The sequence below is a fragment of the Novosphingobium sp. fls2-241-R2A-195 genome (assembly GCF_030209485.1).
Classification (GTDB): domain Bacteria; phylum Pseudomonadota; class Alphaproteobacteria; order Sphingomonadales; family Sphingomonadaceae; genus Novosphingobium; species Novosphingobium resinovorum.
This window is the reverse complement of the sequence record NZ_JARVRY010000006.1, coordinates 225718-452680: the sequence shown is the minus strand read 5'-3', so window position 1 is coordinate 452680 and position 226963 is coordinate 225718. Positions and strand designations below refer to the sequence as shown.

At 66.3% G+C, this 226963-nt stretch carries 209 protein-coding genes, 3 tRNA genes and 1 pseudogene (2 of these 213 running past the window's edge); 135 read left to right on the top strand and 78 right to left on the bottom strand.

Annotated elements, in window-relative coordinates; all coding sequences use genetic code 11:
* Positions 1-622: the 5' portion of an aldehyde dehydrogenase (NADP(+)) gene (locus tag QRN25_RS07400; protein ID WP_285018297.1), read on the bottom strand. It extends 950 nt beyond the left edge of the window; 622 of the gene's 1572 nt are visible here — the first part of the coding sequence; the start codon lies at positions 620-622; the stop codon falls past the left edge of the window.
* Positions 623-887: 265 nt separating this feature from the next.
* Between QRN25_RS07400 and QRN25_RS07395 the strand changes: the two genes are divergently transcribed.
* The 3 genes from QRN25_RS07395 to QRN25_RS07385 are packed head-to-tail and all read left to right on the top strand — an operon-like array spanning position 888 to position 4767.
* A complete protein-coding gene (locus QRN25_RS07395; protein ID WP_285018295.1) occupies positions 888-1952 on the top strand; it encodes a glycoside hydrolase family 95 protein in 1065 nt (354 codons plus the stop codon).
* The gene (locus QRN25_RS07390; protein WP_285018293.1) at positions 1913-3784 is read left to right on the top strand and encodes a hypothetical protein; all 1872 of its coding nucleotides are present in this window, start codon (positions 1913-1915) and stop codon (positions 3782-3784) included. Before QRN25_RS07395 ends, QRN25_RS07390 begins: the two co-directional genes overlap by 40 nt.
* Positions 3781-4767: a pectinesterase family protein gene (locus QRN25_RS07385; protein WP_285018291.1), complete on the top strand. Its 987-nt coding sequence runs from the start codon at positions 3781-3783 to the stop codon at positions 4765-4767. The genes QRN25_RS07390 and QRN25_RS07385 overlap by 4 nt, the downstream gene beginning before the upstream one ends.
* On the opposite strand, the gene QRN25_RS07380 is transcribed toward QRN25_RS07385, so the two are convergent.
* Positions 4764-7271 carry a putative bifunctional diguanylate cyclase/phosphodiesterase gene (locus QRN25_RS07380; RefSeq protein WP_285018289.1) on the bottom strand — a complete coding sequence of 836 codons (2508 nt, stop codon included), beginning with the start codon at positions 7269-7271 and terminating at the stop codon, positions 4764-4766. The genes QRN25_RS07385 and QRN25_RS07380 overlap by 4 nt on opposite strands.
* Before the next feature lie 167 nt (positions 7272-7438).
* Here QRN25_RS07380 and QRN25_RS07375 point away from each other — a divergent pair, with 167 nt between their 5' ends.
* Positions 7439-8803, top strand: a complete 1365-nt coding sequence (locus QRN25_RS07375; protein ID WP_285018288.1) for an FAD/NAD(P)-binding protein — start codon at positions 7439-7441, stop codon at positions 8801-8803.
* Positions 8804-8810: 7 nt separating this feature from the next.
* Here QRN25_RS07375 and QRN25_RS07370 read toward each other — a convergent pair whose 3' ends face one another.
* The gene (locus QRN25_RS07370) at positions 8811-9476 is read right to left on the bottom strand and encodes a peroxiredoxin-like family protein (protein WP_285018287.1); all 666 of its coding nucleotides are present in this window, start codon (positions 9474-9476) and stop codon (positions 8811-8813) included.
* 104 nt (positions 9477-9580) lie between these two features.
* Positions 9581-10420, bottom strand: a complete 840-nt coding sequence (locus tag QRN25_RS07365) for a LysR substrate-binding domain-containing protein (protein ID WP_036523180.1) — start codon at positions 10418-10420, stop codon at positions 9581-9583.
* A gap of 291 nt (positions 10421-10711) precedes the next feature.
* Between QRN25_RS07365 and QRN25_RS07360 the strand changes: the two genes are divergently transcribed.
* From QRN25_RS07360 to QRN25_RS07320, 9 genes are all read left to right on the top strand, one after another.
* The gene (locus QRN25_RS07360) at positions 10712-11494 is read left to right on the top strand and encodes an ABC transporter permease (RefSeq protein WP_285018286.1); all 783 of its coding nucleotides are present in this window, start codon (positions 10712-10714) and stop codon (positions 11492-11494) included.
* Positions 11495-11532: 38 nt separating this feature from the next.
* A complete protein-coding gene (locus QRN25_RS07355) occupies positions 11533-12327 on the top strand; it encodes an ABC transporter ATP-binding protein (RefSeq protein ID WP_271181862.1) in 795 nt (264 codons plus the stop codon).
* Positions 12324-12944 carry a cysteine dioxygenase family protein gene (locus QRN25_RS07350; RefSeq protein WP_271181861.1) on the top strand — a complete coding sequence of 207 codons (621 nt, stop codon included), beginning with the start codon at positions 12324-12326 and terminating at the stop codon, positions 12942-12944. The genes QRN25_RS07355 and QRN25_RS07350 overlap by 4 nt, the downstream gene beginning before the upstream one ends.
* Positions 12941-14179 carry a rhodanese-like domain-containing protein gene (locus tag QRN25_RS07345; protein WP_285018285.1) on the top strand — a complete coding sequence of 413 codons (1239 nt, stop codon included), beginning with the start codon at positions 12941-12943 and terminating at the stop codon, positions 14177-14179. Before QRN25_RS07350 ends, QRN25_RS07345 begins: the two co-directional genes overlap by 4 nt.
* A 23-nt stretch (positions 14180-14202) precedes the next feature.
* Positions 14203-15291 carry an LLM class flavin-dependent oxidoreductase gene (locus tag QRN25_RS07340; RefSeq protein ID WP_285018284.1) on the top strand — a complete coding sequence of 363 codons (1089 nt, stop codon included), beginning with the start codon at positions 14203-14205 and terminating at the stop codon, positions 15289-15291.
* A gap of 255 nt (positions 15292-15546) precedes the next feature.
* Positions 15547-16881: an LLM class flavin-dependent oxidoreductase gene (locus tag QRN25_RS07335; RefSeq protein ID WP_285018283.1), complete on the top strand. Its 1335-nt coding sequence runs from the start codon at positions 15547-15549 to the stop codon at positions 16879-16881.
* 24 nt (positions 16882-16905) lie between these two features.
* Positions 16906-17766, top strand: coding sequence for a TauD/TfdA dioxygenase family protein (locus tag QRN25_RS07330; RefSeq protein ID WP_285018282.1), 861 nt, complete (start codon positions 16906-16908; stop codon positions 17764-17766).
* Between the two features lie 3 nt (positions 17767-17769).
* Entirely contained in the window at positions 17770-18708 is a 939-nt protein-coding gene (locus tag QRN25_RS07325; RefSeq protein WP_285018281.1) for an ABC transporter substrate-binding protein, read from the top strand.
* A 229-nt stretch (positions 18709-18937) separates the two neighbouring features.
* On the top strand, positions 18938-21487 hold the full coding sequence (locus tag QRN25_RS07320; protein WP_285018280.1) for a TonB-dependent receptor plug domain-containing protein: 2550 nt from the start codon (positions 18938-18940) through the stop codon (positions 21485-21487).
* A gap of 3 nt (positions 21488-21490) precedes the next feature.
* Here the strand turns inward: QRN25_RS07320 and QRN25_RS07315 are convergent, their stop codons facing one another.
* A complete protein-coding gene (locus QRN25_RS07315; protein WP_285018279.1) occupies positions 21491-22378 on the bottom strand; it encodes a nucleotidyltransferase family protein in 888 nt (295 codons plus the stop codon).
* A 174-nt stretch (positions 22379-22552) separates the two neighbouring features.
* Between QRN25_RS07315 and QRN25_RS07310 the strand changes: the two genes are divergently transcribed.
* The 3 genes from QRN25_RS07310 (at position 22553) to QRN25_RS07300 (ending at position 26905) form a co-directional block, all read left to right on the top strand.
* A complete protein-coding gene (locus QRN25_RS07310; RefSeq protein WP_285018328.1) occupies positions 22553-24511 on the top strand; it encodes an OPT family oligopeptide transporter in 1959 nt (652 codons plus the stop codon).
* A 178-nt stretch (positions 24512-24689) separates the two neighbouring features.
* Complete coding sequence (locus tag QRN25_RS07305; RefSeq protein ID WP_285018278.1) at positions 24690-26735, top strand: carbon starvation CstA family protein; 2046 nt, start codon at positions 24690-24692, stop codon at positions 26733-26735.
* A 2-nt stretch (positions 26736-26737) separates the two neighbouring features.
* Positions 26738-26905 carry a YbdD/YjiX family protein gene (locus QRN25_RS07300; protein ID WP_271181851.1) on the top strand — a complete coding sequence of 56 codons (168 nt, stop codon included), beginning with the start codon at positions 26738-26740 and terminating at the stop codon, positions 26903-26905.
* A 44-nt stretch (positions 26906-26949) separates the two neighbouring features.
* On the opposite strand, the gene QRN25_RS07295 is transcribed toward QRN25_RS07300, so the two are convergent.
* Genes QRN25_RS07295 through QRN25_RS07275 form a run of 5 tightly spaced genes read right to left on the bottom strand, consistent with a single transcriptional unit; the run spans position 26950 to position 31541 of the window.
* A complete protein-coding gene (locus QRN25_RS07295) occupies positions 26950-27735 on the bottom strand; it encodes an SDR family oxidoreductase (RefSeq protein ID WP_271181850.1) in 786 nt (261 codons plus the stop codon).
* A 12-nt stretch (positions 27736-27747) separates the two neighbouring features.
* Entirely contained in the window at positions 27748-28506 is a 759-nt protein-coding gene (locus QRN25_RS07290; protein WP_285018276.1) for an SDR family NAD(P)-dependent oxidoreductase, read from the bottom strand.
* Positions 28503-29303, bottom strand: a complete 801-nt coding sequence (locus tag QRN25_RS07285) for an NAD(P)-dependent oxidoreductase (protein WP_285018275.1) — start codon at positions 29301-29303, stop codon at positions 28503-28505. The genes QRN25_RS07290 and QRN25_RS07285 overlap by 4 nt, the downstream gene beginning before the upstream one ends.
* On the bottom strand, positions 29296-30078 hold the full coding sequence (locus QRN25_RS07280) for a carboxymuconolactone decarboxylase family protein (RefSeq protein WP_285018274.1): 783 nt from the start codon (positions 30076-30078) through the stop codon (positions 29296-29298). The genes QRN25_RS07285 and QRN25_RS07280 overlap by 8 nt, the downstream gene beginning before the upstream one ends.
* Positions 30075-31541 (bottom strand): aldehyde dehydrogenase family protein, encoded by a 1467-nt coding sequence (locus QRN25_RS07275; RefSeq protein WP_285018273.1) that lies wholly within the window; start codon positions 31539-31541, stop codon positions 30075-30077. Before QRN25_RS07275 ends, QRN25_RS07280 begins: the two co-directional genes overlap by 4 nt.
* Before the next feature lie 154 nt (positions 31542-31695).
* Between QRN25_RS07275 and QRN25_RS07270 the strand changes: the two genes are divergently transcribed.
* A complete protein-coding gene (locus tag QRN25_RS07270; RefSeq protein WP_285018270.1) occupies positions 31696-32382 on the top strand; it encodes a transcriptional regulator in 687 nt (228 codons plus the stop codon).
* A 1-nt stretch (position 32383) separates the two neighbouring features.
* Here QRN25_RS07270 and QRN25_RS07265 read toward each other — a convergent pair whose 3' ends face one another.
* Complete coding sequence (locus tag QRN25_RS07265; RefSeq protein ID WP_285018268.1) at positions 32384-33847, bottom strand: alginate export family protein; 1464 nt, start codon at positions 33845-33847, stop codon at positions 32384-32386.
* A gap of 38 nt (positions 33848-33885) precedes the next feature.
* Positions 33886-35205: a dicarboxylate/amino acid:cation symporter gene (locus tag QRN25_RS07260; RefSeq protein ID WP_285018267.1), complete on the bottom strand. Its 1320-nt coding sequence runs from the start codon at positions 35203-35205 to the stop codon at positions 33886-33888.
* A 241-nt stretch (positions 35206-35446) separates the two neighbouring features.
* Here QRN25_RS07260 and QRN25_RS07255 point away from each other — a divergent pair, with 241 nt between their 5' ends.
* From QRN25_RS07255 to QRN25_RS07235, 5 genes are all read left to right on the top strand, one after another.
* Positions 35447-37159: a sensor histidine kinase gene (locus QRN25_RS07255; protein WP_285018266.1), complete on the top strand. Its 1713-nt coding sequence runs from the start codon at positions 35447-35449 to the stop codon at positions 37157-37159.
* Positions 37160-37172: 13 nt separating this feature from the next.
* Positions 37173-38492, top strand: a complete 1320-nt coding sequence (locus QRN25_RS07250; RefSeq protein WP_285018264.1) for a sigma-54-dependent transcriptional regulator — start codon at positions 37173-37175, stop codon at positions 38490-38492.
* Positions 38493-38687: 195 nt separating this feature from the next.
* A complete protein-coding gene (locus QRN25_RS07245; RefSeq protein ID WP_285018262.1) occupies positions 38688-39923 on the top strand; it encodes a CDP-glycerol glycerophosphotransferase family protein in 1236 nt (411 codons plus the stop codon).
* The gene (locus QRN25_RS07240; protein WP_285018261.1) at positions 39916-41070 is read left to right on the top strand and encodes a glycosyltransferase family 4 protein; all 1155 of its coding nucleotides are present in this window, start codon (positions 39916-39918) and stop codon (positions 41068-41070) included. Before QRN25_RS07245 ends, QRN25_RS07240 begins: the two co-directional genes overlap by 8 nt.
* A gap of 119 nt (positions 41071-41189) precedes the next feature.
* Positions 41190-43634 carry a hypothetical protein gene (locus tag QRN25_RS07235; protein WP_285018259.1) on the top strand — a complete coding sequence of 815 codons (2445 nt, stop codon included), beginning with the start codon at positions 41190-41192 and terminating at the stop codon, positions 43632-43634.
* A 3-nt stretch (positions 43635-43637) separates the two neighbouring features.
* Here the strand turns inward: QRN25_RS07235 and QRN25_RS07230 are convergent, their stop codons facing one another.
* Genes QRN25_RS07230 through QRN25_RS07205 form a run of 6 tightly spaced genes read right to left on the bottom strand, consistent with a single transcriptional unit; the run spans position 43638 to position 48680 of the window.
* A complete protein-coding gene (locus QRN25_RS07230) occupies positions 43638-44753 on the bottom strand; it encodes an alpha-hydroxy acid oxidase (RefSeq protein ID WP_271181837.1) in 1116 nt (371 codons plus the stop codon).
* Complete coding sequence (locus QRN25_RS07225; RefSeq protein WP_285018257.1) at positions 44750-45430, bottom strand: Fe2+-dependent dioxygenase; 681 nt, start codon at positions 45428-45430, stop codon at positions 44750-44752. The genes QRN25_RS07230 and QRN25_RS07225 overlap by 4 nt, the downstream gene beginning before the upstream one ends.
* Positions 45431-45475: 45 nt before the next feature.
* Positions 45476-46462 carry an FAD:protein FMN transferase gene (locus QRN25_RS07220; RefSeq protein WP_211149909.1) on the bottom strand — a complete coding sequence of 329 codons (987 nt, stop codon included), beginning with the start codon at positions 46460-46462 and terminating at the stop codon, positions 45476-45478.
* 22 nt (positions 46463-46484) lie between these two features.
* Positions 46485-47399 (bottom strand): DUF4198 domain-containing protein, encoded by a 915-nt coding sequence (locus QRN25_RS07215; protein WP_285018251.1) that lies wholly within the window; start codon positions 47397-47399, stop codon positions 46485-46487.
* A gap of 37 nt (positions 47400-47436) precedes the next feature.
* Positions 47437-47937, bottom strand: coding sequence for a DUF2271 domain-containing protein (locus QRN25_RS07210; RefSeq protein ID WP_051586661.1), 501 nt, complete (start codon positions 47935-47937; stop codon positions 47437-47439).
* 14 nt (positions 47938-47951) lie between these two features.
* Complete coding sequence (locus tag QRN25_RS07205; RefSeq protein WP_502910428.1) at positions 47952-48680, bottom strand: PepSY-associated TM helix domain-containing protein; 729 nt, start codon at positions 48678-48680, stop codon at positions 47952-47954.
* 170 nt (positions 48681-48850) lie between these two features.
* Here QRN25_RS07205 and QRN25_RS07200 point away from each other — a divergent pair, with 170 nt between their 5' ends.
* Positions 48851-49636 (top strand): energy transducer TonB, encoded by a 786-nt coding sequence (locus QRN25_RS07200; protein WP_285018247.1) that lies wholly within the window; start codon positions 48851-48853, stop codon positions 49634-49636.
* 44 nt (positions 49637-49680) lie between these two features.
* Here QRN25_RS07200 and QRN25_RS07195 read toward each other — a convergent pair whose 3' ends face one another.
* The 3 genes from QRN25_RS07195 to QRN25_RS07185 all read right to left on the bottom strand — a co-directional run bounded on the left by QRN25_RS07195 (position 49681) and on the right by QRN25_RS07185 (position 55060).
* On the bottom strand, positions 49681-50064 hold the full coding sequence (locus QRN25_RS07195; protein ID WP_271181832.1) for a response regulator: 384 nt from the start codon (positions 50062-50064) through the stop codon (positions 49681-49683).
* An 84-nt stretch (positions 50065-50148) separates the two neighbouring features.
* On the bottom strand, positions 50149-53793 hold the full coding sequence (locus QRN25_RS07190; RefSeq protein ID WP_285018244.1) for a PAS domain S-box protein: 3645 nt from the start codon (positions 53791-53793) through the stop codon (positions 50149-50151).
* Positions 53794-53905: 112 nt separating this feature from the next.
* Positions 53906-55060 carry a GGDEF domain-containing protein gene (locus tag QRN25_RS07185; protein ID WP_285018242.1) on the bottom strand — a complete coding sequence of 385 codons (1155 nt, stop codon included), beginning with the start codon at positions 55058-55060 and terminating at the stop codon, positions 53906-53908.
* Between the two features lie 402 nt (positions 55061-55462).
* On the opposite strand from QRN25_RS07185, the gene QRN25_RS07180 reads away from it, so the two are divergent.
* Both QRN25_RS07180 and QRN25_RS07175 read left to right on the top strand, forming a co-directional pair.
* Positions 55463-56836, top strand: a complete 1374-nt coding sequence (locus QRN25_RS07180; protein WP_285018239.1) for an ATP-grasp domain-containing protein — start codon at positions 55463-55465, stop codon at positions 56834-56836.
* Positions 56833-57621: a sulfite exporter TauE/SafE family protein gene (locus QRN25_RS07175; RefSeq protein WP_036522392.1), complete on the top strand. Its 789-nt coding sequence runs from the start codon at positions 56833-56835 to the stop codon at positions 57619-57621. Before QRN25_RS07180 ends, QRN25_RS07175 begins: the two co-directional genes overlap by 4 nt.
* Positions 57622-57624: 3 nt before the next feature.
* Here the strand turns inward: QRN25_RS07175 and QRN25_RS07170 are convergent, their stop codons facing one another.
* Together QRN25_RS07170 and QRN25_RS07165 are read right to left on the bottom strand one after the other, a co-directional pair.
* The gene (locus QRN25_RS07170) at positions 57625-58686 is read right to left on the bottom strand and encodes an acyltransferase family protein (protein ID WP_285018323.1); all 1062 of its coding nucleotides are present in this window, start codon (positions 58684-58686) and stop codon (positions 57625-57627) included.
* A gap of 175 nt (positions 58687-58861) precedes the next feature.
* Positions 58862-60616 (bottom strand): acyl-CoA dehydrogenase, encoded by a 1755-nt coding sequence (locus QRN25_RS07165; protein ID WP_285018236.1) that lies wholly within the window; start codon positions 60614-60616, stop codon positions 58862-58864.
* Between the two features lie 137 nt (positions 60617-60753).
* On the opposite strand from QRN25_RS07165, the gene QRN25_RS07160 reads away from it, so the two are divergent.
* Positions 60754-61329: a TetR/AcrR family transcriptional regulator gene (locus QRN25_RS07160; RefSeq protein ID WP_285018234.1), complete on the top strand. Its 576-nt coding sequence runs from the start codon at positions 60754-60756 to the stop codon at positions 61327-61329.
* On the opposite strand, the gene QRN25_RS07155 is transcribed toward QRN25_RS07160, so the two are convergent.
* From QRN25_RS07155 to QRN25_RS07135, 5 genes are read right to left on the bottom strand one after another with little or no spacing between them, the layout of a single operon-like run.
* Positions 61311-62183 (bottom strand): acyl-CoA thioesterase, encoded by an 873-nt coding sequence (locus QRN25_RS07155; RefSeq protein ID WP_285018233.1) that lies wholly within the window; start codon positions 62181-62183, stop codon positions 61311-61313. The genes QRN25_RS07160 and QRN25_RS07155 overlap by 19 nt on opposite strands.
* Positions 62176-62595, bottom strand: a complete 420-nt coding sequence (locus QRN25_RS07150; protein WP_008832270.1) for a MerR family transcriptional regulator — start codon at positions 62593-62595, stop codon at positions 62176-62178. Before QRN25_RS07150 ends, QRN25_RS07155 begins: the two co-directional genes overlap by 8 nt.
* Positions 62592-64310 (bottom strand): long-chain-fatty-acid--CoA ligase, encoded by a 1719-nt coding sequence (locus QRN25_RS07145; RefSeq protein WP_285018231.1) that lies wholly within the window; start codon positions 64308-64310, stop codon positions 62592-62594. Before QRN25_RS07145 ends, QRN25_RS07150 begins: the two co-directional genes overlap by 4 nt.
* Positions 64310-65608 carry an OmpP1/FadL family transporter gene (locus QRN25_RS07140; RefSeq protein WP_008832268.1) on the bottom strand — a complete coding sequence of 433 codons (1299 nt, stop codon included), beginning with the start codon at positions 65606-65608 and terminating at the stop codon, positions 64310-64312. Before QRN25_RS07140 ends, QRN25_RS07145 begins: the two co-directional genes overlap by 1 nt.
* Before the next feature lie 54 nt (positions 65609-65662).
* On the bottom strand, positions 65663-66103 hold the full coding sequence (locus tag QRN25_RS07135) for a DUF2147 domain-containing protein (protein ID WP_271181824.1): 441 nt from the start codon (positions 66101-66103) through the stop codon (positions 65663-65665).
* Positions 66104-66322: 219 nt separating this feature from the next.
* On the opposite strand from QRN25_RS07135, the gene QRN25_RS07130 reads away from it, so the two are divergent.
* The 3 genes from QRN25_RS07130 (at position 66323) to QRN25_RS07120 (ending at position 71761) form a co-directional block, all read left to right on the top strand.
* Positions 66323-67459 carry a thiolase family protein gene (locus tag QRN25_RS07130; protein ID WP_285018230.1) on the top strand — a complete coding sequence of 379 codons (1137 nt, stop codon included), beginning with the start codon at positions 66323-66325 and terminating at the stop codon, positions 67457-67459.
* Positions 67456-69780: a 3-hydroxyacyl-CoA dehydrogenase/enoyl-CoA hydratase family protein gene (locus tag QRN25_RS07125; RefSeq protein WP_285018229.1), complete on the top strand. Its 2325-nt coding sequence runs from the start codon at positions 67456-67458 to the stop codon at positions 69778-69780. Before QRN25_RS07130 ends, QRN25_RS07125 begins: the two co-directional genes overlap by 4 nt.
* Positions 69781-69970: 190 nt before the next feature.
* A complete protein-coding gene (locus tag QRN25_RS07120) occupies positions 69971-71761 on the top strand; it encodes an acyl-CoA dehydrogenase C-terminal domain-containing protein (RefSeq protein WP_285018228.1) in 1791 nt (596 codons plus the stop codon).
* A gap of 195 nt (positions 71762-71956) precedes the next feature.
* Here the strand turns inward: QRN25_RS07120 and QRN25_RS07115 are convergent, their stop codons facing one another.
* On the bottom strand, positions 71957-73006 hold the full coding sequence (locus QRN25_RS07115; protein WP_285018227.1) for a Leu/Phe/Val dehydrogenase: 1050 nt from the start codon (positions 73004-73006) through the stop codon (positions 71957-71959).
* Positions 73007-73141: 135 nt separating this feature from the next.
* On the opposite strand from QRN25_RS07115, the gene QRN25_RS07110 reads away from it, so the two are divergent.
* From QRN25_RS07110 to QRN25_RS07085, 6 genes are all read left to right on the top strand, one after another.
* Positions 73142-73603, top strand: coding sequence for an Lrp/AsnC family transcriptional regulator (locus QRN25_RS07110; RefSeq protein WP_008832262.1), 462 nt, complete (start codon positions 73142-73144; stop codon positions 73601-73603).
* Between the two features lie 125 nt (positions 73604-73728).
* The gene (locus QRN25_RS07105) at positions 73729-75051 is read left to right on the top strand and encodes an MFS transporter (RefSeq protein ID WP_285018226.1); all 1323 of its coding nucleotides are present in this window, start codon (positions 73729-73731) and stop codon (positions 75049-75051) included.
* A 321-nt stretch (positions 75052-75372) separates the two neighbouring features.
* Complete coding sequence (paoA, locus tag QRN25_RS07100) at positions 75373-76011, top strand: aldehyde dehydrogenase iron-sulfur subunit PaoA (RefSeq protein WP_285018225.1); 639 nt, start codon at positions 75373-75375, stop codon at positions 76009-76011.
* Positions 76008-76958 (top strand): FAD binding domain-containing protein, encoded by a 951-nt coding sequence (locus QRN25_RS07095; RefSeq protein WP_285018224.1) that lies wholly within the window; start codon positions 76008-76010, stop codon positions 76956-76958. Before paoA ends, QRN25_RS07095 begins: the two co-directional genes overlap by 4 nt.
* The gene (gene paoC, locus QRN25_RS07090; RefSeq protein ID WP_285018223.1) at positions 76955-79162 is read left to right on the top strand and encodes an aldehyde oxidoreductase molybdenum-binding subunit PaoC; all 2208 of its coding nucleotides are present in this window, start codon (positions 76955-76957) and stop codon (positions 79160-79162) included. The genes QRN25_RS07095 and paoC overlap by 4 nt, the downstream gene beginning before the upstream one ends.
* A 172-nt stretch (positions 79163-79334) precedes the next feature.
* Positions 79335-80240, top strand: coding sequence for a LysR family transcriptional regulator (locus tag QRN25_RS07085; RefSeq protein ID WP_285018222.1), 906 nt, complete (start codon positions 79335-79337; stop codon positions 80238-80240).
* A 4-nt stretch (positions 80241-80244) separates the two neighbouring features.
* Here QRN25_RS07085 and QRN25_RS07080 read toward each other — a convergent pair whose 3' ends face one another.
* Positions 80245-81231 carry an aldo/keto reductase gene (locus QRN25_RS07080; RefSeq protein WP_285018221.1) on the bottom strand — a complete coding sequence of 329 codons (987 nt, stop codon included), beginning with the start codon at positions 81229-81231 and terminating at the stop codon, positions 80245-80247.
* A 193-nt stretch (positions 81232-81424) separates the two neighbouring features.
* Between QRN25_RS07080 and fumC the strand changes: the two genes are divergently transcribed.
* From fumC to QRN25_RS06985, 19 genes and pseudogenes are all read left to right on the top strand, one after another.
* Complete coding sequence (gene fumC, locus QRN25_RS07075) at positions 81425-82807, top strand: class II fumarate hydratase (protein ID WP_502910432.1); 1383 nt, start codon at positions 81425-81427, stop codon at positions 82805-82807.
* A 271-nt stretch (positions 82808-83078) separates the two neighbouring features.
* Complete coding sequence (locus tag QRN25_RS07070; RefSeq protein ID WP_155986136.1) at positions 83079-83255, top strand: hypothetical protein; 177 nt, start codon at positions 83079-83081, stop codon at positions 83253-83255.
* A complete protein-coding gene (locus tag QRN25_RS07065) occupies positions 83252-84607 on the top strand; it encodes an AtzE family amidohydrolase (protein WP_285018219.1) in 1356 nt (451 codons plus the stop codon). Before QRN25_RS07070 ends, QRN25_RS07065 begins: the two co-directional genes overlap by 4 nt.
* A gap of 5 nt (positions 84608-84612) precedes the next feature.
* A complete protein-coding gene (locus QRN25_RS07060) occupies positions 84613-85980 on the top strand; it encodes an NCS2 family permease (RefSeq protein WP_285018218.1) in 1368 nt (455 codons plus the stop codon).
* Entirely contained in the window at positions 85980-86921 is a 942-nt protein-coding gene (locus QRN25_RS07055; RefSeq protein WP_285018215.1) for a 5'-methylthioadenosine/S-adenosylhomocysteine nucleosidase, read from the top strand. Before QRN25_RS07060 ends, QRN25_RS07055 begins: the two co-directional genes overlap by 1 nt.
* Before the next feature lie 8 nt (positions 86922-86929).
* Positions 86930-88507 (top strand): gamma-glutamyltransferase family protein, encoded by a 1578-nt coding sequence (locus tag QRN25_RS07050; RefSeq protein WP_285018214.1) that lies wholly within the window; start codon positions 86930-86932, stop codon positions 88505-88507.
* A gap of 199 nt (positions 88508-88706) precedes the next feature.
* Positions 88707-89951, top strand: a complete 1245-nt coding sequence (locus tag QRN25_RS07045) for an allantoate amidohydrolase (RefSeq protein WP_285018213.1) — start codon at positions 88707-88709, stop codon at positions 89949-89951.
* A gap of 43 nt (positions 89952-89994) precedes the next feature.
* Positions 89995-91176 carry a pyridoxal-phosphate-dependent aminotransferase family protein gene (locus tag QRN25_RS07040; RefSeq protein ID WP_285018320.1) on the top strand — a complete coding sequence of 394 codons (1182 nt, stop codon included), beginning with the start codon at positions 89995-89997 and terminating at the stop codon, positions 91174-91176.
* A gap of 151 nt (positions 91177-91327) precedes the next feature.
* Entirely contained in the window at positions 91328-92221 is an 894-nt protein-coding gene (gene puuE, locus QRN25_RS07035) for an allantoinase PuuE (protein WP_285018212.1), read from the top strand.
* Entirely contained in the window at positions 92208-92603 is a 396-nt protein-coding gene (gene hpxZ, locus QRN25_RS07030; RefSeq protein ID WP_285018209.1) for an oxalurate catabolism protein HpxZ, read from the top strand. The genes puuE and hpxZ overlap by 14 nt, the downstream gene beginning before the upstream one ends.
* Positions 92600-93040, top strand: coding sequence for a 2-oxo-4-hydroxy-4-carboxy-5-ureidoimidazoline decarboxylase (gene uraD / locus QRN25_RS07025; RefSeq protein ID WP_069707412.1), 441 nt, complete (start codon positions 92600-92602; stop codon positions 93038-93040). Before hpxZ ends, uraD begins: the two co-directional genes overlap by 4 nt.
* Entirely contained in the window at positions 93037-94467 is a 1431-nt protein-coding gene (locus QRN25_RS07020) for an FAD/NAD(P)-binding protein (protein WP_285018208.1), read from the top strand. Before uraD ends, QRN25_RS07020 begins: the two co-directional genes overlap by 4 nt.
* Positions 94464-94796 (top strand): hydroxyisourate hydrolase, encoded by a 333-nt coding sequence (uraH, locus tag QRN25_RS07015; protein WP_008832244.1) that lies wholly within the window; start codon positions 94464-94466, stop codon positions 94794-94796. The genes QRN25_RS07020 and uraH overlap by 4 nt, the downstream gene beginning before the upstream one ends.
* 7 nt (positions 94797-94803) lie before the next feature.
* Positions 94804-96216, top strand: coding sequence for a xanthine dehydrogenase small subunit (xdhA, locus tag QRN25_RS07010; RefSeq protein ID WP_285018206.1), 1413 nt, complete (start codon positions 94804-94806; stop codon positions 96214-96216).
* Complete coding sequence (gene xdhB / locus QRN25_RS07005) at positions 96209-98515, top strand: xanthine dehydrogenase molybdopterin binding subunit (protein ID WP_285018205.1); 2307 nt, start codon at positions 96209-96211, stop codon at positions 98513-98515. The genes xdhA and xdhB overlap by 8 nt, the downstream gene beginning before the upstream one ends.
* Entirely contained in the window at positions 98512-99435 is a 924-nt protein-coding gene (gene xdhC, locus QRN25_RS07000) for a xanthine dehydrogenase accessory protein XdhC (protein ID WP_285018204.1), read from the top strand. The genes xdhB and xdhC overlap by 4 nt, the downstream gene beginning before the upstream one ends.
* A gap of 136 nt (positions 99436-99571) precedes the next feature.
* Positions 99572-100840: a guanine deaminase gene (gene guaD, locus QRN25_RS06995; protein ID WP_285018203.1), complete on the top strand. Its 1269-nt coding sequence runs from the start codon at positions 99572-99574 to the stop codon at positions 100838-100840.
* On the top strand, positions 100837-101847 hold the full coding sequence (locus QRN25_RS06990; RefSeq protein ID WP_285018202.1) for an adenosine deaminase: 1011 nt from the start codon (positions 100837-100839) through the stop codon (positions 101845-101847). Before guaD ends, QRN25_RS06990 begins: the two co-directional genes overlap by 4 nt.
* A gap of 179 nt (positions 101848-102026) precedes the next feature.
* Positions 102027-102314, top strand: a pseudogene (locus tag QRN25_RS06985) (GIY-YIG nuclease family protein).
* An 8-nt stretch (positions 102315-102322) separates the two neighbouring features.
* Here QRN25_RS06985 and QRN25_RS06980 read toward each other — a convergent pair.
* From QRN25_RS06980 to QRN25_RS06970, 3 genes are all read right to left on the bottom strand, one after another.
* Positions 102323-102901 carry an LOG family protein gene (locus QRN25_RS06980; RefSeq protein ID WP_008832237.1) on the bottom strand — a complete coding sequence of 193 codons (579 nt, stop codon included), beginning with the start codon at positions 102899-102901 and terminating at the stop codon, positions 102323-102325.
* 2 nt (positions 102902-102903) lie between these two features.
* On the bottom strand, positions 102904-103437 hold the full coding sequence (locus tag QRN25_RS06975) for a phosphoribosyltransferase (RefSeq protein WP_036522491.1): 534 nt from the start codon (positions 103435-103437) through the stop codon (positions 102904-102906).
* Between the two features lie 82 nt (positions 103438-103519).
* Complete coding sequence (locus QRN25_RS06970) at positions 103520-104461, bottom strand: LysR family transcriptional regulator (RefSeq protein ID WP_008832235.1); 942 nt, start codon at positions 104459-104461, stop codon at positions 103520-103522.
* Positions 104462-104753: 292 nt separating this feature from the next.
* Here QRN25_RS06970 and QRN25_RS06965 point away from each other — a divergent pair, with 292 nt between their 5' ends.
* The 4 genes from QRN25_RS06965 (at position 104754) to QRN25_RS06950 (ending at position 111193) form a co-directional block, all read left to right on the top strand.
* Positions 104754-105863: a purine nucleoside permease gene (locus QRN25_RS06965; RefSeq protein ID WP_285018200.1), complete on the top strand. Its 1110-nt coding sequence runs from the start codon at positions 104754-104756 to the stop codon at positions 105861-105863.
* Positions 105860-107395, top strand: a complete 1536-nt coding sequence (locus QRN25_RS06960; RefSeq protein WP_285018199.1) for an adenosine deaminase family protein — start codon at positions 105860-105862, stop codon at positions 107393-107395. Before QRN25_RS06965 ends, QRN25_RS06960 begins: the two co-directional genes overlap by 4 nt.
* A gap of 146 nt (positions 107396-107541) precedes the next feature.
* Positions 107542-110007, top strand: coding sequence for a TonB-dependent siderophore receptor (locus QRN25_RS06955; protein ID WP_285018198.1), 2466 nt, complete (start codon positions 107542-107544; stop codon positions 110005-110007).
* Positions 110008-110074: 67 nt separating this feature from the next.
* Positions 110075-111193: a purine nucleoside permease gene (locus QRN25_RS06950; RefSeq protein WP_285018197.1), complete on the top strand. Its 1119-nt coding sequence runs from the start codon at positions 110075-110077 to the stop codon at positions 111191-111193.
* A gap of 94 nt (positions 111194-111287) precedes the next feature.
* Here the strand turns inward: QRN25_RS06950 and QRN25_RS06945 are convergent, their stop codons facing one another.
* The 9 genes from QRN25_RS06945 to accD form a co-directional block, all read right to left on the bottom strand.
* The gene (locus QRN25_RS06945; protein WP_271181793.1) at positions 111288-111974 is read right to left on the bottom strand and encodes a cytochrome b/b6 domain-containing protein; all 687 of its coding nucleotides are present in this window, start codon (positions 111972-111974) and stop codon (positions 111288-111290) included.
* An 8-nt stretch (positions 111975-111982) separates the two neighbouring features.
* Positions 111983-112459 carry a c-type cytochrome gene (locus tag QRN25_RS06940; RefSeq protein ID WP_285018196.1) on the bottom strand — a complete coding sequence of 159 codons (477 nt, stop codon included), beginning with the start codon at positions 112457-112459 and terminating at the stop codon, positions 111983-111985.
* A 31-nt stretch (positions 112460-112490) separates the two neighbouring features.
* Positions 112491-113795, bottom strand: a complete 1305-nt coding sequence (locus tag QRN25_RS06935) for an ankyrin repeat domain-containing protein (RefSeq protein WP_285018195.1) — start codon at positions 113793-113795, stop codon at positions 112491-112493.
* Positions 113796-113925: 130 nt separating this feature from the next.
* Positions 113926-115263 carry a DUF1552 domain-containing protein gene (locus QRN25_RS06930; protein WP_285018194.1) on the bottom strand — a complete coding sequence of 446 codons (1338 nt, stop codon included), beginning with the start codon at positions 115261-115263 and terminating at the stop codon, positions 113926-113928.
* Positions 115260-117875, bottom strand: a complete 2616-nt coding sequence (locus tag QRN25_RS06925; protein ID WP_285018193.1) for a DUF1592 domain-containing protein — start codon at positions 117873-117875, stop codon at positions 115260-115262. The genes QRN25_RS06930 and QRN25_RS06925 overlap by 4 nt, the downstream gene beginning before the upstream one ends.
* A 459-nt stretch (positions 117876-118334) precedes the next feature.
* Positions 118335-119282 (bottom strand): acetyl-CoA carboxylase carboxyltransferase subunit alpha, encoded by a 948-nt coding sequence (locus QRN25_RS06920; protein ID WP_285018192.1) that lies wholly within the window; start codon positions 119280-119282, stop codon positions 118335-118337.
* A gap of 148 nt (positions 119283-119430) precedes the next feature.
* Positions 119431-120783, bottom strand: a complete 1353-nt coding sequence (gene accC / locus QRN25_RS06915; RefSeq protein WP_285018191.1) for an acetyl-CoA carboxylase biotin carboxylase subunit — start codon at positions 120781-120783, stop codon at positions 119431-119433.
* A gap of 13 nt (positions 120784-120796) precedes the next feature.
* Complete coding sequence (accB, locus tag QRN25_RS06910) at positions 120797-121258, bottom strand: acetyl-CoA carboxylase biotin carboxyl carrier protein (protein WP_008832223.1); 462 nt, start codon at positions 121256-121258, stop codon at positions 120797-120799.
* Positions 121255-122103, bottom strand: a complete 849-nt coding sequence (gene accD / locus QRN25_RS06905) for an acetyl-CoA carboxylase, carboxyltransferase subunit beta (RefSeq protein ID WP_008832222.1) — start codon at positions 122101-122103, stop codon at positions 121255-121257. Before accD ends, accB begins: the two co-directional genes overlap by 4 nt.
* A gap of 449 nt (positions 122104-122552) precedes the next feature.
* On the opposite strand from accD, the gene fdhD reads away from it, so the two are divergent.
* From fdhD to QRN25_RS06885, 4 genes are all read left to right on the top strand, one after another.
* A complete protein-coding gene (fdhD, locus tag QRN25_RS06900) occupies positions 122553-123425 on the top strand; it encodes a formate dehydrogenase accessory sulfurtransferase FdhD (protein ID WP_285018190.1) in 873 nt (290 codons plus the stop codon).
* A gap of 37 nt (positions 123426-123462) precedes the next feature.
* Complete coding sequence (locus QRN25_RS06895) at positions 123463-124671, top strand: toxic anion resistance protein (protein ID WP_285018188.1); 1209 nt, start codon at positions 123463-123465, stop codon at positions 124669-124671.
* Positions 124672-124677: 6 nt separating this feature from the next.
* Complete coding sequence (locus QRN25_RS06890) at positions 124678-125388, top strand: hypothetical protein (RefSeq protein WP_271181784.1); 711 nt, start codon at positions 124678-124680, stop codon at positions 125386-125388.
* A 94-nt stretch (positions 125389-125482) separates the two neighbouring features.
* Positions 125483-125815 carry an EthD domain-containing protein gene (locus tag QRN25_RS06885; protein WP_285018187.1) on the top strand — a complete coding sequence of 111 codons (333 nt, stop codon included), beginning with the start codon at positions 125483-125485 and terminating at the stop codon, positions 125813-125815.
* 36 nt (positions 125816-125851) lie between these two features.
* Here QRN25_RS06885 and QRN25_RS06880 read toward each other — a convergent pair whose 3' ends face one another.
* From QRN25_RS06880 to QRN25_RS06870, 3 genes are all read right to left on the bottom strand, one after another.
* The gene (locus QRN25_RS06880; protein WP_285018186.1) at positions 125852-126406 is read right to left on the bottom strand and encodes a nuclear transport factor 2 family protein; all 555 of its coding nucleotides are present in this window, start codon (positions 126404-126406) and stop codon (positions 125852-125854) included.
* A complete protein-coding gene (locus QRN25_RS06875) occupies positions 126403-127212 on the bottom strand; it encodes an SDR family NAD(P)-dependent oxidoreductase (RefSeq protein ID WP_285018184.1) in 810 nt (269 codons plus the stop codon). The genes QRN25_RS06880 and QRN25_RS06875 overlap by 4 nt, the downstream gene beginning before the upstream one ends.
* Before the next feature lie 175 nt (positions 127213-127387).
* Complete coding sequence (locus QRN25_RS06870) at positions 127388-128287, bottom strand: SMP-30/gluconolactonase/LRE family protein (RefSeq protein ID WP_285018183.1); 900 nt, start codon at positions 128285-128287, stop codon at positions 127388-127390.
* 232 nt (positions 128288-128519) lie between these two features.
* On the opposite strand from QRN25_RS06870, the gene QRN25_RS06865 reads away from it, so the two are divergent.
* Genes QRN25_RS06865 through QRN25_RS06850 form a run of 4 tightly spaced genes read left to right on the top strand, consistent with a single transcriptional unit; the run spans position 128520 to position 133265 of the window.
* Complete coding sequence (locus tag QRN25_RS06865) at positions 128520-129218, top strand: SRPBCC family protein (RefSeq protein WP_285018182.1); 699 nt, start codon at positions 128520-128522, stop codon at positions 129216-129218.
* The gene (locus QRN25_RS06860) at positions 129215-130084 is read left to right on the top strand and encodes an FAD binding domain-containing protein (RefSeq protein WP_285018181.1); all 870 of its coding nucleotides are present in this window, start codon (positions 129215-129217) and stop codon (positions 130082-130084) included. The genes QRN25_RS06865 and QRN25_RS06860 overlap by 4 nt, the downstream gene beginning before the upstream one ends.
* Positions 130081-130557, top strand: coding sequence for a (2Fe-2S)-binding protein (locus tag QRN25_RS06855; protein WP_271181777.1), 477 nt, complete (start codon positions 130081-130083; stop codon positions 130555-130557). Before QRN25_RS06860 ends, QRN25_RS06855 begins: the two co-directional genes overlap by 4 nt.
* The gene (locus QRN25_RS06850; protein ID WP_285018179.1) at positions 130554-133265 is read left to right on the top strand and encodes a xanthine dehydrogenase family protein molybdopterin-binding subunit; all 2712 of its coding nucleotides are present in this window, start codon (positions 130554-130556) and stop codon (positions 133263-133265) included. The genes QRN25_RS06855 and QRN25_RS06850 overlap by 4 nt, the downstream gene beginning before the upstream one ends.
* Before the next feature lie 123 nt (positions 133266-133388).
* On the opposite strand, the gene QRN25_RS06845 is transcribed toward QRN25_RS06850, so the two are convergent.
* Together QRN25_RS06845 and QRN25_RS06840 are read right to left on the bottom strand one after the other, a co-directional pair.
* Complete coding sequence (locus tag QRN25_RS06845) at positions 133389-134282, bottom strand: SDR family NAD(P)-dependent oxidoreductase (RefSeq protein WP_285018178.1); 894 nt, start codon at positions 134280-134282, stop codon at positions 133389-133391.
* 171 nt (positions 134283-134453) lie between these two features.
* Positions 134454-134924, bottom strand: a complete 471-nt coding sequence (locus QRN25_RS06840; protein ID WP_285018177.1) for an Lrp/AsnC family transcriptional regulator — start codon at positions 134922-134924, stop codon at positions 134454-134456.
* Positions 134925-135023: 99 nt separating this feature from the next.
* On the opposite strand from QRN25_RS06840, the gene putA reads away from it, so the two are divergent.
* Together putA and QRN25_RS06830 are read left to right on the top strand one after the other, a co-directional pair.
* On the top strand, positions 135024-138635 hold the full coding sequence (gene putA / locus QRN25_RS06835) for a trifunctional transcriptional regulator/proline dehydrogenase/L-glutamate gamma-semialdehyde dehydrogenase (RefSeq protein ID WP_502910425.1): 3612 nt from the start codon (positions 135024-135026) through the stop codon (positions 138633-138635).
* Between the two features lie 178 nt (positions 138636-138813).
* Complete coding sequence (locus QRN25_RS06830) at positions 138814-139350, top strand: dihydrofolate reductase family protein (RefSeq protein ID WP_271181773.1); 537 nt, start codon at positions 138814-138816, stop codon at positions 139348-139350.
* Positions 139351-139353: 3 nt separating this feature from the next.
* Here the strand turns inward: QRN25_RS06830 and QRN25_RS06825 are convergent, their stop codons facing one another.
* Positions 139354-140556 (bottom strand): MFS transporter, encoded by a 1203-nt coding sequence (locus tag QRN25_RS06825; RefSeq protein ID WP_271181772.1) that lies wholly within the window; start codon positions 140554-140556, stop codon positions 139354-139356.
* Between the two features lie 176 nt (positions 140557-140732).
* Here QRN25_RS06825 and QRN25_RS06820 point away from each other — a divergent pair, with 176 nt between their 5' ends.
* Positions 140733-141077 carry a hypothetical protein gene (locus QRN25_RS06820; protein ID WP_285018175.1) on the top strand — a complete coding sequence of 115 codons (345 nt, stop codon included), beginning with the start codon at positions 140733-140735 and terminating at the stop codon, positions 141075-141077.
* 185 nt (positions 141078-141262) lie between these two features.
* Here the strand turns inward: QRN25_RS06820 and QRN25_RS06815 are convergent, their stop codons facing one another.
* From QRN25_RS06815 to cobA, 5 genes are read right to left on the bottom strand one after another with little or no spacing between them, the layout of a single operon-like run.
* Positions 141263-142081: a phosphoadenylyl-sulfate reductase gene (locus QRN25_RS06815; RefSeq protein WP_285018174.1), complete on the bottom strand. Its 819-nt coding sequence runs from the start codon at positions 142079-142081 to the stop codon at positions 141263-141265.
* 28 nt (positions 142082-142109) lie between these two features.
* A complete protein-coding gene (locus tag QRN25_RS06810; RefSeq protein WP_008829551.1) occupies positions 142110-142544 on the bottom strand; it encodes a DUF934 domain-containing protein in 435 nt (144 codons plus the stop codon).
* Positions 142537-144171, bottom strand: a complete 1635-nt coding sequence (locus QRN25_RS06805) for a nitrite/sulfite reductase (protein WP_285018173.1) — start codon at positions 144169-144171, stop codon at positions 142537-142539. Before QRN25_RS06805 ends, QRN25_RS06810 begins: the two co-directional genes overlap by 8 nt.
* Positions 144171-144467, bottom strand: a complete 297-nt coding sequence (locus tag QRN25_RS06800) for a DUF2849 domain-containing protein (protein ID WP_069707433.1) — start codon at positions 144465-144467, stop codon at positions 144171-144173. The genes QRN25_RS06805 and QRN25_RS06800 overlap by 1 nt, the downstream gene beginning before the upstream one ends.
* Entirely contained in the window at positions 144464-145267 is an 804-nt protein-coding gene (gene cobA, locus QRN25_RS06795; RefSeq protein ID WP_285018171.1) for a uroporphyrinogen-III C-methyltransferase, read from the bottom strand. Before cobA ends, QRN25_RS06800 begins: the two co-directional genes overlap by 4 nt.
* Positions 145268-145475: 208 nt before the next feature.
* Between cobA and QRN25_RS06790 the strand changes: the two genes are divergently transcribed.
* Together QRN25_RS06790 and QRN25_RS06785 are read left to right on the top strand one after the other, a co-directional pair.
* Positions 145476-146153, top strand: coding sequence for a helix-turn-helix domain-containing protein (locus QRN25_RS06790; RefSeq protein ID WP_271181767.1), 678 nt, complete (start codon positions 145476-145478; stop codon positions 146151-146153).
* Between the two features lie 319 nt (positions 146154-146472).
* On the top strand, positions 146473-147381 hold the full coding sequence (locus QRN25_RS06785) for a GGDEF domain-containing protein (RefSeq protein ID WP_271181766.1): 909 nt from the start codon (positions 146473-146475) through the stop codon (positions 147379-147381).
* Positions 147382-147449: 68 nt separating this feature from the next.
* On the opposite strand, the gene QRN25_RS06780 is transcribed toward QRN25_RS06785, so the two are convergent.
* Complete coding sequence (locus tag QRN25_RS06780; RefSeq protein WP_271181765.1) at positions 147450-148571, bottom strand: acyl-CoA dehydrogenase family protein; 1122 nt, start codon at positions 148569-148571, stop codon at positions 147450-147452.
* Positions 148572-148738: 167 nt separating this feature from the next.
* On the opposite strand from QRN25_RS06780, the gene QRN25_RS06775 reads away from it, so the two are divergent.
* The gene (locus QRN25_RS06775; protein ID WP_008829544.1) at positions 148739-149512 is read left to right on the top strand and encodes a helix-turn-helix transcriptional regulator; all 774 of its coding nucleotides are present in this window, start codon (positions 148739-148741) and stop codon (positions 149510-149512) included.
* Positions 149513-149820: 308 nt separating this feature from the next.
* On the opposite strand, the gene QRN25_RS06770 is transcribed toward QRN25_RS06775, so the two are convergent.
* Entirely contained in the window at positions 149821-151455 is a 1635-nt protein-coding gene (locus tag QRN25_RS06770) for a GMC family oxidoreductase (RefSeq protein ID WP_285018170.1), read from the bottom strand.
* Between the two features lie 164 nt (positions 151456-151619).
* On the opposite strand from QRN25_RS06770, the gene QRN25_RS06765 reads away from it, so the two are divergent.
* The 12 genes from QRN25_RS06765 (at position 151620) to QRN25_RS06710 (ending at position 163592) form a co-directional block, all read left to right on the top strand.
* Positions 151620-152030 carry a Zn-ribbon domain-containing OB-fold protein gene (locus QRN25_RS06765; RefSeq protein ID WP_285018317.1) on the top strand — a complete coding sequence of 137 codons (411 nt, stop codon included), beginning with the start codon at positions 151620-151622 and terminating at the stop codon, positions 152028-152030.
* Complete coding sequence (locus QRN25_RS06760; RefSeq protein WP_285018168.1) at positions 152027-153190, top strand: thiolase family protein; 1164 nt, start codon at positions 152027-152029, stop codon at positions 153188-153190. Before QRN25_RS06765 ends, QRN25_RS06760 begins: the two co-directional genes overlap by 4 nt.
* Complete coding sequence (locus QRN25_RS06755; RefSeq protein ID WP_285018166.1) at positions 153190-154398, top strand: acyl-CoA dehydrogenase family protein; 1209 nt, start codon at positions 153190-153192, stop codon at positions 154396-154398. Before QRN25_RS06760 ends, QRN25_RS06755 begins: the two co-directional genes overlap by 1 nt.
* A gap of 151 nt (positions 154399-154549) precedes the next feature.
* A complete protein-coding gene (locus tag QRN25_RS06750; protein WP_285018164.1) occupies positions 154550-155539 on the top strand; it encodes a thiamine pyrophosphate-dependent dehydrogenase E1 component subunit alpha in 990 nt (329 codons plus the stop codon).
* 17 nt (positions 155540-155556) lie between these two features.
* On the top strand, positions 155557-156570 hold the full coding sequence (locus QRN25_RS06745) for an alpha-ketoacid dehydrogenase subunit beta (RefSeq protein WP_285018162.1): 1014 nt from the start codon (positions 155557-155559) through the stop codon (positions 156568-156570).
* Between the two features lie 13 nt (positions 156571-156583).
* On the top strand, positions 156584-158026 hold the full coding sequence (locus tag QRN25_RS06740; protein ID WP_285018161.1) for a dihydrolipoamide acetyltransferase family protein: 1443 nt from the start codon (positions 156584-156586) through the stop codon (positions 158024-158026).
* Between the two features lie 120 nt (positions 158027-158146).
* Positions 158147-158707: a VOC family protein gene (locus QRN25_RS06735; protein WP_285018160.1), complete on the top strand. Its 561-nt coding sequence runs from the start codon at positions 158147-158149 to the stop codon at positions 158705-158707.
* Entirely contained in the window at positions 158707-159921 is a 1215-nt protein-coding gene (locus QRN25_RS06730; RefSeq protein WP_285018159.1) for an acyl-CoA dehydrogenase family protein, read from the top strand. The genes QRN25_RS06735 and QRN25_RS06730 overlap by 1 nt, the downstream gene beginning before the upstream one ends.
* A complete protein-coding gene (locus tag QRN25_RS06725) occupies positions 159918-160979 on the top strand; it encodes a phosphotransferase (protein WP_285018158.1) in 1062 nt (353 codons plus the stop codon). The genes QRN25_RS06730 and QRN25_RS06725 overlap by 4 nt, the downstream gene beginning before the upstream one ends.
* Positions 160980-161220: 241 nt before the next feature.
* Positions 161221-161565, top strand: coding sequence for a DNA-directed RNA polymerase subunit omega (rpoZ, locus tag QRN25_RS06720; RefSeq protein WP_008829533.1), 345 nt, complete (start codon positions 161221-161223; stop codon positions 161563-161565).
* 167 nt (positions 161566-161732) lie between these two features.
* Positions 161733-162458: a ParA family protein gene (locus QRN25_RS06715; protein WP_350224237.1), complete on the top strand. Its 726-nt coding sequence runs from the start codon at positions 161733-161735 to the stop codon at positions 162456-162458.
* Positions 162459-162530: 72 nt separating this feature from the next.
* Positions 162531-163592, top strand: a complete 1062-nt coding sequence (locus tag QRN25_RS06710; RefSeq protein WP_285018152.1) for a DUF3667 domain-containing protein — start codon at positions 162531-162533, stop codon at positions 163590-163592.
* An 18-nt stretch (positions 163593-163610) separates the two neighbouring features.
* On the opposite strand, the gene QRN25_RS06705 is transcribed toward QRN25_RS06710, so the two are convergent.
* The 3 genes from QRN25_RS06705 to QRN25_RS06695 all read right to left on the bottom strand — a co-directional run bounded on the left by QRN25_RS06705 (position 163611) and on the right by QRN25_RS06695 (position 167087).
* Complete coding sequence (locus tag QRN25_RS06705; RefSeq protein ID WP_285018151.1) at positions 163611-163814, bottom strand: hypothetical protein; 204 nt, start codon at positions 163812-163814, stop codon at positions 163611-163613.
* Positions 163815-163989: 175 nt separating this feature from the next.
* Positions 163990-165918 (bottom strand): ATP-dependent zinc metalloprotease FtsH, encoded by a 1929-nt coding sequence (gene ftsH / locus QRN25_RS06700; protein ID WP_008829529.1) that lies wholly within the window; start codon positions 165916-165918, stop codon positions 163990-163992.
* 122 nt (positions 165919-166040) lie between these two features.
* A complete protein-coding gene (locus QRN25_RS06695; protein ID WP_285018148.1) occupies positions 166041-167087 on the bottom strand; it encodes a sensor histidine kinase in 1047 nt (348 codons plus the stop codon).
* 209 nt (positions 167088-167296) lie between these two features.
* On the opposite strand from QRN25_RS06695, the gene QRN25_RS06690 reads away from it, so the two are divergent.
* The 3 genes from QRN25_RS06690 (at position 167297) to QRN25_RS06680 (ending at position 170574) form a co-directional block, all read left to right on the top strand.
* Entirely contained in the window at positions 167297-168478 is a 1182-nt protein-coding gene (locus tag QRN25_RS06690; RefSeq protein WP_285018146.1) for an aminotransferase, read from the top strand.
* Positions 168460-168981, top strand: coding sequence for a GNAT family N-acetyltransferase (locus QRN25_RS06685; protein ID WP_285018145.1), 522 nt, complete (start codon positions 168460-168462; stop codon positions 168979-168981). The genes QRN25_RS06690 and QRN25_RS06685 overlap by 19 nt, the downstream gene beginning before the upstream one ends.
* A 99-nt stretch (positions 168982-169080) precedes the next feature.
* On the top strand, positions 169081-170574 hold the full coding sequence (locus QRN25_RS06680) for an NCS1 family nucleobase:cation symporter-1 (protein WP_285018144.1): 1494 nt from the start codon (positions 169081-169083) through the stop codon (positions 170572-170574).
* Positions 170575-170577: 3 nt separating this feature from the next.
* On the opposite strand, the gene QRN25_RS06675 is transcribed toward QRN25_RS06680, so the two are convergent.
* Both QRN25_RS06675 and QRN25_RS06670 read right to left on the bottom strand, forming a co-directional pair.
* The gene (locus QRN25_RS06675) at positions 170578-171318 is read right to left on the bottom strand and encodes an SDR family NAD(P)-dependent oxidoreductase (protein ID WP_285018142.1); all 741 of its coding nucleotides are present in this window, start codon (positions 171316-171318) and stop codon (positions 170578-170580) included.
* A 149-nt stretch (positions 171319-171467) separates the two neighbouring features.
* Positions 171468-172982: a replicative DNA helicase gene (locus tag QRN25_RS06670; RefSeq protein WP_271181749.1), complete on the bottom strand. Its 1515-nt coding sequence runs from the start codon at positions 172980-172982 to the stop codon at positions 171468-171470.
* Between the two features lie 224 nt (positions 172983-173206).
* On the opposite strand from QRN25_RS06670, the gene QRN25_RS06665 reads away from it, so the two are divergent.
* The 4 genes from QRN25_RS06665 (at position 173207) to QRN25_RS06650 (ending at position 175602) form a co-directional block, all read left to right on the top strand.
* Positions 173207-173689, top strand: a complete 483-nt coding sequence (locus QRN25_RS06665; protein WP_008829108.1) for a UPF0262 family protein — start codon at positions 173207-173209, stop codon at positions 173687-173689.
* Positions 173690-173696: 7 nt separating this feature from the next.
* Positions 173697-174413 carry a glycoside hydrolase family 25 protein gene (locus tag QRN25_RS06660; protein WP_069707451.1) on the top strand — a complete coding sequence of 239 codons (717 nt, stop codon included), beginning with the start codon at positions 173697-173699 and terminating at the stop codon, positions 174411-174413.
* An 8-nt stretch (positions 174414-174421) separates the two neighbouring features.
* Entirely contained in the window at positions 174422-174853 is a 432-nt protein-coding gene (locus tag QRN25_RS06655) for a cytidine deaminase (protein WP_285018138.1), read from the top strand.
* Between the two features lie 137 nt (positions 174854-174990).
* Entirely contained in the window at positions 174991-175602 is a 612-nt protein-coding gene (locus tag QRN25_RS06650) for an RBBP9/YdeN family alpha/beta hydrolase (protein WP_285018136.1), read from the top strand.
* Between the two features lie 133 nt (positions 175603-175735).
* Here QRN25_RS06650 and QRN25_RS06645 read toward each other — a convergent pair whose 3' ends face one another.
* The 3 genes from QRN25_RS06645 to QRN25_RS06635 all read right to left on the bottom strand — a co-directional run bounded on the left by QRN25_RS06645 (position 175736) and on the right by QRN25_RS06635 (position 178333).
* Positions 175736-176878, bottom strand: a complete 1143-nt coding sequence (locus QRN25_RS06645; protein ID WP_285018134.1) for a M14 family metallopeptidase — start codon at positions 176876-176878, stop codon at positions 175736-175738.
* Complete coding sequence (locus QRN25_RS06640) at positions 176875-177480, bottom strand: DUF4136 domain-containing protein (protein WP_036522527.1); 606 nt, start codon at positions 177478-177480, stop codon at positions 176875-176877. The genes QRN25_RS06645 and QRN25_RS06640 overlap by 4 nt, the downstream gene beginning before the upstream one ends.
* Before the next feature lie 121 nt (positions 177481-177601).
* Positions 177602-178333 (bottom strand): DUF4136 domain-containing protein, encoded by a 732-nt coding sequence (locus tag QRN25_RS06635; protein ID WP_285018132.1) that lies wholly within the window; start codon positions 178331-178333, stop codon positions 177602-177604.
* A gap of 206 nt (positions 178334-178539) precedes the next feature.
* Between QRN25_RS06635 and ykgO the strand changes: the two genes are divergently transcribed.
* From ykgO to QRN25_RS06605, 6 genes are all read left to right on the top strand, one after another.
* Positions 178540-178665 carry a type B 50S ribosomal protein L36 gene (gene ykgO, locus QRN25_RS06630; RefSeq protein ID WP_003046794.1) on the top strand — a complete coding sequence of 42 codons (126 nt, stop codon included), beginning with the start codon at positions 178540-178542 and terminating at the stop codon, positions 178663-178665.
* 85 nt (positions 178666-178750) lie between these two features.
* Positions 178751-179392: an HAD family hydrolase gene (locus tag QRN25_RS06625; protein WP_285018085.1), complete on the top strand. Its 642-nt coding sequence runs from the start codon at positions 178751-178753 to the stop codon at positions 179390-179392.
* A gap of 120 nt (positions 179393-179512) precedes the next feature.
* The gene (locus tag QRN25_RS06620) at positions 179513-180949 is read left to right on the top strand and encodes a circularly permuted type 2 ATP-grasp protein (protein ID WP_008829100.1); all 1437 of its coding nucleotides are present in this window, start codon (positions 179513-179515) and stop codon (positions 180947-180949) included.
* Between the two features lie 31 nt (positions 180950-180980).
* A complete protein-coding gene (locus QRN25_RS06615) occupies positions 180981-181928 on the top strand; it encodes an alpha-E domain-containing protein (RefSeq protein ID WP_271181742.1) in 948 nt (315 codons plus the stop codon).
* A 12-nt stretch (positions 181929-181940) separates the two neighbouring features.
* A complete protein-coding gene (locus QRN25_RS06610) occupies positions 181941-182804 on the top strand; it encodes a transglutaminase family protein (protein ID WP_285018084.1) in 864 nt (287 codons plus the stop codon).
* A 60-nt stretch (positions 182805-182864) separates the two neighbouring features.
* A complete protein-coding gene (locus tag QRN25_RS06605) occupies positions 182865-183605 on the top strand; it encodes a proteasome-type protease (protein ID WP_008829097.1) in 741 nt (246 codons plus the stop codon).
* A gap of 134 nt (positions 183606-183739) precedes the next feature.
* Here QRN25_RS06605 and QRN25_RS06600 read toward each other — a convergent pair whose 3' ends face one another.
* Complete coding sequence (locus QRN25_RS06600) at positions 183740-185020, bottom strand: cytochrome P450 (RefSeq protein ID WP_285018083.1); 1281 nt, start codon at positions 185018-185020, stop codon at positions 183740-183742.
* Between the two features lie 193 nt (positions 185021-185213).
* Here QRN25_RS06600 and QRN25_RS06595 point away from each other — a divergent pair, with 193 nt between their 5' ends.
* On the top strand, positions 185214-186479 hold the full coding sequence (locus QRN25_RS06595) for an amidohydrolase family protein (RefSeq protein ID WP_285018082.1): 1266 nt from the start codon (positions 185214-185216) through the stop codon (positions 186477-186479).
* A 131-nt stretch (positions 186480-186610) separates the two neighbouring features.
* Here QRN25_RS06595 and QRN25_RS06590 read toward each other — a convergent pair whose 3' ends face one another.
* Positions 186611-187300: a DUF2490 domain-containing protein gene (locus QRN25_RS06590; RefSeq protein ID WP_285018081.1), complete on the bottom strand. Its 690-nt coding sequence runs from the start codon at positions 187298-187300 to the stop codon at positions 186611-186613.
* 143 nt (positions 187301-187443) lie between these two features.
* On the opposite strand from QRN25_RS06590, the gene QRN25_RS06585 reads away from it, so the two are divergent.
* On the top strand, positions 187444-187632 hold the full coding sequence (locus QRN25_RS06585; protein ID WP_285018080.1) for a hypothetical protein: 189 nt from the start codon (positions 187444-187446) through the stop codon (positions 187630-187632).
* Between the two features lie 4 nt (positions 187633-187636).
* Here the strand turns inward: QRN25_RS06585 and QRN25_RS06580 are convergent, their stop codons facing one another.
* The 7 genes from QRN25_RS06580 to QRN25_RS06550 form a co-directional block, all read right to left on the bottom strand.
* A complete protein-coding gene (locus QRN25_RS06580; RefSeq protein WP_285018079.1) occupies positions 187637-188176 on the bottom strand; it encodes a nucleoside 2-deoxyribosyltransferase domain-containing protein in 540 nt (179 codons plus the stop codon).
* 2 nt (positions 188177-188178) lie between these two features.
* The gene (gene gloB / locus QRN25_RS06575; RefSeq protein ID WP_285018078.1) at positions 188179-188940 is read right to left on the bottom strand and encodes a hydroxyacylglutathione hydrolase; all 762 of its coding nucleotides are present in this window, start codon (positions 188938-188940) and stop codon (positions 188179-188181) included.
* Positions 188941-188986: 46 nt separating this feature from the next.
* On the bottom strand, positions 188987-189388 hold the full coding sequence (locus QRN25_RS06570; protein ID WP_285018077.1) for a VOC family protein: 402 nt from the start codon (positions 189386-189388) through the stop codon (positions 188987-188989).
* A 132-nt stretch (positions 189389-189520) separates the two neighbouring features.
* A complete protein-coding gene (gene rpsA, locus QRN25_RS06565; protein ID WP_271181733.1) occupies positions 189521-191233 on the bottom strand; it encodes a 30S ribosomal protein S1 in 1713 nt (570 codons plus the stop codon).
* Between the two features lie 263 nt (positions 191234-191496).
* Positions 191497-191652: a hypothetical protein gene (locus QRN25_RS06560; RefSeq protein ID WP_285018076.1), complete on the bottom strand. Its 156-nt coding sequence runs from the start codon at positions 191650-191652 to the stop codon at positions 191497-191499.
* Positions 191653-191757: 105 nt separating this feature from the next.
* Complete coding sequence (locus QRN25_RS06555) at positions 191758-191886, bottom strand: hypothetical protein (RefSeq protein WP_285018075.1); 129 nt, start codon at positions 191884-191886, stop codon at positions 191758-191760.
* Positions 191887-191923: 37 nt separating this feature from the next.
* Positions 191924-192928 carry a beta-1,6-N-acetylglucosaminyltransferase gene (locus tag QRN25_RS06550; protein ID WP_285018074.1) on the bottom strand — a complete coding sequence of 335 codons (1005 nt, stop codon included), beginning with the start codon at positions 192926-192928 and terminating at the stop codon, positions 191924-191926.
* Positions 192929-193145: 217 nt separating this feature from the next.
* On the opposite strand from QRN25_RS06550, the gene QRN25_RS06545 reads away from it, so the two are divergent.
* Positions 193146-193649 (top strand): Mpo1 family 2-hydroxy fatty acid dioxygenase, encoded by a 504-nt coding sequence (locus QRN25_RS06545; protein ID WP_285018073.1) that lies wholly within the window; start codon positions 193146-193148, stop codon positions 193647-193649.
* Here the strand turns inward: QRN25_RS06545 and QRN25_RS06540 are convergent.
* Together QRN25_RS06540 and aroA are read right to left on the bottom strand one after the other, a co-directional pair.
* A complete protein-coding gene (locus QRN25_RS06540) occupies positions 193637-194263 on the bottom strand; it encodes a (d)CMP kinase (protein ID WP_285018072.1) in 627 nt (208 codons plus the stop codon). The two genes, QRN25_RS06545 and QRN25_RS06540, sit on opposite strands and share 13 nt — an antisense overlap.
* The gene (aroA, locus tag QRN25_RS06535; RefSeq protein ID WP_285018315.1) at positions 194260-195576 is read right to left on the bottom strand and encodes a 3-phosphoshikimate 1-carboxyvinyltransferase; all 1317 of its coding nucleotides are present in this window, start codon (positions 195574-195576) and stop codon (positions 194260-194262) included. The genes QRN25_RS06540 and aroA overlap by 4 nt, the downstream gene beginning before the upstream one ends.
* Before the next feature lie 221 nt (positions 195577-195797).
* Between aroA and QRN25_RS06530 the strand changes: the two genes are divergently transcribed.
* The 8 genes from QRN25_RS06530 to QRN25_RS06495 all read left to right on the top strand — a co-directional run bounded on the left by QRN25_RS06530 (position 195798) and on the right by QRN25_RS06495 (position 201283).
* The gene (locus QRN25_RS06530) at positions 195798-196121 is read left to right on the top strand and encodes a TIGR02300 family protein (protein ID WP_008829084.1); all 324 of its coding nucleotides are present in this window, start codon (positions 195798-195800) and stop codon (positions 196119-196121) included.
* Between the two features lie 419 nt (positions 196122-196540).
* Positions 196541-196616 (top strand) — tRNA-Ala (locus QRN25_RS06525).
* 161 nt (positions 196617-196777) lie between these two features.
* Positions 196778-198232, top strand: a complete 1455-nt coding sequence (gene ffh / locus QRN25_RS06520; RefSeq protein WP_036522535.1) for a signal recognition particle protein — start codon at positions 196778-196780, stop codon at positions 198230-198232.
* A gap of 37 nt (positions 198233-198269) precedes the next feature.
* Entirely contained in the window at positions 198270-198695 is a 426-nt protein-coding gene (gene rpsP / locus QRN25_RS06515) for a 30S ribosomal protein S16 (RefSeq protein WP_285018071.1), read from the top strand.
* A 3-nt stretch (positions 198696-198698) separates the two neighbouring features.
* Positions 198699-199214 carry a ribosome maturation factor RimM gene (gene rimM / locus QRN25_RS06510; RefSeq protein WP_285018070.1) on the top strand — a complete coding sequence of 172 codons (516 nt, stop codon included), beginning with the start codon at positions 198699-198701 and terminating at the stop codon, positions 199212-199214.
* A gap of 353 nt (positions 199215-199567) precedes the next feature.
* Positions 199568-200314: a tRNA (guanosine(37)-N1)-methyltransferase TrmD gene (gene trmD, locus QRN25_RS06505; protein ID WP_285018068.1), complete on the top strand. Its 747-nt coding sequence runs from the start codon at positions 199568-199570 to the stop codon at positions 200312-200314.
* The gene (gene rplS, locus QRN25_RS06500) at positions 200311-200676 is read left to right on the top strand and encodes a 50S ribosomal protein L19 (protein ID WP_008829168.1); all 366 of its coding nucleotides are present in this window, start codon (positions 200311-200313) and stop codon (positions 200674-200676) included. Before trmD ends, rplS begins: the two co-directional genes overlap by 4 nt.
* A gap of 334 nt (positions 200677-201010) precedes the next feature.
* Positions 201011-201283 (top strand): HU family DNA-binding protein, encoded by a 273-nt coding sequence (locus QRN25_RS06495; RefSeq protein ID WP_008829169.1) that lies wholly within the window; start codon positions 201011-201013, stop codon positions 201281-201283.
* Positions 201284-201505: 222 nt separating this feature from the next.
* Here the strand turns inward: QRN25_RS06495 and QRN25_RS06490 are convergent, their stop codons facing one another.
* The gene (locus QRN25_RS06490; RefSeq protein WP_271181725.1) at positions 201506-202345 is read right to left on the bottom strand and encodes a TrmH family RNA methyltransferase; all 840 of its coding nucleotides are present in this window, start codon (positions 202343-202345) and stop codon (positions 201506-201508) included.
* A 188-nt stretch (positions 202346-202533) separates the two neighbouring features.
* Between QRN25_RS06490 and QRN25_RS06485 the strand changes: the two genes are divergently transcribed.
* The 3 genes from QRN25_RS06485 (at position 202534) to QRN25_RS06475 (ending at position 204438) form a co-directional block, all read left to right on the top strand.
* Positions 202534-202619 (top strand) — tRNA-Tyr (locus QRN25_RS06485).
* Positions 202620-202834: 215 nt separating this feature from the next.
* Positions 202835-203584: a phosphatidylserine decarboxylase gene (locus QRN25_RS06480; RefSeq protein WP_285018066.1), complete on the top strand. Its 750-nt coding sequence runs from the start codon at positions 202835-202837 to the stop codon at positions 203582-203584.
* A 77-nt stretch (positions 203585-203661) separates the two neighbouring features.
* A complete protein-coding gene (locus QRN25_RS06475; RefSeq protein WP_285018313.1) occupies positions 203662-204438 on the top strand; it encodes a CDP-alcohol phosphatidyltransferase family protein in 777 nt (258 codons plus the stop codon).
* A 355-nt stretch (positions 204439-204793) separates the two neighbouring features.
* On the opposite strand, the gene QRN25_RS06470 is transcribed toward QRN25_RS06475, so the two are convergent.
* Complete coding sequence (locus tag QRN25_RS06470; RefSeq protein WP_285018065.1) at positions 204794-205063, bottom strand: hypothetical protein; 270 nt, start codon at positions 205061-205063, stop codon at positions 204794-204796.
* Positions 205064-205475: 412 nt separating this feature from the next.
* Between QRN25_RS06470 and rpsB the strand changes: the two genes are divergently transcribed.
* The 3 genes from rpsB (at position 205476) to QRN25_RS06455 (ending at position 207985) form a co-directional block, all read left to right on the top strand.
* Positions 205476-206234: a 30S ribosomal protein S2 gene (rpsB, locus tag QRN25_RS06465; protein WP_285018064.1), complete on the top strand. Its 759-nt coding sequence runs from the start codon at positions 205476-205478 to the stop codon at positions 206232-206234.
* A 121-nt stretch (positions 206235-206355) separates the two neighbouring features.
* Positions 206356-207279, top strand: coding sequence for a translation elongation factor Ts (tsf, locus tag QRN25_RS06460; RefSeq protein WP_036522544.1), 924 nt, complete (start codon positions 206356-206358; stop codon positions 207277-207279).
* Between the two features lie 166 nt (positions 207280-207445).
* On the top strand, positions 207446-207985 hold the full coding sequence (locus QRN25_RS06455) for a carboxymuconolactone decarboxylase family protein (protein ID WP_008831810.1): 540 nt from the start codon (positions 207446-207448) through the stop codon (positions 207983-207985).
* A gap of 193 nt (positions 207986-208178) precedes the next feature.
* Here QRN25_RS06455 and QRN25_RS06450 read toward each other — a convergent pair whose 3' ends face one another.
* Positions 208179-208787, bottom strand: coding sequence for an NAD(P)-dependent oxidoreductase (locus QRN25_RS06450; protein ID WP_285018061.1), 609 nt, complete (start codon positions 208785-208787; stop codon positions 208179-208181).
* A 54-nt stretch (positions 208788-208841) separates the two neighbouring features.
* Between QRN25_RS06450 and QRN25_RS06445 the strand changes: the two genes are divergently transcribed.
* The 12 genes from QRN25_RS06445 (at position 208842) to QRN25_RS06390 (ending at position 219950) form a co-directional block, all read left to right on the top strand.
* The gene (locus tag QRN25_RS06445) at positions 208842-209273 is read left to right on the top strand and encodes a winged helix-turn-helix transcriptional regulator (protein ID WP_036523283.1); all 432 of its coding nucleotides are present in this window, start codon (positions 208842-208844) and stop codon (positions 209271-209273) included.
* A gap of 101 nt (positions 209274-209374) precedes the next feature.
* A complete protein-coding gene (gene pyrH, locus QRN25_RS06440; protein ID WP_008831813.1) occupies positions 209375-210094 on the top strand; it encodes a UMP kinase in 720 nt (239 codons plus the stop codon).
* Positions 210095-210097: 3 nt separating this feature from the next.
* Complete coding sequence (gene frr / locus QRN25_RS06435) at positions 210098-210655, top strand: ribosome recycling factor (protein WP_285018060.1); 558 nt, start codon at positions 210098-210100, stop codon at positions 210653-210655.
* Between the two features lie 31 nt (positions 210656-210686).
* Positions 210687-211376, top strand: coding sequence for a polyprenyl diphosphate synthase (gene uppS, locus QRN25_RS06430; protein ID WP_285018059.1), 690 nt, complete (start codon positions 210687-210689; stop codon positions 211374-211376).
* Positions 211363-212136, top strand: coding sequence for a phosphatidate cytidylyltransferase (locus QRN25_RS06425; RefSeq protein ID WP_285018058.1), 774 nt, complete (start codon positions 211363-211365; stop codon positions 212134-212136). The genes uppS and QRN25_RS06425 overlap by 14 nt, the downstream gene beginning before the upstream one ends.
* Positions 212133-213296 (top strand): 1-deoxy-D-xylulose-5-phosphate reductoisomerase, encoded by a 1164-nt coding sequence (locus tag QRN25_RS06420; protein ID WP_197524413.1) that lies wholly within the window; start codon positions 212133-212135, stop codon positions 213294-213296. Before QRN25_RS06425 ends, QRN25_RS06420 begins: the two co-directional genes overlap by 4 nt.
* 13 nt (positions 213297-213309) lie before the next feature.
* Positions 213310-214689 (top strand): RIP metalloprotease RseP, encoded by a 1380-nt coding sequence (gene rseP / locus QRN25_RS06415; protein WP_285018057.1) that lies wholly within the window; start codon positions 213310-213312, stop codon positions 214687-214689.
* Between the two features lie 159 nt (positions 214690-214848).
* Positions 214849-217524 carry an outer membrane protein assembly factor BamA gene (bamA, locus tag QRN25_RS06410; protein WP_285018056.1) on the top strand — a complete coding sequence of 892 codons (2676 nt, stop codon included), beginning with the start codon at positions 214849-214851 and terminating at the stop codon, positions 217522-217524.
* Complete coding sequence (locus QRN25_RS06405) at positions 217524-218240, top strand: OmpH family outer membrane protein (RefSeq protein ID WP_271181713.1); 717 nt, start codon at positions 217524-217526, stop codon at positions 218238-218240. Before bamA ends, QRN25_RS06405 begins: the two co-directional genes overlap by 1 nt.
* 15 nt (positions 218241-218255) lie before the next feature.
* Positions 218256-218708 (top strand): 3-hydroxyacyl-ACP dehydratase FabZ, encoded by a 453-nt coding sequence (gene fabZ / locus QRN25_RS06400; protein ID WP_271181712.1) that lies wholly within the window; start codon positions 218256-218258, stop codon positions 218706-218708.
* Between the two features lie 223 nt (positions 218709-218931).
* Positions 218932-219159, top strand: a complete 228-nt coding sequence (gene rpmE / locus QRN25_RS06395; protein ID WP_008830262.1) for a 50S ribosomal protein L31 — start codon at positions 218932-218934, stop codon at positions 219157-219159.
* A gap of 221 nt (positions 219160-219380) precedes the next feature.
* Positions 219381-219950: a superoxide dismutase family protein gene (locus QRN25_RS06390; RefSeq protein WP_285018055.1), complete on the top strand. Its 570-nt coding sequence runs from the start codon at positions 219381-219383 to the stop codon at positions 219948-219950.
* 22 nt (positions 219951-219972) lie between these two features.
* Here QRN25_RS06390 and QRN25_RS06385 read toward each other — a convergent pair whose 3' ends face one another.
* Positions 219973-220605: a prolyl hydroxylase family protein gene (locus QRN25_RS06385; protein ID WP_008830264.1), complete on the bottom strand. Its 633-nt coding sequence runs from the start codon at positions 220603-220605 to the stop codon at positions 219973-219975.
* Positions 220606-220783: 178 nt separating this feature from the next.
* Between QRN25_RS06385 and QRN25_RS06380 the strand changes: the two genes are divergently transcribed.
* From QRN25_RS06380 to QRN25_RS06340, 9 genes are all read left to right on the top strand, one after another.
* A tRNA-His gene (locus QRN25_RS06380) sits at positions 220784-220860 on the top strand.
* Positions 220861-220994: 134 nt separating this feature from the next.
* Positions 220995-221729, top strand: coding sequence for a heme ABC transporter permease CcmC (gene ccmC, locus QRN25_RS06375; protein ID WP_008830265.1), 735 nt, complete (start codon positions 220995-220997; stop codon positions 221727-221729).
* A complete protein-coding gene (locus QRN25_RS06370) occupies positions 221729-221869 on the top strand; it encodes a hypothetical protein (protein ID WP_285018054.1) in 141 nt (46 codons plus the stop codon). The genes ccmC and QRN25_RS06370 overlap by 1 nt, the downstream gene beginning before the upstream one ends.
* Complete coding sequence (ccmE, locus tag QRN25_RS06365; protein WP_008830267.1) at positions 221869-222339, top strand: cytochrome c maturation protein CcmE; 471 nt, start codon at positions 221869-221871, stop codon at positions 222337-222339. The genes QRN25_RS06370 and ccmE overlap by 1 nt, the downstream gene beginning before the upstream one ends.
* A gap of 13 nt (positions 222340-222352) precedes the next feature.
* Positions 222353-224320, top strand: coding sequence for a heme lyase CcmF/NrfE family subunit (locus QRN25_RS06360; RefSeq protein WP_285018053.1), 1968 nt, complete (start codon positions 222353-222355; stop codon positions 224318-224320).
* Positions 224317-224868, top strand: a complete 552-nt coding sequence (locus tag QRN25_RS06355; protein WP_069707485.1) for a DsbE family thiol:disulfide interchange protein — start codon at positions 224317-224319, stop codon at positions 224866-224868. The genes QRN25_RS06360 and QRN25_RS06355 overlap by 4 nt, the downstream gene beginning before the upstream one ends.
* Positions 224865-225278 carry a cytochrome c-type biogenesis protein gene (locus QRN25_RS06350; protein ID WP_285018052.1) on the top strand — a complete coding sequence of 138 codons (414 nt, stop codon included), beginning with the start codon at positions 224865-224867 and terminating at the stop codon, positions 225276-225278. Before QRN25_RS06355 ends, QRN25_RS06350 begins: the two co-directional genes overlap by 4 nt.
* Positions 225275-225955 (top strand): tetratricopeptide repeat protein, encoded by a 681-nt coding sequence (locus tag QRN25_RS06345; RefSeq protein WP_285018051.1) that lies wholly within the window; start codon positions 225275-225277, stop codon positions 225953-225955. Before QRN25_RS06350 ends, QRN25_RS06345 begins: the two co-directional genes overlap by 4 nt.
* A 124-nt stretch (positions 225956-226079) precedes the next feature.
* Positions 226080-226963 carry the beginning of a potassium transporter Kup gene (locus QRN25_RS06340; RefSeq protein ID WP_036522556.1) on the top strand. The gene runs 1069 nt beyond the window's last position, so 884 of the gene's 1953 nt are visible here — the first part of the coding sequence; its start codon is at positions 226080-226082; the stop codon falls past the right edge of the window.

Below are 226963 nucleotides of genomic sequence, written 5' to 3'. Positions count from 1 at the left end.
GCAGATGGCACAGCGCCACCGCGCGCTGGATCGCGCGGGCGACCAGTTCGCCGGTCCCGGGATGGGCCGAGTGACCCTTGACGATGACCGGACAACCCGCGGCGAAGGCGGAGGCGGTGTCGCCGCCCGCGACCGAGAAGGCGAGGGGGAAGTTGCTGGCGCCGAACACCACGACCGGGCCAAGCGCGACCTTGCGCACGCGCAGGTCCGGGCGCGGCAGCGGCGCGCGCTCGGGCAGGGCGGGATCGATGGTGAGGCCCGCCCAGCTGCCTTCACGCAGGACTTGCGCGAAAAGGCGCAGCTGGCCGGCGGTGCGGCCCCGCTCGCCCTCGATACGGGCGCGGGGAAGGCCCGTCTCGGCCATGGCGCGTTCGATCAGCGGTTCGCCGATGCCGACGATCTCATCGGCGATGGTTTCGAGGAACACCGCGCGGGTTTCCGGCTCGGCCTCGGCGAAGGCGATCGAAGCGGCGTCGGCCAGTGCGCAGGCGCGCTCCACTTCGGCGAGACCCGCCGTGGTGAAGCGAGGCTCCAGCGTCGCCCCGGTCGCGGGGTTGATCGCGGCATAGCCCGCCTGCGTCTGCGCTTCTTCGCGGCCGATGAGAATGGCGCCGGTGATCATGATCGGTGTCCTCTTGAACATGGGAATGGTGATGGCCGTCAAAGCGCAAGCGGGGCGCGGCGCATAATGCGCATGGCGGATCGGATTTCGCCCGGATCGCAATGATCGCCCATCGTCCTGCTCCCTTATCGTTGATAGCGCTATCAAACATTGAGTCAGCAAGGTCAAGGGGTTCCGACATGCACCTTGCACATCGCAAATTATAGCGCTAACATTTTGCATGAGCACGCCGCCCAAGGCGCGCCGACAGGGGAGAGATGCGCCAGTGAGCCTTCAGGATTTTGCCGTTTCCCGCCGTGAACTGGTCGCGGGTGGCTCCCCCCTCGCGGCGCTGTCTCTGCTTGGTGCGCCGGGTGTCGAAGCCGCGGCCGCGCAGGTTTCGGGGGCTGATGACCTGCTGTGGTATCGACAGCCCGCGAAGGAGTGGATCGAGGCTCTGCCGCTGGGCAACGGCCGGATCGGCGCTATGGTATTCGGCGGCGTGGCCGAGGAGCGGCTGCAGCTCAATGAGGATACGCTGTGGGGCGGCGGCCCTTACGACCCGGCCAATCCGCAGGCGCGTGATGCGCTGCCGCAAGTGCGCAGGCTGATCTTCGAGGGCCGCTACGACGAGGCGCAGGCGCTCGCCAAGGACAAGGTCATGGGCGTGCCGATGCGGCAGATGTCCTATCAGGGCCTCGGCGACCTCCGGCTCACTTTCCCGGGTCTCGGCGAGCCGGAGGCGGGAAGCTATCGCCGCGAACTCGACATCGATGCCGCGCGTCACACCACGCGCTTTCGGATCGGCGGGGTGGCGCATGAGCGCACGGTGGTCGCTTCTCCGGCCGATCAGGTCGTCGCGGTCCACCTGAAGGCCGGGAAGCGGGGCGCGGTGTCGCTCGACCTGAAGATGACCTCGCCGCAAAGGGCATGGTCGGTGCAGGCGCTGCCGGGCCACGAACTGCCGCTGTCGGGCACCAACAACGAGGGGTTCGGCATCGCCGGTGCGCTGAAGTTCCAGAGCCGGGTGAAGGTGATCGCCAGCGGCGGCAAGGTCTCTGCCGGTGCCGACGTGCTCTCGGTGCGCGGCGCCGATGAAGTCACGATCCTGATCGCCATGGCTACGAGCTATCGCGCTTACGCCGACGTTTCAACGGGCGGCGCATCAAGCTCTACTCGGCGATCTCGTGGGGCTATTGGGGTTTCAACGGGCTCTGGCCGCGCCCTGACCTTGCGACCAAGGAAGTCGAGGCGGCCAAGGCGCTCGGCCTCAACTGCCTGCACTTCCACCGCAACGTCGGCAAGCGCGAGGTGCTCGACCAGCAGGACGAGATGGGCCTGCTGCGCGTGATGGAGCCCGGCGGTGGCCGCTTCGCGATCGCGGGTTACGGCAAGAACGGCGAACTCTCCGACGCTGACCGCTTCGCACGCGACTATCAGGTGGAGAAGTGCGTGGCGATGGTCCGGGCGTTCCGCTCGCACCCCTCGCTGGTGCAGTACACGCTGCAGAACGAGTTGGGCGCGGACCTCGCCAACCCCGACGTCCAGGCGGTGCTGCTGGCGATGCACCGCGCCGATCCGAGCCGCACGGTGATCCTCAACGACGGCTTCGTCCAGCGCGGCGCCTCCCAGGCGATGTACGTGCCTTATAGCGACCGATACTACCGCTCGGACGAGGTCGAGTGGGGTGGCTGGTGGGACAACCACCAGGGCGCGGGCGACCAGTGGTATGACGCCTTCTACAAGAGCCCGGACGACTACATCCACCGCCAGACCGGCAAGCCCTTCATCGTCGAGTTCGGTGAGATGGAAGGCTGCGCCGTCGCCGACGATCACGCCGCCATGGTCGAGACGATCCGCAAGGGCGGCGGCCGCTCCTACGACCTTGCCGACCATGCGGTGATCCTCGCCAATACCGAGGCGTTCCTGGAGCGCTGGGGCTTCCGCAAGGCGTTCCCCACCGCGCAGGAGCTGTTCCTGTCGATCGGCGCCAAGAGCTACGACGCCTGGGCCAACTACATGGAGAACATCCGCATCGGTGACGAGGTGGACGTGGCGGCGATCAGCGGGTGGGAGACCACCGCGATCGAGAACCACTCCGGCATCGTCGACAACTTACGCGGCTTCAAGGCCGACCCGGCGCTGGTGCGCGCCAGCCTGCTGCCGGTGCGCCCCGTCGCCAAGCAGCGCAAGCTGGCTTACGCGGCGGGGGAAAGCGCGGTGCTCGACCTGTTCCTGTTCAACGATACCGGCAAGGCCGTGAGCGGCGAACTGGCGCTGTCCCTGCGCGATCCGCAAGGCGCGGTGATGGAACTGGGGCGCTATCCGGTGGGGGCCACGGCACCGGACCGGTTCAGCCAGCTGGTCGCACGCGAAGTCACGACGCCTGCTCTGGCGCGAGAGGGGGAGTGGCAGGTGCACCTGTCCTTTTCCGGCGCTCCGGGCGCGAGCTTCACGCGCAATCTGTGGGTGGCGGGGCTGCCCGCTCAGGTGGCATCCGGGCGCCGTATCGCCGTCTCCGGGATCGCGCGTAGTCTTCGGGCGCAGCTAGAGGCGCTGCCCGGCCTCCGGCTGGAGGAGTTCCGGCCGGGGCAGCGGTACGATCTGGTCATCGCCTCGGGTCTCAAGGCGGACGAGATCGCCCGTCGCCAGATCGGCGAGCAGACCGGCCTCGAAGCGCAGCCGAAGAAGGGCGAGAAGCCGAATCTGGTGCTCGGCGAACTGTCGTCGCAGGTGCTGGCCGCCGTGCGCTCGGGCACACCGCTGCTGGCGTTGGTGCCGGAGGACGGTTTGTCCGAAGGCGTGGCGCGGCAACTCGCGGACCTCGGCCTGCTGGAGTTCAAGGGCACCGTGGGTGACATCCGCGCGCCGTGGATGGGCAACTGGAACTACTTGCGCGCGCATCCGCTGTTCGCCGGCATCCCGGCGGACCGGGCGGCGGGGATCTTCCATCAGGTCGACGGACGCCTTTCCAACGGACTGCTGGTGGATGGGCCGGGCGTCGAGATCGTCGCGGGCTACAGCCGCGATCATGATCGCCACAACGGCGCGGCAACGCTGGTGGCCGCGAACAAGGGGATGCGCGCGGTGGTCCACCGCATGCCGGATATGGTGGCGCCGCTGCAGCGCCGTTTCCTCGCCAATGCCATCGCATGGCTGGCGGAACAGGGGAGGACTTCGTGAACCACAAGCTGATCTTTGCGGCGCTCGTCGCACCTGCCATGCTGAGTGCGCCCGCCATGGCCCGCACCGTCCACGTCGATCCGGCGAAGGCGGGTGCTTTCCACACCGTCCAGTCCGCCATCGACGCGGTGGCGGCCGAGGGCGGCAAAGTGCTCATCGCGCCGGGAACCTACCGCGAGAAGCTGACCGTCAGCGCCGCCGGCGTCACGCTGGCGGGCACCGGCAGACGGCCGGACGACGTCGTCCTCGTCTACGGCGATTCCGCCATGACGGCAGGCGGCACCTTCAAGTCCGCGACCCTGAGCGTGACCGGCGCGTCCTTCACCCTGCGCAACCTGACTGTGGCGAACGACTGGTGGCTCGATCCCACGCATGCGCCCTCGCAGGCGGTGGCGGTCTCATTGACCGGCGACGCGGCGGTGGTGTCGAACGTGCGGATGCTCGGTCATCAGGACACGCTGTTCGTCAACGACGGGCAGGGCGGGAAGGAAACCCGCGCCTACTTCGAAAACTGCTACATCGCCGGTCACGTCGACTTCGTGTTCGGCAATGCCAAGGCGTTCTTCCGCAAGTGCCAATTGCACGGCGAGGCGCACGAATCCGTCATGTACACCGCCCAGAGCCGCAACGCGCCGGACGAGGACAGCGCCTTCGTGTTCGAGGATTGCCGCCTCACCGCCGATCCGGCGGCGCGCAACGTCTCGCTCGGGCGGCCATGGCGCGATTACGCCTCGGTCGTATTCCTCGCGCCGGTGCTCGATACGTCGCTCGCGCCGGGCGCGTTCACCGAATGGACGCCGGGCAAGACCAACAAGTTGCCGACTACCCGCTACGCCCTCTACGCGCCGGTCGGACCGGGCACGTCGGGGCTGACACTGGCGAAGGAAGCGACCTGGCTCGATGCCGAAGGCGCGGAGCGCTGGCGATTGGAGCGTTTCTTCGGCGACGATATCGGCTGGATAGCGCGAGGCCTGAAGCGCTAGGCCGCGCAGGCCGATGTACCGGCGGAGGCAAAAGTCTCGATCGGGGCCGGGCGGGCGAAGAGGTAGCCCTGGCCGAGCTTGCAGCCCATCTCCGCCAGCTTGCGGCGTTGCTCTTCGGTCTCGACGCCCTCGGCCACGACCTGCTTGCCGAGGCCTTGGCCAAGCCCGATGATGGCGCGGATGATCGCCTCGCTCTGGCCGTCGTCCTCGAACAGGCCGAGGGTGAACGAGCGGTCGATCTTGAGCACGTCGAAGGGCAGGTGCTTGAGATGGATCAGCGAGGCATAGCCGGTGCCGAAGTCGTCGAGCGCCACCGTCACGCCCGCCTCATGCAGCAGGTCGAGCGCCTTGGCGGTCTCGTCCACCGCGCGGCCGAGCACGAAGTCCTCGGTCACCTCGATGCACAGGCGTTCGGGCGCGATGCCATAGTCGCGTATCCGCGCCAGCAGGCGGGCGGCGGCGTGGGGGCTGTCGAGCTGTGCGGCGATCAGGTTGACCGAGAGCTTGGGGATCCGCTCCGGGTGGTCCCGCAAGGCGGCGAGGCCCATGTCCAGCACGTGCTGCTGCACCGCAAGGCCCAATTTGCGCTCGTTCAGCATGTCGCCGAAGACGGCCGGTGTCATCAGCCCGTGGACCGGGTGCTGCCAGCGCAGGAGCGCTTCGTAGGATCCGATCGCGCCGGTATCGATATCGACGATGGGCTGGTAATGGAGCGAGAATTCGGCGCGTTCGATGCCCTGGCGCGCTTCCAGTCCGAACAGCTGCCGGCTGTCCAGCTGCTCGCGCAAGTGCGGGGCGTAGTCGAGCAGGCGTCGGCGGCCTTCCTGCTTGGCCTGATAGAGCGCGAGGTCGGCGTTCTTGGCGAGCACATCGGGTTCGGCGGCATCCTGCGGGAAGCAGGCAAGGCCGATGCTGAGCGACAAGGCCCAGCTGCGGCCGCCGTGCGTCAGCGTCGCACCCTGCAGTTCGTCCAGCGCGCGGCGGATGCGCAGTTCCGCCACGGGGTCCCACGGCAGCAGGATCGCGAACTCGTCACCGCCTATGCGCGAGACGTGCGCGGACGGACCACCTGCGGCGACGAGGCCCCGTCCGACCTTGCCGAGCAGCAGGTCGCCGCCGTCATGGCCGAGGCGGTCGTTGATGTGCTTGAGATGATCGACGTCGATCAGCAGCAGCATGAAGGGGGAGCGTGCGGCATCCTCGCACATCGTGCGCAGCGCGGACTGAAAGGCGGCGCGGTTGCCGAGGCCGGTCAGGTAGTCGGTCTGGGCGGCGCGGCGGAAGGTCTCGCTCTCGACCTGGGCGACCTTGCGGGCCTGCTCGGCGGTGTCGCGCTCCTTGCCGAGCAGGCGGAAGCGGTCGGCGATGGCGAGCGACAGGGCGATCGATTCGAACGCGAGCGCGGCGAAAGTGGCCATATCGACCACGTCGTCCTGCACCGTGATCCCGAAATTGCGGCTTACGCGCAGCGCGAAGACCGAGAGCACCGGGGTCCACCCGGCAAGGTAGAACCACACGACACGGCTGCGTGCCCGCAGGGCGATGCCTATGCCGACGCCGACGCTGGCGGCGCTGAGGACGAAGACCACGTTGAGCCAGCGGTCCAGCACGACCGGCGCAGCGACGGGGACGAAGGCGGCGAGAACGCCGACCACCATGTTGAGGCAGGCGCAGATCTTCCCCCACCGCACCAGCCAGCGCGGCAGCACGCCTTCCTCGATGACGGCTAGGAAGAACATGTTCCCCGCCGCGATCAGTCCGGCAACGAGCAGATAGTCGGTCGTCACCGCGAACGGGCCGACATATTCGGGGAAGGCGAAGGCCAGCACGTTGGTCCAGGTCAGGCCGTAGGCGAGGACCAGCAGCGACCACACGAGATACCAGCGCTGGAAGACCAGTCGCTGGCCGGTGTAGATCAGCAGGTTGTAAGCGAACGCGGAGAAGATGGCGCCCGCGAACACACCCATCAGCGCCAGCCAGATGCCCTCGAGCCGCAGCAGGCTCTGCGGGCTCATCGCCGAAAGTTTGCGCATCAGCGAAAGGTCGTCGAGGTTGCGGTAGCCGATGTAGACATCGCGGACGCGGGCGCCCGGCGGATCGACGGCGAAGCGTAACATGCCCCCCAGCGCCCAGTGGTCGCCGACGGCGCCGGGCGCGATCGTGGCGGTGCGGGTGCGGCCTTGGGTATCGACCACCAGCATGGTCATGCGCTCGAACCGGCTCTGGTCGGTCATCAGGAGCCAGCCCGAAGGCAGGCCGGTCAGCATGCGCGGATCGCGCAGCTTCAGCCATGCCCAGCCCTTGGCGTAGGCGGGATGGTCAGGCACGCGGGTGCAGTCGAAGTTCAGCCGCGCGACCGAGGCGGCATTGGCCGGATAGTCCGCCGGCGCGGTGGCATAGCAGACGTCGGAGCGCATCCGGACGATCTCCGCTCGCGCGGAAGACGTCCAGAACAGCGCCGCCAGAAGCAGCCAAACGAAGACGAGATGCGACCTAACCGGCATGCCCCAACCTTGATCAGGGCCATACGTATAAACCGAAGGTCACTAGAAATGGTTAACGGCAGCGACCGACCGAAGCGATTCGGCGCAATCTATGAGGACAAAAAATACCCCGCGGCGGGCATTTCCTGTTAGCCAGCCTCATCAGCTTGCCGGGAACCTATCTTTTCATGATCAGTCACAATGCCGCCCGCGACCTGCCCATCGCGATCGTGGGAGGAGGGTTCAGCGGGACGCTGCTGGCGATCAACCTGCTGCGCTACGGCGTCAAGGTCGCCCTGATCGAGCGTAATTCCGCCCAGCTTGCCAAGGGCGTGGCGTTCGGTACGCGGCGGCCGGAGCATCTGCTCAACGTGCGCGCCTCCAACATGAGCGCGTTCCCCGACGATGCGAAGCACTTCGCCCGCTGGATGGATTTCGCCGACGCCGACGAGGCGAACCGCTTCGTGCCGCGCCTGACTTACGGGACCTACTTGCGTGAACTGCTGGTCGAGGCGCTGGCGAAGGCCGGTCCCGACGCGCAGGTCATCGACGGCGAGGCATGCTCGGTCGATTTCGGCGACGGCGCGGCGCATGTTCGGCTGGCCGACGGCGACGTCGTCGATTGCCGCGCGGTGGTGCTGGCCCTGGGCAACTTCCCGCCCGCGCCGCATGGCGTGCTGGAGGGGCTGCCGGGGCACCTCTACAGTCCCGATCCCTGGGATCGCTCGGCGATCGAGGGCCTCGCCGCGCTCGACCACGTCCTCGTGGTGGGCAGCGGGTTGACGGCGGCCGACGTGGTGCTGTCGCTGGAAAGCTCGGGGTTCGGCGGCAAGGTCACGGTGCTTTCGCGCCGGGGGCTCAAGCCGCTCGCCCACGCCGAGAGCGGGCCGGTGGTGGTTCCCATTTCCGACCCCGATCTGCGCGGCGCGGACCTCGTCCGCGCCGTGCGGCGCCGGGCGGAGGAGATCGGCTGGCGCGGCGCGGTGGATGCTCTGCGACCCCACACCCAGAACATCTGGCGCCGCCATTCGACCGCCGCGCAGGCCCGCTTCCTGCGGCATCTGCGGCCATATTGGGACATTCACCGCCACCGCCTCGCCCCCTCGGTCGCGCAGCGGCTGGAAGCGATGGAGAGCGCCGGGCGGCTGCAGTACGTGGCTGGCAAACTGTGCGGAGCCGACGAAGCCGGCGGGCAGGCGGTGGTGCACTATCGCCCGCGTGGTCAGGACGGCATCGAGGCGATCGCGGTGGACCGCGTGTTCAACTGCGCCGGGCCGGACGGCGACTTGCGCCGGGTGGAGGCGCCGGTCCTGACGCATCTGCTCGAGGCGGGACATGTTCGCGGCGATGTCCATGGCCTTGGGGTGGACGTCGACCATCTCGGCCGGGTGCGCGATGCCGCTGGCAATGCGCAGGACCGCCTGCTCGCGGTCGGGCCGATCACCAAGGGGGAGGCCTGGGAGATCGTCGCCGTGCCCGATATCCGGCGTCAGGTGTGGGGCCTTGCCCGCTTCCTCGCCGACGAGCACTGGGTCGGCGGCGAGGGACTTTGAAGCAAGGTCAGGCGCCGGTGGTGACGGTCTGGCGAGCGGGCAGGGCGGCGAGGATCGTCTCGCTCTCGGTGCGGCTGAGCCAGTCGGGGCTGGCCTCGAAGAACAGCACCGTCGCGTCGGGCGCGAGGGCAAGGATGGCGGGCTGGTCGATCTCGTAGCTGCCTGTTCCCAGTGTCGCGCCGATCCAGGGCTGGCCGTGCGGGACGGCGGGTTGCTCGTCAGGCAGGAAGGTAATGCCAAGTTGGCGGCCGAGCGCATAACCGGGGTCCGATGCCACGGTGAAGCCCAGGCCATGGCGCGCGATCAGGTCCCGGTCGACCGGGACCTGCGCGCTGACCGCGATCAGGCGAATGCCGCGGGCGCGCAGTTCGGGCAGCAGCGTCTCGTTGTACCACGGCAGCGCGATGTTGCAGGCGGGGCACCCACCGAAGCGGAAGAACACGAGCACCGCCGGGCCATCCGCAAGAATCGTGTCGCGCGTGAGTTCGCGCCCGTCCTGATCGATCAGCGCAAAGGGTTCGACGGTGTCGCCAGCCTTCGGTTGCGCGGACGGATCGTGCCGCTCGACGAGCACCCGGCGCTGCGCTGCATTGCGTTCCAGCTGCTCGGCGCTCCAGGTGCGCTCGCGTTCGGCCTGCAGCGCGGCGAAGCGGTCGTTCAGGGTTTCGGTCATCGGTAAGCCTCATCGTTGATCGCATCCAAAACTATGGAAAGCCCGGCACCGCGACCAACGAGAAGCCTTGAGAGCCGCTTGAGATTATCGAATAAGCAGCGCCATCAGTTGGGAAGCCCGGCGACCACCTCGCGCGCCAGTGTGGCAAGCTGGTGGGTGGGCCCGTCGAGCCCCGGCGCGGTATGCAGCACACAGGAGACATGCGGCAGCGAGGGCAGGCCGACGTCTCCCAGCGGCGCGTCGCGCAGGAACATCCCGGTGCGGCAGGTAAGGCCGAGCCCCGCATCCACCGCCGCGCGCAAGGTGGTGAGATTGGGCGTCTCCACGGTTATGCGGAACGGGCGCCCGGCATCCTCCAGCGCGCGGATCGCCGCTTCCCGGAAGCGGCAGGGCGTCTCCAGCACGGCGAGGGGGATCGTCTCGTGCGCGGCCAGTTCCTCCTTGCCGAACCACGACATGGGCGCGGTGGTCACCGCATTGCCGTCATTCGGAGCGGCAAATCCCAGCACGATGTCGAGTTGCCGCCGCTCCAGCAGGTCGAGGAGTTCCGCCGTGCCCGCAACTCGCGAGTAGAGTTCGGCCTCCGGGTGCAAGTCCGCGAACTGGGCGAGGAGGCCGGTCAGGAGCAGTTCCGCGAAATCCTGTACCATGCCGATCCGCGCCGGCCCGGCGAAATGCCCGGCGGTGACCGCCGCGACCGCTTCGTCATGCAGGGCGAGCACCTTGCGTGCATAGTCGAGCATCAGGTCGCCGTGCGCCGTCAGCGCAAGGCGGCGTCCCTCACGGTGAAACAGCGACTGTTGCAGCAGCTCTTCGAGTCGCTTGATCTGGAGGCTGAGCGCCGACTGGCTTACGAAAACCCGCTCCGAAGCATGAAGCATCGAGCCGGTATCGACGATCGCAACGAAGCTGCGCAGAAGGTTTGTCGGGAGATTCACGGGCATCGGCGGGCTTTCAAGATTCGTGTGATGGCCAGGATTCGTATGATGGCCAGCATGCATCCATGCGTTATGACTTATTCTCAATCAAAATAGTAGAGATTTAGGTGGGGCAAGCAATTCTGTCCCCATGCCCTTTTTCTGCTTTCGGCCCGGTTTTCCGCACGTCCGGGCGTCGGATGAGCGTTTCGAGGCGCCATTATGAGCGTTGCTGATAGGTCGGCACAACATTCTCCATTGAATTGGTAGACATTCAGGTGCCAGTTTCGGGTCATGACCACACGAGGCACTTCGTCCATGTCCGCATTCACCCGATTGGCCCGCTCGCTGTATTCTGCCCGCTGGCTCTCGCCGCTGTTGCTGCTGGCGGTGCTCGAGGCCGGTTCCCGGTCCGGCCTTATTCCCGAGCGGACCCTCGCGGCGCCTTCGCAAGTGCTGGCGACGCTCTGGGCGATGACGGTGTCGGGCGAACTGACCGACAACCTCGCCGTTTCCTTCCTGCGGATCATCGCGGGCCTGGCGATCGGCGTGACCACCGGGATTGTGCTGGCGCTCGTCGCCGGGCTGTCGCGGCAGGGCGAGGTCGCGGTCGATCCGCTCATGCAGATCAAGCGTACGATCCCGACGCTGGCGCTGACGCCGCTGTTCATCGTCTGGTTCGGTATCGGCGAGACGCCCAAGATTGCGCTGATCGCTTTCGCCTCGATCTTCCCGGTCTACCTCAACCTTTACGGCGGTATCCGCGGGATCGACGTGCGCCTGCTCGAAGGCGCGCGCAGCCTGGGCCTCAGCCGCGCAGCGCAGGTCTGGCATGTAATCCTGCCCGGCGCGCTGCCTGCGCTGCTGGTGGGCTTGCGTTATTCGCTCTCGGTCTCGGTGCTGGTGCTGGTCGTGGCGGAGCAGATCAACGCCACTGCGGGCCTCGGCTACCTCATCAACAACGCGCGTGACTTCATGCGCACGGACATCATCCTGGTGTGCCTGATGGTCTACGCCGTGCTGGGCCTTGCCGCCGACGGACTGGTCCGCGCGGTCGAGAGCCGCGCGCTCGTCTGGCGCCCCTCCATCGTTTCCCAATGAACCTGTTGCGTGAACCCGCTCCCCGAAAGGACCCTGCCGTGGATGCTCGCCTGAACCACTTTACCTCGCCCGCCGCGCCCGCCGTGACGTCCGAACCCGTCGTCAGTCTGCGCGATTTCACCCGCCGCTTTGGCGACAACACCATCATCTCGGGTCTGAACCTGCAGATCGCGGCGGGCGAGTTCGTCATCCTCCTCGGTCGTTCCGGCTCGGGCAAGACCACCCTGCTGCGCACGCTGGCCGGCCTCGATCCGGTAGAAGGGCAGGACGTGACCATCCCCGGTTCGCGCGCCGTGGTGTTCCAGGACGCCCGCCTGCTGCCGTGGAAGAAAGTGTGGCGCAACGTCGCCCTCGGCCTCAAGCGCGGTAATGCGCGCCAACTGGCGGAAGAGGCGCTGCAGGAAGTCGGCCTCGGCCACCGTCTCGAAGCCTGGCCGCTGACGCTTTCGGGCGGCGAAGCGCAGCGCGTTGCCCTTGCCCGTGCGCTGGTGCGTGAGCCGCAATTGCTGCTGCTCGACGAACCCTTCGCCGCACTCGACGCCCTGACCCGGCTCAGGATGCACGAACTGGTGTTGTCGCTGTGGCGTCGTCATCGCCCGGCGGTGCTGATGGTGACGCATGACGTCGACGAAGCCATCGCGCTCGCTGACCGCATTGTCCTGCTCGACGGCGGAAAAATCGTTGCGCAGGAGCGAATTACCGCCGCGCGCGGCCCCGAGCGTGCGACCGTGGCGGCGCCGTTGCGCAAGCGCCTGCTCGATGCCTTGGGCGGTGTGGTCGAGGAACGGCCTGCCGGGGAGATCGTCGCGCTGCATGCCGGAGCGCGCCCGTGAACGCGTTCTCTCCGATTGCAACCGCCACGGACCTGTCGCCGCTGCGCCGGTTCGTGACGGACTTCGCCGCATTGCTTGAAGGCACAGACGACCTCGACCTGATTCTGAACGATGGCGGCGCCTTGCTGGCCCGGCTGGTCGAGCAGGGCGGCTGGCTGCCGGACGAATATGCCGAGCCGCATCCCGAACGTTACCAGCAATATCTCCTCCACTGCGATAGCGCCGAGCGCTTCAGCGTGGTGTCGTTCGTCTGGGGGCCGGGGCAGGCGACGCCGATCCACGACCACCGCGTCTGGGGCCTCGTAGGGGTACTCAACGGCACCGAGAGGGTACAGAGCTTCCTTCACCGCGACTTTGACGGCGCCCTGGTGCAGCACGGCGCGACCCGGACGCTCCATCCCGGCGAAGTCGAGGCGATCGACCCGCGCGAGGGAGATATCCACCGCGTCGAGAACGGCCATGCCGATCGTACCTCGATCTCGATCCACGTCTACGGCGCCAACATCGGCGCGGTCGAGCGCGCCACTTACCGCGCCAGCGGCGAGGAGCGGCCGTTCATCTCCGGCTACGCCAACACCACGCTGCCCAATCTCTGGGATCTTTCGAGGAAAGCATGACCGTCACCCCCTATCAGGTCCGCAGCGCGCTTCTGGCGCGCAGCGAAATCGCGCTGATCGACGTGCGCGACGAGCACCCCTTCGCCGGTGGCCACCCGCTGTTCGCCGCGCAGATCCCGGCGGCGCGCATCGCCGCGGAAGCGGCATGGCGCATTCCGCGCAAGGACGTGCCGGTCGTCGTCTACGATGACGGCGAGGGCCTTGCCGCCGCTGCGGCCGGGGAACTGCGCGGGCTCGGGTTCACGAACGTCGATCTGCTCGACGGTGGCCTGCAGGGCTGGCGCGAGGCGGGCTACGAGCTGTTCGAGGACGTCAATTCCTACTCCAAGGCATTCGGCGAACTCGTCGAGCATCGGCGCGGCACGCCTTCGCTCCCGGCCGAGGACGTGCAGGCGCTGATCGACGAGAAGGCCGACATCGCCATCCTCGACGCGCGCCGTTTCGACGAATACGCGACGATGAGCATCCCCGGCGGCCGCAGCGTGCCGGGCGCCGAACTGGTGCTGCGCGCACCCGTCGCCGCGCCCGATCCGGACACCACGATCATCGTCAACTGCGCGGGCCGCACCCGCAGCCTGATCGGCGCGCAGTCGCTCATCAATGCGGGCCTGCCCAACCGCGTCTTCGCGCTGCGCAACGGCACCATCGGCTGGACCCTCGCAGGGCAGCAGCTGGAGCACGGGCGGCAGGAGAGTGTCGAAGTCGGCGGCGACGTGGATGAAGCCCGCGCCCGCGCCCGCGAAGTCGCCTACCGTGCCGGTGTGCGCCGGATCGACGCCGCGCAGCTTGCCGCGATCGAGGCGGAGACGCACCGCACCCTCTACCGCTTCGACGTGCGCCAGCCGGACGTCTACGCCGCCGGGCACCTTCCGGGCTTCCGCAATGCCCCCGGCGGCCAGTTGGTGCAGGAGACCGACCACTTCGCCCCCGTGCGCGGCGCGCGCATCGTCCTTGCCGACGACCTCGGCCCGCGCGCGGACATGACCGCTTCGTGGCTCGCGCAGCTGGGCTGGGAGGTGCTGGTGCTGGAAGCTGACTTCACCGCCCTTGAAACTGGCCCGCTCGAAACTGGCCCCGACGGCGCCCCCCCGCCGCGCGGACCCGAGGGCCGCTACAAGCGCCCTTACGAGGGCACCGACAATCCCAAGGCCGCCATGCAGGCCTATCTCGACTGGGAATACGGCCTTGTCGCGCAGCTTCAGCGCGACGGCACCCACGGCTTCTTCGTCATCTGAAATCATAACCGGAGTTCACCGCAATGACCGTCAAGTTCATCGGCTACATCGGCTTCAACGACACCTCGGAAATCCACAACGCCACTCGCTCGCGCGTGCTCGACCGCGAGTATGTGGACGCCGCCGCGATCGAGCAGGAGCGGGGCGGCTTCGACCGCGTGCTGATCCCGTTCGGCTCGGCCTCGCCCGAAAGCCAGATCGTCGCGGCGCATGCGGCGGCGATCACCAGCAAGCTGGGCTTCCTTGTCGCGCACCGCCCGGGCTTCACGCAGCCGACGCTCGCGGCGCGCCAGTTGGCGACGCTCGACCAGCTTTCGGGCGGGCGCGTCGCGGTCCACATCATCACCGGCGGCGCCGATGAGGAGATGGCGCGCGATGGCGATGTCGGCACCACGAAGGCCGAACGCTACGCCCGCACCGACGAATACCTGGGCATCCTGCAGCGCGAATGGAATTCGGCGCAGCCGTTTGACCATTCGGGCCGCTTCTACCAGGCGCGCGGCGCCTTCGCGGCGATCAAGCCGGACAACCTGCCGGTGTTCTTCGGCGGCTCCTCGCCCGAGGCGATCGAAGTCGCGGGCCGTCATGCCGACGTCTATGCCCTGTGGGGCGAGACGCTGGAGCAGGTCGGCGAGGCGGTGCGCACCGTGCGACACGCTGCCGCGCAGCATAACCGCTCGCCCGGTTTCTCGCTCTCGCTGCGCCCGGTGATCGCCGATACCGAGGAAGCCGCCTGGAAGAAGGCCGACGCCATCGTCGAGCAGGTCCGCGCCAACCGCGAGGCGGCGGGTCTGCCGACGTCGGGCCACCGTCCGCCCAATGCGGGTTCGCTGCGCCTGCTGGAAACCGCCGCTTCGGGGCGCCGCGACTCGCGCCTGTGGACCGGCGTTGCCGCGCTGACCGGCGCTGCGGGCAATTCCACCGGCCTCGTCGGCACGCCAGAGCAGGTCGCCGAGGCGCTGCTGGAATACTACGACATCGGCATCGACCACTTCCTGATCCGCGGCTTCGAGCCGCTGGCCGATGCGATCGACTATGGCCGCGAACTGATCCCGCTGGTGCGCGAGAAGGTGGCCGAGCGCGATGAGCGCAAAGTCGCGCTGGCGGGGTGATCGGGCGGTGTGGGCTAGGGCCGACGGGGCTTCGACAAGCTCAGCCTGAGCGGGTTTGGAGGTAGCTATCGGCCGGCACAGCTCGCTTGGCGGCGGCGGTTTACTCCCACCCCGCTCACCCTGAGCTTGTCGAAGGGGCAGGCGCGACCTCGCCGCATAAACCCATTGGCACAACTCACTTTCACATCAGCCAATCGCGTTGGTCCGTCCCGCTCCCGCCGCATAGCCTGACCTCACGACATAGGAGGAATTGACATGGCAGACAGACAGCTCAAGCTCGGCTTCATCCTGCACGGCGTCGGCCCCGGCTGGGACGACTGGCGCCACCCCGACGCGCAAGTGGACGCCAGCACCAGCCTGCCGTTCTATGTGCGGCAGGCGCAGGCGGCGGAGCGCGGCAAGTTCGACTACCTGTTCGTGGCGGACAGCGTCTCGATCAACGCGCGCTCCTCGCCGCACTACCTCAACCGCTTCGAGCCGCTGACGATCCTCTCCGCCGTCGCGGCGGTGACCGACAGGATCGGCCTCGTCGCCACCTCCACCGTCAGCTACAACGAGCCGTTCAATCTGGCGCGCCAGTTTGCATCGCTCGATCACCTGAGCGGCGGGCGAGCGGGGTGGAACGTGGTCACATCGTGGCTGGCGGGCAGCGCCGACAACTACGGCAAGGCCGAGCACCTCGGCCATGCCGAGCGCTACCGCCTTGCCGACGAATACCTCGATGTCGTCAAGGGCCTGTGGGACAGCTGGGAAGACGACGCACTGGTGCGCGACAAGGCCAGCGGCCAGTTCCTCGACGCCGACAAGCTGCACGAACTGGGCCACAAGGGCGAGTTCCTGTCGGTGAAGGGGCCGCTCAACATCTCGCGCTCGCCGCAGGGGCAGCCGGTGATCTTCCAGGCGGGTTCGTCCGAGGACGGCCGCACGTTCGCCGCGCGCCATGCCGAGGCAATCTTCACCCATCAGGAGGATCTGGCCGAGGGGCAGGCGTTCTACGCGGACCTCAAGGCGCGGGCGCGCGGTTTCGGGCGCGATCCGGAGAAGCTGTTCATCCTGCCCGGCGCGCGGCCGGTGGTCGGCTCGACCGAGGAGGAGGCCGAGCGCCTGCACGGCGAATTGGCGGGCCTCGTCAGTCTGGAGAACGCGCTGCGGGCACTGGGGCGTTCGTTCAACGACCACAACTTCAGCCAGTACGACCCCGATGGCGCCTTCCCCGCGCATGTCGCCGAGGAAGGCCGCAAGAGCAACCAGAGCGCATCGGAAAAGGTGCTCGCCGCCGCCGCGCAGGGGCTGACGCTCAGCCAGATCGCGCTTCGGGTGGCGACGCCCAAGGGCGGGTTCGTGGGCACGCCCGAGCAGCTCGCCGACCGCTTCCAGCTGTGGCTGGAGAAGCGGGGCTCGGACGGTTTCAACTTGTTCGAATCGCTGCCCGGCCAGCTGGAGGTCTTCGTCGATCAGGTCGTGCCGATCCTGCAGCAGCGCGGGATCTACAAGCAGGATTATGCAGGCAAGACCTTCCGCGAGAACCTGGGCCTCGACGTGCCCGTCAACCGCAATACCGCCGCGCGCCTGACCCGCTCGGCCGCCTGAAACGAGAAGAGAGGAAACACGACAATGGCTACTTCCGCTTCCACATTCGATACCGCCAACGCGGGCCTCGTCATCCGTCCCGTGCAGCCGACGATCGGCGCCGAGATCGAGGGCGTCGATCTGTCCAAGCCGCTGACCGACGAATTGCGCGCGGCGATCCGCGCTGCCGTGCTCAAGTGGAAGGTCGTGTTCTTCCGCGACCAGTCCATCGACGACGCGCAGCAGGCGGCTTTCGCGGCGAACTTCGGCCCGCTCTACACGCACCCGACCACCCGGCACGACGCGGCGAACAAGGAAGTCCACGCGATCGCCGCGAAGCATGACCGCGAGTACGAGAAGAAGCTCGGCTACAAGGTCAAGCCGGGCGAGGCCTATCACTCCGACACCAGCTGGCGTCTGGTCCCGACCTGGGGCGCGGTGCTGCGCGACGTGAACCTGCCCGAAGTGGGCGGCGACACGATCTGGGTGGACGCCGCGCTTGCCTATGAAACGCTGCCCGAGGAGCTGAAGCAGCGCCTCGAAGGCAAGCATGTGACGCACAATTTCGTGCCCGCGCTGGAACTCTCGGGCCACGAATACCCCATTGTGGCGCACAAGATCGTGCGCACGCACCGCGAGACGGGGCAGAAGATCCTGTGGGTCAACTTCTCGCAGCAGCCGCAGATACTGGGCGTCGAACTGTCCGAGAGCCGCGAACTGCTGGAGGAAGTGCTGCGCCAGTACAAGCGGCCCGACGTGCAGGCGCGCTTCTCTTGGCGGCCGGGGACGGTTGCGTTCTGGGACAACCGTGCCAGCGTGCACTTCGCGGTGCGCAATTACGGCGACTTCCCTCGCGAACTGCACCGTATCCTGATCGCCGACGAACCCTTGTGGACGGATCTCTGATTGATGCTCGACAGACGTAACCTGCTTGCAGGACTTGGTACGACTTTCGCCCTGGCTGCTTGCGGCCGGGGCGGAGGCGCAGACACCGGCCTGCTGCGCGTGGGCAGCCAGAAGGGCGGCACCAAGGCGCTGATGCTGGCCTCGGGCGCGCTCGACGGGGCGCCCTACAAGATCGAGTGGTCGGAATTTCCGGCCGCGCAGAACCTGCTCGAAGCGCTCGGCAGCGGGGCGGTGGACGTGGGGCTGGTGGGCGATGCGCCGTTCCAGTTCGCCTATCAGGCGGGCAGTCCGATCAAGGCGATCGGCGCACAGACCACGCAGGAACGCACCGAGGGCGCGCTGGCGCTGATCGTGCCCAAGGCCTCGACCATCCACGGCCCCAAGGACCTCAAGGGCAAGCGCATCGCCACCGGGCGCGGCAGTGTCGGGCATTATCTGGTGCTGCGGGCTATGGCGGCGGCGGGCCTTGGCGCGAAGGACGTGACGATCACCTTCCTCTCCCCCAGCGACGCGCGCGCCGCGCTGCAGACCGGCGCGGTGGACGGTTGGTCGACCTGGCAGCCTTACGTCGCGGCGGCTCTCGCGGAGGGCAACCGCATCGCCATCGACGGGCGCGGCTTCTCGCAAGGGTACGGCTTCGACATCGCGCCCGAAAGCGCGATCAAGGCCAAGCGCCCGCTGCTCGACGACTTCCTCAAGCGCGAGGGCAAGGCGCTGCAGTGGGCCAGCACCCACATCGATGAATTCGCCAAGGTCCTCGCCGCCGAGACGGGTTTGCCCCTGCCGATCGCGAAGGAATTCGCGGGGCGCGGTGCCCGTCTGCCGGTGCCGATCGATCAGGGCGTGATCGACAAGCAGCAGCTGGTGCTCGATACCTTCCGCCAGTTCGGAGAGGTCAAGGGCGACCGCCCGCTGGCGGCTGCCTTCGCCCCGGTGGGGTAAGCGCCTTCGTCATTGCGAGCGCAGCGAAGCAATCCAGGGCGGCTTATCCTGCCCTGGATTGCTTCGCTGCGCTCGCAATGACGAAGGGTAGATGGCTTCGACGACCTCTGAAAACAGCCGAACCTGTATCAAGAAAAACTTGAGAACCCATAAGAGATCGCAATTTCTACTAAATCAGTAGACATGTCATGAAGCTCCGGACAGACCACAAGTTCAGGGGCCATTCCAGGTGAAAATTCTCAAGTCCGCCGCGCTTGCCGCCAGCGTATCGTTCGTTCCTTTCGGCGTGGCGCATGCTGACGAGGCGCCCTCCGTGGCGATCCCGGTGGCGACTGCGGATGCCGCCGCGGAAGCTGCGGACGCCGCCGAGGGCAGCGCCATCATCGTTACCGGCGCGCGCGGGCACAGTCAGCGCTCGGTCGCCGACAGCCCGGTTCCCGTCGATGTCATCGGCCCGGCGGAGTTGAAGTCCACCGGCCGCACCGGCCTCAAGGAAATCCTCGGCAATATCATCCCCTCGCTGACGATGCCGGCGCTCGGTGGTGGCGGTACGTCCGCGAGCGTCCGTCCGATCGCGATCCGGGGGCTCTCGGGCGACTATGTGCTCGTCCTCGTCAACGGCAAGCGGCGTCACACGACTTCGCTGATCAACAACCTTTCGCGCGTTTCGGGCGGCTCTACGCCGGTGGACATCGACCTCATCCCGACCAGCGCCGTCGGCCGTATCGAGGTCCTGCGTGACGGCGCTGCGGCGCAGTACGGCTCGGACGCGATTTCCGGCGTCATCAACATCATCCTCGACAATACGAAGCAGGGCGGCGACCTCTCGCTCACCGGCGGGCAGCAGTACGAGGGCGGCGGCGATCTCTACCAGGTCGCGGGTTCCTACGGCGCAGGGATCGGCGACGGCGGCTTCGTGCGGATCGCGGCGGAGGCCAAGTACCACGACCGTGCCAAGTCCGTCGCCGAGGCAATCCCCTACGTCTACCCGCTCGTGAACGGCCAGCCCGACCCGCGCGAGGCCGATGCCGATCACGTCATCGCCGGCGGTTACGGGCGTTCGAACCGGGACAAGATCGTCAACACCAGCTACAACGCCGAACTGCCGCTGGGTGATGACACGACGCTCTATTCGTTCTCGACGCTGAGCTATCGCAACATCAAGGACGCGCGCGGCGCATACGTGGCGTCGCCGACGGGCTACGGCGGGCAGGCGAATGCGCAGGGCTCGTCAGTGCTGCCGGACCTCTATCCAGCGGGCTTCCAGGCCTATCGGCGCATCTGGGAGTGGGACTGGCAGGCGGCTCTCGGCCTGCGCACGCAGCTGGCGGGCTGGGCGGTCGACCTGTCCACCAGCTACGGCCGTGATGCGGTGAAGCTGGGGGCGGAGAACACGCTCAACCCCTCGCTCGGGCCGGACAGCAAGGCCGACTTCTTCATGGGCCGCCAGAAGCAGGACCTGTGGGTCAACAACATCGACGTCAGCCGCGAGTTCGAGGTCGGTTTCGCCAAGCCGCTCAACGTCGCCTTCGGTGTCGAGCACCGCTGGGAGCGCTTCCAGAACGTTGCGGGCGAGCCCGACAGCTACCGCGACGGCGGCTACGTGATCCCCGACGATGGCTCCGCGTTCGGAGACCTCTATGCGGGCCGCTCGCCGTCGCCGGGCCTCGTCTCGTTTACCGGAACCTCGCCCGCTGACGCGACGAGCCTTTCGCGCAACAATCTCGCCGCCTATCTCGATCTTGCGACCGACGTGACGCCGGGCTGGTTCGTGGGCCTCGCCGGGCGGTTCGAGCACTATTCGGACAGTGCGGGCAACACCTTCAGCGCCAAGGCCAGCACCCGTATCGAACTGGCGCCGGGGCTGGCGGTGCGCGGCGGCGTCAACACCGGCTTCCGCGCGCCGTCGCTGGCGCAGACCGGGTTCTCGACCACGCAGAACACCGTGACCGTGATCGGCGACGAGCGTGTCTCGACCACCTCCAAGTTCCTTCCGGTCAACTCCGTCGCGGCACAGGCGCTGGGCGCGAAGCCGCTCAAGCCGGAGAAGTCGCTGAACTTCACCGCCGGCCTGACTTACGAGAACGGCCCGCTGCGCTTGACGGTGGACGCCTACCAGATCCGCATCGACGACCGCATCGTGAAGACCGAGTTCCTCGGCACGGCCTCCAACGGCGGCTCGGCGGTGAAGGCGATCCTGGAGGCGAACGGCGTGGACGATGTCGACAGCGCGCAGTTCTTTACCAATGCGATCGATACGCGCACGCGCGGCATCGACGTGGTGGGCGAGTATACGCTGGACACGACCTCGCTCGGCACGTTTCGCCTGAGTGCCGCCTACAGCTACAATCGCACGAAGATCCTGCACGTCATCGACAATCCGGCTGAGCTGAGCAGCCTCAACGTCACGCTGTTCGGGCGGCAGGCACAGCGCGACCTCGTCGTCGCTCTGCCGCGCAGTAAAGTGGTGCTGACGAGCAACTGGTCGTCCGGCCCGGTCAAGGCGCTGCTGCGCGCGACGCGCTTCGGGCAGTACACCGAGTCCAGCAACGTCGCCGCATCGGACCGGACGTTCGGAGCGAAGTGGGTGACCGATGCGGAGGTCGGCTACCAGTTCACCGAGGCGCTCGACCTGGCGGTAGGCGCGAACAATCTGTTCAACGTGCGCCCCGACAAGAACGGCGCGATCGCCTGGGATGGTTCGGGGCAATACGGCGGCTTTGCGCCCTTTGGCCTCAACGGCGGGTTCTGGTATGCGCGGATCGGCCTGAAATTCTGACTATCAACCCAACGCACGATGCAGCCGGTCCGGACCCGAAGGGGTGCGGGCCGGCTCGCCGCGCAGGGTGAGCAGGGCCTCGGCTGCGGCGTGGGTGTGATCGTCATCCACGTCGAGCGCCTGCGAGCCGTCGAGCATCACCACCGGCTTCAGGCGCTGCCCGATGCGGCGCGAAACGCGCTCGGTCGCATCGCTCAGGCTGCTGGCCCGCAGGCGCAGCATGATCAGGTTGACGAAGCCGAACGCCCGCAGCACGCCGAGCGCATTGCCTGCGAAGCGCCCGCCGCCGCGGAACACTTCCACCGCGCGCAGCGCCTCGGGATCGGCGGCGGCGTAGAGGTTGCAACTGGCATAGGCGCCATCCGCGAACTCGAGGAACGGGTGCGCATGCTGTGGATGGGCGGCGAGAACCGCGTCACGCGGCGCCATGGCGAAGGCGGCGTCGGAAGAATCGAGCGCGGCGATCATCGCATCGATGGAAGCAGGCGTCAGGAGAGCATGGTCGGCCGTCGTCACCAGCAGCGGACCGTCCCAGCCCTGCGCCGCCGCCAGCACGCTGTCGACGAGGTTCTCCCGCGCCTCGACCAGCTTGGCGATGCCCCGGCCGGGTAGCTGGGAGAGAACGTCGAACAGTCCCTCGAACGCCTCTCGCTCGACGGATATGGCCAGGCTTTCGACTGCCGGGTGGATGGCGGCAGTCTGCAGCACGTGCGCGACCAGGGGGCGACCATCCAGCGGCACGAGGCACTTGTGGCTCATGCCGAAACGACGGGCCAGAGCGTCCGTCTCGCGCGGGTGTCGACCGGCGAGCACGATCATGCGCACCGGCGGTCCGGCGTATTTCTGCCCTGCCACATGAGCGGCGGACGCGGCGTGCGTCAGAGTATCCATGGCCGGCCCTTATCGATGAGCGATGTGACGTCTCGGTGAACTTCGCCGTTGAAAGCCCGTGAATTTGCCGCAGGATTTCGCAGGGATGATTTGCACTGTCTTCCATTTGACCACCGTGCCAAGAAGCGTGGCTTGAAAATGCAGGCAGACAGGGACGCGATGGCGAACGACACGATGGCGGTGCAGCAGACGGCGGCGAGGGCTTCGGCCAAGGAACTGACGCTGCGCGGCATCCTGCTGGGCGGGGCGATCACGCTGCTGTTCACGGCAGCGAACGTCTACCTCGGCCTGAAGGTGGGCCTGACGTTCGCGACCTCGATTCCGGCGGCGGTGATCTCGATGGCGATCCTGCGCGGGTTCAAGGATTCCACGATCTGGGAGAACAACATCGTCCAGACCGTGGCGAGTGCGGCGGGCACTCTGGCGGCGATCATCTTCGTCCTGCCCGGCCTCGTCATGATCGGCTGGTGGCAGGGCTTCCCGTACTGGACGACGGCCGCGATCACCGGGACGGGCGGTATCCTCGGCGTGCTGTTCTCGGTCCCGCTGCGCCGTGCGCTGGTGGTCGATACGCCGCTGCCCTATCCCGAAGGCCATGCCGCCGCCGAAGTGTTGCGCGTGGGTTCGGGATCGCGTGAAGGCGCGGAGGAAAGCGCCAAGGGGCTTTCGGTGCTGGTCTGGAACGCGCTTGCCTCGGTAGGTTTTGCGGTCCTCACGCAGACCCGGCTGATCGTCGGCGAGGCTGCGGTGTGGTTCCGCACCGGCTCGGGCGCGACGGGGATTTCCGGCGGCCTGTCGTTCGCGTTGCTTGGCGTGGGGCACCTCGTCGGTCTGTCGGTCGGCATGGCGATGTTCCTGGGCCTCGTCATCGGCTGGTGGGTGCTGCTGCCGATCCTGACCGCGCAGAGCCCTATGGCGGGCGATGTAGGCGCTTGGGCGGGGGCGATCTTCTCGCGCGATGTGCGCTTCTTCGGCGCGGGCGTGATCGGCGTGGCGGCGGTGTGGACGCTGCTGCGGATCGCCGGGCCGGTGATCGGCGGCGTGCGCTCCGCCATGGCCGCAAGCCGTGCGCGCCATGCCGGCGAGGCGCTGGCGATCGAGGAGCAGGATCTGCCCATTACCGCCGTGGCGCTCGGCGCGCTGGCGATGATGGTGCCGATCGCGGTGCTGCTGTGGAGCGTCATCGCCGGTGGTCCGCTGGCCGGGAGCGAACTGGTGCTGATCGCGGGCGCGGTCGTCTTCGTCGTCGTCTTTGGCCTGCTGATCGCGGCGGTCTGCGGCTACATGGCGGGCCTGATCGGTGCGTCGAACTCGCCGGTGTCGGGCATCGGTATTCTCTCCGTCGTCGCTGCATCGCTGATGCTGGTCGGGTTGTTCGGGCGCGATTCCGGCGCAGAGACGTCGTCGGCGCTGGTCGCCTATGCGCTGATCGTGACCGGCATCGTCTTCGGCGTCGCGACCATCTCCAACGACAACCTGCAGGACCTCAAGACCGGCCAGCTGGTCGGTGCGACGCCGTGGAAGCAGCAGGTCGCGCTGGTGATCGGCGTGGTGTTCGGATCGCTGGTGATCCCGCCGGTGCTCGATCTACTCAACACCGCATTCGGGTTCGCCGGGATGCCAGGCGCGGGGGCGAACGCCTTGCCCGCACCGCAGGCGGCGCTGATCTCGGCGCTGGCCAAGGGCGTGCTGGGTGGCAACCTCAACTGGACGATGATCGGCTGGGGCGCCGCTGCGGGCGTGGCGTTCATCGTGCTTGACGAAGTGCTCGGCAAGGCCGGACGGCTACGCCTGCCGCCGCTCGCGGTGGGCATCGGCATCTACCTGCCGATGAGCGCGATACTGCCGGTCGTGATCGGATCGGTCATCGGCAAGGTCTACGACGGCTGGGCGGAGAAGCGCGCCGATCCCGAATTCGCGCTGCGCATGGGTGTGCTGACCGCCACGGGCATGATCGTGGGTGAGAGCCTGTGGGGCGTCGCCTTTGCTGGCATCGTCGCCGCATCGGGCAGCGATGCGCCGCTGGCGCTTGTCGGCGACGGCTTCGAGGTTCCCGCTTTGGTTGGCGGCACCGCGCTGTTCTTCGCGCTGGTGGCGTTCCTCTACGGCCGTACCCGCAAGCTGGTGGGCTGATCGTCGTCCCGGGCTTGACCCGGGACCGCCGGGTGTCTTTAGCTATGCGCCATGGCGTAGGGGGCTTCGACAAGCTCAGCCTGAGCGGGATCAAGAACAGGTCTTCAAATCTCGCTCAGGCTGAGCTTGTCGAAGCCCCATCGGTTCAAACCGCCAGCGGTCGAACGGAGAGGCAGACTTGAAGCACATCCCCTGGATCATCCTCGCGATTGTCGGCGCGATCTGCCTTGCGGTGCTGGCCGTGTCGCGCGGGGAGGCGGTCAATGCGCTGTGGATCGTGGTCGCGGCGGTGAGCTGCTTCCTCGTCGCCTATCGCTACTATGCGCTGTATATTGCGCGGCATGTGATGCGGCTGGACCCCACTCGCGCGACGCCCGCGATCTACCGCGCCGACGGTCTGGACTATGTCGCCACCGACCGGCGCGTGCTGTTCGGCCACCACTTCGCGGCGATCGCAGGCGCGGGGCCGCTGGTGGGGCCGGTTCTGGCGGCGCAGATGGGCTATCTGCCGGGCACCTTGTGGATCATCTTCGGCGTCGTGCTGGCAGGCGCCGTGCAGGACTTCATGGTCCTGTTCATCTCGATGCGGCGCGACGGCAAGTCGCTGGGCGAACTCGTGCGCATGGAGATGGGCGCGGTTGCAGGCACCATCGCGCTGGCGGGCGCCTTCCTCATCATGGTCATCATCCTCGCGGTGCTCGCGCTGATCGTCGTGCGCGCGCTGGCGGAGAGCCCGTGGGGCATGTTCACCGTCGCCGCGACGATCCCGCTGGCGCTGGCGATGGGCATCTACACCCGCTGGATCCGGCCGGGGCGCATCGGCGAAGTCTCGGTGCTGGGCTTCGTCGGCCTGATCGCGGCGATCGTGTTCGGGCAGAACGTCGCGGCGTCCGAGGTCTGGGGGCCGCTGTTCACCTTCACCCCGCAGACGCTGTGCTGGATTCTGATCGGCTACGGCGCGCTGGCCTCACTGCTGCCGGTGTGGCTGCTGCTGGCGCCGCGCGATTATCTTTCGACCTTCCTCAAGATCGGCGCGATTACGGCGCTGGCCGTGGGCATCGTCGTCATGGCGCCCCCGCTGCGCATGCCCGCGCTGACCCAGTTCGTCGGTGGCGGCGGTCCGGCATGGTCCGGCGCGCTGTTCCCGTTCCTGTTCATCACCATCGCCTGCGGAGCGGTGTCCGGCTTCCACGCGCTGATCGCCAGCGGCACCACACCCAAGCTGATCGGCAGCGAGACCGACGCGCCGTTCATCGGTTACGGCGCGATGCTGATGGAGGCGTTCGTGGCGATCATGGCCCTTGTCGGCGCCTCGATCCTCGATCCGGGCATCTACTTCGCGATGAACAGCCCCGCCGCCGTGCTGGGCACCGACCCCGCCAGCGCCGCCCATGCGGTGACCGCGATGGGCTTCCCGGTCTCGGCCGACCTGCTGGTCCAGACCGCGCGCGATGTGGGCGAGCACACCATCGTCTCGCGCACCGGCGGTGCGCCGACGCTGGCGGTGGCGATGGCGGAGATCTTCAGCCATGTCGCGGGCGGCACGGCGATGAAGGCGTTCTGGTATCACTTCGCGATCCTGTTCGAGGCGCTGTTCATCCTCACCGCCGTCGATGCGGGCACGCGCGCCGGGCGCTTCATGCTGCAGGACCTGATCGGCCTCGCGGTGCCCTCGTTCCGGGCGGGGACTTCGTGGCTGCCGGGCGTGGTGGCGACAGCGCTGTGCGTGCTGAGTTGGGGCTTCTTCCTGTACCAGGGCGTCACCGATCCCCTGGGCGGGGTGAACACGCTGTGGCCGGTGTTCGGCATCTCCAACCAGATGCTCGCCGCCGTGGCGCTGATGCTGGCGACGACGCTGCTGTTTCGCATGAAACAGCAGCGCTATGCTTGGGTGACGGTGATCCCGACCGCGTGGCTGCTCATCTGCACACTGAGCGCCGGTTCGCTGAAACTGCTGTCGGGCGATCCGACAGTCGGTTTCCTCGCCCACGCGGCGAAGTTCGGCGCGGCTGTCGAGGCTGGCACGGTGCTCGCGCCGGCCAAGTCGATGGAGCAGATGCGGGCCATCGTCTTCAACGACCGCGTCGATGCCGGGCTCTGCGTGATCTTCCTCGCGGTGGTGATCTCGCTGCTGTTCTTCACCGTGCGCACCTGCATGGCGGCGCTGCGTGAAGACCGCCCGACCGTCAACGAGAGCCCCGTGCAGTTGGTCCCGGCCGAATGAGAATGTTGCGCCAGATGCTGCGGCTCATGGTTGGACAGCCGCCGTATGAAGTCTACCTTGCCCACATGGCGCGCGTGCACCCGGACGCTACGCCGATGACCCGCGTGGAGTTCTTTCGCAACCGCGAGCAGGCACGCTTTGGCGGCGCGGGCGGGGGCAAGTGCTGCTAGCCAGGTTCGTCATTGCTTCGCCTCGCTCGCAATGACGGGGGTGCTTACGGCCTCAGCACCCAGCCTCCATCGACGTGGATGGTCTGCCCGGTGATCCAACGTCCGGCTTCCGAACACAGCAGCATTGCCGTGCCGACCAGTTCGTCCGGTTCCCCGCGCGAACGCAGGGCGCAGGTCATGTCGAGAAACTGGATGAAAGGGGAATCGTCGGGCACCAGCAGCTTGCCTGCGTCCGACTTGACGTTGCCCGGAGCAATGGCGTTGCAGGTTATGCCGTCCTTGCCGAATTGCTTCGCCATAGTCGTCGTTAGACCCACCAGCGCCAGCTTGGAGATGCCGTAGAGCCCCGTCGCCGGGAACGCCCCTCCGCTGGTCTGGTTGACGATCCGACCGCCACCACGTGCCCGCATCGAGGGGATCACTGCCCGGGCACAGAGCAGCGCGCCGTTGAGGTTCACCGCGAAGGCCCGGTTCCACGCCTCCAGACTGACGGTTTCGCAATTGTCGTAGCTGACGTCCACCATCAGCGCGGCGTTGTTGATCAGGATGTCGACGCCCCCGAAGGCCGCGGTCGCCGCCGCGCCCATCGCCAGCGTCGAGGTTTCGTCCGCCACGTCCACCTGCACGCCGAGGGCCTTGCCGCCGCTCGCGATGATTTCCTCGGCTACGGCCTGAGCGCCTGCACCGTTGAGGTCGGCCACGACCACGGCCGCGCCCGCTTCGGCCAGCCCGAGCGCATAGGCGCGCCCGATGGAATTGCCGCGCCCGCCCGCGCCGGTGACTACCGCCACCTTGCCGTCGAGCCGGAACTGATCGAGGGAAAATGTCATGCGTTGGGTCCTTCAGCCTGCAGTGATGCCCGCGTCGATCGAGAGGCACGCGCCATGGAAGCCGCGCCCGGCGTCCGAAGCGAGGAGGACGATCATGTCCGCCACGTCCTGCACCTCGACCAGTCCGCGCATTCCCGAGAAGCGTTTGAGCAGGTCGATGTCGCAGCCCTCCGGGGGGACGTAGTTCGCCGCGATGTTCGTCATCATGCCGCCCGGTGCGACGGCGTTGATGCGGATGGCCTTCTTCTGGAATTCCATCGCCAGTGCCTTGGTCATGCCGACGAGGCCCCACTTGCTCGCGCAATAGGCGGCGGCATAGGCCTCGCCGATGTAGGAGGCGCAGGATGCCACGTTGACGATCGCGCCATGGGTTTCCAGCAGGTGCGGGATCGCCGCCTGCGACAGGAAGAACGGCGCGTTGAGGTTGACGTCGATGGTGCGCTCATAGTGCTCGCGCGGCATCTCGGGCGTGTTGGCGAGATAGATCAGTCCGGCGACGTTGCAGAGGGCATCAAGCCGCCCGAAAGCCTCGACAGCCCCGGCGACGGCGGCCTGGCAGGCCGCCGGGTCGGAAAGGTCGGCGGCTTCGCTGCGCACCTCGGCCGAGCCGAGCAGCCCGACCGTTTCGGCAAGGCCGGCGGCGTCGAGGTCGACCAGCCATAATCTCGCGCCTTCCGCAGCCAGCTTCAGCGCCGTGGCACGGCCAAGGCCCGATGCGGCGCCAGTGACCAGGGCGACCTTGCCGGTGAGATTGAGGTTCTCGAAGATCATGGTTTCTCCGTGGTGACGCCGGTGGCGTCGAGAAATGGCATTGCGGCGGCGGCAAGGGCGTTGCCGGGCTGCGCGATCGCGCCGAGCAGGTTGACGTCCTTGAACAGCAGGCCCGCGCCGTGCGCGAAGGCGGGCGGGGAGGGCAGGCGGGCATAGACCTCGAAGCCGAAGCTGCGTCCGCTCGAATGGTTGATGAGGTCGGCCAGTGCAGCGCGGTCCACGCCGATGCCTTCGGCGATCTCCAGCGCGGCGTGGGCAAGGCCCATGTTGGCGGCGAGCAGGGCGTTGTTTACGATCTTGGCCCGCTGTCCGGCGCCGGGCGGGCCGAGCAGCACGATTTTGGCGCCGAAGGTCTGCAACACGGGGAGCGCCTTGGCGAAGGCTTCCTCGCTGCCGCCGCACATGACGGTGAGCGTTCCGGCCTCGGCTGCCGGACTGCCGCCGCTGACCGGGGCATCGAGCAGCAGCACGCCGCGCTCGGCCGCTTTCACGGCAAGCGCCTCGCAGGTCTGCGGAAGGATCGTCGAATGGATCGCCAGTAGCGTCCCGGGCCGCATGGTGGGCAGCAGGCGGTCGCAGACTTCAACCACGTCGGCATCGTTGACCACGCAGACGCCGACATGATCGCAGGCCGCCCCGAGTTCCGCCACCGAAGTCGCCGCCTTCGCGCCCTTTGCGGCGAACGGGGCGAGCGCCTCGGGTCGCCGGGCCCAGACGGTCAGCGCATTGCCCGCCATCATCCGCATGGCGATCGGCGCGCCTTGCGAGCCGAGGCCGATGAAACCCACTTCAGCCATGCCACGGGAGCCCTTTTTCCACCTTGCCGATCATCTCGATCACCACGCCGTTGATGCGCGATGCCTTGGGCCAGCCCGCGTGTGTGCCGTACTGGAGCACGAACTCCAGCATTTCCTGCGACTGGCAATTGCCGCTCGCCATGGCGGCGTGGATATGGCTGCGGATCGGGATGTCGGCGCCGGATTCGCACACGCCGACAAGGGTGATCCAGCGGCGCGAGGGCTCGTCCAGTCCGCGACGGCACCACATCTCGCCGAAGACGAAGTTGTTGATGCCGACCAGATAGGGCGAATTGGGCGGGCCGGGCGGAAAGGTCATGACTTGCGCGAATTCGGCATGGCCCTGGTCGTTGCGCTCCTGCGCGTCCCAGGGTTCGGCGCGGATCGGCGGCACTTCGGCGGGCGGCAGGCCCAGCGCTTCGGCCACGCGGGTGACGGCCCGGTCGAGCCTGCCGCCGTTGCCCCAGCCCGAATAGACCGCGAGGTGCAGCGCCGCCTCGCGCAGTTCGGCGAGGGTCAGCGCGCCGGTGGTGAGCGCGCCGCGCACGAAGTCCTCTATCTGCCCGTCCGCCAGCCCGCCTGTCGCGGCGGAGGCTATGGCGACGAGGAAGCGCGTGCGGCGCGGCAGGCCCGGCCGCGTCCAGACTTCGGCGAAGACGAAGTCGCGCCAGGATTCCTCCAGCAGCGTCGTCGGGGCGGGGGCGTCGTGTCCCGTGGCTTCGGTCTGGGCGGCAAGCCCGGCGGCGCTGCGCGTCTGCGGATCGAGCAGGCTCATTGCAGGTTGATCCACACGTTGCGCACCTGCTGGAATTCGCGCAGGCCCTCGATCCCGCCGAGGCGGCCATGGCCCGAGTGTTTCATGCCGCCGAACGGCACGCAGGGCGTCATCGCCTCTCCGGAGCCGTTGACCTGCACTTGGCCCGCCATCATCTGCCCAGCTACGCGGTGTGCGCGGGTGAGGTCGGTGGTGTGGATATAGGCACCGAGGCCATAGTCGCTGTCGTTGGCCAGCATGACCGCCTCCTCCTCGCTGTCGAAGGGCGTGACGACTAGGACCGGCCCGAACACTTCGTTGCGGGCGATCTCGCTGTCGTGGCCGACGTCGGCGAGCAGGGTGATCGGATAGAACGCGCCGCCCGCGTGATCGCCGCCCATGCGCTCGCCCCCGCACACGATACGCCCGCCCTCCGCCGCCCCGCGAGCGACCATGCCGTGGATGCGATCCAGCGCGGTCTCGGAGATGACCGGCCCCATGATCGTGTCCATGGCGAAGGGATCGCCGACTTTCACGTGCGCCGCCATGGCTTTGAGTATCTCGACGTAAGGCTCGTAGATCGCGCGTTCGACCAGCAGGCGGGTGCCGTTGACGCAGCCCTGTCCATTGGCGCTGACGGCGCCGGATAGTCCGCGCTTGGCGGCTTGTTGTAGATTTGTGTCGGCGAAGACCAGCACCGCCGACTTGCCGCCCAGTTCGAGCCCCACGGGTTTCAGCGACTGCGCCGCGCTGGCAAGGATCCTCTTCGCGGTGGCGCCGCTGCCGATGAACTCGATCTTGTCGATGCCGGGATGCTCGACCATCGCCGCGCCGACATCCGGGCCGCCGGTGACGAGGTTGACGACGCCCGGCGGAAAGCCCGCCAGCCGTATCAGGTCGAGCAGCTTCATGATCGACCACGGCGCGTTTTCGGGGGCCTTCAGCACCACGCAGTTCCCGGCCGCAAGCGCCGGCGCCATTACCATGGTGGCCGCGAAGAACGGACCGTTCCACGGGACGATGATGCCGATGGTTCCGAACGGTTCATAGCTCACGTAGTCGTGCGCAGGGCCGCCCCAGGTCGGCACGGTACGGCCTTCCAGCTTGTCCGCCCAGCCGCCGAAATAGCGGAATTTCTGCGCCGCATCCGCGCTCATGTGCGGCCCGGCAAGGAGGATGGAGCCGTTCTCCGCGCTCAGCAGAGGGGACATTTCGGCGGCGCGCTCCTCGATCACCGAGGCGAGGCGCAGCATCAGGTCACGGCGCTTGTCGCCGGGCATGGCGCGCCACGCAGGGTGTGCGGCGCGGGCGGCGGCGACGGCGCGGTCGACGTCGTCGGCGCCTGCCAGCCTGATCTCGCGGGTCACTTCGCCGCTGGCGGGATAGACGTGGGCGAAAGTCTCGCCAGTGCCGGCGGTTTCGGCGCTTTCACCGATGACATGCGCGAATTCGGGCAGGGAAACGGCGGGCATGCGGAAGCCCATGGCACTGCTCTCCTCTCTTGCGGCAACTGCTGCGCCGCTTCGATGGGAGAAAGGCTATCGACCTATAAATAGGTGGTCAATTGACTTGAATTACGTATTATGGCGCCGGTAATCGATGTGAAATTGACATAATAGGCACATTATTGGGAATGCCATGAGCGAAAAGAAGGCCAGTCTGATCGTCCGCACCACCGAAGTCCTGCGCGAGCGGATCTACGCGGCGCCCGAGGGGGAGCGGATCGGATCTCTGCACGAACTGGCGCGCTCGCTGGAGGTGGGGATCGTCACGCTGCAGCAGGTTGCTCGGGTTCTGGAGCACGAAGGGCTGCTGGAAGTGCGTCGCGGTCCCGGCGGCGGCTACTACGGAGTGCGGCCCGACGCCGCGGCGCTGGAGCGCGGTCTCCACGCTTATATGCGCATGAACCCGGCGTCCTACGAAGAGGCGCTCGACATGACCTCGCTGCTGTTCAACGAACTGGCGACGGCGGCAGCGCGGTGTACCGACGCGGAGTTGCGCGCGAAGCTGGCGGCACTGGCGGAGCGGCTGCCCGCCTGCGCGACGATGATGGATTGTGGCCGCTTCGAGATGGAGTTCCAGGAACTGTTGTTCCGCATGGTCCGCCGCCCGCTGTTCGAGATGCTGACGCGGGTGACGCTCCATTACTCCACCGCGCATACTGCTCCGGACCTCAAGGTCTTCGATGACGACGGTGCAGCATGGCGCGAGGGGCGGGCGAGGATCCTCGCCGCGATCCTCGCTAACGATGCAGACCTGACGCGGTTCGAGGCCGATCGGCAGAACCGCGCGGTGGTCCTTGCCTACCTGGAAGCGCGAGACTGAATCAGAACCGGTAGCTCAGCCAGCCGGCGAGGAAGTCGGAACTCTTGTAACCCGCGTCGGTCAGCGCCGGTCCGGCATCGAGATGCTCGTAGCGGCCGGTAAAGGACAGGCGCGGCGTGATCGTCCATACCAGTTGCAGCCGCGCCAGTTCGGCCACCTTGCGCGCCGTGCCGTTCTGGGTTCCAGCGAACGGCTGTCCATTGGCGCGGTAGACCGCGTCGTGGATGTTATCGCGCCAGGCGAACTCGTATTCCGCCAGCACGCGCACGTCCTTGACCGGCGAGAAGCTGAAGTTCGGCGTGACTGCCCGCAGGTTCGAGGGCGTCAGGTAGAGCTGGTAGCTGAAGTAGATGTTGTTGCCGAAAGGCGAGTAGGCATTGCGCAGCTTGCCGTTGCCATATCCGCCCCCGCCGCTGGCGTAGTCGAAATGGACGCCGACACGCGGGGCGGTCTTGCTCTTGCCCAGCCTGTAGGTCTGGGCGATGAAGGCCTGCCAGGCGGAAATATCCTGGTCCATGTAGTAGCCCCACTGCCGGTTGACCGACCAGTCGAGGTTTATCGCCCCCACGTCGCCGCGCAGCCAGCCGCCGAGATAGTAGCGCGTAGCCGGGCCTATGCGGCCGCCCCATGCACCGACGTCATTATGCCGCCGCCACAGGAATGCGTCGAAGGCGAGGTTCGCCTTGTTGCCAAGGATCGTCTTGGGCAGCATCACGCCTACCGAGGCGCCGGAGAAGCGGCGTGCCGGATCGTTGACGTCGTCGCCGGTGCCGAGGTCGCCATAGGCGGTGGGGCGAAAGTCGAAAGCGTCGATGCGCAGCTTCGATCCGCGCGCGTAGAAACGCCAGCCGTTCATCGTGTAGCGGATGGTGTTGTTGTCGCGCTGTGATGCCAGCAGATTGGGGCCGTCGACGAACTCTTGCCGGCCGTAGCGTACGCCGACATCGACATCGCCGATGTCGGTGCGTGCCTCGACGAAGGACTGCTGGATGACCACGTCGTTGCGCAGGGTGGCAGCAGGAGCGCCGAGGTTGCTGCCGGAAATGCCGCCATGGGCAACCTCGCCATAGAACCGCAAGTGCTCGCCGATGTGGAGATCCGCGCCGCCGACGATGCGGTTGATGTCCTGCCGTTGGGCCTCGGCTTCGCGCAGGTTCGGGTTGGTGGTCTGGTTGACGCGCAGGCGAAGCTCGCCCGAGAGGGTCAGATAGATATCGCCGTCACTGTCGAGCGGGATGTACTTGAGCCGGTCGAGCGGATCGTCGCGCTTTGCCGGATCGGCCATGGAGGTCCAGTCCTCGGCCCAGCGCGAGAGCGAATAACCGCCGGTCACTGCGCCGTCGCCGTTGAAGGCCTGCGGGTAGGCGGCATCTTCGGCTTGGGCCGCTGAAGGGGCCAGCGAGGCGGCCGTCGCCAGGGCGAGCGGCAGGGTGGCGGCGCGAAGCCGCGAAGTAACGGTAGTCATGGGGTGCGACCCTTGTGGCTCTGTAGTCGTTCTTGGTTTTATTCGGCGGGCGCGAGCATCGGTGCGGGGAGCGCGTGGCCGGACAGTGCCGCGTCGAGCTGCGCGTGGTCGAGCTTGCCCTCCCAGCGCGAGACGACGACCGTGGCCACCGCATTGCCGACGAAGTTGGTCAGGCTGCGGCACTCGGACATGAAGCGGTCCACGCCCAGGATCAGCGCCATGCCCGCGACCGGCACATCCGGCACGATCGAGAGCGTGGCGGCCAGCGTGATGAAGCCCGCGCCGGTGACACCCGCCGCCCCCTTGGACGACAGCATCGCCACGCCAAGAAGCAGCAGTTGCTGACCCAGCGTCAGGTCCACGTTGCAGGCCTGCGCGATGAACAGCGCCGCCAGCGTCATGTAGATGTTGGTGCCGTCGAGGTTGAACGAGTAGCCGGTGGGCACGACAAGGCCGACGACGGCTTTGGGGCAACCGGCGTTCTCCATCTTCTGGATGAGCGCGGGCAGGGCGCTTTCCGAGGAGGAGGTGCCCAGAACCAGCAGCAGCTCGGCCTTGAGGTAGGCGATCAGCTTGAAGATCGAGAACCCGCACAGCTTCGCCACCGCGCCAAGCACGAAGACCACGAACAGGATCGAGGTCAGGTAGAACGTTGCCACCAGCTGCGCGAGGTTGGCGAGGCTGCCGACGCCGTACTTGCCGATGGTGAAGGCCATCGCGCCGAAGGCGCCGATCGGGGCGAGCTTCATCACGATCGAGACGAGCTTGAAGACGACGATGGAAACGTCCTCGAGCAGCGACAGCACCTTGTCGCCGCGTTCCCCAATCGCGGCCAGCGAGCAGCCGAACAGGATCGCCACGACGAGCACCTGCAGGATGTTCTCCTGCGCCAGCGCTGAGACCAGCGTGTCCGGGATCATCGCGTTGAGGAAACCGAGCAGCGAGGTCTCGTGCGCCTTTTCGGCGTACTGCGCGACCTTGCCCGCATCGAGCGTGGCGGGATCGATATTGAAGCCCGCGCCCGGCCGTACGACGTTCGCGACGGTCATGCCGACGATCAGCGCGAGCGTCGAGAAGAACAGGAAGTAGGCGAAGGCCTTCGCCGCCACGCGCCCGACAGAGCCGAGATCGCGCATTCCGGCGATACCGGTGACGATGGTGAGGAAGATGACCGGAGCGATCACCATCTTCACCAGCTTGATGAACATGTCGCCGACCGGCTTCAGCGATTCGCCGACCGCCGGGTAGAAATGGCCGAGCAGCACGCCTGCGGTGATCGCGGCGAGAACCTGGACATAGAGGTGGGTATACCAACGCTTCGCAGCGACCGGCTGAATGTGCGACGGATCATAATGCATACGGAATAAGCCTTCGTCATCCTCGTGGCACCGACGACACCCTTGGGGTGACGCTCGTGTCTAGGGTCAGACTGCAGTCCGTTTCATTGCGCGCAAAGAAGAATTGCACGTTTGTGAAAATATCATGATTTCAATTATGTAATGAAAGTCATTGAGACATCGTGTCCTAAAATTGGCCCTCGCCCACGCCCTGTAGTGCAGAAACTTGCACATCGCTTCATCCTGGCCTAGGCGGATTCGCGTGGTTCGATCACGCTATCTCTGGTGGCTTACGGCGGCGCTGGTCTGCGCCGTGGCGGTGGCATTCCTGACCGGATTGGCGGTACGGCAGGCCGCCACCACGCGGTTCGCTGCGCAGGCGGCTGTCGACGCCCGGTTGCGTCAGGCTCTGCTGGCCAGCGAGATCGCCCGCTTCCGGCTTCTCCCGCTGGCGCTGGCAGACGATCAGGACCTCGTCGCGCTCGTCGCCGGTCGTCCGGGAGCCGAAGCTGTGATGAATGCCAAGCTCGAACGGCTGTCGCGCGATCTTGGCTCGCCCATCATCTACGTGATCCGCAAGGACGGGCTCACCCTCGCAGCCAGCAACTGGCGCGATCCGCGAAGCTTTCTCGGCAAGGACTACAGCTTCCGGCCCTACTTCCGGGCGGCCCTGCGCAGCGGGATCGGCGAGCAATTCGCGCTCGGCACCGTCAGTCACCGTCCCGGCCTGTTCTTCGCGCGGCGCGCGGCGGGCGGTAGCGTCGTGGTCATGAAGATGGAATTCGACCGCGTCGAAGAGCAGTGGCGCGAGGCGAACGGAGTCACTTTCGTCACCGACCGCGACGGTGTGATCCTCGTCACCAGCCGTCGAGACTGGCGCTATGCCGCTACGCTTCCGCTGTCTTCGGAACGCAGCAGGCGCGAGCGTGAGTTGATCGGGGTCGGCGACCTCGGGCCTGTACCGTTTCGCGAGCACGGCGGCGGCCGAGTCACCATGCGCGGCGAAAAAGGCGACCATCTTCTGACCACCACCGCCGCCGATGGCTTGGGCTGGCGGGTCAGTCTGGCGCTGCCGCTGCAGGGAGCGGTGGATGCCGTGGTGCGGGCTGCGCAGATCGCGGCGGCGCTGCTTACCCTCGCCGTGTTCGCGCTGGTCGCGTTCGTGCGGGAACGGGGGCGTCGCCGCCGTGAGCATACCGCACAACTAGAGGCGGCCGTGGCCGAGCGCACCATCGACCTGCGCCGGGAGATCGAGGAGCGCGCCGCCGCCGAGGCGCACGCAGCGCAGCTTCGCGAGGGTCTGCGGCAAGCCAATCGCCTTGCCACGCTCGGGCAGGTGACGGCGAGCGTCGCGCACGAGACTGCGCAGCCGGTCGCCGCGATCCGTAATTATGCCGCAACCTCGCGGCAACTGCTGGACATGGGCGCCGAGGATGCCGTGCGTGACAATCTCTCGGCGATCGACCGTCTGGCCGAGCGGATCGGCGCAGTGACCGCGGAACTGCGCGGTTTCGCACGCAAGGGCAGCCGTGCGGGCGGGCCGATCCCGCTTGTCGAAGTGATCGAGGGCGCCTGCTTGCTCCTGAAGGAGCGCTTGTCGCACGTCACCTTCGTGGTGCCCGAGGTGCCGCCGGGCCTGCTCGTGTTCGGGGGGCACGTCCGGCTGGAGCAAGTGCTCGTCAACATCCTGCAGAACGCGCTCGAGGCACTGGAGGGACAGGCGGATGCCCGGATCGAACTGGTTGTGGAAGCGGGCACGGAAACAGTGCGGATGACGCTGCGCGACAATGGCCCGGGCATCGCGCAGGACGTCGCCGACCGTCTGTTCACGCCTTTCGCCACCAGCCGGCCGACCGGACTGGGGCTTGGCCTCGTCATTTCCAAGGACATCGTCGAGGACTTCGGCGGCACCCTTCAACTCGAGCCCTCCGAGCGCGGAGCCTGCTTCGCCATCGTATTGAGACGAGCATCATGAACGAGCAGGCATCATGAACGATCATGCCCCCGGACAGGCCAGGCGCGTCGCGCTCGTGGAGGACGATGCGGACTTGCGCATTTCCACGGCGCAAGTGCTGACACTTGCGGGCTTCGTCGTGGAGAGCTTTGCCGCTGCCCGGCCCGCGCTCGACGCCATCGATGCCGAGTGGCCGGGAATTGTCGTGTCGGACGTGCGGATGCCGCACATGTCGGGGACCGAATTGTTCCGGGCTCTGTATGAGCGTGATCCCGAACTGCCGGTGATCCTCGTGACCGGCCATGGCGACGTGGCGATGGCGGTCGATGCGCTGAAGGCCGGGGCCTGGGATTTCCTGACCAAGCCGTTCGATCCACAGGCTCTGGTCGCGGCTGCCGACCGGGCCGCGACAGCGCGAGGGCTGGCGCTCGACAATCGGCGGCTGAGAGCGGCGGCGCAAGGCGATGCCGCCTCGGGGCTCATCGGCGAATCTCCCGCGATCCGCCGCCTGCGCGAAATGATCCCGACCCTGGGCAATGCTGACATCGACCTGTTCATCGAAGGGGAAACCGGCACCGGCAAGGAACTGCTCGCCCGGCTCATCCATCGTGCGGGCAAACGATCGCGCCAGCGGTTCATGGCGGTTTCCTGTGGCGCCTTGCCGGAGGCGCTGGAGGACGAACTTTTCGCGCCGATGGGCGAGGCGAGCATTGCTTCGGTCGCGCGCGGCACACTGTTCCTCGACGACATAGACCACGCCTCGCGGCGGCTGCAAGCGCGTCTGACCCCGCTGGTGGAGGAGCGCGTGCTCCGCAGCCCCGGCGCGCGCGAGCCGCTGCCGCTGGACTTGCGCGTGATCGCTACGGGCGGGACGGACGAGGGGGACTTGTCCGAGAAGATCACGCCCGGCCTGTTCTATCGCCTTGCGGCGCTACGCCTGCGGATGCCGCCCCTGCGTGAGCGGCGCGAGGACGTGCCCGCGCTCTTCGCGCACCTTGCCGGAGCCGCCGCGACCCGGCTGCGACTGCCACTGCCGATGATGACCGGCACCGTGCGGCATCATCTGTCGAGCCACGACTGGCCGGGCAACGTGCGCGAACTGGCGCATTTTGCAGAGCGTTTCGTGCTCGGGCTGGAAGATGCCGTGCCCGAGGCTGCAGGCGAGCCTTCCGGCGATACCCTGCCGCAGCGTCTCGACGCCTTCGAGCGTGATACGATCGTTGCGGCAGTCCTGGGCACGAAGGGGGAGATCGGCGCGGCGATCAAGCGGCTCGGCATCCCTCGCAAGACCTTCTACTACAAGGTGCACAAGCACGGCATCGACTTGGCGACGCTGCGCAAGGGTGGGCGCTGAGAGCGGTCGATGCCGCACTGAAATACCCGGCATGGGCATTTTGAACGGAACTACGTCCCCACCGGCAGGCCGGTCCATGGGGCGCTCCGCCGCGCGATTGTTGCAAGACCGCGACCGCGCTGCGACCTTCTGAAATGCGTTGGCAAACCGATGGGGCCAAGGATCGGATAGCCGAAGCCTGAAATGGAGGAAGCCATGCTCCAAGGAGCGATCGAGCGGCTCGCCGACCCCGCGGCACCGCAGAAACTCTGCTTTTTCTTCAACGCTCAATTGCACCACGTTTTGCACGCGATGCCGCTGGCGATCGAACTCGCTCGCGATCCGCGCTTTGCCGTGGACGTCATGGCGATGACGGCGGAGCATATTGCCATGGCCCGCGACATTGCTCGGCGGCATGGCGTTTCAACGATCCGCTTCGTGCAGGTCGAGGGGGGCATGCTCTCCGCTTTCACACGACTGGTGGGTGTCGTTACTCCGCCCAAGCTCATTGCTCTTGCGGCGGCGCGCAGTCGGCTTGCGGCATATGACGCCATCGTCGTGCCGGAGCGCACGTCGCTGCTGCTGCGCCATGTCGGTTTGCGGCGTACTTGCTTCATCCACACCTGCCATGGTGCGGGCGACCGGGCAGTGGGCTACGACCGTCGCATCCGCCAGTTCGACTTCGTCCTTCTGGCGGGCGAGAAGCAGCGCTGCCGGATGCTCGACAAGGGTCTGATCCGCGAGGGCCACTATGCGATCGTCGGCTACGGCAAGTTCGACCTCACCGCGGATCGTGCCCCGGCCCGGCTGTTCCCGCAGGATCGGCCGGTGGTGCTGTACAACCCTCATTTCTCGCGCAAGCTGTCCTCGTGGCCGCAGATGGGCCTCGACGTGGTTCGCCAGTTCGCCGAGGATGACCGCTTCAACCTCATCGTGGCGCCGCACATCCGCATGTACGACGGTTGCCGTCGCCGCGAACGCATGGAACGCCAACTCGAGGAATTTGCCCGCCTTCCTCACGTTCACGTCGATCTCGGCAGCGCGTCGAGCGTGGACATGAGCTATACGCGCATGGCCTCGGTCTATCTCGGCGATGTCAGCAGCCAGATCTACGAGTTCGTCGTACGCCCGCGTCCCTGCCTTTTCCTCAATGCGCATGGAGCCAACTGGCAGGGCAATCCGAGCTACCGACACTGGCAATACGGCCCGGTTCACGAGGACTGCGAAGACATTGCCGACAAGGTTGCCCATGCGATCGCCTCGCATGGCATTTACGCTCCGGTCCAGTTGCAGGGCCTTCAGGACACTTTCGACACAGATGGACCTCGTGCATCCGAGCGTGCCGGGCGGGCCGTTGCAGATTTCCTGACCTCGCGCGCAAGGTGGACCACCAAGGCACGGCCGGTAACATCGTACGGTTTCGGCCGCAGGAGCGCTCTCGTCCATGAATGAGGCCGCGAGCATATGGGTGGTCGCGCGCGTCCATGCGCCGGACGAGGGTGGTGTACAGACTTACGTGAGCCAGGTCGCGCGTGCCTATGCGCGTAGCGGCCGGACGGTTACCGTCTTTGCCAAGTCATCAGCCGGGCCGCGTCGCCTTTGTGAAGACGGCATCACCCTGATCGACGTGGGGCCAGCGGCGCACTTGGTGGTCTATGCCCGGCTAGCGATGGCAATGCTGCGGGCATGGCTGGGCGGCGCGCGGCCATCCGCCATCCACGCCTGCACATGGCGCGCGGCGATCCCGGCGCTGCTGTTCCCGCGTTCCTTGCTCGTAACCGTACATGGGCGCGAGGTGGGTCGTCCGTCGAGGGGCGCGTTCAGGCTCATGAACGCGGTGCTGTCCCGGACCACTCGGATACTTGCGGTGAGCGATGCCACGCGCCGCCTGCTGCTCGATCGCGCGCCTGATCTCGCCGGTCGCTGCGTCACGGTCTGGAATGGCGTCGTCCTGCCCGGCGAGGAACGGTGCGAGCCCGTAAACGCCCTGCTGCGCGTGATTACGGTTTGCCGCCTCGTCCCGCGCAAGAACGTGCCCGCAGCATTGCGTGCGGTTGCTGCCTGCCGGGGCGAGAGCATTGCGCTCGACTACGCAGTCATCGGCCGTGGTCCCGACGAAGAGGCCATCCGCGCGGCTCTGGAGCCGACCGCAGGCGGACTGGGCTCCACCGTAATGACCGGCTACGTCGATGATGCGGAACTGGCGGAGCGCCACCGGACTGCCGACATCTTCCTCCATCCTCAGATCGCGCTCGAAGATGGCGCGGAGATGGAGGGCTTCGGCATCAGTGTCGCCGATGCGATGGCGCATGGCATCGCCTGCATCGTCGGGCAGGACGGAGGCCCGGGCGAACTGGTGCGCGACGGGGTGACCGGCCTGGTCGTAGATGGCCGCGATCCGGCAGCCATTCGCGCTGCCCTGGCGTTGCTGGCGCGCGATCCGGCCTATCGGCGCCGTCTCGCCGAGAACGGGCGGCGGTTCGCGCGTGAGAACTTCTGCTGGGACCGTCACTGTCGACTTGCCCTCGAAGGTCTGGTGGCCGAAGTGGCCCACGTCGACGGCCATGGACAGGAACAACTCGCGATCTCGTTGAATTAGCATCGACGGGCGCGATTGCGGCTCGTTTCGGACCGTGCAGGCTTGAATGCCGGTATGTGGAGCGGCTAAGGCGTGCCCGGGGCGCCCTTGGTCTGAAACAACGACAGGATTTCGGCTTTTTGCGCAAGAGACCTTCAGAGCGCTGCCTTTCGCGCATTTCTCGCTTCACCGGACTGCTGGTCTTGCCGCTGCTGATCGCTGCTCCGGCGCTGGGCGATCCCGCTCCTTTCGAGCTGGCTGGACCGGACTTGCGCATCGAAGTCACGCGCGAGGGGCAGACCCTGCCGATCGGCCGCGTGCCGAGCCTCGCGCCCGGCGACAAGGTCGTCGTCCATGGCGCCTTGCCGGAGAACCAGAGCGCCCGGTTCGTGCTCATGTCCGCCTTCCTGCGCGGGGCGACCAATCCTCCGCCCAAGGACTGGGTCGATCTCGCCCGAACCTGGAAGGAGAAGGAAAAGGACAGCGCCCTGACCGTCACCGTGCCGCGCGATGCCCGGCAGATGGTGCTGCTCATGGTGCCCGAGACCGGCGGCGCGGAAGGTGTGCTGATGGATGCGGTGCGCGGGAAGCCGGGCGAATTCGTGCGCGCCAGCCAGGACCTCAACCAGGCCTCGCTCGATCATTCGCGCCTCAATGCCTTCATGGCCGCGATCCGCGCGCAGGATGACAACGGGCCGGAATACCTGCGCACGGTCGCACCGGTGCTCGCCCGCAGCCTCTCGATCAAGCTGCAGGAGGACTGCCTCAACAAGGTGATCCAGTCGCAGGCATCGTGCCTCGTGGAGAACCGCGAATCGCTGGTGCTGAACGATGTTCACACCAGTTCGCTGGCGGAGACGATCACCGGTACGCCGACCGATCTGGCGCTGCAGCTCAGCAACACGCGCGAAGCCGGGGCAGGGTATTACAGCGCTTATATCGCGGTGGCCCGGGACGTGGCGAAGATCTTCGGCGCGTTCAACAATCCGACGTTCAATTATCTGCCGACCCTGACCGTCCGCGATGCGGATCGCATGTCGCTGCTGCTCAACGCGGCCCCCTCGTTCCAGAAGCCCAAGTCGGTGATGATCGCGGCCATGCCTGCGGTTGAAGCGGACATTCCCCCGCAACTGCGCAGCTCCGCAAAGGGGCCGATCTGCATGGCGCCCGGCACCGTGCTGCCGGTCGAAGGGGCGCCGCTGGTATTCTCGACCGACTTCGCCCACGACATGAAGGTGCGCCTCACTTCCGCATCCGGACAGACGCTGGAAGTGCCGGTTAAGGCCCGCGCGGACAAAGGCGGGTACGTGCTGGCGGCCGATACGCTGCCTGTCGCCTTTGCGGGAGACGTCCGTGGCCACCTTCATGGTCTATGGGGGTTCGCGCCTTTCGATGGTCCGGATTTCCTGCTCCAGCGCCCGGGCGGCGAACCGTGGAAGGCCACTGGCGATGCCGATGGCCTGATCGTGGGGCGCGACAACGAGGTGGCGCTGGAAGGCGCCGCTCCCGGCTGCGTCGAGGACGTGACGTTGCGGCAGGGCAATGGTGCCGCCCGGCCGCTCGTGTTCAAGGCGCTGGAAGGGCGGCGCCTGAGCGTCACGGTGCCGTTGACCGATGCGGCGGCGGGCGAAGTGCGGCTGGAAATCCGGCAGCGCGGTGCTGCTGCAACGCAGACCGTCGCATTGCGCGCGCGGGTGCAGGCGAGCCGTCTGGAAGCGCTAGAACTCCATGCCGGCGACACGCAGGGTTTCCTGACCGGACAGCGGCTGGACCAGGTTCGCTCGGTCGTGCTCGGCGATGCCGAATTCCGTCCCGACGGGCTGACGCGCGAAGGCGGGACGGACCGGCTGCGCCTGCTCGCGCAGGGAGCGGGCAAGGTCCCCGTCGATACCGCTAAAGCGCCCGACAAGGCGACTGTGCGGCTGGAGGACGGCCGCAACCTGACGCTTCCGGTGCGAATCGGTGGCCCGCGTCCTCAGGCGGCGCTGTTGCAGCGCACGGTTTATCCCGCTCCGGCGGCGCAGGGCGCGAAGACGCTGGACATGGGTTCGGGCGATCTCCTGCCTGACAATGGCGAAATGGTGTTCTCTCTCAAGGCTTCGGGCGAAACGCGGTTCGGTGCCGGTTCCGCGATCGAAATCGCACCCCCATCTGGCGAGCCCGTCACCCGGCTCACGATCGGCAAGGGGCTCAATCTCGAAAGCCTCGAGGTGCTTGTCGCGACCCTGAAGGCCGACGACCTGCCTCCCGGCACCTTCGGGGCCATCCGCCTGCGCCTCGTGAGCAAGGGGCAGGGTGGACGCGAGGACCGCGGGGACTGGATGCCGCTCACCACGGTCGTCCGCCTGCCGCGGATAGAGGGCGCTACTTGCGAAGGGCAGGACGGACCTTGCACGATCACGGGACGGAACTTGTTCCTGATCGATGCGGCTGCGGTCGAGGACGGGTTCGCCAGACCTTCCGCCGTACAGCCGGGCTATACTGGCCGGACCTTGCAGGTCAGCGGCCGGCCGACCGATGGAATGTTGCGCATACGGCTGCGGGACGCCCCGACCGGCGTGGTGAAGCTGCCGCTCGACAAATAGCGCTCAGCGGCCGAGCGCGACCAGTCGGTCAGGGCTGAGCATCGCGCAATTCGGGCATCCGAGTTGTGCCATCGCCGCTTCCAGTTCGGTGCGCAGCAGGTGAATGGCATGCGCTACGCCGGGCATTCCCGCTACGGCCAGTGCATGCATCTGCGGGCGACCGACGAGCACGGCGCGGGCACCCAGCGCGAGCGCCTTGACCACGTCCGTCCCCATCCGCACCCCACCGTCGAGCAACAGCGGCACACGGCCTTGCGTCGCTTCGGCCACGCTCTGGATCAGGTCGACCGGGCTCGGCAGCCCATCGAGGACGCGCCCGCCATGGTTGGAGACGATGAGTGCGTCGGCCCCTTCGTCGACTGCGCGCGCGGCATCGTCGCCCAGCAAGAGGCCCTTGACGAGGATCGGCAGGCTCGTCGTCTTGCGCAGCCACACGAGGTCGTCCCACCCCGGAGCAGCGTTCGCGAGCGGAGTGCCGAGCAGGATCCGGCCGCCGGGCACGGAAGTCTGTGTCGGACGCGGCATTCCGGCCAGATTGACCGCACCGACGCCTTGCGGAAGCGTGATTCCGGCTGGTTTGAGCGCCGCATCGACGGTCAGCACGATGGCTTCGTAGCCCGCCGTTTCCGCGCGGCGGACGAGTTGCAGGCTGTGCTCGCGTTCCGGCTGGAGGTAGAGCTGGAACCACAATGGCGGGGCAATCTTGCCCAGATCATGCGCGAGGGCATGGGCGGCGGCGGCGATGTCCTCCAGAGGCATGCTCGACAGCGTGCTCACGACCATGCCGGTGTCGAGCGCGGTGGAAGCGCGGACGCAGGCGAGTTCGCCCTCGGGGTGGGCAAGGCGTTGGTAGGCCAGCGGGGCCAGCAGGATCGGGGAGGCATGGCGGCGGCCGAACAGTTCGATTTCCGTGCTGCCGTCGAGCCTCGCCATGGCGCGGGGGAGCAAGCCGATGCGGTCGAAGGCGGCGCGGTTCTCGGACAGCGTAATCTCGCGGCCCGCGCCTTCCTGGATGTGCCGCCAGACCTCGGGCATCAGGTGGGCTTCGGCGCGTCGCTCGTAATCGGCAAGGGTGCGCAAGTCCGCGGGAATGGCGGAAAACGGGGGCTGCGGGCTCACGTCGCCGACCACTGGCGCAGCAGGTTGTGGTAGACTTGGGTGAGGGTATCGATCGCGGCATGCTCGGGATGGTCCGTCGCGACAGACTGGATCGCGCCGTCCAGTTCGAACATCAGCCGCCGCTTCTCGGGCGAGGCGACGAAGCTCTGGGTCCAGAAGAACGAGACGAAGCGCACGCCGCGCGTCACCGGCATGACCCGGTGGAGGCTGGAGCCGGGATATACGATCAGGCTTCCGGCGGGCAGTTTGGCCGTGTGCGTACCGAACATGTCCTCGATCACGAGTTCGCCGCCGTCGTATTCCTCGGGGTCGGAGAGGAACAGGGTGCTCGAAACGTCGGAGCGCAGGTGCTCGCCGGTGCCGGGGATCGGGAAGATCGCGTTGTCGACGTGATTGCCGTAGTGGCCGCGCCCGTCGTAGCGGCTGAAGCGGGGTTGCAGGACGCGGGCGGGCAGGGCGGCGGCGATGAACAGCGGGGTCTGCGCCAGCCGGGCGAGGACGCGGTCGGCCAGTTGCTTGGCGAGGGGATGGTCGAGCGGTAACTGCTCGTTTTCCTTGACTCTTGCAGCGCGGTGACCGGCGGTGGCGCGGCCGTCCGCCCAGTCGGCGGCTTCCAGCGCACTGCGGATTTCGCGCACTTCGGCGGCGTCGAACAGATCGGGGATTTCGATGACCATGGTGCCTCTATTCGCGCAGTCCGGAGATGCTGACAATGATCCGCATCAAGCCGGAACTTCGTCCTCGGCCTCGATCATGGCGGCAAGGGCGGGGCTGATCCACTCGGTCAGAGCGGTGCCACAACGGTACACAACGCGCACACAAAGGCACTCACGGGCACCCAAAGCGCTCACAGCGGCAGGCGAAAGCACGCTGAACGCGGTTGCCCAGGCATCTGCGAGCATGGCCGAGGAGTGGATCACGCTGACCGCCATGGCATGCTCGACGGGCATCCCGCTGCGCGGGTCGATACTGTGGAAACCGCGTACGTAATCGCCCGAGGTCGCCACCGCCAACTGGTGCAGCGCAACCCGGAGCGGAGCTACGTCCTGTGTCGGCGTTTCGAGGTCCACCCACCACGGATCGCCATCGGGACGCAGGCCGCGTCCGACCAGTTCGCCGCCGATCTCGACGAGCGCATGGTGACAGTCCATCCCGGCGAGCAACGCGGTCAGCGCATCGACGGCGTAGCCCTTGGCGATGCCCGACAAGTCGAGCCTGAGCCCGCCGGGCTGGCGAAGCCGCCGCGTATCCGGTTCGTAGGCGAGGCGCATGAAGCCGGAGACCGCGCGGGCCTGCTCGATCTCTTCGGTGGTGGGCGCGCGGTCGATCGTTACCGGACCATGACCCCACGCATCGACGAGTGCGCCGATCGCGGGATCGAAGGCACCGGCTGACTGCTCGGCGACGGTAAGGGCGGTTTCGATCACCGTGGCGAAATCCGCAGGTAGGGCGCACCATTCGCCCGCACCTGCCCGGTTGAACCGGCCGAGGACGGAATCCGCGCGCCAGTGGCTCATCTGCGCGAGGATGTCCTCGAGCCTAGCCTCGATCGCCCGGCTCGCCGCGTCCCGGTCAAAGCCGGGGGGCGGGGCGAGCCGGATGCGCCATGTCGTGCCCATGGTCTCGCCGCCCAGTTCGATCACCGGCACGCCCTGCCGCCATGTGGCGAGCGAGGCTGCGTCGATTTCAAGCGGAACGGCGAGGCGCATGGGTGGCAGGCTCAGGATGTCGTCAGGGCGCGACGACTTCGAGCGTGGTGGTGAAGGACATGCGGCGGGCGCTGGCCTTCTTGTCGGCGGGCTTGGTGTCCTCGACGCTGGCGTTCAGCCAGTACCAGCCCGCGACCGGCCACTTGACCTTGACGACGCCGTCGGGGCCGGTGGTCAGTTCCTGCGCATCTTCGGCCGCGCGGTACTTCTTGCCGCCGGGGACGACTTCGACCTTGATGCCGGCGGCGGGCTTGCCGTCGATCAGGAAGCGGAAGCTGCCTTCCTCGTCCGAGACGAGTTCGTCAGGGTGCGTGACCGGATCGAATTCTAGTCCCTTGCCGGTGAGGGCGACCTTGCTCGGCTCGCCCGCAGTGACGTAGACGAAGTTGCGCGAGGTCACTTCGGTCAGCTTGATGTCGGTGGCGTTGGCGGGGATGTCGGCTACGGTCGGCACCATGCGCGGCGGCTGGCCACCCGGACCTCCGGGGCCGCCGGGACCACCGGGACCACCGGCCGGTGCGCCAGCGCCCGGAGCACCCGGGCCGCCGGGTGCGCCCTGCGGACGGCCACGACCGCCCACGCGCCATTCCTCGGTGCCGACCTTGAAGGTGCCCATCACGGAGTTGCGCTCCATGCCGATCTTCCAGGTGCCCGCTTTGTTCAGCGCGACGTCGAACGTACCGCGATGACGGCCCTTCGATGCGTTCTCGACTTTGCCGTCGGTGCCGTCGGGCGCCCAGACCGAGACCTGAGCCGGGTCCATGGCGACGTGGTCGGGGTAGAACAGATCGTTCGACACGGCGGCATCGACGGTGACGTATTCGTTGGTGCTGGCGAGCGTGCTGGTCGAGGGCAGCAGCCACATGCGGTGGGCAAGCGCAGGCGTCGCCAGCATGGAGGATGCCGCAGCGGCGATCAGGATGGAGCGGAAGCGCATTCGTATTCCCCTGTTATATAAAGCGAAAGTGATTGGATCAGCGGACGGTGACGGTGCCCAGCTCGGTCTTGCCCGAGACGGACCCACCCTTGCCGCCGACGGTGAAGGGCACGGACACCAGTTCGCGCCCGCCGGTTTCGCGCGCGGCCTCGACCTTCAGGACGTAGTCGCCCTTGGGCAGGTTCGCGGGAATGGCGACGGTGTAGCTGCCGGGCGCGCGGGTCGCGCCGCTGATGCCGTCGGCGGGCAGCTTCAGCGAGCGGCCGCCCTTGCGCCACCAGGTGCGCAAGTCCGCCAGCCACTTGGTGCCCGGCTCCGCACCGCGCTTCTTGCCGTCGAACCACACGAAGAGGGTGCGGGCATCGCCGCCGGCGACGGGCTCGACCCAGCCTGCGACGTAGGGGCGGTGGTATTCGGCCACCTTGATCTGCGGGACGGTGACGGTGACCGACGCGGCGAGCGCGGGCGTGGCCGCAAGAGCGGTTGCGGTGCCGGCGGCCAGCAGCGGCAGCGCGGGCAGGATCTTGGATCGGGTCATCACGGGCTTTCTCGTCAGTGGATGAAAAGGAGGGCCAGCAGCAGCGGGATCAGCAGGCTCAGCCCGACCATCGGCCAGGTCATCGGCCGGTGCTTCGCATGAAGCTGGAGCAGGAACAGGCCGGTGATCGTGAACACGAGACAGGCCACGGCGAAGAGGTCGATGAACAGGGACCACGCGGCGCCGCTGTTGCGGCCCTTGTGCAGGTCGTTGAGGTAGGAGATCCAGCCCCGGTCGGTGACTTCGGCCTGCACCTCGCCGGACGCGCGATCGATGCTGACCCAGGCGTCGCGGCCGGGGCCGGGCATGGCGACGTAGACTTCGTCCTCGGCGGTCCAGTCCGCCGCGCGGCCCGAAGGATCGAGCGGAACCGCCGCCGCGACCGCCTTCGCCACTTCGGCGGGCAGTGGATCGGTGCGGTCTCCGGGGGCAGGCAGTTTCGCCAGCAGTGCCACCGGCAGCTTGCCCTGGCTCTGCGTCACCGAAGGCTCCGCGCCGATCGAGGCGGCGTGGTTGAGCGTGATGCCGGTCGCCGCGAACAGCAGCATGCCCACCAGCGAAATCGCCGCGCTCACCCAGTGCCAGGTGTGCAGCTGCTTGAGCCAGAAGGCGCGGGCCTTCTTGTTCTTCTTCTTTTTCGCTGCGGCCTTTGGCCTGGCGGGCGGCGTGATGCGGCTCGGAGCGGCTGACGCGGCGTCACGCGCGGTGTCGGCGTGGCGGTCTGGGGCGTCGGCAACTTCCAAGATGTCGCATCCTTAACTCGGGCTTCAAAAATCCGGCGTGATCACCGGGACGGCCCCCTTAGACGGAAACGTGCCGCCACACGTCGTTGCGATGTCGGGTGCCCTCTGGACGACGAGCTGCTTAGTGTATATGAAAATCACTCGCAATAGTGGTTGGCAGGAGATTACAATTGGCGACAGTTGCCGCGCTCGCGCCGGACGAACTCGCGTTCGCACCGGCTTCGGCTGTCGTGCACGAGCCGCTCGTCCTGCCGCAATCGATCGGCGAATCGCCTTCAGGACATGGCCCGGGGCGTTCGGTCTACAGTCCCGCCAAGGCGAACCCGGTGGCGCTGCTGGCCTCGGCCGGGATGATCCTGGGCATGGCGGCCTGCCTCGCCACGCTTAATATCGTCGCGGCGCACAAGGAGCGGGCGCACCTTACCACGGTCGACGTGCAGGAACTGGACGTCACACCGCCTCCGCCGCCGCCCGAGCCTACGAAGCTGGAGACGCCGCAGGCTGCGATTACGCAGACGGTCGTGCCCAAGCCGATGATCGAGCTGCCCAGCCCTGGCCCGCAGCAGGTCATGGTGGATGCACCGCCGCCGCCTGCTCCGCCCAGCATGACCAGCGAAGGGGTCAAGGTCAGCGCGCCGCCCTCCGTCGCACCGCCCGCCGCGACTACGCTGGAAGGCGGCGATCTTTCGAGCAAGGTGCTGTTCGCCAAGCCGCCGACATATCCGGTGGATGCCCGCCGCGCGCACGAGCAGGGCACGGTGAAGCTGCTTCTGCTGGTCGGCAGCGACGGGACTGTGAAGGATATCCAGGTCGCATCGAGCAGCGGCAGTTCACGCCTTGACGGCGCGGCGCTGCGGGCGGTGAAGCACTGGCGCTGGTCGCCGCTGATGAGCAACGGCGTGGCGACTGCGGTGCGCGGCTACGTCACGATCCCGTTCGTGCTCAAGGCGGCGTAAACCCCGTCGTCATTGCTTCGCTACGTTCGCAATGACGGGTTGGTTCAGTCGCGGTCCTGCAGTGCAGCGTGCAGGGTCGTCATCGCCTGCTCCAGTTGAGTCGCGCTGTAGGGCTTGTCGAGCCGCACCGTCGGGCGATGTTCGAGGTCGGGCTCGAAGCCGCCGCTGGCGATCGCCAGAGGTACGTCGCGGGCGGCGAGTTCGGCGATGATCGGGTCGGCCTTCTCGCCCGCAAGGTTGAGGTCGATCACGGCGACGTCGTATTCGCCCGCGCAGGCTGTCGCGAGCGCGGTCGAGAGCGTCGCGAAAGGTCCGACGACCTCGCAGCCAAGATCGGTCAGCATCTCTTCGAGCAGCATGGAGACGAGGAACTCGTCCTCCGCCACCAGCACCCGCAATCCATCGAATCGAGGGGTTTCCTCAGGCATCGTGCCACCCTGAAATTGCGTTCGCGACAACGCCTTGCGCGGCAAAGTTATTGGCAGCGGTTCGCGGCGCGAGCAAGGGGGGATTCAGCCCTCGATGATCTCTCGGATTCGTCCGGCGAGGAGGTCCATGGCGAAGGGCTTGGTGATCATTTGCATGCCCGGTTCGAGGAAGCCGGAGGCGAGCGCCGCGTTTTCCGCATAGCCGGTCATGAACAGCACTTTCAGGCCGGGGCGGCAGGCGCGCCCGCCGTCGGCGACCTGTCGGCCGTTGAGCCCGGGCAGGCCGATGTCGGTGACGAGCAGGTCGATGCGCTCGTCCGACTGCAGGATGGCGAGGCCGGAGGGGCCGTCCGTAGCTTCGATCGCCCGGTAGCCGAGGCCGTCGAGCACTTCGAGGATGAGCGCGCGTACGACCGGCTCGTCCTCGACCACCAGCACCACTTCACCCTCGCGTGCGGTGGGCAGCAGCAGCGGTTCGTGCGCGTCCTCGGTCGCGGTGTCGGTGCCGAGATGCCGGGGGAGGAACAGCTTGATCGTGGTTCCGACGCCTTCCTCGGAATAGATTCGCGCGTAGCCTTCGGACTGGCGCGCGAAGCCGTAGATCATGGACAGGCCGAGGCCGGTGCCCTGGCCCATCGGCTTCGTGGTGAAGAACGGCTCGAAGGCGCGCACAGCGGTGTCGCGGCTCATGCCGACGCCGGTGTCACTGATCGCGATGCACACGTATTCGCCCGGCTTCACGTCCCGCTCGCGCGCGGCGTAGCGGTCGTCGAGGTGGGCGTTGCAGGTCTCGATGGTCAGCTTGCCGCCCTGCGGCATGGCATCGCGGGCATTGATGACGAGGTTGAGGATCGCGCTTTCCAGTTGGTTGGGATCGCAGCGCGTTAGCCACAGCCCGCCCGCCAGAACGAAGCCCAGCTCGATGTGTTCGCCGAGCGTACGGCGCAGCATGTCCTCCATCGAGGCGATCAGCGGATTGCTGCGCACCGGGCGCGGGTCGAGCGGCTGGCGGCGGGAGAAGGCGAGCAGGCGATGGGTCAGCGCCGCCGCCCGCTCGGCCGAAGTGCGTGCGCCGCCCAGCCAGCGCTCGAGGTCCTGCGTGCGGCCCTGCGTCAACCGGGCGTGCATCATGTCGAGGCTGCCGGTGATGCCTTGCAGCAGGTTGTTGAAGTCGTGCGCGATGCCGCCGGTCAGCTGGCCCACCGCCTCCATCTTCTGGCTCTGGCGAAGGGCCTCCTCGATGGCACGCTGCTCGGTGATGTCGCGGCCGATCGCGTGGATGCGGCGGTCGTCAGGCACAGCGGTCCAGGCGATCAGGCGGAAGTCGCCGTCCTTGGTGCGGTAGCGGTTCTCGAACGCGATCGTGCGGCGCCCGCTCGCGAGCTTGGCGACTTCGGCGGCGGTCGCCTCGACGTCGTCGGGGTGGACGAAGGAGGCGATGCGCTGTCCGAGCATTTCACTCTCATGCCAGCCCAGCAACCGCTCGCCAGAGGGGTTCACCGCCGTGATCGCGCCCTGGAAATCGCAGACCAGCATGAGGTCGCGGCTGATCGTCCAGAGCCGGTCGCGGTCCTGCGCGTAAGCGGCCTCGGCCTGCTTCTGCGCCTCGATCTCGGTATTTGTGCCGATCCAGGCAGAGATGGCACCATGGGCGTCCTTGAGCGGCATGGCCCGCGAGAGATGCCAGCGATAGAGCCCCTCGCAGTCACGCAGGCGGAGTTCGGTGTCGTAGACTTCTCCGCTCGCGACGGCCTGCGCCCAGCGCTCGACGGCGGTTTGCCGGTCTTCCGGATGGACGAGGCGAGCCCAGCCGTCGCCGTCGAGGCTGCCATGTGGCTCGCCCGAATAGGCGTAAGTGCGCTCGTTGAACCAGTCCATCGCGCCGTCGGCCCGCGCGGTCCAGACTTGCGTGGGCATGTTCTGGGCGAGGGCGCTGAACTGCGCCTCGCTCTTTTCGAGGGCCAACTGGGTGCGCGTGCGGTCGGTCACGTCGCGCACCGCACCGATCATCCGTACCGCGTTGCCGGCGGCATCGAATTCGAATTCGGACTTGCGCGCGATCACGCGCTCCTCGCCGGTATCGGGGCGACGGATGTGATATTCGACGTCGAGTGCCGCGTTCGCCGAATGGCGCCGGGCATGGTTGGATGAAAGGTGCCGGTCTTCGGGAATGATGATTTCCTCGAAGACACGCACGTTTGTCTCTCCGCGCTGCGGCACTCCGAAAAGGCGGCAGAATTCGTCGGTCCCGGTAATGGTATTGGCGACGATGTCGACGGAGAACAGGCCCACGCCGCCCGCGACCTGGGCGCGGCTCAGCTGTTCGGCGCTCAGGCGCAGGGCTTCCTGCGCGTCATGCTCGAAGGTGCGATCGCGCATCAGCTTGACGAAGCCGGTCGGGCGGCCCTCGGCATCGCGCAGCGGGGTCATCTCGCTGAGGCCCCAGAAGCGCTCGCCGCTCTTGCGCAAATGCCAGCGTGCGTCATGGGCGCGGCCGCTGTCGAGCGCTTCGCGGCGCTTGGCGGCGGGCCGGCCGGTCGCCCGGTCCTCGGGCGTGAAGAATACGTCTATCGGACGGCCGAGCATTTCCGGCTCGCTCCAGCCGAGCATCGCGGCGGCTCCGGCATTCCACAAGGTGATCCGACCGTCGAGATCGGTGGCGACGATGCCGTAGTCGACCGCACCGTCGAGGATCTGGCGGTTGTAGGCCTCGCGCTCGTGCAGCAGCCCTTCGGCGCCAACGCGCTGGACATGCGCCCAGGACCGCTCGGTCACTTCGCGGATTATATCGAGTTCATAGGGTGTCCAGCGACGGGGTCTGCTGTCATGGATCGCCATCAGTGCGATGAGGCGGCCTTCCTTGATGAGCGGCATGCAGATCGTTGCCGCGATGCCGATGTCCTGGAAGGTCCGGGCCTCTTCCGGCGCGATCTCCGTCGCATTGTCGTTGATGATCAGCGGGCGCCCGGCACGGAGTTCCTTCACTGCAAGTTGCCCGAAGTCGGCGAGGCGATAGTGTCCGACGATCGAGGGGGAGCCGTCGGCGTGCCAGTTGCCGCGGATGGTGAAGCCGTCCTCGTCGCCGTCCATGTCCGCGTAAGCGCAGTTGGAGAGGCCGAGGTGCTGCGCGGTCATGCGCGTGGTGATCGCGAGGATTTCCTCGGCCCCGCGGCAATCCGTGATCGCCTGCGCAATGTCGTCGAGGAACCGCAGCTTCGTTTCGCTCTCTTCGAGGGCTTCACGGGCGTGGTGCGCCTCGGTGATCTCGAAGACCACGGCGATGACGCCTGCGGGCGTACCATCGTCACCGGGAACAGGCGAATAGTCGAGGTTCAGCCAGATCTGCTCGGGCTTTCCGTGGCGGTGCAGCGTGAGCATGTGGTCGCGATAGCTCAGTGTGCCTCCCGCAAGACCGACCTTCATGACGTTGGCATTGAATTCCGCGACTTCCTGCCAACCGTCGAGCACGTTCGAGCCAAGTAGCCGGCTGTCGCGCCCACCGGCAAACTCGGCATAGGCGTCGTTGTAGAGCATGACGCCCATCGGCCCCCACAACAGCACCAGCGGCACGCGGGAGGGAAGCATCATCGCGACGGTGTGGCGCAAGCTGACCGGCCAGCCTTCGATGGGACCGATCGGGGTGGAGGCCCAGTCGTGCGTGGCGATACGGCGCGCGAGTTCGCCTTCGAGTCCCATGAACCCGTGGCCGTTCCCTACGCTGCGCGTCATGCCCCTAACCGATCCCTTCGCGCCGGGCCGATTTTCCCGTCGATTCACCCCGTCTGTGCACGCGACAACACATCGCGCGTGCAACGGTTCCCCGTCAATGATCGGTAAGTGATTATCCTGCGGCGGCGATGGGATAGGGCAGGATTTCCGCCTGTGTCCCCGTGGCGGAGAGACGGGGCGCCGACGACGCGCGATTGCGGCCCTTGCTCTTCGCATCGTAGAGGCCCCGGTCGGCCTGCAGCATGGCGGGCGAAAGGTCCTGTATGCCCGGAGCCACGGGCGCGCAGCCGATGCTGAGCGTGCCGCAGTTTCCTCCTCCCTGCCGCATAGCAAAGCCCGAACAGAGGTCTTCGGCAAGGCCGAGGCTGCGGCCTTCGTCCATTCCGGGCAGCAGCACCACGAACTCGTCGCCGCCGAGGCGGGCGCTGATCGCCGAACCCGGCAGGCGCAGCCTCAGGAATGCGGCGAGATCGACGAGCAGGCGGTCGCCGCCCTGATGGCCGAAGCAGTCGTTGATCGTCTTGAAGTTGTCGATGTCGATGAGGAGCAGCGAGCCGCCCGACTGCTGCACGTCGCGCGTACGGGCTTCGAAGCCGCGACGGTTGAGCAGGCCGGTCAGCGGATCGCTTTCGGCGAGGCGGGTGGCGCGTTCCTCGCGGCGGCGTCGCAATGCCCCTGCTACCGACATGGCGAGTGCAACTTCTACGAGAATGCCTTCGAACAGGGAGATGGGGATCAACACGCCGGAATAGGAAGACAAGTCGACGAAGGCGCCCGGCACGAAGGCGCAGCCGGCCTTTACGGCATAGAACGAGCCATGGACCACGAACGTCGCGACGAGGGTGCGGGTTTCCGAACCGGTGGTGCGGCGCGCTTCCAGCAGCACGCCTGCGGCTCTGAGGCAGAACACTGCCACGAACGCGGCGTTGAACAGCGACATGACCTGGTCGCGGTCGCCGAGGCCAGGAACGGCCATGAGCGCCGAACAGATCACCGGGGCAGCGAACCACGCCCGGCTCAGCTTGCGCTGCGCGAACGACGCGGCGCCAAGGAGGAACATGAAGTGGGCGAGCGGGACCATCGAGTTCGACAGCCAGACGCCGAGGAGAAAATTCCCGCTCAGGCGCAGCGGCGCAAGGGTGCAGCCCACGACGATGCAGAGGAACCCGAGCGCGAAGCCTAGGAGAAACCGCTCGCGCAGGGACCGCCATTCGATAAGAAGAAACGTTGCGGCCACGAACGCGATCGCGTTCGAAAGCAGCAACATGGTTTGCGCGTCGACCGACATGAAGAACCCGGAACCCCCTTGGCGAAGGGGGTACGCCAATCTCCTAAACAAATGGTGCACGGCCCATAAACCATTCGCACCGCAGCTGTTTTTCGGTCATGCCGGAAGCGGGCTGGAGCGTGACGACTTGTCCCTGAATCGTCATTGCGAGCGGAGCGAAGCAATGCAGGGCGGGCTCAAGACTGCCCTGGATTGCTTCGCTGCGCTCGCAATGACGAAGGGTGATGCACCCCAATGTCCTCGCGTTCCGTGCGCGGCGCTGCCATGGATTTGCAACCAAGACGGCCCAATGCCATTCTGTGACCTGACACCCGGCCGAACGCACGCGCGAAGGCCATCTGCAACTTTCGCATTACCGCCAAAACCGGGGAGCATATCGCATTGCGCGGCTGGATTCTCTTTCAGCATCAACTCGACCCGTCGATTCCCGAGGTGCCCGAAGTCTTCCGTTTCCAGGAGGCTGCAGGCGCGCTGGGCATCGAACTGCACGTCCTCCAGCCCCACAGCTTCGAACTGGTGGTCGGCACCGTCGGCGACTGGGCGATCAAGTATCAGGGGCGCGAGATCGAGAAGCCCGACTTCGTCATCTGCCGGACGGGCGCGGAGACGGACTACTTCACGTTGGCCCTGCTGCGCCACTTCGAGCGGCGCGGGGTGCGGCTGGTCAACGGCCCGGCAACGATCGAGACGGTGTCCGACAAGCTGCACACCCTGCAGACGCTGAACCGTGCAGGGTTGCCGATCCCGCGCACGATGCTGGGCACGTTCCCCATCGACGTCGATCTGGTCGAGCGGGAACTGGGCTTTCCGGTCATCGTCAAGACGCTCAAGGGTACGCGCGGCGCGGGCGTCCTCAAGTGCGAGGACCGCAGCCAGTTCGAGGATCTGGCGGGCCTGCTCGAAAGCGCCGAGGCCAAGGCGGACTTCATCCTGCAGCACTACGTGCGCGCCAGCCATGGCCGTGACGTGCGCGTGCTGGTGGTCGGCGGGCGGGTGATCGCGGCGATGGAGCGGCGCTCGCTGACCGGCGGGTTCAAGTCCAACGTCTCGCTCGGCGGGGTGGGCGTCGCCTACAACCCGCCGCAGGAGATGGCGGAACTGGCAGTGCAGGCGGCCGACGTTCTGGAACTCGACATCACCGGCATCGACATCCTGTTCGACGAGGACGGCTACCGCATCTGCGAGGCCAATTCCGCCCCCGGCTTCCAGGGGCTGGAGCGGGCGACCGGGCTCGACGTGCCGACGGCGATCCTCGAATGGGTGATCTCCACGCAGGCCGCCGTGCAGGAAAGCAAGCCTGCCCCGGCCGAGAGCACTGCGCTGGCCGACATGGTCTTCGGTGGCCGCACCGGCCTGCGCGCGCTCAGCGATCGCAACGCCGAATTCCGGCCTTTCGCCAGCGCGGTGGGCCTGCGGATGGTGGCGGCGGGGATCGGCTGCCTCGTCCATGGCTCGTTCCCGCAGCCGCTGGTGGATCGCCGCAGTCCGACCGGGATCGGCCTTCGCTCCCTCTTCGAAGGGCGCGCCAAGGTGGACCTGACGGGACTCAATGACCGGGCGCACGAACGCACGCTGATGGTGGTGCTCGCGGTCGCGATCTGGGCGGCGGTCATGCCATGGCTCGCCGGGGCCGAGGCGGTGGTGAGCGGGGTGCTCTCCGTCCTCGCGCTCATCTTCCCGGTGCTGTTCCTGCTGACTTCTCCGGCCGGACGGTTCGGAGCCGGTTCCGCGCGCCGCCGCAGGAGCAACGGATGATCGACTTTTCCGCGATTCCCTGGGCGGCGCTGGCGCCGTTCATCGTCGCCGGGTTCCTGGCGCAGCTGGTGGACAGCGCGGTCGGCATGGGCTTCGGGGTGATCGGCAACTCGCTGCTGATCCTGCTCGGCCTGCCGCCCGCCGCCGCGTCCTCGGTGACGCATGCGGTCGAGAGCTTCACCAGCGGCGTCTCCGGCGCGGCCCATGCCCTGCAGCGCAACGTCGACTGGATGCTCTTTGCGCGCCTCGTCATTCCGGGCATCGCCGGGGGGCTGACAGGCGTGTGGGCGCTCTCGCACCTCAGCCTCTCGATCCTGCGGCCGGTCCTGCTCGTCTATCTGGCGGCGGTCGGCATTTACCTGATCTGGCGCGGAGCGCGGCGGGCGCAGGCCTATCGCCGGATGCGCGCGGTGGGGCCGCTGGGCTTCGTCGCCGGGTTCCTCGATTCCTTCGGCGGGGCCTGGGGGCCGGTGACGACGGGCAGCCTGATCGCGCAGGGGATGACCCCGCGCGTGGCGGTGGGCACCGTCAACGCCGCCGAGTTCTTCGTGACGGTGACGGTGCTGTCGGCCTTCATCGGCACGTTGGGCCTGCAGTCGTTCTCGATCGCGGCGTCGGGCCTGCTGATCGGCGGGATCGTCGCCGCGCCGATCGGGGCGCTGGTGACGCGGCGTGCCTCCTCGCGCGATCTGACGCAGTGGATCGGCGGGGTGATGATCGCGCTCAGCCTGTGGGGTCTGATCTCGCTCGTCTTCGCGCCGATCCCGCTGTTCTCGCGGATGTGAGGGTCAGGCGCGCTTCAGTCGTCCCCCGCTGAGCGTCTCCGCCAGACCCGGCGCCACTATGAGCAACCCCTTGGCGATGGCCACCACCGCGCCGAGGATCAGGAACGGCTGGCCGATAAGATAGACCGGATAGAGCGGCGAGCCGAGCTTTCCGGTCAGCTTGCCGACGACCGGCCCCAGCAGCCAGATCAGGATCAGGTGCGCGCAGAAATAGAAGAACATGTAAGGCTCGATCCGGCGTAGCAGCGGCGCGGCGCGAGTGGCGACGAGGCGCCATGCCAGCCACCACACCGCCAGCGATGCGGCAACGCGCGCGGCTAGGTCCACCGCCGCCGTCGAGGCATCGTCGAACGGCCGGGCATCGCCGATCGAGACGTAGAGATGCAGCGGCATCAGCACCACGAAGGGTGCTAGCGCGACGATGGCGGGCCATGCGGCCACGCGCTCGGCGAGGTTGGCACGGCGGGCGATGATGCCGATGGTGAAGAACATCAGGATCGAGGCGCGCAGGATCACCGGCGGGCCGATGCCCAGTACGTGGCAGGTTCCCGCCGCCAGCGCGAGCAGAGCCAGCGCCTTCGACGGCAACCGCACCAGCAGCGGGGCCAGCACCATGCACAGGAACAGGTCGCGCAGGAACGGCATCTGCACGTTGATGTCGGGCGGGCGGGTGACGATGAACAGTTCCTCGACCAGCCAGCGCACCGATTGCGGCATAGGCGCGGCGAGCCCGAACTGCCATGCCGTGCCCGATACCAGCAGCACCGCCAGAGCGTTCCACAGCACCATCGGCAGCAGGATCGTGCGCGCCTTGCGGGCGACGTGTGGTCCCCAGTGACGGGTGCGCGAGGAGCCCGCGACCAGCCAGCCGGAGATCAGTCCCAGCAGCGGCACCGCGCTGCGGCCGAACCCTTCCATCAGGACCCAGCGCAAGGTCTCCTGCGGCGTCCCGCGCGCCAGATCGAGTTCGTAGCCGGAGAGTCCCGTCCAGGCGTGGACGTAGACGATGCCCGCGATGCAGATGACGCGCGCGATGCGGATCGCATCGGAGCGCCGGCTTTGCATGTCGCTCTTCGGTTCAGCCAAGCCGTGTCCCGCCCATTATCATCCATGCTCCGTATGTGCTTTTGTCATCATAAAGCCTGCGAGGCGCAGTGGTTGCCTCGCGCAGACGATGCCAAGCCTATGCGTCACGCCGCGCGGGCGGCGGGACGAGCGGAGAGGGGCGGGGAAAAGGCTTTCAGAACAGCGCTTCGTCGAGCGCCATGACCGTGGCGGGACCGGCGGCGATGCGGGCCGCGTGCAGACCTGCGCGGGGCAGCACGTAGCTCGCGTAGTAGGCGGCGAGGGCGGCGTAGGTGTCGCGGCTGCGCGCATCCTCCAGCGCCGGGGCGGCGGCGAGGATGCGGACCCACATCCAGCCCAGCGACACCAGCGCGAAGAGGTTGAGGTACTCGGTGGCCGCCGCGCCGAGGGCATCGGCATCGCCCGATGCGGCCGCGATGGTGGCGCTGGCTTCCTGCAGCATGGCGAGGGCGGCGCGCATCTGCGCGGCGAGGTCGCTCGCGTCGCTTTTGTCGATGTCGGCCGCGATTCCGTCGAGGTAGGCGCGCAAGGGGGCGCCGCCGTTCAGCGTGACCTTGCGCGAGACGAGGTCCATGGCCTGTACGCCGTTGGTGCCCTCGTAGATCTGGGTGATGCGTGCGTCGCGGACGAACTGCTCCATCCCGGCTTCGTGGATGTAGCCGTGGCCGCCGAAGACCTGCTGCGCCAGCACCGTCGTCTCGAAGCCGAAGTCGGTGAAGGCGGCCTTCACCACCGGCGTCAGCAGGGCGACGTCGGCGGAGGCGGCATCGCGCGTCGCGGTGTCCGGGTGGCGGTCGGCGATGTCCATGCGAATCGCGGTCCACGCGGCGAGGGCACGCGCGGGCTCCACGAAGGCGCGGCAGGCGAGCAGCATCTTGCGCACGTCGGCATGGGCGATGATCGGCACGGGGCCGGGGCGGCCGTCAGCGGCGCGGCCCTGCAGGCGCTCGCGGGCATAGGCGACCGCGTTTTGCGTCGCCGCATCGGCAAGGCCGAGCCCCTGGATGCCGACGAACAGGCGCTCGGCATTCATCATCGTGAACATCGCGTTGAGCCCGCGTCCGGCCTCGCCGACCAGCCAGCCGGTCGCGCCGTCGTAGTTCATGACGCAAGTGGGCTGGGCGTGGATGCCCATCTTGTGCTCGAGCGCGCCGACCGACATCGCATTGCGCTCGTCGAAGGCGCCGCTGGCTCCGGGCAGGAACTTGGGGACGAGCAGCAGGCTGATGCCCTTCACTCCGGCCGGAGCATCGGGCAGACGGGCGAGGACGAGGTGGACGATGTTGTTGCCGAAATCCTGGTCGCCCGAGGATATGAAGATCTTGGTTCCGGTCACCGCATAGCTGCCGTCGCCGCGTGGCTCGGCGCGGGTGCGCAGCAGGCCGAGGTCGGTGCCCGCCGAAGCCTCGGTCAGCGCCATCGCGCCGCACCACTCGCCGGTGACGAGCTTGCCGAGGTACGTCGCCTTGAGTTCTTCCGAGCCGTGCGCGGCAAGCGCTTCCGCCGCGCCGCGGGTAAGGCCGGGGAACAGGCCGAAGGACAAGTTGGCGGCGGACACCATCTCGTCGAGCATGATCTGCACGGTGCGCGGCAGGCCCTGTCCGCCGAACTCGGGATCGCCTGCGAGGCCGGGCCAGCCCGCCTCGACGAATTCCGCATAAGCCTCCGCGAAGCCCGGTGCGGTCACGACGTTACCGTCGACCAGCTTCGTGCCCGCCGCGTCGCCCGGCAGGTTCAGCGGGGCTAGGCGTTCGGTGCACATGCGACCGGCCATCGTCAGGACTTCGCCTGCAAGCTCGCTCGTCACTTCCTCCAACCTGGGCAGCGTGGCCATCTGCGCGTCGAAATCGAGCACGTGCTCCAGCAAGAAACGCATCGTCGCGACGGGGGGCTGGTAGGTCGAGGGCATGGTCGTCTCCACAGGGGCTTGCGTGCTTGCGCGGCTTTCCATCTCACTGTACCAAACGATCGTTACAATCAAGGCGATGTTGCCATGACCCTTGAATTTCCTTGCCGATCGGTCGGCCGCGCGCCAACGCAGACCGAATGAACGCACGCCACCCCGACAAGTCGAACCCGTCGCGCGAGGACGAGGTCGTGGCCGCCGCCGCCGCCCTCTTCGCCGAGCGGGGCTATGCCGCGACCAGCATTCGCGACATCGGCGAGCGGGTGGGCCTGCTGGGCGGCTCGCTCTACCACTACATCAAGAGCAAGGACGCGCTTTTCGTGCGCATCCACGATGCGGCGCTGCAGGCGGCAGAAGACCGCATCCGCGCGGCGATCGAAGGGGTGGAGGAGCCCGCTGCGCGGCTGGCCAGGGCGTGCCGGGTGCTGCTGGCGATCCAGCTCGACCCGGCCTCGCTGACGATGCCGCTGATGAACGACTTTCGCGCGGTGCCCGACTCCGTGCGCGTGCAACTGGTCGCGCGGCGCGATGCGTTCGAGCTACTGTTCGCGGACCTCGTAGATGCCCTGCCGCCGCAGCCGGGGCGCGACCCGGCGATCTATCGCATCCTGCTGCTCGCCACGCTCAATTCGGCGAGCGAGTGGTATCGGCCGGGGCGCCTCACCCTCGATGAAGTCGCCGACCAGATCCTCGGGGTCTACGCGGTCGGTTCCTGAGTAGGGACGGCGCGGCAGAGCCCTTCCTGCGCTACGCTGGCGACCAGCGTTCCCGCCCGGTCGTAAAGCGCGCCGCGCGCAAAGCCCCTCGCGTGGCCGGCCCAGGGGCTGTCCATCGCATAGAGCAGCCAGTCGTCCACCGGCGGTGTGGAATGGAACCACACCGCATGGTCGAGGCTGGCGACCTGCATGCCGGGCGAGAAAATGGCCTTCGAATGGGGCAGGATCGCCGTGGAAACGAGTGCGAAGTCGCTGGCGTAAGTCAGCACGACGCGCCTGAGCACTTCGTCACTGTCGATCGGCGCGGCCAGCTTGAACCACAGGAACTGGTGAGGGGTATCCGAGCCCTGCACGGCAGGCGGGCCGGGCCGGATCTCGAACGCGGCGAGGCGGTCGAGCATGGCCTGCGGGAATTTCTGGCCCGTCGCCGCGAGTGCCGTGACGAGGTCCGGGCACTGCTCGGGCAAGGGCACTTGCGGCATGGCGGCGGCGTGGGCGAAGCCGTCCTCGCGCCGATGGAACGAGGCCGCCAGGTTGAGGATCGGCTTGCCGCCCTGCATCGCCACGACGCGCCGGTTGGCGAAGCTGCCGCCGTCGAAGTCGCGCAGCACGCGGTAGATGATCGGCCGCGTCGTGTCCCCGGCACGCAGGAAATAGGCGTGGAGCGAATGGGCCTGCCGATCGCTGCCCGCCAGATCGCGTGCGGCGGCCGCCAGCGCCTGCGCCACCACGAGGCCGCCGAACACGCGGCCGGGCCGTTCCTCCGAGGCGCCGCCGCGGAACAGGTCGGTGTCGATCTCCTCGACTTCGAGGAGGGCGCGCAGTTCGGCGACGGCAGCAGCAGGGTCAGTCATCGACGGGCCTTAGCGGGGAGCCTTCGAGCCACGCAAGGGCCTGCCGCTCGATCGAGAGCAGTTCCTCCAGTGTCTGGTCGATCGCCCGCTTCTGCTTGCGCAAGTCGGCGATACGCTCGCCGACCTTGGACTTGAGGGCGCGGACCTGTTCGTGATGCTCGGGATCGACGTCGTAGAGATCGAGGAACTCCTTGATCTCCCGGATCGAGAAACCGAGCCGCTTGCCGCGCAGGATCAGTTGCATCCGCCCGACCTCGCGCCGCGAATAGATGCGGGTGGTGCCGACCCTCTGCGGCGCGATCAGGCCCTTGTCCTCATAGAAGCGCAAGGTGCGCATCGTCACGCCGAGCAGGGTTGCGGCTTCCTGGATCCCCAGAAGTTGCGGCGGTTCGGGAGCGGGCGCGGCGCTCAAGCTGCGGTTCCGCCCGAGCCTTGGCCAGAGTTTTGGCCCTCACGCTTGGCAGCTTCTTCCGCGACGAGGTCTTTTTTGGACAGCTTGCCTACCATGGTCTTGGGGAGCGAATCCCGGAACTCGATCGAGGCGGGCATCTCGATCTTGTTCAGCCGTTCACGCAGGAAGTCCAGCAATGTCTCCTGATCCAGGATGTCCCCCCCGTGCAGCACTACGAACGCCTTGGGAGCCTGCCCGCGATAGGCATCGGGGATGCCGATCACGACCGCCTCGGCGACCATCGGATGCTCGTAGAGCGCTTCCTCGATGATGCGCGGATAGACATTATAGCCCCCGCAGAGGATCACGTCCTTGATCCGGTCGACGAGGAACAGATAGCCGTCCTCATCCAGATAGCCGATGTCGCCGGTGCGCAGGGCACCGTAGATGAAGGTCTTCTCGGTGTCCTCGGGACGGCCCCAGTAGCCCTGCATGATCTGCGGGCCGCGCGCGCAGACTTCGCCCTTTTCGCCGGGCGCGCAAAGGCGGGTGGGGTCGGAGGGATCGCGGATTTCCAGCGCGGTGCCGGGGAAGGCGGGGCCGCAGGCGTTGTCCTTGACCAGTCCTTCGAGTGGGTTGCAGGCGATGATCGGGCTGGCTTCGGAGAGGCCATAGCCCTCGACGACGTTCACACCGGTCTTCTCCTCGAACTCGCGGCGGACCTCCAGCGGCAGCGGCGCGCCGCCGGAGATGCAGACCCGCACGTTGTCGAACTCGCCGTGAAGCTGCTGGTGGTTGAGTGCGGTGTAGAGCGTGGGCACCCCGAAGAACTGCGTCGGCCTCGTGCGCTTGGCGGTGGCGAGGAAGGACTTCATCTCGAAGCGCGGGAGCAGGATCATCTCCGCCGCCGTGTCGACCGAGTAGTTCAGCACCGTCGTCAGCGCGAAGACGTGGAACAGTGGCAGGACGCCCAGGGTGCGCTCCTGATGCTCGGGCATGTGGCCGACATGCGCGATCATCTGCGCCGAATTGGCGGCCAGGTTCGCGTGGCTGAGCATCGCGCCCTTGGGGACGCCGGTGGTGCCGCCGGTGTACTGCAGCACGGCGAGATCGTTGGGATGGCGTTCGACCGGGTCCGGCTCTGCATCGCGGGCGATCAGGTTGGCCCAGCGCGCATAGCGCAGGTCGTGCGGCTCGTGCGCGATGTCGCGGTGCTTGAACAGCAGGAAAGCGCGGCGCTTGATCGCGGGCAGGGCGTCGGCGAAGGGGCAGACGACCACGCGCTTGAGGCAGGTCTTGCCCACCAGCGGCTCCAGCTTGGGCAGGCAGAGCGCGAGATCGGTGGCGATCATCACCTCGCAGCCGGAGTCGGTGACCTGATGCGCCATCTCGCGCTCGGTGTAGAGCGGGTTGAAGTTCACCACGACCGCGCCGATCCGCAGAACCGCGAAATAGGCGACCACGTAGTAGGGCGTATTGGGCAGGCACAGGCCGACACGGGTGCCCTTGGTGACACCAAGGTCCTGCAGGCCGCGGGCGGCACGCTTCGCAAGCGCGCCGATTTCCGAATATGTCCACTTGCGGCCCATGAAGTCGACCGCCGACCATGACCCGTGGGCGTCCACGGCATGGTCGAGCAGGTCGGTCAGAAGACGCGGCGCGATCGGCGGCATCTCGTCCGTCGTTGAGGAGGCAGTGGCGGGAGCGACCCCGCCGATCGTCGCCGCGTCGATCATTAGAAGTGCATCCTTGCGCCGAGGGAGAAGACAAGAGCGGAAGCGTCCTTCAGCTCGCCGTTGGTGATCACCGGCGTCTGCACCGCCGTGCCCGCATAGGCAGCGGTGATGCGGTCGATCGGAGCATCCTTGAAGGTGATGTACGAGGCCGCCGCGTCGATGGTGAAGGCCGGGCTCGGCGAATAGCTGGTGCCTGCCGAGAAGTTCCAGCGGTTGCTGTCCGGCACGCGCGCGTCGCGGTTGCCGTCCTGCGTCGGGGTGATGCCGCGCTGGAAGCCGGTGCGCAGCACCCACTGCGGGTTGACCTGATAGTCGGCGCCGATCGCCCAGGTCCAGCTGTTGCGGTAGTTCTCGGGGATCGACTGGTTGATCGGCGCGCCGATGTCGATGGTGTCGAACTCGCTCCAGCCCATGCGCACGACCTGCGCGTTGAGGGTCAGGCTCTTGCTCATCTGCGCGCGGGCGCTGCCGATGAACATCCACGGCGTGCTGAACGAAGCCTTGGCGTCGATCGTGCCGTTCTGCGCTGCGAGCGGACCGGCCAGCCCTTCGAGCGTCACCGTGCCATCCAGCTTGTGCTTGATCGAGGACTTGTAGGCGAAGCCCAGCGAGACCGGGCCGTCATGGTACTGCACACCGGCTGACCAGCCCACATCCCAGCCGTTGCCCTTGAGCGTCTGGTGCCCGTCCGCCAGCAGCGGCGACAGGTTGGGGAGGTAGTTGCCCAGCGTCGCATCGACGTACTCGATGTTCGCCGCGCCGCCGATGTAGAGGCCCTTGGCCAGTTCCACCGCGATCGAGGGCTGGATGTCGTACGTGCGCAGCTTGGTCTTGTCGGCGCTGTAGCGCGCCCAGCTGTCGGCGTCGTAGTCGGTGGTGAACGAATAGGGTGCCGTCAGCGACAGGCCCACCGCCACGCGGCCAAACCCATAGGCGATCGCTCCCGAAGGCAGGTAGCCGTTATCGATCGGGTTCTTCGCCACCGGATTGCCGCCGACCGAGGCCGGGGCCTGCAGCGGGCGCACGATCACGGTCCCGTTGTCCACGACCTTGCCGCGCGGCAGGATGGCGCTGGCGCGCACGGATGCCTCGCCGCCCTGCATGCCCGCGATCGAAGCCGGGTTCCACCAGAGAGAATCGACGCCGGTATCAGCCGCCTCGCCCGAGAAGGCGCGGCCCTGTCCGCGGACGGACTGCTCCTGAAGGTAGAACGCCTGCGCGCTCGCCGATCCGCTCCACGCGAAGGCGACGACGCTGGCCGCGCTCGCAAGGAAGATGCGGTTGTACTTGGTATGCATTCGGTACTCTCCCTAGGTAATTGCTTTTTGGCAGCTACTTAACTGCCGCGCGGCCTACTTGATCCGCGTCCATGTCTGGGTTTTGCATAGCGGCCAGACGATGCAGCCCTTGAGCTTGAGGGTGTCCGCGCCCGCCGGGGTGATCGTGGCCTTGTAGGTGCCGCCGTCTTCCGGGTTGTAGATCGTCCCGCCCGACCAGGCGTTGCCGTCCTGCTTGAAGCCGCCGAGGATCTGAAGTCCCTTGAGGCGGCGGTCGCGCTTGGATGCGTCCTTGTTGTTGATGTCCTTGAGTTCCGGGTTCTTCAGGATGTTCTCGGAAGACACCAGCTTGCCGCAGATCGAGCCGCCGCAGCGTTCGATCTCGACCACGCCGTGCTTGGCAGGCGTGCGCCACGAGCCTGCCAGCGCGCCCGCATCCGCCGCCAGCACCGGCGATGCGGCGACGATCGCAGCGCTGGAACCCAACGCCAGCGTTGTAAGTTTAAGGAAGTGCATTTGCGACCTCTCCATCTCTCTCGCCCGGATTTCTAAGCTGGAACCGTGCCCCTGACTTCGCAGGTGACGACCGATCCCGACCGGATGGACTCAGCATATCCCAAAATTTGCTTGACGTATAGGGAAAGATTCGCACCTTAAGGGAAGACGTTCGGGAGAACGAGGATCGCTATGGATTCGGCACTCAAGCCGGCCGGGTCCGCCCATGGAGAGGAATGCATGCAAAGCGTCGTGATCGCGGGCTACGCCCGTTCGCCGTTTCACTTGGCCAACAAGGGCGCACTGGCCCGCGTCCGCCCCGACGACCTCGCCGCGCAGGTGATCCGGGGGCTGATTTCCAAGACCGGCGTGGAGCCCGCCGATATCGAGGACATCATCGTGGGCTGCGCTTTTCCCGAGGGAGAGCAGGGGCTTAATGTCGCGCGCCTGATCGGCCAGATTGCGGGACTGCCGCAGTCGGTCGGCGGGATGACGGTGAACCGTTTCTGCGGCTCCTCGATGAGCGCGATTCACATCGCCATGGGTCAGATCGCCGTAGGGGCTGGCGAGGTGTTCATCTGCGCCGGTATCGAATCGATGAGCCGGGTGCCGATGAGCGGCTTCAATCCGCTGCCGAACCCGGCGCTGGCCAGGTCGACCGCCGCTTACATCGGCATGGGCGAGACGGCCGAAAACGTCGCCACCCAGTATCAGATTTCGCGCGGCGAACAGGAAGCGCTCGCCGTCGAGAGCCAGAAGAAGGCCGCCGCCGCGCGCGAAGCAGGCAAGCTGGCCGACGAGATCGTGCCCATCGAAACCAAGGGCGGCACCGTCAGCGAGGACGGTACGATCCGTCCCGAAACCACCGCCGAAGCCCTTGCTGGCCTGAAGCCCGCGTTCGATGCCAACGGTTCGGTGACGGCGGGCACCTCCTCCCCGCTGACCGACGGCGCCAGCGCGGTGCTGGTGACCACCGAGGAATACGCGCGTGCTCACGGACTGCCGATCCTCGCCCGCATCAAGTCGGTGGCCATCTCCGGCTGCGCGCCCGAGACGATGGGCCTTGGGCCGATCCTCTCAAGCCAGAAGGCGCTGGAGCGCGCGGGGATTTCCGCCGGTGACCTCGACGTGGTGGAACTCAACGAAGCCTTTGCATCCCAAGCACTTGCCTGCATCAAGGATCTGGGCCTCGACGCCGCCAAGGTGAACATCGACGGCGGCGCCATCGCCATCGGCCACCCGCTTGGCGCGACCGGTGCGCGTATCGTCGGCAAGGCGGCATCGCTGCTCAAGCGCGAGGGCGGCAAGTACGCGCTCGCCAGCCAGTGCATCGGCGGCGGTCAGGGTATCGCCACCGTTCTGGAGGCCGTGGAATGAGCGGCTCCATCAAGAAAGTCTGCGTCATCGGCGCGGGCACCATGGGTGCCGGGATCGCCGCACAAGTCGCCAATGCGGGCGTGCCGGTGCTGCTGCTCGACATCGTCCCGAAGGATGGCGCGAACCGCAATGCCGTGGCCGAAGGCGCGGTGGCGAAGATGCTCAAGACCGAGCCCGCGCCTTTCATGAGCAAGGCCGCCGCGAAGCTCGTCGAGACCGGCAACATCGAGGATCACCTTGAAAAGATTGCCGAATGCGACTGGGTGGTCGAGGCCGTCATCGAACGCCTCGACATCAAGCAGGGCCTCTATGCCAAACTGGAGGCGGTGAAGCGCGAGGGCACGGCGGTGTCGTCCAACACCTCGACGATCCCGCTGGCGCAGCTGGTCGATGGCCGTTCCGAGGCGTTCAAGCGCGACTTCCTCATCACCCACTTCTTCAACCCGCCGCGCTACATGCGGCTGCTGGAGATCGTCACCGGGCCGGATACCGATGCCGGTGTCGCCGCGAAGGTCGAGCAGTTCGCCGACGTGGCGATGGGCAAGACGGTGGTGAAGGCCAAGGACACGCCGGGATTTATTGCCAATCGCATAGGCACTTACTGGATCCAGCTGGGTCTCAACGCGGCCTTCGACCAAGGCTTGAGCGTCGAACTGGCCGATGCCGTTGCGGGTAAGCCGATGGGCGTGCCCAAGACCGGGATCTTCGGCCTCGTCGATCTCGTCGGCATCGACCTGATGCCGCATCTGCAGGCCAGCCTTACCTCGACGCTGCCCAACGACGACCCCTACCACGCCATCGCGCGCAGCCATCCGCTGATCGAAAAGATGATCGCAGACGGCTATACCGGACGCAAGGGAAAGGGCGGATTCTACCGTCTTAACAAGGAGATGAGCCGCCGCAAGGAGACCATCGACCTTGCGACCGGCGAATACCGCGAGACCATCCGCGCCACCGGTCCCTCGGGCAAGGCGGGCCGCGGCGACCTTCGTGCGCTGGTCGAGACCAAGGGGCCGATCGGCGAGTACGCCTGGGCGGTTCTGGGCGGGACGCTGGCTTACGCGGCTTCGCTGATTCCGTCGGCGGCGGACGATGTGGTGGCGATCGACGATGCGATGAAGCTCGGCTACAACTGGAAGGCCGGGCCGTTCGAGATGATCGACAAGCTGGGAGCCGCTTGGCTGGCGCAGCGCCTTGAATCCGAAGGCAAACCGGTCCCGGAAATCCTGAAGGTGGCGGGCGACAGGCCGTTCTATCGCATCGAAAACGGGGTGCGACAGGCACTGGCACCGGGCGGCACCTACGAGGACATTAAACGCCCCCAAGGTGTCCTCAGCCTTGCCGACGTGAAGCTGGCAGGCAAACCGCTGCTGAAGAATGCCTCCGCCGCGCTGTGGGATATCGGCGACGGTGTCACCGCGCTCGAATTCACCGGCAAGATGAACGCGCTCGACGGCGAGGTCATGAAGCTGATCGTCGAGGCGATCCCGCTGGTGGCAGCGAAGTACAAGGCTCTGGTCGTCTACACCGACGCCGACAACTTCTCGGCCGGGGCCAACCTCGGCCTCGCGATCTTCGCGGTGAACATCGCCGCGTGGAGCGAGATCGAGAAGCTCGTCGCCGGTGGGCAGATGGCGTACAAGGGCCTCAAGTACGCGCCGTTCCCGGTGGTCGGCGCACCGGCGGGCATGGCGCTGGGCGGCGGGTGCGAAATCCTGCTTCACTGCGATGCCATCCAGGCCCATGCGGAGCTTTACATGGGCCTCGTCGAGTGCGGCGTCGGCCTCGTTCCGGGCTGGGGCGGCAATGGCGAATTGCTCGACCGCTGGCAGAGCAATCCGATGATGCCCAAGGGGCCGATGCCTGCCGTCGCCAAGGTGTTCGAGACGGTCTCCACCGCCTCGGTTTCCAAGTCTGCGGCGCAGGCGAAGGAGATGCTGTTCCTGCGCGCCGACGATGCGATCACCATGAACCGCGATCGCCTTCTCTACGACGCCAAGCAGAAGGCGCTGTCGCTGGTCGAGGGCTACAAGCCGCGCGAGGCTCCGCATTTCCGGCTGCCCGGCGAGAGTGGCCGCACCGCGCTGTCGATGGCGGCCGAGGGCTTCCACAAGCAGGGCAAGGCCACTGACTACGACATGGTCGTCTCCGACGCGCTGGCGACGGTGCTGACCGGCGGCGAGGCCGATCTGGTCGATGTGGTGAGCGAACAGGAACTGCTCAAGCTGGAGCGCGAGGCGTTCATGCGGCTGGTGCGCAGCCCGCGTTCGATCGCCCGGGTGGAGCACATGCTCGAAACCGGCAAGCCGCTGCGGAACTGAAACAAGAGGACAACGGGAGGCCGCCGTGATTGACCACCCCCCTCTCGTCATTGCGAGGCCGAAGGCCGAAGCAATCCAGGGCGGTTTGCGCCGCCCTGGATTGCCGCGCGGCCCCAAGTGCTTTTGGGCCGCTCGCAATGACGAAGAGTGGGGTGTGAAGACGCAGCGTAACCCGCGAGGAGAGTGACACATGCAAGTCTATGAGGCGCCCCTGCGCGACATGCGGTTCGTGATCCACGAACTCCATCAGGACGACGGCTTCGGCAATCTGGAGGCGCTGGAGGAATTCAGCCCCGACCTCGTCGACGCCGTGCTCGAAGAGGCGGCGAAGGTGGCGCAGGAAGTCCTGCTGCCGCTCAACCGCTCGGGCGACATCGAGGGCTGCGTGCTGGAAAACGGCGTGGTCCGCACCCCCAAGGGCTTCAAGGAAGCCTACGAGATGTTCCGCGACGGCGGCTGGTGCGCGCTGGCGTCCGACCCCGAGTGGGGCGGGCAGGGCCTGCCCGAGGCGGTGAACAAGATGACCGAGGAGATGATCTGCTCGGCCAACCTCTCGTTCAGCCTCTACCCGGGTCTGACTCACGGCGGCACCACCGCGATCGAGGCTTACGCGAGCGACGATCTGAAGCAGTTCTACCTGCCCAAGATGGTCTCGGGCGAATGGTCGGGCACGATGTGCCTTACCGAGCCGCACTGCGGCACCGACCTTGGAATGCTGCGCACGAAAGCCGTCCCGCAGGAGGACGGCTCGTACAAGCTGACCGGCGCCAAGATCTTCATCTCGGCGGGCGAGCATGACCTGACGCCCAACATCGTCCATCTGGTGCTGGCGCGCCTGCCCGATGCGGCGGAGGGCGTGAAGGGGATCAGCCTGTTCCTGGTGCCCAAGTACCTGCCCAAGAACGACGGCACCCCCGGTCCGTCGAACGGCGTTTCGGTCGCGGCGATCGAGCACAAGATGGGGCTCAAGGCCTCGGCCACCTGCCAGCTCAACTTCGACGATTCCACCGGCTGGATCGTCGGCAAGCCGGGCAAGGGCATGGAGGCCATGTTCAAGATGATGAACACCGAGCGTGTCTCGGTGGGCGTGCAGGGGCTCGGCGTGGGCGAGGCGGCCTATCAGTCGGCGGTCTACTACGCGAAGGACCGCCTGCAGGGCCGCTCGCTGTCGGGCGTCAAGAACCCGAACGGCCCGGCCGACCCGATCATCGTCCACCCCGATGTGCGCCGCATGCTGATGACGATGCGCGCCTACAACGAAGGCTGCCGCGCGCTGGGCGGCTGGGTCAGCCGCGCGCTCGATGCCGAGAAGCACGCCACCGACCCGGCGGTGAAGCAGAACGCCGAGGACTTCATCGCGCTGATGACCCCGGTGGTGAAGGCGCTGTTCACCGACCTCGGCCACGAGAGCGCCAATCTGGCGGTGCAGGTCTACGGCGGCCACGGCTACATCGCCGAGAGCGGCGTGGAGCAGTACGCCCGCGACGCGCGCATCGCGATGATCTATGAGGGCACCAACGGCATCCAGGCGCTCGATCTGGTGGGCCGCAAGATGCCCGCGCACATGGGGCGCTATCTGCGCAGCTTCTTCCATCCGGTGTCGGCCTTCGTGGAAGCCAACAAGGCGGATGCGCAGTTCGCGCCAATGATCGCCGCGCTGGAGAAGGCGTTCGGCGCGCTGCAGCTTTCGACTGGCACCATCGCCCAGAAGGGCATGAAGGATCCCGAGGAAGCAGGCGCGGCGGCGACCGACTACCTGCGGCTGATGGGGCTGGTGGCGATGGCTTACTGCTTCGCGAAGTCGGCGCTGATCGCTCGGGACAGGCTGGCGGGCGGTTCGGAGGACGCGGGCTTCTACAAGGCGAAGCTGGCGACGGTGCAGTTCTACTTCGACCGCATCCTGCCGCAGGCGACGGCAGCGTTCCTGGCGATCAAGGCGGGCAAGGCCTCGATGATGGCGCTGGAAGACGCGGCGTTCTGATGGGGGAGGGGTGGGGGTTGCCCACCCCCTCGTTCTAAAATCCGTCATCCCCGCGAAGGCGGGGACCCATCTGATGCCGGTGCAACAGGCTCTGTCATCAGTTGGGTTCCCGCCTTCGCGGGAATGACGACGTGTAAACGAGAGTGACCTCTCATTCCCCTCCCGCTTGCGGGAGGGGGCAAGGGTGGGCCTCTATTAAGCAGCTACCGTCTCCGGCCGCATCAGTTCCTCGGCCATGCGATCGGCCACGACCGGCGGCGGCAGGCCGTCGCTGGCGGCGGTATCCAGCAGTTCGCGCATGCGCGGACCAATCGCCATGACCCGGCCGCGCACTTCGCTTTCGCTCTCGCCGAGGTATTCGGCCGCGACGTTGATGATGCCGCCCGCGTTGGCGACATAGTCCGGGGCATAGGCAATGCCGCGCTCCATCAGCAGGTCCGCGACATGCGGCGCGGCAAGCTGGTTGTTGGCCGCACCGCACACGACCTTTGCGTGCAATGCCTCGACCGTCGCGTCATCGAGCGCACCGCCCAGCGCGCAGGGCGCGAAGACTTCGGCCTCCACGGCGGCGATGCCCGCGATCCCCATGATCCGCGCGCCGGTTTCCTCGGCGAGACGCGCGCAGCGCAGCGGGTCGATGTCGGCGACCACCAGTTTCGCGCCTGCGCCGTGGAGCAGCCGCGCCAGCCCCGCGCCGACGTTGCCGACGCCCGAGATCGCCACCGTCACGCCCGCAAGGCCGCTTCCGTAGCGGAACTCGACCGCCGCCTTCATCGCCTCGAACACGCCGAGCGCGGTCCAGGGCGAGGGATCGCCGCCGGCAAGGCCCGGCAGCGCGGTGCGGCCCGCGACATGGCGGGTATGGCGCGCCACGCACTCCATGTCGGCGACGCCGGTGCCGACGTCCTCGGCGGTGACGTAGCGGCCATCGAGCTTCTCGACCGCCTCGCCGAACGCCTCGAACAGCGCGCGACGGTCGAAGTCACCGGCGGGGCGGCGCAGCACGGCCTTGCCGCCGCCGAGCGGCAGGTGGGCCATGGCGTTCTTGTAGCTCATGCCTTCGGCCAGCCGGAAGGCGTCGCGCATGGCGGCTTCGGGGTCGTTGTACGTCCACAGGCGGCAGCCGCCCGCCGCAGGCCCGCGCGCGGTCGAGTGGATGGCGATGATGCCGTCAAGACCGGCGGCTTCGTCGGACAGGCGGACATATTCGATCGGCGGCATCATGCGCCGGGTCTGGGCAACCATCGTCAAGGCTCCATGCGGGAGTGGTGTTAGCACCCGCATTATGCCGCTGCGGGCGAGAGCGTTCTGACCTCATTTCGGCGCTCGCGGGGAAAATCCGACGCGACGAAGGTGTTCCGCTTGTGATATGCGGTGAAAATGACCGGACTTGATCCTTATGAGCGAAAAATTCTCCGCGAACTGCAGCGCGACGCGAATCAGACAACGGCGCAGATCGCCGAGCGGGTGGGGCTGTCCCCCTCGCCCTGCTGGCGGCGCATCGACCGGCTGGAGCGCGAGGGCTTCATCCAGCGCCGCGTGGCGATCGTCGATCGGCACAAGGTGGGCCTCAACGCGCATGTCTTCGTGCAGGTGAAGCTGAACGCCCACGGCCGCGCGAACCTCGATGAATTCGCCGCCAAGATCCGCGAATATCCGGAGGTTCTGGACTGCTACGTGCTGCTGGGCTCGGTCGATTTCATGATCCGGGTGGTCGCCGAGGACATCAGCGCCTATGAGCGCTTCTTCTTCGAGAAGCTGTCCCAGCTTCCCGGCGTTCAGGAAATCACCTCGACGGTCGCGCTGTCGGAGATCAAGGCGACGACCGCGTTGCCGATCTGATGGGGCTTCGACAAGCTCAGCCTGAGCGGGATTTTGAAGACCTGCTCTCAATTCCGCTCAGGCTGAGCTTGTCGAAGCCCCCTCGGTACAAGCTGCCAGCGGTTCTGGATGATGAAAGGTATCGGATGTCGCACCCCCTCACGATCGAGCCCACCCCCGAGGCCCCGCAACTGACGGACAAGATGCGCCTCAAGGCCATCGTCGCGGGCTCCGCGGGCAATCTGATCGAGTGGTACGACTTCTACGTCTACGCCTTCACCGCGCTCTATTTCTCCTCGGAGTTCTTCCCCAAGAGCGACGCGCTGGTGCAGGTCATGGCGACCAGCGGCATCTTCGCGGTGGGCTTCCTGATGCGGCCGATCGGCGGGTGGTTCTTCGGGCGCTATGCCGACCGGCACGGGCGGCAGAAGGCGATGGTCGTCTCGGTGCTGATGATGGGTGCGGGCGCGCTGCTGATCGCGTCGCTTCCGACATACGCGACGATCGGCGTCGCGGCTCCGGCACTGCTGCTGGTGGGACGCATGCTGCAGGGCTTCTCGACCGGCGGGCAGTACGGCACGGCAGCGACGTACCTTTCCGAGATCGCCGGGCCGAAGCGGCGGGGGTTCTGGTCCTCGTTCCAGTACGTCACCCTGATCGGCGGGCAGCTGACTGCGACGCTGGTGATCCTGGTGCTGCAACAGCTTTTGGGCGATGCCGGGATGAAGGCGTGGGGCTGGCGGATCGGCTTCCTGATCGGCGCGGTCGCCGCCGGGTGCATCGTGCTGCTGCGCGATCACATGCACGAAACCGCCGACGCCAGGGACCGTGAAGGCGCCGAGGCTGGAAGCCTTGCGGAACTATTCCGCCACTCGACCCGCGCCTTCCTGATCGTCGCGGCGCTCACGGCGGGCGGCAGCCTGATGTTCTATTCCTTCACCACCTATATGCAGAAGTTCCTCGTCCTGACCGTCGGCATGGCCAAGGAGACGGCGACGCTGATGATGACGGCGGTGCTGATCGTGTTCATGATCCAGCAGCCGCTGATGGGCCTGCTCTCCGACCGGATCGGGCGGCGCAACAACATCGTCGCTTTCGCCGCGCTGGGGGTGGTGTTCACGGTGCCGCTGTTCAGTGCGCTGGCGGCGACGAAGAGCCCCGTCACCGCGTTCCTGCTGATCGCGGCGGGGCTGACGATCTGCAGTTTCTACACCTCCGTCAGCGGGCTGTTCAAGGCGGAGCTGTTCCCCGTCCATGTCCGCGCGCTGGGCGTGGGCCTCGCCTACGGCGTCGCCAACGCGCTGTTCGGCGGCACGGCGGAGAACGTGGCCTTCGCCTTCAAGCAGATCGGCATGGAACACGGCTTCTACTGGTACGTCACCGCGTTCTGCGTGGTGTCGCTCGTGGCGGCGCTGATGCTGCCCGACACCCGGCGCGAAAATCCGCTGGACCGCGTGGCCACGGCCTAGAGCCTGCATCGTCGTTGCGAGTGAAGCGAAGCAATCCAGGGCAGTCTTGCGCCGCTCTGGATTGCTTCGCTGCGCTCGCAATGACGAGAAGAGGTGTAATCCAATATCGACATGCGGGGCGGTACTATATTCTGCCGTGTATAGTTATGCTGTGCACAGTGATGAACATTACTCAACATCGCATGCAATCGTGACACCGTAGCGCAGGGCAACTTATCCGGGCAGAGTGGGTTGATGGTCACATAGGGCGCGCCTTGGGCAAGGAAGGCGTGAACCGGCTGCGGTTTTGCCGTGGTCGTCCCTTAAAAGAAAGCATCACCCATGACGGAAGGATACGGAGCGATCTCTCGGCGCGACGTTCTCAAGACCAGTGCGACGGGCGCGGCGATCGCCGGTTCGCTCGGCCCGGGCAACGTGGCGATGGCGCAGGCCCAAACCGCCGCGCCGCCGCATGCCGCCGTCAGCCTCAGGATCAACGGCAAGGCGACGCGGCTGGAGCTGGACACGCGCACCACGCTGCTCGACGCCCTGCGCGAGCATGTGAAGCTGACCGGGACCAAGAAGGGCTGCGACCACGGCCAGTGCGGCGCCTGCACGGTCATCGTCAACGGCCGCCGCATCAACTCGTGCCTGACCCTGGCGGTGATGCACGAGGGCGACGAGGTGACCACCATCGAAGGCCTCGGCAGCCCCGATAACCTCCACCCGATGCAGGCCGCCTTCGTCGAGCATGACGGCTACCAGTGCGGCTACTGCACCCCGGGCCAGATCTGCTCGGCCGTTGCGGTGCTGGAGGAAATCCGCGCCGGCGTGCCCAGCCACGTCACGGCCGACGTCTCCAAACCCTCGCCGATGACGACGACCGAGATGCGCGAACGCATGAGCGGCAACATCTGCCGCTGCGGCGCTTACTCCAACATCGCCGAAGCCATGGCTCAGGTCGCAGGAGTGAAGGCATGAGGCCGTTCACTTACGAGCGCGCCACGAGCGCGCAGGACGCCGCCGCCAAGGTCGCCGCGACGCCGGGCGCACGCTTCATCGCGGGCGGCACCAATCTGCTCGACCTGATGAAGCTGGAGATCGAGACGCCCACGCACCTGATCGACGTCAACGGCCTCGGCATGGACAAGATCGAGCCTATCGACGGCGGCGGCCTGCGTATCGGCGCGCTGGTGCGCAACACCGATCTCGCCGCCGATGCGCGCGTGCGCAAGGATTACGGCGTGCTCACCCGCGCGCTCGTCGCGGGGGCGTCGGGCCAGCTGCGCAACAAGGCGACGACGGCGGGCAATCTGCTCCAGCGCACCCGCTGCCCCTATTTCTATGACGTCAACATGCCCTGTAACAAGCGCAAGCCCGGCTCGGGCTGTGCGGCGATCGGCGGTTTCAGCCGTCCGCTCGGCGTGATCGGCACCAGCGACGCCTGTATCGCCACGCATCCCAGCGACATGGCGGTGGCGATGCGCGTACTCGATGCCTCGGTCGAGACGATCCGCCCCAACGGCACCACCCGCGCCATCCCCATCGCCGATTTCCACACGCTGCCGGGCCAGACCCCGCACGTCGAAACCGCGCTGGAGAAGGGCGAGATGATCATCTCCGTCGCCGTTCCCAAGCCCAAGGGCGGCACGCATATCTATCGCAAGGTCCGCGACCGAGCCTCTTACGCCTTCGCGCTCGTCTCCGTCGCGGCGGTGATCGGCAAGGACGGGAAGGGCGCCGTCGCCCTCGGCGGCGTCGCGCCGAAGCCGTGGCGTGTCGAGGAAGCCGACGCGCTGCTGCCCAAGGGCTCGAAGGTCGTCGCCGACTGCCTCTTCGCCGGGGCCACCCCGCGCGAGGACAATGCATTCAAGCTGACCCTCGCCCAGCGCACCATCGCGGCGGTTCTTGCGGAGGCAAAAGCATGAAGTTCGACCAACCCGCAGGGACCAACCCGATCGACCGCATGAAGGTCGTCGGCAAGCCCACCACGCGCATCGACGGCCCGCTCAAGGTCACCGGCCACGCGCCTTACGCCTACGAGCATCAGGAACTGCCGGGCGCCCCTGACTCTGGCCCTGCTTACGGCTACGTCGTCGGCTCGGCGGTGGCGAAGGGCACGATCCGCTCGATGGACACCTCCCGCGCCGAACGCGCGCCGGGCGTGGTCGCCGTAGTCACGCACCGCAACGCGGGCAAGATCGCCAAGGGCAACTTCAACACCGCGATGTTGCTCGGCGGCCCGAAGATCCAGCATTACCATCAGGCGATCGCCGTGGTCGTCGCCGAGACGTTCGAGCAGGCCCGCTCCGCCGCCGCGCTGATCGACGTCGATTATGCGCGTGACGGCGGCGCCTTCGACCTCGCCGTGGCCAAGGTCGATGCGCCCGATGCCACCGGTTCGGACGCGCCGACCGCCGTGGGCGACTTCGCGGGAGCCTTCGCCGCCGCGCCGGTGCAGCTCGACCAGATGTACACCACGCCCGACCAGAGCCACGCGATGATGGAGCCGCATGCCACCATTGCCGCGTGGGAGGGCGACAAGCTCACGGTCTGGAGCGCCAACCAAATGGTCGCGTGGGGTGCGGGCGACCTTGCCCGCACGCTCCAGATTCCCCCTGAGAACGTGCGCCTGATCGCGCCCTACATCGGCGGCGGCTTCGGCGGTAAGCTGTTCCTGCGCTCGGACGTGCTCATGGCCTCGCTCGGCGCGAAGGCGGCAAAGCGTCCGGTCAAGGTCGCGCTGACGCGTCCGTTCATGGGCAACAACACCACGCACCGGCCCGCGACGATCCAGCGCATCCGCCTCGGCGCGACGAAGGACGGCAAGCTGACCGCCATCGGTCACGAAAGCTGGTCGGGCGATCTCGAAGGCGGCGGCCCGGAAAGCGCCACGCAGCAGACCAAGCTGCTCTACGCGGGCGCCAACCGCATGACCGCGCTGCGTCTCGCCGTGCTCGACCTGCCCGAAGGCAACGCCATGCGCGCGCCGGGCGAGGCGCCCGGCCTGATGGCGCTGGAAATCGCCGTCGACGAACTGGCCGAGAAGCTGGGCATGGACCCGGTTAAACTGCGCGTCATCAACGATACCCAGGTCGATCCGGAGAAGCCCGAACGCCCGTTCTCGCAGCGCAACCTCGTGCGCTGTCTGGAGGAGGGCGCCGAGCGCTTCGGCTGGGCACGCCGCAAGGCTCCGGGCCAGGTGCAGGACGGCCGCTGGCTGATCGGCATGGGCGTGGCGGCGGCGTTCCGCAACAACCTCAACATGAAGTCCGGCGCGCGCGTCCGCCTCAGCCCCTCGGGGCAGGTGACGGTCGAAACCGACATGACCGACATCGGCACCGGCACTTACACCATCATGGCGCAGACCGCGGCCGAGATGATGGGCGTGCCGCTTGCCAAGGTGACGGTGAAGCTGGGCGATTCCTCGTTCCCGGTCTCGGCCGGATCGGGCGGGCAGTGGGGCGCGAACTCCTCGACGGCGGGGCTCTATGCCGCCTGCGTCAAGCTGCGAGAGGCGATCGTCACCAAGCTGGGCCTCGGGCCGGGCGAGGCGGTGTTCGAGAACGGACAGGTCCACGTCGGCAACCGCGTCGCGGACATTGCCGCTGCGGCCAAGGGCGGCGAGATCGTGGTCGAGGACTCGATCGAGTTCGGCGATCTCGGCAAGAAGTTCCAGCAGTCCACCTTCGGCGCGCACTTCGTCGAGGTGGCGGTGGACCGCTACACCGGCGAAACGCGCGTGCGGCGCATGCTGGCGGTCTGCGCGGCGGGCCGCATCCTCAACCCCACGGCGGCGCGCAGCCAGGTGATCGGCGCGATGACCATGGGCGTGGGCGGCGCGCTGATGGAGGAACTGGCGGTCGACAAGCGCTTCGGCTTCTTCGTCAACCACGACCTTGCGGGTTACGAAGTGCCGGTCCATGCCGACATTCCGCATCAGGAGGTCGTGTTCCTCGACGAGGCGGACGACAAGGTCTCTCCCATGAAGGCCAAGGGCGTGGGCGAACTGGGCCTGTGCGGCGTCGGCGCGGCGGTGGCGAACGCGATCTACAACGCCACCGGCGTGCGCGTACGCGACTATCCGATCACGCTGGACAAGCACCTCGACAAGCTGGGCGAAGTGGTCTGAGCCTTTAGCCACTCTTCGTCATTGCGAGCGAAGCGAAGCAACCCAGGGCGGCGTAGTGCTGCCCTGGGTTGCTTCGCTTCGCTCGCAATGACGGGAAAGATGAGAAAATTTGGCAGCGGGCGACTTCCGGTCCTAGAATGCCACCCTCCTCGTATTCGGGATTACCGCATAAATGCCCTTCCGGCGTTCCGATCTTGCCGACCTTTCGTATTTCCTCGCCATCGCGCGGCACCGCAATTTCCGCAAGGCAGCGACCGAACTGGGCGTCAGCGCCTCGGCGCTCAGCCATTCGCTGCGCGGGCTGGAGGAGCGGCTCAAGGTCCGCCTCGTCAACCGCACCAACCGCTCGGTCACGCTGACGGCGGCGGGCGAGGACCTGCAGGCCGCCATCCGCGACCCCTTCGCCGCGATCCACGAAGCCGAGGATCTGCTCAACCTCCACCGCGATGCCCCCACCGGCCGCGTGCGCCTCAACGTCCCGGACGAGGCGGCGATGCGGATGCTGGCGCCGGTGCTGCCCGAATTCGTCACGCGCTACCCCGACGTGGAACTCGATATCAGCGTGGACAACACGATGGTGGACGTGATCGAGGCGGGCTTCGACGCAGGGATACGCTTCGGCGGCACCGTGCCCGAGGACATGATCGCCCAGCGCCTGTCACCGGATTTCCGCTGGGTGGTGGCCGGCGCGCCCGCCTACTTCGCAAAGCACGGCGAGCCGCAGCATCCCGACGACCTCATGCAGCACCAGTGCATCCGCCTGCGGCTCGGCAACGGGCGCATGTACAACTGGGATTTCGACCGGGGCAAGGAGGCCCTCGCGCTGGCGGTGCCCGGCGGCATCATCGTCGACAACGGCAGCGTCAGCCGCGCATTGGCGCTGAGCGGCATGGGCCTGATGTACGCGGCGGAACCGGCCATCGCCCCGCTGCTGGCCGACGGCTCATTGCGCGCGGTGCTGCAGGAGTGGGCCTCGCCGGGGCCGGGCTACTTCATCTATTATTCCAGCCGCCGCCAGGTGCCGAGGGGCCTTCGCCTGCTGATCGACCTGATCCGCGAGATGAAGCCCCTCGGCTGACGCCTCAATAATCCTCGGTGTCGATCGTGGCCTGCATCATCGGCGAGTAGCGGTGACCGCTGACCGTCTGCTGGTTGATGATCTCTCCGGCGCGCGCGATCACCTCCGGTGCGATGTCCAGCGTCATCGTCCCGTGGTTCTGGTCGAAGTGCGCGATCGAGCGGGTGCCGGGGATCGCATGCAGGTGCTCGCCCTGCGCCAGTACCCAGGCCAGCGACAGCTGCGCAGGCGTTGCCCCGGCTTCTGCGGCGAGGGCGGCAAGCTGCTCGATCAGCGAGAGGTTGGCGGGCCAGTGCTCTGCCGAGAAGCGCGGCATGCTCAGGCGGATGTCCTTGCCGCCGAGTTGCTCGGGCGCGGTGATCTCACCGCACAGCGCGCCGCGCCCGACCGGGGAGAACGCGACCAGCGCGATGCCGAGTTCGCGCGTGGTGTCCAGCACGCCCAGTTCGACGTTGCGAGTCCAGAGCGAATATTCGGTCTGCACCGCCGCCATCGGGTGCACTGCATGGGCCTCGCGGATATGCGCGCTCGACCATTCGGAGACGCCGTAGGACCCGATCTTGCCTGCCTCGATCAGCCGGGCCATCGCGCCGACCGAATCCGCGATCGGCGTGTCGCGGTCGAGCCGGTGCATGTAGAACAGGTCGACATGGTCGGTGCCCAGCCGCTTGAGGCTGGCGTCGATCGAGGCGGCGATGCTCTCCGGGCGGCAGTCGGTGCCGCGACGCTCGCCTTCGAGCACGATGCCGGTCTTGGTGGCGAGGAAGAATTCGTCGCGCCGATCCATGATCGCCTCGCGCAGAGTCTCCTCGCTGACGCCCATGCCGTAGATGTTGGCGGTATCGAAATGGTCGCACCCGGCGTCGAGCGCGTGGCGGAACAGCGAAACAGCATCCGCGCGGCTGGGGGCCTCACCGTAGGCCCAGGCGATGTTCATGCAGCCGAGGCCGATGGCGGCGACTTCGCGGCCGGCGAGAAGGCGTTTGGTCATGGGGTATCCTGTATTCGGGGGAACCGCAGAGGTCGGCCAAATTGCCTGGCCAGTCAAGCGCGTGGGACGCAGCAAGCTTGCAGAGATTGCATGTAAATATATGCAACTAATTCGCAATAGCGATGGACATGATGAACTTGTGCCTTATCTAACCCGCTGACGACATTGCATGAGCGAAGGAGGTCTCGAAGCCATGGAAACCCGCCGCGAATCCGACAGCATCGGTGAAATCGACGTACCCGCCAGCGCCTACTGGGGCGCGCAGACCCAGCGCTCGATCGAGAACTTCCCCTTCGGCGAAACCGAGCGCATGCCGATCGCCATCGTCCATGCCCTGGCGCTGGTAAAGCAGGCGGCGGCGCGGGTGAATCGCAAGCACGGGCTCGACGCGAAAGTGGCCGATGCCATCGAGAGCGCCGCGCAGGAAGTCGTCTCGGGCAAGCTCGACGACCAGTTCCCGCTGGTGATCTGGCAGACCGGCTCGGGCACGCAGTCCAACATGAACGTCAACGAGGTGATCGCGGGCCGCGCCAACGAGATACTGACCGGTACGCGCGGCGGCAAGTCGCCGGTCCATCCCAACGACCACGTGAACATGGGCCAGTCCTCGAACGATAGCTTCCCCACCGCGCTGCATGTGGCGGCGGCGCGCGCGGCGAACGACAAGCTCTATCCGGCGCTGGCGCAGTTGCATGCCTCGCTTCAGGCCAAGTCGGAAGCGTGGAAGGACATCGTCAAGATCGGCCGCACGCACCTGCAGGACGCGACGCCGGTGACGCTGGGGCAGGAATTCTCCGGCTACGTCCAGCAGTTGCACCTCGCGCGCGGCCGCATCGAACCGGCCGTCTCGGGCGAAGTGAGCGCGCTGGCGCAGGGCGGTACGGCGGTCGGCACCGGGCTGAACGCGGTGCCGGGCTTCGACGTCGATGTCGCGGCCGAACTGGCCAGCCTCACCGGCCTGCCGTTCCGCACTGCCGAGAACAAGTTCGAGGCGCTCGCCTCCAACGATCCGCTGGTGCACCTCTCGTCCACGCTGGCGACGCTGGCGGTGGCGCTGACCAAGATCGCCAACGACGTGCGCTGGCTGGGCTCGGGCCCGCGCTCCGGCCTTGGCGAACTGGACCTGCCCGCCAACGAGCCGGGCAGCTCGATCATGCCGGGCAAGGTCAACCCGACCCAGTGCGAGATGCTGACGATGGTGTCCGCGCAGGTCATCGGCAACCATCAGGCGGCGACCATCGGCGGGTTGCAGGGCGCATTCGAGCTGAACGTGTTCAAGCCGCTGATCGGGGCGGCGGTGATCCGCTCGATCGACCTGCTTTCGGTCGGCATGGTCAGCTTCGCCGAGCGCTGCGTCGACGGGATCGAGCCCAACCGCGCGCGGATCGCCGAACTGCTCGACCGCTCGCTGATGCTGGTGACGGCGCTGGCGCCCGAAATCGGCTACGACAACGCCGCCAAGATCGCCAAGCACGCGCATGCCGAGGGCCAGACGCTCAAGCAGGCGGCGCTGGAACTGGGGCTGGTGGACGAAGCGACGTTCGACCGCGTGGTGCGGCCCGAAACCATGGTGTGAGTGGCGAAGGGGGGAGGGCGCTTCCCCCCTTTTTTCGTCATTGCGAGCGAAGCGAAGCAATCCAGCGCGGCTTAGTGCTGCCCTGGATTGCTTCGCTTCGCTCGCAATGACGAGACTGGAATGGGGTTGGTGTTCTCATTTTTGCAACGATCCGTTCCGATCATTGCGTTTGATCGCGCAGGTCTGGCAAGGCAGTTAGGACCCGGGTGCGGGGCGTGGACTTTGACGGTCGCGTGGCGCACCTTCCTGACCCTTCCGACCGCGCGAGACCATGGCCGAACACCCCGCCAATTCCCCACGTCCTGAAGTCCCGCAGGGCGAAGCGGAGATAGCCGCCGCGGCTGCCGCGCGCGCCTTGCCGATCCTGCCCGAGTGTGCCCCTGGCGTTGCCGCCAACCTCGCGCTGCTGGCGCGCCATGTCCGCACGATGCGCGGCGAACCGGCATGAGGACGATCGCACAAACCGCCGCTGCCGTGCGCGCCGGGACGCTCAGTGCCCGCGCCATGGTGGAAGAAGCGCTGATCGCCCTGGTCGCCGACGAGCATGTAGCCGTCACCCGCGTCCTGCACGACCGTGCCCGTGCCGAGGCCGACGCGGTCGATGCGATGGTGGCCGCCGGGCGCGACCCGGGGGCGCTGGCGGGTGTGCTCTACGGCGTGAAGGACCTGTTCGACCTCGCAGGGCTGCCGACCACGGCAGGCTCCACGATCTACGTCGATGCCGCCCCCGCCAGGTCCGACGCCGAGGCAGTGGCCAGGCTCAAGGCGGCGGGCGCGATCTGCCTCGCCACTCTCAACATGGACGAGTTCGCCTACGGCTTCGCGACGATCAACGCGGCTTACGGCACGACCCGCAATCCTCACGATCTCTCCCGCCTCGCAGGCGGTTCCTCGGGCGGCTCGGCTGCGGTCGTCGCGGCCGGGCTGCTCGCTTTCGCGCTGGGATCGGACACCAACGGTTCGATCCGCGTGCCCGCCAGCTTGTGCGGGCTCTATGGCCTGAAACCCACGCACGAGGGCCTGCCGCTGGGCGGCGTGTTTCCCTTCGCCGAGAGCTTCGACGACATCGGCCCCTTCACCCGCTCGGTGGAGGATATGGCGCTGGTCTGGCAGGTACTCGCAGGGCGCGAGCCCGCAAGCCGCAGCGAGTTTCGCATCGCCCGCCTCGGCGGCCGTTTCCGCGAGAACGCGCAAGGCGAGCAGCTTGCCGCCATCGATGCCATCGCCCCCGATGCACCGCTGATCGAACTGCCCGAGATTGCTCGCGCGCGCTCTGCCGCCTTCATCATCACCGCCTATGAGGGCGGCACGCTTCACCGCCAGGCGCTGGCGGTGAATGCGATGGGTTTCGATCCGCAGGTCCGCGACCGCCTGCTGGCCGGTGCCCTGCTGCCCGATGCGCTTTACGAGGAGGCGCAGGCATTCCGCGCCGAATACCGCGCCCGGATCGAGGCACTGGTGGCCGATTACGACGTGCTGCTCGCCCCGGCGACGCCGACTTTCGCGCCGCCGATCGCCGATCCGCGCATCCTGATCGATGGCGCGCTGTCTCCGGCGCGAGCGGATCTGGGCATTCATACCCAGCCGATCACCTTCACGGCATTGCCGTCGCTGGCGGTTCCGCTCTACCGGCCGGGCATGCTGCCGATCGGCCTGCAACTGATCGGCGGACCAGGGCGAGAGCCCGACCTGTTCGCCTTCGCCGCCATGCTCGAAGCGAACGGGACGATCGGATTTTCCATGCCGCTGGGGGCGGCGCGTATTATTGATTTTACGCCGCCTGTGGCGGCGAGGGGGTAACAGGCGTGACGCAGACCGCAACCACCATCGAGGCACCGGAGGTCGTGCCTTCGGGCAAACTGGACCGCTACTTTGCGCTGACCGCGCGTGGCACCACCGCCCGCACCGAAGTGCTGGCGGGCATGACCACGTTCCTGACGATGGCCTACATCGTGCTGGTCAATCCCGCGATCCTGGGCAGCGCGGGGATGCCGGTCGCCTCGGTGGCGGCGGCGACGTGCTTTGCGGCGGCCTTCGCCTCGATCCTGATGGGCTTCGTGGCCAACACCCCGCTGGCGCTGGCGCCGGGCATGGGGCTGAATGCCTACTTCAGCTTCACCGTCGTGCAGCAGATGGGCGTACCCTGGCCAGTGGCGCTGGGCTGCGTGTTCATTTCGGGCGTCGCTTTCCTGCTGCTGACGCTGACGGGCATCCGCCAGCTGATCGTCACGTCGATCCCGCAATACCTCTTCGCGGCGGTGGCGGGCGGCATCGGCCTGTTCATCGGCTTCATCGGCCTCAAGGATTCCGGCATCGTGGTCGCCAACCCGGCGACGTTCGTGGCGCTTGGCGACCTGAAGGCGCCCGGAGCGGCGCTGGCGCTGTTCGGCCTGCTGGTGATCGGCGCGCTGTCGGTGTGGAACGTGCGCGGCGCGATGCTGATCGGCATCCTCGCCACCACCGTCGTCGGCTGGATCGCCGGCATGGTCTCGATCAGCCCCGAGCCGTACTCGCTCTCGGCGCTGACCGGGACCGCGTTCCAGCTCGATCTTGCTGGCGTCTTCGGGCTTTCCGGCAAGCATGGCCTCGGCCTGCTGGAAATCCTGTTCGTCTTCCTCTTCGTCGACCTGTTCGACAACATCGGCACCCTCGTCGCCGTCACCAAGCGCGCCGGGCTGATGGACGCAGCGGGCCGCATTCCGGGTCTCAACCGCATACTCGTGACCGACGCCGTCGCCACGATGGTCGGCTCGATGGCGGGCACCAGCACCGTCACCAGCTATGTCGAGAGCGCCGCGGGCGTGCAGGTGGGCGGGCGCACGGGCCTGACTTCGGTGGTCACCGGCGTACTGTTCCTGGCGATGATGTTCGTCGCGCCTTACGCGCAGGTGATCCCGCTGGCGGCGACCGCGCCCGCGCTCATCATCGTCGGCGGCCTGATGCTGCTGCCGCTGACCGAAGTGGAATGGGAGGACCCGCTCGCGGCGATCCCCGCGTTCCTGACGGTAGCGATGATCCCGCTGACGTTTTCGATCGCCAATGGGCTCGCCTTCGGCATCACCGCCCACGCCGTGCTCAAGATCGTACGCGGGACGATCACGAAGAAGGACGGCTTCCTGCTGGTGCTGGCGCTGCTGTTCGTCGCCCGCTTCGTGTGGATGGGCGGCGCCTGATGCGCGGCGTCATCGCCTCGGCTCTTGCCCTCGTCGCCCCGTGCCTCTCTGCGCCTGCGCTGGCGGACGAGCGGCTGGACCTCACCCCCCGTACCTTGGTGATGACGGCCTATCAGCCCGAATGGAACGCGCTGGTCCATGCCGTGAGCGAGCAGAAGGAACATAGCCTCAACGGCTCTACCTACCTCACGGGTACGCTGGAGGGCAAACCGGTGCTGCTGATGCAGAGCGGCGTGTCGATGGTGAACGCGGCGATGAACACCCAGCTGGTGATCGACCGCTTCACCGTGAAGCGCATCGTCTTTTCCGGCATCGCGGGCGGTGTCGATCCGTCACTGACGATCGGCGACGTCATCGTGGCGGAGGACTGGGGCCAGTACCTGGAAGTCAACTTCGCGCGCAAGAACGGGCGCAAGGGCTGGAAATCGCCCGAGGCCGTCCTGCCCGAAGCGCCCGGCAACTGGAACTTCATCTTCCCGCGCGGGGTGACGGTGCCCAATGCCGCTACCCCGTCGAAGCGGTTCTTCACCTTCGCGATGGACCCGGCATTGCTGGATCTGGCGCGCAAGGTCGCGCCGACGATCGCGATGGAACGCTGCGTGCCGCCTTCGGAGCACCAGCTTCCCGGCAGCGAACTGTGTCTCGCCAAGCCGCCCAAGGTCGTCGTCGGCGGCACGGGCGTCAGCGCCGGGGTCTATGCCGACAATGCCGAGTTCCGCGAATATCTCTACAAGGCGTGGCACGCCCGCGTGCTCGACATGGAGAGCGGGGCGGTGGCCCAAGTCGCCTATGCCAACCAGGTGCCGACAATCGTGTTCCGATCCTTGTCGGACCTTGCGGGCGGCGACAAGCACAAGAACATGGAGGACACCTACGAGCGCCTCGCCTCGGTGAACTCCGCCCACGTGGTGCGCGCCTTCGTGGCGGCGCTTCCGGACTGAGAGGTTCCATGAAGACCGTAACCGCCCGCAACGGCATCGCCACCGCGCCGCACTTCCTCGCCGCGCAGGCGGGCCGCGACGTGCTTGCCGACGGCGGCAGTGCGGTGGAGGCGTGCGTCGCCATCGCCGCGACGCTGGCCGTCGTCTACCCGCACATGACCGCGATCGGCGGCGACGGCTTCTGGGTGATTCGCGAGCCGGACGGCACCGTGCACTCGATCCACGGCTGCGGCGGCGCGGCGGCGACGGCCGACCTGTCGCTCTATGCCGGGCTGGAGGCGGTGCCGACGCGCGGGCCTCTGGCGGCGAATACGGTGGCGGGGACGATCTCCGGCTGGGCGGCGGCGCTGGAGGCAGATTACTGCACCTTGCCGCTTGAGCGGCTGCTGCGCGATGCGATCACCCATGCCGAGATCGGCTTGACGGTGACGAAGGGCGGCGCGGCCATCGCGGCAGGGAAGGGCGACGAACTGCGCGGACAGCCCGGCGCCTACGCCGCGACCTTCGAGCCGGAAGGTCGCCCGTTGGCCGAGGGCGACACGCTGCGTCTCCCCGCGTTGGCGGAGACCTTGCGCAAGCTGGCTGCAAACGGGCTGCAGGACTTCTACACCGGCGAACTGGCCGCTTTGATCGCCGCCGATCTGGAGGCGCTAGGCAGCCCGGTTTCCGCCGCCGACCTCGCCGCGCATACCGCAACCCGGCCGGACCCACTGCATACGCGCATCGGCGGTGCGACGCTCTACAACGCGACGCCGCCGACGCAGGGCTTTGCCTCGCTGCTGATCCTGGCACTGTTCGACAGGCTCAAGGCGGATGCCCCCGAAGGCTTCGATCACGTCCATGGCCTTGTCGAGGCGACCAAGCAGGCGTTCCTGCTGCGCGACGTGCATGTCGGCGATCCGGCGTACACGGACTTCGACTTTCAGGCGCTGCTCTCCGACCCCGCCGCGCTGGACGAACTCGCCGCGCGCATCGACCCGGCCAAGGCGCTGGAATGGCCGCAGCCGCCGCAGTGGGGCGATACCTGCTGGTTCGGCGCAGCCGATGCCGAGGGGCGGGTGGTGTCGTGCATCCAGTCCACCTATTTCGAGTTCGGCTCGGGCCTCGTGCTGCCGCAGACCGGGATCACCTGGCAGAACCGGGGTAGCTCGTTCCGCCTTGCCGAGTCCGGCTGGAATGCCCTGAAGCCTGGCCGCAAGCCGTTCCATACGCTGAACCCGGCACTGGCGGTGTTCGAGGACGGGCGCGTCATGGCCTATGGCACGATGGGCGGCGAGGGCCAGCCGCAGACGCAGGCGGCGCTGTTCACGCGCTATGCCCGTTTCGGCATGGACCTGCAGGACGCCATCAGCGCCCCGCGCTGGCTGCTGGGCCGGACCTGGGGGGACGTGACGACCTCGCTCAAGCTGGAGGATGGTTTCGACGAGGCGCTTTACGGCCAGCTGGCCGAGGCCGGGCACGATGTCGAGCGCGTCGGTGGGCTGACCGCGACGATGGGGCATGCGGGTGCGGTGGTGCGCCTTGCAGGCGGTTCGTTCGAGGGCGCATCCGACCCCCGCAGCGATGGCGAGGCAGCGGGATGGTGAGCTACGCTCGGCCTTATTTTACACCCCGTCACCCTGAACTTGTTTCAGGGTCCATCGGGCCGCTTGGCTCGGACGGCCAAGACACAATGCGGTGCCGTCGGCTTGGGTTTTCAAGTGCAGGATACGCCGCGAAATGGACCCTGAAACAAGTTCAGGGTGACGCCGTATTGATGGCCACGTGGTGTCCGGAGCATATCGCATGACCGCCCTCGACATCCCCGGTGGCACCCGCGCTGTCGCACGGTGCGATGCCTTGCGGACAGCGCCCTACAGCGACATGGAGGGCGGCCTGTTCCGCGCCTACCTCACCCCGGCCTATGCCGCCGCGCAGGAGCAACTGGGCCGGTGGATGGAGGCCGCAGGCATGCGCGTCCACGTCGACGCCGCCGCCAATCTGGTGGGCCGCTATGACGGCCACCTCGGCCATGCCCCGGCGCTGGTGATCGGCAGCCACCTCGATTCCGTGCGTGACGCAGGGCCTTACGACGGCCCGCTGGGCATCATGCTCGGCATCGAGGCGGTCGCCGCACTCCATGCCGAAGGGCGCCGACTGCCGTTCCCGATCGAGGTCTATGCCTTCGGCGACGAGGAAGGATCGCGCTTTCCCGCCGCGATGCTGACGAGCCGTGCGGTGGCCGGGACCCTCGATGCCGCCGCGCTCGATATCACGGATACGGCGGGTGTGACGCTGGCCGAGGCGCTCGTCACTACGCCCGACTATCTCACCGCCGCCCGCGCGCCCGATACCACGCTGGCCTACCTCGAAGCGCATATCGAGCAGGGGCCGGTGCTGGAGGCGGACGGCCTGGCCGTCGGCACCGTCACCGGCATCGCCGCGCAGCTGCGCTACCGCGTCACCGTCAAGGGCATGGCCGGGCATGCAGGCACCGCGACGATGCGCCTGCGCCGCGATGCGCTGGCGGGTGCGGCGGCGATGGTGCTGTCGGTGGAGCAGATCGCCCGCGCGGACAACTCCGACGTCGTCGCCACCGTCGGCGTGCTGGAGGCGCTGCCTGGCGCCCCCAACGTCATCCCCGGCGAGGTCCGCTTCACCATAGACGTTCGCTCGGGCGCGGAAGAACGGCGCAACGCGGTGGCCGAGGCGATCCTCGCGCGGATCGGGGAAATCGCCGAGGCGCGGGCGCTGGAACTGGCCGTCAGCCTGACCCACGACCTTGCCGCCAGCCCCAGCGATCCCGCGCTGATGGATCTGATGGACGATGCGCTGGCCGCCGCCGGGCAGCCGGTGCGCCGCCTCGTCTCGGGCGCGGGGCACGATGCCATGAACATGGCCGCGTTGTGCCCCACCGCCATGCTGTTCATCCGGTGCCGCGAAGGCATCAGCCACAATCCGGCCGAGCATGTCGAGCCTGCCGATGCGGAGATCGCGTTGCGGGTAATGCTCGGTTTCATAGACCGCCTTGGAGATTCCTTTGTCGCTTGATCCGCAGCTCTTTGGAGAAATCGACCCGCCCCAGCGCCTGCTGATGGGGCCGGGGCCGATCAACGCCCACCCGCGCGTGTTGCGGGCGATGAGCGCCGACTTGCTCGGCCAGTTCGATCCCGAGATGACCGGGTTCATGAACCAGGTCATGGCACTCTACCGCCCGATCTTCGGGACGCAGAACCAGTGGACGATGCTGGTCGACGGCACCGCCCGCGCCGGGATCGAGGCGGCGCTAGTCAGCCTCGTCGCGCCGGGCGACGTGGTGCTGGTGGTCAACTTCGGCCGCTTCGGCCTGCTGCTGACGGAAATCCTCCAGCGCATCGGCGCGGTGATCGAGACGGTCGAGGCGCCCTGGGGCGAAGTCGTGCCGATGGAGCGCATCGCCGAGGCCATCGCGCGTTGCCATCCCAAGATCGTGGCGACCATCCACGGCGACACCTCGACGACGATGGCGCAGCCTCTCGAAGGCTTCGGCGAACTGTGCCGCCGGGCGGGCGCGCTGTCCTACGTTGATGCCACGGCGACGATCGGCGGCATGGAACTGGCGGCGGATCGCTGGGATGTCGATGTGGTTACCGGCGGCCTGCAGAAGTGCCTCGGCGGTCCCTCGGGATCGGCCCCGATCACGATCTCGGACCGTGCCGCCGAGCACATCGGCAAGCGCCGTCATGTCGAGCAGGGCATCCGCGTCGCCGGAACGGTCGATGGTGCCGGCCCGCGCATCGGCTCCAACTACTTCGACCTCGCGATGATCATGGACTACTGGTCCGAGAAGCGCCTGAACCACCATACCGAGGCGACCTCGATGCTTTACGCCGCCCGCGAATGCGCGCGCATCGTGCTGGGCGAGGGGCTGGAGGCACGCTATGCCCGCCATGCCTCGGCGGGCCGGGCGATGACAGCGGGCCTGCGCGCGATGGGCCTGACGGTGTTCGGCGACGACCGCTATCGCATGACCAACGTGACTGGCGTGTACATCCCCGAGGGCGTCGATGGCGAAGCCGTGCGAGGCGCCATGCGCGAGCTGTTCGAGATCGAGATCGGCACGGCGTTTGGGCCGCTTCAGGGCAAGATCTGGCGCATCGGCGCGATGGGTTACAACGCGATGAAGCACAAGGTGCTGCTGACGCTGGCAGCGCTGGAATCGTGCCTGGTGATGCAGGGCTTCGCGCTGCCGATGGGCGCGGCGGTTCCGGCGGCCATCGCGGCGTGGGAGGCATGAGGATGGGATCGCCATTCCTCCCCGGCACGGGGAGGGGGACCATGCGCAGCATGGTGGAGGGGTACGCGCCGCGCGGCCTGACCTTCCGTAATGCGCCTGTGCCCCTCCACCACCCTGCGGGTGGTCCCCCTCCCCGTACCGGGGAGGACGCATGAGCGCCCGCGACCTCATCGGCTACGGCCAGACCCCGCCCGACCCGCAGTGGCCCGGCGGCGCGCGCGTGGCAGTGCAGTTCGTCGTCAATTACGAGGAAGGCGCCGAGAACTCGGTGCTGAACGGCGACAAGGGCTCCGAGGCGTTCCTGTCCGAAATGGTCGGCGCGGGCAGCCACCCGGACCGGGCCATGGCGATGGAAAGCCTCTACGAATACGGCAGCCGCGCCGGCTTCTGGCGCCTCCACCGCCTGTTCACCGAGCGCGACCTGCCCGTCACCGTATTCGGCGTGGCCAAGGCGATGGAGATGAATCCCGACGCGGTCGCGGCGATGCTGGCGGCGGACTGGGAGATCGCCAGCCACGGTCTGCGCTGGATCGACTACCAGTACCAGCCCGAGGACGTCGAACGCGCGCACATCGCCGAGGCCATCGCGCTCCACGAAAAGCTTACCGGCCAGCGCCCGTTCGGCTGGTATCAGGGCCGGACCTCGCCCAACACCGCGCGGCTGGTGGCCGAGGAGGGTGGCTTCACCTACGACGCGGACAGCTACGCCGACGATCTGCCGTACTGGGATACGAAGTACGGCAAAGCTCAGCTGATCGTGCCCTACACCCTCGACGTCAACGACATGAAGATCGTCGCGCTCAACGGCTTCACCGAGGGCGAGCAGTTCTTCCGCCACATGCGCGACACCTTCGACCAGCTTCGCGAAGAAGGTGGAAGGATGATGTCGGTCGGTCTGCACGCCCGCATCGCCGGCAAGCCTGGGCGCGCGCGGTGGCTGGCGCGGTTCCTCGATCATGTCACCGCCAGCGGCGACGCCTGGGTGGCGCGGCGCATCGACATCGCGCGGCACTGGATGGAGGTGCATCCTCATGCGGATCGATGACCCAGTCCTCCTCGCCGAAGTCACCCACGCCTTCCACGCCTACGAGACGGCGCTGATGGCGGACGACATCCCGGCGATGGACGCGCTGTTCCACGATGCGCCCACCACCAACCGCTACGGCGTGGGGGAAGTGCTCTATGGCATCGAGGAAATCCGCGCGTTCCGAAAGGGACGCGGCGGGTCTCCGCAGCGCAAGCTGGGGAAGGTCGCGATCACCGTCTACGGCGATACCTTCGCCACCGCCGATGCCGAATTCTTCCGCGAAGGCTCCGCCCCTGAAGCTGCTGGCCGCCGGGGTCGCCAGACGCAATCGTGGGTGCGCTTTGCGGACGGCTGGAAGGTCGTTTCCGCTCATGTCAGCCTTGAGGGGAGCACATCGTGACCGCGCTGTTCGAACACAGCCCCTGGGTGGAAGAGCGCGCCGACGCACGGCCGTCTTCCGGCGATCGTCATGCCGATCTGATGGCGGTCCTGTATGCCGCTAGCCCGGACGAGCAACTCGCGCTGATCCGCGCCCACCCGGAACTGGCGGGCAAGGCCGCGATCGACCGCACCCTGACCGAGGCCAGCACCGCCGAGCAGGCCAGCGCCGGGCTCGACCGCCTGACCCCTGAGGAATACGCCGAGTTCCACCGCCTGAACGCCGCTTACCGCGCAGCGTTCGACTTCCCTTTCATCATCTGCGTGCGCCTGACCGACAAGGCTGGTATCCTTGCTGCGATGGACCGCCGCCTCGCGAACGACCGCGAGACCGAAGTGGCGACCGCGCTGGAGCAGATCGGCGAGATCGTCCGCCTGCGCCTGGAAGACATGACATGACTGACAAGATCGGCCTTCCTGCGCTCGAGGCGCAGCTTGCCCGCGAACTGGAGTTGATCGGCTTCGCTCGCCCCGAATGGGTGCGACCGCGCGCGGTAGAGGGCGCGCCGGTGCTCGATGTCGCGGTCATCGGTGGGGGGCAATGCGGCCTCTCCGCCGCGCTGGGCCTGAGGCGCGAGGGCGTGACCAACGTGCGCGTGTTCGACGAGAACGAGGCCGGGTTCGAAGGGCCCTGGGAAACGTATGCGCGCATGGTCACGCTGCGCACGCCCAAGCATCTGAACCCGATCGATTTCGGCGTGCCCTCGCTGACCTACCGCGCCTGGTGGGAAGCGCAGCACGGCGCGGCGGGCTGGCAGGCGGTCGACAAGATCGCGCGCGGCGACTGGATGGAGTATCTGCGCTGGTATCGCCGCGTGCTCGACCTGCCGGTGGAGAACGGCGCGAAGCTCCAGCGGATCGAGCCGGTCACGGCGCATGGCGTGCATTGCCTGCACTTCGCTGACGGCAGCGTGGCACTGGCGCGCAAGGTCGTGCTCGCCACCGGCATCCAGGGCGGCGGCGAATGGCACACCCCGGCGATGGTGCGCGACAACCTGCCCCGGCACTTGTGGGCGCACACCAGCGAGCCGATCGACTTCGCGGCACTGCACGGCAAACGCATCGGCGTGCTGGGCGGCGGCGCCTCGGCCTTCGACAACGCCAACTTCGCGCTGACGCAGGGCGCGGCGGCGGCGGAAGTGTTCATGCGCCGCAAGGAACTGCCCCGCATCAACCCGATCCGCTTCATGGAGCGCGTCGGCTTCACCGCTCGCTACCCGGCGCTGGACGATCAGACCAAATACGCGGCAATGGACGCTTTCCTCGGTCACAACCAGCCGCCGACGAACGACACCTTCGAGCGCGCGGCGGCATGGCCCGGCTTTGCCCTGCACCTCGGCGCGCCTTGGCTGGACGTGAAGGAACATGACGGGTTGGTGCGTGTCACAACGCCGCACGGGCATCACGACTTCGACTTCGTTGTCGTCTCCACCGGCCTCCTCAGCGATCCCGGCCTGCGTCCAGAACTGGCGGACGTGGCCGACCTCATCGCCCGCTGGTCCGATCGCGTGACGCCTCCGGGCAAGCCCAATGCGCTCATCGATGCTCACCCTTATCTCGGCAACGCTTTCGAGTTTCTGCCGCGCGATGGAGCGGACGGCGCGCCGCTGCACGGATTGTTCGCGTTCAACTATTCGGCGCTGGTGAGTCTGGGGCTCTCCGCCTCGGCACTGTCGGGCCTGCACAATGCGCTGCCCCGGCTGGTCAAGGGCGTGGCCGACCAACTCTTCCTCGACGACCGGGAGGCTCTGGTGGCCGACTTTCTCGATTATGACGAGCACGAATTCCTCGGCCAGTGGCCGCGTGAGGAGGAGACGGTCGCATGAGCAGTCTGTCCACGCACGTCCTCGATACGACACACGGCGCTCCCGCGACGGGGATTTCCCTGTGTCTCGAAACCGGGTCGGGTACGATCCTGTTCACCGGCGAGACCAATGCCGACGGCCGCTGCCCGGGGCTCCCGGCGCTGCCGACCGGCACGTATCGCCTGACTTTCGCGGTGGCCGCCTATTTCCGGGGCAAGGGGATCAAGCTGCCCGAGCCGCCGTTCCTCGATCATGTCTCGATCGATTTCGGCATTGCCGACCCCGATGCGCATTACCACGTACCGCTGCTGGTCTCGCCTTTCGGCTACTCGACCTACCGGGGCAGCTGACGTGCCGGTGCGCTTCCTTCTTGATGGCGAAGTGGTCGAACTGGACGCGGTCGATCCGACCGCGACGGTGCTCGATCATCTGCGCTACACGATGCGGCGCACCGGAACCAAGGAAGGTTGCGCCGAGGGAGACTGCGGTGCCTGCACGGTGCTGGTCGGCGCGCTGGAAGGCGAGGGCGTGGCATGGCGCGCGGTCAATTCCTGCATCCAGTTCCTGCCGATGCTGGACGGCAAGGCGGTTATGACCGTCGAAAGCCTCAAGGACGATACCGGCACGCTCAATGCCTTGCAGGAGACGATGGCCTGCAACGGGAGTTCGCAGTGCGGCTTCTGCACGCCGGGCTTCGTCATGTCGCTGCACGGCCGCACCATCGGCGCGCGCGGCTGCGATCTGCCGGTAGAGGATGTGATCGCGGGCAACTTGTGCCGCTGCACCGGCTATGGTCCGATCATCGAGGCCGGGGAAAGTGCCGGATCTTGCGAGCAGGACGATACGAGGGTGATCGCCGCGCTCAAGGCGCTGGAGCGCAGCGCTTCGGGCGAATGGCGGGGCCGCCGCTGGTTCGCGCCGCGCACCTGCGATGAACTCGCTGCATTGCTGACCGAACATCCCGACGCGCGTTTGGTGGCCGGGGCTACCGACGTGGGCCTGTGGGTCACCAAGGGCCTGCGCGATCTGGGCACCGTGATCTTCCTGGGCGGCATCGCCGAACTCGCGGCGATCGAGGAAAGCGCCGATGCGCTGACCCTCGGTGCGGGCGTGCGTTACGCCGATGCGCATGCGGCGATGGCTCGATTGCATCCGGACCTCGGCGAACTCGTGCGCCGCATCGGGGGGCTTCAGGTACGCAACGCCGGGACCGTGGGCGGCAATATCGCCAACGGTTCGCCGATCGGCGATGGCCCTCCGGCGCTCATTGCACTCGGTGCCGAACTTACGCTGCGCAGCATGGCGGGGCGGCGGACGATGGCGCTGGAGGACTACTTCCTCGCTTACGGCAAGCAGGACCGGCAGCCTGGCGAGTTCGTCGAATCCGTGCGCATCCCGCGCCCTCCGGCGGATGCGGTGATCCTGATTTCCAAGCTCTCGCGCCGGTTCGACAGCGACATCTCGGCGGTCTGCGGCGCCTTCGCGCTGCGCGTCGAGGACGGCGTGATCGAAGAGGCGCGCGCCGCGTTCGGCGGCATGGCGGCGACTCCGAAGCGGGCCGGCACGTGCGAGGCCGCCCTGATTGGCCAGCCTTTCGCCGACGCCACGTTCACCGCCGCTGCCGAAGCGCTGAAAGCGGACTTCGAACCGCTGACCGACGTGCGCGGCTCTTCCGCCTACCGCGTCGAGGCCGCTGCGAACTTGCTGCGCCGTCTCTGGCTGCGCTCTCAGGGTGTCGCGACTTCCGTGCTGGAGGCTGTCGATGGCTGAGCGCGATGCCGCCTGGAAGGTGCTGCCCAAGCCCTCGCACCCGCACGACAGTGCGCGGCTCCATGTCGCGGGCGAGGCGCGCTATGCGGACGATCTGACCGAACCTGCGGACATGCTGCACCTCGCCTTCGGCCAGTCGAGCGAGGCGCGCGCGCGGATCGTCTCGATGGACTTGTCCGAGGTGCGCGCGTCTCCCGGCGTCGTCGCGGTCTATACTGCCGCCGACATTCCCGGCGCGAACGACGTCAGCCCGGTCGCGGGCGACGACCGGCTGCTCGCCGATGGGGAAGTCATCACCCACGGACAGGCGGTGTTCCTCGTGGCCGCGACCAGCCAGCGCGCGGCCCGCATCGCCGCGCGTCTCGGCCGCATCGCGTACGAACCGCTCCCTGCCGCGCTCACGGTCGTCGAGGCGCAGGTTGCCGGATCGCACATCGAGCCCGCGCAGCGCATGGCCCGGGGCGATGCTCCTGCCGCGCTGGACGCCGCGCCGCACCGCCTTTCGGGCCGCTTCGCCATGGGCGGGCAGGATCACTTCTACCTTGAGGGCCAGGTCTCGGTCGCGACGCCGGGCGAGGACGGGCAGGTCCACGTCCTGTGCTCCACCCAGCACCCGAGCGAGGTCCAGCACCTCGTCGCGCACATGTTGCACGTATCGTCCGCCGACGTGACGGTGGAGGTGCGGCGCATGGGCGGCGCGTTCGGCGGCAAGGAGACGCAGGCCGCGCTGTTCGCCGCCGCCGCCGCGCTGGTCGCCAGCAAGACCGGTCGCCCCGCCAAGTTCCGCGTCGATCGCGACGATGACATGGTCATGACCGGCAAGCGCCATCCCTTCGATGTCGCCTACGAGGTCGGCTTCGACGACGCGGGCCGTCTGCTGGCGCTGTCGCTGCACCTCGCCTCGGCGTGCGGGGCGACGGTGGACTTGTCCCCGGCGATTAACGACCGCGCGATGTTCCATTCGGACAACTGCTACTTCCTGCCCGACGTCGAAGTCGTGTCCGAGCGTTTGAAGACCAACACCGTCTCGGCCACCGCCTTCCGCGGCTTCGGTGGGCCGCAGGGCATGCTGGCGATCGAGCGCGTGATCGACGACGTGGCGATGGCGCTGGGCCGCGACCCGCTCGATGTGCGGGTGCCGAACCTCTACGGTCCGGGGCGCGAGACGACGCCTTACGCGATGACCGTCGCCGACAACGTCGCGCCGCAGATCATCGCCCGGCTGCGAACGACTTCGCGCTACGATGAGCGGGCGAAGGCGATCGAGGCTTTCAACGCCGCCAATCCCGTTCTCAAGAAGGGCATCGCGCTGACGCCGGTGAAGTTCGGCATCAGCTTCACCACGACCCATCTCAACCAGGCCGGCGCGCTGATCCACGTCTATGCCGATGGCTCGATCCAGGTGAACCACGGCGGCACCGAAATGGGGCAGGGCCTCTACACCAAGGTCGCGCGGGTGGTGGCCGACGTTTTCGCGGTGCCGATGGAGACTATCCGCATCACCGCGACCCGCACCGACAAGGTGCCCAATACCTCGGCCACGGCGGCCAGTTCCGGCGCGGACCTCAATGGCATGGCGGCGCACAACGCGGCGATGACGATCCGCGACCGGCTGACGGACTTCCTCGCCCGCACTTACAGCTTGGAAGAAGGCGAGGTGCACTTCACCCCCGGCGGCGTGATTGTCGGCGCGGAGACGCTGGATTTCGCGCAAGTCACGCGCAAGGCCCACATCGGGCGCGTGTCGCTGTCCTCGACCGGCTATTATGCGACGCCGGGGATCGAATACGATCGCTCGGTCTTCAAGGGGCGCCCTTTCTACTACTTCGCCTATGGGGCGGCGGTGAGCGAGGTCGTTATCGATACGCTGACCGGCGAGCATAAGGTGCTGGCCGTCGACATCATCCACGACGTCGGCCGCTCGCTGAACCCGGTGATCGACAAGGGCCAGATCGAGGGCGGCTTCATCCAGGGGCAGGGCTGGCTGACGAGCGAGGAACTCGTGTGGGACGCCAAGGGGCGCTTGCTGACGCACAGCCCCGCGACGTACAAGATCCCCACCGCCTCCGACCGGCCCAGGCATTTCACCGTGACCTTGTGGGACGGCGAGAACGTCGAGCCCACCATCAACCGTTCCAAGGCGGTGGGCGAGCCGCCGTTCATGCTGGCGATCTCGGTTTTCTCGGCGCTGAACCTCGCCGTTGCCGCGACCGTGCCCGGCAAGCGCGCGCTGCCGCAGCTCGATGCGCCCTGTACGCCTGAGCGTATCCTCAAGGCGATCGCGGCGTTTTCGGCATGACGCAGTGGATCGGCTGGCTGCGGCGGCTGGACCGGACGGTCCCGACCGCGATGGTGTCCGTGCTCGCCAGCGAGGGCTCGGCCCCGCGCGGGGCGGGTACGCGGATGCTCGTTACTGCGCAGGGGCAGGAAGGGACTATCGGCGGCGGCCAGCTGGAATACCGCGCGGTCGAGCAGGCGCGCGCGATCCTCGATCATGCACCGGGTTCGTGGCGGGTGCAGGACTATCCGCTCGGCCCGCTGTTGGGGCAATGTTGCGGTGGCCGGGTGCGGGTGCTGGTGGAGCATCTCGACACCGGGGCGCTCGACTGGCTGCATGACGCCGAGCCCGGCCGGATGCTGGCGACCAGCTTTGCCGAAGACGCCGTGGAACGCCGCGTGTTCGAGCGTGAAACGGTCACCCGCCAGTCCGCGCGCGGCGACAGGCCCGAAGTTGGCGCCCGCATCGTCGAGCCAGTGGGCGAGCGGCCGCGCCCGGTCTACCTGTTCGGTGCGGGCCATGTCGGGCAGGCCATCGCTCGTCACATGACCGGGTTGCCGCTACAACTCGCCTGGTTCGACACTCGGCCCGAGCAGGCGCATATCGACGGTGTGACGCTGGTAGCCGAGGAGGACATCGCGCACTGCGTCGCCGAGGCTCCGGCCGACGCGGCCATGCTGATCCTGACGCATGACCATCCGCTGGACTATCACCTGACGCTGGCGGCGCTGGGGCGTGCCGAGTTGCCGGCGTTCGTCGGCCTCATCGGCTCATCCACCAAGATCACCCGTTTCCGGTCGCGACTGGCGGCGGACGGGATTTCACCGGAGGCACTGGACCGCCTCACCGCCCCGATCGGCGTGCCCGGCGTCTCCGGCAAGGAGCCCGACGTGATCGCCATCGCGGTCTGCGCGCAGCTGCTGCAATTGAGAGGAAAATGATGAGTATCGATCGTCGTCCCGGACGTTATCCGGGACCGGTGGCAGTCCTTGGGCGCGAAGCATCGGCAAGGCGCCTGGCCGAAAAGTGGGCTGTTCCCGGCCAGCGGTCCCGGATCACGTCCGGGACGAAGCGCGCATGATCCGCGCCTATCGCGCCGAACTGCTCTCGGTCCCGCATGACGCGCCCGATGCCGTGCGCCATGAACCCGACGGCCTGCTCGTCGTCGAGGATGGCGTGGTCATCGCGCGCGGCGCTTACCCGGACCTCGCGGACAAGTATCCCGATGCCGAAATGCTGCCCGGCCTCGTCGTTCCCGGCTTCATCGACGCGCACGTCCATTACCCCCAGACCGACCGCATCGCCTCCTACGGGGAACAGCTTCTCGACTGGCTCGACAAGCACATCTTCCCGGCGGAAAAGGCGTTCGCGGACAAGGCCCACGCCGATGCCGTGGCGGCGTTCTTCCTCGACGAACTGCTGCGCAACGGAACCACCAGCGCGTTGGTCTATCCCACCGTCCACGAACAGTCGGTCGATGCCCTGTTCGAGGCCGCGCTGGAGCGGCGAATGCGCATCGTTTCCGGCAAGGTGCTGATGGACCTCGGCCCCGAAGGCCTGCAGGATACCGTCGCTTCGGGACGGGCCGAAACCGAGGCGCTGATCCGGCGCTGGCGCGGGCGGGGCAGACTGGGCTACGCGGTGACCCCGCGTTTCGCGCTCGCCTCCAGCGATGCGCAGCTGGCCGACGCAGGCGCGCTTCTGGCCAAGCATCCCGACGTGCTGATGCACACGCACTTGTCGGAGAACGTCCACGAAGTCGCCGCCGTCGCCGCGCGGTTCCCGGACAGCGCCGACTACCTCGATGCTTACGACCGCTTCGGACTGGTCACGCCGCGCTCGGTCTTCGCGCACGGCATCCACTTGTCCGACCGGGCCTGCACGCGCCTGCACGAGAGCGGCGCGGGCGTGGCGGTCTGTCCTTCGTCCAACCTGTTCCTTGGGTCCGGACACTTCAACTTCGGACAGGCGGACCGGCACGCGCTGCGGCTGGGCCTGGGCACCGACGTCGGGGCGGGCACGTCGTTCTCGATGCTGCGCACCGCCGGGCTCGCCTACCAGGCCGCGCTGGCCCGCGAGGACCGGCTCGATCCGTTCCGCGCGCTCTATCTCGCCACGGCGGGAAGCGCCTCGCTGCTGCACATCGCCGACCGCGTGGGGGCGCTGGAAGTGGGGCAGGAAGCCGACTTCGTCGTGCTCGACAGCGCCGCCACGCCGCTCACGGCGCGGCGCACGGCGGATGCAGACCTTGCCACGCGGCTCTTCGCACTCCAGATCCTCGGCGACGAGCGCGCCATTTCCCGTACTTACCTGCTGGGCGAATGCGCGTACAAAAGGACACCATGACCGATCTTGCCCAGTTCATCGCCGGCCTCCCCAAGGCCGAATTGCACCTCCACATCGAAGGCAGCCTCGAGCCCGAACTGATGTTCGCACTGGCGCAGCGCAACAATGTCGCCATTCCTTACGCCTCGGTGGAGGAGGTGCGCGCCGCCTACGATTTCTCGAACCTGCAGGACTTCCTCGACATCTACTACGCGGGCGCCGACGTGTTGCGCACCCGCGCGGATTTCCATGACCTCGCGATGGCGTACTTCACGCGCGCCGCGGCGGACGGCGTTGTCCATGCGGAGATCATGTTCGATCCGCAGACTCACACCGATCGCGGCATTCCCTTTGCCGAAGTGATCGAGGGCCTGTTGTCGGCAATGGCGGCGGCCGAGGCCGAATTCGGCCTGACGTCGCAGCTTATTCTCTCGTTCCTGCGCCATTTGCCGGAAGAGGCCGCCTTCGCCACGCTGGAGATGGCCGAGCCCTGGCTGGGCAGAATCACGGCGGTGGGGCTCGACAGTTCGGAAGTCGGCCACCCGCCCGCCAAGTTTGCCCGCGTCTTCGCGGCGGCGCGCGAAAAGGGCCTGAAGATCACCGCCCATGCCGGGGAGGAAGGCCCGCCTGCCTACGTCCACGAGGCGCTGGACCTGCTCGGCGTCGACCGCATCGACCATGGCAACCGCGCGCTGGAGGACGAAGCGCTGGTTGCGCGCCTCGTGGCCGAGGGAATGACGCTGACCGTCTGCCCGCTGTCGAACCTCAAGCTCTGCGTGGTGAAGGACCTTGCCGATCATCCGCTGGACCGGATGCTGGCGGAGGGCTTGAAGGCTACGGTGAATTCCGACGATCCGGCTTATTTCGGCGGCTACGTGGCCGACAACTACCGGGCCGTCGCCGAGGCGCGTGGCCTTTCGCGCGATGACTTGGTGACGCTGGCGCGCAACAGCTTCACTGGCTCTTTCCTGCCGCCGGAGGTGGTCGCACGGCATGTCGAGCGGCTGGAGGCTTACGCCGCAGGGTAACCTGCCGTCGTCCCGGACTTGATCCGGGATCGGTGGCTGTCTTTAGGTGAGAGCTTGCAGCGCGTGCAGCGAAGTGGGCTGTTGATGGCCAGCGGTCCCGGATCAAGTCCGGGACGACGGGGATTAAACTTTCGCCACCGGGTTGATCCTCACTCGCCAGCCTGGCCATGCTTCGCGCTATGAAAAAAGGCGGGTTCAGCTACATCATGGCGAACCGGCCCTTCGGCGTGCTCTATGTCGGCGTCACTAACGACATTCATGTTCGGATGCACCAGCATCACGAAGGGCGCGGATCGCGTTTTTGCCAGCGCTAAGGCATCGACCGGCTGGTGCTGGTCGAACCGCATGCCTTCATTCAAGAGGCCATCGCGCGCGAGAAGCAGCTGAAGGCCTGGCGGCGAGAGTGGAAACTGGAATTGATAGAACAGGCCAATCCGACATGGGATGACCTGTCCCGGTTACCGTAGATGGGGCTCTAAACGTCCTGCGCGCCGAGCCAGTGCTCGTTTTCGGGCGGGACGAAGTTGACGATGCGATCGATCATCGCCTCGGGGTCCTTCTCCACGATCAGCATCGCGCGGTGGCGCGGCTGGAGGAAGCCTTCCTCCACCACGTTGTCGATGAACTGGCCCAGCCCCGAGTAGAACCCGTTGACGTCGAGCAGGCCCACCGGCTTGTTGTGATAGCCGAGCTGCGTCCAGCACCACGCCTCGAACATTTCCTCGAACGTGCCGATGCCGCCGGGCAGAGTGACGAAACCGTCCGAGAGGTTGGCCATCATCGCCTTGCGCTCGTGCATGGTCTTGACGACGTGAAGCTCGGTGATGCCCTGGTGGTCGTGCTCGCGCGCGCGAAGGGCCTCGGGGATGACGCCGATGACTTCGCCGCCCGCCGCGCAGGCCGCGTCCGCGACCACGCCCATCAGGCCGACCATGCCGCCGCCGTAGACGAGGCCGATGCCGCGCTTGGCCAGCAGCGTGCCGAACTGGTGCGCAGCTTCGCGATACAGGGGATTAACGCCCGCAGAAGAGCCGAGATAGACGCAGATCCGCATGATCAGCCAAGCCTCTCGGGGACCGAGCGCGCTTCCTCGACGATGGCGTCCTTGGTGCCGACCGATTCCCACGGGAACACGAACCAGCGCTTGTCCTCGTCACGGTCGATGGCGTCGACGTAGAGTTCGGCGACCGCCTTGGAACGGGTGTTGTTGATCAGCACCGCGAAGCGCAGGTTTTCGGCATCGCAGCCGTTGTCGCCCAGCAGATTGCGGATGTACTCGATGGTGCCGCCGCTGTCGTTGATGTCGTCGACGAAGAGCAGGCGCTTGCCCTCGGCGGTCATCCCTGCGACCTTGCCGAGCAGTTCGTCGGCAAAGCCGGGAACCTTGGCCGAGTGGTCGATCGACAGCATCGGCACTTCGAGCTGGTGCGAGATGTAGACCGCCGGCACGAGGCCGCCGCGGCCGACGCCGATGATGAATTCGGGCTGCCATTCGCCTTCGCGGATCTTGCGCGAGAGCACGCGGACTTTGGCGAGGAAGTCCTCGTAGTATTCGAGGTAATGCAGTTGCGGTTCTTCGGTCTGGCTCATGCGGAGCGAATCCTGTCCGGCGATGTCGGGAAAGGTGTGCCGATAGGGACACTATGGCGCAAGGGCAACCGGGTGAGGTGCATCATGCGTCGTTCTCTTCCGTCGAGAGCATCGATTCCACATAGCTGAGGCCCGCGAACCCGTTCTCGATCTCCGACAGAACGAGACTGGCCGCATAGGAAGGGGTGCGTGCGGAGTTGGTACAGAGCGCCAGCGTCATCGGCCGCAGCAGCGCGTCGGAGATGCGGGTGAAGGATACCTGGCCCGCTTGCACTTCGGTGATCACGTCGAGTGAGGACAGGATACCCACGCCCGCTCCGGCCTGCACCAGCGAGGCGATCATCTGGATGTTGTCGGAGGTCGCGATCCGGCTCATGTCCATGCCTGTCGTGCCTTCGAGGACGGCGATCTGCTGGCTGATCGCCAGAACTTCGGCCGGGACGATCAGCGGCTCGCCGATGGCGGCGGAGAAGCGGGCCTCGGACAGTTCGCCCAGCGGGTGCCCCGGCGGCGTGATGAAGCCGAGAACCACTTCCACGAAGGCGCGTACCGTCAGGTCGCGGTAGCTGTGCGGTTCGAACAGGATGCCGAAATCGACCTCGCCGCTGGCGACGGCTTTGCGCACCTCGTCGTTGGCCTGAACCTTCACGCCGACGGTAATGCCCGGATACCGTTCCTGCACCGAGCGGACGACCGAGGGAATGTAGCCTTTGGCCAGCGCGTCGATGATGGCGAAGTCCACGTGACCGCGTTTGAGCCCGCGCAAGTCCTCTATCTGCGCGCGGATGTCCTGCATGTTCTTCTGCCAGCGGTTGCCCGCCGCCATCATGATCTCTCCCGCCGCCGTCAGGCGCAGGCCGGTGGGCAGACGCTCGAACAGGGGTGTGCCGATCTCCGCCTCGACGTTGAGGATCTGGCGGGCGATGGCCGAGGCCGAGACATTGAGTTCGTCGGCGGCCTTGCGGATCGAACCGTGGCGGCCGACGACCATGAAATAGCGCAGAAAACGGGAAAAGGCGGGCATGGCGACTTTAGACCTGCTCTAATTTTTGCAACGGACCGTGGGATTCATTGCGTTTGCTAGCACTATCTCCTGTGCCGTACCACCGCTAGCAATACCGGAAGGTGCGATCCGACGAACGCGATTTCCCGATCCTCTCCCTACAGGGGGATCGTCGGTCGCCGGAGCCGCACTTTTGGTAAGGGGGCGCGCCGGTGCCGGGTGAATCCACCGAACCTGCGCGGGTGCGCCCCCCGTTCTCGGGGTTCTAGTTACAATGATTGCTTATCGATCCGGCCGCCCCTTGAGGGCTTCCTTGCGTGCGCTGGCGCTTGCCGCAGCAGCGGGCCTGCTTGCGCCCGTCGCTGCGGCAGCGGCCGAGCCTGCGCTGCCGGAAATTCCCAAGGTCACGCCGATTCCGGTGAAGGTCATCGTCGTCGCCACGTTCGAGCCGGGCGAGGACAAGGGCGATGCCCCAGGCGAATTCCAGGCCTGGGCCGAGCGCGAGCATCTCGACGAGGTGATCCCGGTCAAGGGCACGCTCCACCCGCTGCGCCGCAATGCTGACGGGCTCTACGGTATGGTCTGGGGCAGCCCGGACACGATGATCGGCAGCGTGTCCGACCAGCTGACCGCGCTGCTGATGGACCCGCGCTTCGATTTCACGAAGACGTACTGGCTGTTCACCGGCATCTCCGGCGTCGATCCGCAACTGGCCTCGGTCGGCAGCGCGGCGTGGTCGCGCTGGGTTATCGACGGCGACAAGCTGCGGGAGTTCGACGACCGCGAAGTGCCTAAGGACTGGCCTTATGGCTTGTTCGCGATCGGCGCCGACAAGCCCAACACCTTGCCCGGAGCCACCCAGGACTTCGCCGGCTTCACGGACATCCGCAAGCTGTCGATGTCGGCCGAGCTGAATCAGGGGCTCGCCTACTGGGCCTATGGTCTCAGCAAGGACGTGAAAATCCCTGATTCGCCGGAGCTTAAGGCCGACCGCGCGCGCTGGAAGGGCTGGCCCAATGCGCAGAAGCCGCCGTTCGTGCTGATGGGCGAGACCTTGGGCGGCCTGCGCTACTGGCATGGTCCGAGCCGCACGCAGTGGGCGCGCGATTGGGTCAAACTGTGGACCGGCGGCAAGGGTCGCTTCGCCATGACCAACATGGAAAGCCAGATCCAGCAGGGCTCGATCCTGATCGCGGCCAAGAACGGTCTGGTCGATGCGAACCGCGTCATGGTGCTGCGCACCGGCTCCAACCCCTCGATGCCGCCTCCGGGCATCTCGGCGGTCGAGAGCGTCGCCAACGAAGGCGCAGGCCAGAAGGCCGCGTTCGAGGCGAACTATCTCGTCGGCGCGCCGGTCGTGCACGAACTGCTCAAGCACTGGGACAAGTACGAGAACGCGGTGCCGGAGGCCCCCGTACCGTGAGGCGCCTCGTTTCCACCTTGCTGACGACGCTGGCCTTGCCTCTCGCGGCCCCGGCCGCGCATGCAGACGAGGCTGCTGCGTCTGCCCTGCTCGACGAAATGGCGGGCAATGCCGGGCGGCTGCGCGTGTTCCTGCAGGCGATGCCCAAAGGCGGCGATCTGCACAACCACCTCGGCGGTTCGGTCTATGCGGAGGACTTCCTCAAGGTCGCCGCCGCCAAGGGCATGTGCGCGGACGCCGGGATCACCCGCATCGTGCCCGGACCATGCCCGGCGCCGCTCCAGATCGGTCCGATGGCCGAGAAGGACCCGTTCACTTACGCGAAGCTGATCGACGCGATCTCCACGCGCGGCTTCCAGAAGGGCATCGGCCCGGCTCTGGTCTCCGGCCACAACCAGTTCTTCTCCAGCTTCCGCAAGTTCGGTCCTGCGGCGGACGGCGAAGACGCGCGCTGGCTGGCCGACGCCTTCGCCAGCGCGGGCCGCAACAACCTCGTCTACGTCGAACTGATGCACAATCCGGACAGCACGACGCCATTCATGCTGTCCGCGCCCGATGCTCCGCTGGGCGTCGATGGGATCGCCGCCGCCTACAAGCGCGACCTTCCGGCGGCTCAGGCGTTGGTCGCGCCGGCTATCGCGGAAGTGGACGAGGAGGAAGCCTTCGCGAAGAAGCGCCTCGGCTGCAGCACGAAGGCGGCCGATCCGGGCTGCGGCGTCGCGATGCACTACATCTACTCGGCCATGCGCGGATTGCCGCCGCAGGTCGTGTGGCGCTCGATGCTCGCGGGCTTCGTGCTGGCGGACAAGGACCCGCGCTTCGTCGGCGTCAACATCGTCATGCCCGAGGACGATCCGGTCGCCTTGCGCGACTACGACCTGCACATGGCGATGTTCCGCTTCCTCGAAGCGAAGTACCCCAAGGTCAACGTCACCATGCACGCGGGCGAACTCGCGCTCGGTCTGGTGCCGCCCAAGGATCTCGAGGACCATATCGGCAAGGCCGTCGCCTCGGGTGCCAAGCGCATCGGCCACGGCGTCGACATTGCCTATGAAGTCAACGCCCCGGAAACCCTCGCCCGCATGGCGCGGGACGGGATCGGGGTGGAGATCAATCTCACCAGCAACGCCGTGATCCTGGGAGTGGAGGGCGGCGTCCATCCGCTGCACGTCTACCGCTCGATGGGCGTGCCGGTGATGCTCTCCACCGACGACGAGGGCGTGCTGCGTTCCGACATGACCAACGAGCATGTCCGCGCAGTGCAGCAACAGGGGCTGCACTACGCCGACCTCAAGGAACTGGCGCGCAACAGCCTCGAATATTCCTTCGCGCCGGGCGCGAGCCTGTGGGCGGACCGCCGCTATGGGGCAGTGGTGGCGCCGTGCGCGACGGACTTCGCGGCCGGGTCCTGCAAGACATTTCTCGCAAAGAACGAGAAGGCCACGCTGCAGGCACGGCTGGAGATGAACTTCGACCGGTTCGAGCGCTCGCTCGACCGGTTCAAGGCCAGACAGGGAGCGGCGGGGGACTGAATTCCCCGCCGCGATCGCGGATGCTTGCCGTCAAAGCAACGGCGCACCGTAAACAGGGAACTGCACAGGGAAGTGCGGGAGAGGAGGGACACAACAGCACGCGGCGGGCGGCAAGGACCGTTCCCGCCGTATCAAGGGGGCATACCATGAGGGATATGATCCGTTTCACTGCGCGCAAGACGGTATTGGCCGCGGGCGCGCTGCTTTGTTGCACTGCACTGACGACACCGGCTTTCGCGCAGGCGGCCGCCGATGAAACGACCGAGGACGGCAAGGACATCGTCGTCACCGGTTCGCTCGGCGCTCTGCCGATCGAGGGTGTCGGCACCGTCTTCGGCTTCGACAAGACCGTGACCGAGACGCCGCGTTCGGTCTCCACCATCAGCGCCGAGCAGATGGAACGCTTCGGCATCACCGACATCTACGACCTCGTCGCGCAGTCGCCGGGCACGTTCACAAACTCGTTCTTCGGCGTCGGCGGCGCGCTCGACATTCGCGGTACTCCGGGCGAAATCTACTTCCGCGGCATGCGCCGCCTCGACAACCCCGGCAACTACCCGACCCCGATCGGCGCCTCCGAGCGCATCGACATCGTGCGCGGCCCGGCCTCGCCGATCTACGGTCCGTCGAAGACCGGCGGCTACATGAACTTCGTGCCGAAGTCGGCGCGCGTTCAGGGCGGCTCCTACCTCGCCAGCCCCGAGGGTGAGGTCACCATGACCGGCGGCAGCTGGCGCAAGGCCGATATCAAGGCCGAAATGCGCGGCCCGGGCAAGATCGGCACGCAGGAATTCGGCTACAGCCTGTTCGCGGAAGTCGAGGATTCGGGCAGCTACTACGACAACATGTCGACCCGTCAAACGATCCTGCAGGGTTCGTTCGACACCGACCTGACGCCCAACCTGCGCCTCGAATTCGGCGGCATGTACCAGAACTACAAGGGCCAGCAGAACGGCGGCTGGAACCGCCTGACGCAGGACCTCGTCGACAACGGCACGTACATTACCGGCTCGGCAAAGCCGCTCGACACCAATGGCGACGGCCAGATTTCGCAGGGCGAGATCAACGCGGCGGTTCCCGGCGGCATGTCGATCTTCGGCGGCTTCGCCTGCGGTGGCGGGGTGTTTGCATCGTCGATCACGGACGCATGCTTTACCAGCTCGCCGAACAGCGCGCTCAACCTCACCAACGTGGGCACCGCCAAGCTCAGCCGCCGCAAGACGCTGACCGGCAAGAACGATCGCCTCGATAACAAGGGCAGCACGCTTTACGCCGACCTCATCTGGAAGGGGGCCGGCGATCTCGAGATCAAGAACCAGTTCTTCTTCGACTCGTACGACAACATCAACGAGAATTCCTACGGCTTCTCGCAGTTCCACGATTCCTATGCGATCGAGAACAAGGTCGTCATCTCGGACAAGTTCGAGAACGACATCGGCAAGTTCGCATTCCAGGTATCGCCGTCGATCCGCTACACCAACTTCAAGCACGGCGACGATTTCAACTACGAATATTTCCACCGCGTCGACCTGACCGTCGGCTACACCCCGGCGTCGGATCGCCTGCTCTCGACCGAGTGCGACTGCGATTACACCAACTATGTCACCGGCCACTACACCGATTACTCAATCGCCGCGCTTGCGGACTTCGACTTCAGTTTCGGTCTCGATGTGACGGTGGGTGCCCGTTACGACTACCTCAAGGCGAAGTCGGCCTACAACATCGGCAAGATGGAAGCGGCGCAGGTCGCATCCAATCGGGAAGGCGGCACCCCGGACAGCGCCAGCGGCAACAAGGGCGCATGGTCGTGGTCGGCCAGCGCCAACTACAAGCTGCCCTACGGCCTGATCCCCTATGCCACGATCGCGCGCCAGTCGACCGTGATCGCCGGGCAGGGCGCCGAACTCTATCCGGGCGACATCGCCGGACAGACCTTCGTTTCGGCCTCCAAGCTCTACGAAGGCGGCCTGAAGGGAAGCTGGCTTGATGATCGCCTCTATGCGGCGGTCTCGATCTACAAGCAGAAGCGCACCGACTACAACATCCAGTCGGTCACGGTGAACCAGTCGGTCGAAACCAAGGGCCTCGAAGCCGAGTTCCGCTGGTCGGTGGACCGTCACCTGCTGATCACCGGTGGCTACACGCGCACCAAGGTCTACAACCTGACCGCGCTGACCAATGGCACGCTGTTCAGCTTCTTCGGCATCGAGGATCTGGTCAACGTCAGCGATCCGTCGCTCTACCTCGGCGGCCAGCCGATCGGCCTCGTGCCGATCACCAGCAAGAGCGACTCGCGCCGTGCGGGTATCCCGACCAACCTCTACTCGCTGACCGCGACCTACGCCTTCGACAACGGCCTGGCGCTGAGCGCCAGCGGGGTGAAGGTGGACTCGGTGTACTCGGGCCAGTCGCAGGCGGTGAAGCTGCCCGCTTACACCAAGATCGACGCGGCCATCTCGTACGAGACCGGCCCGTGGCTCGCTCGTCTGGTCGTGAAGAACGTCACCGACAAGAAGTACTTCCGTGCCAACTTTACCGAACTGTTCGGTTCCACGATCGTCCTGCCGGAGCTGCCGCGCAGCTTCCAGGCCTCGTTGACGTACAAGTTCTGATGCCCCGAGAGGGAGCGTCGGCGATCGCCGGCGCTCCCTTCTTGCGGTTTGAATCGAAAGGTTACCCATGCGCTCCCAGACGCTCGCGACTCTCATGGCGGGCGCCATGCTCGCTGCGGCCACCCCGGCGTTCGCCGCCGATGCCACGGCATCGCCTCCCACGACTTCCGCCGTCGCCGACTGCGATCCCGGCGCGCCTTGTGACCATCCGCTGCCGGTCAAGGTGGTGATCGTCTCGCTCTTCGAGATCGGCAAGGACGAGGGCGACGTCGCGGGCGAGTTCCAGCTGTGGAAGGCGCGCCGCGGCCTGACCCAGCGTATTCCCTTCCCGCAGTCGTTCCACGACCTCTACTACAATCCCGAGACGCAGGTGCTCGGCATGGTGACCGGGATCGGCACCGCGCGCTCGACGGCGGCGACGATGGCGCTCGGCTTCGACCCGCGCTTCGATCTGAGCCAGGCCTACTGGCTCGTCGCGGGCATCGCGGGCATCGACCCCGAGGATGCTTCGATCGGCTCGGTCGCATGGGCGCGCTACGTCGTCGATGGCGACCTCGCACACGAGATCGACGCGCGCGAAATCCCGGCCGACTGGAAGACCGGCTACTTCGCCCGTCACACCAAGGGTCCGAACGACAAGACCACGAAGCCCGATCCGTCCGGCGGCGAGATGTTCCAGGTCAATCCCAGCCTCGAGAAGTGGGCTTACGAGCTGACGAAGAACATCGAGCTTCCCGACTCTCCGGCGATCGCCGTGGAGCGCGCGAAGTTCGTCGATTACCCGCACGCGCAGGAAGCGCCCTTCGTCCTTGAGGGCGATACGCTCTCCGCCATGACCTTCTGGCACGGTGAGAAGCTGACCGACTGGGCCAACGACTGGGTTCGCTACTGGAGCGGCGGGCAGGGCGAGTTCGTGACTTCGGCGATGGAGGACACCGGCGTCATGCAGGCGATGACTTACCTCGACGCCGTGGGCCGCGCCGACCGTGACCGCGTGCTGGTGGTGCGCGCCGGTTCCAACTTCACGATGCCTCCGCCGGGCGTCGATGCGGCGACTTACCTGCTGCGCGAGAACGAGGGCTATGCGGGGCTCGAGGCGGCGGTGGAGAACCTCTACACCGTGGGCTCGAAGGTGGTCGACGAACTGCTCGGCAACTGGGACCGCTATAAGGACGTGACGCCCTGATTCAGATCGTCATTGCGAGTGTAGCGAAGCAATCCAGGGCGGTTTAAGCGGCCCTGGATTGCTTCGCTACGCTCGCAATGACGCAAGAGAGGGCTCAGTAAGCGGGCGCGTTGCCGAACTGGAAGCCGGTCGAGACTACCCATGCGAAGGCCACGGCGATGACGATGCCGATCAGCGCCTTGACCGGCGACCAGCGCAGGTCCGCCACGTCTTCTCCCGCAGCAACCGGGCGCTTGCCGGTCACCATCGGCCGCACGAGGTTCTGGCGCTTCCACGCAAGGTAGAACACCACCGCCACCACGTGAAGCACCACCAGCGCAAGGATCACGTTGAAGATCGTCGAATGCAGGTCCGAAGCGGCCGAGGACTGGTCGAACGACACGTAAGTCGCCAGCGGCCCGTCGTAGAGCATGTCGATGTCGCTGGCGAACAGCCCCGCCGTCACCATCGCGCCGACGGCCAGCAGCATGGCGACCACGCTCCACCCGCCGAGCGGATTGTGCCCGTCGGCATGGCTCGCCGTCCGGTGGCCAAGGCCCTTGAAATAGGCAGCGACCGCACCCGGCCCGCGTACGAAGCTGGAGAACCGCGCGGTACGGGGGCCGAAGAAGCCCCAGTAGACGCGGAACACCAGCAGCGCGAGGATACCATAGCCCGACAGGCGATGGCGTTCGAGGTCATGCTGTTCCCCGCTCCACCACGAAAAGGCGATGAGCGCGACCAGCAGCCAATGGAACAGGCGGATGGTCGGGTCCCAGACGGGCGTAGTGGAGCGAGTCATGCGTATCCTCAGTCGTCGGCGCGGAACTGCTTGTGGCACGAGCCGCAGGCGCCGCCGACGGCCTTGAACTGCGCGCCGATGGCCGCAGCATTGCCGGTGCCCGCGACGGCGACCAGCTTGTCGGCTTGGGCGATATAGGTCTTCATGGCACCGTCGAAGGCGGCGCGGTTGGTCCAGATCGCGGGCAGGGCTTCGGTCTTCACCCCGGAAGACGGGCCCGAGCCGTTAGGGAACAGGCCAACCTGCGCGCGGCCGGTGGCAGCCAGCGTCTTGGCGGCGGCGACGGCCTGGACCTTGTCGATCGAGCCGCTGGCGAGCTGGTCCTTGAGGACCTTCATGGCGCCGCCCATCTTCTTGAAGTTGGCGTGGCGGGTGGCGATGGCGGTTTCGGCGGGCGAGGCGGCGATGGCGACGGTCGCGCTCACCGTCAGAACGGCGGCGGACACGCCGAGTACGGCAAGCGAGAGCTTGTTGGAAAACGTCATGGTTTTTCGATCCTGATCGGTTTGTTGGGATTCAAGGACGATTGGTGGCTAACACAGGCGCGGCCGTTTGGCCAAAGACTTGATCGTAGACCGCTTTTACCGTCGCAAGTCCGCTTTCGGCCATCTGCGCGGGCGTTGTGCCGCGCGCATTGGCGAGGGTAGGTTTCGCGCCGTGCGCGGCCAGCACCTTGAGCATCGCGCCGAGTTGGTCGTGCATGCCGCCACCGATTACCAGATGCAGCGGTGTGGTGCCCTTGGCATCCGCGACATTGGCATCGGGGGCCAATGCCAGCGCCTCCTCCAGCGCTGCCGCAATGTGGCCCGAAGCGGCGGCGAGGGCGATGTTGACGCCGTTCTCGGCGACGAAAGTGCGGTTCGCTCCGCCTGCGACAAGACGCTTCATAGCATCGATCTGCCCGGCCTGCGCGGCCAGCAGCAGGGGCGGTGTGGGCGGTACGGGGGCGGGCGGCATCCCGAAGTTCGCCTCTGTCACCCACGTGATCCGCGAAGGGCCGGTGAGGCCGTTCACATCCGCGCCTTTCGCCAGCAGCAGGTCGATCAGCGCCGTGTCGCCGCCCTTCGCCGCGACGTGGAGCGGCTGTTCGCCATTGCGGTCGCGCTCGGCGAGGTCGAAGCCCAGCGGTGCCAGCATTTCGGCGGCACGCCAGTTCTTCTGGTAGAGCGCCAGTTGCAGGGCGCTGGTGTTCTCCGGCCCGCGATGGGTTGTATCGGCTCCGGCATCGAGCAGGGCGCGGGTCGCCTCGCCCGAGCCGCTGGTGATGGCGAAGAACAACGGAGTGAAGCCTTCCCCGGTGGCCCGGTTCACCTTCGCTCCCGCCTTGAGAAGCGCGGTGATCGCGCCGAGGTTCCCGGCGGAGGCGGCCCACATCAGCGGCGTCTGTCCGCGCGCATCGAGGCTGTCGGCCTTCGCGCCCTTCGCCAGCATCTGCGTGACGGTCTCTGCGCCCGAGTAGCGCGCGCAGACCGCGAGCGGGGTGACGCCATCCGGCCCGGGCTTGCGTACATCGGCGCGAGCGTCGAGCAGTTGCACGACAATGGGCGTGCTGCCGCGCTCACAGGCGAGGGAGAGGGGAGTGAGGCCTTCGGCATCGATGACATTCGGCTTCGCGCCATGCTTCAGCAGGACGGCGACGAGCGCGGGATCCTGCGTCTCGATGGCGCGGGCAAGCGGGCTTTCGCCATAGAGCAACGGCGCGTTCGCATCCGCACCCGCCTTCAGCGCGCCCTCGACGGTGATCGGATCGGCGGTGGCGAGGGCATCGGCCAAGGTATCGGCCTGCGCGGGCGTGGCGATAAGGCAAGCCAGTGCGGTCAAAGCTCGTCGTCCCGAACTTGATCCGGGACCGGTGGCGGTCTTTAGGCGCGGCGTCGCGCGATGTGCCTTGCCGGGGCGTGGGCCGTTCACGGCCAGCGGTCCCGGAGCAAGTTCGGGACGACGAGGAGGCTCACGCATCGGTCAGTTCCCGCAAGGGCGCCGTACTGTCGCCGAACTTCGCGGTGGGCACGCCCAGCGTCTGCAGGCCCGCCAGCATCAGGTTGGACATGGTGGTGCCCTTCTCGACCCGGCTGTGGCGCCCGCCCTTCACCAGCCCGCCCGCGACGATCACCGGCAGGTCCATGTAGTCGTGCTCGTTGGAATCGCCGAACGCGGAGCCCCGGATCACCAGCGTCCGGTCCAGCAGCGAGGCGTCGCCGTCGCGCGTGTCCTTCATCTTCTGGAGGTAGTAGGCGAAGAATTCCATGTGATAGCGGTTGATCTTCGCCAGCTGGGCCATCTTGTCGGGGTTGTTGCCGTGGTGGCTGAGCATGTGGTGCGAATCCGGCACGCCGATCTCCGGATACGTGCGGTTCGACAGTTCGCGCCCGATCATGAACGTGCCGACGCGGGTGATGTCGGCCTGCATGGCCAGCACCTGCAGGTCGATCATCAGCTTCACATGCTCGGCGAAGTCGTCGGGGATACCTGCGGGTTGCTGTAGATTGGCCGCCTGCGTGGTGGCGGGCGAAGCGGCGCTGCGCTGGATGCGCTTCTCGATGGCGCGGGTGGCGTCGAGGTATTCGTCGAGCTTGCGCTTGTCCTCCATGCCCAGCTGGCCCGAGAGGCGGCGGGTGTCGTCCATCACGAAGTCGAGGATCGAGGACTGGCGCCGCAACTGGGCGAGGCGGCCCGCTTCATCGGTGTCGCCATCGCCGAACAGCCGCTCGAACACGGCGCGCGGGTTCGCCTCGACCGGCAGCGGCACCGTGGGGGTGAGCCACGAGATGCCGTTGGTATAGGCGCACGAATAGTTGATGTCGCACGATCCGAGCAGGCTGGCGGTGTCGATCCCCAGCTCCAGCGAGGCGAGCGGGGTGGCGTCACCCAGGTGCTGCGCGAAGACCTGATCCATCGACACGCCCGCGCGGATGTCCGGCCCTTCGGTCTGCTTGGCGTGTGCGCCGGTAAGGAAGGCGGGGCACGAGCGGCCGTGGCCTGCGGGACGATCGCCCATGGCAGCGGCCTGCGGATGGCCGAGGCCGGAGATGACGGCGATCTGTTCACGATGGGGCGCGAGGGGCTGGAGCGAGGAGGGCAGGACGTAATCGGCCCCTGTCGCGGTGGGCAGGAAGTCCGGCATCGTCATGCCGTTGGGGGAGTAGAACACCTGAAGCCGCTTCGGCCGTGAGGCGAGGTCGGCGGCCTTCGCGCTCGGCATCATGGCTTCGAGGAAGGGCAGCGCCATGGCGGCACCGGCACCGCGCAGCACGGTGCGGCGCGAGAGGGCGGGGCGGATCACTCTCATTTCAGGGCCTTCCGGGGAGTGGTGATCAGGGAGTTTGCCGAGGGGGCTTCGACAAGCTCAGCCTGAGCGGAATTGAGAGCGGTTCTGCCAGAGATATAACCCCAACCCCGCTCACCCTGAGCTTGTCGAAGGGGCAGGCGCGGGGTCTGGCCATAGGCCGCCTTGAACGGCTGCGGCACGCGGCGCAGGGTGAAGGCGGGGCTTTGCGCGATCCCGCGCACGATGGTCTGGATGCGGTACTGGTCCGCCGCCGCCGCGGAGGCGATCGCGCGCACCGTGGGCATGTCGTTGGCCGAAAGGCCGCGCGCCACCGCATATGTCATCAGCCGCTCGGTGAAGGCGCGGGTGAACTCGTCCTTGCGGTCCATCAGCACTTGCTGGAGCCCGGTGAGGCCCTCGAACTTGAACCCGTCGGGCATCGTCGCGAGGGTGTCGATCGGCTGGCCCGCATCCACCGTGCGCCATTGGCCGACCGCATCGAAGTTTTCGAGGGAGAAGCCCATCGGGTCCATCTTCACGTGGCAGGCTGCGCACGTCGGGTTGGCGCGGTGCAGTTCGAGTTGCTGGCGCGCGGTGAGCAGGCGGCCGTCGTGGCTGGTCTTGAGCGCGGGCACGTCGGGCGGCGGCGGCGGCGGCGCGGCGGCGAGCATGTTTTCCAGGATCCACTTGCCGCGCTTCACCACGCTGGTGTGGTTGCCGTATGAGGTGACGGTCAGCACGCTGGCCTGACCCAGCAACCCGCCGCGATGCCACTCGGGGCGCAGCGCCACGCGGCGGAACGCGGGGCCGGAGACGCCGGGGATGCCGTAATGCTCGGCAAGGCGCTGGTTGAGGAAGGTGTAGTCGGCGCTGATGAAGTCCAGCACCGGGCGGTCGCCGCGCAGCACGTCGGCGAAGAACATCTCCGTCTCGGTCGCCATCGCGGATTTCCGGCGCACGTCGAACTTCGGGAACACCTCGGTGTCGGGGCGCTGCTGGTCGAGGTTGCGCAAGTAGAGCCATTGCCCGGCGAAGTTCGTCGTCAACGCCTTCGCGCGCGGATCGGCGAGCATGCGGGCGATCTCGGCGTTCAGTACGGTGGGCTGGCCCAGTTTGCCCTGCTCGGCGAGGGTCAGCAGGCGGTCGTCGGGGATCGAACTCCACAGGAACAGCGACAGGCGCGTCGCCAGTTCGAGGTCGGAGACGCGGTTGACGCTGCCGGGCATCGCGCCTTGCGGATCGCGCTCCACCACGAAGAGGAATTCAGGCGAGACCAGCACGGCTTCCAGCGCCGCCTCGATGCCATGCTCGAAGTCCGATGCCTTGCGCTCCTCGGCGTAGATGCGCAGCAGCGGAGCGACGTCGAAGCCGCCGACCGGGCGGCGCCAGGCACGGCGCGCGAGGGTGGTGATGATCTTGGTCGCGCAGGCCTCTTCCTCGCTGGCCTTCTTCGGGCGGCAGAGGAATACGGCGGGGCGGCTGGCGGTGTCCGGCACGCCTGCCGCATCGAACGGCCCGGCCACATCGACCTGCAGCACGTCGCGCGGGAAGTTCTGCTGCGAATAGCGCTGGTGCATGCGGTAGCTGGGCACGCTCAGCGTCTTGGCCAGCTTGCCGTCCACCCACACGTCGAGGGGGAGCATCTTCGGCTTGTCGAGGGGCAGCGGTACCTTGTCCGTATCGTTGCGCAGCACCTGCACCGCCTCGGACGGGGCGATGGTACGGCGGAACGACAGCGCCACGAGGTGCGAGCCCGCCTTCATCGGCAGGCGGGCGGTGAACTTGTCCTCGGCCAGACGGTCGGTTTCGTTGTTGGTGTTGGCGTTGAGCCAGGCCGAAACGTCGTACTGGCCGTCATAACGGGCATAGTAGCGCTGGGCATAGCCGCCGCGCGAGGCCAGCGGCAGCATCGCGTCCGCCCGCTCGTTATACGCCGGCACGCCCGAGTTCTGGACCGAGCCGTCCTTGGGCACCTGCCATGTCGTCACCACCTCGCGCCTTGAGGTGAGGCCGGTGGCCATGCGGCCGACCTTGCCCGCCACCGCGACGTAGCGTTCCATCAGCGTGGGCGAGACGGAGAGCACGTCGGCGATGTTGTCGAAGCCGAAGCCGGAGTTGTCGGCAGGCAGTTCGCGGCTGAAATCGACGTCGAGCGCAAGCAGGTCGCGCACCGCATTGGCGTATTCCATGCGGTTGAGGCGGCGCAGCGCCGGGCGGCCGGGATCGGGATTGGCGGCGAGGTAGCCCGCGCGAGAGGTGTCGAGCCAGTTCACGAAGGCGGCGCGTATCTGCGCCGAGGGCTGGGTCTTGCCGTGGGGCGGCATTTCCCCGGCAGCGACGCGGCGCAGGATTTTCTCCCACTCGTCCGCGTGCTTGCCGGTGCGGATGTCGTCGGCGCGCAGGTCTTCCACAGAGAGGTCGGCGATGTTGTCGATGTCGTTGTGGCAGCGTGAGCAGTATTCGCCCAGCATCGGCTCGACGAAGTTCGCGGCCTGCTGCGGGGGCATCGCGGCGAAGTCGGGCGTGCGGTCCGGCGCGGCGTCCTGAGTCGCGGCGTAGACGGTGGCGGCTGTGACGAGTGCGCTGAGCGCGAGCGTCGTCCTGCCGAGGTTGTGTCGCCCGAAGAGGCTCATCGATGTTTCCGACCCCATGGCCGGGCCCGCGTTTTCGCGGGTTTCCGGCACGCCCTGTCCCGCCGAAACGGGTCCTGTTGGGCGGATGGGTTATCGGTTGGGGGTGTTGCGGTCCAACAGCATTAATCGGACATGGCGTGCGAGAAATTGGAGCGGGGCGCGTTGGCGGGTAGGCGCGGGGGCTTCGACAAGCTCAGCCTGGGCGGGAATGAGAGCACGATGACTTTACCTTGAATCGTCATTGCGAGCGCAGCGAAGCAATCCAGGGCAGTCTCAAGCCGCCCTGGATTGCTTCGCTGCGCTCGCAATGACGACGAGTGGTTCAATTTAATGTCATCTTGCTCTAAAGACTGTTCTCAATCCCGCTCAGGCTGAGCTTGTCGAAGCCCCCGCAGCCCAAGCCAACAGCCGTGCCGTTCACGGCCAGCGGTCCCGGATCAAGTCCGGGACGACGGATGATCAGAGCGAACCGATCGCCAGGAAGCGGTCTTCGCGCTGGCGGACCAGTTCAGCGCTCGAACGGCGGCTCAGCGCATCGAGTTCGCGGCCCACGGCATCGGCAAGCGCGCGTGCCGTCGCGGCGGGGTCGCGGTGGGCGCCGCCGGTGGGTTCGGGGACGATGCCGTCGATGACCTTGAGACCCAGCAAGTCCTGCGCCGTCACCTTCATCGCGGTGGCCGCGTCGGCGGCCTTGTCGGGCGTGCGCCACAGGATCGAGGATGCGCCCTCGGGCGAGATCACCGAGTAGACCGAGTGCTCCAGCATCAGCACGGTGTTGGCGGCGGCGATCGCCACCGCGCCGCCCGAGCCGCCTTCGCCCACGATCACCGCCACCATCGGCACGCCGAGGGCAAGGCAAGCCTCGGTCGAGCGGGCGATGGCTTCGGCCTGGCCGCGTTCTTCGGCCTCGACGCCGGGGAAGGCACCTGCGGTATCGACCAGCGTGACGACCGGCAGGCCGAACTTGCTGGCCATCTCCATCAGGCGGATCGCCTTGCGGTAGCCTTCGGGCTTGGCCATGCCGAAGTTGTGCTTGATGCGGGTGGTCGTGTCGTGACCCTTTTCGTGGCCGATGACCATGACCTTGCGGCCGTCCAGCGTGGCGAGGCCGCCGATGATCGCGGCGTCCTCACCGTAGAGGCGGTCACCGCCCAGCGCGACGAAATCGGTGAAGATCAGGCGCAGGTAATCGACGAAGTGCGGGCGCTGCGGGTGGCGCGCGACCTGCGTCTTCTGCCACGGGCTCAGCTTGGCGTAAGTCGCCTCCAGCATGCCGGAGCTTTTCTTGGCGAGCTTGTCGATCTCGCTCTCGATGTCGAGGTCGCTGCCGTCGGCGGTGGCGCGCAGTTCGGCGATGCGCGCTTCCAGCTCGGCGATCGGCTTTTCAAAATCGAGGAACGAAATCATGTCAGTCTCTCAAATACGCTCGGCTTGGTCTTGAAGCCGGCCATTACCCTACATTCGTCATTGCGAGGGGCGATAGCCCCGCGGCAATCCAGAGCTGCCCAAGCCGCCCTGGATTGCTTCGCTTCGCTCGCAATGACGAGCGAAGGGTTCAGTCGCCGACGCGCTTCGCCAGCCAGTCTTCCAGCCACTTGATCGTGTAGTCGCCTGAGTTGAACTCGGGGTCCTCCAGCAGCGCCTGATGCAGCGGGATCGAGGTCTTCACACCGTCGATCACCATTTCACCCAGCGCGCGCTTCAGGCGCATGATGGCGCCGTTGCGGCTGCGGCCCGAGACGATCAGCTTGCCGATCATCGAATCGTAATACGGCGGGATGCGATAGCCGGCGTAAAGCCCGCTATCGACACGCACGTTCATGCCGCCCGCCGCGTGGTAGCCCGTGACCTGACCCGGCGAAGGGGTGAAGTTCCACGGGTCTTCCGCGTTGATGCGGCACTCGATGGCGTGGCCCTTGAACTCGATCTCGTGCTGCTTGAACGAGAGCGGCTGGCCGTCGGCGATGCGGATCTGTTCGCGTACCAGATCGACGCCGGTGATGGCCTCGGTCACCGGATGCTCCACCTGCAGGCGGGTGTTCATCTCGATGAAGTAGAACTCGCCGTTTTCCCAGAGGAACTCGATCGTGCCCGCGCCGCGATAGGCCATGTCGGCCATCGCCTTCGACACGATGCCGCCCATGCGGTCGCGCTCTTCCGGCGTGATGACGGGCGAGGGGGCCTCTTCCAGCACCTTCTGGTGGCGGCGCTGCAGCGAGCAGTCGCGCTCGCCGAGGTGCACCGCTTCGCCGTTGCCGTCGCCGAACACCTGGAATTCGATGTGGCGCGGGTTGCCGAGGTACTTTTCCATGTAGACCGTGGCGTCGCCGAAAGCCGCCTTGGCCTCCGAACGGGCCTGGCCCATCTGGCTTTCCAGTTCCTCGGCCGAGTTCACGACCTTCATGCCGCGACCACCGCCGCCCGAAGCGGCCTTGATGATGACCGGGTAGCCGATCGTCTCGGCCAGCGCGCGTGCCTCGTCGAAGTCCTCGATCGCGCCGTCCGAACCCGGGACCAGCGGCAGGCCGAGGGCACCGGCGGTGCGCTTGGCCTCGACCTTGTCGCCCATCGTGCGGATGTGCTCGGGCTTGGGGCCGACCCACTTCAGGCCGTGCGCCTCGACGATCTCGGCGAAGCGGGCGTTCTCGGAGAGGAAGCCGTAGCCGGGATGCACCGCGTCGGCCTGCGTGATCTCGGCGGCCGAGATGATGGCCGCGACGTTGAGGTAGCTGTCCTTGGCGGCGGGCGGACCGATGCAGACCGCGTGGTCTGCCAGGCGCACGTGCATCGCGTCGGCGTCGGCGGTGGAGTGGACCGCGACGGTCTCGATGCCCATCTCGTGCGCGGCACGGTGGATGCGCAGCGCGATTTCGCCGCGGTTGGCAATCAGGAGGCGCTTGATGGCCATGTCAGTCCCGCTCTCAGCCGATCACGACGAGCGGCTGGTCGTATTCGACCGGCTGCTGGTTGTCGACGAGGATCGCGGTGACGGTGCCCGCCTTGGGCGCGACGATCTGGTTCATGACCTTCATGGCCTCGACGATGAGGAGCACGTCGCCCTGCTTCACGGTCTTGCCGACCGAGATGAAGTCGGGCGCGCCCGGCTCTGCGGCGAGGTAGACGGTGCCGACCATCGGCGACTTCACGGCATCGACCGGCGCGGCGGCAGCGACGGGCGCGGCCTCTGCGGCGGCGGCAACCGGAGCAGCAGCAGCGACGGGCGCGGGCGCATAGCCCATCGGCGGCAGGCTGGCGGCCATCTGCTGGACCATCTGGCGCGAGACGCGGATCTTGCGATCGCCGTCCTCGACCTCGATCTCGGTCAGGCCGGTGTCGGCCAGCAGCTCTGCGAGCTCGCGTACCAGGGCGCTATCGATATTCACGCGACTTCCTTTCGTGCAAGATAACCGAGCAGCGTTGCCAGTGTGTCTTTCAGGTCCTTGCGGTGGACCACCATGTCGACCATGCCGTGGGCATGGAGGTACTCGGCGCGCTGGAAGCCGTCGGGGAGTTTTTCTCGGATCGTGTCCTGGATCACGCGCTGGCCGGCAAAGCCGATGAGCGCGCCGGGTTCGGCGATCTGCACATCGCCGAGCATGGCGTAGCTGGCGGTGACGCCGCCGGTGGTGGGATCGGTCAGGACGACGATATAGGGCAGGCCCGCTGCGGCAAGGCGGCGGGTGGCCACGGTGGTCTTGGGCATCTGCATGAGGGACAGGATGCCCTCCTGCATGCGCGCGCCGCCCGCAGCGGTGACGATGACGTAGGCGCAGTTCTCGGCGATCGCCTTCTCGGCACCGGCGACGAAGGCTTCGCCCACGGCCATGCCCATCGAGCCGCCCATGAATTTGAAGTCCTGCACGCCCAGCACGGCCTTGGCGCCGTTGACGGCACCGAAGGCGTTGGTCAGCGCATCGGGGTAGGGGTTGGCGGCGCGGGCGGCCTTGAGGCGGTCGGGATACTTCTTGGTATCGCGGAAATTCAGAGGGTTCTCGGGAACCTTGGGGGTCGGCAGGACGGTGTAGCCGGTGTCCAGCAGCAGGTCGAAGCGGGCCTTGGCACCGATGCGGCCATGGTGCTCGCACTTCGGGCAGACCGAAAGATTGGCCTCGAATTCCTTGATGAAGAGCATCTCGCCGCAGCTGGCGCACTTCATCCAGAGTTCGTCGGGCGTATCGCGCTTGGCGAGGCTCGATATGGAATTTCGGACTTTGTCGAGCCAACTCATTCGATTTCGTACCAATCCTGCGGAAAAAGGGCCTTCGAGACTGGCCTTCTTCCCCCCTGTGTTTCGGCGCGTCTCGTGCGCGTACGGCGGCGACCCGGGAAACGCGCCGGAGCCGTACGAGGCGCGCCCATTAGAGGAATCCGCGTGATGGTCGCAAGCCAATTCGCCCCAGCCTGTGGGCAACTGCGCGGCGCGGGCATCGCCGGGGCGTAGCGGGGTGGCGATATGACAGCGCAGATTGGATACGAAAACCGGGCGTTATCGGCGTTGATGCCACTCCTGCCCTACAATCGTATTCATACGATTTCCCTAAGCGGAAAGGAGTGGTTTTCGTCATCCCGGCCTTGATCCTGGACCGTGGGCGGTCTTTAGATGGGGGCCATCGACGGCGCTCTGGCGCAAAGCCGCGCATAAATGCCGCTCTACGCCGGGATGACGAGGAACTGCGATTGACCACCCCCGGCTCCATTCCAGTCGCTGCCCATCGCAACGCCTATGATGGCGAGCCGGGCGAGCCTTTCGAGCTTTCCGTCCCCATCGAGGCGCCCGTCGCGATCGAGACCAACGGCGTGGCTTATGCCGTGATGATGGCGACTCCGCTGGCGCTGGAGGACTTCGTCACCGGCTTCCTGATGGCCGAGGGGCTGGCAGAGGCGCACGAAGTCGGCGAAGTTGCGGTCCATCGAACCGAGGATGCGCAGTGGGGCACGGGCTACGTCGCGCGTGTCAACCTGCCGGTCGAGCGCCTTGGCCCGATCCTGGAGCGCGCCCGGCGGCGGGTGGGCGACAGTTCCTGCGGAATCTGCGGGATCGAGGGCGTGGAAGCGGCGTTGCGCCCGCTGCCGCCGGTGCCTCGGGCATCGCAGGCGAGTCCGCAGGCGATCCACAGGGCGCTTGGCGCGCTGGCGGCAGGGCAGGAACTCGGCCGCCAAACCCGCGCCACCCATGCCGCCGCGTTCTGCGACGAGGAAGGGCGGCTCGTCGCGCTGCGCGAGGATGTCGGGCGGCATAACGCGCTCGACAAGCTGGTCGGCGCGCTGGCGCGGGCCAATGGCGGACAGGGCGTCGATCTGTCGCTGGGGTTCATCGTCATGACCTCGCGCTGTTCCTACGAACTGGTCGAGAAGACCGTGCGCGCCGGGTGCCCGCTACTGGTGACGATCTCGGCGCCAAGCGACCTCGCGGTGCGCCGCGCACTGGCGGCGGGGCTCAGGCTGGCGGTGGTGGCGCGCGGGGATTCCATGCTCATGGTCGATCCCGGTCAGCGGTTCGTCGAAGGCGAGGGGCCGGTTATCCTTGCAGACGGGGCGGAGCGAACATAGGTTCGCGGACAACCGGGTTTTTCACGAGGATTACTGCATGGCCACGGCCACCGAAACTGCTGGCGAACTCAAGCTGACCCCGCCCGACCCCGTGCCGGTGGTCCAGCCCGAGCGGGCCGCCGGCCTCGTCCCCGTAGGCGACGAGGCGAAGAGCAAGCTGCAGGTGCGCGTCGCCGAGTTCGTCGACGATCTCGTCGCGCAGGATGCCGCCTCGCCCGAATTCGGCCGCCGGGTGGACCAGCTGACCAGCATGGGCCGCAAGGAGATCGCCGAGGCTTCGGGCCATTCCAACCGCTTCCTCGACCGCCCGGTGCGGGCGATGGACAAGGATGCGGGCGTGGGCGCGGACCTTGCCGAACTGCGCCGCACGGTGGAAGACCTCGACCCCAGCCGCAAGGGCAACCTCATGGCGCCGCGCAAACTGTTCGGGGTGATCCCGTTCGGCTCCAAGCTGCGCAACTATTTCGACGGCTATACCAGCGCGCAAGGGCACATCAGCGCGATCCTCGCGCGGCTTCAGGGCGGCAAGGACGAGCTGCTGATGGACAATGCCGCCATCGACGTGGAGCGGCAGAACCTCTGGGCCGCGATGGGCAAGCTGGAGCAGATGATCTACATGTCCCGCGCGCTCGACCAGGCGCTGGAGGACAAGGCCAACGACCTCGACCACGCCGATCCCGCCAAGGCCAAGGCGGTGCGGGAGAGCGCGCTGTTCTACGTGCGCCAGCGCACGCAGGATTTGCTGACGCAGATGGCGGTGTCGGTGCAGGGCTACCTCGCGCTCGATCTGGTCAAGAAGAACAACGTCGAGCTGGTGAAGGGCGTTGATCGCGCCTCGACCACCACGGTCGGCGCGCTGCGCACGGCGGTGACGGTGGCGCAGGCGATGGCGAACCAGAAGCTGGTGCTCGAACAGATCACCGCGCTCAACACGACGACCGCCAACATCATCGACGCCACCGGCCAGATGCTCAAGGACAACACCGCGCGCATCCACGAGCAGGCTGCGAACTCGACGATCCCGCTGGAGACGCTGAGCCGCGCGTTCCAGAACATCTACGACACGATGGATTCGATCGACACCTTCAAGGTCAAGGCGCTCGATTCGATGAAGCAGACGATCACCTCGCTCGAAGGGGAGATCGGCAAGTCCAAGGCCTACGTCGCCCGCGCACAGGGCCAGTCCGAGGGGCTGGCAGTAAGCGACGGGACCGGCGCGAAGTCGCTGCTGGAGGCGCTGGACTAAGCGACGATGGCCCAGGTTCCAGCCAAGAGCGCACAGCGCGTATCGCAGGACATCGTGCGGGCAGCCCGGCGACAGCGGGCCGCACGCATCTACAACGCGCGCAAGGAGCAGTGGCGCTTTCGCATGCGCCGGTTGCGCCGGGCATTCCTGGCGATGGCGGGCATCTACATTGCGGGTCTGGTCGCAGCGCTGGTGTTGGGCGGGGTTTCGTTCACCGCCAGCCTGCTCACTTTCCTGTTGGGGCTGGCGGTCTTCACGGTGCTCTCGATCTTTCCTGCGACCCCGCGCACGCACATCGAGGATCTGAACGCCGCCAGCCTTCCCGAACTCGCAGGATCGACCGAACTGTGGCTGGAAGGCAAGCGAAAGGCCCTGCCCAACGCTGCCGTCGATGCGGTGGACATGATCGGGGTGCGCCTCGAACAGCTTGCGCCGCAACTGGCGGTTCTCGACGAGCGCGGCCCCGCCGCGCGTGAGGTCCGCAAGCTGTTGACGGAGCATCTGCCCGAGATGGTGAACAGCTACACCCGCATTCCGGCGCAGTTGCGTGGCCGTGCGGGCGCGGGCGGCACGTCTCCCTCCGAGCAGCTGGTCGACGGCCTTTGCGTCATCGCCGACCAGATCGAAGCGATGAGCGAGGATTTGTCGCAGGGCGACGTCGATGCACTGGCGACGCGCGGGCGTTTTCTCGAAGTGAAGTACCTCGACGGGGAGTGAGCGTGGCGGAGTGATCGCCCCGGCGGCGCGCTTGCTCTCCATGGGCGGGGCATGGCCATGCTATCGCTGCCGGATGCACAAGATCCTGCTGTTCATGAGGCGGCGTCCTGACATTTCGGTCGAGGCTTTCCGCGACTATTACGAGACGCACCATGCGCCGCTGGCCGCGAAGTATTCTCGCGGAGTGACGCGATATATCCGCCGCTACGTCGATCCTCAGCCACATCCGGAGACCGGAACGTACATCGATGGCCCCGACGTCATCACGGAGCTGTGGTTCGCGGACGAAAAGGTCTACCGCGCAACGCTGGCCTACATCACTACCAGTTTGATGCCGGATGACATCATCGAGGACGAGAACAACCTGTTCGACCGGACATCCTTCCGCATTGCGACCGTAACGGAGCGGGAGACGGATTTCGGGTGAGGGCGCGTGGCCGGCCGCACCGCTGCCGGCCTGGTGCTACCACCGCACGCCTTGTTCCTTCGGCTTCCACGTGATCGGCCGCTCGTAGGAGGGATCTTCCCGGCTCCACTGGTGCTTCAGGAAGCCCTTCACCGCGTCCGAGAATACCCAGCTTGGGTCGGCATCGGCAGTCATCTCGATGGTACAGCGGCGCACCATGATGCGCCATTCACCGCCGCGTTTCTCCAGCCTGTCGAGATAGCGCCCGAAAGCGATCGAGGTCTTCTGCGAATCCTTCCAGAACAGCCCTCCGACTACGTAGCTCTCGCAATTGGCGGTATCGCCGTCGATGTCGCATATGTGGTTGGTGATGTTGTGACTGGTCGCCTGGAAGCCCCAGCGATGGCCTGCGTTGGCCCGTTCCGGGTAATCAGGGGCGAAAGTTACCACCGCCCCATGCTCATCGACACCGTCCTCCCACCAGCAGGAGGCGATCTGCTCGACGTCCTGCCGGTCGCGGGCCCGGCATTCCCGGATGATGCAGTCGAGGATGTCCTGCCGGTCCTTCAGATACGTGACGGTCGCGGCAAGGTCGCTCGCGATTTCACTCATTGGCCGCTGCCCTTCGTGTTGAGCAGGCCGATGATCCCGCCATCGACACGAATATCGACGCCGCTGACGTAGGAGGCCGCCGGAGAGCACAGGAATTCCGCGACCGAGGCGATCTCGTCGCCCTGGCCCATTCGCCCCTGCGGCACGATGTCGATCATCTTGCGCAGCTGCTCGTTGGCCTCTGCCTCCGCATTGCCCATGGGGGTCGCGATGAAGCCGGGTGCGATCGAGGCGATGCGCAGGCCCCTTGCACCGAAGGCCGGGGCGTCGCGTTCGACTATGCCGATCACCGCGCGTTTGGAAATCGCATAGGCCATGCCCGGATGATCCATGTAGCCGGCGATGCCGTCGCGTTTGCCGGTGGTGACGAATTCCCGGATCGCGGCAAGCAGTGCTGGATCGCCCAGCATGTATGCCGAGACCGAGGAGATCAGGACCGCGCATCCCCCTTCGGCGAAGTGGGGCAGCAGGCCTGCCACCAGCCTTTCGGTGGCGTCGTAGTTCACCGAGAAGATGCGTGACCCGTCGCTCATCGTCGGCGAGAGCCCGGCGGTATGGACCAGCGCCGAGATCGGCGCGCCGCCCAGCGTGGCGACGATCCGCGCGGGAAAGTCCTCGGCCGCGATGTCGGCGGCGAGGATGTCCACTTTTCCGGCTGCGGGACGCAGTTCCTCGGCCAGCGCCTCCAGCCTCACGGGGTCGAGGTCGCACAGCAGGAGCGGGCGGCCCTGCGCGGCGAAGCGCTGCGCAGCGGGACGGCCCATGCCGCCTGCGGCTCCGGTAATGACGACGGTTCCGGTGGTCATGCTCTCTCCCTTCGTGTCCCGGCGCGCGGGTTCGGCAAGCTCAACCTGAGCGGGATCGGAAGTGCTCCATCAAATCCGCCCGGCCAGAGCGTCTCGAAGCCCTCACCCGACCGCACGTACCTAAAGACACCCGCCGCGCCCGGATCAAGTCCGCGGCGAGGTCATCGCCCCCGCGTCAGATGAGGTCGAAGCGCGTCGTTCCCACTTTGACGCCGGGCACCCCAGAGCGCCCGCGCTGCAGGGTGGACGTGCCTGAGAGCGGTCGCCCGGTCCTCAGGCACTCGCCGGCGTCGGCAGGGACAAGGGTGATGTAGACGTCGCGGCCGTCCGCGCCGCCGAAACGCACTTGCGTCGTCGCGCCGGCCGGGGTGGGCACCGGCTCGCGTTCCTCGCCCGAGGGGGATATGCGCCGGATGACGCCGGGTGAATAGACGCCGGGAATCCAGACGGTGTCCTCGATGTCGAGGGCCAGTCCGTCGCAGTCGTTGCGGTCGAGCAGGACGCGGCGGTTGGCGAGGCGCAGGTCTGGCGTCACGTCCCACGCCAATCCCTGCCCGAAAGTCTCGGAGCAATAGAATTGCGCCAATTTGGGGTTGTGCGCGATGCCGTTGGTGAACTGTAGTCCGTCCGCGAGCAATTCCGTGTGGCCTTCGCGCGTCAGCCGCCAGAGTTGCGTGGTGCGCGCCGGCCTTGCGGCGATGACGCTCTCGATGTCGAGCGTGCCGAAGAACATGCCGCCCTCGCCATCGGGCCACATCTCGTTGATGCCGTTGACCGGAACTCCGCCGAGCGTGTCGATCAGCCAGCCCGAACGGCCTGTGGCGGGATCGTTCCAGCGTACGCCGCCCTGTCCGCTCGACAGCACTGCGCCGTCCGCGTTGACGAGGATGCCACCGGTCCACAGGCGATCCGGGTCGAGCACAGCGACCTTGCCGCCATCGGGCGTCACGCCGTGGATGCCGCCGCCCACCACGTCGCTGTACCAGATCACGTCGCGCTCGTGATCGACGGCGAGCCCTTCGAGATAAACCCCTTGCGCCAGCGCGGCGAATTCCCCCGTCAAAAGCTGGGCCATCGGCTGTCTCTCCCCCGACCGCGCATCTCTTGTGCGCCACGAGATGCTACCAGCCTTGCGCTGGCCGACGAGCCGGGAGGGTAACGCCGGGGCGGTATCGGAAGGCCGGAACCCTGCGCGCAGGTGGGAAATGAGATACACGCTCGCTCATAACCTCTTGCATCCGATGCACTCCGGGCGTTCAATCCAGGGCAACGACGAGACTTGCAACGACAGACTGGGAGAGACCGGGATGCAGATGACGGGCGAGCAGCGGATCGCTGCACCCCGGCGCCAGGTGTGGGAGGCGCTCAACGATCCGGCCGTGCTGGCCCAGTGTATTCCGGGCTGCCAGAGCCTTGAACGGGACGGCGAGAGCGGCTTCCTCGCCGTGGCTGAAGTGAAGATCGGCCCCATAGGCGCGCGGTTCAAGGGCAACGTGACGCTGTCCGACCTCGACGCGCCCAATGGCTATACGATCACCGGATCGGGCAATGGCGGCATCGCGGGCTCGGCCAGGGGAGGGGCCAAAGTCCGGCTCTCCGACATGGAGGGCGGCGGCACGCTGGTTGCTTACGACGTGGAGGCCGAAGTCGGCGGGCGCATGGCGCAGCTCGGTGGGCCAATCATCGATGCGACGGCGAAGAGCCTCGCGGGCAAGTTCTTCGGCCGGTTCGGTGAGGTGGTGGGCGCAGGGGCACCGGTTTCGGCGGCACGAGATGCCGCTACGCCGCCGGAGGTCGCCGTGGGGGCGATCCCGGCGGTTTCGCATGAGCGCGGCACCGACGCATCGGGCGCATTGTGGGGCTGGGTGGTCGCGATCGTGCTGGCGCTGGTCGCCGGATACATGCTGGCGGCCACGGGATCGGCAACGATGGTAGTCGTGGCGGTCCTGCTGGTAATGACGGCCGCCGCGGCCTATGAAGCCGGGCGCCGGGGGTGGGGCTCATGAAGCCCGCGCCGTTCGACTACGTCCGCCCTTCCAGCGTCGAGGAAGCTTGCCGCGTGCTCGCCGAGGCGGGCGGCGGGGCTACGGTGATCGCGGGCGGGCAGACGCTGATGCCGCTGCTGGCTCTGCGCATGAGCCAGCCGTTCGTGCTCGTGGACATCAACGGGATCGCCGCGCTGAAAGGCGTGACGCGGGTGGAGGGTGGCACGCGGGTCGGCCCGGCGACGCGACAGGCCGATGCCTTGCGTGACGCGACGCTGGCGCGGCATCTTCCGGTCTTCGTCACCGCGCTCGGCCATGTCGGGCATTACCAGACACGCAATCGCGGGACGGTTGGGGGCTCGATCGCACTTGGGGAGCCGGCGGCGGAAATGCCCGCGACGGCGGTGGCGCTGGGCGCCCGGATCGAGATCGCCTCGGTGCGCGGCACCCGCACGGTCCCGGCGGACGAATTCTACCTCGGCCCCTACATGACCGTGCTGGAGCCGGACGAACTGGTGACCGGCGTGGTCTATCCCGACTGGCCGGACGGGCATCTGGTGCTGTTCCGCGAAGTGGCGCAGCGGCCGGGGGACTTCGCGCTCGTCGGCCTCGTCGGGGCGCTGGTGCTGGAAGGTGGTACGGTCTCGCGCGCCGGGATCAGCTGGTTCGGCATGGGGCCGACGCCGATCCGGGCGAAGCAGGTGGAAGCGGCGCTGGTGGGGACCGCGCTCGACCGGATCGACCCGCAAACGATGGCGCGCCTCGCCATCGCCGATACCGCGCCGTTCGACGACCATCACGCCAGCGCCGAATATCGCCGGACGGTCGGTGCACGCATCTTCGCGCGGGCACTTGCCGAAACGCTGGACCTCAGGAGCGCCGCATGAGCGAGCATCGCATCGACCTCACCGTCAACGGCCACCGCCACTCCGCCCGCGTCGAGGCGCGCACCGGCCTTGGCGAATTCCTGCGCGATACGCTCGGCTATACCGGCACGCACCTCGCCTGCGAGCATGGGGTCTGCGGGGCCTGCACGGTTCTGGTGGACGGCGTGGCCATGCGATCGTGCCTGATGCTGGCGGTGCAGGCGGACGGAGCGGAGCTTACCACCGTCGAGGGCCTCGCCGCGCCGGACGGCACGCTGCATCCGGTGCAACAGGCGCTGAAGGACAATTTCGGCCTGCAATGCGGCTTCTGCACGCCGGGCGTGGCGATGACACTGGCGGCCGTCACGCGCGATCATGAGGGGCCGGGGCTGGAGGAGGCGCTGACCAAAGCCATGTCCGGGCACTTGTGTCGCTGCACCGGCTATCAGGGCATCCGCCGTGCGATCCGCCAGCTCGCGGGGGCATCGGCATGAACATCGAGACGAAAATGGATGTGGGGGGCATCGGCGCCGCGCGCTACGTCGGCACGCGCCAGCCGCGCAAGGAGGACGGGCGGCTGCTCACAGGGCGGGGCCAGTTCACCGACGACGTGCGGGTGCCGGGGATGCTCCACGTCGCCTATGTGCGCTCGGCGGTGGCGCGGGGGCGGATCGTCTCGATCGACCTCGACGCTGCGCGCGAGATGCCGGGGGTCCACGCGATCTACACGCAGGCAGACCTCGCCGCCGTGCCGGTGACCTTCCAGACCTTCTTCTTCACCCCGGTCGAGGCGCCGGTGACCCTGCTTGCCGACGGGCGCGTCGCCTGCGTCGGCGATCCGATCGCGATGGTCGTCGCCGACAGCCGGGCGCTGGCGGAAGACGCCGCCTCTCTGGTCGAAGTGACGATCGAGGAGGAAGCGCCGGTCGTCACCATTGCGGATGCGCGGACCGGTGCGCTGGTTCACCCCGAACGCGACGACAACATCGCCGCCGAGATGGGCGACGAGGACACGCGGCTGGCGATCCAGCCCTTGCTCGATGCCTCGGCCCATGTCGTTACGACCCGCGTGCGTCACCAGCGCATCGCTCAGTCGCCGATGGAGGGGCGCGCCTGCCTCGCCTCTCCCGAGGGTACGAACGAGATGACGGTCTGGCTCGGCTGCCAGAGCCCGCACCTTGCGGCCCGCTGGATCGCGCTGGTGCTGGGGATGCCGACCGAGGCCATCCGCGTCATCGCAAAGGACGTGGGCGGCGGCTTCGGCCTCAAGAACATCCCGTGGAAGGAGGAGATGGCGGTCATCGCGGCGGCAAAGCTGATGCGCTGCCCTCTCAAATGGATCGAGGACCGCTTCGAGGCGCTGACCGCGTCCAGCCATGCGCGCGACCAGGACGTGACGCTCAGCGTCGGCTTCGACGCTGACGCCCGCCTGACCGCCGCGTGGTGCGACTATGCCTGCAACAACGGCGCCTGGCCCATGGGCGAGGACGCCAACATCGCCGTCCACATGTTCATGTGGCCTTGCTACAAGCTGCCCGCCTACGGCTTCGTCACGCGCGGGTGGTACACCAATACCATGGGGCTGGGCGCCTATCGCGGGCCGTGGGCGATGGAATCGCTGGTGCGCGAGACGCTGCTGGACAAGGCGGCGCGGCGCATCGGCGTCGATCCGGTGGAGCTGCGCCGCCGCAACCTGATCTACCTTCCCGACCAGCCGCACACCTCGACGCTGGGCATTCCGGTGGAGGACATCACGCCGGGCGAATGCCTCGAAAAGCTGGTCGCCAACGTGGATTTCCCCGCGTTCCGGCGCGAGCAGGCCGAGGCGCGCAAGGAGGGACGCTACCTCGGCATCGGCGTCGCGACCTATATCGAGCCCACCGGCGCGGCCGGTTCCATGGCGCCGATGACGGGCGAGACGGTCCACTTGCGGATCGAGCCGACCGGCAAGGTCGTCGCCATGCTCTCCACCCATTCGCAAGGCCACGGCACCGCGACGACGATGGCGCAGGTCATCGCCGAACAACTGGGCGTGCCTTACGAGGACGTCGCGGTCTACGAAGGCGACAGCGCCATTGGTGCCTTCTCCCCGGGCGCGGCGGGGAGCCGACAGGGTGTCATCGCGGGCGGCGCCACGTGGAAGGCGGCGCAACTGCTGGCAGAGAAAATCAAGTTCGTCGCCGCGCACTTGTCCAACGCCAGCGTCGAGACGATCACCATCGACGGGGGCATGGTCCACGTCGCCGGGGCGCCCGAGATGTCCCGCCCGCTGCGCGAAATCGCCGAGATCGCCTATGGCGAACCCGGCCGTCTGCCGTCCGGCCTCGCCACCGGGCTGGAGGCGCAGTACCGCTACCAGCCGCCACCGATGACCATGACCAGCGCCGCGCACTGCTGCATGGTCGAGGTCGATGCCGAGACCGGCTTCGTGAAGATCCTGCGCTGGATAAGTTCGGAGGACTGCGGCACCGTCATCAATCCCGGCGTGGTCGAGGGGCAGATCGCGGGCGGGCTGGCACAGGCGATCGGGCAGGTGCTGCTGGAGGACATGCCCTACGACGCGCGCGGCAATCCGCTGGCGGCGACGTTCAAGGACTACATGCTGCCGACGATCTTCGACGTGCCGGACTTCGAGTACCTCCACGCCAGTACGCCCTCGCAGACCATCGGCGGCATGCGCGGGGTGGGCGAGGGCGGCTGCATCATCGGCCCGCCGACTTTGGTGAACGCCATCGCCGATGCGCTCAGTCCGTTCGGTGAGATCGACGAACTCGTGCTGCCGCTGACGCCCGCGCGGATACTCGACGTGATCGAGCAGCGCGACGTTTCGGGCACGCGGGCGTCGGAGGGCGTGCCCGTAGCCGAGGTGGCCGCGCCGGTCGAGGCCGCGCCCGTGGCTCAGGTTTCCGGGATCGATGGCGACTGGAACATGGTGCTCAAGACGCCGATGGGGCCGCAGGCGATGGTGGCGCACTTCGATTGCGATGGCGACGCGGTCTCCGGCTGGCTCGAAGCGCCGGAGGGCAGGCAGGCCTTTGCGGGCGGGGTGCTGTCGGGCAATCAGCTGAAGTTCGAGATGAAAGTCGAGAAGCCGATGAAGATCACCCTGAAATACGACCTGACGTTCGATAGGCAGACGGTTTCGGGGAAGTGCAAGATGGGCATGTTCGGCTCGGCCAAAGTGACGGGTGAGCGTGGCTAGGAAAGGTCCACCCCCGGCCCCTCCCGCAAGCGGGAGGGAAGCAGGACGTGATTGCCCTCCCGCAAGCGGGAGGGCCGCGAGACCTGGCGATTTATCGCCTGGTCGCAGCGGGGTGGGCCTGCCTCACTTCACCTTGTACGCCGCGTAGACCGGAGGTGCGGCGCCGGTGCCGTCACGCGAAGACGGCGGAAACCGGTCCGCGATATCCGTGATCCCATACTCCCGCCCAAGCTCCGCGCCGATCACGGTGCGCCCGTTGTGCCGCATCATCTTAGGGTCATTCCAGAGCGCCCAGGCGAGGTGCCCGGTATAGCCCGCCGACTCCAGAGTGCCTTCCAGATGCGCGAAGCGTTCGGGCATCTGCTCCATCATCTGCATCAGCCGCTCGGTGGTGAGCGAGCCCATCCACACCGACACCGCCGCCACGTTCGCCCCGGCATCGGCGAAGTCCACGCCCATGTCGAAGGCCATCTTGTCCAGCCCCGCCTTGTGCGCCCCGTAGGCCGGGCCGAAGCAGTAGTGCATGGACCCCGGCGAGGACGTGAACAGCACCAGCCCCTTGTCCTGCGCGGCCATATGCCGCGCCGCATGCCATGTGGTGACGAAGCCGCTGCGCACGCCGATCGTGATCATGTTGCCGATCTCGACCGGCTTCTCCCAGAACTGGCCGGGGGCGGAGAGACTGTCGAGCACCGCGCAGGCATTGTTGACGAGGATGTCGATGCGCCCCTGTTCGGCGATGACCTGCTCGATCAGGGCCGCGACTTGCGCATCGTCTCCGCTGTCGCAGGCGACGGCGATGCCCCTGCCGCCCGCCTCGGTCACCTCGCGCGCGGTGGCGTGGATGGTGCCGGGCATGGAGGCGTCGCCCTCTTTCTGCGAGCGCCCGGTGACGTAGACCGTGCAGCCGTGCGAGCCGAGCGCCACGGCAATGCCGCGCCCGGCGCCGCGACTGGCGCCGGTGACGATGGCGGTCGCGGGGGCGATGGGAGGCAGGACGGATGATTTACTCGCCATTGTTTCTCTCTCCCCCGCTTCCCATCCTTGCGTCATTGCGAGCGTAGCGAAGCAATCCAGGGCAGTTTTGCGCCGCTCTGGATTGCTTCGCTACGCTCGCAATGACGAAGCAAGATGTCAGCCTATGTGGTCTGCTTGGCAACGCGCGCTCACCGATCACCGCCGCAGCGATCAACTGCTGGCGTCCTTCACCGTCTCCATCGCCACGAACGTGGACGTGCTGGCGACATGCGGCAGGCTGGAAATCTTTTCCCCCAGCACCATCCGGTAGCGGCGGATGTCGGCCGTGCGCACCTTGAGCAGGTAGTCGAAGCTGCTGGCGATCATGTGGCATTCCTCCACTTCGGGAATGCGGCGCACGGCGCGGTTGAACTCGGTCAGCGCGCTTTCGCGGGTGTCGGACAGCTTCACTTCGGCGAAGGCGACGTGATCGAGCCCGAGGCTGGCGGGATCGACCACCGCGCGAAACCCCCGGATCACGCCGCTTTCCGTCAGCCGCCGCAAGCGTACCTGGCACGGAGTTTTCGACATGCCGACCGCCTTGGCAAGGTCGGTCACGGTGATCCGGCCATCGGAGCGCAGGACCGCGATGATCTTGCGGTCCAGTTCGTCCAGTTCGACCGGTTGAGCGCTCTTTGCCATGCGATATGCCTTCAATGGGGAGTCAAAAAAGTCGAACCGGATCTTTCCGTGCCGTTGAAAAGGCAGAACGACAAGCGCGAATCGGCTAGCATCGCTTGCATGACCACGCCCGCCCTCTCGCCTTTTGGCCAGTTCGCTCCTGCTGTTCGCCCGATGACCCCGCTGCGCCGCGCTATCGCCGATGCGCGCCGCCGGGATGAGGCCGAGTGCCTTGCCTCGCTGCTGGGCGCCGCGACGCTGGATGCGGACCTGAAGGCCAAGGTGCGCGAGACGGCCACCGCGCTCGTCACCACGCTGCGTGCCAATCACAAGGGCACCGGGGTCGAGGGACTGGTGCAGGAATATGCGCTCTCCAGCCAGGAGGGCGTGGCGCTGATGTGCCTTGCCGAAGCGCTGCTGCGCATTCCCGACCACGCCACCCGCGACGCGCTCATCCGCGACAAGATCGCCGACGGCGACTGGAGCGGGCACCTCGGCGGCGGCAAGTCGCTGTTCGTCAACGCGGCCACATGGGGACTAGTGGTGACCGGCAAGCTGGTCGGCTCGGTGGACGACAAGGGCCTCGGCGCGGCGCTGACCCGCCTCGTCGCGCGCGCGGGCGAGCCGGTGATCCGGCGCGGCGTGGACCTTGCCATGCGCATGATGGGCGAACAGTTCGTCACCGGCGAAACGATCGACGAAGCGGTCAAGCGCGCGAGGGAACTGGAAGCGAAGGGCTTCCGCTATAGCTACGACATGCTGGGCGAGGCGGCCACGACCGCCGCCGATGCACGTCGCTACTATGCCGACTACGAGAACGCGATCCATGCCATCGGCAAGGCGTCTGCGGGCAAGGGCATCTACGAGGGCCCCGGCATCTCGATAAAGCTCTCGGCGCTGCATCCGCGCTATGCCCGCGCGCAGGCGGCACGCGTGATGGGCGAACTGCTGCCCGACGTGAAGGCGCTGGCGCTGATGGCCAAGAGCTACGACATCGGCTTCAACATCGATGCCGAGGAAGCCGACCGCCTCGAACTCTCGCTCGACCTGCTGGAAAGCCTCGCGCTCGATCCGGAACTGGCGGGCTGGGACGGCCTCGGCTTCGTGATCCAGGCTTATGGCAAGCGCTGCCCCTTCGTGATCGACTGGATCGTCGATCTTGCCCGCCGCGCCGGTCGCCGGATCATGGTGCGGCTGGTCAAGGGCGCCTACTGGGACGCCGAGATCAAGCGCGCGCAAGTGGACGGCCTTGCCGACTTCCCGGTCTATACCCGCAAGGTCCATACCGACGTGTCCTACGTCGCCTGCGCCCGCAAGCTGCTCGCGGCGCCCGACGCGGTGTTCCCGCAGTTCGCCACGCACAACGCGCAGTCGCTGGCGACGATTTATCGGCTCGCAGGCCCGGACTTCGCTGTCGGCCAGTACGAATTCCAGTGCCTCCACGGCATGGGCGAGCCGCTCTATTCGCAGGTTGTCGGGGCCGACAAGCTGAACCGCCCCTGCCGCATCTACGCGCCGGTCGGCACGCATGAGACGCTGCTCGCCTACCTTGTGCGGCGCCTGCTGGAGAACGGCGCGAACTCCTCGTTCGTCAACCGCATCGCCGATCCTGCGGTGCCGGTGGAATCGATGGTCGCGGATCCGGTGGAAGTCGTGCGCGCCATGCCTCGCCCCGGTGCGCGCCATGATCTGATTGCCGCGCCTTGCGGCCTCTATCCGGACCGCCGCAACTCCGACGGCATCGACCTGACCGATGAGATCGCCCTCGAAGCTCTGGCGACGGCGCTGGCAGCTTCGGCAACGGCGCAATGGACCGCGGCACCGGAAGGCGCGAAGGGAGAGGGCCGTCCGGTCCGCAACCCGGCCGACCATCGCGACGTGGTCGGCACCGTGATCGAACTCGCACCCAGCGAGGCGGCCGCTGCGGTCGCCCGCGCTGCCGCCTCGAACTGGAGCATGGTCCCGGTCGATCAGCGCGCCGCCATGCTCGAACGCGCGGCAGATGCGATGCAGGATCGCATGCCCGTGCTCATGGGGCTGGCCATGCGCGAGGCGGGAAAATCCGCACCCAATGCGATTGCCGAAGTGCGCGAGGCGATCGACTTCCTGCGGTACTACGCCAAAGCGGCCAGGGATACCTTAGGTGCCGTTAAGGCACCTTTGGGTGCCGCCGTGTGCATCTCGCCGTGGAACTTTCCGCTGGCCATTTTCACCGGGCAGATCGCGGCGGCGCTGGTCGTGGGCAACCCGGTCCTAGCCAAGCCGGCCGAGGAAACCCCGCTGATCGCTGCGGAATCCGTACGCATCCTCCACGAAGCGGGCGTCCCCGTCGATGCGCTGCAGTTCATGCCGGGCGGCGGCGACCTCGGCGCTGCGCTGGTCGCTGCGCCCGGGACGGCGGCGGTGATGTTCACCGGCTCCACCGAAGTCGCGCGCCTGATCCAGCGCCAGTTGGCGAGCCGACTTTCGCCGGAAAACCGCCCGATTCCGCTGATTGCCGAGACCGGCGGCCAGAACGCGATGATCGTTGACAGCTCCGCGCTGGCCGAGCAGGTGGTGGCGGACGTCATCGCCTCGGCCTTCGACAGCGCGGGCCAGCGCTGCTCCGCACTGCGGGTGCTGTGTCTGCAGGAAGACGTTGCCGACCGGACACTGGCGATGCTGCGGGGCGCGCTGGCCGAACTGAAGGTGGGCAACCCGGACCGCCTCGCCATCGACATCGGCCCGGTCATCACCGCCGAGGCCCAGGCCAACATCGATCGCCACGTCGAGACGATGCGCGCCAAGGGCTGCCGCGTCGAACAGGTTGCATTGGGTAAGGGCGCGGAAAACGGCACTTTCGTCGCTCCCACCATCATCGAGATCGCCGGCATCGATCAGTTGGAACGCGAGGTCTTCGGCCCGGTCCTGCACGTCGTGCGCTTCCGTCGCGACGACCTCGGCAAGCTGGTCGAAAGCATCAACGCGACCGGCTACGGCCTGACCTTCGGTCTCCACACGCGCCTCGACGAGACGGTGGCGCGCGTGACCGGCGCGGTTCGGGCGGGCAATCTCTACGTCAACCGCAACACCATCGGCGCCATCGTCGGCGTGCAGCCCTTCGGCGGGCGTGGGCTTTCCGGGACCGGACCAAAGGCAGGCGGGCCGCTATACCTCGGCAGGCTCACCCGGCAGGCTCCGCAGGTCCTAACGCCACCCGAAGAAGCGCCCATGTTGCTGACGGTCTTTGCGGACTGGCTGGACAAGCATGGCGAGCCCGCTGCCGCCGGTCGCGCGCGTGACCTCGGCCGCTCTTCGGCGCTGGGTTTCGAGGCCGTGCTTCCCGGCCCGGTCGGCGAGCGTAACCTCTATGCCCTCCACCCGCGCGGCCGCATTCTCCTGCGACCGGCCACCCGCGAAGGTCTGCTGGGCCAGATGGCGGCGGTTCTGGCGACAGGCAACACTGCGACGGTGGAAGGCATGGACTTGCCTGAAGGTCTGCCCGCGAAGATCGCCGCGCGCTTCCATGCCAATCCGGGCGAGTTCTTCGCTGCGTGCCTCGTCGAAGGGGACGTTCAGGCGGTGCGCGGGGCGTGCGACTCGGCGGCGAAACTGCCGGGGCCGATCGTGCCGGTCCACGTCTGGACCGGGCATGACACTGGACCAAACGGGGCGTGGCTGCTGGAGGAAGTATCCACTTCCATCAACACCACGGCTGCCGGAGGCAACGCCAGCCTCATGATGATTGGCTGATTCGGTCGGCAAACTATTGTGAAAACACGTAATGCCCCGCCGCATTTCGGCGGTGGGGCTCGTGCTGTCGTAAACGGGCAACAATCCGCCGGAATCCGCGAAACCTGTACCAAAGACTGAGATTAGTCTCGTTGCGACCACACCGCGTTGGATTACAATGCAGGCGGGAGTAGGACATATGGGCAGACTGATCGTCGATGCCGCCTCGAGCCTTGATGGCTTCTGGGCTGATGCTCGCGGACGGAGCGTGTTTTGCACCTCCGAACTGCATGGTTCGGGCTTGTCCGGCAAACTGGACAAGGTCTGCGGCGCGGTGGTCATGAGCCGCCGGTCCTTCGAACTGTCCGAGGATACCGGATGGATCGCGGATGCCTATTCAGGAAAAACCCCAGTCTTCGTCGTGACCGATGCGCCTCTGGCAATTCCCTTGCTCGGGGAGTTTCATTTCGTCCCCACTTATGCCGAGGCTTTCGCCGCCGCGCAGGATGCAGCCGGGGACAGCGCGGTTCTCGTTGTTGGAGAGGCCGGTGCGGTCAATGCCGCTCTACGTTCCGGCCATGCGGATGAAATCTGGCTGCGGATGATGTCGCGCACGCTGGGTAACGGCGCCGCGCTGTTCGAAGACGACATCCCGGTCGAGAACTACTTCGTGTCCGAACTCGATACCACGGCGGATGCCGTCCACATGCATCTCGAGCGCAAGCTGGAGGCCTGACCTTTAAGCGGGGCAGGGCTGCAGCGTCTCGCGCTTGTGCAGCGAGATGGTGACCAGGAATACCGCAAGACCGCCCAGCGCCAGGCAGGCGCCGATCCAGCCGGTCGAGGTCAGCCCAAGACCGGCCGAGATGGCCATGCCGCCCAGCCACGGACCGATGGCGTTAGCCGTATTGAAAGCACTGTGGTGCGCGGCGGCGGCGAGCGCCTGCGCGTCTCCGGCCACGTCCATCAGGCGCGTCTGCAGGATCGTGCCGAGCCCGCCGCTGAAGCCGATCAGCAGCACTACGATGCACAGGGTCCAGATATTGCCCGCCATCAGCGAGAACAGTGCAAGCGACACAGCGCTGAACAGCAGGGCGCAGATGGCAGCCTTGGTCTGCGCCCGGTCGGCGACCCAGGCCCAGAACAGGTTGCCCACTGTCATGCCGACGCCGAAGATCGCCAGTACGGCGGGGACGAGCTTTTCCGAAACGTGCGTGACCTCGATCATGGTCGAGGCGACGTAAGTGTAGACGCAGAACAGTCCGCCGAAGCCGATCGCACCGGTCAGCAGGGTCAGCAACACTTGCGGGCGGCGAAGCGCGCCGAGTTCGCGCAAGGGGCTCGCGCTCTCGTCGGCGGGCTGGTGCGGGGCGTAGAGCGCGACGAGCGCCATCGTCAGGATCGCGAGGCCGGAAACGACTGCGAAGCCGCTGCGCCAGCCGATTGCCTGCCCCAGCCAGTTGGCGGCGGGGACGCCGATGATCGTTGCCACCGTCAGGCCCGACATGACCATGGCGACCGACTGTGCGCGCTTGTTCGCGGGCACCATCGATGCGGCGACGAGGGCGGCGATGCCGAAGTACGCACCGTGCGGCAGGCCGCTGACGAAGCGGCACAGCAGCAGCAGGTCATACGTCTTGGCCAGCGCGGAGATGCCGTTGCCGATGGCGAACAGTGCCATCAGGCCGATGAGCAGGCGGCGGCGCTCGATCTTGGCGGCAAGCACGGCGATGACCGGCGCACCGACCACCACGCCCAGCGCATAGGCACTGATCGCGTGACCCGCCTGCGGCTCGGTCAGGCCGAGATCGCGGGCGAAGAAGGGCACGAGGCTCATCGCCGCGAACTCGGTGGTGCCGATGGCGAATGCACCCATCGCAAGCGCAAGGATGACGAGCGCGGGGTGAGTCGCGCGGGTGGAGGCGGAAGGGGGCTGAGTCATGTTGCGTTGCAACATAGAAACAAAGGCGCGGTCAGGCTAGCTACCTGGCGGTGCAAATTCCGCAACATCGCGGTGAATAAGCTGCATCGCGGGTTGCAGGGGCCGCATTCGGACGTTTGCCGGGACCGCTCCGGCACTGTAGGGCCTTCGCGATTTCACGCAATTCAGGCAGACCCATGGCCCGCAAATATTCCAAGCACGGACCCTACGAAGACCTGCATCGGGAGGAGGAGGAGGAAGCTCCGGCCAAGGCCGTGCCGTGCTGGCTTTGCGGCCGGCCCACGGGCGAGACCATCGTGTGGCATCACCCGGTGCCCAAGAGCCGCGGCGGGCGCGACGTCGTGCCGATGCATCCGATCTGCCAGCAGACGGTCATCGCGAACTTCACGAACTCCGAACTCCAGCGCTTCGGTACGGACGTGGACGCGCTGTTGATTTACCCGAACATCCGCAAATTCGTGGACTGGGTGGCGAAGAAAGACCCCGATTTCAACGCGGCGATCACCAAGAAGCAGCGGTGAGACGGTTGGTGGGGCGTTGTTACCCACCCCGCTGCGACTAAGGCCTTCGGCCCAAGTCTCGCTGCCCCTCCCGCAAGCGGGAGGGGAAAGGCGCGTCAGCCCTCCCGTGTGCGGGAGGGCCGGGAGGCTTGGGAGCGAAGCGAACTAGCCGGACGGGGTGGGCTTCGACGCCAACCCCGGCCGCCTCAGAACACCGGATCGAAGCCCGGGGGCAGTTCGCTGGCCGGGCCGCTCTTGTCCTTGCTGCCGGGGACGTGGATGCCGCATTCGGTCTTGTCCCAGCCCTTCCAGCGACCCGAGCGCGGGTCTTCGCCCTGCGCGACCTTGCTGGTGCAGGGCATGCAGCCGATCGAGGGATAGCCTTCCGCTACCAGCGGATGCGCGGGTAGTTCGTGCTCGGCGATGTAAGCGGCGAGACGCTCGGCCGACCAGTCGATCAGCGGGTTGATCTTCAGGCGGCCCTGCGCGTCCGTCGTGTCGATCTCGAAGCGCGGCAAATGCGAGCGGGTCGAGTTCTGGAACGACTTGCGGCCGGTGAAAGACGCATCGTAATGCGCCAGCGCCTTGGCGAGCGGCTTGACCTTGCGGATCTCGCAGCAGCCGTCGGGGTCCCACGACCAGCGCAACCCGTTCTCGTCCTTCTTGGCGATTTCCGCCTCATCGGGGACGAGGTTGATCAGGTTGGTCAGGCCGAGGCGCGTGATCAGGGTGTCGCGATAGGCCAGCGTCTCGGGGAAGTGCTTGCCCGTTTCGAGGAACAGCACCGGCACGCTGGGGTCCACGCTCGCGACGAGGTGGAGCAGTACCGCGCTTTCCGCGCCGAAGCTGGAAACGATTCCCACATCGCCCGCCATTCGCTCCTTCAGCAGCGTCTCGAGCATCTCGCTCGTGTCGGTGCCGCGGAACAGGCGGTTGAGACGCACCGCATCCGCCTCGGTGAACCGGGCGGAAGTGTCGATGCGGTCCCTGATACGGTCTTCGTTTTCAGCTTCGGTACGGAACATAGGGATATCCCTTCTGGCCCTTCGGGGCTTACGCCGGGTGGCGCTTGGCCCAGATGGCCTGCCTGCCGTCGATCGCGGTGGCCTGGTATACGTTGTCCCACCGCTCGAAGGCGTTCTTCGCATCGGTGGTATTGAGCGCCTTGTCGGGCGCGAAGGCATCGAAGCCGCAGCGGCGCATGTGATGCAGCATGTCGATCACCAGATCGCCCACGCCGCGCAGCTCGCCGGCATAACCGGCTTCACGCAGGATGCGGGCGGCGGAGTAGCCGCGCCCGTCGGTCCACGCCGGGAAGTTGACTTCCACCAGCGCGATCCGGTCGAGGTAGGGCAGCAGCGCGCGGGCATCCTCGCCCGGCTCGATGCGCACGGCGGTGGCGTTCGACTGTTCGGAGAACGCATCCACGGTGACGGCGGGGTCATTGACGGCCTCGTCGTCACGGAAGCGGAACTGGACGTCAACCATAGATGGCCTCCTTGAACGGGTCCATGCCGATACGGCGATAGGTGTCGAGGAAGCGCTCCTCGCCCTGCTTGTTGGCGAGATAGACTTCGGTGGCCTTTTCGATCGCGTCGACCACGCCGTCCTCGGTGAAGCCGGGGCCGATGATCTTGGCGAGCGAGGTGTCCGCGCCCTCGCTGCCGCCGAACAGGAGTTGGTAGTTTTCCAGACCCTTCTTGTCGACGCCGAGGATGCCGATGTGGCCCGCGTGGTGGTGGCCGCAGGCGTTGATGCAGCCCGAGATCTTGAGCTTCAGCTCCCCGATCTCGGCCTGCTTCTGCGCCGAACCGAAGCGCTCGGAAATCTTCTGCGCGACCGGGATCGAACGGGCGTTCGCAAGGCTGCAGTAGTCGAGGCCGGGGCAGGCGATGATGTCGCCCACGGTGTCGAGGTTGGCAGTGGCGAGGCCCGCTTCGTCGAGCGCCTGCCAGATGGTGTAGAGGTCGGCCTTCCTGACGTGCGGCAGGACGATGTTCTGGGCGTGGGTGACGCGCAGTTCGTCGAACGAATACTCGGTGCCCAGCTTCGCCATCAGGCGAATCTGGTCGGCCGAGGCATCGCCGGGGATACCGCCCACGGGCTTGAGGCTGATCGTCGCGATGACGTAACCGGGAACCTTGTGTGCGGTGGTGTTGCGCTCCACCCAGAGGCGGAAGTCGGGATCGGTGAGGTCCAGATCGTCGGACAGGCCCGTTTCGAAGGCGGGATCGACGAAGTGCGCCTTGATGCGTTCCAGCTCGGCGAGCGGCGGCTCGATCGGCTGGGTCAGCAGGTGCGCGAACTCCTCCTCGACCTGGCGGACATATTCGTCGCGGCCCAGTTCGTGGACAAGGATCTTGATGCGCGCCTTGTACTTGTTGTCGCGGCGACCGTAGCGGTTGTAGACGCGCAGGCACGCTTCGGAGAAAGTGATGAGCTGGTCCAGCGGCACGAATTCGCGGATCAGCGGCGCGATCATCGGGGTGCGGCCCATGCCGCCACCGGCGTAGAACTGCGCGCCGATTTCTCCGGCGTCGTTACGCACCATCTTGATGCCGATGTCGTGCAGGCGCATCGCCGCGCGGTCGGTCTCGGAGGCGATCACGCAGATCTTGAACTTGCGCGGCAGCACCAGGAATTCCGGGTGGAAGCTGGACCACTGCCGCAGCAGTTCCGCATAAGGACGCGGATCGATGATCTCGTCGGCGGCGGCACCGGCGAACTGGTCCGAGCTGATGTTGCGGATGCAGTTGCCGCTGGTCTGGATCGCGTGCATCTCCACCTTCGCCAGTTCGGCGAGGATGTCGGGCGTCTCTTCCAGCTTGATCCAGTTGTACTGGATGTTCTGGCGCGTGGTGAAGTGGCCGTAGCCGCGGTCGTACTTGTCCGCGATGTCACCCAGAAGGTGCATCTGAGCGCCGCTCAGCGTACCGTAGGGCACCGCGACGCGCAGCATGTAGGCATGGAGCTGGAGGTACAGGCCGTTCTGCAGGCGCAGCGGCTTGAACTGGTCCTCGGTCAACTCGCCCGAGACGCGGCGGCGCACCTGGTCGCGGAATTCCTCGACCCGCACATCGACCATCTGCTGGTCGTATTCGTCGTACTTGTACATCAGATCACCCAGTTCAGAGCGGCGGGGTCGGACGGCTTCAGCGTCAGGTCGAGGCGTACGGTCGGCCCAAAGGCGCGGATGCGCTCCTTGATGTGCGCGGGGCGCACGCCTTCATCGGTCTTCTCGCCATCGACGACATAGGCTGCGAAAACGTTCTGCACGCCCTCTTCCCGTGCGATGATCGCAGCCCCGTTGTCGCCGACATCGGCGCTGTCGTTCACGTCGAGCGACCAGCCATGGCCGGTCCACCAGACCACGGCCCCGCTCTTCAGGTCGTTGCCCGTCAGGATTTTCACTGCATTGCCTCCAGCGCCAGGGCGCGAATGGTGTTGTCGGCCGAGTCCCCATCCGAGTCAGGGGCGCCGGCGGCGACCGAGCCGATAACGATAAGCGCGGGGCTTTGCACCTTCTGACTTTCGACAAGATGCGCAAGACCGGCCAGCGGCGCGCGCAGAACCCGCATGTCGGCGCGGGTGGCCTTCTCGATAATTGCCACGGGCACGTCGGGGGCGAGGCCATCGGCGATGAGCTTTTCGGAGATCTGCGCGGCGGTGGCGATGCCCATGAAGATCACCAGCGTGCGGCCCTTGCCGGCAAGGCCGGACCAGTCCTGCTCGGACAGGCCCTTGCACTGGCCCGCCACGAAGCTGACGATCGAGGCATGGTCGCGGTGAGTGAGGGGGATCTGCGCAGCGGCCGAAGCGCCCAGCGCCGAGGAGATGCCAGGCACGACCTCGACCCGGACGCCCGCCGCGTGGCAGGCTTCGGCCTCTTCGCCGCCGCGCCCGAACACGAAGGGATCGCCGCCCTTGAGGCGGACGACATCGTTGCCGGCCAGCGCCTCGCGCACGAGGAGCGCGTTGATGTCCTCCTGCTTCATGGTGTGGCGCGAGCGGGCCTTGGCGACCGAGACCAGCTTTGCCGTAGGCCGGGCCATCGCCAGGATCGCGGGATCGACGAGACCGTCGTGGACCACCAGCGATGCGCTCATCAGAAGGCGCGCGGCGCGCAGGGTCAGCAGGTCCGGATCGCCGGGGCCGGCGCCCACAAGGTACACCTTGCCCACGCGGGGCATCTTGGAGGGATTCGCGGTCATGGTGTGGCGCAAATGGGCGCGATGATCGCCGGATGCCAGCCATAATGGCTTTGAGGGGGCTAAGGGGAGCTTTACGGCTGGTCGGATTGCCGCGTTTCCAAGGGAGTTCACAGAAAATTACGCATGACTTCGGTGCTTCATTAGTCCCGGCTCTAACCGAATCTTAACCTAACTTGTGGACGTTCGCCTCACACATGGAGGTGGACTGATGCCCATTGCGGCCCATTTTGAAGCGCCTGAAGCAAACGGTCGCCCGCGTGCGGAGCGTCGACGCCTGTTGCTGGAGACGCAAGGGGCGCTGGAATCGGGCGAGCACATGAAGGTTGTGCTGCACAATTTCTCCGAAACTGGTGTGCTGCTTGAAAGCAAGGTCGAACTCGAGATCGGCGAAGTGTTGGACCTCGATCTGCCGGAAGCGCCGCATGCGCGCGCGCGGGTAATCTGGGCGAGTGGTTCGCTTTACGGCTGTGCCTTCGATGCGCCTATCCCCAGCGCGACCTTGCGGGCGGCGCAGCTTCGCAGCGCTGTGCAGACCGAACTCGGGCTGGGCGCTGCGCCTGCGCCGATGGGCCCGGGTGCGATCGGCGGGGAGAGCCTGGGTGAGCGGCTTCATCGCCTGCGCAAGCTGCGGGGGCTGACACAAGGCGAACTGGCCAGTCGCCTTGGCGTGTCCAAGCCGACCGTGTGGGCCTGGGAGCAGGGGCGTGCCCGTCCGATCGAGGAGCGTCTGGACGCGATCGCCGAGGCGCTCGGGGTCGAGCCCGCGGAATTGCGGCCGAGTCGCACGGTGCCCGGCCTGACCGACCTTATCTCCCGCTGCCGGGACCAGATCGCGGCGGCCGTGGAAACGACGCCGGACAAGGTCCGCATCATGATCGAACTGTAAAGCGGCGTTCTGCCGCTTCATTTCTGGCCACTGTTGGGCCGCCCAATTCGAGGGGTAATGCAGCCAACCTACATCGGCAGAATTTCGTATTTCCTATGATACCCTTAAGTGGTAAATAGAATTTTATGAATTTTATGGCGTAAGTTGTGTTAACTAATAAAACTAACATCCGTTTATAGTTAATAAAATATCTATGGTTAATGATATTAATTTTATCTGCGGAGTGTTTTACTCAAATCTTCAGGCGCAGATTCTAGGTGGCCCAAAGGGTCGCTGAAGGTCAGGTCGAGGCAGGCACCGGGACGTAGTCGGCATGGGCATGAACTTCACATTTCAGGAAAGCTCGGTCCTTTACGGGATGCTCGCCGAGAGTTCGACCGACGTGATCCTCAAGACTGATCCCAAGGGTTTCATCGTCCACGCCACCCCGGGAATCGTCGAACTGGGCCACCGCGAGCCGGCGCGTTCCGATGGAGGAGCACTGGTCGGCCCGCACCTCCTCGACCTCGTCGCGCCTGAGGCCAAGCAGCAGATTTCCAAGGCCCATGCCCGTGCGATGGCAGGTGAGGATATTGACTGGATAGAGTTTCCGGCTCTGACCCGGGACGACCGCAAACGCTGGTTCGAGCTGCGCTTGCGCGCTCTGCTGCGGCATGACGGAGCGCCTTACGGCGTGCTAGGCGTCATGCGCAACGTCGATGAAATGCGCTCGCTCAGCGAACGGCTGTTCACCGCGACCTATACAGATCCGCTGACGGGGCTTACCAACCGCACGGCGTTCATCTCGATGCTGGAGCATATGCTCGATACCCGCATGGAGGGGTGCCTTGCGCTCTTCAGCATCGATTTTTTCCGCACGATCAACATGCAACACGGCCAGAGCGTCGGTGACGAGGTTCTGACGGTGTTCGCCGATCTCCTGCGTGAACTGCTTCGAACTGAGGACATCATCTCGCGTATCGGCTCGGAACGCTTCGCCGTGATCCTGCCGCGGGTAACCGCTGTCGAGGCGGAAGGGATCTGCCGCCGTGTGGTCACGACGCTTTCTGAACTCAAGCAGACGATCGGTGACGGCAGTTTCGCGATGACGGCCAGCGCCAGCGTCGCTCGTGTCGGAACCAGCCTCGATTCTACGATCGAGCGAGCCGAGATGGCGCTGTTCGTCGCCAAGGCCAAAGGTCGCAATCGGCTGGAAATGGAAAAGCCCGTCCGTCTTGCGGTAGGCTGAGAATACCCGGAAAAAAGAGGGGCAGCATCGTTGCCGGTGCCGCCCCTTTCGTCAGGTTGTGGTTACGGTCAGTTCAGCAGCCCGGCATAGCGATCAAGCGCGGCCAACGGCCCTTCCGGCCAGCGCGACAGCACCAGCAGGCGCTTGTGCCCGCCGCCGATGGCGAGCTCGTCGGTCACGCCCATGCCGCCATGGAACTGGATCATCTCGTGCCCCAGCGTCACCGAGGCTTCGGCGATGTAGGCTCGCGCGCCGTGGACGGCGTTTGCGAACTCGTCGCTGCCCCAGGATACGAGCGCAAGGTTGAGCAGCGCGCGGCTCTGCTCGATCACGGCATACTGGGCGACCATGCGGTGCTGGATCGCCTGGAAGGAGCCCAGTGCAGAGCCGAACTGGTCGCGCGTACGCAGGTAATCGATGGTTTCCGCGAAGATCCGTTCCATGATCCCCAGCGCTTCGGCACTGCGGGCAAGGGCGGCGAGATCGCTGGCTGCGGCAATGGCGGCAAGTCCGTCGTCGCTGAGCTTGTTGCCGGAGGGCACGATCACGTCGCCGAGTTCCAGCGAGCAGGCCACGCTGCCGTCCGCCATGTGCCAGTCGTGGGCAGAGATGCCGGGGCTGGCCGCGGGCACGAGGAACAGGGCGACACCTGCATTATCGCCGGGCTCGCCGGATATGCGCGCCGAAACGATGTAGCCGTCGGCACCGCCCCCGGCGACGCAATAGGGCTTGGAGCCGGTCAGCTTCCAGCCGTCTCCCGTAGTGGTCGCCGTGGTTTCCACCCAGTCGAGCCCGCCGCGTGCGCTGGCCTCGGCATGGGCGAGTGCCAGGCGCTTGCTGCCGGTCAGCAGATCATCCAGCCAATCGCCCTGAAGCGATGCCGGGGCCGTGGCCGCGAAGAGGCGGCCGGCCATGACCACTGATTCCGCGAGCGGTTCGACCACCAGCCCCCGACCCAGTGCCTCGAAAACGGTGGCAATTCCGGTCGCATCGAGACCCAATCCGCCCATTTCTTCGGGGAAGGGGGCTGCGATCAGGCCGAGTTCGCCGAGCAGTTCCCAGTTGGCGCTCGAAAAGCCGTTGGGCTCCGCCAGAAAGGCGCGGCGGCTGTCATGATCGTAATGGTCGGTGACGAAGCGCTCGGTCAGGGCCTTGAGCATTTCCTCGTCTTCGCTGAGGTCGAAATTCACAGTCCACTCCCGCAGGGATGTTCCCCCTTTGAGTGGCGGTTCTATCACCAGCAGGCCGCCTGTTACCGCTGGGCAAAAGGCTAGTCATAAAAACGCGGTAATTCCGCGCTTCAAGCGATTGTGCCCCCGGAGTCAGGGGGCTAAGGAAGAGCCTCGAGAGGACATCAATGCAACTTCTGTCACAGGAAAACATCGACGCCGTCCGCGTGACGTCGCCGGAAGGCATCCGCCCCGCAGCCGAGGCCCTGCATCGCATCGCCATGGAATGCGGCATGCGGGCCGCGCCCGCGCACGACATTGCCGACAAGCGCACGCCGGTCGATGCCGATGGCAACCTGCTCGCCACGGAAGTCTTCGGGTGGGAAGACGGCGACCGCGTCTGGTGGCGCAATTCTCGCATTGCCCTCGACAGTCCGCTGACTACCGCGTGCCGGTTCGAAAGCCAGCCGTTCTGGGCCAATGCGGAAGGTTTCCGCACGCTGGAGCGCAACGCCTACCTGTCCTCCATCGACATCGCCAATTTCGAGACGCGCTCGCTGACCCGCGCGGCGATCGGCGTGCCGGTTCACTTGCCGTTCGGCCAGATCGGCGCCGTAAGCTTCAACCCGCTCGATCGCGACAAGACCGATCTTTCGGAAGACTTCGCGCGCTATTCGGACGCGCTGGGTCTTTATGCGCGCACGTTCATCGCGACCTATGTGCAGGTCATGGGTTCGACGCAGGCACTGCCGCCCGAATCCCGCCTCTCCAAGCGCGAGGTCGAGTGTCTGCGCTGGGCTGCGATCGGCAAGACCGATCTGGAAATCAGCATGATCATGTCGCGTAGCCGCGCGACGGTGCGCTTCCACATTCACAATGCCGCGACCAAGCTGAACGCGGTCAACCGTAGCCAGACCGTCTTCAAGGCGGCGCAGCTGGGCTACATTTCTCTCCAGAACTGACGTAGCGTTTTGAAATAACGATGATTTATGAATGTCGGCGAGGCATCGCCGGCACGCTTTGCGTTACCCTCTTTCCCAAGCCGAATTTCTTGTTACACTCGGCTTACAACATAACGAGAGAGGGATGCCCGTGGAACGCAAGATGCATACGGCCTTGCTATTCAAGCTTCTGGTGATTTTTGCCGCCTTTGCGGCGCTTTTTGCTCCGCTACGTTCGTGGATACTGAATTCGGTGGGGTTTTAGGCCGTAAAGGGGCGGGCGACGCATCGCGCTGAGCGATGGTCGCCACCTTTGATCCTCTGAAGGATCAGCGTTCTTCCAGCATCAGCTTCGCCCCGCGCAGGCCCACGGCCATGGCCGGCGCGTTCGTATTGCCGGTGACATGCCACGGCATCACCGAGCAATCGGCTACGCGCACGCCCTGAACCCCGTTTACCCGCAGGCGCGGATCGACCACGGCATCCGGGTCCGAGCCCATGCGGCATGAGCGGATGGCGTGGAGCCCGCAACTCGACAGGCGGCGGAACATGGCGAGCACATCCTCGTCACTCTCTACTTGCGCACCGGGCACGAGTTCCTCGCCGACCATGTTGGCCAGCGGTCCCGCTCGGACATAGTCGCGCATGGACCGGACGAGGGCGATCGCGGACTTGCGATCATGCTCGGTCGTCAGGAAGTTGTGCAGGATTTCGGGTGCATCGCTGGCTTTGGGACCGGTCGCGCGTACGCTGCTCTCGCTGGTGAGGCGCAGCAGCTGGCCGTAGATGGTGACGCCGGGCTTGGGGTCGATCTTGTCGAGCGGCACCGGATCCTTGTCGTCGCCGACCTTGAAGGTGTAGCCGCCGAGGTAGAACTGCGCGTCCGTCCGGCCGTCGGGATGGGCGACGTTGCAGAAGGCGCCGACCTCGAACGGCCCGGTCGCCAGCACGCCGTCGCCGCGCAGCAGGTAGCGCAGCATGGCGAAGGCCGCGCCGATGCCGAAGAAGCTCTTGTTCGTCCCCTTGCCGTGGTCCAGCCGGAAGGGGATCGAGAGCGAGAGGTGCTCGATCATCTTCTCGCCTACGTCCGGTGAGTGCGCGACCAGCGGGATGCCCGCCGCAGCCAGCCGCGCCGCATCGCCGATGCCGGAGCGCTGGAGGAGCAGCGGGCTTTCCATCGCGCCCGCGCTGACGACGATCTCTCCGCCTGCGGTCAGGGCGAAGTGCTCGGGCTTGCCGTTCACCGTGGCGTCGAGGCCCACGGCGCGGGTGCCGTCGAAGACGATGCGATCCGCCATCGCGCCGGTGACGACGGTGACGTTCGCCCGCTTGCGCGCCGCCGCCAGATACGTGCGTGCCGAGGAATCGCGCTTACCCTTGCGGATGTTGTGGCTGTAATAGCCGACGCGCGGGCCGGGGGTGCCGTTGAGATCTTCCACCCGGCGCAGGCCCTGCGATTCGCCTGCCTCGATCATGCGTTCCGCCAGTGGGTAGGTGTAACAGGCCGGGTCCACCCGGACGAGGCCGCCGCTGCCGCGCATGGGCGCAGGGCCGGCCTTGTGGTCCTCCAGTTCCTTGAACGCCTCGGTCATGCTGGCGCCGTTCCAGCCGGTGGCGCCGGCCTCGGTTTCCCAGGCGTCGTAGTCGGCCGGTTCGCCCCGGCTCCAGATCATGCCGTTGATCGAGGAGGAGCCGCCGAGTCCCTTGCCGCGAATCCAGACCTCGCCCGCGCCTGGATCATTGGCGCCGGGGTCGCGGGGCTGCGCGACGTGATAGGCCCACATGTGCTCGGGCTTCTTGACCAGCTTGGCGACGCCCTTGGGCAGCGTGACCCAGAAGTTGTCGTTCTCGCCGCCCGCCTCCAGCACCAGAACCTGCGCGCGGTCGTCCGCGCTGAGGCGTTCGGCCATGACGCAGCCCGCGCTGCCAGCGCCGACGATGATGTAGTCCCACTGCTTCGGCATGTCTGTTTCTCCCGGGGCCATGCCTCGCACGAACTAGCGCAATGGCTATCCTATCGTTTTGGTGAGTCACAAATGCTGCGGGGACGCGCTTAAACCGATTCCATGACCGGGCCTGACCAACGGGCCGAGCGATCTGAGGATTGGGCCAGAGGATTGAGAACGTGATGAAACCGATAGCCGATGGCCTGTTCACCGAAGAGACGCCCCCGCGTCTGCTCGGCGGCAAGGACCGGGAAACCGGCCGGATCGTCTTCCCGTGCCCGACTTCGCCGACTTTCGAGCCGGTGCCGCTGGCGAGCGAGGGCACCTTGTGGTCCTACACCGTGCAGCGCTTCCGCCCGAAGTCGCCGCCTTACGCCGGACCGGAGGCGTTCGCGCCGTGGGTCGTGGCCTATGTGGAACTGCCGGGGCAGGTGATCGTCGAGGCGCGGCTGAACGACGTCGCGTTCGAGGACGTGAAGGTCGGCATGCCGGTGCGCTTCGCGCCGTCGCCGCTGAACCCGGACCTCTCGGACAGCCCCTATATCCCCGCCTACGTACCTGTATCGGTTTCGGCAGCAGGAGACGCAGCATGAGCGGCGACGTGTGCATCGTCGGCATCGGCATCCACCGCTTCGGGCGGACCGATGGCCTGTCCGGCGTCGATCAGGGCGTCTATGCCGTGCGCGAGGCGCTGGCCGACGCGGGCGTGGAGTGGCCGCAGGTCCAGTTCGCCTATGGCAGCTCGGATGCGGCGGGCAATCCGGACACGATGGTCGATCGCCTCGGCCTGACCGGCGTTCAGTTCATCAACGTGCGCAACGGCTGTGCGGCGGGCGGATCGGCGCTGTTCTCGGCGCAGATGGCGATCAAGTCGGGCGAGTTCGACCTCGGCCTCGCGGTTGGCTTCGACAAGCACCCGCGCGGCGCCTTCAATGCGCTGCCGAGCGAATACAACCTGCCGGACTGGTACGGCGAAGTCGGCCAGATGGTGACGACGCAGTTCTTCGCCGCCAAGATCATGCGCTACATGAGCCTGTTCGGCATCTCGCAGAAGACGCTGGGACTGGTTTCGGAAAAGGCGTTCCGCAACGCCGTCCACGCGCCGCATGCGTGGCGCCGCCAGCCGGTGTCGCTGGAGGAAATCCTCGAAGCGCCGCTGGTGAGCGATCCCTATACCAAGTACATGTTCTGCTCGCCGGCAGAAGGCGGCGTGGCGCTGATCCTCGCCAGCGAGAAGAAGGCGCGCGAACTGGGCAAGCCGCTGATCCGGCTCAAGGCCGCGACCATGCGCACGCGCCCGCCCGCCAGCTTCGAAGTCTTTGCGCCGAGCGTCGACGTGGTGGCCGATGACAGGGCCCCACGCGGAACCGCCTCGCGCATCGCCTCGGCCGATGCCTATCGTCTTGCCGGGATCGGCCCGGGCGACATCGACGTCGCCCAGCTTCAGGACACCGAAGCGGGCGCCGAACTGATGCACATGGCCGAGAACGGCTTCTGCGCCGATGGCGAGCAGGAGCAGTGGTTGGCCGAGGGCCGCACCGAGTTGGGCGGTGCGCTGCCCGTCAACACCGACGGCGGCTGCCTCGCCTGTGGCGAGCCGATCGGCGCATCGGGTCTGCGCCAGGTCTACGAAAACGTCGTGCAACTGCGGGGAGACGGCGGCGGCCGTCAGGTGCCCAATGCGCCCAAGACGGCATACAGCCATGTCTACGGTGCCCCGGGCGTCTCTGCAGTCACCATTCTGGAACGCTGATGGATATCGAACTTTCCCCTCAAGACGCTGCCTTCCGCGATGACGTCCGCGCCTTCCTGCGCGACAATCTGCCTGCCGAGGTGAAGGCAGGCGCGGCGGCTACCCCGTCCGTCTTCGTTGAGCCGGAGATCGGACAGGCGTGGAACGCGGTGCTCAACAAGCAGGGCTGGCTCGGCTACCAGTGGCCCGCCGAGCATGGCGGCACCGGCTGGACCCCGTTGCAGCGCTACCTGTTCGAGAAGGAATGCGCCGCCGCCGGCGCGCCGAACCTGACGGTGCTCGGCCTCAAGCTGCTCGCCCCGGTGATCTACAACTTCGGCACCGATGCCCAGAAGGCTGAGGTTCTGCCGCGCATCCTCTCGGGCGAGGACTACTGGTGCCAAGGCTTTTCCGAGCCGGGCGCCGGGTCCGACCTCGCCAGCCTCAAGACCCGCGCCATTCGTGAGGGCGACCACTACCGCGTCAACGGCTCCAAGATCTGGACCACCCACGCGCACCACGCCAACCGCATGTTCACGCTGGTGCGCACCAACACCGAGGTGAAGAAGCAGGCGGGCATCTCGTTCCTGCTGATCGACCTCGACAGCCCCGGCGTCTCGGTGCGCCCGATCCTGACCAACGCGGGCGACCACGAGGTCAATCAGGTGTTCCTTGAGGACGTCATGGTCCCCGCCGAGAACCTCGTCGGCGGCGAGGGTGATGGCTGGACGATCGCCAAGTTTCTGCTTGAAAATGAACGCGGTGGTTCTTGCCACGCGCCCAAGCTCGGCTACGATCTCGACCAGATCGAAGCCGCCGCGAAGGACGAGAGCGATGGGAAGGGCGGTATCCTCGCCGACCAGACCGACTGGCGCCGCCGCGTGGCGAAGGCGCGTCTCTCGGTCAACGCGCTGGAGATGATCGAACTGAAGATCATCTCGGAGATCGCCAAGGGCCGCAAAGCCGGACCGCAGACCTCGCTGACCAAGCTGCTGGCGTCCAATCTGCGGCAGGAGATCGATCTGCTGGCGGTGGACCTCTACGGCCCCGCCGGCCTCCAGCTGGAAACCGCGCGCCCGCTCTATGGCGACAACGCGCCCGCCGCCGTCCATTCCAAGGCCGCGCAGGTCGCCTCGGCCCGCTATCTCAACAGCCGCGCGTGGACCATCTTCGGCGGCACCAACGAAGTCCAGAGCACCATCATCGCCAAGTCGGTGCTGGGTCTGTGAGCATTCTCCTCCACCCTTCCTCGTCATTGCGAGGCCCGCAGGGCCGCGGCAATCCAGAGCGGCATGGCTCCGCCCTGGATTGCTTCGCTTCGCTCGCAATGACGAACGGGTGTTGTCCCGAAATCAACACCATCTACGAGAGGAATCCCTGATGCAGCTGAACCGCGAGGCGCTGACGCGCGCCTATCGGCAGATGAAGCTGATCCGCGAATTCGAGGAACGGCTCCACGAGGAGATCCAGACCGGCGAGATCGCGGGCTTCACCCACCTCTATTCGGGGCAGGAAGCGGTCGCGGTCGGCGTGTGCGAACACCTGACGCCGCGCGACAAGATCGTCTCCACCCACCGTGGTCACGGCCACTGCCTTGCCAAGGGCTGCGACCTTGACGGCATGATGAAGGAAATCTGGGGCAGCCAGGACGGCCTTTGCAACGGCAAGGGCGGCTCGATGCACATCGCCGACATCGACAAGGGCATGCTGGGCGCCAACGGCATCGTCGGCGCCGGCGCGCCGATCGCGGTGGGCGCGGCGATCTCCAACAAGATCGATGGTCCGGACGAGAACGGCAAGCTGGCCGTCTCGATCGCCTTCTCGGGCGACGGCGCCTGCAACCAGGGCACCACGTTCGAGGCGATGAACCTCGCGGTCGTCACCAATGCGCCCGCGATCTTCGTCTTCGAGAACAACCACTATTCCGAGCACACCGGCGTCGATTACGCGGTCGGCACCACCAGGGACATCGCCAGCCGCGCGGAAGCGTTCGGCATGAAGGTGTGGCGCGGCGACGGCACCGACTTCTTCGCCGTCTACGACACCTTCCGCGAAGTGCTGGAATATGTCCGCAACCCCGGCAACGGCCCGGCCGCCGTGGAGTTCGACACCGAGCGCTTCTTCGGCCACTTTGAAGGCGATCCGCAGCGTTATCGCGGCGACGGCGAACTCGATCGTCTGCGTGCCGAGCGCGATTGCCTCAAGATCTTCCGCGCCAGCGTCACTGGCGCGAAGCTGCTGGAAGACGTGGATCTCGACACGATCGACACCGAATCCCTCAAGGCCATCGAGGATGCCGTCCAGGCTTCGCGCGCCGCACCGCGCCCGCAGCCCGAGAACGTCCTCGAAAACGTCTACATCAGCTACTGACGGCAGGAGCGAGACCCATGGCAAAAATGATGTATCGCGATGCCATCCGCAACACGATCTTCCAGGAAATGCAGCGTGACGAGCGCGTCGTCGTGCTGGGCGAGGATGTTGTCGGCGGCAACGGCACGGCCGGCGGCCCCGAGGCGATCGGCGGCATCTGGTCCACCTCGACCGGCTTCTACGAGGCGTTCGGCCCGGGCCGCGTGATCGACACCCCGATCAGCGAAAGCGCCATCATGGGCGCGGCGGGTGGCCTTGCCCTCGCGGGCAAGCGTCCGGTGGCGGAGATCATGTTCGCCGACTTCATCGGCGTGTGCATGGACCAGCTCTGGAACCAGATCGCCAAGTTCCGCTACATGTTCGGTGGCAAGTCGGTCTGTCCGGCGGTGATCCGCATGCCGGTGGGCGCGGGCTACAACGCGGCCGCGCAGCACAGCCAGATGATTTCGCAGTTCGTCACCAACATGCCCGGCATCAAGGTGGTCATGCCCACCACCCCGGAAGATGCCTGCGGCCTGCTGCGCCAGGCGATCCGCGATGACGATCCGGTGGTCTTCCTCGAACACAAGTTCCTCTACGCTATGAGCGGCGAAGTGAACGAAGACCCGGATTTCTGCATCCCCTTCGGCCACGCCCGCCTCGCCCGCGCCGGGCAGGACGTGACGATCGTCGCCAGCGGCATGATGGTGCGCTATGCCGAAACGGCGGCGGACGATCTGGCGCAGGACGGCATCGGCTGCGACGTGATCGACCTTCGCACCACTTCGCCGCTGGATGAGGAAGCTATCCTCGACTCGGTCGAAGTGACCGGCCGTCTCGTCGTCGTGGACGAGGCTCCGCCGCGCTGCTCGCTGGCCACCGACATCTCCGCGCTCGTCGCCCAGAAGGCTTTCGCCAGCCTCAAGGCGCCGATCGAGATGGTGACCCCGCCGCACACGCCGGTCCCGTTCGCCCGCGAACTGGAAAGCGCCTACCTGCCGAGCCCGGCCAAGGTCGCCGCTGCCGTGCGCAAGACGCTCGAATACCGTTGAGGGGAGCGCTGACATGAGTCGCATCCGCGCATTCACGATGCCCAAGTGGGGCATCGAAATGACCGAAGGCACGATCGCCGAATGGATGGTGAAGGAGGGTGAAACCTTCAAGCGCGGCCAGACGCTGTGCCTGATCGAAACCGCCAAGATCACCAACGAGGTCGAGGCCGAATACGAAGCCACCGTGCGCCGCATCATCGTGGGCGGCGGCGCGGGCGAGGAACCCGTCGGCGCGCTGCTGGCGGTGTTCGACGAGGGTTCGCACTCGGACGCCGAGATCGACGCCTTCGTGGCCGATTTCAAGCCGGCTGAAGGCGGCATCGCCAAGGGCGCCGAGAAGACCAGGGCGCCGGAGCCCGCTCCGGCTGCCGCTGCTGCGCCGGCTCCCGAAAAGCAGCGCATCAAGATCGACACCAACCGCCCGATCAGCCCCGAAGCCCTGCGCCTCGCGGAAGAAGAGGGCGTCGATATCGCCGGTATCGAGGGTTCCGGCCGTGGCGGTCGCATCACCCATCAGGACGTGGTGAAGGCGCTGCGCGGGACAAGTGCTCCCTCGCTCAAGGGCACGGTTCCCGTCGAGGCGGACGACCTCAAGGTTCTCGCTTCGCCGCTTGCCCGCCGCATCGCCGCGCTGCACGGGCTCTCGCTGCAGGGCCTCACCGGCACCGGCCCGCGCGGCCGCATCTCCAAGGCCGACGTGCTGGCGCTCGTCCCTGCACCGAAGGCTTCGGTCGGCGGCATCGGCACGCCCGAATTCGTGGCCGGTGAGAACCGCCCCGAAGTCGTGTCTTTCGACCGCGTCCGCAAGGTCGTCGCTCAGCGGCTCACCCAGGCGAAGCAGGAGCTTCCGCACTTCTATCTGCGCATGTCGGCCAGCGCCGATGCGCTGATCGCGATGCGCAAGACCGCGAATGTCGTGCTGGGCAGCAAGGCTTCGGTGAACGACTGGATCGTCAAGGCCTCGGCCATGGCGCTGGCGAAGCACCCGGACGTCAACGTGCAGGTGCACGGGCAGGAAATTCACCGCTTCCCGCACGCCGACGTTTCGATCGCGGTCGCCAGCCCCAAGGGCCTCGTCACCCCGGTGGTGCGTCAGGCCAACCTGATGCGGATCGACCAGATCGCGGTGGAAACCCGCCGCCTGATCGACAAGGCGCAGGCCGGCAAGCTCAGCATGGACGATATGGACGGCGGCACCTTCTCCGTCTCCAACCTCGGCATGTTCGGGATCGAGAACTTCGATGCGATCATCAACCCGCCGCAGGGCGCGATCCTCGCCGTCGGCGCGGCGCTGCGCCAGCCGGTGGAGACGGATGACGGCGATGTGGCGTTCGAAACCCGCATTTCCTTCACTCTCTCGGTCGACCACCGGGCCATCGATGGCGCTGCGGGCGCGCAGTTCCTGCAGACGCTCAAGGGTCTGATCGAGGCGCCCGAGGGCCTGTTCGGCGCGTGATTGCACACTTCCCCGTCATTCCCGCGAAGGCGGGAACCCATCTCCTGAGGGTGCAGGTTGCACCGTCATCAGTTGGGTCCCCGCCTTCGCGGGGATGACGAAGTTTTGAAGGGACAGAAAATGACCGGAGAGGCCACCCAAACCGTCGTGAAGCCCGGCCCGCTCAAGCGGCTGGGCGACGTGATCCAACTCGCCTATTTCCCGACCGATTTCGATGCGACCATGAAATACTGGATCGAAACGGTCGGCGTCGGCCCGTTCTTCGTCCTCAACGACGTGCGGCTCGACGACATGAAGTACAAGGGCCAGCCCACCGATGCCACGTTCACCATGGCCATCGGCTACTGGGGGGACATCCAGATCGAGCTTATCAAGACCGATTCCGATGCCCCCTCGCTCTATTCGGGCGAGTATGCGGTGCGCGATAGCCTGCACCACGTCTGCGTCTTCGTTGAATCGATCGCCGAAGCCCGCAAGGCCTGCGCCGAAGCCGGCGCCGAGGTGATCGTGGAGGGCAAGGTCGGCGCCGATGGCGAGGTGATCTATGTCGATCCCGGTCAGGGCCCCGGCCACGTAATCGAATACCTTCAGCCGCTTACCGACACCGAAGGTCTGTTTCAGATGATGAAGGATGCTGCCCGCGACTGGGATGGCTCCGATCCGATCCGGGTGTTGCAATAATGAGCGAGATTTCCCAATACGCCCTCGACATGGCCGACAAGGTCGAGGCTTTCGTCCGTGAAAAGGTCGTCCCCTACGAGAAGGACCCGCGCCGCGATCATCATGGCGCGCCGACCGACGAACTGCTTATGGAACTGCGCAGGCACGCCCGTGAGGCCGGCGTGCTCACCCCGCACATCCGCGCCGACGGATCGCACCTCAACCAGCGCGAGACGGCGGTTGTGCTCATCAAGTCCGGCCTGTCGCCGCTGGGCCCGCTGGCCTGCAACACCATGGCGCCCGACGAGGGCAACATGTACCTCATCGGCCACGTCGGCTCGCCGGAACTGAAGGAGCGCTTCCTCAAGCCGCTGGTCGAGGGCAAGGGCCGCTCCGCCTTCTTCATGACCGAGCCCGCCGAATGGGGCGGGGCCGGTTCCGACCCGTCGATGATGAAGACCACCTGCCACAAGGATGGCAACCACTGGGTCATCAACGGCCGCAAGACCTTCATCACCGGCGCGCAGGGCGCGATGGTGGGCATCGTCATGGCGGCTTCGGCGGAGGAAGACACCAAGGGCGGCGCCTGCATGTTCCTGGTGGACCTGCCCGACGATGCCATCCGCATCGACGAGGTGCCGAACACCATCGACAGCTCGATGCCGGGCGGCCACGCCACCCTGACCATCGACAACCTGCGCGTGCCGGCCGAGCATATGCTGGGCGATCCGGGCGAGGGCTTCAAGTATGCCCAGATCCGCCTCTCCCCGGCGCGCCTCTCGCATTGCATGCGCTGGCTGGGCTGCTGCATCCGCGCGCACGAGATCGCCAGCGACTATGCCTGCCGCCGCATGGCGTTCGGCAAGCAGCTGATCGAGCACGAAGGCGTCGGCTTCATGCTGGCGGAGAACGAAATCCTCATCAAGCAGTCCGAACTGATGATCGACTGGTGCGCCTCGGTGCTCGACACCGGCTCGCTCGGCACGGTGGAGAGCTCGATGGCGAAGGTCTCGGTGTCCGAAGCACTGATGAAGATCGCCGACAACTGCGTGCAGGTGATGGGCGGCACGGGCGTTACCGAACGCACCATCGTCGAGCAGGTGTTCCGCGAAGTCCGTGCGTTCCGCATCTATGACGGCCCGACCGAAGTCCACAAGTGGAGCCTCGCCAAGAAGATCCGTCGCGACTGGCGCAAGGCGCAGGAAGCGGCTGCAAAGGAAGCCGAGCCCGCATGAGCGACGTTGCTGAAGCCAACTCGGGCACCACCGCCGTGCGCGAGGGCTATGCTTTCGACGAGGCGGCGCTGACCGCCTGGCTGGAAGCCAATGTCGCGGGCTTCGCCGGTCCGCTGAGCGTCGAGCAGTTCAAGGGCGGGCAGTCCAACCCCACCTACAAGCTGGTGACGCCTTCGCGCAGCTACGTCCTGCGGCGCAAGCCGCCGGGCCAGCTGCTCAAGGGCGCCCATGCGGTGGAGCGCGAGGCCAAGGTGCTCTCCGCGCTCCACGGCGCGGGCTTCCCGGTGGCAAAGGTCTATGGCCTGTGCGAAGACGATGGGGTCATCGGCACCTGGTTCTACGTGATGGAAATGGTGGAAGGGCGCATCTTCTGGGATGCGACCGTCCCCGGCGTTTCGAACGCGGAGCGCGCCGCGCTGTTCGATGCGATGAACGCGACGATGGCGCAACTCCATTCCTATGATCCCGAGGCGATCGGGCTGGGCGATTACGGCAGGCCCGGCAATTACTTCGCCCGGCAGGTTGGCCGCTGGTCGAAGCAGTATTTCGAGGATGAGGCGGCAGGCCGCAATCCGGACATGGACGCGGTGATCGCCTGGCTCGAAGCGAACATGCCGGCGGACGACGGCGCCTCCAGCGTGATCCACGGCGACTTCCGCATTGACAACATGATCTTCCACCCCACCGAGCCGCGCGTGCTGGCGGTGCTGGACTGGGAACTCTCGACGCTGGGGCATCCGCTGGCGGACTTCGCCTACAACGCGATGATGTACCACATGCCGCCGCACATCGTGGCGGGACTGGGCGGTGCGGACATCGCCGCATTGGGCATCCCGAGCGAGGAAGACTACGTCGCCGCCTATTGCCGCCGCACCGGCCGCGGTGGTCTGCCCGACTATCGCTACTACATGGCGTTCAACTTCTTCCGCCTCGCCGCGATCTTCCACGGCATCAAGGGCCGGGTGATCCGGGGCACGGCGTCCAACGCGCAGGCGAAGGAGCGGGCCGAGGCCTTCCCCGAACTGGCAAGGCTGGCGCTGAGCTTTACGCGCGGGTAGCGTCTGGCGATGGGGCTTCGACAGGCTCAGCCTGGGCGGGATTTGAAGACCTGTTTTCAACCCCGCTCACCCTGAGCTTGTCGAAGGGTCAGGCTGAGCCTGTCGAAGCCCCTGCCGATGACACCCACCTCAGGGTAGCCTGCCGGTCACGGATGACGCGCGCCGATTTCCTTGACTTTCGCGCCTTCACACCCTAATTGGCGGCCTTTCCGATCCCATAGATTCTTTACCGGGAGTGCCCATGGCGCGCGTTACTGTCGAAGATTGCGTCGACAAGATCCCCAACCGCTTCGACCTCGTCCTTCTCGCTGCGCAGCGTGCGCGTGAGATTTCGGGCGGCGCGGAACTGACCATCGATCGCGACCGCGACAAGAACCCCGTCGTCGCCCTGCGCGAAATCGCCGAGGAAACCGTGGTTCCCAAGAACCTCAAGGAAACGCTGGTCACCTCGATGCAGCGCGTCCTGCCCGACGACGACGACGAGATGGACGATGTGGGCTCGCTCAGCCAGTCGGCCGAGGCCCTGCGCATCACCGCGTCGGCCCCGACCCGCAACACTTCGCTGGGCGGCGATTACGACGGCTGATCGTAACCGTTGACTGCAGCCCTGCTGCAGGCAACGATACGGGCGTGCCCGGAAAATCGAAACTGCCTCGTATTATCGGATTGACCGGGGGACCGCCCAAGAGGGCCGGTCCCCTCGTTGCGTCCGAGCTCCCCTCGGGATCAGCTGTCGAGTGCAGGGGCGCTACGATAGCCATTTACAGCGTCAAGGGCGGGGTAGGGAAGACGACCTTCTCGGCCAATCTCGCATGGTCTTCGGCGGTGCAGAGCTGCCACCGTACTTTGCTGTGGGACCTCGACGCGGCAGGCGGCTCGGCGTTTCTCTATGGTCTTGAACCGCAGGAAACGCGGCTTGCTGAAGAGGTTTTTGCGCGAGAAAGACCCGCAACCCGGCTGATCCAGCCGACAGCGTTCGAGCGGCTGGACGTGCTTCCCGCCGATGAATCGATCCGTGCGCTCGATGCGCAACTGGTGAAGATCGGCAAGCGCAAACGGCTGGCAAAGCTGACAGAAGAGCTTTCGGCCGACTACCCCCGAATCATTCTCGACTGTCCGCCTGTCATGAACGAGTTGTCGGCGCAGGTCGTGCGCGCTGCGGATCTCGTAATCGTGCCGCTGCCACCATCTCCACTTTCGTCGCGTGCGTTCGATCTCGTCGTGCGCGAGATTGCCGGGAACACCAAGCGGCACCCGCCTATCCTGCCGGTGCTCTCCATGCTCGACATGCGCCGGGCGCTGCACAAGCAGGCCCATGAGACGAACCCGAACTGGCCGGCAATTCCTTACGCCAGCGTTGTCGAACAATGCGCCGTTCAGCGCCAGCCGGTCGGAGTACTGGCTCCGCAAAGTACTGCGGCTCAGGCATTCGGGAGGCTCTGGGCGGCGATTGAGAAAAAGCTGGGTCAGAGGGGCTGAGCCACGTGCGCGGCCGCATTGCGCGGATTGCGATCCCGGCATAGGTTTCGTTTCCGTTGAACGGGGGCGAACATGAGCGGGATCAGCGAAGGACTGGCGGAGCTTGGGCAGGGTGCCGCCCTGGCGGGGGCGATCGAGCCGGAATATCACGCAGGGCGCGCCGAAAGGCATGATGGGCATACCCACGAGGCGGATTGCCTTAACTGCGGGACGCATCTCGCCGGGTCGCATTGCCATGCTTGCGGGCAGGCGGCGCACGTTCACCGTAGTCTCGGCGCTGTCTTCCACGACCTGCTGCACGGCGTGTTCCATTTCGAGGGCAAGATCTGGCGTACCGTGCCACTATTGGCGTGGCGACCGGGACGCCTGACGCGCGAATACGTCGATGGTCGCCGCGCCAGCTACGTGTCACCGATCGCGCTGTTCCTGTTCTGCGTCTTTCTGATGTTCGCGGTGTTCCACGCGACCGAGGGCCACGAGGAACCTGCCACGCAAACCGGGAATTCGCAGGGCCTCGAAGCCAACATAAAGCGGCTCGAAGGCGAGATCGCCGGGATCGAGGGCACGCGCAAGGCGGCGATCGCGAAAGGCCAGCCGATCGAGAGCTTCGAATCGCAACTGGAAGGAAGACGCGCGGCGCTCGACACTTTACGCGATTTGAAAGCCGAGAATGTGGACCTGAAAGTGGATCCCGCCCGCAAGGTCAGTGACATTCCGGCGCTCGATAAAGCGATAAAGAAGTTCCGCTCCAACCCCGATCTGGCGAGCTACAAGCTTCAGACTTACGCCTATAAGTACAGTTGGGCGCTGATTCCGATCTCGGTGCCGTTCCTGTGGCTGCTGTTTCCGTTCAGCCGGCGCTTCCATCTTTACGACCACACGGTTTTCGTGACGTATTCGTTGTGCTTCATGACGCTTCTGGCGATCGTGGGGATGATCGCCAGCACCGTGGGAGCAGGTGGTCTGATTGCCCTGCTGATTCTAACGCCGCCGCTACACATGTATCGCCAGCTGCGCGGGGCTTACGGTGTCGGGCGGTTCGGCGGCCTGTGGCGAACGGGTGTGCTGTTGGTCTTTGCCGCCATGGCGCTCGGCGTGTTCTTTACGCTGATCATGGCACAGACCAGCATGTAAGTCATTTGGCTGAGGGGATCAGTCGACGATCTTGACCGCCAGGCATGCCTGGAACCTGCCAGCTTCGGAGTCTTCGCGGTGCCACACGTCGATGACTTCGTAGTAATGGAAGTAATCGTCGGTATTCCTGGCGATCGATTCACCGGCGCGGGGCAGGAAATCGAACTGGCCGGTGAAGAGCAACTCGTCGCCTTCGCCGTCATATATCTCGACTTGGGCCATAGCGTCCTCGCATTTCGTGAATGTCCGGCATTGCGATACTATACTTGCGGTGGCGGCGAGGCAGCAAAAAGATCAGATGTAAACTCCGCAATAGGTGCAAACGCAAAGGGGCGTCAGACTTGCGTCTGACGCCCCTCCTGCATTCTCCTTTTGGGGAGAACCTTGTCTTTCCCGCTCAGGCGCCCTGCGGCGCCGTGCCGGTGAAGCGGCGGCCTGCCTTGGGGATGGCCGAACCGGACAACGGCCGTGCCGCCGAAGGACCGCGCGGCTCCGACGGGCGGTCGATCTGACCGCCTTCGAGAAGCTGCTTGATCTCGTCACCTGAGAGCGTTTCGTATTCGAGCATAGCCTGCGCCAAGGTTTCCAGCGCCACGTTCTGATCCTTGAGAATCTGCGTCGCGCGAGCGTGGGCGTTATCGACCAGAGCGCGGATTTCGCTGTCGATCAACTGGTTGGTCTCGCTGGAGCCCATGGTGCGCTGGGTGCCGCCCATGCCGAGGTAGCCTTCCTGGCTATCTTCGTACTGGATCGGGCCGAGCTTGTCCGACATGCCCCACTTGGTGACCATAGAGCGCGCCAGGCTGGTGGCGTACTGGATGTCCGAGGAGGCGCCCGACGAGACCTTGTCGTAGCCGAAGATCAGTTCTTCCGCCACGCGGCCGCCCATCGCCACCGACAGGTTCGCGAGCATCTTGTCGCGGTGGTAGGAGTAGCTGTCGCGCTCCGGCAGACGCATGACCATGCCCAGCGCACGGCCGCGCGGGATGATCGTCGCCTTGTGGATCGGGTCGGAAGCCGCCTCGTTCAGCGAGACGATGGCATGGCCTGCCTCATGGTAGGCGGTCATCTTCTTCTCGTCCTCGGTCATGACCATGGAGCGACGTTCCGCGCCCATCATGACCTTGTCCTTGGCGTCCTCGAACTCCTGCATGGCAACGAGGCGCTTGTTGCGGCGCGCTGCGAGCAGGGCAGCCTCGTTGACGAGGTTGGCGAGATCGGCGCCGGAGAAGCCCGGAGTGCCGCGCGCGATTACGCGGGGGTTCACGTCGGGAGCCAGCGGTACCTTCTTCATGTGCACGGCGAGAATCTTCTCGCGGCCCTCGATGTCGGGCACCGGCACCACGACCTGGCGGTCGAAGCGGCCCGGACGCAGCAGCGCGGGGTCGAGCACGTCGGGGCGGTTGGTCGCCGCGATGATGATGATGCCCTCGTTCGCCTCGAAGCCGTCCATCTCGACAAGGAGCTGGTTCAGCGTCTGCTCGCGCTCGTCGTTCGAGTTGCCGAGGCCGTGGCCACGGTGGCGGCCGACGGCGTCGATTTCGTCGATGAAGACGATGCACGGCGCGTTCTTCTTGGCCTGCTCGAACATGTCGCGCACGCGGCTGGCGCCGACGCCCACGAACATCTCGACGAAGTCGGAGCCCGAGATCGTGAAGAACGGCACGCCTGCCTCACCGGCGATGGCGCGGGCGAGCAGGGTCTTGCCGGTGCCGGGCGAACCGACCAGCAATGCGCCCTTGGGGATCTGGCCGCCGAGCTTGGAGAAGCGGGTGGGATCGCGCAGGAACTCGACGATTTCCTCCAGTTCCTCACGCGCTTCGTCGATACCGGCGACATCGTCGAAGGTCACACGGCCCGAACGCTCGGTAAGCATCTTGGCCTTGGACTTGCCGAAGCCCATCGCGCCCGAGCCGCCGCCCTTCTGGACCTGGCGCAGCGCGAAGAAGGCGATGCCGACGATCAGCAGGAACGGCAGGGTCTGCGCAAGGATGTAGAGCAGCAGGCTGCCCTGTTCGGCTTCCTTGCCCGAATACTTGACGTCGTTGCGCTGGAGCAGGTCAGTCAGGGTCTGGTCGTTGGGAACGGGGACGGTCGAGAAACTGTCTCCATTCTTGAGCTTTCCATCAATGCGGTCTTCGGAAATCTCGACCGAGGCGACGCTGCCTTCGGCCACCTTGCTGCGGAAGTCGGAGTAAGGAATCGCCGGGCCGGTGGTGGCACGCGATCCGAACATCGAGACCACCATCAGGAGCGCGAGGAAGATGCCGCCCCATACGAGCAGGCTCTTGACCCATGGGTTGCCGTTGGGCTGGTCGTCGTTCATTTTGCGGGAATCCGTCCTTTCGCGCTCCAATGTAGGCGTATGGCGCTGAATCACAAGTTAGCGAGGGCAGGAGTAGCGTCGTTTCGGCGCGATATCCGCGATGCCGGGCGTACCGAGGCGCATCAGGCCGTCTCTGCAAGGCGGGAAAGCGGCAGTTCCAGCGTCATCCGAGTGCCGCGAGCGCCGTTCTCCAGCACAATCTGCCCCTCCAACTGCTGACTGAGAATACGGGATATGCGCAGGCCGATCGACTGCGCCGAAGCGGGATCGAAGCCGGGCGGCAGGCCGCGCCCGTCGTCCTCGACCCGTAGCAGCACGCCGTCACCGAAGCGTGCGAGGCGCACGGTGATCGCGCCGCTCTCCTGCTGGGGGAAGCCGTGCTCGAGGGCGTTCGCGATCGCTTCCGTCACGATCAGCGCGACGGGAACCGCGCTGTCGGGGCGCAGGGTAATGCCTTCCTGGGCCTCGACCGCGCAAGTGATCCCGGTGCGGGCGCTGGAGGCCATGGTCTTGGCGCAGACTTCGCCGAGGAAGCGGTCGAGCGGAACGAGGCGGCCGTCCTGGTGATAGAGTTGGCGCTGGATATTGCCGATGACCTGGAGCCGGCCCGCCGCGTCCGACAGCGCGCGGCGGGCGACGGGCTCGGTTAGGGTGCGCATCTGGAGCGAGAGAACGGCGCCTACCATCTGAAGGTTGTTGCCGACCCGGTGTTGCATCTCCTGGAACAGGAGTTCGGCACGCTCGGCCAATTGCCGGCGTTCCTCGGCTAGCGCACGTACTTCCTCTCGGGCGCGATGGAGGCGGGCGTTGGCGGCCTGCATGAAGTGGACCAACGCGATGTCGACCACCACGACGCCCGTGTAGAACGCCATCGCGGTAAGCGTGCCGCCGTCGAACCCGAAGGCCATGCGCGGCGGGATGAAGACATACCACGCAAAGAGGCCGCACAGGACGGAGGCGACGACGCCCGGGCGCGGTCCGAAAAGAAACGAACTGAGGATCACCGCCGGGAAGAAGGTCAGAAACGGGTAGCCGGGCGGGAAAGCGGGATCGAGGAACCAGCGCAGCCACAGAGCAAACAGGCAGAGTGCGACGGTCACCGTGTAACGGACCAGTGGCCGGTCGGGCAGGAATGGCAGGCGCTCGGTGAATCGGCTCAGGCTGTTCAACGCGGACCTCAATCACCTTTTTACGCGATCCATGCATGGGTTTGGTATCGCATGTGGAAGGCGCGCGAAAGGGAACGTTCATTCGATGCTGGGGATAGCGGCGCTGGGTTCACAGACCTCTCTTGTCGGTTTTGGCGCGAGCATCGTGCATTTTGCGCAAGATGACGGTATCGGCCGAGCCTGCGCAGCCTATCGGAGCAGAGCCGGCGATGAAGACCAGACCCCGCATCCATTCCGTCTACGCCGACATGGGCACGACGGTGTTCGAGCGGATGTCGGCGCTTGCCCGTGAGACCGGCGCAATCAATCTCGGGCAGGGTTTTCCCGATGGTCCGCCCCCTGCGCCTCTGCTGGATGCGGCGGCGCGGGCGCTGCACGAACAGTCGAACCAGTACCCGCCGAGCGTCGGTCTTCTCGCGCTGCGCGAAGCGGTCTGCGCGCATTATGCCCGCACGCAGGGGTTGGAACTGGCGCCGTCCGAGGTTGTGGTCACTTCCGGTGCGACAGAGGCCATCGCCGCCGCCGTGCTGGCGCTGGTGTCCGAGGGCGATGAGGTGATCCTCTTCCAGCCCGCTTACGATGCCTATGCGCCGATGGTGCGGCGGGCCGGGGGCGTACCCGTATCGGTCCTGCTGCAGCCGCCGCATTTCCGCTACGACGCAGCGGTGCTGGAGGCGGCGGTGACGTCCCGGACGCGCGCGATCATGTTGAATGACCCGCTCAATCCCGCCGGAACCGTGGCGAGCGCAGACGATCTCGCCATGATCGCGCGGTTCTGCGTTGCCCATGACCTTGTCGCCATCTGCGACGAGGTGTGGGAGCAGGTGCGCTTCGACGGCACGGTGCATCGCTCGCTGATGGGTTGCGAAGGCATGGCGGAGCGGGTCGTGAAGATCGGTTCGGCAGGCAAGATCTTCGGCCTTACCGGCTGGAAGATCGGCTGGATGGCCGCGAAGGGAGACCTCGATTCTGCGCTCGCGCGGGTGCACCAGTTCCTCACGTTCACGACGGCGGTGCCGCTTCAATGGGCTGTCGCCGAAGGACTGGAGCGGGCGGACATTCTCGATGGATTGCACGCCGATTGGGCTGCTTCCCGTGCCCGGCTCAAGGCGGGGTTGGAGGCGGCGGGGCTAACCGTCCTGCCTAACGCGGCGACGTGGTTCCTGTGCATCGACCTCGTCGCATCCGGCATCGCTTTGACCGACCGCGAATTCAGCGAGCGGGCGCTGCGCGAGGCGGGCGTGGCGACGGTTCCAGTCAGCGCCTTGTATGAGAGCGGCCAGAATGGGCAGGGCGCCCCGAGTCATATCGTGCGCCTGTGCTTCACCAAGCCCGACGACGTGCTCGACGAGGCGCTGGAGCGGATCTCCGCATGGGTGCGCGGCCTGTGAGCGTCCTGCGCTGGCGTCCGATGCGCGCCGAAGACATCGACGGCGTCGTGGACGTGGCGCGCACGGCGTTCCCCGACCATTTCGAGGCGCGGGCGTGTTTCGCCGAGCGGTTCGCGCTGTTCGCGCCGGGCTGCTTCGTGCTGGCGGATCCGGTGACGGCAGGCGTGAAAGGTTACCTCGTCGCTTATCCGTGGCCGCTTGGGGCCATCCCTCCACTCGACAGTCTGCTCGGCACGTTGCCGGACGAGCGCGAGGCGTTCTACCTTCATGATCTTGCCCTGCATCCGGACGCGCGCGGACTGGGACATGCAGGTCCTGCAGTACGGCGGCTTTTCGCGGACCTGCGCGCGCTTGGCGGGCAGGAGGTTGCGCTGGTTTCGGTCAACGACACCCTGGCGTTCTGGCGGGGTCAGGGCTTTGCGGCGGTCGCTGCGGACGAAGCCCTGCGGCGCAAGCTCGCCAGCTACGGGCCGGACGCGCGGTACATGCGCCGCCCGATCTGAAAGTACTTCTCCGTCTGCCGGAGAGCGATGAAATCAGGGGCTTGACGCCATGCTGCACTGCGGCATTCTTCGTCCTTTCCGGACACCGGTGGGGGCCAGATGGATCACGCACAGACGCACGCAACTGGGGACGACACCCTCTGGAACGCGGACCTTGCGCCCACTGACGCAACGCAGCGAAACTGGCGCTGGTGGCACTTCGCGGCGCTGTGGGTGGGCATGGTGGTCGCCGTTCCGACGTGGATGCTTGCCGCCGGTCTGATCGAGCAGGGCATGTCGGCGACGCAGGCGGCGCTGACGGTGGTGCTGGGCAACGTCGTGATCCTCGTGCCGATGCTGCTGATCGGGCATTCCGGAACGCGCTACGGCGTGCCTTTCGCGGTACTGGTGCGGGCCTCCTTCGGCACCGTGGGGGCGCGGCTTCCCGCACTCGCTCGCGCGCTCGTCGCTTGCGGCTGGTACGGCATCCAGACCTGGATCGGGGGCGAGGCGCTGCTGACGCTGCTGGGCATTTTCCTCGGCGCCGACCTGCGGGGGACGCCGCTGCCGTTCTTCGGGATCGGGCTGGGCCAGTTGCTGGCGTTCATGGCCTTCTGGCTGGTGCAGCTGCTGTTCGTGCGCAAGGGGCTGCTGACGATCCGGCGGCTGGAAACCTGGACCGCGCCGCTCAAGATCGTGGCGTGCGTGGCGCTACTGTGGTGGGCGATCGATGCGGCCGGCGGGATTGGCCCGATCTTCTCGGCGCCGTCCGCCTTCGGGCCGGGCGGAGCGAAGGAAGGGCAGTTCTGGGCGGTCTGGCTTCCATCGATGACCGCCATGGTCGGGTTCTGGGGCACGCTGGCGCTCAACATTCCGGACTTCACTCGCTTTGCGAAGACCCAGCGAGACCAGATGATCGGCCAGACGCTCGGCCTGCCGCCGACGATGGGACTGATCGCGCTGATCAGTGTGATGACCACTTCGGCGACAGTGGTGATCTACGGCCATGCGATCTGGGACCCGGTGGCGCTGGCGGGTACGCTGTCGGGGCCGTTCGTGCTGCTGGGGCTGATCGTGATCGCGGTCGATACGGTGTCGTGCAACATCGCGGCGAACCTGGTGTGCTCGGCCTATGACTTCGCCTCGCTGAGCCCTTCGCGCATTTCCTACCGCACCGGCGCGTTGATCACGGCGGTGATCGGCCTCGTCATCATGCCGTGGAAGCTGATGGCCAGTACCGATGGCTACATCTTCACGTGGCTGACCGGCTACGGCGCGCTGCTCGGGCCGATCACCGGTATCCTGATCGCCGACTACTGGCTGGTGCGCGAGACGAAGCTGGACGTCGAGGGCCTCTACAGCGAGACCGGCCCTTATGTGTACGGCAATGGCTGGAACCCGCGCGCGCTGATCGCGCTGGCGCTGGGCATCGCCCCCAACGTGCCCGGCTTTCTCAAGGTTTCGGCGCCGGGCCTATTCGGCGGATTCGGAGAGGTGTGGTCGGTGATCTACACTTACGCATGGTTCGTCGGGGTGGGCGTGGCGCTGGCGTCCTATGCGCTGATGATGCGCGGACGCGGCGCGCCTTCGATGCTGGAGCCGCAGACGGCCTGACGTTCAGGCGTTGAGGCCGCCGTTTAAGCTCAGAACCTGCCCGGTCATCCGCCGCGCGCCGTCGCCGCACAGGAACAGCGCCAGGGGAGCGATGTCCTCGGCGGTGGGGAGGCCGAGGCCCGCCCGCTGCGCTGCGCTGGCCATGCGTTCGGAACCCATGCGGCGCGCGCTCTCGCTGCCTTCGACATAGCTCGGGGAGATGACGTGAGCGCGGATACCGTCGCGCGCTGCCTCGACGGCGAAGTTGCGGATGAAACCTATGGTTCCGGCCCGTGCTGCGCCGATCAGCGTCTGGCGCGGCGCCGCATAGATACCCGCATCCGAAACGAAGGCGATCAGCGTTCCGCCCTGCTCCGCCAGCATATCGTAGGCGGCATGGGCCAGCCGCTCGATCCAACCGACCGAAACCTTGAGGAAATCGCCGAAGACTTCCGGCGAAGTACCGGGGAACAGGCCGGTTATGCCTTGCGGGCCGGTCGCGGTGCAGTCGATCACCGCGTCGATGCGGCCGTATTGCTCGGCCACTTCGGCAACGAGGACTTCGGCGGCGTCCTCTTCCCATATGTCGGCAGCGAAGCCGTCTATCGTGCCAAAATCGGAAAGATCGACCACCATGTCCTGCAGCTTCTCGGGACTGCGGCCGTGAAGCGCGACTTTCCAGCCCTGATCCAGAGCCAGGCGGGCAATGGCGCTGCCGATGGAGCCGGAGCCACCGGCGATGAGGAGAACGCGGGTCTCGGTCATGCGCTCTCGTTCTGACATCCTCCCCGTTGCATCGCAATGGGGAGGGGGACCGCCGCGAAGCGGGGGTGGAGGGGGAAAGCACTACCCCTTCCGTCAGCGCTTCGCGCTGCCACCTCCCCATCGCTGCGCGGCAGGGAGGATTTGCGCGGTCAGTCGCTTTCGAATGCGGCGCGCATGTCGTCGGGGGCGAGGTCGGAGAACTTGGTGATGCGTGCTTCGAAGCGCAGGCGGACCTTGCCGGTGGCGCCGTGGCGCTGCTTGGCGATGATCAGTTCGGAGAGGCCGGTGACCTCCTCCATCTTGGCGCGCCAGGTTTCCCACTTGTCCTTGACGTCGATGCCGTCGGTGTCGCTGGGGAACTTGGGCTCGGTCGCCTTCACGTAGTAGTCTTCGCGGTAGACGAACCAGACCATGTCGGCGTCCTGCTCGATCGAGCCCGATTCGCGAAGGTCGGACAGCATCGGGCGTTTGTCGTCGCGCTGTTCCACCGCACGGGAGAGCTGCGAGAGCGCGATCACCGGAACGCCCAGTTCCTTGGCCAGCGTCTTGAGGCCGCGCGAAATCTCGGAGATTTCGTTCACGCGGTTGTCGTTGGCGCGGCCCGACCCGGACAGCAGCTGCAGGTAGTCGATGATGACGAGGCCGATGTTGTGGCGGCGCTTGAGGCGGCGGGCGCGGGTGCGCAGGCCGGCGATCGTCAGGCCGGGGCTGTCGTCGATGTAGAGCGGCAGTTCGGCAAGGCGCTGGCTGGCGAAGGACAGCGACTGGAAGTCCTCGCGGCTGATCTTGCCCATGCGCAGCGCTTCGGAGCTGATGTTGGACTGCTCGGCCAGAATACGTGTCGCTAGCTGGTCGGCGCTCATTTCGAGGCTGAAGAAAGCCACCGGCGCGCCCACCGACTTCTCGTGTGGCATGCCGTCGCGCACGGTGTCGTCGACGTAGCGCTGCGCGGTGTTGAAGGCGATGTTGGTGACCAGCGAGGTCTTCCCCATGCCGGGACGTCCGGCAAGGATGATAAGGTCGGAATCGTGAAGGCCACCGATCTTCTGGTTGACCGAGGTGAGGCCGGTGGTCTTGCCCGAGATGTGGCCGCCCGAATTGAACGCCTTTTCGATCGCCTGGATCGCGACGCGGGTGGCGGAGCCGAAGCTCTTGGCCTCGTTCTGCGTCGCGGCGCCTTCGGCCACCTTGTAGAGTGCGGCTTCGGCGTGCTCGATCTGCTCCATCGGTTCGACCGATTCGGAGGTATCCATCGCGCTCTCGACCAGATTGCGACCGACCGAGATCAGTTCGCGCAGCAGGGCGAGGTCGTAGATCTGCTCGGCCAGCTCACGCGGGGCGAGCAGGCCCTGGCCATCCGCCGTCAGCCGGGCGAGGTAGGCGACGCCGCCCAGCGCTTTGAGCGATTCGTCGGCCTCGAAATAAGGGCGCAGGGTGACCGGCGTGACCACCGCCTTGCGGTCCAGCAGTTGCAGGATGCGTTCGTAGAGGCGGCCGTGGACGGGCTCGAAGAAATGGAGCGGGGTGAGCGGGGTCTGCAGTTCCTCGATCACGCGGTTGTCGATGAGGACCGCGCCGAGGAACGCGGCTTCCGCCTCGACGTTCGCGGGCAGGGTTCGGACTTCCGCACCATCGGTACGGGCAAGGGCAACAGGCTGGACCATAAGCGCGGGACAATGCTCCGGCAGCGCTGCGCGAACAAGTCAGGCGGGGAGGGATATTAATCCACAAGCTGTGGATGCGCGCATGGGCATGGCGTGACCCACGACTAGCGCCTGCAGCCCAAGTCTCGCTCCCCTCCCGCTTGCGGGAGGGGTTGGGGGTGGGGTTTCTTGGAACTAAGCCCACTTGCCCGCCCATGCCGCAACCGCGTAAAGGGCGTGTCGTAATGGCCGACCCGCGTATCTCCCACATCGAACTCGACGATGCGACCATCCTGTGGCGCAATGCCGATATCGAGCAGGAACGGCGCATCGCCATCTTCGATCTCATAGAAGACAATGTCTTCAAGCCCTTGCGCTCGTCAGAGGCGGGGCACGAGGGGCCTTACCGGTTGCGGCTTTCGGTGCAGGACGGGCGCTTGTCGCTGGAAATCACCGCCGATAACGGAGCGGCGCTGGAGACGCTGGTGCTTGGCCTCGCCCGATTCCGGCGACCGATCCGCGAGTATTTCGCGATCTGCGAGAGCTATTACCAAGCGATTCGCAAGGCGACCGCGCAGGAGATCGAAACCATCGACATGGCCCGCCGCGCGATCCACAACGAGGCATCGGAACTGCTGCTCGAACGCCTGCAGGGCAAGGTCGAGACCGACCACCCCACGGCACGGCGGCTGTTCACGCTGATCTGCGTCCTGCATATCCGCGGTTGAAGGGGACATCGTGGCACGCAAGACAAGGACCGCTTCGGGCGGCAGGGGGCTGTTGTGGCGCGCGCTGGGCGCCCTCGCGCTCGTGGCGATCGTCGCCGGGGCGTGGGGCTGGTGGCACCTGCGCCACTGGACGCCGGAGCGCGCCGTCTACCCGCTGCAGGGCGTCGAGATCGGCGTCGATGACGGCGAGGTCAGCTGGAAGTCGCTCAAGGCCATCGGCGCCGACTTCGCTTATATCGACGCGAGCGCCAGCGCTTTCGCGCGGGATCCGGCCTTCGTCGATAACTTCGAAGCGGCCAAGGCGGCGGGAATGCAAGTGGGCGCGCTCCATCGTTACGATCCGTGCCAGCCCGCGGGAACGCAGGCAGCGAACTTCGTCACCACCGTCCCGCGCGACGCCAAGCTGTTGCCGCCCGCAGTCGAACTTGACATGCTGGCCGACGACTGCCCGGTGAAAGTCTCCGACGCGCGGGTCGAGAGCGAACTGATGACCTTCCTTAACCAGGTCGAGACTCACGCTGGCAAGCCGGTGATCCTGAAGGTCACGCCGGCCTTCCAGTCGCGCTACACCATAGCCCACAAGCTCGACCGCAACTTGTGGCTGGTGCAGGATCGCTTCGAGCCGGGCTATGCCGGGAGGCCCTGGACGATGTGGACGGCGAACCATTCGCTCGCCAACGAGGTTGCGCAAGGGGGGCTGCGCTGGGTAGTCGTGCTGCCATGACCACCGGCATGAACGACGACACCCGCGACACCCTGATGGCCGCCGCCCGCAAGGCTGCCGCCGGAGCTTATGCGCCTTATTCCAACTTTCATGTCGGGGCAGCGCTGCTGCTGGCCGACGGCACCGTGGTGACCGGCGCCAACGTGGAGAACGCGAGCTATGGTCTGTCGCTCTGCGCGGAGACGGTCGCGATCGCCGGAATTCTGGCGAAGGGCGACCGGCCTCAGTTGCAGGCTCTTGCGGTCACCGGCGGCGCGCCGGGCGCGGCCGGGCAGGGGCCTCAGGTGACGCCGTGCGGGCGCTGCCGCCAGATCATCAACGAGATCGCGCAGCTTGGCGGCACTGACCCCGTGGTCTGGTGCGACGGCGCCGAAGGCGTGCTGGAAACCCGGCTCTCCGAACTGCTGCCTTACGCCTTCGGACCTGCGAACCTGGGCTGAACACCCGGTCCCACACGGCGACGGGCAGGCACCATCCGTCGCATCTCCTATTGTCTATCTTTCAAGTTGAGATAATCTCCAGGCCAGTCGGGACGCATAGAGTCGACCGGCGGAAGCTCGATCAACTGGAGATTCCCATGGCAACGCTTCGCAATTTCCCTGAGCACGAGACGCCGCTGATCCTGCTGGTGCCCGGCACGCCGCTTACCCCCAAACACTGGATGAGCCGCTGGGCCCAATGGAGCGAGCACTGCCGCGTGGTGGAACTCGGCCTTTGGGATGAGCCGCACCGCAATACCTGGGTGAACAAGCTGAACCTCGCGATCCGCCGCGCCGATCGGCCGGTAGTGATCGTGACCGACGATATTGCTGCGCTGGCACTTGCCTGGTGGGTGGAGTTCGAGGTGTCCGGGGCAGAAAGCCCGGTAATCGGCGCGCTGATCGTCGATGCGCCCAACGTGGACCTTCCGGGCGCCGACCCGCGCCTGGCCGCCTTCGGTGCCTGCCCGCGCCAGCCGCTGCCGTTCACCTCGTTCCTCGTCGCCGATCTCGACGGTTCTGCGCAGCGCTCGATGCTGCGGCTGGCGAATGACTGGGGGGCTTGCCCGATCGCCGACGAGCCGCGCGGCGACTGGGGCGAGGGCTGGGTACTGCTCCAGTCCATCGTCGGCGCGCTGGGCGTGGAACTCGCCGAGCCGCACTGGGCGAGCAATACTGTGCGCGCGGAGCGTCGCCGAGCGGCGTTTTGACGCTGCACTCGCAATGACGAACGGGGGGCACTCAAACCCGCTCAGGCTGAGCTTGTCGAAGCCCCCGCGTTACACGCCGTCATTTCGGCAGTTAACGGCGCGTGGTCCCGTAGCAAATCCGGGACCACGCGGTTCAGGCCGCCTCGCGCTCCACAAGCCATTCCAGTAGCGCGGCCATGCAGTCGCGCCCCAGCTGTGCCGACCGTTCCGGGCTCCAGCCCTGCGCCTTGTCGGCGGCGGGGTTGTGGTCCTTGAATGGCATTTCCAACGTCATCGACACGGCGCCGTAGCGCTCGGCCAACTGGTTGGTGGACATTGTCAGGTTGCCCTTGCCCGGCCGGGTGAGGGGATAGCCCACCTTGGTCTGGAAATCGGGCGTGCGGCGCTCCAGTAAATCCGCGTAAAGGGTGTAGCCCGCCTGCTGCTCCTGCTTGAGCGAGGGGATGCCCTCGAAGCCCGCGAGGAACACCGCCGGGATCGCCTCGTCGCCGTGCACATCCATTGCGAAGTCGACGCCGGTTGCGTCCATCGCATCACGGATCGCCAGCACTTCGGGGGACTTCCCGGCCGTGGGTTCGGCCCACTCGCGGTTGAGGTTCACGCCTACGGCATTGGTCCGCAGGTGCCCCCGGCGCGAGCCATCGGGGTTGGCGTTGGGAACGACGTGCAGGGTGCAGCGCTTGCGCAGTTCCCGGCCTACCGAGCTGGCGGGATCGGCGAGCAGGTCTAGCGCGCCTTCCATCCACCACTCCGCCATCGATTCGCCGGGGTGCTGGCGGGCGTAGAGCCAGACCTGCAGCGGCCCGTCGCCCATGTCGAGGCAGTCGATCGCCTGCCCGTCGAGGGTCAGGCCCAGCGAGCGGTGCGACACGCCGTCCGCACCGGCGATCGCGGCGACGAGGTCGTGATGGCGCTCCATCGAATAGGGCGCGAAGTAGGCGAACCACGCGAGGTCGCCGACGGGTTCGTAGCGAATCGTCAGGGTGCCGCCGTCGCGGCTTTCATCGAACGTGCTTTCCGCCCGGCTCCAGTATTCGCGGTCCTCGGAGACGACGGCGTCATAGTTCGGCCAGCCCATCGGATAGGCGGAGCCGTTGAGGCCGGTGATGCGCAGCACCAGTTCGCGGCCCGCCGCGCCCGAGACGCGGAAGTGGAACCACTGGAAGAAGTCCGATTCGTGATCCTTGCGGATCGCGAGGCTCGCCTCGGGCCCGGATACAGAGAGGACTTCGATGTTGCCGGAATCGAACGAAGCGGTGATCTGGATGTCGGTCATTTTACCTGAATAGTTTCGCCCGACTGTCCCGGAAACCCCTTGAACAGCGCTTCGGCAACTTTAGCCGAGCCGAGCGGGGCCTGTGCCAGTGGCGAATCGCCGCGTACCACAAAGCCGGCGCGGCCTTCCCACAAGGCGGTGGCAGTGGGCGCGGCGGCGCGATCGCGGATGGAGACGAACACGCGCGTCTCGACCTGCTCCTTGGGCTTGCCGGAAAGATCGAAGCCGATACCGAGGCCCACGCCCGAGCCATAACCGCCGGTCCCGCCGCCGACGCCGACCGACACCGGGCTGTTCGAGCGCTGCGGCTGGTAGGTGTTGCGCTCCAGCGTCAGCAACGCGATTTGCGCGCTGGCTGCCTGTCCGGGAAGCGGTTCGGTATAGCCGATGCGCATCAGTTCACGCGCCACGGCGGCGGCATAAGTGCGGAATTCGAGGTTGTCGGCCTGCCCGGTTGCGGGCTCGACGCGGATTGTGCCGCGGCCGAGGCGCGACATGTCGGGCGCGTGGAAGCGTGTGACTTCGACCGGGCCGACCGGCGCGACGCAGGCGTTGAGGGCCAGCGCGGCGGTGAGGGCAAGCAGTGCGGGCAGGGTGCGCATGATTTCGAAGTCCTCTTCGCGGGGCCTTATGGTCCAGCCTCAGTGCCCTGCCGAGGGGGCTTCGACAAGCTCGGCCTGAGCGGACGTTATGTAACCCGCCTCGGGGTGTTGCAGTTCCGCTTTATCCCGCGCGGCCGACCCCGTCGGGACCGATCGCGTCGGCCTTGGGGAAGTTGTCGAAGAGGGCGCCCGCCAGCTTGGTGGCGATCATGCCGTCGGGCCACTTGTCGTCGCCTTCGCGGGTGGCGATCGTGGCGTAGCCTTCCCACAGCACCTTGCCACTGGCGCGATCGACGATCTGCGCGTCGAGGCGGGTGGAGACGAGGGCCGAGCGCGGCTTGGTCATGTCGATGTTGATGCCCAGGCCATAGGCCTGCCCGTACGTGCCCACTTCCATCGCGGCGGTGCCGCTGACGGGGCTGCGCTTTTCCTCGGCCGGGGTGAGCACCTGACGGGAGATACGCAGCTTGGTAATCTGCGGCTGCGGCGTGTCGGGATGGAGCGTGTCGTATCCGGCGCCGACAAGCGCATCGATGATCGCGGCCTCGTAGGCGCGCCGCGCGCCAGCCTCGACCCACGCGCCGTCGCCGGATTCCGATTCGACCGAGACAGGACCATGGCCGAGTTCGGCAACCGCAGCGGCGTCGGGCGAGACGAAGCGGCTTACTTCGACATGACCTTCGCGCGAATCTTTGGAACGGGTCTGCGTGCGCGGCGAATCAAGCATGGAACCGCCCCATCCGGGACGCCCCCATACGCCGCCCCAGCCAGGGCCGTACTGCGCCTGCGCCGAGGAAGCGAGCAGCGAGGCTGCGATCCCTGCGGCAATTCCCGCGGCTCTGAGCATTTTCATCGTGTTCCGGTCCGAATTCGGTGGCGTCGCGCCCAAGTTTTATCTTATGCGGGCCGCAACTTGCCCGCGCCTGAACGAAGATAGGCGTTGGCACGGGTGCCCGCAACGGCCCGCAACACTTGACTTTGTCGCGGGCTACCACTAACGGCGCCACTTCGAATTTCCGGCGGTCGGTAACCGCCACGATGACACGGACGAGATAGACCATGAAGATTCGCAACAGCCTGAAGTCGCTCAAGGACCGTCACCGGGACAACCGCGTGATCCGTCGTCGCGGCCGTACTTACGTCATCAACAAGACCAACCGTCGCTTCAAGGCCCGCCAGGGCTGATCCTGTCCGCCCGCTTCGGCGGGCGATAACAGGCGGACGGTTTCGTCGCGTGCATGAGGCCCCCGCCGATCGCGGGGGTCTTGTCATGTCTGCTGTCCGTGGAATTGATGCTGTCGTCTTCGACGTCGGCAAGGTGCTGATCGAGTGGGACATGCGCCTGCTGTTCGGCAAGCTGATCGTCGAGCTCGACCGGCTCGACTGGTTCATGGCCAACGTCGTCACGCAGGACTGGCACGTCGAGCACGACGGCGGCCGCGACCTCGCCGAGATGGTCGCCGCCCGCAAGGCCGAATTTCCCGGGCACGACGACCTGCTCGACGCCTACGCCACGCGCTTCGGCGAGACGATCCCCGGCAACGTCCCCGGCAGCCACGAGATCGTGCGCGAACTGGCTGCGGGCGGCGTGCCGCTCTTCGCCATCACCAACTTCGCTAGCGCGTTCTGGCATGAATACCGCGCCGGAGAGCCGCTGTTCGACCTGTTCGGAGACATCGTCGTCTCGGGCGACGAGAAACTGCTCAAGCCCGATGCGCGGATCTTCGATCTTGCTGCGCAGCGCTTCGGCCACGATCCGCGGGCAATGCTGTTCATCGATGACAACACCGCTAACATCGCCTCGGCACGGGAGTTGGGTTGGCAGGTCCATCACTTTGACAGCGCCGAGGCGCTGCGGGCAGATCTAACGGCGCGGGGCTTGTTGGCGATGCAAGACACCGCTGCACATTAACGATCGAATCGCTCCGATTTCACCGCTTTCGCCGTCTGCTTAATTTTCTTTCGCACTTGCAGCGAGAGCGCTTGGCAAGTCCCGATTCCTGTTGCATCAATCGGTCAACAGGGAGTCACAATGGCGACTGCGGGCAGCAAGAACTTCGACGAGATGCTCAATGCGGACGGCTCCGTTCGTCCCGCTTACGAAGAATTCCGCCAATGGTTCGATGGTCAGGACACCACCTGGCTGCGGCGGCAGGATGCGGAGGCTGAGCGCTTCTTCCGCCGCATCGGCATCACTTTCAACGTCTACGGGGATGACGCGGGCGAGGAACGCCTGATCCCCTTCGACATGATCCCCCGCATCATCACCGCGCGCGAATGGCGCAAGCTGACGCGCGGGATCGAGCAGCGGGTGCGGGCGATCAACGCCTTCCTGCAGGATCTCTACCACCGTCAGGAGATCATCCGCTCCGGCCGCCTGCCGATCGAGGCGCTGCGCAACAACGAGGCGTTCCTCAGCCAGATGATCGGCTTCACGCCGCCGGGCGGGGTCTACACGCATATCGTCGGCATCGACCTTGTGCGCACCGGGCCGGACGATTTCATGGTGCTCGAAGACAACGCTCGCACGCCCTCGGGCGTCTCCTACATGCTGGAGAACCGCGAGACGATGATGGCGATGTTCCCGGAACTGTTCACCAAGGTTCCGGTGCGCCCCGTCTCCGATTACCCGCGCCGTCTCGCCCGCAGTCTACGCGCCTGCGCGCCTGCAGCCTACAAGGGCGGCAAGCGGCCGGTGGTCGCGGTGCTGACGCCGGGCATCTACAACTCCGCCTACTTCGAACACGCCTTCCTCGCCGACCAGATGGGCGCGGAACTGGTCGAAGGCAGCGATCTGCGGGTCATGGACGGGCGCGTGTGCATGCGCACGACCACTGGCTACAAGGCGATCGACGTCATCTACCGCCGGGTGGACGACGATTATCTCGATCCGCTGACCTTCAATCCGAACTCGGTACTGGGCGTCGCGGGCATCTTTGACGTTTATCGTTCGGGCGGCGTCACCATCGCCAATGCGCCGGGCACCGGCATCGCCGACGACAAGGCGATCTACAGCTACATGCCGGAGATCGTCGAGTTCTACACCGGCGAGAAGCCGATCCTCCAGAACGTGCCGACCTGGCGCTGTTCGGAGGCGGATTCGCTAGGCTACGTGCTCGACAACCTTGCGGACCTCGTCGTCAAAGAAGTCCACGGTTCGGGCGGCTACGGAATGCTGATCGGCCCGACTTCCTCGAAAAAGGAGATCGCGGAGTTCGAGCAGAAACTGCGCGCCAAGCCGGGCAACTATATCGCCCAGCCGACGCTCTCGCTCTCGACCGTGCCGATCTTCACCAAGGAGGGCCTCGCGCCCCGGCACGTGGACTTACGGCCTTTCGTGCTCGTATCGCCCGACGGAATCGACATCACGCCGGGGGGGCTGACGCGCGTGGCGCTCAAGAAGGGATCGCTGGTGGTCAATTCCTCGCAAGGGGGCGGCACCAAGGACAGCTGGGTGCTGGACGAATGAGCGCGGTGGATATGAGCAGGGGCAAGAACTGATGCTGGGCCGAGGCGCGAACGGCGTCTACTGGATGAGCCGTTATCTCGAACGCGCGGAGAATACCGCACGGCTGATCGACGTGGGCTTTCACCTCGCGCTGACGCGGGGCAGTCGCCAGTCGCAGGACGAGGAGTGGAAGTCGGTCCTCACCACGACCGGCCAGCTTGAAGCCTATTGTGAAACCCACAGCGAGTTCACCGGCCCACAGGTGTTCAATTTTCTGCTGCGCGAAAAGGACAATCCCGGTTCAGTACTGGCGATGGTCGAGAACGCACGGACCAATGCGCGCGTGGTGCGCACCAGCCTGACCAACGCGGTGTGGGAGACCACCAACGAAGGCTGGATGAACTTGCGCGAACTGCTCGCGCGGCCGGTCCGCGAGACGAGTCTGGGTGAAGTGCTGCGCGAGATCCGCCGCACCGGGACGTTGGTGCGCGGCGCGCTCGAGGGCACGATGCTGCGCAACGAGGTGTTCAACTTCTCGCGCATCGGCACTTTCATCGAGCGGGCGGACAATACCGCGCGCATCCTCGACGTGAAGTACTACGTGCTGCTGCCGAGTGCGGCGTGGGTGGGCTCCAGCCTCGACAACGTGCAGTGGGACACGCTGCTGCGCTCGGTGGCCGGAAACAGAGCCTATTCGTGGCTCAACGCCGGTTCGATGGACCCGCGCGGCATCGCGAAGTTCCTGATCCTCGATGGGCAGTTCCCGCGCAGCCTTGTGTTCTGCTATGACAAGATCCGCAGCAACATGGCGGGGCTCGCCAAGGAATACGGTGTGGAGGTTCCGGCGCACGAACTGCTGCGCGATGCGGGGGCCAGGCTGCATCAGACCTCGATCGAGGAGATTTTCGAGACCGGCCTGCACGAATTCCTGCAGGATTTCATCGGCAAGACCATCGAGATCAGCAGCGCTATCGCCGCCGATTATCGGTTCAGCGAGTAGGAGGGCACAAGGGTGCTCCTGACCGTCAAGCACACCACGCGCTATGCCTTCGCCGGTAAGGTGACTCACGGGCTGCAGCGCCTGCGTCTCAAGCCCAAGTCGACACACGGGCAGGAAGTGCTCGACTGGCGCATGACGCTGGAGGGCGCGGCCACTCAGGCGTCCTATGAGGACCAGCATTACAATCATGTCGATCTCGTCTCGATCGAGCCGGGCGTGCCGGAGGTGGTGGTGACTTGCGAGGGCACCGTCCGGACGGTCGACAACAACGGCGTCGTCGGCCAGAACTTCGGGCTTATGCCGCTGTGGTGCTTCCTGCGGCCGACGAAGTTGACGAAGCCCGGTCCCAAGGTGCGGCAGCTCCTCGCCGGAATCGAGGCCGATCGCTCCGACCTCCTGGGTTATCTCCACACCCTGTCGAGCGTGATCGGCGAGCAGGTGGAGTACGTGCCGGGCACCACCGATTCGCAAACGACTGCCGAACAGGCGCTAGCGGCGGGGAAGGGCGTGTGTCAGGATCACGCGCATATCTTCATCGCCGCCGGACGCATGCTCGACGTGCCGATGCGTTACGTCGGCGGTTACCTGCGGATCGATGACCGCGTCGAGCAGGACGCTGGGCACGGCTGGGCCGAGGCGCATGTGCCCGGGCTCGGCTGGGTGGGCTTCGACGTTTCCAACGCGATCTGCCCGGACGAGCGCTATATCCGCGTGGCGACGGGCTGCGACTATTCAGAAGCCGCGCCGGTCACCGGTATTGCCATGGGGGCGGGAGAAACCCGACTCGACGTTCATCTATCGGTAGATGAGAATCGGGTAGGAATGCAGCAGCAGCAGTCCGCACAGGGCGGGCAGCAGCAGACGCAAGGCAGCTAGACCCTCACTGCACGGTGGGGTACGGGCGGCACCGGTTTTCACGGGGTTTGACGTAGTACCATGACTTATTGTGTCGGCATGATGCTGGATCGCGGGCTCGTCCTGATGAGCGACACGCGCACCAATTCGGGCGTCGACAACATCTCGACCTTCCGCAAGATGGTCCACTGGGAGATTCCCGGCGAGCGCATCATCTCGGTCATGACGGCGGGCAACCTCGCCACCACGCAGGCGGTCATCAGCCAGCTGGAAGAGCGCACCAAGGCCCCTTCCGAGCGGCACAATTCGCTGCTGGAAGCGCCGACGATGTTCAAGGTGGCCTCGATCGTGGGCAACCTGCTGCAGGACATCATCGAGGAGCGCGCCACCGACAACGGCCAGAAGGCGGCTGCCGGAACCTTCAGCGCCTCGATGATCGTTGCGGGCCAGATCAAGGGCATGGAACCGCGCCTGTTCCTGATCTACCCCGAGGGCAACTTCATCGAGGCAAGCTTCGACACGCCGTTCTTCCAGATCGGCGAGACCAAGTACGGCCGCCCGATCCTGATTCGCGGCTACGACCGCGACATGAGCTTCGAGAGTGCGGTGAAGCTGATGACGGTGTCGTTCGATTCGACGCTGAAGGCGAACCTCTCGGTCGGACTGCCGCTCGACCTGCTGGTGATCGAGCGGGACAACTTCACGCCCCGTCACGAGCGGCGGATCGATGCTTCCGATCCATATTTCCAGTCCGTCTCGACGAGTTGGAGCGAGGCGCTGCGCAATGCGCTCGACGGGTTGCCGGATTATCGGATGGGTTGAGGGCTTCGGTTTAGGCCCACCCCGCTGCGACTAGTTCGCTGCGCTCACAAGTCTCGCGGCCCTCCCGTAAACGGGAGGGCAAAGTGCAGGTCTCTCATTCCCCTCCCGTTTACGGGAGGGGGCAGGGGTGGGCCTCAGGTCTTTACATCCCACACCAGCGGCAGGTTACGGATCGAGAGCAGCCCCGGGAACACCGTCGTGTCCGCACCCGGTTTCGCCCGGAACTCGGGTATGCGGCTGAACCATTCCTCCAGCAGTACCCGCAACTCGCGCCGTGCCAGATGCGCGCCAAGGCAGATGTGCACCCCGCCGACGAAGGTGAAATGCCGGTTGGCTTTGCGCTCCGGATCGAACGTGCGCGGATCGTCGAAGCGCGCCGGGTCGAAGTTGCCCGCCGGGTTCAGGCACTGAAACGAATCGCCCTTGCGCACCTGAACCCCGTGCCATTCGAAGTCCTTCGTCGCCGTGCGCGTGGACGAGAGGATCGGCTGCGTGCGCAGGAACTCCTCGACCGCGCCGTTGATAAGCTCGGGCCGTTCGCGGATCGTGCGCTGGATTTCCGGCTGGAGCGCCATGCGCCGGAACATCTGCGCGATCGTCGCGGCCACGGTGTCCAGCCCGCCGAGCCAGAGGAACCAGACCATGCCGATCTTCTCGTCCTCGGTCGGGGGTCGGCCCTCGATCCGGCCATGGGCGATCGCGGAGACGAGATGGTCGTCCGGCGCGCGCTCCTTCTCGGCAATGAAAGCGCGCAGGAAATCGAGAACTCCGCGCAGCGCCGCCTGCATCCTGGCAAGGTCGCCCGAGTGCAGGATTTCCCACTCCCAATCGAGGAACTGCTCGAACATCTCTTCGGGAAAGCCCATCAGACCCATGAAGATGCGCACCGGGTAGACCCGGCCGAAGTCCCAGGCCATGTCCACTTCGCCTTTGCCGGCGACGGCATCGATCATCTCGACGACGACCTTGCGGATGCGCGGTTCCAGTTCGCGGGTGATCCGCGCGGGGCTGAAATAGGGCATCAGGTAGAGCCGGTACTTCTGGTGATCCGGCGGATCGATGGCGAGGGGAATCGACTTGAACGTCTCTCCGATCAGCCGCTGGAACTCGGCCGTCCCGGCGTTCGAGAAGTGGTCATTGTCGGTGTAGACCCGCTCGATGTCGGCATAATGCGAGACCACCCAGTTGCCGCGCCGGTTGCCCGAGATCGCACCGAGGCCATGCTGCATCGGCGGGTTGTAGAGAAGACGGGGAATCTCCTCGCCGTTGAGCCACGCGAAAGGTTCGTAAGGATCGACGAGATCGTTGGGCTCGCTGCCGTTGGCGAAGGACAAGTCGACCACGCGGTCCTTCGGCACGTTGTCCGGCGCCTCGTAGTCCACGCGGATGTCGTCAAGCGTTCGCGATTGTGGCATATTCGTCTCCCGGACGAATAGATGCCCGGACGGCCGCTCCGCAACAAGAGGGCCGGAAGCGAGACAAGCGACGCAATCCCGCCGTCTCGCGCCCCGCAATGCCAGTCATCGTCCCGGCGTTGCCCTGCGCGATTGTGCGAACCCGGCCCGGTTGCGACATGAGTGGTAACAGGATTTTTCGGGAGATTGAGTGATGGCCGAGTCTGACGCGCAGGAGATGGCGGCAAACGCCCGCAAGTACTGGTCGGCGGAAGGATATACCGAAGGCGGCGTGATTCGCGAGGTGGACTATGCCTCGCAGTCGGGCGGTCTCGATCCGATGTTCGAAGGTATCAAGATCGTCGATACCGACACCCACATCACCGAGGCGCCGGACCTCTTCACGAGCCGCGCACCGGCGGGCTGGAAGGACAAGATGCCGCGCGTGGAGCGGGTCAACGGCACCGACCGCTGGTTCGTGGGTGATCGTGACTTCGGCACGCTGGGCGGCAACGTCATCCGCGCCGACAACAACAAGCTGCTCGGGCGGCTGGCCTTCCCGAAGCTGGAACAGGCGCACCCCGGCGGCCACGAACTCAAGGCGCGCCTGCAGGCGATGGACGACATGGGCGTCCATGCGCAGATCTGCTTCCAGAATTCGGGCGTGACGCAAGCCGGTTCGCTGATGAGCCTGGGCGACCTCGACCTCGCGCTCAAGGTCATCCAGATCTACAACGACGCCTCGGCCGAGTTCCAGGAGACTTCCGGCCAGCGCATCTTCAACATGGCGCACCTGCCGTTCTGGGACCAGAAGGCGCTGGAAGCCGAAGCGAAGCGCTGCCACGACATCGGCCTCAAGGGCTTCGTGCTGCCCGACACGCCCGAGCGCGTCGGCGTGCCCAGCTTCAATTACGATTACTGGACGCCGTTCCTCGAGATGTGCGAGGCAACCGGCATGCCGCTGAACTTCCACCTCAATGCGGCGATCGATCCCAACACCCTGACCTGGGAAGGCTTCCAGTTCGAGCAGACGCTGTCGGTGGTGGCGACGATGTTCTCGATCGGCAACGCGGCGACGCTGGGCAACTGGATGGTCTCGGGTCGTCTCGACCGGCATCCCAAGCTCAAGATCGGCCTGATCGAGAGCGGCGCGGGCTGGGTGCCCTTCGCGGTCGAGGCGCTGGAGCACCAGTTCCGCGAGATGCTGCCGATCAAGCGCGACGTGCTCAAGAAGCAGCCCTGGGACTACTTCCGCGACCACTTCTTCTGCACCTTCTGGTTCGAGAAGATCGCGCCCAAGTATCTGCTGGAGATCATCGGCGTCGACAACGTCATGTTCGAGACCGATTTCCCGCACCCGACCTCGCTCTATCCGGGCGTGCAGGAGCACCTGAAGGACGTGTTGGGCGGTTATGACCACGCCACGCGCAAGAAGGTGCTGCAGGACAACGCGGTGCGTTTGTACAACCTGCCGTTCTGAAGCCGGAGAATCCTCCCCGTTCCGAAGGAATGGGGAGGGGGACCGCCCGCGTAGCGGGTGGTGGAGGGGAGAACCCCCTCCGTCAGCCCTGCGGACTGCCACCTCCCCGTCGCTTCGCGACAGGGAGGATCTTAGTGCCGGTAGAACAGCGTCACGGACGCCACGTGGTTCATTCGCGTGCGGCCTCGGGTCTGGTCGATGGTCTGGTTGAGATAGCCCAGTTCCAGCGTCGAGGAACCGGGCAGGCCCACTTCCGCGCCGACGAAGCTGCGCAGCTGGTCGAAGCCGCTGCGTGCACCCCAGTCGGTATCGTTGAACGCCACGAAACCTTCGGCATAGACCAGCGCGTTCACCGCATCGCTGCCCGCCTTGAGCGGATGTTCATAGCGAATCATCTCGCGCAGTCGCCAGCCAACGTCGCTGCCGTCAGAGCGCCAGCGCTGCTCCAGCCGCGTGCGTGACGACAGTTCGCCGCCGAAGGGCTTGCCGAGCGCGAGGTTCAGCTGCTGGAAACTGCGCTCCTCGTTGATGTCGCGTCCGCCGTCGACAGGGGTGATGACATGCGCATAGCCTTGGTAGAGCGTCGCCGACCGGGACAGCTTCACGCCCACCGCTCCGCGCAGCAGCAGCGCGTCGAGGCGCGAGATGCCGTCGCCCATGCGCGGCTGGAACTCGGCGAAATAGACCACGTCGCCGGAGATCGGCCCCATCGCCGTCAGGTTGATCCAGGCTTGCTCGTCCTGCGTCGTCTCTGCATGCGCGAGAGGTGCGCAAAGCGCGGCGGCAGCGATCAGGGCGAGGCGAGTGAGGCACGAATTCATGGCGCGGCGATATGGCTGGAACGTGTCGTATTAGTTGCTGGTGTGTCAGGTCTTATGTCGGATACGGCGTCGCGAAGCCCTCTTTCGCGATGAGCGATCCCGCACTAGTCTGACCCTCCAATAATAAGCAGGAGAGGTGTCATATGTTCGTGAAGCTAACCGGGGCAGACCGTACCGCGACCGCCATCAACGCCTCGCAGGTCACCTTCGTCTCGCAAGTGAGCGAAGGCACCCGCATCCGCTTCGGCGAGGGGCGCTCGGTCACCGTGGTAGAGCCGCTCGACGAGGTAATGGAGCGGCTGAACAAGACACTGTCCTTCCCGGAGACCTGAAGGGCTATTCCGGTTTCCAGCGCTTCAACCGGGCGCGGACTTCGGGGACGAGATCCTCGAAGGTCGCGACCCGGGTGATGCCGTAACGCTCGGCGGTGATGTCGACGTTGCCCTTGCGCCAGAAGCCATCGGGGCACAGCAGCACGATCCTGCCGCTGCGCCCGTGAAGGCCCAGTTCGAGCAGGCTGATCGGGCTCTGCGTGCCGGGCGCAAGGTACATGACGATCACGTCGGCGCTGTCGAGCGCGGACAGTTCCCATTCGACCTGCTGGCGAAAGTGCGGCTCCTCGGCCACGGGCTTCCACGCCGGGTCCCAGTCCGGGCGGCGCGGGTTGAGGAGGATCGCGGGCTCGTCGGCGAGCGCGGCGATCAGGTCCGCCTGCCAGTCCCGCGCGACGCCCATCTTGATGCTGCCACCGAGGAATACGCGCGGCCGGTCATGCGAGGGCGGTAGCGGCGTGGGCGATACGATGACCTCGGCGGCGAGAGCGGGCGAGGCAGCGAGCGGCAGGGCCATAAGCGCGGCGGCAATGCTTCTCAGCACGGTCAGAACGAATCCTTCGCGCTGCGCAGCGCCGCGAACGTCGCCACCGCGTCGCCGGGATGCTCCCAGCGCTTCTGGAGCGCCGGGTCGTCGGCACGCAGGAAGGGGTTGGTGCGCAGTTCCCGTTCCAGCTTGGTCGGCACTGTCGGCAGGCCTTTGTCGCGGCGGCGGGTGATTTCCTCGGCGTAGGCCTGGAGGTCGGCATTGTCGGGATCGGCATGGAGCGCGAAGCGGGCGTTCGACGCCGTATATTCGTGCGCGCAATAGATCATCGTCTCGCCGGGCAGGGCCTTGAGCCGCTTGAGCGACGCCCAGAACTGCTCGGGATTGCCCTCGAACATCCGCCCGCAGCCGAGCGCGAAAAGCGCGTCGCCGACGAAGGCGATGCACGACCTGGGCAAGTGATAGGCTATGTGGCCGTTGGTGTGGCCGCCGACGTCGATCACGAAAGCCTGCCGGTCGCCGATGGTGACGATGTCGCCCTGGCCGACAGCGCGATCGACTGCCTCGATCTTGTCCGCGTCCCCGGCCGGAGCGGTTACCCGGCAGCCGGTGACCGCCTTGATCGCGGCATTGCCGCCTGCGTGGTCGGGGTGCCAGTGGGTGTTCCAGATCTGGGTGATCTGCCAGCCCTTCCGGCCCGCCTGCCGCAGATATTCATCGGCGTCAGGGGTGTCGATGCAGACGGTTTCCTGGCTCACCGGATCGTGCAGCAGGTAGCCGTAGTTGTCAGACAGGCAGGGGAACTGGTGGACTTCGAGCATGGCACTCTCCTTGCGAGGGCTATCCTTGCGAGAGCGATGTAGGTCCTCAGTCGGGCTCTGGAAAGGGCAGGGAGAGCTGCCAACTGACGCCATGCACATCGCTGAGCCACGTGAACAGAGCCGCGAACTCGTAGCCGTCCAGCGGCATCATCACCTTGCCGCCTTCGCCCAGGACTTTCGCGGCGTGGCGAAGCTGCGCCTCGTCCTCGCAGTCAACGAAGATCGACGTCGCGGGGGTGAAGGTGAAGGCGTGCGGGATCGGGCTGTCGAACACCTGCCACTCGGTGCCGCCGAGCGTGAAGCGCGCGGAGGAGAGCTTGCCCTGCGCCTCGCCGCCGGAGTGGCGCTCCAGTTCCGCAACCTCGATGTGATCGGGAAACGCACGCTTCCACAGGATCAGCGCTTCCTGCGCATCGCCCTGGAACATGAGGAAGGGAGTGGCTTGCATGGTTTTCGATCCTTGCCCGGCTCGCAGGAACAAAGCGGGCGGGGCATCGCGGTTCCCCAAAAGCAAAAGCCCGCCCGGATCGCTCCGGGCGGGCTTTCACTGTTTCAGCTTCGATGAAGCCGAAGACCGTTCTTACGAACGCGCCTTCAGAGCCTCGCCGAGGATGTCGCCGAGCGAAGCGCCCGAGTCCGACGAACCGTACTGCTCCACGGCTTCCTTCTCTTCGGCCAGCTGGCGGGCCTTGACCGAGAAGTTCGGCTTCTTGGAACGGTCGAAACCGGTGACCATGGCGTCGAGCTTCTGGCCGACCTGGAAGCGGTCGGGGCGCTGCTCGTCGCGGTCGCGGCCGAGGTCCGAACGCTTGATGAAGCCGGTGGCGCCATCGTCGCCAGCCTGGACTTCCAGGCCGCCGTCGCGAACTTCGAGAACGGTGACGGTGACGACCTGGCCGCGGCGCAGGTTGCCTTCGGCAGCCGAGGAGGCGCCGCCGGCGGCCGGAGCGCCACGCTCAAGCTGCTTCATGCCGAGCGAGATGCGCTCCTTCTCGACGTCGACATCGAGAACCACGGCCGAAACCTGCTCGCCCTTGCGGTGCAGAGCCAGCGCGTCTTCGCCCGAGATGCCCCATGCGATGTCCGACATGTGAACCATGCCGTCCACGTCGCCGTCGAGGCCGATGAACAGACCGAATTCGGTCGCGTTCTTGACTTCGCCTTCGACCTGCGAGCCGACCGGGTGACGCTCTGCGAACGCTTCCCAGGGGTTCTGCTGGGCCTGCTTCAGGCCGAGCGAGATGCGGCGCTTGTCCGAATCGACTTCGAGAACGACCACTTCGACTTCCTGCGAGGTCGAAACGATCTTGCCCGGGTGGACGTTCTTCTTGGTCCAGGACATTTCCGAAACGTGGACGAGGCCCTCGATCCCGGCTTCCAGCTCCACGAAGGCGCCGTATTCGGTGATGTTGGTGACCGTGCCCTGCAGCTTCGCGCCGACCGGGTACTTGACGCCAGCGCCTTCCCACGGATCGCTTTCCAGCTGCTTCATGCCGAGGCTGATGCGCTGGGTTTCGCTGTTGATGCGGATGATCTGCACCTTCACGGTGTCGCCGATGGCGATCACTTCGCTCGGGTGGTTGACGCGCTTGTAGCTCATGTCGGTGACATGGAGCAGGCCGTCGATGCCGCCGAGGTCAACGAACGCACCGTAGTCGGTGATGTTCTTGACGACGCCGTCGATGACCTGGCCTTCGCTCAGCTTGTCGATCAGCTCGCTGCGCTGTTCGGCGCGGGTCTCTTCGAGCACGGCGCGGCGCGACACGACGATGTTGCCACGGCGACGGTCCATCTTGAGGATCTGGAAGGGCTGCGGCACGTCCATCAGCGGGGTGACGTCGCGCACGGGGCGGATGTCGACCTGCGAGCCGGGGAGGAATGCAACGGCGCCGTCGAGGTCGACGGTGAAGCCGCCCTTGACGCGGCCGAAGATCACGCCTTCGACGCGCTTGCCTTCGCCGAACTCGCTTTCCAGCTTGTCCCAGGCGGCTTCGCGGCGTGCACGGTCGCGCGACAGCATCGCTTCGCCGTCGGCGTTCTCGACGCGGTCGACGTAAACTTCGACTTCGTCACCGACCTTCAGGCCGTGGTCGTCTTCGCCACGAGCGAACTCGCGCAGCGACACGCGGCCTTCGCTCTTGAGGCCCACGTCGATGACGGCCTTGTCGTTCTCGATCGCGGTGACGGTGCCCTTGACGACGCGGCCTTCGAAGCCGTCGTCAGCGACGCCGCCGAGCTGCTCGTCGAGCATCTTCGCGAAATCGTCGCGGGTCGGATTGGCAACAGATGCCATCAACACATTTCCTTCGTTCGATTTTTCCGGCCTGGCGGTTGTATCCGCCGGTCTTTTCTCCGCTACCTGCACCATGCAGGAAAACGGGCCAAAGGGGCCGAACTGCCGCGGCGGCCGGATGCCGTTCGCGGCGCCCCTGAGGCAGATGCCTTTCGGGACCCGGGGCCATTACGCGCGAGGGGGCGGAAATGCAAGGGATTTGGCATTTTCCGTGACATCGGCGGCCCCGCAACGACCACGGTGCGCAAGCGGCGGCGTCACCCCTATCCGTGACTGATGCGCTGGCCGTCACTGTCCCCGCCTGCCTCGAGCGCGAACTGCCGGGCGATGGCAGTATCGAGCTTGTCGAGCGGGGTCAGTTTGGCGTCGCGCTTTTCGGCCGAGATGGCCTCCGCCTCCCACGCTTTCGCTGCAGCCATCGCGATACCCCGGCGGTTTTCGAGCGGCTCGCTGAGGGCTTTCGCGCGCTGCAGCGCTTCTTGCTCTCTGCAGAAAGTTGCTGACATGCGCATTTTGCTGCTCCCTTAGCGCTTCATGTTTTGAAGACCGGTGACCACGCCCGGCTTTTCGGTCGGCTTCGACGCGTTGGTCTTCGGCTTTGCCGCCTTGGGCTTGCGGACTTCGCGGTTCGATTTCTTCTGCGACTTGGCCATGTTCGTTCTTCCTGTGCTGGTTCGATGGAGCGCGCCGTCAGGCGGCGACGGCGTCCGGCAGGTGCGAAAATGCGGCCGCCGGACGGTAGATATTCGCCGCTTCCGAGCACAGATGGCGTTCGAGCAGCGAGAGAATCGTGGTGTCGGTCTCTGCGTCGAACTTGCGCGCGAACAGGTCTGGACTTGCCCGCAAGCGGTCGATGTCGCGTTCGTCGTAATTGCGCGGGCGCAGCTTGATGTCGCCATCGGGGACCCAGTCTATCATCCGCAGATCGTCGTTCATGACGATGCCGTGGCCGCCGCCGTTCATCATCACGGTCTGGAAGAAGGCTTCGTCCGCGATAAAACTGTTGCGATAGAATGTCTTGAACGATTCGGCTCGCCGATCATGGCAGACATATTCGCAGAAGCTGCGGGTCACGGCCTTCCACTGAGTGCCGATGAAGGGGGTGCTGCCCGCGGGGTAGGGGCGGGCGGCTCCCGGCGTCAGCTTGCCATGCTCTTCGGTGAACCGATGGCTGATGCGATTCAGGGTGTCAGGCCGTTCCTTGCGCTGATCGAGCGCGCGGATGAACTGCTTGCCCGGATTGGCTGCAAAGAATTGACGGATGTAGTTCTGGCTTTTGAGAGGAAAGTCCTGGCCGGACAGGTTTATGTAATGTGTCCAGCGACCGTCCATTTCGAGGAGACGAGCCATTCCGCGCAGTTCCGCATCGACGAGGCTGTACCCACCCCACAGCGCATTTTGGGGGTCGAGGATTGCGACCCCCTGATAGGGCTGCAGAAAGGACGCAATGTCATTCGCAAGGGCCTCGCCTGAGCTTTTGTCGACATGGATGACGTATTGATTTCCCGCTTGATAGATGGCCTCGAAGAGCCGCTTGAACTGTGCCGGATAGCGGTGAACGAGCAGGAAATAAGCAATCATGCGGTTGTCCATTTCGAGCCGCGCATGACTGGCTGTCAAAATCCAGGCAATGGCGGCAACGTTTCCTGTCTCAGGAAAGCCGATCGAAAAGTATTTTTGATCGTGAAGAGACACCGCTGGACAGGGTTGCGATGAAATAAATTGCAACAGCGTGGCGAATACATGGCTATTCGCTGGAGATATTACAAGGTTTCCCGAAGGCGATGGTTTCGCTCGATCAGGAGCGGCGCTCGTGGGCAGGGCGGGAAATTCCGTTTCTCGCGCAATGGGGCCGCCAACATCGCTGGCTGAATTTTCTCATGTCGCTATCATGCCGTTCGGGAGAAAAGAGATGTCCGAACGGCTCGTGTGCCATCTGGCGCAATATGCGGCGTATCACCGCGACCGGCGCAACGTCATGACGCACATGATCGGCATTCCGATGATCGTGCTGGCGGTCGAGGTGCTGCTGGCGCGGCCCCGGATCGAGATCGCCGGAATTGGCCTTGCAGCCATCGACTTCGCCATCGTCGCGGTGTGCTGCTTCTACTTCACACTCGACCGCAGGCTGGCCTGTGGCATGGCCACGGTGCTTGCGGTGGGCAAGGTGATCGGCGGCAAGCTGGCCGAGCAGGATACCGCGACCTGGCTGGTCTGGGGACTAAGCCTGTTCGTAGTGGGCTGGCTATTCCAGCTGCTCGGTCACAAGTGGGAAGGGCGCAAGCCCGCTTTCCTCGACGACGTGCGCGGCCTGCTGATCGGCCCGCTGTTCGTGCTGGCCGAGGCGGTGTTCCACTTCGGCAGGCGGCTCGAACTGCGCGGGGCAATCGAAAGGCGGCTCGCTCAGGCCGACTGAACGAGCGCGTCCACGGCGGCGATGGCGGCGGCGATCGCTTCCTCCCGCTTGAGGGTAGAGGTGTCGATCACCAGCGCATCGGCGGCGGCGACCAGCGGGGCGTCCTTGCGGCCCTTGTCGCGGGCGTCGCGGGCGGCGAGGTCGGCGGCGATCTCTTCCAGCGAAGCGTCGCGGCCATGCGCCTGCATTTCGAGGAAGCGCCGCTGTGCGCGGGCCTCGACCGAGGCGACGACGAACAGCTTGGCCTCGGCCTCCGGCGCGATGACGGTGCCGATGTCACGCCCGTCGAGCACGGCGCCGCCGGGCTGGGTGGCGAAGCTGCGCTGCCGATCGAACAGGGCCTGGCGCACGGCCGGGTGGATCGAGACGCGGCTGGCGAGGCCGCCAGTCGCCTCGGAGCGCAGTTCGGGATCGGCCAGCAGTTCGGGCGCGAACGTGCAGGCGGCCAGCGCGTCGGCCGAATCGTCCGGATTGCCGCCGCTCAGCGCGCACTGGCGGCCTACCGCGCGGTAGAGCAGCCCGGTGTCGAGATGCGGCAGGTGGAAGTGCGCGGCCAGCGCCTTGGCGATCGTGCCCTTGCCCGATGCGGTCGGTCCGTCGACGGCGATGATCATGCGGTCAGGCCCTCCAGCATGGCTTCGAACACGGGGAAGCTGGTGGCGATCGGGCGCACGTCGTCTACTTCGACGCCCGCACGGCTGGCGAGGCCGGCGACCGCCATCGACATGGCGATGCGGTGGTCGAGGTGGGTGGCGATGGCGCCGTTGGTGCCGACCAGCGGCTCGCCGCCGGAGCCGGTGATGACCAGGCCGTCCTCGGTCTCGCGCACGGTGACACCGGCGGCGGCGAGGGCGGTCGCCATCACGGAGATACGGTCCGATTCCTTGACGCGCAGTTCTTCGAGGCCCGTGGTGGTGGTGACGCCCTCGGCCAGCGCGGCGGCGACGAAGAGGACGGGGAACTCATCCACCATGGCGGGCACGATCGCGGGATCGACTTCGATGCCCTTGAGCGCGGAGTGCCTGACCAGCAGGTCGGCGACCGGCTCGCCGCCGACTTCGCGCGGATTCACTTCCTCAATGGAGCCGCCCATCTGGCGCAGCACTTCGACGATCCCGGCGCGGGTGGGATTGAGGCCGACGTTCTCGATCAGCACTTCGCTGCCCGGGATCACCAGAGCGGCGACGATGAAGAAGGCGGCGGACGAAGGATCGCCCGGAACTTCGATGGTCTGCGGCTTCAGTTCGGCCTCGCCCCGGATCGAGATGACCCGCGCGCCGTCGGCATCCGTCTCGACGGTGAGATCGGCGCCGAATCCGCGCAGCATCCGCTCGGAGTGGTCGCGGGTGGGCACCGGCTCGATGACGGTGGTGATGCCGGGCGTGTTGAGGCCCGCAAGCAGGATCGCGCTCTTCACCTGTGCCGAGGCCATCGGCAGGCGGTAGCGGATCGGCACCGCCGGGCTGGCGCCCTTGAGGATGAGGGGCAGGCGGCCGCCTTCCGATGCCTCGAAGCTGGCGCCCATCTCGGAAAGCGGATCGATGACGCGGCCCATCGGGCGCTTGGAGAGCGAGCCGTCGCCGATGAAGGTCGCGGTGATCGGGTGGCTGGCGACGAGGCCCATCAAGAGGCGCGTCGACGTGCCCGAATTGCCCATGTCGAGCGGCGCTTCGGGCTGGAGCAGCGCACCCACGCCGACGCCGTTGACGGTCCAGGCGCCTTCCCCGGTGCGCGTCACGGTGGCGCCCATCGCGCGCATGGCTGCTGCGGTGGAAAGCACGTCCTCGCCTTCGAGCAGGCCGGTCACCTTCGTCTCGCCCACCGCCAGCGTGCCCAGCATGATCGAGCGATGGCTGATCGACTTGTCGCCCGGAACCCGGATTCGCCCTTTGAGCGGCCCGGTCGGCAGGAAGCGGCGGGGGCGCATGTTCAGGGTGTCGTGGCTCACGGGGTTGGACTTTCGAGGCTGGAATGCTGCAAAAACGGGGCGGCTTTTGACAGCGCCTGTCCGCTATGGCAAGGCGCGCGCCCTGATGCGGCCTTGCGCGCCTAATCTCGCGAGACTTGATTAAGTGCGCAGGCTTTCCCATCAAGACACGCAATTTACTTCGCCCGCGCCATCCGGAACGGGCCAGACGAGGACTTTCCATGGCCAAGGCTGAATGGGGCGCCAAGCATGGCTGCCCGAAATGCGGCACCCGCTTCTACGACCTGGGCAAGGATGACCCGGTCACCTGCATCGAATGCGGCAACGAATGGACCCCCGAGCCGGTGCTCAAGTCCAAGCAGCCGATTCCCTATGAGGAAATCCAGAAGAAGAAGGAAGTCGTCGAGACCGAGGACGAGGATCTGGCCGAAGAGGATCTCGACATCGATGACGACGGCGATTCGCCGGACAACGATGTGGACCTCGGCGGCGACGACGATCTCGGCATCGGCGCCGGCGGCGACGACGAAGACCATGACAACTGATCTGACACGGGGCCGGTCCGCTTTATAGCGAACCGGCCCCGGCTGATTCTGGGGTGCTTGTTCGGTGGCGCGCGCTGCCACGCTTTCGCTTCTCGCCTACGCTCCCACCTTCCTCGCCATTCCCGCGAAGGCGGGAACCCATCTCCTGAAGGCGCCTGCCCGCACTGGCATCAGTTGGGTCCCCGCCTTCGCGGGGATGACAAAAGTGTGGGGCAGGACAGTGGTGTGGGGCGGCGAACCGGTCTGCGATAGCGCCTCAAAACTCGGCGCCGAAAAAAATCGACATCACGCAAATTTTCCTCTTGCCAAGTTTTCAGACCGCCCGTAGATGGCGGCCTCCCAAGCGGAGGCGCTTCTTCGAAACGCCGAAAACAAGGGAAACGGGTTGGTTCTCCCAGAACTAACTTGCTGAAATGATTGGGGCCTTAGCTCAGCTGGGAGAGCGCCTGCATGGCATGCAGGAGGTCAGCGGTTCGATCCCGCTAGGCTCCACCATTTCGCTACATTGAAGTTTCGCATGATTGCGACACGCTGGTTGACGAGGTTTCGTCCACTGGCGTTTATTGCTATCAGGTCATGCATCCGCCGGTCAGCGAGGTTTCGCCCACCGGCGTTTTTGGCGTGTTTCGCGCCGGATTTGAAGGAGTGAACGGCCTATGTTCGACAGTCTGTCAGATCGCCTTGGCGGCGTCTTCGACAAGCTGCGCGGCCGTGGTGCGCTCAAGGAGCAGGACGTTCTCGATGCCATGCGCGAAGTGCGCATCGCGCTGCTCGAGGCCGACGTCGCGCTCCCGGTGGTGCGCCGCTTCATCGATACCGTCACGGAAAAGGCCGTCGGCCAGAACGTCCTGCGCTCGGTCACGCCGGGCCAGCAGGTCGTCAAGATCGTCAACGACGCGCTGATCGAGACGCTGGGCGGCGAAGAGACCCCCGGCCTCGATCTGGAAGCCGTGCCGCCGATCGTCATCATGATGGTCGGCCTTCAGGGCTCGGGCAAGACCACCAGCACCGCCAAGATCGCCAAGCTTCTCAAGGAGAAGCAGGGCAAGAAGGTGATGATGGCCTCGCTCGACGTGAACCGTCCGGCGGCGCAGGAACAGCTCAAGGTGCTGGGCGAGCAGGTGAGCGTCGCCACGCTGCCGATCATCGCCGGCCAGCAGCCCACCGAGATCGCGACGCGCGCCATGCAAGCCGCGCGCCTGCAGGCCGTGGACGTGCTGCTGCTCGACACCGCGGGCCGTCTCCACGTCGACCAGCAACTGATGGACGAGATGAAGGCGGTCGCCGCCATCTCGACCCCGCGTGAAACGCTTCTGGTGGTCGACTCGCTGACGGGTCAGGACGCGGTCAACGTCGCGCAGTCGTTCGCGGGGCAGGTGGACCTCACCGGCGTTGTGCTGACCCGCATGGACGGCGATGCGCGCGGCGGTGCGGCGCTGTCGATGCGTGCCGTCACCGGCAAGCCGATCAAGTTCGCAGGCACCGGCGAGAAGATGGATGCGCTGGAGGTCTTCCACCCCAGCCGCGTCGCCAACCGCATCCTGGGCATGGGCGACATCGTCTCCATGGTCGAGAAGGCCGCCGAAGCGGTCAAGATCGAGGATGCCGAGGCGCTCGCCAAGCGCATGGAGCAGGGCAAGTTCGACATGAACGACCTGCGCATGCAGCTCAAGCAGATGCAGAACATGGGCGGCCTCGGCGCGCTGGCGGGCATGATGCCGGGCATGAAGAAGGCCAAGGCGGCGATGCAGCAGTCGGGCATGGACGACCGCGTCCTCCTGCGCATGGACGCGATCATCGGCTCGATGACGCCGAAGGAGCGCAGCAATCCCGCGCTGCTCAACGCCAAGCGCAAGATCCGCGTCGCCAACGGCTCGGGCACCCAGGTCCAGGACGTCAACAAGCTGCTGAAGATGCACCTGGAGATGTCCAAGGCCATGAAGCAGATCAAGAAGATGGGCGGCCTCAAGGGGCTGGCCGCGATGTTCGGCAAGGGCGGCCTCGATGCCGCGATGCCGGGCCTTGGCGGTGCCGGTCTCGGTCCCTCGGCCGGGGGCTTCCCCGGGCTTGGTGGCGGCGGGGCCGATCTCAGCAAATTCCTGAAACGATAATCTCAAATATTCCCAGAATTATAGAAAGGTAAGTCTCATGTCCGTTTCGATCCGTCTCTCGCGTGGTGGTGCCAAGAAGCGCCCGTACTACAAGATCGTCGTCGCCAACGCGACCGCGCCGCGCGACGGCAAGTACCTGGAGCAGGTCGGCACCTACAACCCGATCCTCGCCAAGGACGACGAGAACCGCGTGCGTCTGGTCGAGGACCGCGTGCGTTACTGGCTCGGCGTTGGCGCCCAGCCGACCGACCGCGTTGCCCGCCTGCTCGACAAGGCCGGTGTGAAGGAGCGCGCTGCTACCAACAACCCGAAGCAGGCAGAGCCCGGCAAGAAGGCCAAGGAGCGCGCTGAAGACCGCGCCACCAAGCTGCGCGAAGCTGAAGAAGCCGCTGCCGCTGCAGCCGCTGCTCCGGCCGAGGAAGCTGCTCCCGAGGCAGCTGCCGAGGAATCGACCGAGGCCTAAGCCTTGGTTGACGGCAAGAAGGATCGCCCCGTCACGCTTGCCGCCGTTTCCGGCGCGCATGGCGTGATGGGCGAGGTTCGCCTCAAGCTGTTCGGTGAAGGCGTGGCGGCGCTCAAGCGCTACCGCGCCTTCAACGATTCCAGCCTCACCGTGGTGAAGCTGAAGGACGACGGCAAGGGCGGCGCGATCGCCCGCTTCGACGAGGTGAAGGACCGCAACGCGGCGGAAAAGCTACGCGGCACCGTGCTCACCGTCCCGCGCTCGGCGATGCCGGCGCTGGCGGAGGGTGAGTACTACCACGCGGACTTCCTCGGCCTGCCTGCTGTGTCGGAAGAGGGCGAGGCGCTGGGTACGTGCGTGGCGGTCGAGAATTTCGGCGCCGGAGACGTGCTGGAGATCGAGCGCCCGATGGCCGAGGACGGCAAGCGCCGCCGCTTCATGGTGCCGATGACGCCTGCCGCCGTGCCCGAATGGAACGACGAGCGTATCGTCCTCAACGCGGCGTTCGCGGAAGAATAGCTCGCCAGCGGGCGCGCGCCGGGTCTTGGCGTGACACCTCTTTTCGTCGTCCCGGCATGGGCCGGGACGACCTCGCGCCCAATCTGGACCTCTCTGTCCTACACAGGGCGAGATCGGTATCATGCGCCGCATGACGCCAATGCCGCGCTTTTCCAACCTGTCACCTTGCGGTTCCGCCAAAGGTCACAGCCATGTCGATGAAAAGATAATCGTATCAAGCGCTAACTTGGAAAATCGGCGGTGTTTCACACAGGCTTTCGTGTCAATTGGGCAGGGCCGATGAGCGGGCCTGAACCCGTTGCCGGCGTCGTCGGCACCTTGATTGCCGCGCCGTGCCGGGCCAAGGGCGAACGATGACTTTCTCCGCCACCGTGCTCACCCTCTACCCAGAGATGTTCCCCGGCCCCCTCGGCGTGTCACTGGCGGGCAGGGCGATGTCGGACGGCAAGTGGTCTATCGATCCGGTCCACATCCGCGACTTCGCCACTGACAGGCATCGTACCGTCGATGACACGCCTGCGGGCGGCGGCGCGGGGATGGTGCTCAAGGTCGATATCCTCGCCGCTGCCATCGACCATGCCCGTGCGACCAATCCGGACGCACCCGTGATCGCCATGACGCCGCGTGGAAAGCCGATCTCGCAGCAGCGCGTGCGCCAGCTTGCGGGCGGCCCCGGCGTCATCCTGCTTTGCGGCCGTTTCGAGGGCTTCGACGAGCGGATTTTCGAAGGCCGCGAGGTGGAAGAAGTTTCGGTCGGCGACATCATCCTGTCCGGCGGGGAATGCGCCGCTTTGATGGTACTCGATGCTTGCATTCGGCTGCTTCCCGGCGTAATGGGCGCGCCTTCCAGCGGGACCGAGGAATCGTTCGAGGACGGTCTTCTCGAGTACCCGCACTATACCCGACCCCCTGAGTGGGAAGGGCGCACGATCCCTGAAGTGCTGCGATCGGGGGATCATGCGAAGATCGCCGCCTGGCGGAAACGACAGGCGGAGGACGATACACGGTCACGCAGGCCGGACCTCTGGGAGCGTCACAGGGACGCTCGGGTTCAGCCTGCCTCTGGCGCGCGGCGAAAAAACGAGGATTTGGGTTCATGAACCTGATTCAGCAGATCGAAGCCGAGGAAATCGCCAAGGCTGCGAAGGATATCCCTGAATTCCGTCCGGGCGACACCGTCCGCGTCGGCGTGAAGGTCGTCGAAGGCACCCGTACCCGCGTCCAGGCTTACGAGGGCGTGTGCATCGCGCGCTCGAACCGTGGCATGGGTTCGAACTTCACCGTGCGCAAGATGAGCTTCGGTGAAGGCGTGGAGCGCGTTTTCCCGCTCTACTCGCCGAACATCGATTCGATCACCGTGGTTCGCCGCGGCGTCGTGCGTCGCGCCAAGCTGTACTACCTGCGCGGTCGTACCGGTAAGCGCGCTCGTATTGCCGAGCGTCGTATCACCGACAACGCGTAAGCGAAAGTCAGCGGCCCGGTCTTACCGCCGAGTTGCACGAAGAGGCGGTTCGGATTCGGGCCGCCTTTTTTCGTGTCTCCGATCCATTGCTATCCATGATCAGCGGATCGCCAAGCATCAGTCCTGCAAGCGAGTCGCAATGCCGGGTTTCGTCCGATGCTGCATCGCACAACGCTTTGTCTCTGAGAAAACGGCGGAAAAACGCGATTAACTGCGAGTTTTGGCTCTATTTGGGCCTTGCCACCCGCAGGAAAAGCGGCTCAATTCCGTCCCTCTCGAGGCGAGTAGAATTTCTCAACCATCCGCTCCACTGAAAGGTAAGGGGGTTCCCATAATGAACAAGAACGATCTCATCAGCGCAGTCGCCGATTCCAGCGGACTGACCCGCAGCGACGCCACCAAGGCTGTCGAGTCCGTGTTCGACGCGGTCACCGGCGCGCTGAAGAAGGGCGACGAAGTGCGTCTCGTCGGCTTCGGCACCTTCTCGGTCGCCAAGCGCAAGGCATCGACCGGCCGTAACCCCCGCACCGGCGAGCCTATGGAAATCAAGGCTTCGGCCCAGCCGAAGTTCAAGGCCGGCAAGGGCCTCAAGGACGCCGTCAACTAAGACGGACGACGGCCTGCAACGCCTCGCAGGCCGACCAGAATAAACGCCGCGCCAGCCCGTCAGGGTCGGCGCGGCGTTTGTCGTTTGGGCCTGGGCTGCATGCTTCAGGCGGCACTCAACGGCACTCAAGGTGCCCCTAGCGAGACCAAGCGATACTCCAAGCTGCTGGAGCGCTCGCCTCAGCGCGTACGGCGTCATGACGCCGTACGCGCTGAGGTGGATTTATTCCGTCTCGCGGGTCGCTGCTGCGTAGAGCGCGATGGCAGCGGCGTTGCTGACGTTAAGACTCTCCATGGCCTCGCTGATCGGAAGCTTGGCGATCGCGTCGCAGTGCTGGGTGATGTTGTGGCGCATTCCGTCTCCCTCGGCGCCGAGCACGAGTGCGACCGGGCCGGTGGGAAGGGCCTCTCCGAGCGTCGATTCGGCCGATCCATCCAGGCCGATGCGCCAGTAGCCCGCTTCGGCGATTTCCTCGAGTGCGCGGGCGAGGTTCACCACGCGGATCCAGGGCAGCACTTCGAGCGCGCCCGATGCGGACTTTGCCAGTGTGCCCGATTCGGGCGGTGCGTGGCGGTCCTGCGTGACGATGCAGCAGGCGTCGAAGGCAGCGGCCGAGCGCATGATCGCGCCGACGTTGTGCGGATCGGTCACCTGATCGAGCACCACGACCGGGCGGGCGGGGTCGCCGTCGAGCACGTCGGCAAGGAACATGTCGTCGAGGGGCGCGCATTCCAGCACGAGACCCTGGTGCGGCGCGTCCTTGGCGACGAGGCGGGCGAGGTCGGCGGGCTGTGCCCATTCCACCGGGAAGTCGCTGGGCAGTTCGCCGTCGAGCGATTCGACGCCTTCGCGAGTCGCCCAAAGCTTGCGGTGGCTGCGGTCCGGATTCTTGAGCGCGGCCTCGACGGCGTGCCGGCCCCATAGGCGCACCATGCCCGTGGAGGCCCGGCCGCTGCCGCGGCCGTTCTTCATCCGGCCCGCACGGCCGCGCAGCGCCTTACCCCGGCGGGCTTCGCCTTCGTCTCCGCCCTGGGGGCCGACGTGTCCGCCACGCTTGGTCATCTGTAGTCCTTTCGAAAAATCTAAGCGTAAATGCAAAAATCTTGCCCCCTCTGACAGGGAGGGCATTGACAGGCAAGGCTCGCTTCGGCAAAGGCGCGGCTCCTCGGCAACGGGGCACCTTCGGGGGCCTCGACCAACGCCGGATTTCCTAGGTTTTCCTTGGATTTCCAGCCGCCAGCAACTGGTGTGGACAGGTGGCCGAGTGGTTAAAGGCAGCAGACTGTAAATCTGCCCGTGCAAGCGTACGCTGGTTCGAATCCAGCCCTGTCCACCACCAGCTGACCCGGCGAATGAACGCCGGTCCCGTTCGGGGTTTTCACATAGAAAAATAGATGTCTCTCGGTGCGAGGCGCCGCTCCCGTCCGGCTGCGGTCTACGAAAGATCGTGGTGGGCGGCGAGCGGCGCTCTACCGGCGCTTTCCCGTGGACAGGGAACAACGGGCGCGTGGTGGCATTGCGGTACACGTGCACACTGGCTAGACGAGAACGATGCCCGGAAACATTCTAGATAATCAAGGTCGCGGCGAAGCGTCGTGGCAATGGCCCGCCATTCACAAGGAAGGTCGCAAGTTCGGTGCCATCGCAGGCGTCGTCGCAGCGATTGTCTGGATACTATGGGGGCCGTGGTTCGGCTGGCCGCTGGCGGTCCTGACGATCTGCGTGCTCGCGTTCTTCCGTGATCCGATCCGCGTCACGCCGCAGGACGAGCGCGCGATCGTCGCGCCCGCGGATGGTCTGGTCACCCTGATCGGCAAGGTCTCGCCGCCGCGCGAACTGACCATGGACGACGGTAGCGGTAATGCACCGATGCCGACCGACCTGGTTACCCGCATTTCGATCTTCATGTCGGTGTTCGACGTCCACATCAATCGCTCGCCGATCAGCGGAACGATCAAGCGGGTGATCTACATTCCCGGCAAGTTCGTGAATGCAGACCTCGACAAGGCGAGCGAAGAGAACGAGCGCCAGCACATCCTCGTCGAACGCGGCGATGGCCTGCGCATCTGCTTCACGCAGATCGCCGGGCTGGTCGCGCGCCGCATCGTACCGTTCGTGAAGCCGGGCGACATCATCGCTTCCGGCCAGCGCATCGGCCTGATCCGCTTCGGCAGCCGGGTTGATGTCTACCTGCCGGTGGGTGTCGAGCCCAAGGTCCTGATGGGCCAGAAGATCATCGCGGGTGAAACCGTGCTCGCCGAACTCGGCAGTGCGCCGCTGATCGAGGGCATCGCCCAGTGATCGACGATCAGCCGGGAAGCGATTTGGATGATATTCCCGGCGACGCGCCGCGTCGGCGGCTCGCCCCTGGTCTTTCGATGCGTGCAGTTGTGCCCAATGCGATCACGGCGGCGGCGCTTTGTTCCGGCCTTACCGGCATCCGGTTCGCCATCGCGGGGGATTACGAGAAGGCGGTGCAGGCGGTGATCCTCGCGGGTCTGCTCGATGGTATCGACGGGCGCGCAGCGCGTCTGCTCAAGGCGCAGACGCGCTTCGGTGCCGAACTCGACAGTCTTGCCGATTCGATTTCCTTTGGCGTCGCGCCCGCGCTGATCGTCTACTTGTGGACGCTGCATCAGCTTCCCAGCATGGGCTGGATCGCTTCGCTGGCCTTTGCGATCTGCTGCGTATTGCGGCTGGCGCGTTTCAATGCCCGGCTCGACATGCTCGACCAGCCGCACAAGGCCGCCGGCTTCCTGACCGGTGTTCCCGCGCCGCTTGGCGCCGGCCTTACATTCCTGCCGCTTTACCTGTGGGTGGCGAGCGGGCGGCTGCCCGAATTCGCCAACCCCATCCTTGTAAGCGGGTGGATGGTTCTGGTGGCCTTCTTGATGATCTCAAGCATCCCGACGCTCGCCTGGTCCCGCATGCGTCCACCGCCGCATCTGCGGCTTGGCGTGCTCGCGGTGGTGGGGCTGACGGTGGCGGCTCTGTTGATCGAGCCCTGGTTTACGCTTGCGGCCGTGACGATTGTTTACCTGCTGTTGATTCCGATCGGCCTTGTCACTTACGGCAAGGTCAGGCGGCAAGATCAATCGACGACGTACCCGGCCACTCCAGCCGCGCCGGCGTACGACGGGCAGGACCCTTTCTAAGCGAAGCAAGCGCAGGCAGTTGCACGCGCTCGATTACCTTCCATGTCACCACCAGCGTACCGGGGCAGGCCGCGAGTTGTTCCCGAAAGGTGAGGGCGTTCGGGCCGTAGCGGCGGATCGTCATCAGGATCGAGAATGCCGAAGCCATCGCGGCGAGGGCAAAGAGACAGGCGGCGAATACAGTCATGACCGTTCCTTTCGAACCTTCGCCCGAGCCCGGCGCCTGAACTCTGCAGGGGGCTGTGGACAGCTTGTGGAAAACCCGAATCTGTTCTAATAATGTTCCTATAGGGGTTAGTTCTCTTTTTGTTCCATTCGAGTCAAGTGCTTTTTGAAGCCCTCAGCGTGACGTGTTTCAGGCGACGTGCGTGCGGTGCGGATATTGATGCAGGCGATGGGTGACCGGCTTGGGGCGCTGCGTGCGACGGTGGCGCCGGGATGTCCGGGTCTGGACCTCCGTTCGGGTCGGCAGAGTCCTTACGTGGATGACCGGCGGCGAAGCGTTATCCGATAGCGTCGCGTGCAACGCGCGGATGGCCGGCAGCGCGGCCGTCAGGCTTTTCCAGATCGTGAGCGCAGCCGCTGCGGCGGCGAGCGCGAACAGGATGGATGCAAGGGTAGTCATGTGCGAGCGGCCTTCTTATTTCGGCTTCGCCCCACCCCACCCTGTCGACGCCCCCCTTTTGGCGCGAAACCTGAGCAATTTCCGATGTTTGCTGCGTTAGACAATTTATCACCAGCTTTGCCTTGAGAAAACCGTCAACTGCGGCGAGTTCCTGGGTAAGCCCTTGAATAGGGCCGGAATCGGCCTTTTTGACGGTGAGCTGACAAATCTTTGCGGCGAATTGGGGCTGGATTTTGATGGCCAAGGCGTCTAAGGGCCCCGCGTTCGCCAAGAGATTGTCCGGATTGTCCGGTTCGACTCGAGGTGAGCAATCCACATGGAAGGCGCACATACCGGTGCTGTTGCGGCCAGAGTCGAAAGACTTCCGCGCGGTTCCTGCCTTCCAGAGGTTCAACCGGAAAGGAATTCTATTATGGCGGCACCTGTCGTCACCATGTCGCAGCTCATCGAAGCCGGCGCGCACTTCGGCCACCAGACCCACCGCTGGAACCCGCGCATGAAGCCGTACATCTTCGGGGCGCGCAACGGCATCCACATCATCGACCTGTCGCAGACCGTGCCGCTCTTCGCGCGCGCTCTGGAATTCGTGCAGTCGACCGTCCAGGCCGGTGGCAAGGTCCTCTTCGTCGGCACCAAGCGCCAGGCGCAGGAGCCGATCGCCCAGGCAGCACGCGCTTGCGGCCAGCACTACGTCAACCACCGCTGGCTGGGCGGCATGCTCACCAACTGGAAGACCATCTCGGGTTCGATCAAGCGCTTCAAGGCTCTTGAAGAACAGCTGGCTGGCGACACCGCCGGTCTGACCAAGAAGGAAGTCCTTCAGCTGACCCGCGAGCGTGACAAGCTCGAGCTGTCGCTCGGCGGTATCCGCGACATGGGCGGCATCCCGGACGTGATGTTCGTGATCGACGCCAACAAGGAAGAGCTGGCGATCAAGGAAGCCAACGTCCTCGGCATCCCGGTCGTCGCCGTTCTCGACACCAACGTGAACCCCAACGGCATCTCGTTCCCGATCCCGGGCAACGACGACGCCAGCCGCGCGGTGCGCCTGTACTGCGAAGCGATCGCCCAGGCCGCGACCAAGGGCGGCCGCGCTGCCGTGGTCGACAGCGGTGCCGACATCGGTTCGTTCGACGAGCCGGTCGCAGAAGAGGCTGTTGTCGAGGCGTAATAGCCCGGCACGACGACACTTTCGTCACGGAATTGTCGCGCGCCGGGTCCATGTGGCCCGGCGCGCACCTGTTTCAAGGAGCCCGAATAAGGCTCCCCACTCAATCAAGAGGAATTGAGCGATGGCTTACACCGCCGCTGACGTGAAGACCCTGCGCGAGCGCTCGGGCGCCGGCATGATGGACTGCAAGAAGGCTCTCGACGAGACGAACGGCGACATCGAAGCCGCGATCGATGCGCTGCGCGCCAAGGGCCTCGCCGCCGTTGCCAAGAAGTCCAGCCGCACTGCCGCTGAAGGCCTGGTCGGCATTGCCGTGACCGGCACCAAGGGCGTCGCCGTCGAAGTCAACTCGGAGACGGACTTCGTCGCCAAGAACGACCAGTTCCAGGACTTCGTGCGCAAGACCACCGAAGCCGCGCTCGGCGTTGCCGGTGACGACGTCGAAGCCCTCAAGGCCTCGGCCTACCCGGGCGGCGGCACCGTGACCGACGCGCTGACCAACAACGTCGCGACCATCGGTGAGAACCAGCAGGTTCGCCGCATGAAGACCGTCGAAGTCTCGGCCGGTCTCGTCGTTCCCTACATGCACAACGCCGCTGCGCCGAACCTCGGCAAGATCGGCGTGCTCGTTGCTCTGGAATCGGAAGCGCCTGCTGCCGTTCTCGAAGGTCTCGGCAAGCAGATCGCGATGCACATCGCCGCTGCCTTCCCGCTGGCCCTGAACGCCGAAGACCTCGACGCCGAGCTGATCGAGCGCGAGCGCAAGATCGCCCAGGAAAAGGCCGCCGAATCGGGCAAGCCCGAAGCCGTGCAGGCGAAGATGGTCGACGGCGCGATCGCCAAGTACGCCAAGGAAAACGCACTGCTCTCGCAGGTCTTCGTCATGGACAACAAGACCCCGATCCAGCAGGTCGTCGACCAGGCCGGCAAGGAAGCCGGCGCGAAGATCGTCCTCAAGGACTACGTGCGCTTCCAGCTGGGCGAAGGCATCGAGAAGGAAGTCACGGACTTCGCAGCCGAAGTGGCCGCAGCGGTCGCCGGCTGATCTCAAGCCTTCTTCGCTGAAGAAACGTGCGGGCCGCAGGAGCATATGCTTCTGCGGCCCGTCTCGTTTGCGGCTCCATAAAAAACATGCACGATTGACTTATTAAAGGGTCGGCGTAGCCTCCCGCATTGACCCGGCCAGATCCGGGCGCAACCGGAGAGGCCCCATGCGCGTAGAACTCGCTCCCCAGCCGCAGAATCCGATTCCGGACCTTTCGGTCCAGTATTCGCCCGAAATCGTCCGGGCTTCAGGCGCCTTTGCCATGGCGCCCTACCAGTATTCCAAACTGCCCCTGCGGCTGTTCGAGGCATGCCGCATCGCCACCGCCGTCATCAACGGCTGCACCGTCTGCATGAACTGGCGCGCGCAGAGGGACTTGCGGATTCTGGGCTATGACGGCGGCGTGATCGAGCAGGGCAACGCGCCTGACGAGGCTATGTATCAGGCCGTGCTCGGCGGTGACCTCGGCAGCCTGACCGAGAAGGAGCGTCTTGCCGTGCGGTACTCGCAGAAGATGGGAACCGACCCGCGCGGACTCGCCGAGGACGAAGCGTTCTGGGCGCAGCTAAAGAGTGTGATGACCGATGCCGAGATCGTCGATCTGACGCATTGCACTGCTGCCTGGATGGCGATGGGCAGGGTGGCGCATGTGCTGGGTGTGGATGGGGTTTGCTCGATCGGTGGGCCTTTGGCGGAAGCAGCCTAAGAGGGAGGAGGCAGGGGTTTACCACCCCTGCACCCCGTATATCGTCGAGGTCTGGTGTGCGGCTTCGTCATGCGATGACGCTGCGCTGTTAGACTTTTAAAGCCTGCGCCGCCGCGTTGGGCTGAGGCGGCTGAACGCGCGGCGACGACAGTTCCGGGGTCTGGGGCGATGGCCCCAGGACTTCCCTTTTATCTCAATAAGCTGCCGTAAATCGTTCCCTGGAATGCTTGTGCGCTTCCAGTTCATCGACCATCGCAATTGCATAGTCGGCGAAGCTGATCTTGCTCTCGCCTGCATCGTCGGTGACCAGTTCGTCACCGCCCGAGCGGTAGCTGCCCGTGCGCGGGCCTTCGAAGATCAGCGCGGCGGGGGAGAAGAACGTCCAGTCCACGTCGTCCACCTGCCTCAGGGCGTCGAGGAAGGTGATCCCGTCCATCGCGAAGGTCTTCCATTCCTCGGGAAGGTCCGGTGTGTCGATCAGGCGCTTGCCCGGGGCGACTTCGAGGCTGGCCGCGCCTCCGGTTACCAGCAGCCGGGGCACGCCGGCCTCGCGGATTGCCGAGAGCAGGATTTCGGCCGTCACGTCGAAGTGCAGGGCGCTGATGACGGCGTCGCTTCCGGCGATCAGGACGGCGAGAGATGCAGGGTCCGAGGCATCGCCCGTCGCCGCCGTGATCCGCTCGCCGGTCGCGATCTTTTCCGGGTTGCGTGCGATGGCTAGGACTTCGTGGCCGCGAACGGCGGCTTCCTTCGTGATTTCCGATCCGGCGCGGCCGCTGGCACCGAGGACTGCAATCTTCATTTCCATTCTCCACCAGGTATCCAATGGTGACCAGATGTGGTATCGGCGATGACCATGCAAGAAGGCACTTTCACCGCACCGGGTTACCTTGAGGGAACCGCATGCCTCGCGCCCAACGTCTATGCGGCGGATTGTCCGACACGGCAGTTGCTCGATCGTATCGCTGACAAGTGGAGCGTGCTGATCCTCACGACGCTCGGGGCCGGGGACATGCGCTTCAACGGGCTCAAGCGGCATATCGACGGCATTTCGCAGAAGATGCTCAGCCAGACCCTGCGCTCGCTGGAGCGCGACGGGCTGGTGCGCCGCGATGTGGTGCCGACGGTGCCGGTTTCGGTCAGTTATGCGGTAACGCCGCTGGGACGGGAACTGCTCGATGCGCTGCAGGCGATGATCGACTGGGCGGAGAGGCGGATGGGATCGGTGGCCTCGGCGCAAGTTGCTTACGATCGGCGTGAGGAAGAACTGTCCGTAATGGCGCGCTGAACCGGGTTCATCCACAGTCCAAGCCCCTTGGCAATTGGCGCTTGCCCTCCTAAAGCCGGGGCCGTTCCAGTATTTCCGGCCCCCACAGGAGACCCAGCGGCATGTCATCCCCCTACAAGCGCGTCCTGCTCAAACTTTCGGGCGAAGTGCTGATGGGGAGCCAGCAGTTCGGAATCGATCCCGATTTCGTCGCTGAACTTGCCAAGGAAGTGAAGGCGGCCAAGGAAACCGGGCTCGAGATCTGCCTCGTCATTGGCGGCGGCAATATCTTCCGCGGCATGGCGGGCGCCGCGCGCGGCATGGACCGGGCGCAGGCCGACTACATGGGCATGCTCGCGACCGTGATGAACGCGCTGGCGATGCAGAACGCGCTGGAGCAGATCGGCGTGGAAACGCGCGTGCAGAGCGCCGTGCAGATGGACCAAGTCTGCGAGCCGGTGATCCGCCGCCGGGCCGAGCGCCACCTTGAGAAGGGGCGTGTGGTGATCTTCGCCGCCGGTGTCGGCGCGCCGTACTTCACCACCGATTCCGGCGCCGCCCTGCGTGCCGCCGAGATGCGCTGCGATGCTCTTCTGAAGGGCACCAGCGTCGACGGCGTCTACGACAGCGATCCCAAGCGCAACCCCGACGCCAAGCGGTACGATTCCGTCGATTACGACACCGTCCTCGCCGACAACCTGCAGGTGATGGACGCCTCCGCCGTGGCCCTGTGCCGCGACAACAGCATTCCGATCGTCGTGTTCTCGATCCGCGAGCAGGGCAACCTGGCCACCGTCCTTGCGGGTGGCGGTACCAAGACGATCGTTCAGAAAGGAGCCTGAACCATGGCAAAGTACGACAAGGCGGACCTCGAGCGTCGCATGAAGGGCGCGATCGACGCGCTCAAGCACGACCTCTCGGGCCTGCGCACCGGCCGCGCGAACACCGCGCTGCTGGAGCCGATCACCGTGACCGTCTACGGCAGTTCGATGCCGATCACTTCGGTCGCGACGATCTCGGCGCCCGAGCCGCGCATGCTTTCGGTGCAGGTGTGGGACAAGACCAATATCGGTCCGGTCGAGAAGGCGATCCGTTCGGCGGGTCTGGGCCTGAACCCGATCAACGACGGCAACACCCTGCGCCTGCCGATACCCGACCTGACCGAAGAGCGCCGCAAGGAACTGGCCAAGCTCGCCAGCTCGTACGCAGAGAAGGCGCGCGTCGCCGTGCGCAACGTGCGCCGCGACGGTATCGAGAACCTGAAGGCCGACGAGAAGAAGAAGGAAATCTCGGAAGACGACCGCAAGCGCGGCGAAACCGAAGTCCAGAAGCTGACCGACGAAATGGTAAAGGGTCTCGACGAGGTCTTCGCGGCCAAGGAAAAGGAAATCCTCGGCAAGTGAGGCTTTCGCGCCGCGCCGAGAAGGGAGCCTGATGGCCAAAGAGGAACCGGTACGCGCCCGCCACGTCGCCATCATCATGGATGGCAACGGGCGCTGGGCGAAGAAGCGCCTGCTTCCCCGCGCGGTGGGTCACCAGCGCGGTGTGGAGGCGGTGCGCCGGGTCGTGCGCGGCGCGCGCGAGCTGGGGCTCGAGGCGCTGACGCTCTATGCCTTCTCGACCGAGAACTGGCGGCGGCCCGAGGATGAAGTCTCGGATCTGATGAGCCTGATGAAGCGCTTCATCCTCTCCGACCTCGACGAATTCGCGGCGGCGGGCGTCCGGCTCAAGATCATCGGCGACTATACCGCATTCAAGCCCGAACTGGTCGAACTGGTCGAAGGCGCGATGGCCAAGACCGCGCACAATACCGAGACGACGCTGGCGGTGGCGCTGAACTACGGCTCGCAGGACGAGATCGCCCGCGCGGCGACCAGGGCTGCGGCGAAGGGGCCGATCACGCCCGAGACGATCGCGGCTGAACTCGATACGGCGGACCTGCCGCCGCTCGACCTGCTGATCCGCACGTCCGGCGAGGTACGGCTGTCGAACTTCCTGCTGTGGCAGGCGGCTTACGCCGAAATGCTGTTCACCGACGTGCTCTGGCCGGATTTCACCGCCGATCACTTGCGCGATGCGCTCAGCGCCTTCACCACTCGCGAGCGTCGCTATGGCGGGCGCTGAGCCTCCGGCGAAAGGCACCTCCGATCTCAAGGTGCGGACGCTTTCGGCCATCGTCATGGTTGCGGTCGCCGGGACTGCCTTGTGGCTGGGCGGGCCGGTGTGGATCGCCTTCGTCTGCGCCGTCTCGGTCGGGGTGCTGTGGGAGTGGATCAGGCTTGCCCGTCGCATCACTCCGGGACCGGGTGCGCGGGCGGCGTGGAACTTCGTGGGGATGCTCTATGTCGGCATCGGCGCGGCCATGCTGTTGTTCCTGCATAACGACGCCTTCACCCTCGCGCCGATCCTGACCCTGCTGGGGACGGTGATCGCGGTGGACGTGGGCGCCTATTTCACCGGCCGCACATTGCGCGGGCCGAAGATCGCGCCGTCGATCAGTCCGTCCAAGACCTGGTCGGGCCTGATGGGCGCGGCGCTGGGCGCGACGCTCGCGCTCTTCACCGCCGCGCAGCTTTGGCAGGAAGGCGCGATCCGTCTTACGCCCGATGTCTTGGCAGCGAACGCGATGTCGTGCTTCGGTACGCAGCCCTGCTGGTATGCGACAGCGGGCGCGGTTCCGCTCTTTGCCACCTGCCTTGCGGCCGGACTGCTGGTGGCGGTCTGTGCGCAGGCGGGCGACTTTTTCGAAAGCTGGATGAAGCGCCGCGCGGGGTTCAAGGACTCTGGCAACCTCATTCCGGGGCACGGCGGTTTCTTCGACCGGGTTGACGGATTGCTGGCGGTGCTGTTCCTGCTGGCGATGGCTATCGTGGTGTTGGCATGACCGGTTCTTTGCGCTCCCTGACGGTGCTTGGCGCGACCGGCTCGATCGGCGCCTCGACGCTCGACCTGATCCGCCGCAATCGCGACGAGTGGCGCGTGGTGGCGCTGACTGCGCATTCCAATGCGGCCGAACTGGCGAAGCTGGCGCGGGAATTCGGAGCCGAGGTCGCCGTCGTCGCCGATGAGGTGCACTTGCCTGCTCTGCGGGAGGCGCTTGCGGGTTCCGGGATCGAAGTTGCAGGCGGCCCCGCCGCGCTGATCGAGGCGGCTGCGCGCGGCGCCGACGTCACCGTCGCGGCGATTGTCGGCTGTGCCGGCCTTGCGCCGACGATGGCGGCGATCGAGCAGGGCGGGATCATCGCCCTTGCCAACAAGGAAGCGCTGGTTTCCGCGGGCGAGGTGATGATGGCTGCCGTAGCGCGCCACGGCGCCACGCTGCTGCCTATCGATTCCGAGCACAACGCGATCTTCCAGTGCCTCACCGGCAACGACCATGCCCATGTGCGCTGGATCACCCTGACGGCCAGCGGCGGCCCGTTCCGGGACTGGTCGTGGGAGCGCCTCAGCGCCGCCACTCCGGCCGAGGCGGTCCGCCATCCCAACTGGGACATGGGCGCGAAGATCAGCGTCGATTCGGCGACGATGTTCAACAAGGGCCTCGAACTGATCGAGGCCTACCACCTGTTCCCCGTCGGCCTCGATAAGCTGCGGATCATCGTCCACCCGCAGTCGGTGGTCCATTCGATGGTCGAGTATCGTGACGGCTCGACCCTGGCGCAGCTCGGCCCCTCGGACATGCGCGTGCCGATCGCCTCGGCGCTGGCCTGGCCCGCGCGCATGGACACGCCCTGCGCCCCGCTCGATCTTGCCGAGATCGGCGAACTGACTTTCCGCAAGCCCGACGAAGTGCGCTTTCCCGCCACCCGCCTCGCGCGCGAGGCGGCGCAGGCGGGCGGGGCGATCCCCGCCGTGCTCAACGCCGCGAACGAAATCGCGGTTGCTGCGTTCCTTGGCGGTCAGATTTCGTTCACGCGTATCTCTGCACAAGTGGAAGACGTGCTAGGCTCGTATGCGCCGCCGCCGCCCGGCAGCCTCTCCGACGTCCTCGACGTGGATACGGAGGCCCGGGCGAGGGCGCGTGTACTCGTGACCAGCACCTGAAGAGAGGCATAGCTTGACCGGTTCACCAGGAATTCTGACGACGATCTTCGCCTTCCTCCTGGTGCTGGGGCCACTGGTCCTGATCCATGAGCTGGGGCACTATCTCGTCGGCCGCCTGTTCGGCGTGAAGGCGGACGCCTTTTCCATCGGCTTCGGCAAGGAACTCGCGGGCTGGACCGACAAGCGCGGCACCCGCTGGAAGCTCTCGGCGCTGCCTCTCGGCGGCTACGTCCAGTTCGCAGGCGACATGAACCCGACGAGCGCGCCGAAGCCCGACGACCTGGGCCTTTCCCCGCGTGAACGGGCGCAGACCTTCCATTCCAAGCCGCTGTGGCAGCGCGCGCTGATCGTCTTCGCCGGGCCGCTGACCAACCTGCTGCTGTGCGTCGCGATCTTCGCCGGGTTCTTCTCGATCTACGGCCGGGTCGTCAACGATGCGGAGATTAGCGGCTTTACCGCCAACTCGCCCGCGCAGGCTGCGGGTATGCGCGTCGGCGACCGCATCGTCGCGATCGACGGTGACAAGGTTGACGGAGCGACCGACGTGCCGGGCCGCGTCGCGTACTTCCCCGGCAAGACGCTGCCGATCGCGGTGGAGCGGGCAGGGCGCACGCTTGTCCTTCCGGTGAAACTGGCGACGCAGGAGTTCAGCGACCAGTTCGGTAACAAGGCGAAGATCGGCGATATCGGCGTGCGGATGATGCCGCCCGTCGTCGGCGGTTTCTACGGCGATTCGCCGGCCGAGGACGCCGGGCTCAAGGTGGGCGACCGCATCGTCGCGGTGAACGGCGCCGCAATCACCAGCTTCGAGGACATCCCAGAACTCATCCGCCCGCAGGCGGGGCGCAGCGTCGATCTCTCGGTGCGGCGCGGGGACGAAGTCCGCAGCTTCCCGGTCAAGGTGACTGAAGGCTCGATCCCTGACGCACAGGGCAAGCCGCAGAAGGTCGGTCAGATCGGCGTACGCGCAGGCCGCTTCGAGCAGGTCGGCCCGGTCGATGCCGTCGCCCTCGGATTCCAGCAGAGCTTCCGCGCCATGGGCAACATGGTGACCGGCATAACCCAGATCTTCACGGGCGACCGCTCCGTCCGCGAACTGGGTGGTCCGATCAAGATCGCGCAGTATTCCGGGCAGACTTTCACGCTGGGCTGGGAAGCCTTCGTGGAGTTCGCCGCGTTGATCTCGATTAACTTGGCATTCATCAACCTCCTGCCAATTCCTGGCCTCGACGGCGGACATCTGGCTTTCTACGCGGCTGAACTGGTCCGGCGCAGACCCCTGGGTGCACGCAGTCAGGAATGGGCGATAAAGACGGGTGTGGCGCTGGTTCTGGCGCTGATGGTCTTCGTCACGGTCAACGACCTGGCCTCTCTCCCTATTTTCGGGGGATAGCCTGGAGGGATTCACGAGCGATCACAATGTTGCCGGGTTTTGTCTGCTTGATTGGACCGGCTCCATCGGGCAGATGGCTGCGATTGCCTGCGGGTCTGGGTGCGCTCCCGCCGGTGGTCTGTTTTTCATCGCGAAAGCGAATACGGGATTTTGCGTAGAATGATCGGACGGGAAATGGTTCGCGGCACTGGAGCGCGCAGCGCCCGAGGCCTCTGGGGCTCGCAAGTTGCAGCAGTGCTCCTCGGGACCACCATCCTCGCGGGGATGCCCATGGAGGCTTCCGCGCAAGCGGCAAAGGCAGGCAAGCGCGCGCCAGTCCCTTCCGCACCCGCTGCTCCCGCTCCGGCTGTCGTTGCGCCGGTCGAGGAAGGCCAGCCGATCCAGACCATCGTGGTGAAGGGCGCCGAGCGCCTCGAAGCGCAGACGGTGCTGTCCTACATCAAGATGCGCGTCGGCCAGAACTACACCAAGGTTTCCGCCGACGCCGCGCTGAAGGACCTCTACGGCACCGAGCTGTTCAAGGACGCGCAGGTTGCGTTCGACAACGGCGTAGTGACGATCACGGTTCAGGAGAACCCGGTCGTCAACCGCATCATCCTTGAAGGCAACAAGCGCATCAAGGACGACAAGATCCTTCCCGAGATCAAGGTCGCGCCGCGCCAGATCTTCACCCGTTCCAAGATTCGCGCTGACGTCGCCCGCATCATCGAGCTGTACAAGCGCCAGGGTCGCTACGCCGCGACCGTCGAGCCGAAGATGGTCTCGCTCGACCAGAACCGTGTCGATATCGTCTTCGAAATCACCGAGGGCGACAAGTCCAAGGTCCGCCAGATCAACATCATCGGCAACGAGCACTTCTCGGCCGGCGAACTGCGCGGCCAGATGGTGACCAAGCAGGCGCGCTTCACCCGTCTGTTCAGCTCGGGCACCAGCTACGACCCCGACCGCATGGCCTTCGACCAGCAGAAGCTGCGCCAGTTCTATCTGACGCAGGGCTATGCCGACTTCCGCGTGGTCTCGGCCGTGGCCGAACTGACGCCGGACAAGAAGGACTTCATCATCACGTACGTGGTTGAGGAAGGTAAGCGCTACAAGTTCGGCGACGTGAAGGTCGAAAGCCAGCTGCGCGACTTCGACGGCGAGAAGATGGCCGGCAACCTGCCCATGCACAAGGGTGACTGGTACAACGCCAAGCAGGTCGAGGACACCATCGACAGTCTGAACGAGACTGCCGGTGCCTTCGGCTATGCTTTCGCCGACGTCCGCCCGCAGTACGATCGCGACAAGGAAAACCTCACCATGGGGCTGACCTTCGTGATCCAGGAGGCGCCGCGCGTCTATGTCGAGAAGATCGACATCAACGGCAACACGCTGACCCAGGACAAGGTGATCCGCCGCGAGTTCCGTCTGGCGGAAGGCGATGCCTTCAACTCGCTGCAGGTCAAGCGTTCGACTAACCGCATCAAGTCGCTCGGCTACTTCCAGGAGAAGTTCGAGGTCGAGCAGAAGCCCGGCAGCGCCGACGACCGCATTCTTCTGGAAGCCAACGTCGAGGAAAAGCCGACCGGCGAACTCCAGCTTTCGGCGGGTTTCTCCAGCCTCGAGAGCTTCATCTTCCAGGCCTCGATCCGGCAGCGCAACTTCCGTGGCCGTGGTCAGACGGTCGGCCTTTCGGGTAGCATCTCGCGCTATTCGAAGAGCGTGGAAGCCAGCTTCGTCGAGCCATACCTGCTGGACAAGAACGTTTCGCTCGGCGTCAATATCTACCGCCGCGACTACAACAGCTTCAATTACTACAACTCCGACCGCAACACGACCTATGAGCAGTCGACCACGGGTATCCAGATCCGTGCAGGCGTGCCGCTTACCGAATATCTGACGGCCGTAGGCAGCTATACGCTGAACTACGATGACGTCAGCCTGGACAAGGACACGTATTACTCCACTCGCGTTAACGGCACGCTGCAGTGCGATCCGCTCTATGCCGGCCGCTATCTGTGCGACGCGATCGGCAAGCGCCTTAGTTCGATCGTCGGCGGCTCGCTGATCTACGATACGCTGGACAACCGCATGCGCCCGACGCGCGGAATTACCGCGTCGGTCAATGTCGATTTCGCGGGTCTGGGCGGCGATGTGAAGTATGCGCGCATCCGCGGCAATGCGTCCAAGTTCTTCAACATGGGGCATGGCTTCATCTTCTCGCTGTCCGCTGAAGGTGGCGCGATCAAGGGGCTGGCGGGGCAGGAAATTCGCCTGACCGACCGCTTCTATCTCGGTCAGCCGCAGTTCCGTGGCTTCGCCATTCGCGGCGTCGGTCCGCGCGTGCTGCGTAAGTATATCACTGATGGCGTGGAATCGACCAAGCGCAGCGATTGGTCGGACGACGCGCTGGGTGGTAACTACTACTACATGGGCCGTGCCGAGATGGAGATTCCGCTGGGCTCGGGTGCGCGTGAAATGGGCCTACGCCCGTCGATCTTCGCCGATGTCGGTGCCGTGTGGGGGACCAAGTTCAACAAGAGCGATCTGACCGATTGCAAGAACGGCTGTATCCCGACCTACAAGGTGAAGGACGCCAACGGCAATGACACGGATACGACGACTACGTCGTCCACAGACTCGAGCGGCCGCCAGCTGACCCCCACCGGCAATTACGCGTACAACTTCAACGAGTATTTCGTTGGCGATACCTGGAAGCCGCGTGTCGCCATCGGCATCGGCGTGAACTGGAACTCGCCTTTCGGCCCGTTCCGCATCGACTTCTCGCGCGTGCTGCTCAAGCAGGACGGCGACGATCCCAAGGCATTCAACTTCAACGTGGGAACCCAGTTCTGATGACTACCAAGACCAAGTTCGTCGCGCTGGCCGCTGGCCTCGCGTTCGCCGCCGTTGCGGCGCAGCCCGCGCTTGCAGCCAAGCCTGCTCCGGCAGCCGCTGCTCCGGCAACCGGCGGTACGATCGTGCAGGGCCTCGGCGTTGCCAGCTTCGATGCGGTGATCGCCAACTCGAACGCGTTCAAGACCGCGGAAACGCAGCGCCAGACCACCTTCAAGGCGCAGTTCGACCAGGCGCAGACCCGGCAGAACGCGCTCAACGCCCAGATCAAGCCGCTGATCGACAAGTTCAACGCCGACCGTCAGGGCGGCAAGGTCACGCAGGCTGCACTTGAACAGCAGGCCGGTTCGATCCAGCAGATCCAGGAGAACGGCAAGGCCGAACTCCAGCGCATCCTGCAGCCGGTCGGCCTGTCGCAGGCTTACGTCAACGAGCAGATCGAAGACAAGCTGAACGATGCGGTCAAGGCAGCGATGACCAAGAAGGGCGTGTCGATCCTGATCTCGCCCGACGCGATTCTCGCGGTCAACGGCGGCGCCTACAACCTCAATCAGGACATCCTGAACGAGCTGAACACGTCGATCCCCTCGGCCCAGCTGGTTCCGCCCGCGGGTTGGGAACCGCGCCAGGTTCGCGAGCAGCGTGCACAGCAGGCTGCCGCTCAGGGCCAGGCTCCGGCCGGCGCCGCCCCGGCGACGCAGCCCTCGGGCCGCTGATCGGACGTCACGGGCATGAGCGATAACGCCGAAGTCGTGTACGACACCGCGAAGATCCTGGCGGCGCTTCCGCACCGCTACCCGATGCTGCTCGTCGACCGCGTGGTCTCGATCTCTGAGGAGGAGATCGAGGCGGTCAAGGCGGTGAGCTTCAACGAGGACTTCTTCCAGGGGCACTTCCCCGGCCGACCGATCATGCCCGGCGTCCTCCAGATCGAGGCGCTGGCGCAGGCTGCGGGCATCCTCGCGATCGAGACCCTCGGCCTCGCCGGGACCGGCAAGCTGGTGTACTTCATGGCGATCGAGGACGCGAAGTTCCGCGCCCCCGTGACCCCCGGGCACCTGCTGACACTGCGCACCGGCTTCGTCCAGAAGCGCTCGCGCGTGTGCAAGTTCTGGGGCAAGGCCTCCATCGACGACAAGGTGACCTGCGAGGTCAACTTCACGGCGATGATCGCGGACGCCTGAGGCTGCTGCCCACCCCGTCCGGCTAGGCAGCAAGCTGCCAAGCTTTCCGGCCCTCCCGCAAGCGGGAGAGCTGTGTTGGCGGGGACCTCTCATTCCCCTCCCGCTCGCGGGAGGGGGCAGGGGTGGGTTTCTTCACCCTTGCATTTCGGCCCGCTTCGCTGTAAGCGCGCCGCTTTCCAAGCCAGGCCGGTCGGAACCGGCCACATGCGAAAGAGATAGACCCATGAAGGCCGATACGCATCCCGACTACCACACCATCACGGTGCAGATGACCGACGGCAGCACCTTCCAGACCCGCTCGACCTGGGGCAAGGAAGGCGACACGCTGGTTCTGGACATCGACCCGACCTCGCACCCGGCATGGACCGGCGGCAAGGCCCAGCTTCAGGACGGTGGCCGCGTGGCCCAGTTCAACAAGCGTTTCGGCGGTCTCACGCTCAAGAAGAACTGATTGGGCGGGGCTTCGCGCTTCCGAACATCAGCTTCACGAAGAAGGCGGTCCCTCGGGCCGCCTTTTTTGTTGCCCGCATAGCGGGCAAAATTTCATTGCCAGTTGCGATTGCCTTTCATGTGCAGGGCTTTAGGGTCGTGAATGTCCACGCGGGGGGGGGGAACGTCCATGCGTGCGGCTGCGTTTCGCAGCCATCCAGCCCGAAAGACCGGAGATACGATATGAAGCGATCCTCCCGCATCCTCGCCGCCTCGGCGGTCCTGCTCTCGCTCGCCGGCGCTGCCGGTGCGGCTGATGACCATACCGGCCACTCCGCAACGACTGCGGCCGCAGCGCCGATGATCCATGCCGACCTGATCGGGCTGGACGGCAAGACCATCGGCATGGTTATGCTGCAGGAAACCCCGGCGGGCGTTCTCGTCAGCGCCGAGGCCAAGGGCATTCCGGCGGGTGAGCACGGCTTCCACTTCCACCAGAAGGGTGTGTGCGACACCGCGACCAAGTTCGACAGTTCGGGCGGCCACTTCACCGGCGGCGATCACCAGCACGGCTACATGGTCGCGACCGGCCCGCATGGCGGTGACATGCCGAATCAGAATGTCGGCGCGGACGGCCTGCTCAAGACGCAGGTGCTGAATGCCGGCGTGACGCTCTCGCCGGGGCCGAAGTCGCTGCTCGACGCGGACGGTTCGGCGCTGGTGATCCACGCAGGCGTGGACGACTACACCAGCCAGCCTTCGGGCAACGCCGGCGGGCGCATCGCCTGCGCGGTGATCGCTGCGGCCAAGTAAAAAGTCCGGGCGGCCTTGGGGATCAGCCCCAGGGCCGCTCGCGATACCATTGCGTGATGACGTACTTGCGGCCCTTGCGCACCTTCATCGCGTGATGAAGCGTCGCCGCGTTACAGCTGCCGTCAGCGCGGCGGTTGTTCCAGCCGATGAGCTTGCCGGTCTCGGGCTGGATCATCTTGTCGATGACCTTGAAGCGAGTCGCGCCCCCGGCCTCGACGTCGTTCAGGTAGATCATGAAGGTCCAGGTCCGCTGGCCGGGAACCTTGCAGTATTTCTCGAAATCGGCGCTGTCGGGCTCGAAATAATCGGTGTGTGCCTTGAACTCCTGCCCGACTTCATAGCGCTGTCCCTGCAGCGGTTCCGCATGGGCAAGGTCGATGCCGGAAAGTCGGGACAGCGCCTGCGCCAGTTCGTCGACTACCGGATAGTCGCGTGACAGGTCGCAGGTCGAACTGGTCCGGAACGCATCGTCTCCGTTGTAGTCGGCGATGGTCGAGGGGCGGTTGTTGGTCTCGATCAGATCGACCAACTGCGCGCAGCGCTCGGCGCTAAGGAACTCGCGCAGGATGAACAGGTCGAGCCGGGACGATGGGAAGCGCTGAACGCCGGGGTGGGATAGCAGTCTTGCAGCCGATGATTCGCCGGGTTCGTCCATGCGCCGACCTTAGCCACGGGCAGGGCGCAGGAAAATCGCGTGCGAGGTGCCGGGCAGGTAAATTTCGCGTCTCCGCATTTTTGCTTTGCAAGAATCCGCGCGCTGTGCAAAAGGCGCGCTCCGCACCGGATGCAGCAGCGTCCGATGCCGGACGCGGCGCCTCTCGAGTGCGCCTGTGGCGATCGTAGCTCAGTTGGTTAGAGCGCCGGTTTGTGGTACCGGAGGTCGTGGGTTCGAACCCCATCGATCGCCCCATTTTCTCCCTTTTACCACAGTGTGATGCTCATAGCGGCATCATGATACCAATGCCCGATTGGCGCATGAAAAGCGCTGTGCTTTGATCTGAGTCACTTGCTCCTTTCAACACGCACTATAGAAGCGCGCCTGTCATGCACGGCTTTGCCAATCCCGCCCGTTTTCTGCGCATCGCCCGCTGGCTGATGCCCCTGTGCATGGGCACGGGACTGGTCGTCGCCTTCGCGGCGCTGGGCTGGGGGCTGTTCGTCGCCCCTGCCGAGCGCCTGCAGGGAGAGACGGTGCGCATCGTCTATCTTCACGTGCCCGCCGCCTGGCTGGGCATGGCCGGGTGGATGGGGATCGCGGGCGCGAGCTTCACCGAACTCGTCTGGCGTCATCCGCTCGCGGCCATCGCGGCGAAGGCCTGCGCGGTGCCGGGCGCGGTTTTTACCGCCGTCTGCTTACTTACAGGTTCGCTGTGGGGGCGTCCTGCGTGGGGGACATGGTGGGTCTGGGACGGACGGCTGACCTCGATGCTGGTGCTGCTGTTCCTCTACTTCGGCTGGATGGCGCTGTCGCAGGCGAGCGAGGCTGCGGACGGCGGCCAGAATCGCGCGCCCGCCATCTTCGGGCTCGTCGGCGCGGTGAACGTGCCGATCATTCATTACTCGGTGATCTGGTGGAACAGCCAGCACCAGCCGCCGAGCATCACCGTGGGCAAGTCCGCGATGTCGGGTGATTTTCTGGTGCCGCTGCTTGCCGCGATGCTCGGTTTCACGCTGATCTTCGCAGGCGTCGTGCTCGCCCGGATGCGTGCGATCCTGGCCGAGCAGCAGGCCGAGGCGCGGCTGCGCAGGAAAGCGCGCGCGGAAGTGGAGGCATTCTGATGCGTGAAGCGATGGACCCATGGACCTTCGTGGTCGCGGCCTATCTAGTCGGCGTCGGCGCGACGCTGGCGATGGTCGCATGGGCGCTGCTTTCGATGCGCCGCGCAGAAAAGCGCCGTGATTCGGCGAGGAACCGCTGATGGCGACGGTCGCCAAGAGCCCGATCAAGGCCAAGCACCAGCGCCTCGTGCTGCTGATCGTCGCGCTGGTCGTGCTCATCGGGGCGGCGTTGCTCGCCGCATGGGCGCTGCGCAATCAGGCGAGCTACTTCTACGTGCCGAGCGAGATCGTCGCCAGGCCGCCCGAGCCCGGCCGCGCCGTGCGCCTTGGCGGCATGGTCGAGAAGGGCTCGCTCAAGACGGCGGCGGACGGAGTGACGATCAATTTCGCCGTGCAGGACGGCAAGGCGCGCGTGCCAGTGACCTTCAAGGGCATCGTCCCCTCTCTCTTCGTCGAGGGATCTGGCGTCGTCGCCGAGGGCAAGATGGGCACGGACGGCACATTCGTCGCCGACAACCTCCTCGCCAAGCATGACGAGAATTACGTGCCCCGCGAGATGCAGGACATGTCCAGGGAACAGGCCCAGAAGGTCATGCAAGAAACCAAATGATCGCTGAACCCAAATGATCGCTGAACTAGGTCTTGCCGCCCTCTGGCTGGCGGCCGCGCTGGCGGCGCTGCAACTCGTTTCCGGTGCGCTGGGGCTGACAGAGCGCGGCGCTGTGCTCGGCGGTGCGGTACGCCCCGTGGCGGTGGTGCAGGGCGGGCTGGCGCTGCTGGCCTTCGCCTGTCTCATCTACGTCTTTTCGGTCACCGATCTGTCGGTGAAGCTGGTCGCGCTCAATTCGCATTCGATGAAGCCGCTGGTGTTCAAGATCGCCGGGGCCTGGGGCAATCACGAGGGCTCTATGCTCTTGTGGGTGACGGTGATGGGTCTTGGCGGCGGCTTCGTGGCGCTCGTCGAGAAGCGGTTGCCCGAACGCACCATGCTGGCGACGCTGGCCGGGCAGGCCTTCGTGAGCCTTGGCTTCTATGCCTTCCTGCTGCTCGCCTCCAACCCGTTCGAGCGGCTTTCGCCGGTGCCGATGGAGGGTAACGGGCTCAACCCGCTGCTGCAGGACCTTGGCCTCGCGTTCCATCCGCCGACGCTCTACCTGGGCTATGTGGGGCTCTCGATCGCGTTCAGTTTCGCTATCGGCGCGCTGGTGACGCGCGAGGTCGGCCCGGCGTTCGCCAAGGCGATGCGCCCGTGGGTACTAGGCGCGTGGATATTCCTCACCGTGGGCATCACCGCCGGTTCGTACTGGGCCTATTACGAACTGGGCTGGGGCGGCTGGTGGTTCTGGGACCCGGTCGAGAACGCCTCGCTGATGCCCTGGCTGGCGGCGACGGCACTGCTCCATTCGTGCGGCGTGCTGGCGGCGCGCAATGCACTGCGCGCCTGGACGATCATGCTGGGCGTGGTCGCGTTCTCGATGTCGATGATCGGCACGTTCCTGGTGCGCTCGGGCATCCTGACGAGCGTGCATGCCTTTGCCGTCGATCCGCAGCGCGGCACGTTCATCCTCGCGCTGCTGGCGATCTACATCGGCGGCGCGCTGGTGCTGTTCGGCCTCCGCGCCGCGACCGTGACCGAGGGCGAGCGCTTCGCCTTCGTCAGCCGCGAGGGCGCACTGGTAGTGAATAACGTGATGCTCTCGGCGATCCTGGGCATCGTGCTGTTCGGCACGCTCTACCCGCTGTTCGCAGAGGCGATGGGAGCCAAGGTCTCGGTCGGGCCGCCGTATTTCAACCCGATGAGCGCGCTGTTCGCGGTGCCTATGCTGGTCGTGCTCATGGTCGGGCCGCTGCTGCGCTGGCGGCGGGACAAGTTCGGGCGCGTCGGCCGCGGGCTGGTGATCCCCGCGATGCTGGTCGTCGCAGGCGGGATCGGCGTGCTGGTTCTGGGCGGTGTCGCGCTGCTGCCCTGGATCGGTCTTGCGCTCTCGGTCGGGCTCGGCTGGGCCAGCCTGCTGCCGCTCAAGGGCCGCAACCTGCGCCGCACACCGCTGCCGATCTGGGGTATGGTGGTGGCGCACTTTGGCATTGCCGTCGCGCTGTTCGGCATGAGCTGCGAGAGCGCCTTCTCGGTCGAGAAGCTGGTCGCCGTGCGCATGGGCGAGGTCACGCAAGTCGGGCCATGGGGCGTCAAGCTCGACACCGTCGAGCCTGTCGCCGGGCCGAACTGGACGGCGATGGAGGCGCGCCTGCTGGTGCGCTACGGTATCGACGGTAAGGTGACGCGCATGCTCCCGCAGTCGCGCAGCTTCTGGGCGCCGCCGCAGCAGACCAGCGAATCGGCGCTGCTGACGCGCTGGAATGGCCAGCTTTACGCCGTGCTCGGCGGCGAGGCGCCCAAGGTCGATGGCGAGAAGCAATCGCGCTGGCAACTGCGCTTGTGGTGGAAGCCTTTCGCGCCGCTGATCTGGATCGGCGGTCTGCTGATCGCGCTGGGCGGCCTGCTGGCGCTGCTGGGCCGGGTGGCGGCCGACGTGCGGCGGATCGTGGCCAAGGACAAGATCGCCTATCGGCGCGAGAAGCAGGGACGATGAGCGATTTACCCGCAAAAGCGCCACGTTGGGCGATCTGGCTGCCGCTGGCGCTGTTCCTCGGCTTCGTGGCGCTGGTGATCGTCGGGCTCTATCGCCCGGCGGACCGCAATGTCGCCTCCGCGCTCGTCGGCAAGTCGATGCCGCAGTTCGATCTGCCTGCCGCCTTGCCGGGACGGCCCGGCCTCGACAGCAAGGTGCTTGCCAACGGCAAGCCGCACCTCGTCAACGTGTTCGCCAGCTGGTGCATTCCCTGCCGCGTCGAGGCGCCGCAACTCGGAGCGCTGGCCAAGGCCGGGGTGCCTATCGAAGGCATCTCGGTGCGCGACACGACCGAGAACCTGCAGGGCTTCCTTCAAACGAACGGCGACCCGTTCCAGCGCATCGGCGCGGACGATGACGGGAAAGTGCAACTGGCGCTCGGCTCGTCCGGCGTTCCGGAGACTTACGTGGTCGATGGCAAGGGCACGATCGTCTACCAGCACATCGGCGAAATTCGGCCCGAGCACCTCGGGCTGCTGCTCGAGAAGCTGAAGGAGGCGGGCCAGTGAAGCGCCTCATCGCTCTCGTCGCTCTCGCATTTGCTTCGCCGGTATTCGCGCAGGAAGAACAGTCCACTGCGCCTTACGCCTACCGACAGCTCGATGATCAGGCGCAGGAAACCAAGGCGCAGGATCTCATGGAGACCTTGCGCTGCCTTCAGTGCCAGGGCCAGTCGATTGCGGATTCGGACGCGCCGATCGCGGGTTCGATGCGCTCGCTGGTGCGTGAGCGGATCAAGGCGGGCGAGACTCCCGAGCAGATCCGCGCCTGGCTGATCGAGCGCTACGGCGACTACGTCAGCTATGCACCGCAGCTCACCGGCCTGACCTGGCCGCTGTTCGCGGTGCCGGGCGTGTTGATCCTCATCGCCTTCCTGCTTCTGCGGCGCCGCTTTTCCGCAAAAGGAGCAGGGCAGTGACCTGGGTTTTCGTGATCGGCCTAGCCGTCCTCGTGCTGGCGGTGCTGCTTTTCGTATTCAAGGTGCCGCGCGGATGCCGCGAGGCGGTGGCTTCGGCGCTGCTGCTCGGCATCGCGGGATACGTGACGCAGGGCTCCCCGAGCTTGGCAGGAGCGCCGAAGGATTCGGCCGAGTCCGTGTCCGCCGACCCCGCCGCGCTGGTCGAAGGCCGCGCCAAGGTCACCAATAGCGGCATCCCGACCAGCAACCGCTGGGTGGTGATCGCCGATGGCCTCGCTCGCAACGGTCAGTATGCCGATGCCGCCGAAGTCCTTCGCGGAGCGATCGAGGATGACCCCAAGAACGCCGACGCCTGGCTGGCGCTGGCCAATTCGCTGGTCGCCCACGCAGACAACATGCTGACGCCGCCCGCGCTCTACGCCTACCAGCGTGCGATCGACGCGGAGCCGGATGCGCCGGGCGCACGATTCTTCCTCGGCCTCGCCTATGCGCGCGAGGGGAGACTCGCCGAGGCGCGTGCCTTGTGGGTGGATGTTGTGAAGACCGCACCCGAGGATGCGCCATGGCGCCTGCCGCTCGCCCAGCAACTGATGCGCCTCGACGCCGCGATCGCGGCGCAAAACGGTCAGGCCCCGACCGAATCGGCGCCCGTTCAGCCCGGCCCGGCCAATCCCTGAACGGAACATTGCCGCCGGGCGCGGGGATTGTAAGTATCGTTGCTTGGCCCCATTCATGCTGCTAACGGCGCAAGCCTGCCGCAGCCGCTCTAGCGTGTCTGCGAGTCCATTACAGGACGCATGAATGAGTGATTCTCCAGCAGACACACCTTACGTTCCTTCGACGGCGGGTGAGTCTCACAGTTCGGGCGGCCATCACGGCCAGGGCTCGGGCAATATCACCAAGCTCGCGCTTGGCGCGGTCGGCGTCGTCTTCGGCGACATCGGCACCAGCCCCCTCTATGCCTTCCGCGAAACCTTCGTCGGCCCGCATCCGCTGGCGATCGACGAACTGCACGTACTCGGCGTCGTCAGCCTGATCTTCTGGTCGATGACGCTGGTGGTGTCGGTGCAGTACGTCGGTGTGCTGATGCGTGCGGACAACAAGGGGCAGGGCGGCAGCCTCGCGCTTGTCGCGCTGATTTCCGGCGCGATCCGCAAGTCTGGCTACGGCCCGCTGGTGGTGCTGCTGGGCGTCTTCGCGACCTCGCTGTTCTACGGCGACTCGATGATTACCCCGGCGGTCTCGGTGCTCTCGGCGGTCGAGGGGCTCACCGTCGTCCAGTCCGACCTCGCGCCCTTCGTGCTGCCGATCGCGCTGGTGCTGCTGATCGCGCTGTTCGTGATCCAGAAGAGCGGCACCGCCAAGATTGGCGCGCTGTTCGCGCCGGTCATGGTGACCTACTTCACCGTGCTCGCGGTGCTGGGCATCTACCATCTGGTCCAGATGCCCGAGGTGCTGGTGGCGCTGAACCCGTGGTACGCGATCCAGTTCTTCCTGACCGACAAGATCCTCGGCTTCCTGGCCCTCGGCTCGGTGGTGCTGGCGGTGACGGGGGCGGAAGCGCTCTATGCGGACATGGGGCACTTCGGGCGCGGGCCGCTGCGCCTTTCGTGGTTCGCTTTCGTGATGCCCTGCCTGCTCATCAACTACTTCGGGCAGGCGGCGATGATCCTCGGCCTCGACGA

Coding starts and splice junctions, on each gene's coding strand:
- QRN25_RS07380 (WP_285018289.1), bottom strand. CDS start 7,271: ATGCCGGTTAGGTCGCATCTCGTCTTCGTTTGGCTGCTTCTGGCGGCG.
- QRN25_RS07375 (WP_285018288.1), top strand. CDS start 7,439: ATGATCAGTCACAATGCCGCCCGCGACCTGCCCATCGCGATCGTGGGA.
- QRN25_RS07370 (WP_285018287.1), bottom strand. CDS start 9,476: ATGACCGAAACCCTGAACGACCGCTTCGCCGCGCTGCAGGCCGAACGC.
- QRN25_RS07365 (WP_036523180.1), bottom strand. CDS start 10,420: ATGCCCGTGAATCTCCCGACAAACCTTCTGCGCAGCTTCGTTGCGATC.
- QRN25_RS07360 (WP_285018286.1), top strand. CDS start 10,712: ATGTCCGCATTCACCCGATTGGCCCGCTCGCTGTATTCTGCCCGCTGG.
- QRN25_RS07345 (WP_285018285.1), top strand. CDS start 12,941: ATGACCGTCACCCCCTATCAGGTCCGCAGCGCGCTTCTGGCGCGCAGC.
- QRN25_RS07340 (WP_285018284.1), top strand. CDS start 14,203: ATGACCGTCAAGTTCATCGGCTACATCGGCTTCAACGACACCTCGGAA.
- QRN25_RS07335 (WP_285018283.1), top strand. CDS start 15,547: ATGGCAGACAGACAGCTCAAGCTCGGCTTCATCCTGCACGGCGTCGGC.
- QRN25_RS07330 (WP_285018282.1), top strand. CDS start 16,906: ATGGCTACTTCCGCTTCCACATTCGATACCGCCAACGCGGGCCTCGTC.
- QRN25_RS07325 (WP_285018281.1), top strand. CDS start 17,770: ATGCTCGACAGACGTAACCTGCTTGCAGGACTTGGTACGACTTTCGCC.
- QRN25_RS07315 (WP_285018279.1), bottom strand. CDS start 22,378: ATGGATACTCTGACGCACGCCGCGTCCGCCGCTCATGTGGCAGGGCAG.
- QRN25_RS07310 (WP_285018328.1), top strand. CDS start 22,553: ATGGCGGTGCAGCAGACGGCGGCGAGGGCTTCGGCCAAGGAACTGACG.
- QRN25_RS07300 (WP_271181851.1), top strand. CDS start 26,738: ATGTTGCGCCAGATGCTGCGGCTCATGGTTGGACAGCCGCCGTATGAA.
- QRN25_RS07295 (WP_271181850.1), bottom strand. CDS start 27,735: ATGACATTTTCCCTCGATCAGTTCCGGCTCGACGGCAAGGTGGCGGTA.
- QRN25_RS07290 (WP_285018276.1), bottom strand. CDS start 28,506: ATGATCTTCGAGAACCTCAATCTCACCGGCAAGGTCGCCCTGGTCACT.
- QRN25_RS07285 (WP_285018275.1), bottom strand. CDS start 29,303: ATGGCTGAAGTGGGTTTCATCGGCCTCGGCTCGCAAGGCGCGCCGATC.
- QRN25_RS07280 (WP_285018274.1), bottom strand. CDS start 30,078: ATGAGCCTGCTCGATCCGCAGACGCGCAGCGCCGCCGGGCTTGCCGCC.
- QRN25_RS07275 (WP_285018273.1), bottom strand. CDS start 31,541: ATGGGCTTCCGCATGCCCGCCGTTTCCCTGCCCGAATTCGCGCATGTC.
- QRN25_RS07270 (WP_285018270.1), top strand. CDS start 31,696: ATGAGCGAAAAGAAGGCCAGTCTGATCGTCCGCACCACCGAAGTCCTG.
- QRN25_RS07265 (WP_285018268.1), bottom strand. CDS start 33,847: ATGACTACCGTTACTTCGCGGCTTCGCGCCGCCACCCTGCCGCTCGCC.
- QRN25_RS07260 (WP_285018267.1), bottom strand. CDS start 35,205: ATGCATTATGATCCGTCGCACATTCAGCCGGTCGCTGCGAAGCGTTGG.
- QRN25_RS07250 (WP_285018264.1), top strand. CDS start 37,173: ATGAACGATCATGCCCCCGGACAGGCCAGGCGCGTCGCGCTCGTGGAG.
- QRN25_RS07245 (WP_285018262.1), top strand. CDS start 38,688: ATGCTCCAAGGAGCGATCGAGCGGCTCGCCGACCCCGCGGCACCGCAG.
- QRN25_RS07240 (WP_285018261.1), top strand. CDS start 39,916: ATGAATGAGGCCGCGAGCATATGGGTGGTCGCGCGCGTCCATGCGCCG.
- QRN25_RS07225 (WP_285018257.1), bottom strand. CDS start 45,430: ATGGTCATCGAAATCCCCGATCTGTTCGACGCCGCCGAAGTGCGCGAA.
- QRN25_RS07220 (WP_211149909.1), bottom strand. CDS start 46,462: ATGCGCCTCGCCGTTCCGCTTGAAATCGACGCAGCCTCGCTCGCCACA.
- QRN25_RS07215 (WP_285018251.1), bottom strand. CDS start 47,399: ATGCGCTTCCGCTCCATCCTGATCGCCGCTGCGGCATCCTCCATGCTG.
- QRN25_RS07210 (WP_051586661.1), bottom strand. CDS start 47,937: ATGACCCGATCCAAGATCCTGCCCGCGCTGCCGCTGCTGGCCGCCGGC.
- QRN25_RS07195 (WP_271181832.1), bottom strand. CDS start 50,064: ATGCCTGAGGAAACCCCTCGATTCGATGGATTGCGGGTGCTGGTGGCG.
- QRN25_RS07190 (WP_285018244.1), bottom strand. CDS start 53,793: ATGACGCGCAGCGTAGGGAACGGCCACGGGTTCATGGGACTCGAAGGC.
- QRN25_RS07185 (WP_285018242.1), bottom strand. CDS start 55,060: ATGTTGCTGCTTTCGAACGCGATCGCGTTCGTGGCCGCAACGTTTCTT.
- QRN25_RS07175 (WP_036522392.1), top strand. CDS start 56,833: ATGATCGACTTTTCCGCGATTCCCTGGGCGGCGCTGGCGCCGTTCATC.
- QRN25_RS07170 (WP_285018323.1), bottom strand. CDS start 58,686: ATGCAAAGCCGGCGCTCCGATGCGATCCGCATCGCGCGCGTCATCTGC.
- QRN25_RS07165 (WP_285018236.1), bottom strand. CDS start 60,616: ATGCCCTCGACCTACCAGCCCCCCGTCGCGACGATGCGTTTCTTGCTG.
- QRN25_RS07160 (WP_285018234.1), top strand. CDS start 60,754: ATGAACGCACGCCACCCCGACAAGTCGAACCCGTCGCGCGAGGACGAG.
- QRN25_RS07155 (WP_285018233.1), bottom strand. CDS start 62,183: ATGACTGACCCTGCTGCTGCCGTCGCCGAACTGCGCGCCCTCCTCGAA.
- QRN25_RS07145 (WP_285018231.1), bottom strand. CDS start 64,310: ATGATCGACGCGGCGACGATCGGCGGGGTCGCTCCCGCCACTGCCTCC.
- QRN25_RS07140 (WP_008832268.1), bottom strand. CDS start 65,608: ATGCATACCAAGTACAACCGCATCTTCCTTGCGAGCGCGGCCAGCGTC.
- QRN25_RS07135 (WP_271181824.1), bottom strand. CDS start 66,103: ATGCACTTCCTTAAACTTACAACGCTGGCGTTGGGTTCCAGCGCTGCG.
- QRN25_RS07130 (WP_285018230.1), top strand. CDS start 66,323: ATGCAAAGCGTCGTGATCGCGGGCTACGCCCGTTCGCCGTTTCACTTG.
- QRN25_RS07125 (WP_285018229.1), top strand. CDS start 67,456: ATGAGCGGCTCCATCAAGAAAGTCTGCGTCATCGGCGCGGGCACCATG.
- QRN25_RS07120 (WP_285018228.1), top strand. CDS start 69,971: ATGCAAGTCTATGAGGCGCCCCTGCGCGACATGCGGTTCGTGATCCAC.
- QRN25_RS07115 (WP_285018227.1), bottom strand. CDS start 73,006: ATGGTTGCCCAGACCCGGCGCATGATGCCGCCGATCGAATATGTCCGC.
- QRN25_RS07110 (WP_008832262.1), top strand. CDS start 73,142: ATGACCGGACTTGATCCTTATGAGCGAAAAATTCTCCGCGAACTGCAG.
- QRN25_RS07105 (WP_285018226.1), top strand. CDS start 73,729: ATGTCGCACCCCCTCACGATCGAGCCCACCCCCGAGGCCCCGCAACTG.
- paoA (WP_285018225.1), top strand. CDS start 75,373: ATGACGGAAGGATACGGAGCGATCTCTCGGCGCGACGTTCTCAAGACC.
- QRN25_RS07095 (WP_285018224.1), top strand. CDS start 76,008: ATGAGGCCGTTCACTTACGAGCGCGCCACGAGCGCGCAGGACGCCGCC.
- paoC (WP_285018223.1), top strand. CDS start 76,955: ATGAAGTTCGACCAACCCGCAGGGACCAACCCGATCGACCGCATGAAG.
- QRN25_RS07085 (WP_285018222.1), top strand. CDS start 79,335: ATGCCCTTCCGGCGTTCCGATCTTGCCGACCTTTCGTATTTCCTCGCC.
- QRN25_RS07080 (WP_285018221.1), bottom strand. CDS start 81,231: ATGACCAAACGCCTTCTCGCCGGCCGCGAAGTCGCCGCCATCGGCCTC.
- fumC (WP_502910432.1), top strand. CDS start 81,425: ATGGAAACCCGCCGCGAATCCGACAGCATCGGTGAAATCGACGTACCC.
- QRN25_RS07070 (WP_155986136.1), top strand. CDS start 83,079: ATGGCCGAACACCCCGCCAATTCCCCACGTCCTGAAGTCCCGCAGGGC.
- QRN25_RS07065 (WP_285018219.1), top strand. CDS start 83,252: ATGAGGACGATCGCACAAACCGCCGCTGCCGTGCGCGCCGGGACGCTC.
- QRN25_RS07055 (WP_285018215.1), top strand. CDS start 85,980: ATGCGCGGCGTCATCGCCTCGGCTCTTGCCCTCGTCGCCCCGTGCCTC.
- QRN25_RS07050 (WP_285018214.1), top strand. CDS start 86,930: ATGAAGACCGTAACCGCCCGCAACGGCATCGCCACCGCGCCGCACTTC.
- QRN25_RS07045 (WP_285018213.1), top strand. CDS start 88,707: ATGACCGCCCTCGACATCCCCGGTGGCACCCGCGCTGTCGCACGGTGC.
- QRN25_RS07040 (WP_285018320.1), top strand. CDS start 89,995: ATGGGGCCGGGGCCGATCAACGCCCACCCGCGCGTGTTGCGGGCGATG.
- puuE (WP_285018212.1), top strand. CDS start 91,328: ATGAGCGCCCGCGACCTCATCGGCTACGGCCAGACCCCGCCCGACCCG.
- hpxZ (WP_285018209.1), top strand. CDS start 92,208: ATGCGGATCGATGACCCAGTCCTCCTCGCCGAAGTCACCCACGCCTTC.
- QRN25_RS07020 (WP_285018208.1), top strand. CDS start 93,037: ATGACTGACAAGATCGGCCTTCCTGCGCTCGAGGCGCAGCTTGCCCGC.
- uraH (WP_008832244.1), top strand. CDS start 94,464: ATGAGCAGTCTGTCCACGCACGTCCTCGATACGACACACGGCGCTCCC.
- xdhB (WP_285018205.1), top strand. CDS start 96,209: ATGGCTGAGCGCGATGCCGCCTGGAAGGTGCTGCCCAAGCCCTCGCAC.
- xdhC (WP_285018204.1), top strand. CDS start 98,512: ATGACGCAGTGGATCGGCTGGCTGCGGCGGCTGGACCGGACGGTCCCG.
- guaD (WP_285018203.1), top strand. CDS start 99,572: ATGATCCGCGCCTATCGCGCCGAACTGCTCTCGGTCCCGCATGACGCG.
- QRN25_RS06990 (WP_285018202.1), top strand. CDS start 100,837: ATGACCGATCTTGCCCAGTTCATCGCCGGCCTCCCCAAGGCCGAATTG.
- QRN25_RS06980 (WP_008832237.1), bottom strand. CDS start 102,901: ATGCGGATCTGCGTCTATCTCGGCTCTTCTGCGGGCGTTAATCCCCTG.
- QRN25_RS06975 (WP_036522491.1), bottom strand. CDS start 103,437: ATGAGCCAGACCGAAGAACCGCAACTGCATTACCTCGAATACTACGAG.
- QRN25_RS06970 (WP_008832235.1), bottom strand. CDS start 104,461: ATGCCCGCCTTTTCCCGTTTTCTGCGCTATTTCATGGTCGTCGGCCGC.
- QRN25_RS06955 (WP_285018198.1), top strand. CDS start 107,542: ATGAGGGATATGATCCGTTTCACTGCGCGCAAGACGGTATTGGCCGCG.
- QRN25_RS06950 (WP_285018197.1), top strand. CDS start 110,075: ATGCGCTCCCAGACGCTCGCGACTCTCATGGCGGGCGCCATGCTCGCT.
- QRN25_RS06945 (WP_271181793.1), bottom strand. CDS start 111,974: ATGACTCGCTCCACTACGCCCGTCTGGGACCCGACCATCCGCCTGTTC.
- QRN25_RS06940 (WP_285018196.1), bottom strand. CDS start 112,459: ATGACGTTTTCCAACAAGCTCTCGCTTGCCGTACTCGGCGTGTCCGCC.
- QRN25_RS06930 (WP_285018194.1), bottom strand. CDS start 115,263: ATGAGAGTGATCCGCCCCGCCCTCTCGCGCCGCACCGTGCTGCGCGGT.
- QRN25_RS06925 (WP_285018193.1), bottom strand. CDS start 117,875: ATGAGCCTCTTCGGGCGACACAACCTCGGCAGGACGACGCTCGCGCTC.
- QRN25_RS06920 (WP_285018192.1), bottom strand. CDS start 119,282: ATGATTTCGTTCCTCGATTTTGAAAAGCCGATCGCCGAGCTGGAAGCG.
- accC (WP_285018191.1), bottom strand. CDS start 120,783: ATGGCCATCAAGCGCCTCCTGATTGCCAACCGCGGCGAAATCGCGCTG.
- accD (WP_008832222.1), bottom strand. CDS start 122,103: ATGAGTTGGCTCGACAAAGTCCGAAATTCCATATCGAGCCTCGCCAAG.
- QRN25_RS06895 (WP_285018188.1), top strand. CDS start 123,463: ATGGCCACGGCCACCGAAACTGCTGGCGAACTCAAGCTGACCCCGCCC.
- QRN25_RS06890 (WP_271181784.1), top strand. CDS start 124,678: ATGGCCCAGGTTCCAGCCAAGAGCGCACAGCGCGTATCGCAGGACATC.
- QRN25_RS06885 (WP_285018187.1), top strand. CDS start 125,483: ATGAGGCGGCGTCCTGACATTTCGGTCGAGGCTTTCCGCGACTATTAC.
- QRN25_RS06880 (WP_285018186.1), bottom strand. CDS start 126,406: ATGAGTGAAATCGCGAGCGACCTTGCCGCGACCGTCACGTATCTGAAG.
- QRN25_RS06875 (WP_285018184.1), bottom strand. CDS start 127,212: ATGACCACCGGAACCGTCGTCATTACCGGAGCCGCAGGCGGCATGGGC.
- QRN25_RS06870 (WP_285018183.1), bottom strand. CDS start 128,287: ATGGCCCAGCTTTTGACGGGGGAATTCGCCGCGCTGGCGCAAGGGGTT.
- QRN25_RS06865 (WP_285018182.1), top strand. CDS start 128,520: ATGCAGATGACGGGCGAGCAGCGGATCGCTGCACCCCGGCGCCAGGTG.
- QRN25_RS06860 (WP_285018181.1), top strand. CDS start 129,215: ATGAAGCCCGCGCCGTTCGACTACGTCCGCCCTTCCAGCGTCGAGGAA.
- QRN25_RS06855 (WP_271181777.1), top strand. CDS start 130,081: ATGAGCGAGCATCGCATCGACCTCACCGTCAACGGCCACCGCCACTCC.
- QRN25_RS06850 (WP_285018179.1), top strand. CDS start 130,554: ATGAACATCGAGACGAAAATGGATGTGGGGGGCATCGGCGCCGCGCGC.
- QRN25_RS06845 (WP_285018178.1), bottom strand. CDS start 134,282: ATGGCGAGTAAATCATCCGTCCTGCCTCCCATCGCCCCCGCGACCGCC.
- QRN25_RS06840 (WP_285018177.1), bottom strand. CDS start 134,924: ATGGCAAAGAGCGCTCAACCGGTCGAACTGGACGAACTGGACCGCAAG.
- putA (WP_502910425.1), top strand. CDS start 135,024: ATGACCACGCCCGCCCTCTCGCCTTTTGGCCAGTTCGCTCCTGCTGTT.
- QRN25_RS06830 (WP_271181773.1), top strand. CDS start 138,814: ATGGGCAGACTGATCGTCGATGCCGCCTCGAGCCTTGATGGCTTCTGG.
- QRN25_RS06825 (WP_271181772.1), bottom strand. CDS start 140,556: ATGACTCAGCCCCCTTCCGCCTCCACCCGCGCGACTCACCCCGCGCTC.
- QRN25_RS06820 (WP_285018175.1), top strand. CDS start 140,733: ATGGCCCGCAAATATTCCAAGCACGGACCCTACGAAGACCTGCATCGG.
- QRN25_RS06815 (WP_285018174.1), bottom strand. CDS start 142,081: ATGTTCCGTACCGAAGCTGAAAACGAAGACCGTATCAGGGACCGCATC.
- QRN25_RS06810 (WP_008829551.1), bottom strand. CDS start 142,544: ATGGTTGACGTCCAGTTCCGCTTCCGTGACGACGAGGCCGTCAATGAC.
- QRN25_RS06805 (WP_285018173.1), bottom strand. CDS start 144,171: ATGTACAAGTACGACGAATACGACCAGCAGATGGTCGATGTGCGGGTC.
- cobA (WP_285018171.1), bottom strand. CDS start 145,267: ATGACCGCGAATCCCTCCAAGATGCCCCGCGTGGGCAAGGTGTACCTT.
- QRN25_RS06790 (WP_271181767.1), top strand. CDS start 145,476: ATGCCCATTGCGGCCCATTTTGAAGCGCCTGAAGCAAACGGTCGCCCG.
- QRN25_RS06785 (WP_271181766.1), top strand. CDS start 146,473: ATGAACTTCACATTTCAGGAAAGCTCGGTCCTTTACGGGATGCTCGCC.
- QRN25_RS06775 (WP_008829544.1), top strand. CDS start 148,739: ATGCAACTTCTGTCACAGGAAAACATCGACGCCGTCCGCGTGACGTCG.
- QRN25_RS06770 (WP_285018170.1), bottom strand. CDS start 151,455: ATGCCGAAGCAGTGGGACTACATCATCGTCGGCGCTGGCAGCGCGGGC.
- QRN25_RS06765 (WP_285018317.1), top strand. CDS start 151,620: ATGAAACCGATAGCCGATGGCCTGTTCACCGAAGAGACGCCCCCGCGT.
- QRN25_RS06760 (WP_285018168.1), top strand. CDS start 152,027: ATGAGCGGCGACGTGTGCATCGTCGGCATCGGCATCCACCGCTTCGGG.
- QRN25_RS06755 (WP_285018166.1), top strand. CDS start 153,190: ATGGATATCGAACTTTCCCCTCAAGACGCTGCCTTCCGCGATGACGTC.
- QRN25_RS06750 (WP_285018164.1), top strand. CDS start 154,550: ATGCAGCTGAACCGCGAGGCGCTGACGCGCGCCTATCGGCAGATGAAG.
- QRN25_RS06745 (WP_285018162.1), top strand. CDS start 155,557: ATGGCAAAAATGATGTATCGCGATGCCATCCGCAACACGATCTTCCAG.
- QRN25_RS06740 (WP_285018161.1), top strand. CDS start 156,584: ATGAGTCGCATCCGCGCATTCACGATGCCCAAGTGGGGCATCGAAATG.
- QRN25_RS06735 (WP_285018160.1), top strand. CDS start 158,147: ATGACCGGAGAGGCCACCCAAACCGTCGTGAAGCCCGGCCCGCTCAAG.
- QRN25_RS06730 (WP_285018159.1), top strand. CDS start 158,707: ATGAGCGAGATTTCCCAATACGCCCTCGACATGGCCGACAAGGTCGAG.
- QRN25_RS06725 (WP_285018158.1), top strand. CDS start 159,918: ATGAGCGACGTTGCTGAAGCCAACTCGGGCACCACCGCCGTGCGCGAG.
- rpoZ (WP_008829533.1), top strand. CDS start 161,221: ATGGCGCGCGTTACTGTCGAAGATTGCGTCGACAAGATCCCCAACCGC.
- QRN25_RS06710 (WP_285018152.1), top strand. CDS start 162,531: ATGAGCGGGATCAGCGAAGGACTGGCGGAGCTTGGGCAGGGTGCCGCC.
- QRN25_RS06705 (WP_285018151.1), bottom strand. CDS start 163,814: ATGGCCCAAGTCGAGATATATGACGGCGAAGGCGACGAGTTGCTCTTC.
- ftsH (WP_008829529.1), bottom strand. CDS start 165,918: ATGAACGACGACCAGCCCAACGGCAACCCATGGGTCAAGAGCCTGCTC.
- QRN25_RS06690 (WP_285018146.1), top strand. CDS start 167,297: ATGAAGACCAGACCCCGCATCCATTCCGTCTACGCCGACATGGGCACG.
- QRN25_RS06685 (WP_285018145.1), top strand. CDS start 168,460: ATGGGTGCGCGGCCTGTGAGCGTCCTGCGCTGGCGTCCGATGCGCGCC.
- QRN25_RS06680 (WP_285018144.1), top strand. CDS start 169,081: ATGGATCACGCACAGACGCACGCAACTGGGGACGACACCCTCTGGAAC.
- QRN25_RS06675 (WP_285018142.1), bottom strand. CDS start 171,318: ATGACCGAGACCCGCGTTCTCCTCATCGCCGGTGGCTCCGGCTCCATC.
- QRN25_RS06670 (WP_271181749.1), bottom strand. CDS start 172,982: ATGGTCCAGCCTGTTGCCCTTGCCCGTACCGATGGTGCGGAAGTCCGA.
- QRN25_RS06665 (WP_008829108.1), top strand. CDS start 173,207: ATGGCCGACCCGCGTATCTCCCACATCGAACTCGACGATGCGACCATC.
- QRN25_RS06655 (WP_285018138.1), top strand. CDS start 174,422: ATGAACGACGACACCCGCGACACCCTGATGGCCGCCGCCCGCAAGGCT.
- QRN25_RS06650 (WP_285018136.1), top strand. CDS start 174,991: ATGGCAACGCTTCGCAATTTCCCTGAGCACGAGACGCCGCTGATCCTG.
- QRN25_RS06645 (WP_285018134.1), bottom strand. CDS start 176,878: ATGACCGACATCCAGATCACCGCTTCGTTCGATTCCGGCAACATCGAA.
- QRN25_RS06640 (WP_036522527.1), bottom strand. CDS start 177,480: ATGCGCACCCTGCCCGCACTGCTTGCCCTCACCGCCGCGCTGGCCCTC.
- QRN25_RS06635 (WP_285018132.1), bottom strand. CDS start 178,333: ATGAAAATGCTCAGAGCCGCGGGAATTGCCGCAGGGATCGCAGCCTCG.
- ykgO (WP_003046794.1), top strand. CDS start 178,540: ATGAAGATTCGCAACAGCCTGAAGTCGCTCAAGGACCGTCACCGGGAC.
- QRN25_RS06625 (WP_285018085.1), top strand. CDS start 178,751: ATGTCTGCTGTCCGTGGAATTGATGCTGTCGTCTTCGACGTCGGCAAG.
- QRN25_RS06620 (WP_008829100.1), top strand. CDS start 179,513: ATGGCGACTGCGGGCAGCAAGAACTTCGACGAGATGCTCAATGCGGAC.
- QRN25_RS06615 (WP_271181742.1), top strand. CDS start 180,981: ATGCTGGGCCGAGGCGCGAACGGCGTCTACTGGATGAGCCGTTATCTC.
- QRN25_RS06605 (WP_008829097.1), top strand. CDS start 182,865: ATGACTTATTGTGTCGGCATGATGCTGGATCGCGGGCTCGTCCTGATG.
- QRN25_RS06600 (WP_285018083.1), bottom strand. CDS start 185,020: ATGCCACAATCGCGAACGCTTGACGACATCCGCGTGGACTACGAGGCG.
- QRN25_RS06595 (WP_285018082.1), top strand. CDS start 185,214: ATGGCCGAGTCTGACGCGCAGGAGATGGCGGCAAACGCCCGCAAGTAC.
- QRN25_RS06590 (WP_285018081.1), bottom strand. CDS start 187,300: ATGAATTCGTGCCTCACTCGCCTCGCCCTGATCGCTGCCGCCGCGCTT.
- QRN25_RS06585 (WP_285018080.1), top strand. CDS start 187,444: ATGTTCGTGAAGCTAACCGGGGCAGACCGTACCGCGACCGCCATCAAC.
- gloB (WP_285018078.1), bottom strand. CDS start 188,940: ATGCTCGAAGTCCACCAGTTCCCCTGCCTGTCTGACAACTACGGCTAC.
- QRN25_RS06570 (WP_285018077.1), bottom strand. CDS start 189,388: ATGCAAGCCACTCCCTTCCTCATGTTCCAGGGCGATGCGCAGGAAGCG.
- rpsA (WP_271181733.1), bottom strand. CDS start 191,233: ATGGCATCTGTTGCCAATCCGACCCGCGACGATTTCGCGAAGATGCTC.
- QRN25_RS06560 (WP_285018076.1), bottom strand. CDS start 191,652: ATGGCTGCAGCGAAAGCGTGGGAGGCGGAGGCCATCTCGGCCGAAAAG.
- QRN25_RS06555 (WP_285018075.1), bottom strand. CDS start 191,886: ATGGCCAAGTCGCAGAAGAAATCGAACCGCGAAGTCCGCAAGCCCAAG.
- QRN25_RS06545 (WP_285018073.1), top strand. CDS start 193,146: ATGTCCGAACGGCTCGTGTGCCATCTGGCGCAATATGCGGCGTATCAC.
- QRN25_RS06540 (WP_285018072.1), bottom strand. CDS start 194,263: ATGATCATCGCCGTCGACGGACCGACCGCATCGGGCAAGGGCACGATC.
- aroA (WP_285018315.1), bottom strand. CDS start 195,576: ATGCGCCCCCGCCGCTTCCTGCCGACCGGGCCGCTCAAAGGGCGAATC.
- QRN25_RS06530 (WP_008829084.1), top strand. CDS start 195,798: ATGGCCAAGGCTGAATGGGGCGCCAAGCATGGCTGCCCGAAATGCGGC.
- ffh (WP_036522535.1), top strand. CDS start 196,778: ATGTTCGACAGTCTGTCAGATCGCCTTGGCGGCGTCTTCGACAAGCTG.
- rpsP (WP_285018071.1), top strand. CDS start 198,270: ATGTCCGTTTCGATCCGTCTCTCGCGTGGTGGTGCCAAGAAGCGCCCG.
- trmD (WP_285018068.1), top strand. CDS start 199,568: ATGACTTTCTCCGCCACCGTGCTCACCCTCTACCCAGAGATGTTCCCC.
- rplS (WP_008829168.1), top strand. CDS start 200,311: ATGAACCTGATTCAGCAGATCGAAGCCGAGGAAATCGCCAAGGCTGCG.
- QRN25_RS06495 (WP_008829169.1), top strand. CDS start 201,011: ATGAACAAGAACGATCTCATCAGCGCAGTCGCCGATTCCAGCGGACTG.
- QRN25_RS06490 (WP_271181725.1), bottom strand. CDS start 202,345: ATGACCAAGCGTGGCGGACACGTCGGCCCCCAGGGCGGAGACGAAGGC.
- QRN25_RS06480 (WP_285018066.1), top strand. CDS start 202,835: ATGCCCGGAAACATTCTAGATAATCAAGGTCGCGGCGAAGCGTCGTGG.
- QRN25_RS06475 (WP_285018313.1), top strand. CDS start 203,662: ATGCGTGCAGTTGTGCCCAATGCGATCACGGCGGCGGCGCTTTGTTCC.
- QRN25_RS06470 (WP_285018065.1), bottom strand. CDS start 205,063: ATGACTACCCTTGCATCCATCCTGTTCGCGCTCGCCGCCGCAGCGGCT.
- rpsB (WP_285018064.1), top strand. CDS start 205,476: ATGGCGGCACCTGTCGTCACCATGTCGCAGCTCATCGAAGCCGGCGCG.
- tsf (WP_036522544.1), top strand. CDS start 206,356: ATGGCTTACACCGCCGCTGACGTGAAGACCCTGCGCGAGCGCTCGGGC.
- QRN25_RS06455 (WP_008831810.1), top strand. CDS start 207,446: ATGCGCGTAGAACTCGCTCCCCAGCCGCAGAATCCGATTCCGGACCTT.
- QRN25_RS06450 (WP_285018061.1), bottom strand. CDS start 208,787: ATGAAGATTGCAGTCCTCGGTGCCAGCGGCCGCGCCGGATCGGAAATC.
- QRN25_RS06445 (WP_036523283.1), top strand. CDS start 208,842: ATGCAAGAAGGCACTTTCACCGCACCGGGTTACCTTGAGGGAACCGCA.
- pyrH (WP_008831813.1), top strand. CDS start 209,375: ATGTCATCCCCCTACAAGCGCGTCCTGCTCAAACTTTCGGGCGAAGTG.
- frr (WP_285018060.1), top strand. CDS start 210,098: ATGGCAAAGTACGACAAGGCGGACCTCGAGCGTCGCATGAAGGGCGCG.
- uppS (WP_285018059.1), top strand. CDS start 210,687: ATGGCCAAAGAGGAACCGGTACGCGCCCGCCACGTCGCCATCATCATG.
- QRN25_RS06425 (WP_285018058.1), top strand. CDS start 211,363: ATGGCGGGCGCTGAGCCTCCGGCGAAAGGCACCTCCGATCTCAAGGTG.
- QRN25_RS06420 (WP_197524413.1), top strand. CDS start 212,133: ATGACCGGTTCTTTGCGCTCCCTGACGGTGCTTGGCGCGACCGGCTCG.
- bamA (WP_285018056.1), top strand. CDS start 214,849: ATGATCGGACGGGAAATGGTTCGCGGCACTGGAGCGCGCAGCGCCCGA.
- QRN25_RS06405 (WP_271181713.1), top strand. CDS start 217,524: ATGACTACCAAGACCAAGTTCGTCGCGCTGGCCGCTGGCCTCGCGTTC.
- fabZ (WP_271181712.1), top strand. CDS start 218,256: ATGAGCGATAACGCCGAAGTCGTGTACGACACCGCGAAGATCCTGGCG.
- rpmE (WP_008830262.1), top strand. CDS start 218,932: ATGAAGGCCGATACGCATCCCGACTACCACACCATCACGGTGCAGATG.
- QRN25_RS06390 (WP_285018055.1), top strand. CDS start 219,381: ATGAAGCGATCCTCCCGCATCCTCGCCGCCTCGGCGGTCCTGCTCTCG.
- QRN25_RS06385 (WP_008830264.1), bottom strand. CDS start 220,605: ATGGACGAACCCGGCGAATCATCGGCTGCAAGACTGCTATCCCACCCC.
- ccmC (WP_008830265.1), top strand. CDS start 220,995: ATGCACGGCTTTGCCAATCCCGCCCGTTTTCTGCGCATCGCCCGCTGG.
- QRN25_RS06370 (WP_285018054.1), top strand. CDS start 221,729: ATGCGTGAAGCGATGGACCCATGGACCTTCGTGGTCGCGGCCTATCTA.
- ccmE (WP_008830267.1), top strand. CDS start 221,869: ATGGCGACGGTCGCCAAGAGCCCGATCAAGGCCAAGCACCAGCGCCTC.
- QRN25_RS06360 (WP_285018053.1), top strand. CDS start 222,353: ATGATCGCTGAACTAGGTCTTGCCGCCCTCTGGCTGGCGGCCGCGCTG.
- QRN25_RS06355 (WP_069707485.1), top strand. CDS start 224,317: ATGAGCGATTTACCCGCAAAAGCGCCACGTTGGGCGATCTGGCTGCCG.